This is a genomic window from Cryobacterium zongtaii, from assembly GCF_002909375.1.
GTDB lineage: Bacteria > Actinomycetota > Actinomycetes > Actinomycetales > Microbacteriaceae > Cryobacterium > Cryobacterium zongtaii.
In genome coordinates this window covers 1-226960 of record NZ_PPXD01000005.1, presented here as the reverse complement: position 1 = coordinate 226960, position 226960 = coordinate 1, and the positions used below count along the sequence as shown (strand labels likewise).

Genomic DNA, 226960 nt, shown 5'->3' with positions numbered 1-226960 from the left:
CATGCCGGCCGACAGGGTCGCGCTTCTCGCACCCCTCATCCCGATGAACGCCATTGTCGCGGCGCTGTCCCGAAACAGCTTCACCGATGAGGAAGAGGCAATGGCGGAGGCTATCGGGGACGAGCTTGCGATGATCCTTCGGAAGGACGCCTCACAAAGCAGGCGCGGAGCCGAGACCGGATTCGGGCAGGTTCTCTGATGTTCGCTCTGATCGAATACGCGGTGCTCGCGGCACTCTGGGGCACGACCCTGCTCCTCGTGCCGAGCGCGCTCCGCGGCAAACGGCGTCTGCTTTTCTGGTTCATGGTGGCCTTCGCCGTCACCATGTCGCTGATCACCGACGGCCCGTATGCATTCGTCGACGGACTCTTGGGCGGAGTCGACCTGACCTATTTCGTCTTCCACGCGACTGCGATCATCTGTGTGGCCCTGTTCGACTGCCTCATCCAGACAGCTGTCTCAAAGGACGGACTCACCTCAACCCGAAAGCGCTTTGCGTTGTGGGGAGTGACCGGCCTCATCCTCGTTCAGGCTGCCCTCTTCTTCACCAGCGGCTGGAAGATTGACAACATCCAATTCATCGGCCCTGGCAACTGGAGTCAGCTGGTCTACAGCTTCACGACCTGGATTGCGCTGATCGTTCTTGCGATTTCGACAATGGTCGCGTGCTCCACGGACTACAAACGCCAGTCGGACACAACGCTCAAGACCGCACTGGTGATCATCTTTGCCGGGTGCGCGGTCGTATCGCTCTACGTCGTCATACAGATGGGTGTGGCGATCAACAGGGCGTCAGGTGGCACCCACGTCAGCGTGATAGTTGATTCCATATCGGTGGCTTGCCCGCTCCTTGCACCCGTTCTCCTCTCGGTCGGTCTCGGTCTCCGTCTCCTGGTCGGAGTTTCCAGGAGCCTGAGCGACGCAGGCAGAAGCCGTCGGCTTCTGTGGAAGGTCACCCCGCTGTGGGAGCGGCTGCTGGCTGACCGACCTGAGCTCAGCATCGAAGCACCGACGTCACGGCTAGCGCTCTGTTTTCGGGGGAGCCACGCCTTGCACCTCCACCGCCGCTACGTCGAGGTTCGGGACTGTCTCCTTCTCCACCCCGACCAGTCACTCTCAGCTCGCGAAGTCAAACTCATCCAGAGGATCGAACAGCATATTCGGCAGGCGTCAGATGCATCTCGCGGGACCACAAACGACTCGAGGACCGATGAGTACCAAAACGCCTAGTGAAGCGAGTGGGACAGGGACCCCACTGCCCACTCCACAACTGGAGCTTGCACGCAAGCTGAACCTGCTGCTCGACGTAGTGGTGGCCGAAGGAAACACCCCGTATACCTACCGCGAGATCGCCGCGGGTCTCAAAGCCAAAAAGGTTTCCCTCTCGAGGGCCCGATGGCAGTACATGGTCAGGGGGGAAGGCCCACTGGTCAGTGACGTCCTGCTTCTCACCGAGATCGCAAATTTCTTCGGGATTGCACCCGAGTACCTGCTCGGGTCCGACGATGACCTGCCGGAGCGTATCGACTCTCAGTTGGAGTTGGTCCGCATGATCCGAGTCAAGCGAGTAATCAACTTCGCGGCCCGAACCCTCGGGGACACGTCACCAGAAGCACTTCGCGAGATAACGAAGCTTCTCGAGGACGGGTTGTCCGGCGGCTCTGACCTGACAGCCGAGTAGCACCAGCACCGCTCCGATAGAGGTAGGGTTAGACATGTCCAAGGGGGGACAAGGGCAGAGGTACGCCGGGAGCCAGGGGACGGGGTTTTGGGGGGCCGGCGCGCTCGTGACGGGTTTGAGGTGGATCACCTTCCATCCGAAAACGTCCCGCCGCGTGGGGGGACGCGGCGGGACGCACCGTGACCATCGGGGTGGGGGGACTCCTCAGGTCACGTACCAATTCTATGGGCGACCGCAGAAGGCTCTGGCCAAACTTCGTCGACGTCCAGCGTTGAGGAATCCCAGGATTCCGTGGCTAGCACTAAATCCTGCCGCCCGCCGCTCTATCGTTGGGATATGAGTTCCGCCCCGCCTGTGCGCCTCGTCCTGCCGCACCAGCTCTTCGACCAGCACTTCGAGGCGGCCGGAGGGACCCTGTTCGTGCTCATCGAGCATGACCTACTCTTTCGCCAGTACCGGTTCCATTCCCACAAGCTGGTCCTGCATCGTGCGTCGCTGGCCCGCTTCGCAGCCCGACTGCGCGAGCACGGGTACGAAGTTGTCGTTCTTCCAAGCGCTGCCGATCGGAGCTCCCACGACCAACTCGCGGAGTTCATTCGGACGCGCGAGCCGGAGCAGGTGACCTGGTTCGACGTTGTCGATGACTGGCTCGAGCAGGATCTGTTCGCCGGCCTCGCCGACGGCGGCTACCGGATGCGCCAGGGCGACGTGCTGGAGACGCCGAACTTCCTCACCGACCGGGTGCAGATCGATGACTGGTTCTCCCACAACGGCTCCCGCATGCAGGACTTCTACGTGTGGCAACGCCGCCGACTGGACATCCTGCTCGAGAACGGCAAACCGGTCGGCGGGAAGTGGTCCTACGACGTCGACAACCGCAAGAAGCTGCCGCGCGGGTACACGCCCCACCCCGTCGGCCGTTTCGCCGGCCATCCCGTGCTTCAGCGGGAGGGCGCCTTCGACTTCGACGCGCTGGTGGACGACCCGGACACGGTCGAGGTGCCGGCCGAGGTCGACGCAGCGATCGCCTGGGTCAGCGCCGAATTCCCGGATGCCCCGGGTGACCCGCACCTGTTCGCCTGGCCGACCAGCGTAGACGAAGCCCGGGAGCACCTGCAGGAGTTCGTCCGTGACCGCCTGAACGACTTCGGCCCGTACGAGGATGCGATCTCCGCCACGCATCCGTTCATCAATCACGGCCTCCTGACCGGCGCGTTGAATGTCGGGCTGCTGGACCCGCGAGACGTCGTTGACGCGGTGCTCGAGGGCGCCGATCACGGCACTCCGCTCGCGTCCCTGGAGGGGTTCGTGCGGCAAGTGATCGGCTGGCGGGAGTACATGCGCGCCACCTACCGAACCCGCGGTCGCGAAATGCGGACCTCGAACCGGCTCGACCACCAGAGGGCCCTTGGCGACGGGTGGTGGGATGCGACCACCGGTCTCGCTCCCGTGGATCTGGTCATCTCGCGGGTGCTCGACACCGGGTATGCCCACCACATCGAGCGGCTGATGGTGCTCGGCAACGCGATGTCGCTGCTGCGCATCCACCCCGATGCGGTCTACGAATGGTTCATGGAGATGTTCATCGACGCCTACGACTGGGTGATGGTGCCCAACGTCTACGCGATGAGCCAATTCGCCGCAGGCGACGAGATCACCACCAAGCCCTATGTGTCGGGCAGCAACTACCTGCGAAAAATGTCAGACCTGCCCGCCGGCGAGTGGATGGCCGATTGGGACGGGTTGTACTGGACGTTCATCGACGACCATCGCGAGGTCTTTGCAGCGAACCCGCGCACGCGAATGGTCGTCTCCCTGCTGGGCAACATGGACCCGGGCACCTGGGACGGCCATCGGCGCCGCGCTCAGGCGCTGCTCGGCCTCGGGCACGACACGGCGTTGCTGAAGGCGATCGTCGGAGGGACGTCCCGGTAGGGGCGAGGCGAGCGCATCCACCCGCCCCACCGGTCGGTCAGATCAGGCCGCGTCCCACGCTACCTCCACATCCAGCACCCAGGTGACCCCGAAGCGATCGGTGAGCATCCCGTACAGCGGTGACCACGGTGACGTCGCGAGGGGCTCGACGACGGTGGCGCCTTCGGCCAGCTTCTCCCAGTAGCCGGTGATCGCCGCCGCATCCGTGCCGCGAACGGAGACGAACACGGGGATCGTGCCCGGCGCGTAGGCCTTGGCGGACGGCACGTCGTACGCCATGATGCGGAAGCCGTCGTGGGAGGTGACCGAGCCGAAGAGGATCTGGTCGGCCTCGGCGGGGTCGGTCGCCCGGTGGGCATCCGCGTAGCTGATGGCGACCAGCTGGCCACCGAAGACACCCTGGTAGAACTCCAGTGCTGCTCGGGCGTCGCCGCGGAAGTTGAGGTGAGGGGTCGTGTGAATGGTCATGTCTGCTCCTAGATTCGAGGGGGTTCGCCGGGCTCGTCCCGGATACCTGCCATGGTCACACCAGTAGAGGACAGATTCGGTCCTCTACTGCGCCTAGAGTGAAAAACATGACGTCGACTACTTCACGGCTGCTGCTGTTGCTCTCGCTTCTCCAAACCCGGCGGGACTGGCCTGGTGCCCTCCTCGCCGATCGGCTCGAGATCAGCCACCGCACGGTGCGCCGGGACGTCGACCGCCTGCGCGAGATGGGCTACAGCATCCACGCCATGAAGGGACCGGACGGCGGCTACAGGCTGGACGCCGGCACCGACCTGCCACCGCTCCTGTTCGACGACGACCAGGTCATCGCCCTGACCGTGGCGCTGCAGGCCGCCACCGTGACCGGGGCCGGCATCGAAGAGGCCGCCGTGCGAGCGCTGACCACCATGCGGCAGGTGATGCCCGCCCGCCTGCGTCACCGTCTGGACGCCCTCACCTTCACGACCATCCCGACCCGCGCCGGGGACGCCGTCACCGACCCGGTCTCCCCGGCTGTGCTCATCGCACTGTCCACCGCCATCCGCGCCCGTGAGGTGCTCCGTTTCGACTACGCGAGCCGGCAACCCGGCGACACAGATCCGACGCCGACGCCGCCGCGCCGGGTCGAACCCCATCACCTCGTCACCTCCCGCGGGCGCTGGTATCTCGTCGCCTGGGACCTCGACCGGGGAGACTGGCGGATCTTCCGCGCCGACCGGGTTGCGCCGCGCACACCCACCGGGCCCCGGTTCACCCCGCGTGAGGTTCCCGGGAGAAACGTGCGCGACTACGTTTCGGCCCGATTCACGGGATCGGAACGGGCGAACAGTTGGCCCTGCCGGGGCACTGTGATCCTGGGGCTGCCCGCCACCGCGGTGCTGCCGTTCGCCGGCGACGGCATCGTCAAAGACCTCGGACCCGACCGCTGCCGCTACGAGGTCGGCTCCTGGTCGTGGGTGGCGCTGGCCGCATCGTTGGGCCGGTTCGACACCACCATCGAGGTCGTGGGCCCGCCCGAGCTTTCCGCCGCCTTCGGCCACCTCGCTGAGCGCTATGCCGTCACAGCTTCGGAATGAGGGCGCGGAGAAGTTCCCTGCGATCTGGTATTTCATGAGGTCCTGGGAGTACGCTACGGGGCATCGACATCCGGGGGGATAGACATGAATAGCAGAGCATCGGCGCTCCACAGGCATGGCACGATTGCGGCACTCGCCGTTGGCGTGCTGCTCGTAGCGGGATGTGCCGGCGAGTCCGCCGGCGAACAACCAGGCGGCGAGAAGCCGGCAGCCGGGGCGGCATTCACCGCTCCCACCGAGACGCCGGTGCCGTCTGCCACGCCGGCGCCGGCCGAGCCGAACCTGGATGATCCGAGCTCATGGCTCATCGACTACACAGCCATCGGACCGCTGACCCTGCATGGGCAGCTGGCCGACCAGGCCGCCTCGACGACCGCGTTCACCACCACGATCCAGGATGGCTGCCCGTGGGTGACCGCCCTCGACAAGACCGACTTCCCGAGCATCTGGCTCCCCGACCCGTCGGGCACCGGTGTCACGGACCAGATCGTGCTGCAGGCCTGGGGGTCTGAGGCCACGGTCGCCGCCAATTCGCCGCAGACCAGCGCAGGAATCGGAATCGGTGCCACCCTGGACCAGGTCACGGCCGCCTACCCTGATATCGAGCAAAACGACGGCACGTACGCCCCGTACTACTCCCTGCCCGACGGCAGCGGACACTGGATCAACTTCGGGTTGAGCTCCGCCGGGCTGGTGGACACTATCGTCGTGCGCGACACTGCTCAAATGGACAGCGAGTACTGCGGCTAGCCGGAGCAGGTCGCCGGGGCGTCAGTCGAGCATCAGCCGCATGAGGATGCGGGGGAACCCGCCGGCTATGGAGTCGGTGTCGGCCGCCTTTGTGAAGCCGGCGCGCTCGAACATGGTTCTGGTGCCGACGTAGGCCATGGTGAGGTCCACCCGCTGTCCGTCGTTGTCTACGGGGTAACTCTCGACGCAGGGTGCGCCGGATGCTCGTGCGTAGTCGACGGCGCCGGTGATCAGCGCCGGCGTGACGCCCTGCTTGCGGTACCCCGGGCGCACTCGGAGGCACCACAGCGACCACACCGGCAGGTCGTCCAGGTGCGGGATCTTGCGTGAGGTGGCGAACGGGTGCAGCTCGGATCGCGGGGCGATGCCGGCCCAGCCGGCTACCTCACCGTCGAGGTGGGCGAGCACACCGGGGGCGAGCTTCCGCGCGCAGAGCTCCCGCACCTTGTCTGCTCTGGCGGCGCCAGTGAGCGCGCGGTTCTGCTTCGAGTCCAGCCGCCAGGAGAGGCACCAGCAGACCGAGGATTCGGGCTTCTTCGGCGCGAACATGGTCGCCATCTCGTCGAAGTCGTGGGCCGGGCTCACGTCGATCGTCATCGTCCCCTCGTTCCTCGCTCCTCGTTTGATGCTCAATGTGGAGGCTCAGCGTGGACTCATCGTGGCACCGGCCACGGCGGCCGGGAAGAGCGTGCGAGGGGCGGCAACTGTTGCCGCTGCGGACAACTGGTCCCGGTGTGCCGGGTGCATTTGTCCGCACCGGCAACAGTTGAGGGCGGAACGGGCGGGCGACCGCCGCCTGGCGACTCCGGGCGTACTCGGCTCTAGCGCAGGCTCGGGTCCAGCTCGGGCTCGATGGCGTCGATCTGCAGTGCTCCGTCGCCGGTGGACAGGGTCCATGCGGCGCTGATGTGCTCGATCGCCGTCTGGTCGCCGGAGGTGAAGCCCACGTTGAAGCCGCCGGCCAGCACGAGTCCTTCGTCGTCTGAACCGTCGAATAGGGTGGGTGTGCTCGCCCGCAGGCTGTCCTCGCTCAGGCTCGTGGTCCCGCGCTCGTCACGGATGGCCGCTTCCACGATGGCCGCATCGGTGGCGGCGTAGTCGACGGTGACGTTCGTACTGACCACAAGCAGGGGAGTCTGTTGGTCCACGCTCAGGGTGCCGAAGATCTTGTCGACGCCGACGGCCGTGTTGGTGGCACGCGGACCGCCGTCCCTGGTGAGCGGCGACGGCAGACTCTGGGACACGATGACCCCGGCCTCACTGAGCCCGAAGCTTGCCACCTGGGGTGTCAGGGCGGTGTGACCCGCAGGCGTGAACCACGGCGAGGCGCTCTCGAACCAGGCTGCGTCGGCGGTCGCGGAGTCGTCCAGGAGGGCAGAGTCCAGCCCTGCTTCCGTCACGTAGATGAGCGCCGCTCGCTGTGCGGCCTCGGCGTCCTCAATGGTGAAGCCATACGTCGCCAGCGAGTCGAGATCGACGACCGCGGGGTCGAACTGGGCGCCGACTGACGCCGGGTCGAGTGTCGTGTGGCAGTAGCTGCCGGCGGCATCCGTGACCTGTTCCTTGGCGATGACGTCGCCCCAGGGCCCCTGTCCGTCGGACTCCGGGCAGGCGCCGACGGCGGTGGGTACCGGTGTGGCCGGGGACGGAGTGGTGGTGGACGGGGCCTCCGCGGCGGGTGCCGCACCGGCGCAGCCGGTGAGGACCAGGACCGCCGAGACGAGGAGCGCGCCCGCGGCCGCTCGGTACTGAGCGAGAGGGGGGCCCACCCTCAGCACACCGGACTTCTGCTGGTACGCGTTGTCCCCGGTCAGATGGCGAAAAGTTTTCATCATTGTTCCCCCTTACGCGAAGTGTAACAAGGGTGCGCGGCAGGGGCGGTCAGCCGGCCGGCAGGTCGTCCCAGTCCACGGGCACACCGCATCACGCCGGTCACCACGAGTGGGCGAGCGCGCTTCAACTGTTGCCCGTGCGGACATGTGCGCCCGGTGCGCCGGGCGCAGATGTCCGCTTCGGGAACAGTCGGTGGGCCGGGTGGGCCGGGCATCGGTGGCCGGGGCGGGGCGGGGCGAGGGTGGGTCGGGCGGGCATCGGCGGGCCGGGAGGCGGGGCTACTCGCCGGAGAGGGCCAGGTTGACGAAGGCGCGCACTGCCGCGGAGGCCCGGCGCTTGCGGGAGGCAGCGAGGTAGACGGTGAAGTCGGGTACGTGCGCCACCGGGATGCGGCGCACGTTGAGCGCATCGTGTGCGGCGAACTCGGGCAGCAGCGCAACACCGAGGCCGTTGGTCACGTATTCGGCGGCGGTGCCGATGTCGGAGACCTCGATCATCACCCGCCGCTCCACTCCGGCGGCGACAAAGGCGTCGTCCACGATCTGCCGGCTCGCGTAGCCCGGCGGCAGATCGATGAACTCCTCGTCGCCGACGTCGGCCAGGTCCACGCCGGCGGCTCCGGCCAGCGGATGCCCCGCGGGCACCACGAGGACCATCGGGGAGGACGCGATCGGCACCGCCGACAGCGTCGCTGGCACCGCTCCGCTGAGAGCCAGGAAGGCCAGGTCCAGCTCGCCGCTGGCCAGCTCGTCGACGAGATCGGCCGAGCCGCGCCGCGCCGCGCGCAGCCGCACCCCCACACCCGGGTGCCCGGTGCGGAAGAGCCCGAGCAGCCGTGGCACGTTCACGAGTGTCACCGAGGTCATCAGGCCGATCACGATGGAGCCGGTGATGGCCTGGGTGGACTGCTGGGCGACATCCCGCACCTCGTTGACGGCGTCGAGGGCGCCGCGCACTTTGGGCAGCAGCAGTTCACCGGTAGAGGTGAGCCGGATCTGCCGGCGGCTGCGGTCGAACAGTTCCACGCCGAGCTCGCTCTCGAGCGAACGCACCCCGGCCGACACCGCGGACTGCGCGATGGTGAGCCGCTCGGCCGCCCGGGTGAAGTTGAGCTCGCCGGCGACGGCGCTGAAGAATTCAAGCTGCCTGAGATCCATGCCACCCATCCTCCCACCTCTCATCTGAGAAGCAGATGATTGGCATCCGGTATCGGCGTTGTTCTATATCGGTCGAGCGGGCAGGGTAGAACGAGACGCCGGTTCACACCACGGCGTCACCCGCACTACAGGAGGCACGGCATGACTCAGAATTCATCGGTCCCGGACGAGTCGGTCAACGGCACCGCCTTCGGCTCCTCAGCACTCGGCTCGCCCCGCCGGGCCGGCGACCGCGTCGTCGAATGCCTCGAGGCCTACGGCGTCAAGTGGATCTTCGGCGTCCCCGGCGCGAAGATCGACCCCGTCTACGACGCCCTCCTCGACGGCGGTCCGCAGCTGATCGTGGTGCGCCACGAACAGAACGCCGCCTTCATGGCCGCCGCCGTCGGCCGGCTCACCGGCGAACCCGGCGTCGTGCTGGTCACGAGCGGACCCGGCACCGCCAACCTCGCCACGGGCCTGCTCACCGCCACCACCGAGGGTGACCCCCTGGTCGCGATCTGCGGCGCGGTTTCCCGCGGCGACAGGCTCAAGCGCACCCACCAGTCGATGGATGCTGTCGGCATGCTCTCCGCCGTCACCAAGTCCGCCGGCGAGGTGAGCGTCGCCGACAACGTGCCGGAGGCCATCGCCAACGCGTTCCGCCAAGCCACCCAGGAACCCAAGGGCGCCGCGGCCGTGGTGTTGCCCTACGACGTTCTCACCGACTCCACCACTGTGTCGATGACCACCCCGCACTGGGTCCCTCAGCTCGGCGCGGCCCCGGCCGCCAGCATCAGCCAGGCCGCCCAACTGCTCAAGGACGCCCAGTTCCCGGTGATCCTCGCCGGTGCCCGCGCCGGCTCCGACCGGGCCGTCGCCGCGCTGCACCGCCTGCTCGGCGCTGCCGCGCTGCCCGTCGTGGAGACCTTCCAGGCCGCCGGCGTGATCTCCCACGACCTCGAGGAGCACTACCTCGGCCGGGTCGGCCTGTTCCGCAACCAGCCCGGCGACGTTCTGCTGCACAAGGCCGACCTGATCCTGGCCATCGGCTACGACTTCGTCGAATACGAACCCTCCAAGTGGAACAAGGATCACCTGCGCCGCATCATCCACCTGGACGAACTGTCGGCCGACCTTGACGACTATTACCGGCCCACCGTCGAACTGCGCGGTGACGTGGCCGAGACGATGGATGCGCTCGCCAGCCAGATCGATGGGCTCACCCTGTCGGCATCCGCCTCGGCGGTCGTCGCCACCGAGCGCGCCCGCCTGGCCGAGGCCGACCAGCCCGTCCACCGTGACGACGAGTCGGAGGGCGTGCACCCCGCCGAGCTGACCCTGGCGATGCGGGCCCTGCTGCCCGACGACACCACGGTGCTCTGCGATGTGGGTTCGCACTACATCTACATGGCCCGGCACTTCCGCACCTACCACCCGCGCACCCTGCTGTTCTCGAACGGCCAGCAAACTCTTGGTGTGGCACTGCCCTGGGCGATCGCCGCGACGCTGGTGCGCCCCGGCACCCCGGTGGTCTCGGTGTCCGGCGACGGCGGGTTCCTCTACTCCGCCATGGAGCTGGAGACCGCGGTGCGGCTCGGCTCCAAATTCACCCACATCATCTTCAACGACGGCACTTACGACATGGTCGCCTTCCAGCAGCAGGGCAAGTACGGCCGCACCTCCGGCGTGCAGCTCGGCGACTACGACGCCGTGAAGTACGCCGAGTCGTTCGGCGCCCACGGTTACCGGGTCACCCACCTCGACGACTTCGCCGCGGTGCTCGAGCAGGCCATGAACGACGACGGCCCGAGCATCATCGACGTGCGGGTGGACTACCGCAACAATCGCGATGAACTGATGGCCGACCTGGAAAGTGACGTGCTGCTGTGACCAACATCACCGTGTCCAGGCACGAGATCTTCCAGACCAGCCTGATGAGCGCGCTGCTCGACGGCGTCTACGAAGGTGAGATGACGGTGCGCGACCTGCTCGGCCACGGCAGCTTCGGCATCGGCACGTTCAACGGCCTCGACGGGGAGATGCTCATCGTCGACGGCAAGTGTTATCAGCTGCGCGCCGACGGCGGGGTGACCAAGCCCGACCTGGGCGCGTACACCCCGTACGCAGTGGTGACGAACTTCGTGCCGCACATCGAGAGCCGGCTGCCCGACAATATCGTGCGCGCCGAGGCATCCGCGTTCATCGACCACATGACGGCATCCGAGAACTACATGTACGCGCTGCGTATCGACGGCGACTTCGAGTGGATCCGGATGCGCACCGTCGTGAAGCAGCAGAAGCCGTACCGGCCGATGGTGGAGGCGACCGACGAAGATGCCATCGTCGAGCTGCACAACGTGTCCGGCTCCCTGGTCGGCTTCCGCACCCCGCTCTACGAGCAGGGCATCGGCGTGCCCGGCTGCCACACCCACTTCATCACCGACGACCGCACCGGCGGCGGCCACGTGCTCGACTTCAAGCTCAAGAGCGGCAGCGCGGCGCTCTGCCTGGGCACCGACCTGCGCCTGCAGCTGCCCCTGACGGACGCGTTCCGCGACGCCAACCTGTCGCCGGACGACCTCGCCCGGCAGCTGGCCAAGACCGAGCAGCACGCCTGACTCGCGCGTCGCGGCGCGCGCCGGGGTCGCTCCAGAGGCCCCGGCGCAGGCGACGCGGTGGCGGGAATCGAACCCGCGTAGACAGCTTTGCAGGCTGCTCCCTGGCCTCTCGGGCACACCGCGACTGAGGCGCCGAACCGGTGTCGAGTTGCTGCCGATTCGCTGCCGTCCTGACTAGGTTCGCGGAAGAAAGGCCACATCAACAGCAGTATTACGAAGGAAGTCGGGTACTCGACGGAACATCCGCTTGGCATCGCTGGTCACTGGTCGTATTCGTGGCCCGGCGCTACCGTAGGGGCATGGCAACAGGAACCCCCGCCGACCGCACCGACCACCAGGCCGCCGACCGCGAGGTGCGCGCCTTCGTCGACGCCGTCCCCGGCGCCACCCGGCGGCGGGATGCCGAGGCCCTCCTGACGATGTTCGGGCGCATCACGGGGGAGCCGGCACGGTTGTGGTACTCGTCGATCATCGGCTTCGGTCAGTACCACTACAAGTACGAGAGCGGGCGGGAGGGCGACGCGGGCGCGGCGGGCTTCTCACCGCGCAAGGCGTCGATGTCGATCTACTTTCCCGACGGACTGGGCGCCTACACCGACGAGCTCGCTCGGCTCGGACCGCACAAGGCCGCACTGAGCTGCCTGTATGTCACCAACCTCGACAAGGTCGACCTGGACGTGCTCGAGCAGATGGTCACGACGTCGTATCGCGCGGTGACCGCAGGCGAGTACTTTGGGCACCGGGCTCGGGAGTCGGAGGGCGGCCGCGCCGACCCCCACCGGCCGGAGTAGCTTGCGCCGCCTATTCGTGGGCACGAGTTGCCGCAAAGTGCCCCATCCCAGGCTCCGAATGGGCGTTATGCGGCAAGTCGGCGAGAATCTCGTCGCGAGATGCCGAAAAATGCCCCTGGGGAGGCATCCAAGAGGCATTTCGCGGCAACTCGCGGGCTGTCAGTGGCCGCGCGCGATCCAGTCGGGCAGGTCGGGGGCCTCGGCGCCGATCGAGGTCGACTCGCCGTGGCCGGTGTTCACGACGGTCTGGGCGGGCAGGGTCAGCAGCTTCGTCGTGATCGACTCGATGATGGTCGGGAAGTCGCTGTACGACCGTCCGGTCGCGCCCGGCCCGCCGTGGAAGAGGGTGTCCCCGCTGAACAGCGTGTCGAACGCGGGCGCGTAGAAGCACACCGAGCCGGGGGAGTGACCCGGCGTGTGGATGACCTGCAGCTCGATCCCGGCCACCTCGATGGTGTCGCCGTCGGCGAGCTCGCGGTTCGGCGCGGCATCCGGGTAGACGACGTCCCAGAGCATGTGGTCGTGCGGGTTCAGGTAGACCGGTGCGTCCGTGACTGCAGCCACTGCACCGGCTGCGCCGATGTGGTCGTTGTGCGCGTGGGTGCTCAGGATGCCGAGCAGCCGGCGCTCGCCGACCGCCGCGAGGATCGCGTCGGCGTTGTGGGCGGCGTCGATGACGACACACTCGGTGTCATCGCCGACGATCCAGACGTTGTTCTCCAACGCCCAGCTGCCGCCGTCCAGGTCGAAGGTGCCCTCGGTGACGAGGTGCTCGATGCGCGCGCCCATCAGAGCACCACCACCGAACGCAGCACGTCGCCGGACGCCATCTTGGCGAACGCCGCCTCGATCTGATCGATGCGGATGCGTTCGCTGACGAACTCCGCCAGCGGCAGACGTCCCTGCAGGTAGAGCTCGGTGAGCATCGGGAAGTCCCGCTCCGGCAGGCAATCGCCGTACCAGGAGGACTTCAGCGAGCCACCGCGGCCGAACACATCGGCAAGGGGGATCTCGAGCATCATCTCCGGTGTCGGCACGCCGACCAGCACCACGGTGCCGGCAAGGTCGCGGGCGTAGAACGCCTGCCGCCAGGTCTCCGGGCGACCGACGGCGTCGATGACGACATCGGCGCCGAAGCCGCCGGTGAGCGCCTGCACGGCCGCGACCACGCCGTCTTCGTCGAGCCCGGCGGAGTCGATGGTGTGGGTTGCGCCGAACTCGGTGGCCTTGGCCAGCTTCTTGGCGTCACGGTCGATCGCGATGATGGTGCTCGCGCCGGCCAGCTTCGCGCCGACCACAGCGGCGTCGCCGACACCACCGCAACCGATCACGGCCACGGAATCGCCGGCGGCGACATTGCCGGTGTTCATGGCGGCGCCGATGCCGGCCATGATGCCGCAGCCCAGCAGCCCGACCGCGGCGGGGTCGGCCTCCGGGTTGACCTTGGTGCACTGACGTTCGTGCACGAGGGTCTTCTCGGCGAACGCGCCGATACCCAGTGCCGGGCTGAGCTCGGTGCCATCGACCAGGGTCATCTTCTGGCTGGCGTTGAAGGTGTTGAAGCAGTACCAGGGTTCGGCGCGCTTGCAGGCCCGGCAGTCGCCGCAGACGGCCCGCCAGTTGAGCACCACGAAGTCGCCGACGGCCACGTGGGTGACGCCGGCGCCGATGATGCTCACCCGGCCGGCGGCCTCGTGGCCGAGCAGGAACGGGAAGTCGTCGCTGATGCCGCCCTCCTTGTAGTGGAAGTCGGTGTGACAGACCCCGCAGGTATCGATGTCGACGACGACCTCACCGGGGCCGGGGTCGGGGATGACGATGTCGGTGAGCTCCACGGGAGCCCCCTTCGAACGGGCGATCGCGCCTTGAACGGTGATGGGCATGGAGCTCCTCGTGAGTTGCCGGGGCAGCCGATGTGGCAGACCTCCAACCTAGCGAAGCATCCTGACCGGGCGCTGGCCGGCGGGTCGCTCAGCGGGCGGCTCGCGACCAGTCCAGCAGTTTCTCGACCGGCCAGGTGTTGACGATCCGCTCGGCGGGCACCCCGTTCGCCGCGGCGCGTTCGGCGCCGTAGGCCAGGAAGTCCAGGTGCCCGGGGGCATGGGCGTCGCTGTCGATGCTGAACAGACAGCCGGCCGCGAGGGCCTGAGCCATGAGGTCGTCCGGCGGGTCCTGGCGTTCCGGCCGGGAGTTGATCTCGACTGCCACGGCGTTCTCGGCGCACGCGGCGAACACCCGCTCGGCGTCGAAGCTCGACGGCGGCCGGGTGCCGCGCGACCCTGTCACGAGACGCCCGGTGCAGTGGCCGAGCACGTTGGTGTGCGGGTTGCGGATGCCGGCGAGCATCCTCGGGGTCATGCTCAGCGAGTCGGCGCGCAGCTTGGAGTGCACGCTGGCGACGACGACATCCAGCCGGGCCAACAGCGCAGGGTCCTGGTCGAGCTCGCCGTTCTCGAGGATGTCGACCTCGATGCCGCTGAGCAGCCTGACCGGGTCGGGTGAGGATGCCGCGTCCGCGTTGATGTCGGCGACCACACCGAGCTGCTGCATCAGCCGGTCCGCGGTCAGGCCGTGCGCGACCGTGAGGCTCGGCGAATGGTCGGTCAGCGTCAGGTACTCCCGGCCCAGCATCCGCGCCGTGGCTACCATGAGCTCGATGGACGTGGCGCCGTCCGACCAGTCACTGTGCGTGTGCAGGTCGCCGCGAACCACCGCGAGCAGCTCGCGGCCGCCGGTGGCCAATGGGTCTGCGCCGCTCCGTCGCAGGTTGTCCAGGTAGTCGGGCAGGCCGTACAGCGACTGGGAGATCACCTCGGCCGTGCGGCCGCCGATACCCTTCATCGCCCGCAGCCGGCCGTCGTGCACCCGATCGGCGAGCTCCACCGGGTTGAGGTCGCTGATGAGCGAGGCGGCTCGTCGGAACGCCTGCACCTTGAAATTCGGGGCGAGGCCTCGTTCCAGCCAGAAGGCGATCTCGCTGAGGGCATCCACGGCATCCATGCAGCCATGATCGGCCCGAACCGGCAGAAACGGGAGCCCGCCCGTCGACGAAACCGGAGTCAGACCACGTCGAAGTGGGCCACCGTGAGTTCGCGGTCGATGAGGAAGGAGTCGTCCTGCGGATAGAAGACCGCCAGTTCGATGTCCTCGCCGGCGAAGGCGACGATATCGGCGTAAGCGCGCCAGAACGAGATCGTGCGCACCTCGCACCGACCGTCGCGCAGGTCGCGGAACACCATCGCGGCGCCGAGATTGCCCCGGGTGGACCTGTAATCGGCCAGCCCGGTGCGTTCCATGTAGGCCGTGTATGAGGCGCGGTCGGACGGTCTGATCCACCCGGTCCAACTGCGCATCACGCTGCCAGCGGGGATATCGAACATGACGGCTCCTGTCCGCCGGATTTGCGCCGGCTATCGCCATGCTGGCAGCGCGATCTGCCGCTGCCAACCCGAGTCGGCCGTCCAGCGAATCTGTCTCGACGGTGCGAGAATGCTCTGATGACGCTGCACATCACCGGCGATACCGCCGCAGACGCCCTACTCAGTGACGACCCGTTCGCGCTGCTGCTCGGCATGTTGCTCGATCAGCAGATCGCCATGGAGGCCGCCTTTGCGGGACCGGCGAAGATCCGGGACCGGATCGGCACCCTCGACCCGTCGGCGATCGCCGGATACGACCCCGATGAATTCGCCGCGATCTTCAAGCAGACCCCGGCCGTGCACCGTTTCCCGGGCTCCATGGCCACCCGGGTGCAGACGATAGCGGACGTCGTCGCCCAGGACTGGAACGGTGACGCCGCCGCCATCTGGACCGCCCCCGGTTCCGACGGGGCCGCCCCCGACGGCGCCGAGGTGCTGCGCCGCCTCAAGGCGCTGCCCGGCTTCGGTGAGCAGAAGGCCAAGATCTTCCTGGCGCTGCTCGGCAAACGGCTCGGCGTCACCGCAGCCGGCTGGCGCGAGGCATCCGCCCCGTACGGCGAGGACGGCTCGCTGCGGTCGGTGGCCGACATCGTCGACCCGGAATCGCTCGCCAGGGTGCGCGAGAGCAAACGGGCCGCGAAGGCCGCCGCGAAGGAATCCGCGGGCAGGTAGCAGGGCCAGCCGTCAGGCCAGCTCGGCACGACGGATGTGTGCGGTGCTGGCGTGCGTCACCGCCCAGTCCAGCGCGTAGTCGGCGACGGCCTCCCAGCCGGGTTCACCGCAGGTCCAGTGCGACCGACCGGGAAACTCGTGGAACTGGGTCAGCGCCGCGGACTTGCGGTAGTGGTCGGCGTTGGACTTGTTCACCGACGCCGGCATGATGTGGTCCGCGCCGCCGGCGATGAACAGCAGCGGGGCCCGGTCGTCGAACGCGTAATCCACCCAGGTTTCTTGCTTGCCCGGCTTGAAGTTGGCGATCAACCCATATGCCCACACCCAGTTGCCCGGTGCGGGGATGTGGTAGCGCTCGTACACGGCGTCGGAGTCTTCTCGGCTCAGCGTGTTGGCGAAGACGTAGTGGAACTGCTCTGCCGTGTACCCGACAGCCCGGTGGTAGTTGGCCGGGTTGTTGAGGATCGGGAAGAACGACCGGATCTGCGACGGCGGGGTGACCCGCACTCCCTCGGTCGGCGCCGAGTTGATGGCGACGGATGCCGCGCCCAACCCCCGGGCGGTGAGGAGCTGGGTGAGGGTTCCACCGAAGGAGTGGCCCATGAGTATCGGGGGAGTCTCGAGCGCACCGATGACCGCAGCGAGGTGATCGACGGTCTCGGGCACGGTCAGGTCGGCGATGATCTCGGGGTTCTCGCGCAGGGCCTCGACCTCGATCTCGAAGCCCGGATAGGTGGGGGTGATCACCCGAAAGCCCTTGGCCTCGTAGTAGGGAACCCAGAGTTCCCAGCTTCGGGGCGTCATCCAGAGCCCGTGGATGAGCACGATGGTGTCGGGGGATGCCGGTTCGCTGGTCATGATTGTCCCTTCGGGAGCCGATTGAGGTGGGGCCGGAGGTGCCAGATGGCGTAGATGGAGTGAATTTAGTCCGGTGTGCCGGGGCGTTCAAGGCGGCCGGCACAAGATCGGGCTCGGAGGTGGCCGCGAGACAATGGACTGACGTGATCGAAGGAGCGTGCAGGTGGGTCCCCATTTCAGCGAGCAGGCGTTCGACTTTCTCGAGGAGCTCGAACACCGCAACAACCGTGAGTGGTTCGAGGAGCACAAGGGCGTCTACGAGGCCGAGCTGAAGGCCCGGATGCTCGAGGTGATCGAGGCGATCAACCTGCAGTTGGCGGGGTTCGCGCCCGACTATCTGCGGCCGGCGCCGAAGGCGATGCTGCGGATCTACCGCGACGTGCGGTTCTCGAACGACAAGACCCCGTACAAGACCCATCTGGCGGCGAACTGGCCCCGGCAGGGCCTGGAGAAGGCCGGCGGCGCCGGATTCTTCCTGCAGGTGGGGGTGCACGGCGTGATGGTGGCCGCCGGCGCCTACTCTCCGGGCTCGCCCCAGTTGCACGCGATCCGCGAGTACCTGCTCGACCACCATGACCAGATGCGCAGCCTGCTCGCCGACGCGTCGCTGGCCAGGCTGGCGGAGCCGTTGGCCGGCCGGCCGCTCATTCGCGGCCCCAAGGGTTTTCCCGCCGAGCATCCGGCCGCCGACCTGCTTCGCGTGCGCAGCTGGGCACTGTTCGCACAGCTGCCCGGGGAGTCTGCCCTCACGGACGGCTTCGTCGATACCGTCGTCGAACGGTTCAGGGTGCTGGCGCCCCTGGTTGATTTTCTCAACATTCCGCTGGCGAGTGCCACCCCCCTGGAGCTGGAGGCGGCCGCCGGACGACGCCGCGGCTGATTGTCGCCCACCGGCGCATCGGATGCACGAGAATGGGAGCGATGAGTGGTCGCGGCCGAACCGGTCCAACGGACCCTCGAAGGAGCTCCACAGTGAACGATCCCCGCGCCAAGATGGACGGCAACCGCCTCCTCGCCATGGGCGCCCCCCAGGCGGACTGGACGAAGGCGCCCGGCCGGGTACCCGGCTTCTGGGTTGCCCTGCTCGGGCTCGTCGTCGCCGTGGTGTACCCGGTCCCGGCCTTGGTCATCGGCGCCGTCGGCCTCTACTTCACCATGCAGGCCTACAGGGTCATTCCCGCGGGAGCCAGAGGTCGGGGCCTCACCGTGGCGGCGCTGGCGCTGGCCGGAGCGACGCTCGCTGTCGTGGCGCTGCGGATCGTCCTCGCCCTGCTGCGCTGACCGCCCTGGTTCTGTGACCGCCCTGTTGCTGTGGCCGGCCCCTATGCCGGGCGACCGAGCAGGAGTTCTATGGGGGCATGACGGCAGGATCAAACGCCTCAGACCCCGCGCCGGCGCGGCCCCCGCTTGACACAGACTCCGCGTCCTTCGTGGTGCGGTCGACTCTGGTCGACTACGGGCAGGTCTATGCGGAGTTCAGCTGGGACCGGGTGCGACAGGTGCTGTCGGGGCTGCCGGACGGCCGGGGTGTCAACATCGCCCACGAAGCCGTGGACCGCCACGCTGCCGGAGCGCTCGCCGGACACGATGCGCTGCGGTTCGTGCGCACCGACGGCACCACTCACCCGCTCAGCTACGCCGAGCTCGCCGAACAAACCGGACGCTTCGCCAGTGTGCTGCAGCGGTTGGGAATCGAGCGGGCGGACAGGGTCTTCTCCCTCTGCGGACGCATACCCGAACTCTTCGTGGCCGCTTTGGGCACCCTCAAGAACGGCAGCGTGTTCTGCCCGATGTTCTCCGGCTTCGACCCCGAGCAGGGGCGGCAACGACTCAAGCGCGGCTCTGGGCGGGCGCTCGTGACCACCCGCGAGCTGTACCGAGAAACCGTCGCGCCGGTGCGGGCAGAACTGCCCGAGCTGGTGCAGGTCCTCCTCATCGATGCCGACGGAGAACCGGACCCCGGCACCGTCGACCTGGTCGCGCTGATGCGCGATGCCCCGCCGTACGGCGACATCATGGCGATGCAGTCGGAGGACATGGCCATGCTCCACTTCACCAGCGGCACGACGGGTCCGCCCAAAGGTGTGGTGCACGTGCATGATGCCGTCGCCTCGCTCTATGTCGCCGGGCTCTACGCCCTCGGCCTGCACCCGAAGGACGTCTATTGGAGCACTGCGGACCCCGGCTGGGTCAGCGGCAATTCGCATGGCGTGATCACGCCGTTGGTCCACGGGGCGACAGTCTTGATCGTGGAGGGAGAGCCCGACGCCGAGCGCACCTACAGTGTGCTCGCCGACCAGCGGGTGACGGTCTGGTACACCACACCGTCAGTGCTCCGGATGCTCATGGCGGCCGGCCCCGCGCTCGCGGCCGCCCATGATCTCAGGGCGTTGCGCCACGTGGCCAGCGGTGGTGAACCGCTCGATGCCGAGGTCTTCGCCTGGGCCCAGGAGACGTTCGGGCGGCCGGTGCACGATACCTGGCGGCAGACCGAGACCGGTGGCATCATGCTCGCGAATTTCCCGGGCAGTCCGATTCGGCCCGGCGCGCTCGGCCGGCCGCTACCCGGGGTGCAGGCCGCCGTGCTGCTCACCGACGCCGACGGGCGGTTCGTGCGCGGGGACGACGGCGGGGTGGTGTTGGTCACCGAACCGGGTGCCATCGGCGAGCTCGCCTTTCGCGCCGACTGGCCTTCGATGTTCCGCGGCTACCTGCGGGATGACGCCCGGTACCGGCGACGCTTCGTCGGAGGCTGGTACCTCACGGGCGACCTGGTGCGGCGGGACGCCGATGGCTACTACTGGTTCATCGGTCGAGGAGCAGACCCCGCCGAGCCCGCCCCCGGTCAGGGCGGGAGCGGTCGAGCACCGAACCCCAGGAGGTAGGCCTCGGCGCCGTCAAGGTCGGAGCCGTCAGCGCGGTAGCCGACGTAGCCGTCCCAACGCACCAGATACTGGGCCAGGCCGGATCGTCGGCGCGAGACGGCGGCGGCGCGTGGAGCGGCCGACCAGCGGGATCGCGGTGCGGACGGGGTCAGTTCCACGGTGAGCAGGTGCGCCCAGCGGGCCTGAAACTCCCGCACCCTTGCATCGGGCCACTCAGTGGCCGGCCCGCAGAGCAGCATCCGGAACACCGGCGGGCCCGGTGCCGCGCCGTGACCGGCGGCTGCGGTCCTGACGGAAGTCACCGGCACCGCGCCCATCCCGGGCTGGGGGAATCTCTCGCCCGGCCGCGGCCCCCGGTCGAGGCTGGGGACCCCGTCCACCGATAGCGAGCTGCGCCGGTAGTGGATGCCCAGTTCGGAGATCAGCCGAAAGCCGGTGCGGCGTGCCATCCGGCTGCGCAGCAGCAATGCGGCCACCGGCACGGCCGGGCCGGCCCGCAGGCCACGCAGCACGGGGTGCTGGCTGGTCGCCACCGTGAAGGCACGGTTGGTGCCGGCCAGCACCGAGCGGGCCACCGGCAGTCGTTCCTGCTCGTAGCTCCCGAGCAGCGCCGGGTCGGCGGCGCCCCGGCAGACCAGGGCGAGTTTCCAGCCGAGGTTCACGGCATCCTGGATGCCGGTGTTCATGCCCTGGGCGCCGGCCGGGCTGTGGATGTGAGCCGCATCGCCGGCCAGGAACACCCTGCCGCGCGCGAACGTATCGGCGAGCCGACTGCTGATGGTGAATTCGGTGAGCCAAACCGGGTGGTGCAGCACGATGGTGTCCCGGGTGTACCGGGTGACGGCCGCCTGCGCGAGGGCCAGGGTGACGGGGCCGGTGCGGCTGCCCGGCGGTAGCATCACCAGCAGCCGCCAGCCGGCCGGCGAGCCGAGAGGAAACAGGAACAGCGGACCGGCTCCGGACAGGTAGACGTGCACCCGGCCGGGTTCCAGACCGTCGGCCTCCAGATCGGCGAGGAGGAAGCGCTGCGGGAAGGCTCGACCGGAGAAACCGATGCCGGCCAGGTGCCGGGTCGCGCTGTGCGCGCCGTCACAGCCCACCACATAGCGGGTGCGTACCGTCCTAGGCGGCACGCCGGGGGAGTCGAGGGTGCAGGTGACCCCGTGATCGTCCTGGCTCAGGCCCGTCAGGGTGAGACCCCGGCGGATGCCGACGCCCGCGCTGGCCAGGCGGTCGACGAGCACTCGTTCGGTGCCGGCCTGAGAGAGGAACAGCAGGAACGGGAAGCGCGTGTCACCGAGTGCCTCGTCGCACAGGGCCTCGTCGAACAGGGACACGGCGTGAGCGGGCGCAGCGCTCGGGCTGCCGCGGCGGCGGCGGCGTCCGCGCCCGTGCAGCAGCAGCGTCCCGGTCGGGTTGCCGGCGCTAACGAGGTCGTCCGCGAGGCCGTTGCGGGCGAGGACCTCGAGGGTGCGTGCCTGGATAGCCAGCGCGCGGGACTCGTGCGCTGCATCCGCTGCCTTGTCGACGATCATCGCGGTGACCCCGTGGGTGTGCAGCTCTCGGGCGAGGACGAGCCCGGTGGGCCCGGCGCCCACGATCAGGACATCGGCGTCGAATATTGTGCCGGTGCCGGTGCCGGTGCCGGTGCCGGTGCCGATCCGGTTTCCGGCCATGTCATCACCGGGTGGCAGGGTCCGCGGGGCTGGTGCCCGGGGTCGACCGGTCGAACGAGGTCTCCTTCACGAGGCGCCCGGTGCGGTCCCAGGTGCGCCACAAGCCCACCTGGTGACCCAGGTCGAACTCCCCGGAACGCATCAGCGAACCGTCGAGACGGAACCACTCCCAGTGTCCGTGGAGTTTGCCGTCGAGTTCAAAGCCGCTGGCCTTGACCGACCCATCGGGGAAGCGGTCGTGGCGGGGGATCGGGAAGCCGACGGACCGTGAGAACGAGGGGGAGGACGATTGAGAGGGCATGCCCCCATGCTGCCCCGGAATGCTCCAGCGCTCAACGGCGCGCGACGGTACACCGCCCGCACTGATGACGAGCCGGCCGCGGTCGCTCGCGAGGGTCAGGCGTTCGGGTCGTCAGGGTCCAGGTCATCCGTGTTCAAGTCATCCGCGTCCAGCTCACCGGGGCCGGGCACCCTGTACGCGTCGGCGGCCGCTTCGGTGTGGTCGAAAATCGCCCGAAGCAGGCCGGCCATGCTGGTGGACCGCAACATGGCGACCTGGTCGAGCGGACCCACCGGGGCGATGCCGGCCAGCTGCCAGGCGGCCTCGACGGGGTCCTCGGACAGGGCGACGTTGGCCGACCAAGCATCGTCGGTGAACTCGCTGGCCAGCGACAGGGTACGACGCACGGTCTGCTCGGCGAGCACCCGCAGCGGGGTGAGGGCGTCGTCCCAGACCAGGGCGGGCAGCTCCCGCACCACGGCCTGCGGGTAGGGGGCGTCCTGGCGCCACTCGATCACCTCGATGCGCCGGTCTCCCTGCGCGACGAGGCCGACGAACCCCTCCGGCGCCACCAGCTCGAGCACCTGCGCCACTGTCCCGGTACTGAACGGGTGCTCGCCACCGCCCACTTCCTGGCCGCGTTCGATGAGGACCACACCGAACTCCGCGGGCTCCGATTCGAGGATGCTCGCCAGCATCATGAGGTAGCGCTCCTCGAACACCCTCAACTGCAACGGCATGTAGGGGAAGAGCACCGAACCGAGCGGGAACATCGGCAGGCCGGTGGCGCCGACGGGCTCGTCGGGTGAGCTCCCCTGATTCGACATGACCCCAGCGAATCACGCTCCCGGTGGAAAACCAAGCACCCCGGCTGCCGGGGAGTGAGATCAGTCGAGCCGTTTCGCGACAACGCGCACGTGGGCATCCGCATAGCCGAGCCGGTCGTAGAAACCGGTGACGGCGGTGTTGCTCTCTCGCACCATGAGCTGCAGCTTGACGGCGCCGCGTTCCACCAGCCAGGCTTCGGCGGCCTGCATCAGCCGGCGACCGAGGCCCATGCCGCGCTCGGGCACGGCGACGGCCAGGTAGTAGACCCAGCCGCGGTGGCCATCGTGGCCGACCATCACGGTGCCGACCAGTCTGCCGTCGCGAAAGGCACCGAGCACAGTCGATGTCGATCCGTCCAGCGCGCGATGGAGGTCGGTGGCGGGCGGATTCCACGGGCGGGTGAGGCCGGCTTCCTCCCAGAGGGTGGTCACGGCCTCGAGATCGGCGGGGGTGACGTCCGTGATGTGCATTGGTCCATTGTGCCGGTGCCGAGTGGCGTTCCGATCGTTACACGGGGAACGGACTTGGCCGCTGGCCAGCTGTTTGTTTGCGATACGCTTCGAAACGATAACTGGGGGAAGCATGAATAATTCACAATTGGGTGGGAATCCCGATTCCGGAGACGATTCCGGAACGGGCACAGACAATACAGACCAAAGCGCGGTGGCAACTGAGCCGGCCGCTGCAGCAGAACCGGCAGCAGAACCGACTGCAGATCCGGCCGCTGCGCCGCCCGCGCCGGCTGAGCCGGTCGCGGCTCCGTACGGTACTCCGGGTGCCACGCTGCCGACCATACCGGCGCCGACCGGACCGACCGTCGGCACCCGCGTCGCCTCGATGGTGCGGGGCATCCCGGCCGAACGGTTCATCGCCGCCGCGATCGCCCCGGTAGTCGTCTACGCCGCCACCTGGCTGTTGGCGCTGGTGTTCACCCTGCTGGTGTTCGTCGCCGCCGCTGACGCATCCCTCGATTGGGGACTGGCCTTCCAGGCGCCCGCTCAGATCGTTGGCCTGGCCGTTGCCGGCACGCTCACCATCGGCGCCACGGTGATGGGGATCTCGGCCGCCGTCTCCGTGCTCTGGCTTCCGCTGCTGGTCACCGCCTTCCTGATCATCGCCACCGCATTCGTGGCCCGCAGGGAAGAACGGATCGCGCCGAGCCGGACGCGCGGCATCCGCTGGTTGCTGTCGGCGCTCAGCGGTGTGGTGCTGGCGATTCTTGTCGTCATCGTCGCGGCCGTCACACCGCTCACCTATGTGCTCGGTGACGGTTCCGAAAGCTACTTGGGATTCACGACCGCAACCGGGACCGCGACGTCGGCGTCATTCACGGCATTCCTGGGCGCTGTGGTTCTGGGCACCCTCGCCTCGTATGTCGCCCGGGCCCGGGTGGCCCGCGGGGCCGCCGGCATCACGCCTGCCATCGTGGCACCGGCCGCCACCACCGTGTTCGCATCCGTGCGGTCGACGCTGCCGGTCGTCGGGCTGCACCTCGGTGTGCTCGCCGTTCTGGTCACCGCAGGACTGCTGGTCTGGTCCGTGGTCAACGGCGGCGTCAACGCTCTCCTGACGGCGTTCTTCTGGCTTCCGACCGCTGTGGTCGACGGCCTCGGCTTCGTGAACTTAGCACCGCTCACGTTCGGTGGTTCTTTGGTCGCCCTGGGTGGGCTGACCGGTTCGTCGAACAGCTTCTGGATGCCCGCTGAGCTGCCCGCCTGGGCCACTGTGCTGATCCTGGTGGCCAACCTTCTGCTCATCCTGGTCACGGGTACCGTGCTGCGTCTTCGTCGCGGGCAGCTGAGGTTGTCTGCGGCCATGTCGTGGGTGACCACGGTGGTGTCGTTCGCTGTCGCGGGCATCGTCATCTCGATTGTGGGTGCCATCGCCGGCTGGACGAGCGTCGACACGGCCGGCGCAGGCGAGAGCCTCGACGGCCTTCTCGCGGGTGCCGGTTCCCTGATCGAAGGGGCTGCTGCTGCCTCCGGCGTCGTCGGGCTGGCCGCGTGGACATTCATCGTCTTCGCCGCGCTGGGTGCCCTCGTCGAGGTCGTCGCGGTCTTCGCGGCCCCGACCCTGGTGCAGCTCCTCCCCGCCACCGTCCTCACCCGGTCGGCCAGGATCACCGGACCGGTCGGCGTGCCGTTCGCGGTGCCCGGTACGTATGTGCTGCCGGAGCCGACCAAGGTTCCCGTCGCCAGCGCCGCTCCCGGCGCAACCAGAGAGCCCGTCGGCTCTGGGGAGCCCGCCGTGGTCCTGCCCCAGCATGATGGTGTTGCCGCGACCGTGCCGATGACCCCGGAGAAGAAGCGTCGGGTGCGGATTGTGCTCGGCGCCGTCGGGGCCGGTGTCGTCGTCGTGCTCGGCGCATCCATCGCCGTTTCGATCGTCAATCAGATGGTCTACAGCCCGCAGAACCAGGTGGAAAGCTACCTCGACGCGCTCGTGGCCGGTGACGCATCGGCTGCCGTGGCGATCGGTGATGTCGACGGCTCCGGGGAGCAGGGGGTGCTGCTCACCGACAAGGTGCTGAAGGCGACCGAGGGCCGGATCAGCGGATTCACGATCACCGATGTCAGCACCACAGGCGATACCGCCACGGTGACTGCCGACGTCGATCTGGACGGGGTCAAGGAGGATGCGAGCTACACGTTGACGAAGTCCGGGAAGACGGCCCTGTTCTTCGATAATTGGACCCTGGACCCGGTCTGGCTGCCGACGGTGTCGGTCTCCGTCGCGCCGGGTATCGAATCGGTCGATGTCAACGGCACCGTCATCGAGCTGACCAGTGAAGTCCAGGAGTCCGGTTATCTGGAGGTTCTCGCTTTCGCCGGAGATTATGTCATCGGCAGTGCAGGGGACGCCGAGTGGCTTGCAGCCGAGCCGCAGACGGTCCAGGTCGGAATGGTTGTTTCATCAGGTAGTGCGCAGTTGAAGCTCGAACCGACGGCGAAGTTCACCTCGTCCATTGATGAGCAGGTGGCGGAATATCTCGCCGGCTGCGCGGCGCAAAAGGTGCTGAATGCCGACGACTGCCCGATTTATGTGTTCGATTACGGCACCATCACCGATGTCGTCTGGACCATCGATGAGCCGGCCGTTACGTCGTTGGGCAACTCGTACAAGAACGAGTGGTACCTCGCCACGGAAGATCGCGGCTCGGCGACCGTGACCTACACGAACACTGACTATCGGGGCCAGGCGTCGCCGGAAACGGCAACCATGAATTTCTCGGTCAATGGGACCGTGAAGATGGTCGACGGCGCTCCGGTCTTCTCGAACAGCTACTAACCGGCCAAGGCATCGGCACACACGCCCGGATCGCCACCGCCCACCTGTCGTGGGCGGCGGCGGTCCGGGCGTGCGGCATTTCGGGCCCGCGCTGACAAACGTGCACTGGCATGCTGGATGGATGACTGAGTCAGTTTTCGACCTACCAGGCGGACCATTCACCCTGCGACGGGCGCTCGCTGAGGACGTGCCCGCGATCATCGGCCTGCTCGCCGACGACCACCTGCGATCCGCTGAGGAATCCACCGCGGCGCAGGATCTGGCGCCCTACCTGGCTGCCTTCACCGCGATCGACGAAGCGGCAGACCAACTGCTCGTTGTCGTCGACGATCCCGCCGGGAAGGTGGTGGCCACTCAACAGCTCACGGTGCTGCCCGGGCTCGCCCGGTCCGGGGCGACTCGGTTGCAGATCGAGGCGGTGCGCGTGAGCGCCGCCCTGCGCGGCAACGGCCTCGGCAGCGAGATGCTGACCTGGGCGGTTGAGTACGGGCGCGGACGCGGATGTCGGCTGGTACAGCTCACCTCCGACGCCTCCCGTCTCGACGCTCACCGCTTCTACGAGCGCCTCGGCTTCGCCTCCTCCCACGTGGGTTTCAAGCTGCTCCTGTAGCCTCGTTGGCTGCTCCTCCAGCTTCTAGAACGGCGGGTTCTCGGGCACCGGCGGGGTCGGCTTCCGACTCGGCCGCTGCCGGGGCATCGGGTAGGTCTCGTCGGCGGGCCGCTTCCGGGTTTCGGCCCGACGACCGGCGGCTGTGGTCGGGGTGGGCCGATCGGGTTGGCCGGGTCGGTGCGGTAGCTGCGTTTCCCGGGGGAGGTCCAGTGCAGGATCCCGCCGGGTTCCTGGGTGACCCGCCACTGGCTGAGGTGTTTGAGGCGGTGGTGGGGTTCGCAGAGGTGGGCGAGGTTGTCGCAGTCGGTGTTGCCGCCGCCGGCCCAGGGGTGGGTGTGGTCGACGTCGCTGGTCACCGCGGGGCGGGAGCAGCCCGGGAACCGGCAGGTTTCATCGCGGACCCGCAGGTACTTTTTCATGGCCTTGGTGTTCTTGTGCTGGGTCTTTCCCAGCGAGAGCACCACCCCGGTTTCCGGGTGGGTCAGCAGCCGGGTGAAGCTCGGTGCGTGCCCGGCGATCTCCCGTGCGACCTCCGGGGAGATGGGCCCGTACCCTTCGAGGGTGGCGGGTTCCTCGTCCAACCCCAGCAGGGTGAGCACGGGCACGGTGATCATGACCGTGCCGCGGATGCCGGCGCCCATCCCGTCGGGCGTGATGCCGTCCAGCAGCAGGGCGGCGGTGATATCGGCGCGGAGCTGGTCGAGGGTGCGAGTCGGGGAGTCCTCGGCCGTGTCCTGTGCGCGGCCGAAGGCTGCGCCGCTGTGACCCGTTACTGCGCTGCCGCCGCTGCTGCTGGCGCCATCGGTCTGGTCGGGCGGGGTCGGGTCGCCGAGGTGCGTGAGCTTCACGGCCATGCCGTTGATGCGGTCGTAGGCGGCCTTGGTGTCGTGGGCGGTGCCCTACCAGTGCAACCAGGCCATCCCGTCCGGGGCGGCCTCCCAGTACGAACGCCGGTCGGCCAGCGCGTTCCGGTGCCGGGTCACGATCGATTCCGGGTGCAGTCGCTCCCGCAATCGGCGCGCCTTGTCACGGAACCGGCCCACCGGCAGGCGTTTCGCCTCGGGCAGCACCTTCTCTTCGAACGCCGCCTGGCCCCCGTCGGGCAGGGTGAGCAGCTGGCCGAGCAGGGTGGTGGCGTGTCGGTAGCTGATCTCCCCTCTCGAGAACGTCGCCGGTGCGTAGGAGCTGAGGAACCGGGCTTCGTCCAGTTGCCGGTCGATGGTGCGCTCGGCCACCCGGGTCAGGCACGCCGTCTCGCTCACGATGGTGCGCCGGGCGACCTCCCGGTCGTCCCACCGGTTGTACGCGGCGGCGCGGGCCTGGTCCTCGGTCAGGTGGGTCGCGTTGTCGTCGGCGAGGCGGATGTTCGCCGGGTTGCCGCGCAACCGGGAAGCGACCTGGGGTTGTTCGCTCCAGTCCTGCAGGTCCAGCAGGTGCTCGATCCGGCGGGCCTGGGCCCGGGCGATGAGGCGGTCATCGGCCGCGATCCGTTCGGTGTGCCGGACCAGATCGGCCTGGACACGGTCGTCCAGGGTGGGCTCCGGAGAGTAGTCGTCATCGTCCGGAGCGGGCGGTAGTACCTCGTCAGCGATACTCATACTGAGATCGTCTCACCTACCACCGACACCGCACCGAGTGCGCCACGCACCCGGCCGACGGGATCCGCGAACCGTGAGAAAAGCCCCAGACTCCGCCGAATTCTGGGGCAAAGCTCACAGTTCGCGGGGCGCGCTGGTCGGATAGACTTCATCCGCAGGACAATCAACTGAAAATCGGGCCACACGGTCGATGCGGGAGAGTTCGACGTCGTAGAGACGAGCGAACACCGAAGGAGCAATCCTCCCCGACAATCTCTCAGGTACTCGTACCGCATCGAACGGGCCACTCTGAAAAGCGGACGAGCACAGCGCGTCCGGGCCTCGCGTCAGCGGGATCCGGTCAGAACTGCCAAGTCCCGCCCACGGTGAAAGCCGGCGCACGCGCCGGTGAAGCTCTCAGGCCAGACGACAGAGGGGGAGTTCCCAACGGGGTTCGAACGAGCCCCGGAGCAACTCGTCCGGCATCTGCCCGGCGACGAACCGGAGAACTCATGACCTCGGCCAGCCCTGACCCCACCTCCTCCTCGAACGAGCCCTCCTCGAACGCCGCCGCCGCGACCGAACGCTTCTCGCCACTGCACGCCGCCCACGTCGCCGCCGGCGCCAGCTTCACCGACTTCGCCGGCTGGCAGATGCCCGTGCGCTACTCCAGCGACCTCGCCGAGCACCACGCAGTACGCAAGACCGCCGGACTCTTCGACCTGTCGCACATGGCCGAGATCCGGGTCAGCGGCCCGCAGGCCGGCGAGTTCCTCGACCACGCCCTGGCCGGTCAGCTCTCGGTCATCGACCTTATGCAGGCCAAATACAGCCTGCTCCTCAACTCACGCGGCGGTATCATCGACGACCTCGTCGTCTACCGCACCGGCGAGACCGACTTCCTCGTGGTCGCCAACGCCGGCAACCACGACCAGGCCTTGGACGCACTCACCGCGCGTGCCGCGCGTTTTGACGTCGCCGTCACGGATGAGAGCGACGACACCGCCCTCATCGCCGTGCAGGGCCCCAACGCCCTCGCCATCGTGCAGTCCACCGCCGGGCTCACCATCGACGGCGACCTCACGGGCCTCCGCTACTACCGCGCCCTCGCGGCCACGTTCGCGGGCACGCCGGTGCTCATCGCCCGCACCGGCTACACCGGCGAGGACGGCTTCGAGATCTACCTGCCGGGCGTCGCCGCCCTCGCCCTCTGGGACGCCATCGTAGTCGCCGGCGTGCCGCACGACCTGGTTCCGGCCGGGCTCGCCAGCCGCGACACCCTGCGCCTCGAAGCCGGCATGCCGCTCTACGGCCACGAGCTGACCACTTCGACGTACCCCGCCCAGGCGGGCCTGGGCCGGGTCGTCAACCTCGCCAAGCCGACCGACTTCGTGGGTCGCACCGCCAGCGAAGAGGGTCCGTCCGGCGATGCGCCCGTACTCGTCGGCCTGGTCTCGGCCGGCAAGCGTGCCGGCCGCGCCGGCTACCGGATCTTCCGCAGCACCGACGCCACCGAAGCGGAGGGTGTCATCACGAGTGGCGCGCTGTCGCCCACGCTCGGCTACCCGATCGCCATGGCCTACCTGCCGCCGACGCTGGCCCGACTAGACACCGAGGTGTTCATCGACGTCCGCGGCACCCGCGCGCCGGCCACGGTCATCGCTCTGCCGTTCTACAAGCGCCGCAAGTAGCGCACTCCACGCGGATGGCCCGGCTTCGGGCATCCGCTCACCCGATGTCGCCACAGCGCGCATCGCCCCGCACTGATCAACCCCGTACTGATCAACCCCGTGATCATCCCCTTGAGAGGAACCCCATGGCAGACAAGACCGAACTGCAGTACACCGCCGAGCACGAGTGGGTGCTCGTCGACGGCGACACCGCCACCGTCGGCATCACCGCCTACGCCGCCGACAAGCTCGGTGACGTGGTCTTCGTGGAACTCCCCGAGGTGGGCAGCGCCCTCGCCGCGGGCACCGTCGTCGGCGAGATCGAGTCGACCAAGTCGGTGGGTGAACTCTTCGCCCCCATCGACGGCACCGTCGCCGAGATCAACGACGCCGTCGTCGACAGCCCCGAACTCGTCAACAGCGACCCGCTCGGCGAGGGCTGGCTCATCAAGATCACCTTCGAGACCCTCCCGGCGCTGCTCAGCTACGCCGAATACACCGCCATCACCGGCGAATAAGCACCACCGAACCAGACCCCGGAAAGAGCCTTCCCCACATGTCGCAGCCCTTCACCCAGCGTCACATCGGCACGGATGCCGACGCGCAGTCCCGCATGCTGGCCGTCCTCGGCCAGGACAGCGTCGAGTCGCTCGTCAACGCGGCCGTTCCGGCCTCCATCCAGGTCGAGCAGTTCCGCACCCGCGGCGACAGCACCCTGCCGCCGGCTGCGACCGAGCGAGAGGCCATCCAGGAGCTGCGCGGCCTGGCCGACAAGAACACCGTGAAGCGCTCGATGATCGGGCTTGGCTATTACGACACGATCACGCCCGCCGTGATCAAGCGCAACGTGCTGGAGAACCCGAGCTGGTACACCGCGTACACGCCATACCAGCCGGAAATCAGCCAGGGCCGCCTAGAGGCCATCATCAACTTCCAGACCATGGTCGCCGATCTCACCGGCATGGCCACCGCCAACGGGTCGATGCTCGACGAATCCACCGCCGTGGTCGAGGGCATGCTGCTGGCCCGCCGCGCCTCCAAGTCGCCGTCGAACCGGTTCATCGTCGACGCGGATGCGCTGCCCCAGACCCACGCGCTGCTCGGCAACCGCGCGCACGCGCTCGGCATCGAACTGACCGTGCTACCCCTGGACGAGAACACCACCGCCGAGGACCTCGGCGACTACTTCGGCATCTTCGTGCAGTACCCGGGAGCCTCCGGCCGCGTCTGGAACCCCGCCGGCGTGATCGCACTCGCGCACGAGAACAAGGCCCTGGCCATTGTCGCCGCCGACCTGCTCGCGCTCGCTCTGATCGTTTCACCCGGCGAACTCGGCGCCGACGTGGCCGTGGGCACCAGCCAGCGCTTCGGCGTGCCGATGGGCTTCGGCGGACCGCACGCCGGCTACCTCGCCGTGCGCAAGGGCCTGGAGCGCCAGATGCCCGGTCGCCTCGTGGGCGTGAGCGTCGACGCCGCCGGCCACCCCGCTTACAGGCTGTCGCTGCAGGTGCGCGAGCAGCACATCCGTCGTGACAAGGCCACCTCGAACATCTGCACCGCTCAGGTGCTGCTGGCCGTCATGGCCGGTATGTACGCGGTGTACCACGGGCCGGATGGCCTCAAAAAGATCGCAGGCGCCGTGGCCTGGCACGCGGACCGGCTCGCCGGCTACCTCGAGGACCTCGACATCGAGCTGGTTCACGCCGACTTCTTCGACACCCTGCAGGCCCGCGTGCCCGGCCGGGCCCAGGCCGTGGTGGACAACGCGCGGGACCTCGGCGTCAACCTGTGGCTGGTGGACCAGGACACCGTCGGCGTCTCCGTCGACGAGACCACCACACACACCGACATCCACCGGGTCGCCCAGGCCTTCGGGGGCCCGGAATCGCGCAACTTCGCCTTCGTCGCGAACTCCAACAGCCGGCTGCGCGACGACCTGGCCCGCACCAGCGACTACCTCACCCACGCCGTGTTCAACACCCACCGCTCGGAGACGAGCATGATGCGTTACCTCAAGCGCCTCGCCGACTACGACTACGCACTGGACCGCGGCATGATCCCGCTGGGCTCCTGCACCATGAAGCTCAACGCCGCCACCGAGATGGAGGCCGTCACCTGGCCCGAGTTCGGCGGACTGCACCCGTTCGCTCCGCGCGCCGACGTCGAGGGCTACCTCGAACTCATCCGCCAGCTCGAAACCTGGCTCACCGACGTCACCGGCTACGACACCGTGTCGCTGCAGCCGAACGCCGGCAGCCAGGGCGAACTCGCAGGACTCCTCGCCATCCGCGGTTTTCACCTCGCCAACGGCGACGTGGACCGCACGGTCTGCTTGATCCCGTCCAGTGCCCACGGCACCAACGCCGCCTCCGCGGTCCTCGCCGGCATGCGCGTCGTCGTCGTGGCCTGCGACGAGCTTGGCAACGTGGACCTCGACGACCTGAATGCCAAGATCGCCCTGCACGCCGAGACCCTCGCCGCGCTGATGATCACCTACCCCTCCACCCACGGCGTGTACGAGCACGAGGTCGGCACGATCTGCGCCGCCGTGCACGCCGCCGGCGGCCAGGTCTATGTGGACGGCGCCAACCTCAACGCGCTGCTCGGCTTCGCTCGCTTCGGCGACTTCGGCGGCGATGTGTCGCACCTGAACCTGCACAAGACCTTTTGCATCCCGCACGGCGGGGGAGGACCCGGCGTCGGACCTGTCGCGGCCAAGGCGCACCTGGCCCCGTTCCTGCCCGGGCACCCGCTCGCGCAGGACGATGAGCACTACCTGCTCGGCAGCACCGGTACCGAAACCGTCGTCCACGGTGGCGGACCCGTCTCGGCCGCGCCCTACGGCAGCCCGAGCATCCTGCCCATCTCGTGGGCCTACGTGCGGATGATGGGCGCCGACGGGCTCAAGCAGGCCACCGGTGCCGCGGTGCTCGCCGCGAATTACGTGGCCAAGCAGCTCAGCGGCCACTACCCGGTGCTCTACGCCGGCGACAACGGTTTGGTCGCGCACGAGTGCATCCTGGACCTCCGCCCGCTCACCGCGGCCACCGGGGTCACCGTCGACGACGTGGCCAAGCGCCTCGTCGACTACGGTTTCCACGCGCCCACGATGAGCTTCCCGGTCGCGGGCACCCTGATGGTGGAGCCCACCGAGAGCGAGGACCTCGGCGAGATCGACAGGTTCATCGAGGCCATGATCGGCATCAAGGCCGAGGCGGATGCCGTCGCCGCCGGCACCTGGCCGGCCGACGACAACCCGCTGCGGAACGCCCCGCACACCGCCCAGTCGGTGATCGAAGGGGAGTGGACGCATCCGTACGACCGCGAAACCGCGGTCTACCCGGTGCGCACCCTGATCCGCAACAAGTACTGGGCGCCGGTGCGTCGCATCGACAACGCTTACGGCGACCGCAACCTGGTCTGCGCCTGCCCGCCGCCCGAGGCGTTCGAGTAACCCCGGCCGCGGGACTAGGGGGTGGGGGCGAGGAGCGCAGGCCACCAGAGCAGGGCGAGTGGGTAGCCGACGAAGGAGACGATGTCGAGCACCCAGTGCGCGATCACCAGGGGCATCACCCGGCCCCAGCGCAGGTAGCACCAACCGAATACCACTCCCATCAGGGCATTGCCAACGAACGGCCCGATGCCCTGATAGAGGTGGTAGCTGCCGCGCAGCAGAGCTGCCGACATGATGATGGTCCAGGCGCTCCAACCCAGCTCGCGCAGCCGGGTGAATAGGTAGCCCACCACAATGAGCTCTTCGCTCAGTGCGCTCCGTATCGCCGAGAAGATCAGGATCGGGATCGTCCACCAGAAGGTGTCCAGCGGTGAGGGCACCACGGCCACCGTGAAGCCCAGCGCGCGGCCGGCCAGGTAGAGCCCGAGTCCCGGGATGCCGATCAGCAGCAGAAGGCCGCCGCCGCGGAGCAGATCCCGGCGCGGCTCGGTGAAATCCACCCCGAGCCGACGGAACCCACTCTGCCCGGGCCGCCAGAGCAGGTAGAGCACCAGGGCCACCGGGAACAACGTGAAGACGATGCCGAGGAATTGGTAGGTGAAGTCCAGCCACTCGCGCGTCGACTGCGACCCGTTGATGGTCGCCGACTGATCGCTGAGCGCGACCTCGGCCGTGAGCCGGGAAATGATCGACACTATCGAGTACACGGCGGAGGCACCGAGCGAGAGCCCGAGCACGATCGCGATCTCCCACTTCAGCTGCACCCTCGATAACGCCGGAGTATCGGCGGCCGCCGAGGGGGAGCGGGTTTGCGCGGAGGGGGCCGGGGGATCGGCCGGGTCGGAGGGGTAGTCGCTCATGTCGCGCTCGGCATCCGGCACGCCGGGGTGCCTCCCGGCAACCGATAGCGGTAGCGGGCCACGAGGCTGTAACCGGCCGCGGCCGCCCACGACCACGGCGGCACCGTGGCGAGCCAACCGAGCACCCGCAGTGCGGCAACCGGCTGGCCACGCAACAACGCTGCCACCGCGGCAGCGCCGCCGTAGTGCCGGCCCCCCGCGACGAACCACACTCGGCTCCTGGCCTGCTGCTCGGTGAGACCGAAGGCAGCGAGGTCGGTCCACTGGAACGGCGCGGTGGCCGGCACCCGGGGCAGCGTGCGCTGGAGCCACAGCACCGCGGTGGTGCAGAACCCACAGTCGCCGTCGAAGATGAGCGTGGCGGGCTGTTCGGGCGGGGTGGTCGGCATTCCTCTATTTTGCGCCCTCGGTGCTCGCGCGCGAGTTTTCGGGCCAATTGATCCTCACGCGGTGGGATTTGAAAACGCTTGCATGCGTCGGAGGGACCTTGGTCCCAAGCTTCGTGAGAGATCCTCGCGGGATTCGCAGAAAAAACCGCGAAATCGGCGTGAAGCGCAAGAATCGTGCGTCTTTCATTACTGCTGTGTAACGTTTACCGTCAGGTTTTGCTCCCGGCGCCTGACGTACCTAGGGTTTTGATAACTAGCGCGCTGCTACGGGCTTCGGCCACGGCGGCGCCTTCACCTTTGCACAGGAGGAATTTTGAAGAGATCCCGCATGGGCCTCAGCGCCCTCGCGCTCATTTCGGTGAGCGCTCTGGCGCTTTCGGGTTGCGCGACATCCAACGACGAAGAGGCCACTTCGGCCGGCGACGCGTCCGCAGTTGTCAGCACCAATGGCAGCGAGCCGCAGAACCCGTTGATCCCGACCAACACCACCGAGACCGGCGGCGGCAAGATCGCCACGTCGATCTTCGCGGGCCTGGTCTCGTACAACGCTGACGGCGAGATCGAGAACGAGGTCGCCAAGTCGATCGAGTCTGACGACGCTACCAACTGGACCGTCACGCTGGAAGAGGGCTGGACCTTCACCAACGACGAACCCGTCACGGCTTCGTCCTTCGTGGATGCCTGGAACTACGGCGCGCTCTTCAGCAACGCCCAGAGCGCCTCCTACTTCTTCGACGACATCGTGGGCTTCGACTACGAGGTTGACTCCGAACTGACCGGCCTGAAGGTCGTCGACGACACGACCTTCACGGTTGAGCTCGCTTCGCCCGAGGCCGACTGGCCGCTGCGCCTCGGCTACACGGCCTTCATGCCGCTGCCGTCCGCCGCGTACGACGACATGGCCGCCTTCGGTGAAAACCCGATCGGCAACGGCCCGTACATGCTCGATGGCGAGGGTGCCTGGGTTCACGAGGAGAAGATCAGCCTCGTGACCAACCCCGGTTACGAAGGCGTGCGCAAGCCCGTCAACGGTGGACTCGAGATCAAGTTCTACTCCACCCAGGACGCCGCGTACGCGGACGTGCAGGGCGGCAACCTCGACGTGCTGGACGCTGTTCCGGACTCCGCGTTCGAAACCTACGAGGCCGAATTCGGCGAGCGTTCGGTGAACCAGGCTGCAGCCATCTTCCAGGGCTTCAACATGCCGTACTACCTCGAGCACTGGAGCGGCGAAGAGGGCAAGCTGCGTCGTGCAGCGATCTCGATGTCGATCAACCGCGAGGAAATCACCGACGTCATCTTCCAGGGCACCCGTACCCCGGCAACCGACTTCACCTCGCCCGTCATCGACGGCTACTCCGACCAGCTCGAAGGCGCCGAAGTTCTCGAATACAACCCGGAAGAGGCCGTCAAGCTGTGGGCCAAGGCTGACGCCATCGCACCGTTCGGCGACTCCACGTTCGACATCGCGTACAACTCTGACGGTGGCCACCAGGCCTGGGTCGACGCCGTGATCAACAGCGTCGTCAACACGCTGGGGATCTCCGCGACCGGCAAGCCGTACCCGACGTTCGCCGCAGCACTCGAAGACCGCTCGAACGACGCACTGACCGGTGGAACCCGTGCCGGCTGGCAGGGCGACTACCCGTCGATGTACAACTTCCTCGCTCCGCTGTACCAGACCGGTGCCGGCTCGAACTACGAGGACTACTCGAGCGAAGAGTTCGACGGTCTCCTCAAGGAAGGCGCCGCGGCAGAAACCGTCGAGGACGCCACCGCCAAGTACCAGGCTGCACAGGAGGTTCTGCTGAAGGACCTGCCGTCCATCCCGCTGTGGTACTCCAACGTCAACGGCGTTTGGGCTGACACCGTCAGCGACGTGGTGTTCGGCTGGGATTCCGTCCCGCTTTACTACCAGATCACCAAGGGTTAATTCCTAGTTCCACCCGCAGTGCAATGTCCGGGGCGTCAAGCCCCGGACATTGCACTGACTAGACTCATTCAGTGATTGCGATCCTCATGCATAAAAGATTCTCGGAGCTCACCTGATGCTGTGGTACACAGGCAGGCGCGTCCTCCAAATGATCCCCGTCTTCTTCGGGGCGACATTCTTGATCTATTTCATGGTCTTCTCCCTACCGGGTGACCCGATCGCTGCGCTGTACGGCGACCGTCCGCCGGCACCCGGCGTGATCGAACAGATCCGGGCCCAGTACAACCTGGACAAGCCGCTGCTGCAGCAGTACCTGATCTACATCGGCAACTTCTTCCAGGGCGACCTGGGCACCACCTACTCCGGGCGACCGGTCAGCGATGTGATGGCCGGGGCATTCCCGATCACCTTCCGCCTGGCCATGTTGGCCCTCGTCTTCGAAGCCTTCGCCGGGATCCTCGTCGGACTCGTCGCGGGCCTGCGCAAGGGCAAGTGGTTCGACGCCAGCGCCCTCGTGGTGAGCCTGCTCCTGATCAGCGTGCCGACCTTCGTACTCGGCTTCCTGTTCAGGCTCATTTTCGGCGTGCAATTAGGTTGGTTCAGAACCACAGTGAGCAGTGAGGCTCCGTGGGGCGAACTCATCCTCCCCGCCCTGGTTCTGGCCAGTGTGTCCTTCGCCTATATCGTGCGCCTCACCCGCGCCAGCGTCGCCGACAACCTCAACGCCGACTTCGTTCGCACCGCCACCGCGAAGGGCCTCTCCAGGCGCCGCGTGGTCACGGTGCACGTGCTGCGCAACTCCCTCGTTCCCGTCGTGACGTTCCTGGGTGTCGACCTCGGTTCGCTCATGGTCGGCGCGATCATCACCGAGGGAATCTTCAACATCAACGGCGTCGGTGGCACCGTGTACAAGGCGATCGTCCTCGGCGAGAGCACCACAGTGGTGTCGTTCATCGCCGTCATGGTGGTCATCTTCGTGCTCGCCAACCTGCTCGTCGACCTGCTGTACGCAGCTCTGGACCCAAGGATTCGTTATGCCAAATAAGAGTGGCCAGGCCCACTTCGTCGCGGAGCTGGAAGACACCCCGGTAGCCCCGATTGACCGTCTCGACGAGTCGCAGAAGGCTCGCAGCACCTGGGCGGATGCCTGGGACTCGATGCGCCGCCGGCCGATGTTCTGGATCTCCTCAGTGCTGATCCTGATCATCGCCCTTGTCGCACTGTTCCCCGGACTGTTCACCTCGGTGTCGCCAAACCTCGACTGCCAGCTGGCGAACAGCAACGGCGGACCAGAAGCCGGTCACCCGTTCGGGTTCACCCGGCAAGGCTGCGACGTGTACGCGCGCACCATCTTCGGCACCCGGGCCTCGGTCACCGTCGGCCTCCTGGCCACCGGACTCGTCACCCTCATGGGAGTCATCCTCGGCTCCCTCGCGGGATACTACGGCGGCTGGCTCGACGCAATCGTCTCCCGCGTCGGCGACATCTTCTTCGCCATCCCCACCATCCTCGGCGCCATCGTGCTGATGTCCGTGCTTCCGGCCGCGACGCCCACCTCGGTGGCCTTCGTGCTGTCGATCTTCGCCTGGCCCCAGATCGCCCGCATCATGCGCGGTGCGGTCCTGTCGGCCACGAACTCCGACTACGTGATGGCCTCGACAGCTCTCGGTGTGTCGAAGTTCCGGATTCTGCTGCGCCACGTGATCCCCAACTCGATCGCCCCGGTCATCGTGATCGCCACGGTGTCACTCGGCACGTTCATCGTCGCCGAATCCACCCTGTCGTTCCTGGGCATCGGCCTGCCGACCAGCGTTATGTCTTGGGGTAATGACATCAGCCAGGCCCAGACATCCCTTGTTACCAACCCGCAGGTGCTCCTGTACCCCGCGGCCGCCCTGTCCATCACGGTGCTCGCGTTCCTGATGCTCGGCGACATTCTGCGCGACGCGCTTGACCCGAAGGCGAGGGCGCTTCGATGAGCCAGACACTGACAGACACCAACCCAGGGGGCGTCGAGAGCGACGAGCAGCCCCTGCTGCAGATTCGCAACCTCGAGGTTGGTTTCCAGACCCAGCGCGGCCTGGTTCCTGCCGTGCGCGGCGTGGACATCACCCTGTACTCCGGCCAGACGCTCGCCATCGTCGGGGAGTCGGGCTCCGGCAAGACCACCACGGCGCAGGCGATCATCGACCTGCTCCCCGGCGCGGGCAAGATCACCGGCGGCCAGGTGCTCTTCGAGGGCCGTGACCTCACCAAGCTCAGCCCCAAAGACATCCAGGCGGTGCGCGGAAACCTGATCGGTTACGTGCCCCAGGACCCGATGTCCAACCTCAACCCGGTCTGGAACATCGGTTTCCAGGTTGAGGAGGCCATCAAGGCCAACGGACTCGCTCAGGGCAAGGAAGCGCGCGCCCGCACCATCCAGGTGCTGCAGGAAGCCGGACTCAGCGACGCTGCGGACCGACTCAAGCAGTACCCGCATCAGTTCTCCGGCGGCATGCGCCAGCGCGTGTTGATCGGCATCGGCCTGTCCGCCCGGCCGAAGCTGCTCATCGCCGACGAGCCCACCTCGGCGCTCGACGTCACCGTGCAGCGTCAGATCCTGGACCACCTGGGAACTCTGACCCGCGACTACGGCACCAGCGTGTTGTTCATCACGCACGACCTGGGCCTGGCCGCGGAGCGCGCCGAACAGCTCGTGGTGATGTACAAGGGAAAGATCGTCGAGTCCGGTCCCTCGCAGGAGATCCTGGCGAACCCGCAGCACCCGTACACGCAGCGGCTCGTGTCTGCGGCACCGAGCCTGGCTTCCCGGCGTATCCAGTCGGCCAAGCACGCGTCCGTCGGCGACTCCGGGATCTACGGCGGCGGTTCCCTGGACGACACCCTGGTCGCCAGGGCTGCCGAGCGCGAGAGCCTCGCTCCCGTGAAGGACCTGATCTCGATCGACAACATCTCCAAGGTGTACCGGATCCGCAAGAAGGGTCTGCGCAGCGAGGAGCTCAAGGCCGTCGACGGCGTCACCTTCGGCATTCAGAAGGGCACCACCACGGCCCTCGTCGGCGAGTCCGGCTCGGGCAAGTCCACAGTCGCCAAGCTCGTGCTGCAGCTGGAGAGCATCACCAGCGGCTCGATCGAGTTCGACGGTCAGGACGTCGCCGGGCTCAAGGGCAAGGAACTGCTCAAGTTCCGCCGCCGCGTGCAGCCGGTCTTCCAGGACCCGTACGGTTCCCTCGACCCGCAGTACAGCGTGGGCAACACCATCGCGGAGCCGCTGCTAGCGCACGGCGTCGGGACTGCGAAGGAACGACAGGAGCGGGTCAAGGAACTCCTCGACCAGGTCTCGCTGCCGTGGTCGTCGCGATTCCGGTACCCGAGTGAACTCTCCGGCGGTCAGCGCCAGCGAATCGCCATTGCGCGAGCGCTCGCGCTCAAGCCCGACGTGCTCGTGCTCGACGAGGCCGTGTCGGCACTCGACGTTCTCGTGCAGGGGCAGGTGCTGAACCTGCTCACCGAGCTGCAGACCGAGTTGGGCCTGACCTACCTGTTCATCACCCACGACCTCGCCGTGGTGCGCCTCGTCGCCGACAACGTGTGCGTGATGCAGAAGGGCCGGATCGTGGAGGCCGCGTCGACTGACGACGTGTTCGACAACCCGCAGCAGGCATACACGCAGGAGCTTTTGGCCGCCATTCCCGGCGGTAACTTCCAGTTCGGCCGCTAGGGTCCGCGTGTGAGATGACTGCCCCCCGGCCTGCGCCGGGGGGCAGTCGTCGTCCGGGGGTGGGGAGCGTTTGCCGGCTGTTCAGGTGCCGGGAACGCACTGTATATAGGAGCGATCGATACTCGCCCGACGCGAGACGGGCCGAATACGGTAGGATAGACCCTTGGGTCCATAGAGATCCCACTCATCCACTCTGCGCCGCACGTGATTTTACGCGGCATCCATTCTTCGTAAGGATCTATTTTTATGGCGATTGCTACCCGCAATAACCTCCGGAATGTTGCAATCGTTGCCCACGTTGACCACGGCAAGACGACGCTGGTCGACGCGATGCTGCAGCAGACGAACTCGTTCGCCGAGCACTCGCACACCGAAGAGCGTGCGATGGACTCCAACGAGCTCGAGCGCGAAAAGGGCATCACCATCCTCGCCAAGAACACGGCGATCTCGTACAAGGGCATCCACGCCACTGACGGCCCCATCACCATCAACGTCATCGACACCCCCGGCCACGCCGACTTCGGTGGAGAGGTCGAGCGCGGCCTGTCCATGGTCGACGGTGTTGTGCTCCTCGTCGACGCTTCCGAGGGCCCGCTGCCGCAGACCCGCTTCGTGCTCCGGAAGGCACTTGAGGCGCACCTGCCCGTGATCCTCCTGGTCAACAAGACCGACCGTCCCGACGCCCGTATCGATGAGGTCGTCGAAGAGAGCCAGGACCTGCTCCTCGGCCTCGCTTCCGACATGGCCGACGACGTGCCCGACCTGGACCTCGACCTGGTCCTCAACGTTCCCGTCGTCTACGCGTCCGGCCGTGCCGGTGCCGCCAGCCTCACCAAGCCGGAGAACGGCTCACTGCCCGACAACGACGACCTCGAGCCGCTCTTCGAAGCGATCCTCCAGCACATCCCCGCTCCCGTCTACGACGACGAGCACCCGCTGCAGGCCTGGGTCACCAACCTCGACTCCTCGCCGTTCCTCGGCCGCCTCGCGCTGCTGCGCGTTTTCCAGGGCACCATCAAGAAGGGCCAGACCGTGGCCTGGGTCAAGCACGACGGCACCGTTTCCAACGTGCGCGTGACCGAGCTCATGATCACCAAGGCACTTGACCGGTACCCGGCCGAGAGCGCCGGCCCCGGTGACATCGTCGCCGTCGCCGGTTTCCCCGACATCACCATCGGTGAGACCCTCGCCGACCCCGATGACGTGCGCCCGCTGCCGACCATCACGGTCGACGACCCCGCCATCTCGATGACCATCGGCACCAACACGTCGCCGCTCATCGGCAAGGTCAAGGGCCACAAGCTCACCGCCCGCATGGTCAAGGACCGTCTCGACAAGGAGCTCGTCGGTAACGTCTCGCTCCGAGTTCTCGACATCGGCCGTCCGGACGCCTGGGAAGTCCAGGGCCGTGGCGAGCTCGCTCTCGCCATCCTGGTCGAGCAGATGCGTCGTGAAGGCTTTGAGCTCACCGTCGGCAAGCCGCAGGTGGTCGTCAAGCGCGTCGACGGCAAGATCCACGAGCCGTACGAGCACCTCACCATCGACTCGCCCGAAGAGTACCTCGGTGCGATCACCCAGCTCCTCGCCGCCCGTAAGGGTCGCATGGAGAACATGGCGAACCACGGCACCGGCTGGGTCCGCATGGAATTCATCGTTCCGTCGCGCGGCCTGATCGGTTTCCGCACCGAGTTCCTGACGGACACCCGCGGTACCGGTATCGCCAACGCGATCTTCCACGGCTACGAGGCCTGGGCCGGCACCATCAACACCCGCACCAACGGCTCGATCGTCGCCGACCGTGCCGGTGTTGTGACGCCGTTCGCCATCATCGCACTGCAGGAGCGCATGCAGTTCTTCGTCAACCCGACCGAAGAGGTCTACGAGGGCATGGTCATCGGCGAGAACTCGCGCGGCGACGACATGGACGTCAACATCACCAAGGAAAAGAAACTGACCAACATGCGTCAGTCCACCTCCGACACCTTCGAGTCGATGACGCCGTCCAAGCAGCTCACCCTCGAGCAGTGCCTGGAATTCGCCCGCGAAGACGAGTGCGTCGAGGTCACCCCCGCCGTCGTTCGTATCCGCAAGGTGGAGCTCGCCGCATCCGCTCGTCAGCGCAACGTGTCGCGTCTGAAGAAGCAGGACGCGAACTAGTTCGCAGCGCGATCTGACCGCAGGCATCCTGTTCCGGTTTTCCGGCGCGGGGTGCCTGCGGTTTTTTGTCAATCGTTCCCGCTCAAGCGGGAGCCCCGCACCGTGAGGACCCCATGACCCCTGGATGGAAGACGAAGATGTCGCCGCTGCGGATGGGCCTGGCCCTGGCGGCGGTGCTGGCCGTAGCGCCGGCGCTGGCCGGCTGCTCCGACGCGCAGGTGCAGGATGCCGTGAACGGCGCCGTGCAGGGAGCCACCGACGGCGACGTGAGCCTCGGCGGCGCGCTGCCCGACGGCTGGCCGGCGGAGATCCCCGTGATCGACGGCGAGATCAAGTTCGGCGCCGGCAACACCACCAACGGCGACCAGGGCTGGGTCGTCACGGTCGCCTCCGGCGCAGCGGACCCGCTGGCCGACGCCGAGCAGAAGCTCGTCGATGCCGGCTTCGTACCGGACACCAGCGCCTCGGCCAACGTGGGCGACGTCGGCGTGGTCGCCTTGAAAAACGCCACCCACATCGTGACCATCGCCGGCACTCCCGACGGCGTGCTCTACACGGTCGCCCCGGCCTGATAACGCGCTCCGTCGTTGGTCGAGCTTGTCGAGACCCGGCGGCTCGGTCTACGGGTCCACTTCGACAGGCTCAGCACGGCGTCGACAGGCTCGACCGACGGAGGTGTCAGGCGAAGAGGGGCGCGCCCACGTAGGAGCCCTTGGCTGCTCCGGGCGGGACGGCGAAGAGTGCGGAGCCGACGTGGCGGATGTACTCGTTGAGGGCGTCGTGGCGGGCCAAATTCAGCTGCACGGCCGTGAAGCTGGCGGGGGTGCGCTGGAAACTGATGAAAAACAGCCCGGCGTCAAGGCGGCCGAGGTCGTCGTTGCCGTCCACGAAGTTGTAGCCGCGGCGCAGCATCCGGATACCGTCGTTCTGGCTGGGATGAGCCAGCCGCACGTGCGCCGCGGTGTCGATCAACGGCTGGTCGGCGCGTCCGGCGAGCTCAAAATCGGGTTCGGTGAACTCGGTGCCGCCGGATAGCGGCGCACCCTCGCCCTTGTTGCGGCCGATCACGGTCTCCTGCTCGCGCAGGCTGGTGCGGTCCCAGGTTTCGATGGTCATCCGGATGCGCCGCGCCACGAGATAGGACCCGCCCGCCAGCCACGCGGGCCCGTCGGAGGCTCCCACCCAGAGGTGTTCAGTCACCGCGGCCGGCTCCTCGGCCTTGATGTTGGCGGTGCCGTCCTTGAACCCGAACAGGTTGCGCGGGGTGGCCTGGCTGGTGCTCGTGGACGAGGTGCGGCCGAAGCCGAGCTGGGACCAGCGGATCGCCGCACGCCCGAAGGCGATGCGGGACAGGTTGCGGATGGCGTGCACGGCGACCTGGGGGTCGTCAGCGCAGGCCTGGATGCAGAGGTCTCCGCCGCTCCTGGTCTCCTCGAGCATGTCGCCGGGGAAGTGCGGTACATCGACCAGCTCGGCCGGTCGACGGGCGGCCAGGCCGAAGCGATCCACGCCGGCCGCGGTCTGGAAGAGGGTGGGCCCGAACCCGAACGTGATGGTCAGGCCGGCCGGCGGCAGGCCGAGGGCCTCGCCGGTGTCTTCCGGTGGGGCGTCGTACGGGCCGCTGACCGAACCGTAGTCGCCGACATCACGGCCAGCGGTCATCGCGGCGGCCGCGACGCTCCAGTCCTGCAGCAGTTCGACGAGGTCGGCGCGGGTGGTGCCGTCGGCCACGTCGAACGCGGCAAAGTGCAGCCGGTCCTGGGCAGGCGTGACGATACCGGCCTGGTGCTCCTGATAGAACGGGTAGACGGTGCTGGCGTTGCTCTGTGCTGAGGACGCCGCGACGGCCAGCGCGGCCCTGTCGCCGGCGACGCCCAGCCCGAGGCCGGCCACCCCGACGCCGGCCAGGCCGAATAAACCGCGCCTGGACAGGCCGCGGGGTGCCTGCGGACCCGCGCCAGTGTCTGGGCCGTCTGCGGTGGGGGAGTCGGAGCTGGTGGCGTCGGTCATGTTAGAGCACGAGCGTTGCGGTCAGCTGGTTCAGCGGCTCGCCGAGGGCGTTCACCTGGTCGGCGAAGGCCTTGATCTCGGCGGGCGTGAGGTCGGTGTAGAGGGTGAAGTCCTCGCCGACACGCTGGGCATCGAGCAGCTCCTGCAGCTCGGCGAACTCGCTGTCGAGGTCGGCGGCCAGGTCGGCGTCTTCCTCGAGCAGGATGTCGCGCACCCCGGCGTAGAGCACCTTGGCACCGTCGATGTTGGCCTGGAAGTCCCACAGGTCGGTGTGCGACCAGAACTCTTCCTCGCCGGTGACCTTGCCCGTGGCGACCTCGTCGAGCAGACCGATCGCGCCGTTGGTCTGCTGGGACAGGGTGAAGTCCAGATCCTGCACCTTCTCGTTCAGCGTCGTGGTGTCGGCTACGAGCAAGGTAGCCAGGTTCTGGCGCTGTTCAGGCGTGTACGCGGCGAAGCCGGCCTCCGCGTCGGCGGGCCAGAGGTCCTTCTCGATCGCGTGCCAGCCGGTCCAGTCCTGGCCTTCCTCGAGGTCGGCCTCACGGAGGTCCAGCTGCGGGTCGAGGTCGCCGAAAGATTCCGCCACGGTCTCCACGCGTTCCCAGTGGGCGCGGGTGGGGGCGTACAGGGCGCGGGCGGTGTCATCGTCGCCGGCCAGGTAGGCGTCGGCGAAGGCCTGGGTGCCGGTGAGGAGCTGAGCGACCTGATCGCGCACGTAGGCGGCGTAGTTGGCGTTGGCGACCTCGATGCGGGCGTCCAGGTCGGCATCCACCGTGACGTCAGTGCCGGAGTCGGTGACGGTGAAGGCCTTCTGGTCGATGCCCGCACCGATCATGCCGGGCTTGCAGGTGGTTACGTAGCGGCCGGGCATGAGCTGCACGACCAGGTCGCGGCTGAGGCCGGGGCCGATGTTCTCGACCTCGCCGACGATGCGCAGGCCGTCTTCGGCGAGCAGGTAGAACTCGGTGACCTGGTCGCCCGAGTTGGTGACCGTGAAGCTGAGGTTGCCGGACGGCGCCTCGGCGGCCGACACCGTGCAGGCATCCGCGCTGCTGTCGACGGTGAGGGCGGCCTGGGCCGAGTCGCTGCCGGTGGCGTTGGCGACGCAACCGGTGAGGGCAAGCAGGCCGACGGCTGAGGCGGCTACGAGGGGGAGGAGGCGGGCTCGCATGGGGGTCCTTAGAAGGGAGGCGGCGCGGGGCGTGGGGTCAGTGGGTGACAACCGCGGGTGCGGTCTGGGGGAGTACGGCGGACGGTGTCGGCGTCGGCTTCGCTTGCCGGCTCTTCACAATGAATAGGGTCAGGGTGGGCACCACGTAGGCGATCCAGGCGAACATCTCCAGCCAGGTGGTGGCCGGCGAGAAGTTGAGGGTGCCCTTGAGCAGGGTGCCGTACCAGCTGTCCGGGGGGATCACGGCGGAGACGTTGAACGCGAGGGCGTTGAGTCCGGGCAGGATGCCGGCCTCCTGCAGGTCGTGCACCCCGTAGGAAAGCACTCCGGCGGCGACGATGATGAGGATGGCACCGGTCCAGGTGAAGAACCGGCTCAGGTTGATCTTGAGCATGCCGGAGTAGATCAGCCAGCCCAGGCCGACTGCGGTGAGGATGCCCAGGCTCGCCCCGACCAGCGGAAGCGTGGTCGCTCCGGTGGCCTGCACGGCCGCCCAGATGAACAGGGCCGTTTCGATGCCCTCGCGGCCGACGGCGAGGAACGCGACGAGAACCAGGCCCATTCCGGTGCCGGTGAGGTGCTTGTCGATGTTGCCGTGCAGGTGCCCCTTGAGGTCGCGGGCGGTGCGCAGCATCCAGAACACCATCCAGGTCACCAGCCCCGTCGCGATGATGGAGAGCAGCCCGCCGATGGTCTCCTGCGCGGCGAAGCTCAGGCCGTAGGTGCCGAAGGTGAGGATGGCGCCCAACAGGAGGGCGAGAAGCACGGCGAGGCCGACGCCCGCCCAGATCCGGGGGAGAACGTCGCGGCGGCCGATCTTGACCACATAGGCGATCAGGATCGTCACGATCAGCGCGGCTTCGAGTCCTTCGCGCAGGCCGATCAGGTAGTTTGCGAGCACAGTGCTTCCCGGGTTGTTGTGGGTGGGGTGATGGGGCCAACAATTGGTAAGGCTTACCTTACCCACCCACTCTACGTAGGAACGCCGGATGTGTCCAGCTAAGATTTGTCAGCGGCCCCGGTGCCGCAGCACGTCTTGCCAACCGCGCTCGTCCACGTTGTTCAGGAGTCACCCATGCTTATGTCCGGGAACGGCGAACGGGTGGTCTTCGTGCTCGACGCACCCGGCGATGAATCGTTGCACACCGGCGGCACCATCGCCCGGCTCCTGGATGACGGCGCCGACGTCACCGTGCTCTTCGGGTCGGCGACGTCGTACGACAGCGACGCATCCGCACCGACGACCGCATCCGCCGGTGCAGCGGATGTGGCAGCCGCCCGGGCGGCACTCGGTGAGACCGACCCTGCCCAGTGGCGGGTCCTGGCCGGCGAGCCGCAGGGTGCGCAGCGCCGTGCGGTGCTGGGCGAGGCCTTCGCCCAAGCGCACGCCACCGCCGTCGTGGCCGCCGCCGTGGACCCGGCCCTGCGCCAGGCCGCCGTCGACGCGGCAGGCGAGCAGGGTGTGCCGGTGTTCCTCAGCAGCCGGGTCTCGGCGGTGCCCGGTGTGCGGCTCACCGCGATCGACGTCAGCGACCACATCGACAAGAAACTGGCGGCCCTGGCCGCGTATCCCGGCCGGTGGCGGCTGGACGGCCGGGTGGTGCGTCTTATCGACGGCACCGAGGCCCTCGTCACCGGCACCGAAACCTATGCCAGCGGTAGCGGCCCAGCCCAGCCGGCCGAGCTCGAGGCGCCAACGGTCGGATCCAGGCTGCTGGCCGTCCTGATGGCTCTCTTCGCCGGCGCGCTCTTCGGTGTTCTCGGCACCGTGGCGCACCAGACCACGATCGAACTGGGCTCCCTGACGATCCCTGTCGGCCTGACCCTGGCACTACTGGCCAGCGGCACCCTCCTGCTCGGGTTACGCCTGGTTGTGCACGACAGGCTCGTGGTCCTCGCCGCGGCGATCGGCCTGGTCGCCACGGTGTTCCTGCTGTCGCTGCGCAGCACCGGCGGCTCGGTGCTGGTGCCAGCCGGGGTGCCAGGCACGGTCTGGTCGATGGCGCCCGCGCTGTTCGCCGCCCTCGTCATCGCGTGGCCCCGAATTCCCGCCCGTCGGCCGACGGCGTAGACTGATCACTCTGTTCGTGAAGGGAATCCTGCCACTGTGACGTATGTCATCGCCTTGCCCTGCGTGGACGTCAAGGATCGCGCCTGCGTCGACGAATGCCCCGTCGACTGCATCTACGAGGGTGAACGCTCCCTCTATATCCACCCCGACGAGTGTGTCGACTGTGGAGCCTGCGAACCGGTCTGCCCGGTCGAGGCCATCTACTACGAAGACGACCTGCCCGAACAGTGGGCCGACTACTACAAGGCCAACGTCGAGTTCTTCGACGACATCGGCTCGCCCGGCGGCGCCGCCAAGGTCGGCGTCATCGCCAAGGACCACCCGGTGATCTCGGTGCTCCCGCCCCAGGTCCAGCACTAAAGGTGCTCAAACCACTTCCCGAGTACCCGTGGGATGCGATGCTGCCGTTCGCGCAGCTGGCCAGGGCCCACGCCGACGGCATCGTCGATCTCTCCATCGGGTCTCCGGTCGACCCCACCCCGCCCGTCGTGCAGGCCGCCCTGGCCTCCGCGACGGATGCGCACGCCTACCCGCAGACCACCGGCACCCCGGCGCTCCAGCACGCCATCATCGACTGGTACGCCCGTCGCCGCGGTGTGACCGGGCTGGCGGAGGAGAACGTGCTGCCCACCATCGGCTCGAAGGAACTGGTGGCGCTGCTGCCGTTCATGATCGGCGTCGGCGAGGGCGACACCGTCGTGCACCCGCGCGCCGCCTACCCCACCTACGCGATCGGCGCGGCCATGGCCGGGGCGGATGCGTTCCCCTCCGATGATCCCGCCGAGTGGCCGGAGACGACGCGGCTGATCTGGCTGAACAGCCCGGGCAACCCGGACGGGCGGGTGCTCCCCGTCGAGGTGCTTCGCGCCGCCGTGGCCCGCGCCCGCGAACTCGGCGCCGTGATCGTCAATGACGAGTGCTACGCCGAACTCGGCTGGGCCGCCCCGTGGGACGCGGAGCCGATCCCGAGCATCCTCGACCCCCGCGTCACCGACGGGGACACGCGTAACATCGTGGCGATCTACTCGCTGAGCAAGCAGTCCAACATGGCCGGCTACCGGGGCGCCTTCGCCGCCGGCAGCAGCGATGTGCTCGGCCGTCTGCTCACCGTGCGCAAGCACGCCGGCCTGATGCTGCCCGCCCCGTTGCAGGCCGCCATGGTCGCCGCGCTGGGCGACGACGAGCACGTGAGGGTGCAGCGCGAGCGCTACCGTGCCCGCCGCGAGGTGCTGCTGCCGGCGCTGGTCGCCGCGGGATTCCGCATCGAGAACAGCGAGGCCGGCCTGTACCTCTGGGCGACCGCCGGTGTCGACGCCTGGGACTCGATCCGGCAGATCGCCGAGCTCGGTATCCTGGCCGGTCCCGGCCCGTTCTACGGCGACTTCTATCCCCGGCACGTACGGTTCTCGCTCACCGCCGACGACGAGCGCATCAACGCCGCCGCCGCCCGGCTGCGGGCTTTCGTCACGTCCTGACCCGGCTCCATTGCCGGGGCTGGACACCAGCGGCGGCCTGCCTAGGCTGAGGGCATGGCTGACACCGCGCATCCGGTCGACGACAGCGCTCCCCAGGACAGCTACGGCGTGAGCGTCGGGGCGCTGTACGCGCTCGTGTCCGAGCTGCCGGCGCATCCGCCCGTGACGCGGGGAAAGATCTTCAACGGCGACGGTGTGAAGGTGCAGGAGAAGGTGTTCGCGTTCATCGGCCGCAACGGCGACCTCGTCGCCAAGGTTCCGGAATCCCGGGTGCGCCAGCTGGTCTCCCAGCACACCGGGCGGCCTGTTGTGATGGGACGGCGCACCATGCGCGAATGGGTGCGGTTGCCGGCCGAGGCCGGGGTGGGCGCCTGGATCGAGGTGCTCGACGAGGCCTATCACTTCGGCCTGACCCGCCCGACCCGCTGAGCCACGAGGTCTGGTCGGCGGGCGGCTGCGGGCCGGAAAGCTCGGCGCGCCCGTCAGAAATCGGCTGTGACCTAGGGCCAATGGACTCTGGTCGATCTTGGCGGATGCAACAGTATGCCCCTCGGCGGAATAGGCTGTAAGCGGGTTATCGTTGCCAAGCACCACGAGCGTGCTGCGGCGGACCACCACAGACCAACAGCCGCAAGGCTTTGAAATCCAGGGAGGCGCCGTGAGCGACGTCGCGCAGCGAACACCATCCAATGAGCCGCAGTTCATCGATCGGCCCGTACCGGGTCCGCAGGTGGCCACTCTGACCTACCCGGGGGGCACGGCGCAGTTTCCGATCCTGGGCAGCACCGACGGCCCGTCCAGCATCGACATCGCGACGCTGACCAAGCAGACCGGCTACACCACGTTCGACTCCGGATTCGTGAACACGGCGGCAACGAAGTCAGCCATCACCTACATCGACGGCGAACACGGGATCCTGCGATACCGCGGCTACCCGATCGAACAGATCGCCCAGAATTCCAGCTTTCTCGAGACCGCGTGGCTCCTGATCTACGGCGAACTGCCCAGCGCAAGCGAACTGAGCGCGTTCGACACCCGCATCCGTCGGCACACCCTGCTGCACGAAGACCTGCGCCGCTTCTACGACGCCCTGCCGCACAACGCGCACCCGATGTCGGTGCTCTCGGCCGGCGTCTCCGCGCTGTCGACCTACTACCAGGACTCCCTGGACCCCAAGGATCCCGAACAGGTCGAACTGTCGATGATCCGGCTGCTCGCCAAGCTGCCCGTGATGGCCGCATACGCGCACAAAAAGAGCATCGGCCACGCGTTCCTGTACCCGGACAACTCGCTGAGCTTCGTGGACAACTTCATCAAGCTCAACTTCGGCACCCTCGCCGAGCCGTACGTGGTGAACCCCGTCGTGAGCAAGGCGCTCGAACGTCTGCTGATGCTGCACGAAGACCACGAGCAGAACGCGTCCACCTCGGCCGTGCGCCTGGTCGGTTCCACCGAGGCCAACCTGTTCGCGTCGGTCTCCGGCGGCATCAACGCTCTCTCCGGCCCGCTGCACGGCGGCGCCAACGAGGCCGTGCTGACCATGCTCCACGAGATCAAGGCCTCCGGCGAAGGCGTGCAGAAGTACGTCGAGCGGGTCAAGAACAAGGAAGCCGGCGTGCGTCTGATGGGCTTCGGCCACCGGGTCTACAAGAACTACGACCCGCGCGCCAAGCTGGTCAAGGAGAGCGCCGACGCGGTACTCGAGGCCCTCGGCGTCAAGGACGACCTGCTCGACATCGCCAAGGAGCTCGAGTTCATCGCACTGAACGACGACTACTTCAAGGAGCGCAAGCTCTACCCCAACGTCGACTTCTACACCGGCGTGATCTATAAGGCGATGGGCTTCCCGCCGCGCATGTTCACGGTGCTGTTCGCGATCGGCCGGCTGCCCGGCTGGATCGCGCACTGGCGCGAGATGAACCTGGACACGACCACCAAGATCGGCCGCCCGCAGCAGCTGTACACGGGTTCGGTCGCCCGCGACTACCCGCAGCGCTAAGCCGGCGGATGCGAAAAAGCCCCTTCCCATCGGGAAGGGGCTTTTTTCTTGGGCAGGTCGTTAGGCGTGCAGGGCGGCGTTCAGCAGGATGCCGGCCGTGCGGGGGAGCACCTCGACCGCGCCGGTGAGGGAGTTGCGGCGGAAGAGCAGGTTCGGCACACCGGAGAGGTCCTTGGCCTTGGCCGTGCGCGGGGCGCCGTCGGCCGTGCGTGCGGCATCCAGCAGCACCACCTTGGTGCCGGCGGTGACGTACAGGCCCGCCTCCACCACGGAGTCATCACCGATCGAGATGCCGATGCCCGAGTTGGCGCCGAGCAGCGCGCGCTCCCCGATGGTGACCCGCTGGGTGCCACCGCCGGAGAGCGTGCCCATGATGGATGCGCCGCCGCCGATGTCGGCGCCGTCACCGACCACGACGCCCTGGGACACGCGGCCCTCGACCATCGAGACGCCCAGGGTGCCGGCGTTGAAGTTCACGAAGCCCTCGTGCATGACGGTGGTGCCGGGGGACAGGTAGGCACCCAGGCGCACCCTGGAGGCGTCGGCGATGCGCACCCGGTCCGGGGAGACGTAGTTGAGCAGCGGCGGGAACTTGTCCAGGCCCGTGGCGGCGATGCCGTGGCGCATGAGCGACGGCCGCAGGCGATCGAAGTCGGCGGGTAGTACCGGGCCGGCGTTGGTCCAGACGACGTTGGGCAAGTGGCCGAAGATGCCGTCGAGGTTGAGAGTGTTCGGCTTGACCAGCAGGTGTGAGAGCAGGTGCAGGCGGAGGTAGGCATCCGATGTGCTCGCGGGGGGCGACTGCAGGTCGATCTCGACGGTGACTGCCTCGAGACGCACGTTGCGGCGGGCGTCGGGGCCGGCGGCCTCTTCCAGCTCTGTGGGCACGATCCACCGGTCGCGGTCGGCGGGCAGCGCACCCAGCTTCGGCGCCGGGAACCAGGTGTCCAGCACGGTGCCGTCACCGGCGATCGTGGCCAGGCCATACCCCCAGGCGTGAGTGGCGGCGGCTGTCTGTTCTGCGGGGGGAGGGGCGGTGACCATGGCTCTAGATTAGTAGCCGTAGATTGGTACAGTGCCTTCCGACCGAACGATAGACCCGTCCGTTCCCGCCCTCGACCTGTCTGCCTCGTCGATCGAGCTGACCCGCGCCCTCTGCGATGTGGAGTCGGTGTCCGGCAACGAAACGCCGCTCGCCGACGCGATCGAGGCCGCCCTGGCCGGCTCCGCGCACCTGGAAGTGATCCGCGACGGCGACACCATCGTGGCCCGCACCAATCTGGGCCGTGCTCAGCGCGTGGTGATCGCCGGGCACATCGACACCGTGCCGCTGAACGAGAACCTGCCCACCCGGTTCGAGACCGACGGCGACGTCGACTACCTCTGGGGTCGCGGCACCGTGGACATGAAGGCCGGCGTTGCCGTGCAACTCAAGCTCGCCGCCGAGCTCGCCGACACCAGCGTCGACGTGACCTGGATGTGGTACGACCACGAGGAGGTCAACGCCGATCTCAACGGGCTCGGCCGGCTGGCCGCCAACCGTCCCGACCTGTTCGAGGGCGACTTCGCGATCCTCGGCGAACCGAGCAACAGCCAGGTCGAGGGCGGCTGCAACGGCAACGTGCGGATCGAGGTGCGCACCTTCGGCAAGCGGGCGCACTCCGCCCGTGCCTGGGTGGGCGAGAACGCCATCCACAAGGCCGCCCCGATCCTGGACATCCTCGCCGGCTACACCCCGCGTGAGGTGGAGGTGGAGGGCCTGGTCTACCGGGAGGGCCTGAACGCCGTGGGGATCAGCGGCGGCATCGCCGGCAACGTCATCCCCGACGAGTGCATGGTGCACGTGAACTACAGGTTCGCGCCCAGCCGCACGGCCGCGGAGGCCGTGGCGCACCTGGAAGACCTCTTCGCCGGCTTCGACATCACCGTGGTCGACCTCGCCGAGGGCGCCCGCCCCGGCCTGGACGCCCCGCTCGCGCTGAAGTTCCTCGAGGCCGTCGGCGCGGAGCCGCGCCCCAAGTACGGCTGGACCGATGTCGCCAGGTTCTCCGCCCTGGGCATCCCGGCCGTCAACTACGGCCCCGGTGACCCGCTCAAGGCGCACGCCGATGACGAGCGGGTGGCGCTGACCCAGATCACCGACTGCGAGGACGCCCTGCGCGCCTGGCTGACCGCGCCCATCGGCTGACCGTGACCCCGACCCGTTCGCCGGTCCGCCCGGTCCGCCGGGGTCTTCCCGGCGCCCTCCCGGCCCGGTGGCGGGCCCGGTACCGGCTGGTGCCCTGGTGGCAAAAGGTTCTGGCGATCTGGCTGGCCTCCCGGGTGGTTACGACATCGCTGGTGCTTGTGCTGGCGAGTGTGCAGGGGCAGAACGCCTGGACGACAGCCAGGCCCGGCTATACGGCGTTCGCCACCATGTGGGACGGCCTTTGGTACAACATCGTCGGTGTCGGCGGTTACCCGACGGTGCTGCCGGTTACCGCGGACGGTCACGTCGGCGAGAACGCCTGGGCGTTCATGCCGGGCTACCCGGCGGTGGTGCGGGTGCTGATGCTGGTCACCGGGGCCCCGTGGGCGCCGGTGGCGGTGTTCGTGTCGGTGGTCTGCAGCCTCGGCACCGCGCTGCTGTTCTACAGGCTGATGCGGCGGGTGCAGACGCCGTCAACGGCGCTGTTCTCGGTCCTGCTTTTCTGCGTCGCCCCGCTCTCGCCGCTGCTGCAGTTCGGCTACGCCGAGTCGATGCACATGCTGCTGCTCACCCTGGCCCTGCTGCTCCTGCTGGAGCGGCGTTACCTGGTGCTGGTGCCCGTGATCGCCGTGATGGCCCTGACCCGGCCCAGCGGGCTGGCTTTCGCCCTGTTCCTGGCCCTGCACGTCGGCTACCGCTGGTACAGCCGCGCCCGCGATCCGTTCCCGGTGCAGGAGGCTGTCACCGCCTCATTCGTGGCCGTTTTCAGTGGGGTGATGGGCCTGGCCTGGCCGGGGATCGCCTGGCTGGTGACGGGGTCCGTCACCGCGTACACCGACACCGAACTGGCCTGGCGGTCGGCGTACATCGGCTACCAGGAGCTGGTGCCGTTTGCGGCCTGGTTCCAGAGCGGGGTGTGGTGGCTGGGGGCACCTCTGGGCATCATCGCCGTTGTCGCGCTGATCGTCGCCTTCACACTGGTGATGTTCTCGCCGGCGGTGAAGAGCCTGGGTGTGGACCTGCGGCTCTGGGTAGCCTCGTACGCGCTCTACCTGCTCGCGGTGTTCTTTCCGCAATCGAGTGTGTTCAGGCTGCTGATGCCGATGTTCCCGCTGCTCGGAGCGCTCGCCACGCCGCGAAACGCCGTGTACCGCGTTGTGGTCACACTGGCGTTGATCTGCGCCCAGTGGGGCTGGCTTTTGCTCTGTTGGGGCGTGGACGGTGCGGATTGGACCCCGCCCTAATTACTGTCTGACGGCCGAATGGTCGATAATAGGAGTACAGACTACGAATGGAAGGGGAGTTCATGGCGGCCATGAAGCCACGGACCGGAGACGGACCAATGGAGGCTGTAAAGGAGGGGCGCCTGATCATCGTGCGTGTACCGCTCGAAGGTGGGGGTCGGCTCGTCGTCTCTGTGAACGACGCAGAAGCCAAGGAGCTTCACGATGCGCTCGCGGGCGTAGTTGCCCCGGCCGTGTAGTAATTCTGTAAGACAGGTTTTCAGCTGATCGGCTGTGCGGTTCTCCGCACAGCCGATTGCTGTATCCGTAGCGAGGCTACGCGCGCAGCTTCGTGATCTGGAGCAGGCCGTCGCCGACGGGGGAGAGCGCGCTGATCACGGCCTTGGACGAGGCGATCTCGTTGAGCAGGGTGCGGAAGCCCGTGGCGACGTCGTCGCGCTGCACAGGGTCGGCCACCCGGCCACGCCAGAGCGCGTGCGCCACCAGGACGGTGCCGCCCGGCCGGGCCAGGCGCAGGCCGTGCTCGACGTACTCGATGACCGACTGCGGGTCGGCATCCACGAACACGATGTCGTAGGAGTTCTCGTTCATGCGCGGCAGGACCTCGGCGGCGCGTCCGGTGATGAGTCGTACCCGGTTGGTGGGGATGCCGGCCTCGTGGAAATTGGCCTTGGCGTGCTGCAGGTGATCAACCTCGATGTCGATCGAGGTGAGGGTGGCACCGGGAGCACCGGTGAGCAGCCAGATGCCCGACACGCCGGCACCCGTGCCGACCTCGAGGATGCTGCGGGCTCCGGTGGCCGCGGCGATGACGGCCGACTGCGCGCCCACCGAGGGCGCGATGGCGTCGATGCCGAGCTCGAGGGACTGCTGCCGGGCTCGTGCCAGGGCGTCGCTCTCCACCACCGAGTCGTCGGCGAATTTCCAATTCAGATCTTTGTCAGACATTCCGCAACTCCAGTAGATGATTAGGTCAAGACTACGGCTGTGCGGCCCGTGGTTCGGGGATGCCTCGCCGGGGGGATATTCTGAGGGCATGTTCGGTCTGACGTTCGAGAAACTCCTGCTCATCGGGATCATCGCCGTCTTCCTGCTCGGACCCGAGAAGTTGCCGCACTATGCGGCCCAACTCGGCCGGCTGGTGCGCCAGCTTCGCGACATGGCCAATGGCGCCAAGGACCGGATGAAAGACGAGATGGGTCCGGAATTCGACGACGTCGACTGGAAGAAACTCGACCCCAGGCAGTATGACCCGCGCCGGATCATCCGTGAAGCCCTCATCGAGGACGAGCCCGTGAAGGGCAAGTCCGCCGTGGTCGGCCGCACCGGGCCGAACCCCGACAGTGCCTACCTGCAGCGGAAGCGTGCCAGGGAAGGCGCCTTGATCGGGCCCGCGCCGTTCGACTCCGAGGCCACCTAACCGGCGAGTTGCAGCGCGCGGTCGCCCCGGAAGGGGGGGGAACCGTGGAACGCTCGCCGACGTGGACCGGGCGTAGCCTTGCCAGAGAGAGTGGGCCGGCGCTGTGACGCTGTAGGCCCCGGGGGGAAGGTCGCATCATGCGCAACACACGTAGCCGCCTCATGATGGTGGGAGTCGTCGCGGGGGTCGCCGTTCTGTCGGTGGGTGCGACGGCCTTCGCGGCAGGGCAGGATTCGCGGCCCGCGTCCAACGTGGTGGCGGCGGAATCGGTTCCGACGGCCAGGGCCACACCATTGGCCACGCCGTCGACCGTCCCCGCACCGGTGATTGAGACACCGACCGCTGTCGCGCCGGCTGACAGCGATGCGCCCGACGAGGTTGTCGTGGCAGACGACACCACGAATACCGACAGCGAGAACGGCGACGGCCCGAGCGGCGAGGACCCCTCCGGTGTCGAGGGCGACGGCAACGTCGTCGAGGTGCGCACGCCCAACCCGGATGCTGTTCCCGATACGCCCGCGGAGTACGAGCACTTCTACGGATTGATCACGGAGTGCATGGCGGAGGCCGGGTTCGACTGGCACGGCGTCTGGCTGGGTATCGACAGTGAGTTCGCGGGTGTGGACATGACCTCGCTCGGAGACGTCGAACCCGGATCGCAGGCCGGGTTCACCCTGGCCCTGTACGGCGACACGGGTGCCGGCGACTACTACCACTGGGCGGATGCCGGCTGCTGGGGCAATGCCGTGCACGTCACCGGCAACGACGGCAACAACTAGCACCCTCGTACGCAACTCACCGCGGAGGCGGCGGCTAGCGACGCCTCGCCGCTTTGAGGGTGCGCGCCAGGAGGAGCATCGGGCCGACCATGCGGCCGAACTGCTGCCCGTTGACGGGCAGGGTGAGCGCGCCCGTGGCCCGGGAGATGGTGACCGGGTTCACGAAGCGCAGCAAGCCTTCCGGTCCATTGCGACGGCCCAGACCGGAGTCCTTCACCCCGCCCATTGGGGCGTCCACAGCGGAGAACGACCCTCGGTAGCCCTCGTTGACGTTCACACTGCCGGCCTCCAGCGCCTCGGCGACCCGCAGACCACGCCGGGCCGAGCCGCTGAGCACCGACGCGTTGAGCCCGTAGTCGCTGTCGTTGGCGGCCAGGATGGCCTCCTGCTCCGAGTCGACGACCGACACCGCCACCACCGGGCCGAAAGTCTCGCCGGCGTGGCAGAGCATGCCGGGGGTGACCCCGGTGAGGATGGTCGGTTCGTAGAAATACGGGCCGAGGTCGGGCCGGGCCCGTCCGCCGGCCTGCACGGTGGCGCCGTGGGCGAGAGCGTCGGCGACGTGTTCGGTGACCCGCTCGAGCTGCGCCTGCGAGGTGAGCGACCCCACATCCGTGCTGTAATCCAGCGCCGAACCGAGGATCAGGGCGCGGGTGACCGTGACGAACTCGCGCAGGAACTGATCGGACACCGCGCGCTGCACGTAGATGCGCTCGATCGACACGCACAGCTGACCCATCGAGGAGAAACAGGCGTAGGCGGCCTGCGCGGCGGCGCGGTGCGGGTCGACGTCGTCGAGCACGATCATCGGGTTCTTGCCGCCCAGTTCCAGCGACGCCCCGGTGAGGGTGCTCGCCGCCTGGGCGCCTACCCGCAGCCCGGTGGCGGTCGACCCGGTGAAGCAGACGTAGTCAGCGCCGGCCGTGACGGCCCCGCCGATCTCGGCGCCGTCGCCGGTCACCACGGCCCACAGGTCGGCGGGCACGCCCGCGTCGATGAACGCGCGGCGCAGCAGCAGGATGCTCAGCGCCCCCTGGTTGTCGGCCTTCTGCACGACCCCGCAGCCGGCGGCCAGCGCGGGCACCACGTCCATCGCGGCCAGGCTCAGCGGAAAGTTCCACGGCGTGATGACCCCGGCGACGCCCTTGGGTCGGTAGCGCACCCGGGTGGTGACCAGGACCGGCAGGCCGGAGCGGCGCGTTTCCCCGCCCAACACCCGGCGGGCGGCCAGGGCGTTGTACCGGGTGACGCCGGCGGCCTGGAAGACCTCCTCGAACGCCTGCCCCCTGGTCTTGCCGGTCTCGGTCTGCAGGGTGTCCAGGAGGCTCTCCCGGCGGGCGAGCAGAATGTCGTGGGCGCGCAGGAGCACCGCCCGGCGGTGCGCGAAACCCGCGCGGGCCCAACCGATCTGGGCGAGGCGGGCGCGGGCGTACGCATCCGCCACATCTCCGGTGCTGCTCACCGGCAGGGTGTGCAGCTCTGTGCCGGTGAACGGGCCGATGACGCCCACGGTCTCACCCGTGGTCGAGCAGATGTCGCGGGCCAATTCGACGGTGAACGGGAGTACCGGGGCGGTTGCGGTCAGCGTTGGCGCAGTCATGCTGGCCAGTTTAGACAGGCTTACCGACAAGCGGCGGGGGGCGCTCAGCGCGGGCTGATGCCCAGGCTCAGCCCGGCCAGGCCGCGGCCCCTGGTGGCCAGCGTGGCGGCGATGGCCTGGATGGCCTCGGCGGCCGGGTCGGCGGGGTCACCGAGTACCACGGGCAGTCCGGTGTCGCCGCCGCTACGGAGGGCCACGCTGAGCGGCACCTGGCCGAGCAGCGGCACCGGGCTGTCCTGGCCCGCCGAGAGCCGGGCGGCCACGTCGGCGCCGCCGCCGGCGCCGAAGATTTCCAGCAGGGTGCCGTCCGGCTGCATCAGCCCCGACATATTCTCGATCACTCCGTAGATCTTCTGGCCGGTCTGCCTGGCGACGGCGCCGCTTCGTTCGGAGATGTCGGACGCGGCCGGTTGCGGCGTGGTGACCACGATGACCTCGGCGTGCGGAAGCAGCTGGCCCACCGAGATGGCGATGTCGCCGGTGCCCGGCGGCAGGTCGAGCAACAGGATGTCGAGATCGCCGAAGTACACCTCGGTGAGGAACTGGGTGATGGTTCGGTGCAGCATCGGTCCGCGCCAGGCGACGGCCACCGAGGTGTCGTCGACGAACATGCCGATGGAGATGACCTTCACGTCGAAGCCGATCGGCGGCAGGATCATGTCACCGACCTGGGTGGGCTTGACCATGCCGGGCTGACCGCCGGGGGTCGCCGGCGGGGTGACCAAGCCGAGCAGCCCGGGGATCGAGAAGCCGTACACATCGGCGTCGACGATACCCACCCGCAGGCCCCGCGCGGCGAGGGCCACCGCGAGGTTGGCGGTGACGGTGGACTTGCCCACGCCGCCCTTGCCGCTGGTGATGGCGTAGATCTGGGTGAGCGAGTCAGGGGAGAACTGCAGGCTGCGCGCGCCCTGACCGCCGCGCAGCTTCTCGGTCATGGTCCGGCGCTGCTCCGGCGTCATTACCGAGACCAGCACCCGGGCCAGGCCCGCGCCGACGACCGACTCGGTGGCTTCGCGCACATCCGTTTCGATCCGGGTCGCCGCGGGGCAGCCGGCGATGGTGAGGCGGATGCTCACCGTCGCGCCGCCGTCGGCGTCGATCGTGACGTCGGAGACCATGTCGAGTTCGGTGATGGGTTTGCGGATCTCCGGGTCGATGACGCGGGTCAGAGCGGCGCGCACCCTGTCGTCGGCCGAGTGGTGGTCAGTCAAACGGGTGCGCCTCGTGCGGGGCGGAGCGCTCGATGGTGCCGCGGCTGTCGCGGGGACTGGCCTCACGTTCCCGGCTTTCCAGCTCCCGGCTGTCCCGGTCTCTGGCGGCCTCGCGTTCGCGGCGTTCCTGTTCGTCGCGCTGGTCGAGGTTGTCGAGCAGGGCGCGCAGTTCGGCGCGCAGGAAGTCCTTCGAGGCGAGGTCCTTCATGCCCAAGCGCAGCGCCACGACCTCACGGGCGAGGTACTCGGTGTCGGCGAGGTTGCGTTCGGCGCGCTGACGGTCCTGTTCGAACTGCACCCGGTCACGGTCATCCTGCCGGTTCTGTGCGAGCAGGATCAGCGGTGCCGCGTAGGACGCCTGCAGCGACAGCACCAGGGTGAGCGCGATGAAGCCCAGCTCGATGGAGTCGAAACGGAGGCCCTCGGGGGAGAGAGTGTTCCAGCCGACCCAGAAGACCACGAGGGCGCTCAGCCCCAGCAGGAACCAGGGCGTGCCCATGCCGCGGGCGATCGCCTCGGTGAACCGGCCGAACCTGTCGTTGCTGCGCCCGTTGCGCTTACGACCGACGAGGTTAGTGGTGCGCAGGCCCTTGGGCGTGTCGAGGCGTAGTTCGCTCTTGTTAGCGCGTGCCATTGCCGTGCCTCCGTACTCCCGGCAGCGGGATGCTTCCTGTTACCAGCTGGGTTCTGGCCGTGGCACGTTTGCGTACCTCGTCGCCGTCGTCGTGACTTCGCCAGTCGTCCGGCAGCAGGTAGTCGAGCACGTCATCAATCGTCACCACCCCGACGAGTCGGTGGTTTTCGTCGACCACGGGAACGGAGACCAGGTCGTAGCTGGCGAGGATGCGGCTGACTTCGGCCGCCGAGGTGTCCGCGGTGACCGGGTCCAGACCGAGGTCCAGCAGCGTGCCGAGGCGCTCGTGCGGCGGGTAGCGCAGCATCCGCTGGAAGTGCACCATGCCCAGGAACCGGCCGGTGGGCGGTTCGTAGGGCGGCAGGGTGACGCAGATCGCCGCACCGAGCGCCGGCGCGAGGTCGTGCCGGCGGATGAGGGCCAGCCCCTCGGCGACGGTGGCGTCGGCGGAGACGATGATCGGCTCGGTGGTCATCAGGCCACCGGCGGTGTCTGGAGCGTAGGAGAGCAGGAACCTGACGTCGTCGGCTTCTTCGGGCTCCATCAGGTCGAGCAGGTGCTCGCCGCGCTCCTCTGGCAGCTGTGCGATGAGGTCGGCCGCGTCGTCTGGCTGCATGTGGTCGAGCACCTCTGCGGCGCGTGAGTCGCCGAGCCGGGTGAGGATGCCCACCTGCTCGCTTTCGGGCATCTCCTCGAGCACGTCCGCCAGACGGCCGTCGGGCAGTTCCTCTGCCACCTCGAACATGCGCTGGCGCGGCAGGTCGAGCAGGGTGTTCGCGAGGTCGGCGGGCTTCATGTCCGAGTAGGTCGCGATGAGCTGCTCGGCGGACTGGGCCTCACCGGCCGTGACCTTCTCGTAGACCTCGGCCCAGTTGGCGAACGCCGTGGCCCCCTTGGTGAAGGGCGATGAACTGGTCTTGGGGCGGCGCACGAAGAGCTGGCTGATGGCCCAGTCGCCCTGGGCGGACTCCTCGATGGCCACGTCCTCGATGGAGGCTTCGCCTGAACCGTCGTTGAACGCGACCCGGCGGCCGAGCATCTCGGCGATCACGCGCACCTCGCCGCCACGCTGCTCGAACCGGCGCACATTGATCAGCCCGGTGGTGATGATCTGGCCGCTGCCGATGCTGGTGACCCTGCCGATGGAGACGAACACCCGGCGCTTGCCGGGAATTTCGACGATGAGGCCGACCACGCGGGGCGGGTCGTCTTTTCGGTAGACCACGAGCACATCGCGAACCTTGCCCACACGGTCGCCCGCGGGGTCGAAGACGTTGCACCCGGCCAGGCGGGCGACGAAGACTCTGGTGTTTGCCACACCTATAACTTAGCTTGTGCAGGCTCCACAACCGCCGTGCCGGATGCGCGGAGCCGCACCTCCGGGACGGTGCGGGCCCGGGCGGGCGGCGCAACCGTTTGGCTGATCATCGAGCCATTCTCCCAACGGATGCACAGCCAGCTCATCGGGGATTCCCGGTGGGCGTGGAAGAATGGCTGCATGACCAATCAGAGCCCCTTCGGCGGTCGTGCCGCCGCCGCGCTGTACCCCGTTCTGCCCAAGGGCGAGGTCGTGGCGACGTACGAGACCTACAACGAGGCCCAGCTGGCCGTGGACGTCCTCGCCAAGGCCGACTTCCCGGTGAAGCAGCTCTCGATCCTGGGCAACGACCTCAAGACCGTTGAGCGTGTCACCGGCAAGCTCACCTGGGGCCGGGTGGCGCTGGCCGGCGCGGCATCGGGGGCCTGGCTCGGGGTGTTCTTCGGCCTGCTCTTCTTCATCTTCTCCCCTGACGCGGCCGGCCTGCCGTTCGTGTTCGCCGCCGTGCTGATGGGTGCCGGCTTCGGCATGCTCTTCGGCCTGGTCAGCTACGCCGTCAACCGTCGGCGCAAAGACTTCACCTCGACAATGCAGGTGATCGCCGGCAACTACCAGGTGATCGTGAACGTGGAGCTGCTGAACAAGGCCCGCAACCTGCTGGCCGGACACGTGGAGCCCGACGGTGCTGCCGCTCCGCACCCGTCCGACCCGCCGAGGTCCGCGCCCCTGCCGCCGGTGGACGCACCACGTGACCCCGCGGGCGACCAGCCGACGGCGCCGCCCGCGTACGGTCAGCCGGCCCCGCCGGTATCGGCGCCGCCCGCGGCCGGGCCGTCGGACCCGCAGCCGCCGATCTCCGGCTAGGCCTGCAGCTCCGCCATCCAGGCTTCAACCGCGGCGGACTCGCGGGGGATGCCGGCGGAGAGGTTCTCGGCGCCGGTCTCGGTGATCAGGATGTCGTCTTCGATGCGCACGCCGATGCCCCGGTACTCGGCGGGCACGGTGAGGTCGTCGGGCTGGAAGTACAGGCCGGGCTCGATCGTGAAGACCATGCCGGCCTCGATCACGCCGTCCATGTACATGTCGCGGCGGGCCTGCGCGCAGTCGTGCACGTCGAGGCCGAGGTGGTGGCTGGTGCCGTGCACCATGTAGCGGCGGTGCTGGCCGTTCTCCGGCTGCAGCGCCTCCTCGGCGGTGACGGGCAGCATGCCCCAGTCGGCGGTGTGCCGTGCGATCACGGCCATCGCGGCCGCGTGCACCTCCCGGAAGATCGCGCCGGGACGGGCCACGAGGAACGCGGCATCGGCGGCCTCGCGGACGGCGTCGTACACCCGGCGTTGCACATCGGTGAAGGAACCATCGATCGGCAGGGTGCGGGTGATGTCGGCGGTGTAGTAGCTGTCCACCTCGACACCGGCATCCAGCAGCATGACGTCGCCGGCCAGAACCGGGCCGTCGTTGCGGGTCCAGTGCAGGATGCAGGCGTGCGGGCCGGAAGCCGCGATGGTGTCGTAGCCGACGGTGTTACCGTCGGCCCTGGCGCGGGTGTTGAAGACACCCTCGACCAGACGCTCACCACGCTGGTGCGTGCTGGAGCGGGGCAGGTCGCGGATGACGTCCTCAAAACCGCGGGCGGTGGCCGCCACGGCCAGGCGCATCTGGCCGATTTCGTAGGCGTCCTTCACGAGCCGCAGCTCGGACAGGTCGCGGGCGAGACCGGCATCCGCGTCGTGTTCGTGGTTGATCTCGATGCTGAACGGGGCGTCAGAGCCGTTTCCGGTGATCATCTTCTCGGCGGCGTTGCGCAGGCGTGCGTCGTCGACCTGGCCGGTGAGGAACGGGTCGGCCTCGCGCACGAGCAGGGTTTCGCTGTCGACGCGGCGGAGCACGTCGGCGAAGCCGTCGATGCCGCGCACGGTGATGCCGAGGTCGCCGGCGACCTGGGCGATGGAGGGCCGCGGGCCGATCCAGAACTCGCCGATCTCGGAGTTGGCGTAGAACTCATCGGAGTCGCGGCCGGCGCGCTCCCGGAAGTACACGGTGGTCTCATGGCCGGTGGCGGTCGGTTCGAACACGAGCACGGCGCCGGGCTCGGAGTCGCTGCCCCAACCGGTGAGGTGCGCGAACGCTGAGTGCGCGCGGAACGGGTAGTCGGTGTCGTTGGCGCGCTGCTTGAGGCGCCCGGCGGGCACGATCAGGCGGTGTCCGCGGTACTGCTGGGAGATGCGTTCCCGCCGGGCGGCCGCGAAGGGGGCCTGCTCGCGGGCGGGCGGCACGGTTTCGGCGCGGTCTGCCCAGCCGCTGGAGATGTACTCCTTGAACCCCGCGGAGCCCGGGGTGGTCGAGCGGTTCTCGTTCGAGCGGGCGGCAGGAGCGGCCGGGGTGGGTGCGGGTGCGGTGTCGGTGGAGTCAGCCATTCCTCCATTGTCCCACTCGTCGGCTTGGAGCTCGCCGGTTGCCTATTCGGTGGCGGGGGACAGCGTGGCCACGACGGGACGGTGGTCGCTGCCGGCGGTGTCCTCGGTACCGATCACGCGCATCCGCTCGACCTGCCAGTCTGGCGTGGCCAGGACGTGGTCGATGGGGGCCCCGAGCAGGGCGGGCGCCCAGGCAGGCCAGGTGCCCACCCCGCCGGAACCGGTGGCTGCTGCGGCATCCCGGCAGTCGCCGAGAACGGCGCCGTCGGAGGTGGCCCGCCCGGCGAAGTGGTCGATCGTGGCGTTGAAGTCGCCGGCCATGATCACGCCGTCGTCGCCGGAGGACCCGCCGCTGCACTGCTCGGCCAACCAGTCCAGGTCGGATCTCCAGTTGGCCATTTCCCAACGGATCGGGGCGACGGCGTGCACGGCGATGATCGTCGGGCCGGCGCCGTCCACGGGCTCCGCGATGACGGTGGGAAGCACGTTGGTGTTGCCGGGCGGGCCGGAGCCCGCGGCCGAGGTGACCGTGTAGTCGCCGAGGTCCGGGCTGATCAGCAGGGTCGTCGACCGTGCCTTGGAAATGAGGTCGAAGGAGACGGTGTGCACCCACATCGGCCGGCCGGCGGCACGCATGGCCTCGGCGATGAGCACACCGGTTTCCTCGGTCGTCTCGGGGAGGGTGAGCACGTCGGCCTCCTCGGCGAGGGCGAGGTCGGCGATGGCCGCGGCGCCGGGGGCGTCGCCGAGGGTGTTCCAGCTCAGCACCGTGACCGCGGCGTCGGCGGGCTCCGCCGCAAGGGCCGCCGCCGCATCCGAGCCCAGACCGCGGTGCAGCAGGATGCCGGAGTTGACGGCGCCGAAAGTTACCAGCAGCACCATCAACAGAGCCGTGGTGGCGCGCAGCGGCCGTACAAGGAGCAGCAGGATTGCCAGCAGTGCCAGCAGGGCGATGGCCACCGCCACGGCGAGGCCGCGGAAGGACACGGCGTGCGCGATGACCCAGGAGTTCTGCAGCCCGGCGATCGCGGGCCAGGCCAGCACGGTGAGGAAGGCCAGGGTTGCGAGCACGACGATGGTGCGAATGAGCGTGGAGAGCATAGATGAGTCACTGTAGGCGACCAAGCTGTATTCCCGCGCCAACTAGCATGGGGGAATGGCAGTCGAACGGCGTTCCACGGGTCCGATCGACCTACATACCCACTCCAGCGTCTCCGACGGCACCGAGACACCTTCACAGCTCGTGCGCGCCGCCGCGGCCGCGGGCCTGGGCACCGTGGCGATCACCGACCACGACTCCACGGCGGGTTGGTCGGAGGCCTCGATCGCCGCTCGGACCGCAGGCATCACCCTGATCCCCGGGATGGAGTTCAGCACCCGCGTCGGCCACACCAGCATCCACCTGCTGGCCTATCTCTTCGACCCGTCCGATGCCGGGATCGTCGCCGAGACGGCGCACATCCGTAAGGCCCGGCTCACCCGTGCCGAGCAGATGGTGGCCCGCATCGGCGCCGACTACGAGCTGACCTGGGACGACGTTCTCGCCCAGACCACCACGGGCGGCACCGTTGGCCGTCCGCACATCGCCGACGCCCTGGTCGCCAACGGGCTCGCTCTCACCCGCAGTGAGGCGTTCGCCGGGATCCTGCACTGGGAGGCGGGCTATTTCCAGCCGCACTACGCCCCGGATCCGTTGCGTGCGGTGGCCCTGGTGCGTGCGGCCGGGGGAGTGCCCGTGATCGCGCATCCGGCCACCCGCGGCGTCGCCGACGTGATGGCAGAGAGCCGGCTGGCGGCCCTGGTGGATGCCGGCCTGTTCGGTCTGGAGCTTCGGCACCGCGAGAACAAGCCGGAGGCCACCGCCCGGCTGACCATGCTCGCCGTGAAGTACGGCCTGGCCGTCACCGGCTCCAGCGATTACCACGGTGAGGGCAAGCCCAACCGGCTCGGCGAGAACACCACCACTCCCGAGGTGCTCGAGCGCCTTATCGCCGAGGGCCGCGGCTCTGAGCCGGTGTTCCCCGCCTGAGCTCGCCCGCCCGGCCCATCACGTCGGCGATCTGGTGACATGCCAGTTCGTGCCCGGTCCGCGACGCCCAGGAGGCCTCAACTGGCCAGTCGGCACCGCATCCGTCGCCGAGATGAAGCAAACGGCCCCTTGACGGGATGTCAAGGGGCCGTTAGCGGCAAGTCGGTGTGCAGAGCCCGCTATGCGGTGGGCGCCTGCGGGGAGCGGCGGCGGGTGCGGCTGCGGCGACGCGGCGCACTGTTGCCGTCGTGGTGCTCTGAGCCGCCACCGTCGTGGGTGCCGGCCGCCGGGGTGGCGGCGGGGGCATCCGGGTTTGTGGTCGAGCTCACGCGCACGCGGGTGCGGGGAGCCTGGTCCGCGGAGCGACCCGAACCAGAGCGATCGGCGGAGCGACCGTCAGAGCGACCACCGGAACGGCTGTCGCTGCGGCCGCCACGACCGGAGTCGCGTCCGGCGGGTGCGCCGGCGACGGCCTCCTTGATCGGGGTCGCACGCAGGCGGCCCTTCGACCCGGCGGGGATCTTCAGGTCGGTGTAGAGGTGCGGCGACGAAGAGTAGGTTTCCTGCGGCTCCGGGGTGCCGAAGTCGAGGGCCTTGTTGATCAGGGTCCACTTGGGCATGTCGTCCCAGTCCACGAAGGTGACGGCGATGCCGGTCTTGCCGGCGCGGCCGGTGCGACCCACGCGGTGCAGGTAGGCCTTCTCGTCCTCGGGGATCGTGTGGTTGATCACGTGGGTGACATCGTCGACGTCGATGCCGCGCGCGGCGACATCCGTGGCGATCAGGATGTCTTTCTTGCCGGCCTTGAACGACGCCATGGCGCGCTCGCGCTGCTCCTGGTTGAGGTCGCCGTGCACGGCGGTGGCGTTGAAGCCACGGTCGCCGAGTTCTTCGACGAGCTTGGCGGCGGCACGCTTGGTGCGGGTGAAGATCACGGTCTTGCCGCGGCCCTCTGCCATCAGGATGCGGCCGATGACCTCGTCCTTGTCCATGTTGTGCGCGCGGTACACGAGGTGCTCGATGTTGGCCTGCATGAGGCCCTCGTCGGGGTCGCTCGCGCGGATGTGGATGGGCTTGGTCATGAACCGGCGGGCCAGCGCCACGATCGGGCCCGGCATGGTGGCCGAGAACAGCATCGTGTGGCGGGTGGACGGCGTCTGCGAGAACAGCTTCTCGATGTCGGCGAGGAAGCCGAGGTCGAGCATCTTGTCGGCCTCGTCGAGCACCATCTCGCGCACGTTGGCGAGGCTGAGCAGGCGCTGGCTGGCGAGGTCGAGCAGACGCCCGGGGGTGCCGACGACGATCTGCGCTCCGGCCTTGAGCTGCTCGATCTGGCCCTCGTAGGCCTTGCCGCCGTAAATGGAGACGATGGTGGTGCCACGGTTGCTCGCGGCGAGTTCGAGGTCTTCACTGACCTGGACGCACAGCTCGCGGGTGGGCACGACGACGAGCGCCTGCACACCGGGCTCGGGGTTGAGGCCGAGACGCTGGATCAGCGGCAGACCGAAGCCCAGGGTCTTGCCGGTGCCGGTCTTGGCCTGGCCGATGATGTCCTGGCCGCTGAGGGCGAGGGGGATCGTCTGGGTCTGGATGGGGAACGGTTCGAGGATGCCCTTGGCGGCGAGAGCCTCGACCATGTCCTGGTCGATATTGAGTTCGGAAAAGGTCACGTTATGGTTGCCTGTCTAGCTCGAAGCGGGATGCGCCCGTCTTTGCCTCAGGCGCAAGTCCACCGATCCTGCGCCGGTGAATGACACCAGACTATAGTGCGGCCCTGGGCAACAGCCCGTGGGCGCACCGCACCTGGCACGTTATTCGCAACGAAGCCGGGGACGTGGACCTATGCTTGGCAAGTGATCTCCTGGTTAGGTGAACGCCCGAAACGGGCAGAGACGCCGCGGCTGTCGGCCCGGGGCGACCGGCGCGCCACCACGAAGGTGGACATCACCGAACTGGTGCCGGACCTGCTCACCTACCTCGGGCAGGCCGCCTATTTCGAACTGGGCATGTTCGAGAGCCTGTCGACGGCGGTCATCACGGCGCCCACCCTCGCCGCCAAGGAGGGCCTGAGCCTGGCCGCCGGGCGTGCGCTGTCGAAGCACCACGGACTCATCGAGGAGATCCGCCGTCGTGATGGTGAACCGGCCAGTGTGATGGGCCCGTTCGTTCCCGCACTGGATAACTTTCGCGCGATCACCGCGGGCGAGGACTGGCAGGAGCTGCTGCTCAGCTGCTACCTGACCGGTGGCCTGCTCGACGACTTCTTCATCAGGCTCTCCGACGCGTTGCCCGGCGATGTCGGCCCGCGCATCGCCCACTTGCTCGGCGAGCACGGCGGTGCCGACGTCCTGGTGCACGAGCTAGCCGCGGCCATCGCCGCGCAGCCGGCGCTCGAATCCCGCCTGGCACTGTGGGGTCGACGCCTGGTCGGCGACACCCTGCTCGTGGCACGATCGGCCATGGCGGTGACGCAGGACTCCCGCATCGAACCTGTCTTCACCGAGCTGATCGCCGCGCATACCCGCCGGATGGACGGCCTCGGCCTCACCGCGTGACATCCGCTCGCGGCCATGCGAAAAGACCCTCATCGAGATCGATGAGGGTCTTTTCGTCAGCTGACGTTACGCCGGCAGCCCGGTCCTGCTGATCCTGTGCAGCATCGCCAGGTCCGCGGCCTCGCGGCGACGGCCCAGAACCACATCCACCACGACGGCGGCGATGGCAGCGACCACGAAGGACACCCACCAGATCCAGCCGCCGTCCCACGCCCAGCCGAGCCAGGTCAGCACGACCCAGACCAGCGACGCGACACCGGTACCCACCGCCGGCACCAACACGGAACCGTGCGTGAGGCGACGGGGCAGGGCGTACCGAGCCGCCAGCCCGAGCAGCGCGCCGCCGAGGGCGACGAACAGGAGCTCCATCGCAGGTTTAGGCTACGAAGCCGACGCGGCGGGAGGACTCAGAGCCCAGCTCGACGTAGGCGAGGCCGATGGTGGGGACGATGTACACGTGCCCCTTCTTGTCACTGAGCTTGAGGTACCCGGTCTGCCCCGCGAGGGCGGCCGCGACGGTCTCCTCGATCTCGTTGGCGGGCTGCGCCGTCTCGAAGCTGATCTCCCGGGGGGAGTTGAAAATGCCAATGCGAATGTCCACGGATGCGCCTTTCGGTTGCCTACCCGCTCAGATTACGACATGCCCCATGCTCGGCCCGCCACGTTCACTGTCGGCGCAACCCGTTACCGTTGGACCGTGATGAACCCGGTGTCCGAACTGCTCGACGATCCCGCCGTCTCCGACGCTGCTGAGACACCGGCGTGGTCGGCCGAACCGGATGTGCCAGGCCGTACCCTCGGCCTGGATGCCTCCCAGGAGGCCGTCCTGCGCCTGGGCCTGGACAGGTCGGCCGCCGTGATCGGCGCCCCGGGCTCTGGCAAGACCCACACCCTCGTCGAGTTCGTCGCCGACAGGGTGCTGACCCACGGAATCTCGCCCAGCGAAGTGCTGGTGCTGGTGCCCACCCGCACCGGCGCCACCGTGCTTCGAGACAGGCTGGCCCTGCGCCTCAGGGTGCCCACCAACGGCCCGCTGGCTCGCACCATGAACTCCGTGGCCTTCCAGATCGTGCGGGACGCCGAGGTGGCGGCCGGCCGCACCAGCCCGACCCTGCTCACCGGCGGCGAGCAGGACCAGATCATCGCGGAGATTCTGGCCGGCGACATCGCCTCCGGCACCGGACCGTCCTGGCCGAGCCCGCTCGACGCCGAGGTGCGCAGCCTGCGCGGCTTCCGCACCGAACTGCGCGACCTGATGATGCGCGCCGTGGAGTACGGCGTCACCCCCGCCCGGCTGGCCGCCCTCGCCGCCGGCAACGACCGCCCGGAGTGGGCCGCGGCGGCCGCGTTCATCGACGACTACCAGGACATCAAGGACCAGAGCCGGCCCGGCCAGTTCGACTCCACCGAGCTCGTGCAGTTCGCCGCGGCGATCGTGCATGATGCCCCGCGCCTGCCCGCCAGGCCGGCGGGCACGGCCGGACCCACGACCCTGGCCGCAGTGACGCCGAACAACCCGCTCGGCCCGCTCGGTGCGCTCAAACTCATCGTGCTCGACGACGCCCAGGAGGCCACCGAGTCCACACTGGCGCTGCTGGCCCAGTTCGCCGCCCGTGGCGTCACGATCGTGGCGTTCGGCGACCCCGACCTGAGCACAGGGTCGTTCCGCGGCGCCCACCCGGATGCCCTCGGCCGACTCGGCCACTACCTGCGGCTGCCCGACGTAGCCACCCTCACCCTCGACACCGTGTACCGGCACGGCACCGAGCTGCGCGCGGTCATCCGCGAGTTCACCGGGCGGATCGGCGCCGCCGCCGCCGGCACCCAGCGCGCGGCCGGCAGCGCCGAGCTAGCGCCGACCACTACGGAAACCGCCGCAGCGCCGACCGCCGTGCAGACTGTCGTCACCGCCAGCCCCGCCGACCAGCTCGCCGTGATCGCCCGGCGCCTGCGCGAACGCCACGTGCTCGACGGCCTGCCCTGGGGGCGGATGGCCGTGATCGTGCGCACCGGCGCGCTCGTGCCGGCGCTGTCCAAGGGGCTGGCCGCGCTCGAGGTGCCCACCCAGGTGGCCGCCGCGCAGACCGCCCTCCGCGACGAACCGGCCGTGCGCGCCTTCGTCCTCGCACTCGACATCACCCTGGGCCGCCGCCCGCTCGACGCCGACGCGGCGGTGGACCTGCTCCGCGGCCCGCTCGGTGGCCTCGACCCGATCACCCTGCGACGGCTGCGCGCGGCGCTGCGCCAACAGGAACTCAGCCACGAGGAACTCACCGCCGACGGCGCCCGCAGCGCGGACGACCTGCTCGTGGAGGTCTTCCACAGCCCGGCCCTGCTCGAGCGCATCGACAACCGCACCGCCCGGCGCGCCGCATCCTGCGCCAAGAACCTCCGGCAGACCCGCACCGCCTACGACGCCGGCGCCACCATCGAGGAACTGCTCTGGGGCCTCTGGCAGCGCAGCGGCCTCGCCCCGGCCTGGGCCGAGCAGTCCACCGGCACCGGCATCGACGCCGACGAGGCCAACCACAACCTCGACGCCGTCGTGGCCCTGTTCTCCGCCGCGCAGCGCTTCGTCGAACGCACCCCGGCGGCCCCGCCCGTGCTCTTCGTCGAACACCTCGTCGACACCGATGTGCCCGAAGACACCCTCGCCCCCCGCGCCCTGGCCGAGTCCGTGCTCGTGTCCACCCCCAGTGGCACCATCGGCCGCGACTTCGACCTGGTCGTGCTCGCCGGAGTGCAGGAGAACGTCTGGCCCGACCTGCGCATCCGCGGTTCGCTGCTCGGCGCCGGCGACCTGGCCCTGCTGGCAGCGGGGGAGACCCCCGACCCGGCCGGCGCCCGCACGAGTGTGCTGCACGACGAGCTGCGGATGTTCGCCCAGGGCGCCTCCCGCAGCACCACCGAGCTGCTGGTGACCGCCGTCGACAACGACGAGAACCAACCCTCCGCGTTCCTGCGTCTGCTGCCGCAGCCCGACCCCGCCCCGCTCGCCCGGTACCCGCTGTCGCTGCGCGGGTTGGTCGGGCGCCTCCGCCGGGACCTCACCCAGACCCTGCGACCCAGGCTGCAGCCCGCCGTCGGGTCCGAGGCCGACCCCGTCGCCGCGCTGCCCGCCGTGTTGCCGGCCAGGGCCACGGATGCCGCCGCCACGCTCGCCCGCCTGGCCGGCGAGAAGGTGCCCGGCGCGTCACCCGACGACTGGTACGGCCTCCGCCCGGCCAGCACGGTCCGGCCGCTCAACGATCCCGAGGCCGGCGACGGACCCGTGCGCGTGTCGCCGTCGCGGATGAGCGCGTTTGAAACCTGCCCGCTGCACTGGCTGATCGGCCAGATCGGCGGCGGCGACTCCAGCACCGCGGCCAACCTCGGCACCATCATCCACAAGGTGATGGAGGACGCCACCGACCCGGCCCGCACGCCGGACCCGGCAGGGATCACCGCCGACGCGCTCTGGGCCGGCGTCGAGGCCCGCTGGGACGAACTCGTCTTCGACGCCGACTGGCAGTCCAGGGTGCAGAAGACCCAGGCCCGCGAACTCACCGACAGGCTCGCCGCGTACCTCGGCGACGGTGCCCGCGACGGCACCCGACTGCTCAGTGCCGAGGGCCGGTTCGCCCTGGAGCTGGACGGCGCCGTGCTCTCCGGCACCATCGACAGGGTGGAGAGGCTGCCGGACGGCCGCGCCGTGATCGTGGACCTCAAGACCGGCAAGGGCGACCCGACCAGCGATACCGGGGTGGCCGAGCACCCGCAGCTCGGTGCCTACCAGTTGGCCTTCTCGGCCGGTGTCATCGACGGCCTCGAACCCGGCATGGAGCTGGCCGGCGCGCGCCTGTTGATCGTGTCCTCCGGCACCCAGAAGCAGAACTACCGCAATCCCACCCAGCCGGCCTTCAGTCCGGACGAACTCGCGGCCTTCACCACGAGGGTCACCGACGACGCCGCCGGCATGGGCGGCGCCACCTTCGTGGCCGAGATCGCCGACCACTGCCTCAACCCCCGCTCCTACGGCTCGTGCCGGATCCACGTCATCAAGCAGGTCAGCTCATGAGTACCCCGTCTTCTCAGAACAGGGCGGTCTCCGCCCTCGACATCGCCGCGGCGCTGAAGATGTTCCCGCCCACAAGCGAGCAGCAGGCCGTGATCGAGGCGCCCCTCACGCCCACCCTGGTGGTGGCCGGTGCCGGCAGCGGCAAGACCGAGACCATGGCCAACCGGGTGCTCTGGCTGCTGGCCAACGGGCATGCCAGGCCGGACCAGATCCTCGGGCTCACCTTCACCCGCAAGGCCGCCGGCGAGCTCGCTGAACGCATCAACGATCGCATCCGCCAGCTCAGCGAGGCCGGGCTGATGCCCACGAGCGCCGATGCGGATACCGCACCGCCGGCACCCGGCTCCATGCATAGCCTCGACTCCGCCGACCTGTTCAACGCCCCCGCGGTCTCCACCTACAACTCGTTCGCCAGCCGGCTGTTCACCGACAACGCGCTGCTGCTCGGCCGCGAACCCGAATCGGTGCTGCTCAGCGAAACCAGCGCCTGGCTGCTCGCCCGCCGGGTGGTCGTGGCCAAGGGCGACGGCCGGCTCGTGCAGTACGGCAAGGGCGTCGACGCCGTCACCGACGCTGTGCTCTCGCTCAGCCGCGCCCTGGCCGAGAACCCGCCCCCGTTCGTGCCCGGCGAGGAGCCGGTGCCGCACGACCTCGCGCGCCTGGCGAACAGCTTCGGCTACCTCGCCGACCTGCCCTACGGCAACCCGCGTAAGAAGAAGGCCTACGACTCGGTGCTGGAGGCCATCAGCGCCGTCGCTCCGTTGCCGGTGCTGGCCGAGCTGGCGGATGCCTACGGGGCCGAGAAACGCCGCCAGGGCCTGATCGAATTCTCCGATCAGGTGGCCCTGGCCCTGCAGGTCTGCCGCAAGGTGCCGGCCGTGGTGGCCCGCTACCGCGAGCAGTACCGCATCGTGTTGCTCGACGAGTACCAGGACACCTCGGTGCTGCAGACCGAGCTGTTGCGCACCCTGTTCGCCCACCACCCGGTGATGGCCGTCGGCGACCCGCACCAGTCCATCTACGGTTGGCGGGGCGCGAGCTCCGCGAACCTGCTCGGCTTCTCCACCGACTTCGCTGCTCTGGCCAACACCGAGGCGCCGTCGATGTCGCTCTCGTTCACCTGGCGCAACCCGGTCACCGTGCTCGAGACCGCCAACGCCCTGGTCGCGCCCCTGAGCGCGCAGCTGCGCGCCCGGCCCAACGGCATCCAGGTGGAGACCCTCAAGGTGCCGCCGGGCAAGGCCGCCGGCCGGGTAGACGCGGCAATGTACGAGAGCATCGCCGACGAGGCCGCCGCGATCGCCCGCTGGTTCGCCGCCAGGCTCGGCACGGCGCCGGCCGGCGTGGATGCTGAGCCCGAGTCCGGCGCGATGCTGTTCCGCGCCCGCCGCGACATGGAGTTCTACGCCGAGGTGCTGCGCGAACACGGTGTGCCCGCGCACGTGCTCGGCCTCGGCGGCCTGCTGTCGACCCCGGAAGTGGCCGACGTACTCGCCGTGCTACGCGTGGTGCACGACCCGTCCGCCGGCAGCGACCTGATCCGGCTGCTCACCGGCGGCCGCTGGCGGATCGGCGTGCGCGACCTGCAGGCCCTCTCCGGTGTGGCGGGCTGGCTGGCCACGCACGACTGGGCGCAAAAGGCCGTGACCGACGAACTCAAGGCCAAGCTGCGCGCCTCCGTGGCCACCGAGGAGAGCCGGTCGCTCGTGGACGCGCTGGATTTTGTGGCCTCCGCACCCGAATCGCACGGCCAGCTGGCCGCCTTCAGCGACGACGGCCGGGAGCGCCTGCGCCAGGCCGGCCGGCAGCTGGCCTGGCTCCGCAGCCGTTCGGGCCTGGGCCTGCTCGACTTCGTGCGTTTGATCGAACAGGAAACCCTGCTCGACCTGGAACTGGTCGCCAACGAGAGCCACGGCCGGGCCCTGGCCAACCTGTATGCCTTCCATGATGCCGTTTCGGCGTTCCTGGACAGCGACGAGCAGGGCACCCTGGCCAGCTTCCTGCGCTGGCTGGCCCGCGCCGAACGCCAGGACGACCTCGGCCCGCGCGGCGAGGCCGCCGAACCGGGCACGGTGCAGCTCCTCACCATCCACGGCTCCAAGGGACTGGAGTGGGACTATGTGGCCATCCCCGGCCTCACCGAGAAGAACCTGCCCGCCCCGTCCCGCGAGGTCTCCGGCTGGTTGCGCTTCGGTGAGCTGCCCTACCCCTGCCGGGGCGACCGGGCGGAGCTGCCGGAACTCAAACGCCTCGGCCATGAGACCCAGATGTCGTTCGACATCGATTTCGAGCTGTACAAAGAGCAGCTCGCCGACCGGCACGACGCCGAGGAACGCCGGCTGATCTACGTGGCCACCACCCGCGCCCAGCAGCAGTTGCTGCTCACCGGGGCGTTCTGGGGCGGCGGCACGACCGTGCGGAAGGCCAGCCGGTACCTGCTCGAACTGGCCGAGGCGGGTCTCATCGACGCCCTGCCGGAGGGCAGCGAGTTCGACGAGAAGCCGCAGACGGACCAAGACGCCACCGAGGTGTGGCCGTTCGACCCGCTCGGCACCCGCCGCCCCGTCGTCGAGGCCGCCGCTGCCCTGGTGCGCGCGCACGATGACACGGGCACGGATGCCGAAGACGACGGCGCCCGCATCGAAACGCCCTGGTCAAGGGAGGTGACCCTGCTGCTGGCCGAACGCGCCCAACGCCTGGCCGGACCCGGCGTCCTCGGCGTGCCCACCCGCATCCCGGCCTCCAGGTTCAAGGACTACGTCGACGACCCCGCCGCGGTGCTCGCCAGGCTGCGCCGGCCGATGCCGGAGCGCCCATACCGGGCCACCCGCCTGGGCACCCTGTTCCATTCCTGGGTCGAACAGCGCTCCACCGGGGCGTCGGCCGGCGACCTCATCGACGTCGGGCCGGACGAACTCGACGTGGACCCCGACGCCGACATCGACATCGGTGACGGGATGCCGCTCGAGCTGGAACAGCTGGACCGGTTCAAGGCCACCTTCGAGAGGTCACCCTGGGCGACGTTGGCACCCGAGGAGGTGGAGATCGAGATCCACCACGTGCTGGGCGATCAGGTCTTCATCTGCAAACTCGACGCCGTCTACAAGACCCCCACCGGCTATCAGGTGGTGGACTGGAAGACCGGCAAGGCGCCCAAGGACGCCGCCGACCTCGAACTCAAGCAGACCCAGCTGGCCCTGTACCGGCTCGCTTACGCCCGCTGGAAGGGCATCGACCCGGCCAGCGTCGACGCTGTCTTCTACTTCGTCGCGGACGACCGCATCGTCGCCCCCGAGCGGCTCTACTCGGAGGAGGACCTTCTGGCGGCGTGGTCGTCGGTGGCCGGGTCGTCCGCGCGGCCGTCTGCCGTGCCGTCGCCCGTGGGGATCGGCCCCGTCGAGTCGTCGCCGTAACCGGTATCGAACCCGGCACCGTCGAAACCGGTGCCGTCGAAGCTGGTCACCCTGCTGAACGACCCGGTGTCGGCGAACTCGCTGGTGCCGTACTCGGAGTTGTCGTCGCTGTTGCGACCGGCGGACCCGGTGGCCTGGGTGCGCGGGGTGTCCTTGAGCATTGACTCGACGTCGGAGACGCTGAGGATGGGTCCGGTATCGGGGGAGAGCGAGTTCATGGTGTGGCTGTGCACGTTGTCGACCAGACCGTCCAGCATCGACACCGCGTCGTCGACGATGGCCTCGTCGTGGGTGTCGACGCCGTGCAGCAGCCAGCGGGCCAGTTCCAGCTCGGCGTAGAGCATCGCCCGCTGGGTGATCAGTGGGTCGTTGCCCTGCCGCGCCGCGGTGTAGGTGGCCACGGCCGTCTCGGCGGCGTCACCGCGCGCGGCGAGCAACCAGTTGAGGTCGCGGGCCGGGTCGCCGACACAGAGTCCAGACCAGCCGAGCACCCCACACACGGCGTCGTCGCTGATCAGGAAGGACTCCGCGGTGAGTGACCCGTGGATCACCGTCGGCGCGAACTGCCAGAGAGCGTTGTCGTCGGTGGCGAGTTCCCAGCGCCGCAGCAGCGCTGCGGGCAGCTTGCCGGTGTTCGCGGCCCGGTCGATCAGGTCGATGGTGGCGGTGCGGCAATCCTGGGCGCTCTGCTGCACGAGGCCGGCGTCGCCGATGAATGCCGACGGCAGCCCGTGGATGGCGGCGATCGCGCGGCCGATCGACCCGGACACCCCCTCATGCCCGGTGAGCGCATCCGCATCGTACGAGGCGCCGGGCAGACGCTCGTAGACCACGGCCCTGGTGCCTTCGAACGGCGCCTGGCCCACGAACACCGGCACGTCGAACGGCAGCCTGCTGCGGTTGCCCGTCGTCAGGGCGCGCAACGCCACGAGGTCGGCTGACTGCTCGGTTTCGGCCGCCTGCGACGTGGGAACCCTGATGATCAGTTCCTTCTCATCGCGGGTGATCAGCAAGGCAGAGTCGAACAACCCGCCGCCGCCGAGACTGTGGTTTCGGGCGTGGGCGACGTCGAGCTCCGGCACTGCATTGGTGGCCAACGCGGCTAGAGTGAGGTGGGATCTGGCCATGCCTACTAGGTTAGGTCGAGTTCCTCCCGGTGAGGCCATTCGCCACGCCTGCAGACAACTTCGGCACGTGTTGCCCGATTTTTGAGGGGTCTCATGTCGTTCAGGTTCACGGCCACGCTGCCACTGTCCAGGCACGCCGTTGATCGCGACAACGACGCCCGCGCCCAACCCGATTTGTTCGAGCGGCTCTGGGCGGATGCCGGCACCCGGGTTCTGCCGCTCTGGCGCGGTACCGTGCTGCTCGCCGCCGCCGCCGGGAACGACCGGCCCCGGTTGTTGTTGCTCGAGCCGGCCGATCTCACCATCGACCCGGCGGCCGCCCTGCGGGTCTACCTCGGCCTGTCGCTGGACGCCGACGCCGCCGAACCCGTCGGCACCCCGCTCGTGGCCGTGCCGCTGGACGATGACCAGGCCGCCGCGCTGGAACCCGACGCGTCGAGGTGGGTGGGCCTGCGCGACTACGCCACCCTCCTCTCGGACCGGGACACCGGCATCCTCACCGAATCCCTCGGCATCCTGCACTGGCACGATTCGCACCCGCACTGCCCGCGCTGCGGCGCGGCGACCGACGTGACCACAGCCGGTTGGGTGCGACACTGCCCCGAGGACGGCAGCCAGATTTTCCCCCGCACCGACGCGGCCGTGATCGTGCTGATCACCGACGACCGCGACCGGGTGCTGCTGGGCTCCAACGCCATGTGGGAGGCGAACCGGTATTCGCTGCTGGCCGGCTTCGTCGAACCCGGCGAATCGTTCGAGTCCGCCGTGGTGCGTGAGGTGTTCGAGGAATCCGGCATGCGGGTCACCGACCCGGTCTACCGCGGGTCGCAGCCGTGGCCGTTTCCAGCGTCGATCATGGTCGGCTTCACCGCCCGCCTGGCCGATGACCAGCAGGCCGGCTCTCTGGTGCCCGACGGCACCGAGATCCTGGATCTGCGCTGGTTCAGCCGCGCCGAGCTCGCCGACCCCGAAAACGGCATCATGCTGCCCGGCCCATCGTCGATCGCCCGCGCGCTCCTCGACGACTGGCTGGCTCAGCCGGAGCAGCCCGGTGTCTGACCGGTTGACCCCCACCGCCGAGTCCTTGCTCACCGGACTCGACGAGCAACAGCGCATCGCCGCCGAAGCCCTGATCGGGCCGGTCTGCATGCTCGCCGGCGCCGGCACCGGCAAGACCCGCGCCATCACCCACCGCATCGCCTACGGCGTGATGAGCGGCGCCTACTCGCCGAACCGGGTGATGGCGCTCACCTTCACCGCCCGCTCCGCCGCGGAGCTCCGCGGCCGGCTCCGCCAGCTCGGCGCCGGCGGCGTCGCCGCGCGCACCTTCCACGCGGCCGCGCTGAGCCAGCTGAACTACTTCTGGCCGCACGTCGTCGGCGGCCAAGCGCCCCGCATCCTCGAGGGCAAGGGCCGGCTGCTCGGTCACGCCGCCGAGGTCCTCAAACTCAAGCTGGACACCGCCACCCTGCGCGACCTGGCCGGCGAGATCGAGTGGCGCAAAACCAGCGGCCTCAGCCTGGACCAGTACGCCACCGCCGGCCGTGCCCTGCCCGGCCGGCTCGACATCGACCAGACCCTGGACATGCAGGCCGGCTACGAACGGCTCAAGGACGACCGCAAGCAGATCGACTTCGAGGACGTGCTGCTGGCCATGGCCGGCATGATCGAAGCCGAACCCTCCGTGGCGCTGCAGGTGCGTGAGCAGTACCGGTTCTTCGTCGTCGACGAGTTCCAGGACGTCTCCCCGCTGCAGTACGACCTGCTCAAACTGTGGCTCGGCGACCGGCGGGACCTGTGCGTGGTCGGCGATGCCAGTCAGACCATCTACTCCTTCGCCGGGGCCCGGAGCGACTACCTGCTCGACTTTCCCAAGCACTACGAGGACGCCACAGTGGTGCGCCTGGAACAGAACTACCGGTCAACGGCCGCCATCGTCGCTACCGCCAACCAGCTGATGCGCGGCCGGCCCGGCGCGCTGTCGCTGCACGCCGCCGTCGCCGAGACCGGGGTGGAGCCCGCCGTACGGGAATACCCCAACGACATGGCCGAGGCCCGCGGGGTGGCCCAAAGCATCTTCGAACTCGTCGAAGCCGGGGTGCCACCGGAGAACATCGCGGTGTTGTACAGGGTCAACGTGCAGGCCGCGCTGCTCGAGACCGCGCTCGGTGATGTCGGCGTGAGCTTCCAGATCCGCGGATCGAAGCGGTTCTTCGACCTGCCCGAGGTGAAGCAGGCGGTGATGTCGCTGCGCGCGGCATCCGTGTCGATCATGGGCGAACCGCTGTTCAAATCGGTCAGCGACGTGCTGCGGGGCCTGGGCTGGAGCCAGACCGCGCCGGAAACCCGCGGCGCGGTGCGCGACCGCTGGGAGGCGTTGAACGCGATCATGGGGCTCGTCGACCAGGCCGCCCCCGGCACTACCTTCCGTCAGTTCACCGACGAGCTGATGGAACGCCAGGCCGGCCAGCACGAACCGACCGTCGCCGCGGTGACCCTGGCCACCCTGCACTCGGCCAAGGGCCTGGAATGGGACGCCGTGTTCGTGGTGGGGCTCTCCGAGGGTCTGGTACCGATCAGCTACGCCGGCACCTTCGAGCAGGTCGACGAGGAACGCCGGTTGCTCTACGTGGGTGTCACCCGGGCGCGGAAACGCCTCTCGCTCAGCTGGTCCGCGGCCGGAAGCCAGCAGCGTTCCCCGCGAGAACGATCACGCTTTCTGGCAGAAATCGGCATCCGCACCGCTCGTGCGGCCGGTGCGCGCGGCGTCTGACCGTCAGCGATTCAGCGTCGATCGCCAGTGACGCGGCCGCGAATTCGTTCGAGGACGCGAACACCCGCTCGTGCACGATGCCGGCCGCCGTCGAGGCCACCTCGATGCCCAGCCGGGTCGTTTCGGTGGGTGCCGTGCGGTGCAGCAACTGGCTGGCGATCGCGGGCCAGGCCGGGTCGAGGTCGACGTGCTCGAGGTCCAGGCAGGTCAGGCACGGGCCGGCCCCGGGTTCCACGAGCGGGCCGACCCGCACCTCGGCGTCGCTGAACAGCACCGGCAGGTGCGGCACATCCCGCCGCAACCAGTGACCGTGCCGCTCCGGGGCGAGCACGAAATGGTCCACGATCACGGCCAGGTCAGGGAGCTGCCCTGGCGTCGCAACGGTGATGCCCAGGTCGACCAGCAGGTGCCGGATGCGGTCGGCAGTGGCCCCGGTGCCGTCCACGCAGACCACCGGACGGTCGCCGCGGTGCACCGGGGCGGCCCTCCTGCTGCCGAACCAGGTGGCTGTGAGCGGGGCGGTGTCGGCACCGGGCTCCGCCGGCGGAGTGTCGAGGCCGACCAGCGCGGGGGCCAGGGCGGAGAGCAGGGCGACGGTCGCCGCATCCGTCGCACCGGACTGTCGCCCGAGCATCAGCGCACCCGACCGGGGAATCCCCACCCGGAGCGCGGCGATGACGCTCTCCAGCGGAGCCGTCACCCCCGGTACGATCGCCAACGGCCGGTCGATGCCCAGCTGGATGGTGTCCGGCGTGCGCCAGACGAGCGGATACCGCGGGTCGAGTCGAAGGATCATCCGGCGATCTTCCCTCAGACCGGCCGGCGCCGTCGGATCCATCCACAGGCCCGGATTGCCGCCTGGGCATATGCAGGTCCAGCCCAGACTCCACCCCTAGGCTGACGCAATGATTGAGAAGACCGCACGCCGCGTACTGGTCACCGGAGCCACCGGCTACATCGGGGGCCGACTGGTTCCCAAGCTCCTCGAGGCCGGTCATACCGTGCGGGTGCTCGTGCGCTCGCCCCAGAAACTGACCGACGTGCCGTGGGCCGACGACGTCGAGATCGTCGAAGGCGACCTCGGCGACCGGGCCTCGGTGGCCAGCGCCAGCGCCGGCATCGACGTGCTCTACTACCTGGTGCACTCGATGGGAGCCAGGGGCGACTTCGAGCAGACCGAACGCACCGCGGCCCGGAACGTGGCCGGCGCTGCGGCCGAGGCGAAGGTTTCGCGCATCGTCTATCTCGGCGGCCTGCACCCCGACAGCCCGACCCTCTCGCCGCACCTGCGTTCTCGCGCCGAGGTCGGCCGCATCCTGCTGGACTCCGGCGTGCCCACTGTCGCCTTCCAGGCCGGGGTCGTCATCGGCTCCGGGTCGACGTCGTTCGAGATGATCCGGCACCTGACCGATGTGCTGCCGTACATGCCGGCGCCACGGTGGGTGCGCAACTTCATCCAGCCCATCGCGGTGCGCGACGTTTTGCACTACCTGGTCGCCGCCGCCGATGTGCCCGCGGACGTCAACCGCACCTTCGACATCGGCGGTCCGGACGTGCTGCGGTACGGCCAGATGATGAACGGCTACGCCGTCGAAGCGGGCCTGCACCAGCGCCCGATCGCGCCACTGCCGGTGCTCACCCCGTGGCTCGCGTCGCAGTGGGTCAACCTCGTCACGCCCATCCCGCGCAGCCTGGCCGTGCCGATAATCGCGTCGCTGCAATACGACTGCGTCATGCACGAACACGACATCGACGCAGTGATCCCACCGCCGGCCGGCGGCCTCACCACTTATCGCCGGGCCGTGCGCCTGGCCCTGGGCCGGGTGCGCGACGGCGACGTGGAAACCAGCTGGCAGAACGCCGCGACGGAAGGGGCATCGAGCAACCCGCTGCCCAGCGACCCCGACTGGGCCGGTCACCTCGTGTACACCGACCTCAAGGAGAAGCGCACCTCCGCCAAGCCGGCGGACCTGTGGCGGGTCATCGAGAGCATCGGCGGGGAGAACGGTTGGTACTCGTTCCCGCTGGCCTGGGCGGTGCGCGGTTGGATGGACAAGGTCGTCGGGGGAGTGGGCCTGCGCCGCGGCCGCCGGCATCCCGACCGGCTGCAGACCGGCGACGTGCTCGACTTCTGGCGCGTCGAACGCATCGATCGAGGCTGCTTTCTGCGGTTGCGCGCCGAGATGCGGGTGCCCGGCCGGGCCTGGCTCGAGATGCGTGCCGAGCCCACGGATGACGGTGGCTCGATTTACCGCCAGCGTGCGGTGTTCTTCCCGCGCGGACTCGGCGGCCGGCTGTACTGGTTCTCGATCCTGCCGTTCCACGGCGTGATCTTCAGCGGCATGGCCAACCGCATCACCGCCGCCGCCGAAACCGAAGCTGCCGAAACCGAAGGCGCCACCCTCGACACCCAGCCGGGGACCCCGGTCGGTGCCCCGCCGGCGGCCACGACCGCGGAGGCCGCCGTCGGCTCCTGACCCGCCCCCCGCTGACCGCTCATCCGTCCGGCGAGCTCGACGGAGAGCCGGCTGACGGGACCTTGCCAGTTTCGACCCTAGCCACCGTGCACCGCGGAGCGCATCATGGAAGCAAGCGGTGAGGAGTCCAGATGTCCGGTGCGGTGGTGTTCGTCGGCGATGGTCTCAGCGCGGGCGCTCGATGGGAGGAACGGTTCCCCGACCTTGAGGTGCAGAACCTCGGCGTGAACGGGGACACGACAGATGAGGTCCTGGGTCGGCTCGATCAGGTTGTTGATGCCGACCCCGATGCCGTCGTCCTGCAGGTGGGTACCAACGATGTGGGCTGGAACCGTTCGGACGAGTACATCGTGCGCAACATTGAGACCATCCTGTGCACCCTGCGCAAGCAGCTGCCCGGCACCCGGCTGCTCATCCAGTCCGTGCCCCCGAGGGAGAAGGAATTCGTGCACGTGATCCGGTCCGTCAACCGACACCTGCGCCAGTTCGCGCCGACCGTCAAGGCTCGCTACCTGGATCTCTGGCCGGTGTTGGCCGCCGAGGACGGCACTCTCAGCGCCGAATGGTCGGCCGATCACCTGCACCTCATCGAAGCCGGCTACGTCGTCTGGTTCACCGAGCTTCGGCCCGCACTCGTCGACCTGCTTGAACACCCGCCGGAAACGCTGTCCGTCAGCCGGCACCCCGCCTGACGCACCCGTCGCGGCACCGGAGAGGAACGCCGGTGACCGGTGTCTGACCTCCCTCGCTACCATGAGAGCATGCACCGACCCGTCAGTTTCCGCCTCCGACTGTCGTTGGCCGCGACGATTCTCGCCGGGCTCACCCTCCTCGGCGCGAGCCCTGCGTCGGCTCTGGCCGCCCCGGCCGGCGCTGCCGGCGGGACATTCGCGCCCCAGTCGGTTTCGGCCGGCGTCGACGATTTCAGTTTCGCGTCCCTGCACGCCGACTACAGGCTCGACCGTGACGAGGAGGGCCATTCCACCCTGGCCACCACCGAGACCCTCGTCGCCCAGTTCCCCGAGACCGACCAGAACAAGGGCATCCGGCGGCAGATCCCCACCCACTATCGGGGTGAGCCCACCAACCCGACCAACGTCAGGGTCACCGACGAGAACGGCACCGAGCGGGACTACGAAACCGACACCGACAGCGACGACTCCGATGACGAGTTCCTCATCATCACCATCGCCGACGACGACTTCGTCCACGGCGAACAGACCTACGTCATCAGCTATACCCAGAAGAACGTCGCCCACTTCCCCGACGACACGACGGATGAGGAGTTCTTCTGGGAGGTGAACGGCACCGGATGGGCCCAGCCGTTCGGCACCGTCTCCGCCACGGTGCACGTGGCAGCCGACCTGGTTCCCGCCCTCACCGGTCGGACCGCCTGCTACCAGGGCGTGTCGACATCCGGCGCGACCTGCGACACGCTGGACAGCGCCGCCGACGGCGACGAATGGGTCATTGAGGCCACCGCACGCGACTTGGGCCCGCACGAGGGCCTCGCCCTCGCTGTGGGCTTCGACGAGGGTACTTTCGTCCCCAGGGACGATTCGTTCACCGCCAACGTGTTCCCGACGATCGCGTTGCTCGCGGCTCTGGCCGCGCTGACCACGGCCGTGATCGGCGTCGCCCTGCGCAACACCCGCTGGCGCAACCGGCCCGGCCGGCCCACCATCATCGCCGAATACCTGCCGCCGACGGGCGTGAACCTGCTGCAGGCCGGCGGTGTTCTCGGTGCCAAGGCCAGCGGCAAGTCCCTCACCGCCCAGTTCCTGCAGTTCGCCGTGAACGGCAACGTGCGGGTCCTCGAGGGCGACGGCAAGAACCACTACCTCCTCGAGTTGCGCAGCCGGGCGGGCATTGACCCCACCGAGCGTGCCGTCCTCGACGCCCTGTTCCCCGCCCACCGGCCCATCGGCACCATTCGGGACTTCAAGAAGACGGATGCGAAACTGGGCACCGCCCTGACCGCCGCCAAGAGTGACGCCCGCAAGCAGTTGCTCACCGACGGGCTCCGAGAGAAGAAGGGCGGCGCCCTCAGCGGTTGGCTGTTCGGTGTGGCCATCGTCGCCGGCCTCGTCGCGATGATCGCGAGCATAGTGTCGTTCGCCACCGAGGTCGCCGGCGCGTGGCCCGCGCTGCTCCTGGTCGTTGGCCTGGTCGCCGCGATTGTTACGATTTCCGTGACGGCCGACGTGCGCCCGCTCACGGCCCGCGGCGCCGAACTGCGCGACTACCTGAAGGGCGTTTCCGTGTACATCTCACTGGCCGAAGCGGACCGACTTCGGGTGCTGCAGAGCCCCGCCGGCGCCCTGCGCACGCCGTCCCGGCCGGATGAGACTCCCGGTGCGGTGGCGACCGACCCCGTGCAGGTGCTCAAGCTCTACGAGCGACTGCTGCCGTTCGCCGTGCTGACCGGTCAGGAGAAGGAGTGGTCCACGGTGCTGGGCGACTACTATGCCGGTGCCCACCAGCAGCCGGACTGGTACGTCGGTACCGCGCCGTTCAGCGCCGCGTACTTCGCCACCGGCGTCTCAGCGTTCGCCACGTCAGCATCGACGGGTATCGCAGCCAGCTCGGCCGGTTCCGGTTCGAGCGGTGGTGGCTCCGTCGGCGGCGGCGGAGGCGGCGGCGGGGGAGGGGGCGTCTGATGGGCACCCCGGCAGAACCTACCTATACCCGCTCGGCCCTGGCACCCGGCCTGCTCGGCGCGGTCGCGCTGCTGGCCGGACTGGCCCTGCTCGATGTCGACAGCTTTGTGATCATCCGGTACATCGTCAGCATCCTGGCTCTCATCATCTGCGTCTTCGTCATTCAGGCCAAGGCATGGTGGTGGCTCATCGGGCTGGTGCCGATCGCGGTGCTGTGGAATCCGATCGTCGTGATCGAACTGCACGGGCAGGGCTGGGTGTCCGCTCAGTTCATCGCCGCTCTGGTCTTCATCATCGTCGGAATCCGGACCAAGGTCCCGACCGCTGTGCACCGCTAAATCCGGGGGCGGGCATAGACTAAGGATGCGTCTGGAGCCGGGCTCGACCGTGGCCCCGCGGCCATCAGTGCACAAGTGACTGAAAGCTGCGGCGTCCCGCTGCTCGATCATGGGGTTCGGCGTATCGATCGCACAGGCATCCTGCGGATGCGCAACACGACCAGCGCGCATTGAGTGATGCGCTGGTGTGAAGTGGAGAAAAATGGCACACACCCGCCCCAACGGAGCGGGCCGCGCTGGAGCCGGCAGCGGTCGAACACGTCAACGACCGCGCTCGCGCGACGACGACGCCCCGATCATCCCGATTCTCGCCCGCAAGGTGCGCGAGGTCGAAGCCAAGGCTCAGAGCGGCACCAAGCTCGGCCCCACCAACCGCACCAAGTACCAGGTCATCGCGCTGCTGATGCGCGAAGAACGCGCCCGCGTGAAGACCGACCCCGAACTGACCGACGCGAACCGCGCCGAACTTCTCAAACGCCTCGACGGTATCGCCCAGATCCTCGCGAAGACCGCCGCCCGCGACACCAGTCTGATCACCCTGCTCGAACCGGATGCCGGCGTCTCCACCGTCGCGCAGCGGTTCCGCCGCGACTGGCTGTTGGAATCGGGCGCGGAACTCAGCCCGGACGAACTCATCATCACCCGCGAACCCGAGGCCAAGCCCGAGGTGCCTCAGAACCAGGTCATCCCGCAGTCCGTGCGTGCCCGCCAGATGGCCAATCCGTTCCTGGCCCCCGACTTCAGCGCCGTGAAGGCCGCGCCGGTCTCTGCCGCCCGTCGCCTGGCCAACTGGGAACTGCTCGGCCCGCTGTTCAAGGCCTTCGAGTTCGGTTCCGGCGGCCAGGCCGCCAGTATGGACCTGCCCGAAGCGCCCAACGTCGACAGGTTCTCTCCGCGCGGCATGGAGCTTATGCGCCACCAGGCACGGTTCGTGGAAAGCGCCCGCCTTGGCCACCGCAGCTACCTGCTCGCGGACGAGCCCGGCCTCGGCAAGACCGCGCAGAGCCTGCTCGCCGCCTCCGTCGCCGGCGCCTACCCGCTGCTGGCGATCGTGCCCAACGTCGTGAAGATGAACTGGGTGCGCGAGGTCGAACTGTGGACGCCGCACCGTCGCGCCACGGTCATCCACGGTGACGGCGACACCCTCGACGCCTTCGCGGATGTCGTCGTGGTCAACTACGACGTTCTCGACCGGCACCTGGCCTGGCTCGGCACCCTGGGCTTCAAGGGCATGGTCGTCGACGAGGCCCACTTCATCAAGAACCTGCAGTCGCAGCGGTCCAAGCACGTGCTCAGCCTCGCCGAGCAGATCCGCCGCCGCACCCCGGGCAACAACCCGCTGCTGATGGCGCTGACCGGAACCCCGCTGATCAACGACGTCGACGACTTCCGCGCCATCTGGCAATTCCTCGGCTGGATCGACGGCGACAAGCCGACCGCCAAGCTCATGGCACGCCTGGAGGAAACCGGGCTCACCCCCGCCGATGCCGGCTTCTACACCGCGGCCCGCGCCGCGGTCATCGACATGGGCATCGTGCGCCGCCGCAAGGTCGACGTCGCCGCCGACCTGCCCGCCAAGCGCATCGCCGACCTTCCGGTGGAGCTCGACAGCGAACTGGGCCGTTCCATCCAGAAGGCCGAACGTGAGCTCGGCGCCCGCCTGGTGCAGCGGTACAAGGCCCTCGTCGCCGCGCGCCACCCCGGCGTGCGCAACCCGGAGATCGACGACGAGCAGCGCGCCGCGTACATCCGCGCCGTCGCCCACGCCGATCTCGAGGAATCCAAGGGCACCAGCACCGGTGAGAACGTGTTCACCATGGTGCGCAAGATCGGTCAGGCCAAGGCCGGGCTCGCCGCGGACTACGCGGCCCAGCTGGCCCACTCGGTGGGCAAGGTCGTCTTCTTCGCCAAGCACATCGACGTGATGGATGCCGCGGAGGAGATCTTCGCCAAACGCGGCCTGCGCACGGTGTCGCTGCGGGGCGATCAGAGTGCCCTGGCCCGCCAGGCCGCGATCGACTCGTTCAACACCGACCCCGAGGTCGCCGTCGTGGTGTGCTCGCTGACCGCGGCCGGAGTCGGCGTGAACCTGCAGGCCGCATCCAACGTGGTGCTCGCGGAACTGAGCTGGACGGCGGCCGAGCAGACCCAGGCCATCGACCGGGTGCACCGGATCGGCCAGGCCGAGCCTGTCACCGCCTGGCGGATCATCGCCGCACACACTATTGACGCGCGCATCGCCGAACTCATCGGCAGCAAGCAGGGCCTCGCGGCCCGCGCGCTCGACGGGGCAGACGAAGACGTCTCCGCGGCAGATTCAGTGCAGGCCAGCGCGTTGGTATACGTACTCACGCAGGCGCTGGACGGTGAGCTGTAACACCGGGCCGGAAGTCCCTACCTCAGAGCAGCGCCGCCGGTGTTGACTTGATCCAGGCCAATGCTCGCCGCCATGATGGTGGACGGGCGATCCGCCGAAACACACATGCATGTAATAAGGAGTAGCCAAGAAATGAAGATCGGTATCCTCACCAGCGGCGGAGACTGCCCGGGCCTCAACGCAGTGATTCGGGGTGCCGTCCTCAAGGGAGGACGCGCATACGACTCAGAGTTCGTGGGCATCCGCAACGGCTGGCGCGGGCTGGTACAGGGCGAGTTCATGAAGCTCGACCGGCACAGCGTTCGTGGCCTGTCCCGCCAGGGCGGCACCATCCTGGGTAGCTCGCGCACCAACCCTTACGAGGGCGAGAACGCGGGTCCGGAGAACATCCAGAAGACTATGGACGCCGAGGGTATCGACGCCATCATCGCCATCGGCGGAGAGGGCACCCTCACGGCGGCCCGCCGCCTCACGGATGCCGGTATCAAGATCGTCGGCGTGCCCAAGACCATCGACAACGACCTCGCCGCCACCGACTACTCCTTCGGCTTCAACACCGCTGTCGAGATCGCCACCGAAGCCATCGACCGTCTCCGCACCACCGCTGACTCCCACGGCCGCTGCATGGTCGTCGAGGTCATGGGCCGCCACGTGGGCTGGATCGCCCTGCACTCCGGCATGGCCGGCGGAGCGCACGCCATCCTCATCCCCGAGCAGCCGCAGACCATCGAGCAGATCTGCGAGTGGGTCGAGAGCGTCCGCGACCGCGGGCGCGCGCCGGTCCTCGTGGTTTCCGAAGGATTCCTGCTCGCCGAAATGGGCGAGGCGCACTCGCACAAGGGCCTGGACGCGTTCAACCGTCCGCGCCTCGGCGGCATCAGCGAGCTCATCGCCCCGATGATCGAAGAGCGCACCGGCATCGAAGCACGGGCGACCGTACTCGGCCACACCCAGCGTGGTGGCGCCCCGTCGGCCTACGACCGGGTGCTGGCCACCCGCCTCGGCATGTCAGCGGTCGACGCCGTCATCGAGGGCAAGTGGGGTTCGATGGTTTCCCTCAAGGGCACCGACATCCGTAACGTCAGCATCGCCGACGCCACCATGGACCTCAACCGGGTCACCCAGGAGCGTTACGACGAAGCGGCCGTGCTCTTCGGCTAAACCCGTACTCATGACAGAACTGCCCGGACGACTGAGGTCGGCCGGGCAGTTTCTGTCTGACGAAAAGTCAGGCGGCGGGTGCGAGCTTGGCCTGCACCTGCGCGAGCGACGGGTTCGTCGCGGCCGAGCCATCCGGGAACAGCACTGTCGGCACGGTGCGGTTGCCGCCGTTGAGGCTCATGACGAGCTCTGACGTGCCGTCGACCTCTTCGACGTTCACCTCGGTGTAGCCGATGCCGACCTTGTCGAGCTGGCTCTTCAGGCGCGAGCAGTAGCCGCACCAGGTGGTGGTGAACATCGTGATAGTTCCGGTCTCAGGCACAAAATCCATGGATACAGCGTAACCGAGGATTCTGGGGCCCCGCGGGGCGCTCGCTACGATGACACAATGACCGAACTGCCCCAGGTGTGCGTGTGCTACCTCACCCGCCTCTCCGAGACCGGCGAGCCCCAGGTTCTGCTCGGCCGCAAGAAGAAGGGCCTGGGTCTGGGCAACATCGTCGGGCTCGGCGGCAAGCTCGAACCCGGAGAATCCGCTCTGGATGCCGCGGTGCGGGAGATCGAGGAGGAGTCGGGCCTGACCGTGGGAGCCGACGCGCTCACCCCGATGGGGGTGCTCACCTACCTGTTCCCGCACAAACCCGCCTGGAGCCAGCGGTCGAACGTCTTCGTCACCGACCGGTTCAGCGGCATTCCGCGCGAATCCGACGAGCTGAACCCTGAATGGTTCACGATCGCCCAGTTGCCCGTCGACGAGATGTGGGACGACGCCAAGCACTGGCTGCCCGGTGTGTTGGCCGGACAGCGGGTCGAGGCCACGTTTACCTTCGGTGCGGACCTCGCCACCGTCGTGGCCCGCGACTGACGCCCTGCCACCTGAACTCCGGGTGAACGGCGAATGAACGCACCCTGAATTGACCTGCCCGCCTCCGGCTGTCAGGATCAACGAGGCCCGGTTTCGAGCCAGCCATCTCTCTTGCGTGCCGGTTATGTATGTACCCGACCACGGTTCGGGTAATACAAGGAAAGACGCCGGTGGATTTCACCCTTATCGTCGCGCTGGTCATCGCACTGGCACTCATCTTCGACTTCACCAACGGATTCCACGACACGGCCAACGCCATGGCCACCCCGATCGCTACCGGGGCCATGAAGCCCAAGGTCGCGGTCGGTGTCGCGGCAGTTCTCAACCTCGTCGGAGCGTTCCTGTCCACCGAGGTCGCTAAGACGGTGTCCGGCGGCATCATCAAGGAGGGTGACGGAGGGATCCAGATCAGCCCGGAAATGATCTTCGCCGGACTGATCGGCGCGATCGTCTGGAACCTGATCACCTGGCTGCGCGGCCTGCCGTCCAGTTCAAGTCACGCCCTGTTCGGCGGCCTCATCGGCGCCACCATCATCGGTGTGGGGGCGCAGGCCGTGGCCTTTGACGTCGTCCTGGCCAAGGTGATCCTGCCCGCGCTGATCGCTCCGATCACCGTCGGCATCGTCGCTTACCTCGCCACCCGCCTCGCCTACGCCATCACCCGCCGCGACGCCGGCAAGCCTGATGGCCGCGGCGGCTTCCGCTACGCGCAGATCTTCTCCTCGTCGCTGGTAGCACTCTCGCACGGCACCAACGACGCGCAGAAGACCATGGGCGTCATCACCCTGACCCTCATCGCCGGCGGTTACCAGGCCGTGGGTTCGGGGCCGCAGTTCTGGGTGGTGGCGTGCTGCGCCCTCGCGATCGCGATCGGTACCTACACCGGCGGCTGGCGCATCATCCTCACCATGGGCCGTGGGCTCACCGAGATCAAGCCCGCCCAGGGCTTCGCTGCCGAGACCAGCACCGCCGCGACCATCCTCGCGTCCAGCCACCTCGGCTTCGCTCTCTCCACCACCCAGGTCGCCTCCGGGTCGGTCATCGGCTCCGGCCTGGGCCGACGCGGCTCCACTGTGCGCTGGGGTATGGCCGGCCAGATCGCGCTGGGCTGGCTGCTCACCCTGCCGGCTTCCGCCATCATGGGCGCGTTCGCCGCCGGTCTGGCCCTGCTCGGCCCGATCGGCATCGTGCTCGACGTCGTCATCGGCACGGCCGTGGTCTACGTGCTCTTCCAATGGTCCAAGCGCGACCGGATCTCACACGACAACCTGCACGACATCGATGACGCGGGCCACGTCGTGAAGATCAAGAAAACGCCCCGCAAACCGTCCCGCAAGGACCGACAGAAGGTTGCACTGTGATCGACTGGGCCGCTTTCCTCGTTGTCGCGGCAGCCGCGCTGGTGTCCTCGGCCGTCGTCGTCTCGCTCTACTCGCTGGGCCTGCGCCTGCTCACCACGGCCGGGCGCATCCCGACGGTGGAACCCGCCGAGTTCACCGGCGCGATCACCGTGCTCAGCCCGGCGCGGGCCGCTAAGGACGCCAAACGCGCCCGTAAGGCCCTCAAGGCCAACCCGCTGACCGACATCCAGAAGTCGGTCGCCCAGTACGGCGGCTACCTCTGCTTCGCATTGTGCGGCCTGATCGTGCTCTACGGCGTCTACCTGATCGTCCCCGCGCTGCACCAGTAGCGACCAGCCCCGCGAACCGAGAGAAAAGCCCCGGAAAACCGTTCGGGAAGGTGCTTAGCTCACAGTTCGCGGGCCGGCGGGGGCTAGGCGGTTCGGCGCACCCGGGCCACCCAGGTCATCAGGTGGTAGATCACGATGGCGGCCACGGTGCCCAACGCGATGCCGTTGAACGTGAGGGTGCCGGCGCTGAAGGTGTAGTCGGCGATGCCGATGATCAGGGCGGTGGCGGCGGTGAACTGGTTGACCGGCTTGCTGAAGTCCACCTTGTTGTCGAGCCAGATCTTCACGCCGATGATGCCGATGAGCCCGTACAAGGCCGTCGTGACGCCGCCGAGCACACCCGCCGGGATGGTGCTGATGACGGCGCCGATCTTGGGGGAGAGGCCCAGCAGCACCGCGGTGATGCCGGCCACCCAGTACGCGGCCGTCGAGTAGATCCGGGTGGCGGCCATCACGCCGATGTTCTCGCCGTAGGTGGTGGTGCCGGAGCCGCCGCCGAAACCGGCCAGAACCGTGGCGAGGCCGTCGGCGAGCAGCGCACGGCCGGTGAGCTTGTTGACCGAGCTGTCGGTCATCTGCGCGACACCGCGGATGTGGCCCACGTTCTCGGCGATCAGCACCAGCACCACGGGCAGGAACGCCGGCAGGATCGCCCACACCGCGGGGTTCTCGAACGGGTTCGTCGGCAGGGTCAGCGGCGGCAGGCCGACCCAGGCGGCGTCACCGACGGCGCTGAAGTCGACCTCGCCCTGGATGACCGCGGCGATGTAACCGACGATGACGCCCAGGAAGATCGACAGCCTGCCGAGGATGCCGCGGAACAGCACCGTGGAGAGGATGACGGCGGCGAGGGTGATCAGGGCGGTGAGCGGCGCCAGGGTGAAGTTGGCCTTCGCCACCGGTGCCAGGTTGAAGCCGATCAGCGCGACGATCGCACCGGACACGACCGGCGGCATCAGGGCGTCGATCCAGCCGGCCCCGGTGAACTGCACGATGGCGCCGACCAGTGCCAGCAGCACTCCGACGGCCAGGATGCCGAACAGCGCGCTGCCCATGCCCGCGGTAGCGACGGCGGCGGTGATCGGGGCGATGAACGCGAACGACGACCCGAGGTAGGACGGCAGTTTGTTGCGCGTGATCAGCAGGAACAGGATCGTGCCGATGCCGGAGAAGAGGATGGTGGTGCTCGGCGGGAAACCGGTGATCAACGGGACCAGGAAGGTGGCGCCGAACATCGCGACCACGTGCTGGGCTCCGATGCCGATCGTAATCGGCCAATTCAGGCGTTCGCCGGGGGCCACGACGTCGGTCGGGCCGACGGTCTTGCCGTCGCCGTGCAGGGTCCAGGGCAGTGCCATTGGTGTCTCGTTTCTCTGGGATCCGGCCGCACGCATACCTCGCGCGGCCCTAGCTGAGCGTAGTGCTCCGCCGGCCGGGCCACCGAGTTTGCCCCGGGGTCAGCGGACCGGATTAGGATCACCCCATGACTTCGCATACCGGCGCGCGCGCTCTCGATCCGCTCGAGATCCGGGTGTCCGGCGGGCTGGTGCGCGGCGTCAGCGAGCGCGGAATCCGCGCTTGGCGAGGCATCCCGTATGCGGCTGCTCCGGTGGGCCCTCTGCGTTTCCGCGCCCCCGCCGCGGCTCCGCCCTGGCCGGGCGTGCGCGACGCGACGGAGTTCGGACCGGTCGCCACCCAGAGCCATAAGGGCCAGTTCCTCGGCGCGCACCCGCGCATCCCGCAGAGCGAAGATTGCCTGGCCCTCAACGTGATCGCCCCAGATGCGCCGATCGACGACGGGGCGCTTCGCCCCGTGATGGTGTTCGTGCACGGCGGCGCGTACAGCGTCGGGTCGTCGCGCGAGAATCCCCGCCAGGGTGAGGGACTGGTCCGCCGCGCCGGGATCCTGTACGTGAGCATGAACTACAGGCTGGGCGCGCTCGGCTACCTCGACTTCAGTCGCTACTCCACGCCCGAGCGGCCGTTCGAGAGCAACCTGGGTCTCCGCGACCAGGTCGCGGCGCTTGCCTGGGTGCGCGCCAACATCCGTGCGTTCGGCGGCGACCCGGAGGCGGTGACCCTGTTCGGCGAATCGGCCGGCGGCAATGCGGTGACCACCCTGATGACCGTGCCGGCGGCCGCGGGGCTGTTCCAGCGGGCCATCGCCCAGAGCGCCCCGCCGAACGCCGTGTACCCGCCGGCGCTGACCGCCGAGTGGGCGGCGACATTCGTGCGCATCCTCGCCGAGCAGGCCCCGGCTGCCCCGGCATCGCCGACCGCCGGCGCAGGGCACCAGGCCGAACCGCCGGTGAGTTCGGGCCTGACCGACGCCGAGGCCGTTCGTCTGCTGCTGAACGCCGACCCCGCCCGCCTCGCCCAGGCCACCACCACCCTCACCGTGCGCTCGCCCGACCAGTACCCAGGCACCATCCCGCTCTGCCCGGTCATCGACGGTGATTTCTTGCCCGAACGGCCGCTGGACGCGTTCCGCGACGGCCGGGCGCACCGCATCCCGCTGCTCATCGGCACCAACCAGCGCGAGGGTTCGCTGTTCAGCGGCCGCATCGACATTCTCGCGTCAACGCCGCCGCGCATGCGGGCGGTCTTCGCCAACACCAAGAAGAAGGCCAAGAAGGCCCTCAAAGCGCAGTACCCGGGCATCCCCGCGGCGCGGGCCGCGCTCGACTTCGGCGGCGACTACTCGTTCTGGTATCCGAGTGTGAAGGTGGGCGAGCGGCACTCCAGATACGCCCCGGTGTACTTCTACAGGTTCGACGCCGCGCCCCGGCTGCTGCGTCGGATGGGCCTGGATGCCACGCACGGCCTCGAACTGTTCCCGCTCTTCGACAGGCTGGACGGCTGGTTCGGCCGGGGCATGACGGTGCTCGGCGGCCGGCGGGAGTTCAAGGCCATCGGCGCGCGCATGCAGGGTTGGTGGCTGGGTTTTGCCGGCACGGGCGTTCCGGATGCCGCCTGGCCGCCATATACCGAGGCGGACAGGTTGACGCTGGTCATCGACAGCCGCGACCGGATCGAGGCCGATCCGCAGGCCGAACGGCGGGTCGCCTGGGGCAAATTCGTGCCGCACGTTTAGCCAGCCAGGTTGGGCCGATTATCACGGCCGCGGGACGCGTCGTAGAATAAGGCGTTTGGCACGCCGCCGCACACCGACCGGGAGAGCATCATTTCCGCATCAGAGCACGAGTCCACCGCAGCAGCCCCAACCGCCACGACAGGCACCTCGACCGGAACCCCATTGGCGTCCGGTCCATCCGAGCCCACGGGGCGCGGTACCAAGTCCGTGCTCGACCGGTATTTCGAGATCACTCGCCGCGGCTCCACCTGGAGCCGCGAGGTGCGTGGCGGCCTGGTCACCTTCGTCACGATGGCCTACATCGTCATCCTCAACCCGCTGATCCTCGGCGGCTTCAGTGCCGACCAGGCCGCGGTGGATGTCGCCGGCAACTGGCTGCCCAACGGCCAGGTCGCCGCGGTGACCGCGCTGACGGCCGGGGTGATGACCATCCTGTTCGGTGTCATCGCCCGACTGCCGTTCGGTTTCGCCGCCGGGCTCGGTATCAACTCGTTCCTGGCCGTGAGCGTCGTGGGCCAGGTCACCTGGCCGGAGGCCATGGGCCTGGTCGTCATCAACGGCCTCATCATCGTGCTGCTGGCATCCACGGGCCTGCGCGAAATGATCTTCACCGCCGTGCCCCGTCAGCTCAAGATCGCCATCACCGTGGGGATCGGCCTCTTCATCGCCTTCATCGGCCTGGTCGACTCCGGTTTTGTGCGCTCCAGTGGCGTCGCTTCCCCGCCCGTGCAGCTGGGCGAGTCCGGTTCGGTCGCCAGCCTGCCCACCGCGGTGTTCGTGATCGGGCTTTTGCTGATCGGTGTGCTTGGGGCCCGCAAGGTCAAGGGGGCCTTGCTCATCGGTATCGTCGGCACCACGGTGCTCGCCGTGATCCTGGAGGCCATCTTCAAGGTCGGTCCTTCGCTCGGTACCAACCCGGCCGGTTGGAACCTCAACGCCCCGGTGCTGCCGACCAGCTTCGTCGCACTGCCCGATCTGTCCCTCGTGGGCGAGGTGAGCTTCGGCGCGTTCGAGCGCATCGGTGTTCTTGCGGCAGTGATGTTGGTCTTCACGCTGGTCTTCACGAACTTCTTCGACGCCATGGGCACCATGACCGGGCTCTCCAACGAGGCCGGTGTCGCCGACAAGGACGGCAACTTCCCCCGGCTCAAGTCGGCGCTGATCGTCGAGGGCGTCGGTGCCGTCGTCGGTGGCGCCACCTCATCCTCGTCGAACACTGTCTTCATCGAGTCCGGCGCCGGAATCGGTGAGGGCGCCCGAACGGGCTTCGCGAACGTCGTCACCGGGCTCTTGTTCCTGGCCGCAATGTTCTTCACCCCGCTCACCCAGATCGTTCCGCTCGAGGTGGCCGCAGCGGCCCTCGTGATCGTGGGCGCCATGATGGTGTCGCAGATCCGGTTTATCGACTTCAGCGACTTCTCCATCGTGCTGCCGGTGTTCCTCACCATCATCGTGATGCCGCTGAGTTACTCGATCGCCAACGGCATCGGCGCCGGCTTCATCAGCTGGGTCATCGTGCGCTCGCTCTCCGGCAAGGCGCGTGAGATCAGCCCGCTGCTCTGGGTCGTCGCGGTCGGCTTCCTGGTCTTCTTCGTGCGCGGTCCCGTCGAGGTCCTGTTCGGCGTCTAACGGATGCGCGCCGCCCGCCACCGCGACTGGCCGGCTGTGACATGACAGTTGAGGCCTCCTGGATGCGTTCCAGGGGGCCTCAACTGGCTTCTGGTGCGTGCGCCGTGCGAGGGTGCGCTACTCCAGTAAGCCGCGTGGCTCCGCTGAAGGCTACGACGCCATGGAACACGACGTCTTTCCCGAGGAGCCCGCCGCCGCGTAACTTGTGGGGTCGCACCTGCGTTTTCTTGCACAGACCCTGCCCGGAGACGACGGTTCCCTGCGTAACGCAGGCGAAACGTGCGGCTCCGGTGCCGGGCCGGGGCCTCGCGATAGAGTGGGTCGGTCATGAGCCACAAGCTCTTCACCGACGGCAATGGAGCCCACGTGCACCCCACCAGCAGCATGTCCGCAAGAACCGAAACGACGAACGCCGAATTGACTATAGAAGACACGACCAGCCCACAGGATCTCAGCGCCGACGTCCCCGCCGTCACCCCCGGCTTCCGCATCGAGCGCGACTCGCTCGGCCGCGTCGAGGTCCCCGCGGACGCCTACTGGGGTGTGCACACCAAGCGGGCGCTGGAGAACTTTCCCATCGCCAAGCGTCCGATCTCGGTCTACCCCGACTTCGTCGTGGCCCTCGCCTCGGTGAAGCAGGCCTGCGCCCGCGCGAACGCCGAGGTGGGTGCGCTCTCCCAAAAGCGGGCCGACTGGATCGACGCCGCCTGCCAGGAGATCATCGAGGGCAAGCACCACGACCAGTTCGTGGTGGGAGTCATGCAGGGCGGCGCCGGCACCTCCACCAACATGAACGCCAACGAGGTCATCTGCAACCTCGCGCTGGAAAACGCGGGCTACGGGCGCGGCCGCTACGACATTCTCAGCCCGATCGACCACGTCAACCGCAGCCAGTCCACCAACGACACCTATCCCACCGCGATCAAGATCGCCCTGGCGTTCTTCCTCAAGCACCTGCTCCGCGAACTGAAAGCGCTGCAGGGCTCCTTCTCGGTCAAGGCCGACGAGTTCGAGCAGATCCTCAAGGTGGGGCGCACCCAGATGCAGGACGCGGTGCCGATGACCCTCGGCCAGGAGTTCCACGGCTTCGCCACCACCCTCGGCGAGGATTACGACAGGCTCACCGAGACGATCTGGCTTCTCGCCGAGGTCAACCTGGGCGCCACCGCGATCGGCACCGGCATCACGGCCGATCCCGGGTACGCGGCCGCGGCCATCCGCCACCTCAATCTGATCACCGGGCTCAAGCTGGAGGCGGCGCCGGACCTGATCGAGTCGACCAGCGATGCCGGCAGCTTCATGTCGTTCAGCGGCAACCTCAAGCGCAGCGCCATCAAGCTCTCCAAGATCTGCAATGACCTGCGCCTGCTCTCCTCCGGCCCGCAGGCCGGGTTCGGCGAGATCAACCTGCCGCCCCGCCAGGCCGGGTCGAGCATCATGCCCGGCAAGGTCAACCCGGTCATCCCCGAGGTCGTCAACCAGGTGGCCTTCGCCGTCGCCGGGGCGGATGTGACGGTGACGATGGCCGCAGAGGGCGGGCAGCTGCAGCTCAACGCTTTCGAACCCGTCATCGCGCACTACCTGTTCCAGAGCCTCACCTGGATGACCCAGGCGATGTGGACCCTGCGGGTGAACTGCATCGACGGCATCACCGCCAACGAGGACCGGCTCGCCGCCATGGTCGGCTCGAGTGTCGGCGTGATCACCGCGCTCATCCCGCACATCGGCTACGCGGCCGCCGCGGCGCTCGCTCAGACGGCGCTGCTCACCGGGCGCAACGTGTCCGACCTGGTGGTCGAGGCCAACCTGATGACCAGGGAAGACGTGATGCGCGAGCTCGAACCGGCCCGGTTGTCCGGGATGCGGCCCGACACCGGAACTTCCTCGATCCCCATCATCGAGTAGGCCCGCCGAGGAAAGGCGGGCGGCGCTACTCTGGTGCCGTGTCCCTGCGTGTGAGGCAACCGCTCCACAGGAACGAGCCGATCCGGCCCGATCGACTCGCGATGCTCGACGCCGCCCTGCCCGACCTCGACTGGACGATCCTGCCGCCGGGCACCGAGCGGTTCAGGTTCCACGCGCCCAGCGGCCGGCTGGCCGCCATCGGGCTGGGCCGGCGGGGCGACCCGCGGGTGCTTCTCGTGCCGGGGGCCACCGGGTCGAAGGAGGACTTCGTGCTTCTTGCGCCGCTGATCGCCGACGCCGGCTACAGGGTGGAGAGCTTCGACCTCGCCGGCCAGTACGAGTCCGCGGCGGCCGGGCCGGTGCAGGGCCGGCGTTTCGATTACGACCTCTTCGTTGCCGACCTGGTCGCGGTGCTGGAATCGGGGGAGAGGCCGGTGCACGTGCTCGGCTACTCGTTCGCCGGCCTCGTCGCCGAGCTGGCCCTGGCGCGGCGGCCGGAGCTGTTCGCCTCGCTGGTGTTGCTGACCACGCCGCCGGGGCCCGGCCAGACCTTTCGCGGCGTGCGCTGGCTCGGCTCGATCAGCGGCCTGGTGCCCGCGCACACCATCGCGTCCCTGATGATCTGGGGCATCGTCACCAACCGCAACCACACCCGGCCCGGCCGTCTCGACCTGGCGCGCAGGCGGTTCGGTTACACCCGGCGCGCCAGCCTCGACCAGATCATGGCTCTGATGAAGCACACCCCCGATGTGCGCAGGGAACTGGCCCGCAGCCGGGTGCCCAAGCTCATCGCCGTGGGCGACCGCGACCTGTGGAAGGTGGCGCAGCACCGGCGCTTCGCCCACCGGATCGGCGCGGACCTGCGCGTCTACCCGGCCGGGCACAGCCCCTGCGAGACCACCCCGCACCAGCTGGCCCGCGACCTGCTCGCTCTCTACGCGAGCGGTCGCTGACGGCAGGATTCCTGGTTGTGAGTTGCCGCAAAACGACCTGTCAGAGCGCGCGAAGCGGTCTTTTGCGGCGACTCGCCGCGCGCCGGCGGATGCGCCAGGGCGAGTAGTCCGGCCAGCCCGAGAAGAGAGTGCGGCCGGCCCACGCCACCCGGCGGCCGAGCCCGCGCGGGGTCTCGAACGGGCGGGCGGAGATCGCTACTCTGAGGGAGCGGTCGAGAGTGACCGGTTCGTCGGGGCCCAGGTGCATGCTGAAGTCGAGGTCGTCGTGCACATCGTTGCGGGTGCGGCGAACCCTGTCGCGGTTGGCGGCCCAGACCTGTCGGCGCATCGCGAAATTCGATCCGAACAGCGGCGGGTGGCCCAGCCAGAACCCCATCCAGCGAAAGTAGCCGCCGATGTAGATCCGGCCACCCAACCAGGCTGTGACGGGGCCGCAGTTGTAGAAGTCGCCGGGACCGGTGTACACGGCGGTGTCGGGATGGGTCGTGAATCGGGCCTCGATCCGCTCCAGCCAGTCCACCGGGGGCACCGAGTCGGAGTCGAGCCGGGCGATCACGTCGCCGGTGGCCGCGTCGTAGCCGGCCGCGGTGGCCGGCCAGATTCCCCGCAGCGGTTCGCGGACCAGGCGCACACCGGCGGCGATGGCCACGGCGGCCGTCGCATCCGTGCTGGCGTTGTCGACCACAATGATCTCATCGGCCGGCCGGCGCTGCTGAGACAGTGCGCGCAGACAGGTGCGCAGGAAGTCGGCGTCGTTGTAGACCGGGACGACCACCGAGATGGTGACCGGTGGCCGGCCAGGCTCAGATTTCACGGCAGTGGGTCGTGAGGAGCCCGATCCGGTCGATGGAGACGGTGACGGTCGAGCCGTCCTTGAGGAATACCTGCGGCTTGCGGCTGTAGCCGGCGCCGCCAGGACTGCCGGTGGAGATCAGCGTGCCGGGCAGCAGCGTGGACGTCAGCGACAGGTAGGCGATGATCTCGGCAACCGTGCGCACCATGTCGCCGCTGGAGGCGTCCTGCAGGATGCGCCCGTCGACGTGGGTGGTCAGCCAGAGGTTCTGCGGGTCGGCGATCTCGTCTGCGGTGACCACCAACGGGCCGGTGGGGGTGAACCCGTCGAACGACTTGCACCTGGACCACTGCGCCTCGGAAAACTGCAGGTCGCGGGCGGTGATGTCGTTCACGACGGTGTACCCGAAGACGTAGTCGAGGGCGTCGCGAACCGACACGTTGCGGGCGGGCCGGCCGATGATCACGCCGAGTTCGGCCTCGTAGTCGACCTGGCCGGTGAGGTCGCTCGGCCAAGAGATGATCGACTCGTGGCCGGTGAGCGAGTTCGGCCACAACGAGAACACCGTCGCGGCGGTCTCGCTGCGCAGCTTGAGCTCGGAGGAGTGGGCCGCGTAGTTGGCGCCGATCGCGATGATCTGCGGGGGGCGCAACACCGCAGACGAGTGCCGCAGATCGTCGATGGGGGTGAGGCTGGCACCGTGGGTCAGCGCGTTCGCGGTGAGCGCCCGCACCCTGTCGTATTCCGGGGCGCCCTTCTCGAGGAGGTCCTGGAGGTCGCGCGGGGCGTCATCGATCACCTCGTCGAGGAAGAGTGCCGCGTCGTCCACCACGATGGCTAGACGAGGGGTGGATTGGCCTTCAACTCTGAGATGCGCAAACTTCACTTCTTCAGCGTAACCGGCCAGAACCGTTCTTGCCGTGAACTGCCGGCCCGGCCGGTCGTGGGGCTCCTGCCGCCCGCCAGAGGTGCATGCCGGCGTAACTGCGCCATGGCGCCCAGACGCTGCCGTGGGCGGCGAGGTCTCTGGCCGTTGCGGGCAGGCCGAGCCGATCGGCGCCCTGGCGCAGGGCGAGGTCGCTGGTGAGCAGGATGTCGGGGCTGCCGAGAACCCGCATGGCCACGTACCCGGCAGTCCACGGTCCGATGCCGGGCAGGGCGGTCAGCCGGGCCTGCAGATCGTCGCGGGTTTCCCCGACGTCGAGCACGAGGTCGCCGGCGGCCAACGCTGCGGCGACGCGGATGATCGTGTCGATGCGGGCCGCAGGGCCGCGCAGCACCTCGCGGCCATGTTCGGCGATGCGGGCGGCTGTGGGGAAGAGCAGCTGTGGGGCGGCGGTGGCGGTGGTGGTGTCTGTGTCTGTGTCTGGGTCGGTGGCGGTGGCGCCGGGCACCGGCTCGCCGAGGGCCGCACTGAGCCGGCCGAGGGCGGTGCGGGCGGCGGCCACAGACACCTGCTGGCCCAGCAGGGCCCGGAACAGGGTCTCCTCGGGGTCGAGGCTGCCCGGCACCCGGATGCCGGGGGTGCCGTGCACGGAGCCGGCCAGGGCCGGGTCGTCGGCCAGGGCGCGATCGATGGCCTGAGCATCCGCGTCGAGGTCGCACAGGCGGCGTACCCGGCTCACGAGAGGAGCGAGGTCGGCGAGGCTGCTCAGCCGGGCGGTGCAGGCGATCGCGGGCGCGTCGAGGGTGCCCGCGACGGCCAGCTGCAGGGTGGCCCAGCCGTGCGGGAGCCGTAGGGTGCGTTCGTACCCGGCGGAGGTGGACCGTTCGACACCGTCGATGGCCCGCACACCCAGGAAGCCGAGCAGGCCCGTGCCGTCGAACGGTGCACGGGCGGGCAGCAGCAGGCTGATCCTCGTGCCGGTGCCGGTGCCGGTGCCGGTGCCGGTGCCGGTTTCGGTGTCCCGGTCGCGGCTGCCGGCCCGCACCCGGGCGCCGGCCCGCAGGGCCGACGGTGTGCGCTCGTACACCGCGGCGATGGTGTCGTTGAACTGCCGCACGCTGCCGAAACCGGCGGCGAATGCGATGTCGGTGACCGGCAGGTCGGTGCTCATGAGCAGCACGCGAGCGGTCTGCGCGCGGTGGGCGCGAGCCAGCGCCAGAGGGCCGGCGCCGACCTCGGCGACCAGCACCCTGGTGAGGTGTCGCGGGGTGTAGCCGAGCCGGTTTGCCAGTCCGGGCACGCCCTCTCGTTCAACGGTGCCGTCGCCGATCAGCCGCATCGCCCTGGCGGCCAGGTCGTCACGGATGTTCCACGCCGGCGACCCCGGCACGGCATCGGGCAGGCAGCGTTTGCACGCCCGCAGTCCCGCCTCATGAGCCGCAGCAGCAGTGAGGTAGAACGACACATTGCCGGGCTTGGGGGTCACGGCCGGGCAGCTCGGTCGGCAGTAGATGCCCGTGGAGTGCACGCCGGTGATGAACTGGCCGTCGAAGCGGGCGTCGCGGGAGGACATGGCCCGGTATCGTTCGGCGAAGACCGGGTCGTCGGGGGAGCTGGGCGCTGGTGTCACCCCCCAAGACTGACACGCGCACCGCACGACCGGTAGCGGGAATCAGACATCGCCGTTCAGGGCCATCGCTCGGGCGGAATCTGCCCGGTTCGAACCGGTCCGGTCCCCGTAAACTGGCGGGCATGACCCTCGACCCGACCGGCCGACCGCTCGCCGTGCCCCAGCAGGACACCCCCATCCAGACGCCGGTGTGGAGTTCGCCGGTGCGGCGCACAAACCTGAGCACTGTCGTATGGGCGAGCATCGGCATCGTGGTCGCCGCGCTCGCGCTGTTGCTGGTCCTGGTCTACCTCTCGACCTTCCTCGGTCCGGGCGCGGTGCTGGTCTGTCTGCTGCTGGCGCTGGTGCCGCTCACCCTGGTGGTGCTGGCGGTGCGTTGGATCGACCGGTGGGAGCCGGAACCCCGGCCGGCGCTCTGGTTTGCCTTCCTCTGGGGCGCCGGCGTCTCTATCGTGACGGCGCTGGTGTTCGACCTCGGTGTGCAGATCGTCGTCGCGACCAGCGGCGTGGCCCGACCGGCGGGCGACTTCACGGCCGCCGTCATTCAGGCGCCGCTCGTGGAGGAGTCGGCGAAGGGATTCGGCATCCTGCTGCTGTTCTGGGTGATCCGCGGCCAGTTCAACGGTCCGATCGACGGAGTCGTCTACGCGGCCATGATCGCCGCCGGCTTCGCGTTCTCGGAGAACATCCAGTACTTCGGTGTGGCGATGCTCGACGGCGGGATCGCCGACCTCGGCGTGACCTTCCTGTTGCGCGGGGTGATCTCCCCGTTCGCGCACGTGCTGTTCACGGCCTGCACCGGCCTGGCCATCGGCTTCGCCGCCCGGCGTGCGAGCGGTTCAAGTTACCTCGGCGCCGTGTTCATCGGCCTGGCCGCTGCGGTTCTGCTGCACGCGGTGTGGAACGGGGCGTTCTTTCTACTCACCGACGACGCATCCCTGGTGGGCTACTACTTCCTCGTACAGGTGCCGATGTTCCTCGGCGCGATCCTGGTCGTGGTCATGCTGCGGCGCAAGGAGGAGGCGCTGATGGTGCAACGGCTCAGCGACTATGCCGCCGTGGGCTGGTTCACCCCGGCCGAGGTGGCGATGCTGGCGACTCCCCGCGGCCGACGCCAGGCACGGGCATGGGCACACGGCCAGCCGCAGGCGCGTCGCCTCGCGATGAACCGCTTCATCACGGATGCCACCCGGCTGGCATCGGTGCGGCAACGACTGGTCAGCGCCCAGCTGCGCCCCTCCCGTCGCAGCGGCGCAGCGGCACGGCCGGGAAGTACCCCCGACCAGGTCGAGGAGGCCCGGCTGCTGGGCCTGCTGATGGACGACCGAGCCCAGGTCATCGGCTGACGTGCCGCCCGGTTACACGGGCCCACGAGAAAACTCGCCGCCCGGTGGTGTGGCACTGCCGACAACTCTCCCGGTGCGGCGAGTTTCTATGCACTAAGACTGCACCTGGCCACGGCGTTCGCGCAAGGGGGAATTTCCAGGTGTGCGTCCGGAGCCGGAATCCGATTGGATGGTCTCATGACTGATTTGAACTCCAAGCCCGAACTCGACTTCCCGGAGGGCCCCGCGCCCGAACAGCTCGACATCGTCGACATCGTGGTAGGTGACGGGGCCGAGGCCACCGCCGGCGCCACCGTCGACGTGCACTACCTCGGCGTCGAATACGACACCGGCGAAGAATTCGACTCGTCCTGGAACCGCGGCCAGTCGATCAACTTCCCGCTGGGCTCCCTCATCGCCGGCTGGCAGCAGGGTATCCCCGGAATGAAGGTGGGCGGCCGTCGCAAGCTCACCGTGCCGCCGCACCTGGCCTACGGCCCGGCCGGATCCGGTCACCGGCTGTCCGGCAAGACCCTGATCTTCGTGATCGACCTGAACGGCGTCAGCTAGACCGTTCGATCCGCACCCGCCTGATGGGTGAGTGGTGGCCCCGGAGAATGCTGACGGCGCTCCGGGGCACCCCGAAATATGTGGCACGCAGGCGCACCTGCGTGCCAATCTTCTGTGCCTGACGGCCTGGTGTGAGTGCGAAAAACGCCCTCGCGCTCGACGGTATCCCGCGCCGATAATGGGACATGATCTCAATCGACTGTGCCCGTGCCCTGCAGCAGGCCGGATTGTCCTGGCATCCGGTATCCGGTGACTCGTTCCGCATCGAACGACCGGGCTTCGACTCCGAGGTCTTCACGGTCAGCGAGATGACCATCGAGGCGCACGAGTTCGACACCGGCACCATCCTCGGTTTCAACGGCACGACGGAGTGGGCGCTGGATTCGCTCGCGCTCGAGGATGCCCTGTGGCTGCCGAGGGAAGACCAGATGCGTGCGCTCCTGCGCGGCACGTTTCGCTCCCTGCACAGGCTCAGCGACGACCGGTACCGGGTAAGCGTGCACGTGCGCGGCGTCGACGAGGTGTTCGAGGCGGCCACCGCGGCGGATGCCTACGGCACTGCGGTGCTGATGCTCATCGGGCTCTCTGGCGAGGGCCGGGTCGCTCCGGCGGCGGCCAGCGACTAACGGCTAGTACCGCTCCGGTTCCGGTTCCAGGGCGAACCGGCGCCCGCTCAGCTCGGTCGGGGTGATCTCAACCCAGATGTACTTGAGTGTGGGCACCAGCGGACGGAGCGGGAGCGCGTTGGCGGCTTCGATCTCGGCCTGGGTGTCGAGGACTCGGGCGAGACCCTTCACGACAACGCTCCACGCGTCGCCGCGCCCGATGGCGTCGGTCTCAAGAGCCACCTTGTTGTTCACGGTGAGGGCGAGAAGCTTGGTTCCCTCGGCCGTGCGGAACAGAAGCCGTTTGTCGGCCACGACGAAGTTGAGTGGAAAGATCTCGATGTCATCCGCGACAGCGGCGGCGAGACGGCCGAAGCTTGAGGACAGCAACAACTCCCAGCACTCGTCCTCGCTGAGAATGCGAACGGGATCAAGGTCGTTGTTGTCCATACCTCATAGTCCCACTTTGCGGTCCACTCGGCGAGTATGCCGAGCGGACCGCGGCGTGTTGCCCTACAGCTGGGTGGAACGGCGACGCACCAGCATCACGGTGAGGAGGATTCCACCGATCAGCAGCGCTCCGGCCGCAATGAGGAACACCGGCAGGGCATCCGTACCGGTCTCAGCCAGTTCGGTGCCGGTCTCGGCCAGGTCCGTGCCATAACCGGCGCCGCCGCCACCACCGCCGGCGATGGGGATCAAGGGGTTCGCCGACGGTGTGGGAGTCTGTCCTGCCTCGACGGCCGGCGGGGTTGCCGAGGGGGTGACGGCCGGCGGGGTAGCCGAGGGGGTGACGGCCGGCGGGGTAGCCGAGGGGGTGACCGCCGGCGGGGTTGCTGAGGGGGTGGGAGACGGGGTGGGTGTGACGGTTCCGGCAGGCAGGATCCGGTGTGTGAGGGAGGCGGTGCAGGTCAGCGTGGAGCCGCCGCCGTTCACTGAATCGTTGCACTGACGGATGGTCACCGGCAGCGCCGCGCTGACCGTCGACGAATCGACCGTGCAGGTGACGCGGCGGGCGGCCCCGCCGCCGTTGACGGACGCATTGCACTGGGTGATGGCGGCCGAGGTGGTGGAGGACACCGGAGTGCAGTTGAGCGTGGGTTCGGGTCCTTCGGCTCCTGAACCGTTGCACTGATTCACGGTCGCGGGAGAGGTTGTGGCATCGCCGACGATGACGTTCTCCACCGACACGTTGCAGGTGGCGATCGACCCGCCGCCGTTGGCGGAGTTGTTGCACTGGTCGACGACGGTGGTGGCCGTGGGGAAGCTCACTGGGATGGTGGTGCACACCAGTTCGCCGACCGCGCCTTCACAAGTGCGCACGGTGATGTCCGATCGGGACAGGCCCGTGTCGAGGTCGAGGTAGTTCGTGATGGTGACGTCACAGGCGATCTCGTTGCCGCCGCCGTCCTGGATGTAGTTGCACTGGTTGACCGTGCCGGGCACCGGAGCCGCGGAGGCGGGTGCCTGCGTGGTTCCGAGGATCGCGGCGGTGGCAACCACCAGGCCGAACGTGACGGCGAGGCCACGCCGCAGGAGGGCGCCAGGTCGTCCAGCGGCCGTCCGTGCATCGGCGGTGCCGCCGACGTCAGGAAGTGATGATGCAGACGAATGTGCCGTTGCCATGATGGCCCCCCTTGATGGGGCCCCGTGACCCCCTTTCGAGTCACGTTATCAGTATCGCCGGGCGTGCGTTATTACAGGGTGCTAACGACACGATGTTCGGTGGTCTGCGTCAGCGTTCGCTCGCCGCGCGCACCCTGTCGATCAGGTCTTTCCAGGCGCCGTGCACCTGCGGTTCGGCGAGCACCACCTCGTGCGGGGCACACCGGATGCGGTACACATAACGGTCCGGCATCGGTGCGCTGTCCTCGGCCTCGTCCCAGGGCAGTTCCTCGAGGAAACGCATCCACGCGGCAGCATCCGGTTGCTCGTCAACCTGCACGTCCCAGGTGACCCGGAGCCCAGCGATGCCTCCGCTGCGTGAGACGACGACCTTCATGGCCCCATGGTACGTCCGGCCGGGGCCACGATCGGGGATGTCGGCATGATCGAAGGCGGCTTGCCAGCGAACGCTGAACCGTCGCTGCCGCGTCAGGAGGCCGCTCGCAGCGGATCGACGACCACACCCACTCCGGTCCATCCCGCCAGAACCGCGTCGTGCTCGGCGGAGCCCGCGCCATAGCGGGTGATCGCGGCCGTCGCCGTCGCCGTCGCGAAAGCGGCGAAGTCGGCGTTCACGGTGAGGGTGGGGCCGGTGAGCGTGTCGTACCAGATCTGCCCCGGCGCCTCCCACGCGTTGCCGCCGAGGGCCTCGGCGACCAGATAGAACGCCCGGTTCGGGATGCCCGAATTGAGGTGCACTCCGCCGTAATCTTCTTCGGTGTCGATGTAGCCGTCCATCGAGGCCGGCTGCGGATCGGTGCCGAGAACATCGTCGTCATAGGCGGTGCCCGGAGCCTTCATCGAACGCAGCGCCTGGCCCTGCACCTGCTCGGTGAAGAGCCCTGCGCCGATCAACCAGCTCGCCGACCGGGTGTCCTGGCCGGCTGCGAACTGCTCCACGAGGGCGCCGAAGACATCCGACACCGATTCGTTGAGCGCACCGGACTGGCCCTGGTAGGCGAGGTTGGCGCTGTACTGGGTGACACCGTGGGTGAGCTCGTGCGCGATCACGCTCAACGAGATCGTGAACCTGTTGAAGACCTCGCCGTCGCCATCGCCGAACACCATCCGTTCGCCGTCCCAGAAGGCGTTGTCATAGTCCCGTCCGTAGTGCACCGTGGCGTCCAGCGGAAGGCCGCGCCCGTCGATGGAGTCGCGCTGGTACTGGCTCCAATAGAGGCCATGAGTGTCGCCGAGGCCGGTGTATGCCTCGTTGACCGCCACGTCGGCGACCGGGGGCTGACCTTCGGTGCGCACGGTGCGGCCGGGCAGCCGCTGCAGCTGGCCGGCGTCGCTGATGGTGCGGGTGCTGACGCCCGGTACGGCCTCGACGGGTAGCGCGGGCAGCGCGCTGGTGCGGCGCTCGAAGCGCAGGCTGCGGATGGGGTCGTCGACGCGCAACGATCGCCGGGCGGCCTCGGCCGCGGCCTCGAAGCGCGGGTCCTCGACCGCGGCCAGGTGCTCGAGGAGGTAGGGCGGCACGACGCCGCACCGAAACGGCGGGGCGGATCGGCCATGGCCGTGCGGACGGCCGGGGAACGGGACGGGGCTCTGAGTCTGGTCTGTGCCTGTCATGCGGTGAGTCTGGCAGCACCGTCCGACATCGCACCCCTCTCATGCGACGACAGGGAGACCGGTTCTCATATTGCCGACCAGCCGCCGTCCGACGCCAGGACGATGCCGGTCACGTTGGCCGAGTCCGGGCTGGCGAGCCAGGTGATGGTGGCGGCGAGTTGCTCCGAGGTGGCCACCGGAGGCAACACGTGCTGGAACACCGGGCCGAGCACCGACCCGGCCAGGGGAGACCGCATCGGAGCCTCGATGTTCGTCTGCACCCCGCCTGGCGCGACCGCGTTGCAGCGGATGCCCTGGGCCGAGTACATCACGGAGGTGTTGCGGGTCAGACCGATCACGGCGTGTTTGGACGCCGTGTAGGCGACCCCGGCCGCGCCGCCGCGGAGGCCGGCCTCGGACGTGACGTTGACGATCGACCCGCCGCCGCCGGCCACCATGATCGGCAGCGCCCCGCGGATCAGGCGCATCATGCCGGTCACGTTGATGCCGAAGACCCGCTCCCAGGTGGCGTCGTCGACCTCGGCGATCGGGAGGAAGCCGTCCATGACACCGGCGACGTTGGCGACGACGTCGATGCGGCCGTTCGCCGCGGCGACCAGCCGTGTGGTGGTGTCCTGGTGGCTGATGTCGCCGTCGACGGTCACGATGTCGAGGTCGCCGAACTGGTCGAGGAGCTCCTGCAGACGGGCGGGAACCACGTCGCCGGCAATCACCCTGGCGCCCTCCCGAGCCAGTCGCACGGCTGTCGCTTTTCCGATCCCGGAGCCGGCTCCGGTGACGATGGCGGTCTGGCCGGCGAACCGGCCCGGGGTCACAATCGGGTCCATCGGGGTGCTCCTTTGCAGATCTTCCTCGAGTGCGGCGCGGCGCCGACGCACCAGTCATAGCACCGTCTGGTCGCCCCGGCGCGGGGCAGGCGGATGCGGGGGCTCCGGCCGCCCGGCTGCCCGGTCGGTTTGTAGACTGCCGGTATGCGCCACGGAATCGTCATCCTGCCCCAGTTCGACTGGCCCGAGGCCCGCCGGAAATGGCAGGGCGCCGAGCGGTACGGTTTCGATCACGCCTGGACCTACGACCACCTGTCCTGGCGCAGCCTCGCCGATCAGCCGTGGCAGGCCACCATCCCCACCCTGGCGGCCGCGGCGGCGGTCACCGACCGGATCCGGTTGGGCACCTTCGTCGCCTCACCGAACTTTCGGCATCCGGTGCCGTTCGCCAAGGAGGTCGCCACGGTCGACGACATCTCCGGCGGGCGGATGCTGCTCGGGCTGGGATCGGGCGGAACTGGCTTCGACGCCTTCGTGCTCGGGCAACCGACATACACCCCGCGTCAGCGGCACGAGAGGTTCGCCGAGTTCGTCACCGACCTCGACCTGCTGCTGCGCCACGAGAAGCCGGGAGCGGGCGGTTTCGACTTCGCGGGCGACTGGTTCACCGCGGTGCACGCCCGTATGGTGGGCCGGCCGGCGCAGCAGCCTCGGGTTCCGTTCGTGATCGCCGCCAACGGGCCGAAGGGCCTCAAGCTCGTCGCCGAACACGGTGCGGGCTGGGTGACCACGGGCGCCGACGGTGCCGTGGGCGAGGAATGGTGGAGCGCAGTGGCGGCGCTGGTCCACCGGCTGGAAGACACCCTCGCCGCGGCGGACCGGGCGCCGGGCTCTCTGGACCGCTACCTCTCGCTCGACAGCGGCGGGGCGTACTCGCTGCAGAGTGTCGGTGCCTTCGATGACGCCGTCGGCCGGGCCGGCGAGCTCGGCTTCACCGACGTGATCAGTCACTGGCCCCGGCCCGACGGCATCTACGCCGGCTCGGAGTCGGTCCTCGACGAGGTCGCCGCCCGCCTCACCTAGCTGCAGCTGACATACCCCACTCGCCACCCCCTCGCAGCGGGGAGTGCCCGCCGAGTTGCCGCACTACGCCGCTTCGGGGCGGGCGAAGGGGCACTTTGGCGCACGTCGGCGCAGCACGTTTCGTCGAATCGCCGCAAGGTGCCCTGGCAGAAGGGCCTCCACTGGCAACTCGACTGGCCTCTTGCTGAGCGAGCGCGAAGCGTCCGCTACACGTCGATGCGGTAGCCGCGTTTGATCACCGTGGCGACCAGCGCCGGCGCCGGCAGGGACTGGCGCAGCCGGCTGATCGCCACATCGACGGCGTGGTCGTCCTGGATCTCGGGCAGCGCGGCCGTCAGATCGGCGCGGGAGAGCACCGACCCCCGTGCGGCGAGCAGGGCGCGCAGAAGGGTGAGCGACGTCGGCGGCAGCAGGGCGGATGCGCCGGCGACAGACACCCGCCGTCCGCGCAGTTCTACCGGACCGTGCCGGCTGTCCAGGCGCAGAACCCGCTCGTCGGCGAGGTAGTCGCAGACCAGCTTGATCAGCGCACCCATGCGGAACCGTTCCGGCACGATCGGGGTGATGCCGGCCGCGAGCAGGGGTGCGGCGGTGACATGCCCGACCGCGGCGGCCACGACAGGTCCGCGCAGGGCCTCCTGCAGAGCTTCGAGCCGGCCGACGCCATCCGCCGCGCCGAAGAGCGCCTCAACAGCGGGTGCGCTGGTGAAGGTGACGGCGTCAAGAGACCCGGTGCAGACCGCGTCGATGAGTTTGAGCACCCGGCTGGAGTCGTCGGGCAGCAACCACCGGTATGGCGCGACGGTGAGCACCGTGGCACCGGCGTCGAGCAGCCGCTGGATCTGGGACTCGTCGGTGAACCCGTGCAGCTGCACGGCCACCGTCAACCCGGCCGCGCCCTCGCCGAGCACCTTGTCCACGAGCGAGCTGGTGGTTTCCTCGTCGCTCATGCCGGAGTCGTCAAGGTTGGCGGCGCGGATGGCGCCGCGGGCCTTGGGGCCGCGCACGAGGATGCGGCTGTTCTCGAGGGTCTCGGTGAGGTCGTGGCCGAGCCCGGCCGCATCCGCTGCTTCGAGCCAGCGACGGATGCCGTACGACGTGGTCGCCAGCAGGATGTCCGGCCGGCCGGCGATGATCGCCGCGGTGTCGGCGGTGATCTGCGAGTCGTCGGCCGCGGCAGCGATGCGGATCGCCGGGGCATGCAGAACATCGGCGCCGCGTCGTTCGAACGCGGCGATGAGGTCCTCGCTCCGGCGGTCGGACGTGACTCCGATGCGGAAGCCCTCGAGCTGGTCCGGTCGGAAGCCGGGCAGCCCCGCTTCTATTCCGATGTCGTTAACTGTGTCTCCGATGGTTCTGGTGGCTGACGTGTCAGGCAGGGTTACCTCTGGCCTGAGAGTGTAGCGGCGTTTGCGAGCACTTCAACGGCCGCGGCGTCGTCGCACTGGGCCAGCCGCACGACCTCGCCGATCACGAGCACGGCGGGGGAGCGGGCGCCGACCTCGCCGGCTACCCTCACCACGGTTTCGATGTCGGCCACGGTGGTGCGCTGGTGCGCGGAGAAGCCGCGCTCGATGATGGCGATGGGCATGTCGGCGCGCATGCCGTGCCGGGCCAGGCCGCTGGCCAGGTGCGGCAGGGTGCCCACGCCCATCAGCACCACGATGGTGCCGCCCAGGCCCACCAGGTGGGCCAGCTCCTCCTCGCTGAGCGGCAGGTGACCGCTGAGCACCGTGAACAGGCGGGAGACGTCGCGGTGGGTGACCGGGATGCCCGCCAGCGCCGGCACGGAGATGGCGCTGGTGACCCCGGAGATCACGGTGACCGGAACTCCGGCGGCCCGGCAGGCGGCCATTTCTTCACCGCCACGGCCGAACACGAAAGGGTCGCCGCCCTTGAGGCGCACGACGGTGAGGCCGGCGCGGGCGCTGGTCACGAGCAACTGCTCGATCTCGGCCTGCGGTACGGCGTGGTGGCCCGGATGTTTGCCCACGTTCACCAGTTCGGCTCCGGGCGCCCACTCGTCGAGCCTGTCGTGCGGACCGAGCCTGTCGTAGTAGACGATGTCGGCGCTGCGGAGCGCGGTGAGCGCGGCGACGGTGAGCAGGTCGTCGTCGCCGGGACCGCCGCCGACGAGGGTGACGTGCCCGGGCCTGGACACCGGGGCGGCCGCCTCCCAGGTGAGCCAGACCGATTTCTCGGCGCAGGCGGCGACGAGCAGCGGCTCGTCGTGCGCGGGCAGGTCGACGGCCACGACGAGGTCAACGGCGGAGACCAGGTCGCGCCAGCCGCGTGGCGAATGCGGCCAGGCCACGGCGCGCACGAGAGGGTTGGGCACCTCGTAGGTGTCTGCCGCGAGGTAGAGCACGGCGCCCGCAGCGCGGTACCGGGCGATGACCCGGCGGGCGGGGCGGCTCCCGCCGACGATGAGCACGCGGCGACCGGTCACGTTCAGACCGATGTCGAGGGTTGGATTCGGCATGGCCCTATTCTCCGTCTAGTGGAGCGGCGTGAGCGGTTGTGTGTCGCCCGGAGTCGTTCCGCCCGGTTGCAGTCAGGCCGGTGTCGTTCCGATCGGCCGGCCACAGGGGGATCCGGGCGCCGGAGAGCAGCACCGGCCCGGTGGCCGGGGCGGTGTCGTCGGGCTCGTTGACGCTGACACCGAAGAAGTCAGCGCCGGTCTGCACCGTGCCGGTCTGTACAGTGCTGGTCTGACCCGCATCCGCCCGTGCCGCATCCGTCGGTGACGCGTCCGCCAGCGCCGCGCGCTCGCCGGGCCAGGCCGGGCGCGGCTGGCCGCGCTCGAGCACCTGCACGATCGCCGGGTCCGGCGTGGTGGGCGCGTTCACGAACGAGCGGAACCGGCGGAGCCTCTCCGGATCCTTCAGGGTCGCCGCCCATTCGTCCTCGTAGCTGCCCACGTGCGCGGCCATGGCCAGTTCCAGTTCGGCGGCCAGGCCCAGGCTGTCGTTCACGACAACATCGCGCACGTGCTCGAGCCCACCGGGCAACTCCTCCTGCCAGCGCGCGGTGCGCTGCAGCCTGTCGCCGGTGCGGATGTAGTACATCAGGTACCTGTCGATGTAGGCGATCAGGGTGTCGTCGTCGAGGTCCTGGGCGAGCAGTTGTGCGTGCGCCGGCTGGAAGCCGCCGTTGCCGCCCACATACAGGTTCCAACCCACATCCGTGGCGATGATGCCGATGTCCTTACCGCGGGCCTCGGCGCACTCACGGGCGCAGCCGGAGACGCCGAGCTTGAATTTGTGCGGCGACCGCAGCCCCCGGTAGCGCAGCTCCAACTGGATGGCCATCGATACCGAGTCCTGCACGCCGAACCGGCACCAGGTGCTGCCCACGCAGCTCTTCACGGTGCGCAACGACTTGCCGTAGGCCTGACCGGATTCGAAACCGGCGTCCACCAGGATCGTCCAGATCTCGGGCAGCTGCTCGAGACGGGCACCGAACAGGTCGATGCGCTGCCCGCCGGTGATCTTCGTATAGAGGTTGTACTGCTCGGCGACCTCGGCGATCACCTTGAGCTTGGCCGGGGTGATCTCCCCGCCCGGGATTCGCGGCACCACCGAGTATGTGCCGTCCTTCTGCATGTTGGCCAGGGCCCTGTCGTTGGTGTCCTGCAGGCCGCCACGGCCGGCATCCAGCACATAGCCGTTGGTCTGGGTGGCCAGGATCGACGCGATGGTGGGCTTGCAAATGTCGCAGCCGAGGCCGGTACCGAAGCGGTCCATGATGTCGTCGAACGAGGTGAGCTGCAGGATGCGCACACTCTCGAACAGTTCGCTGCGGCTGAACGCGATGTGCTCGCAGAGGGCCTTGGACACCTCGACGCCGGCCTTGCGCAGCTCGGTCTCGAGGATCTTCTTGACCAGGGGGACGCAGGAGCCGCACTGGGTGCCGGCACGGGTGCAGGCCTTGAGCGGGCCTAGTTCGGTGCAGGCCTCGCCGTGGTCGCCGCGGACGGCTTCGCGCACCGCGCCGACCGACACGTTGTTGCAGGAGCAGAGCTGCACATCGTCGGGCAGGTCGCTGTTCGCGGGCGGTTCGGCGCCGGCGGCGGAGAGGTAGGCGCCGGGCTCCGCGGGCAGTTCGCGGTCCAACAGGGGGCGGAGCGAGGTGTACGGCGAGGCGTCGCCGACGAAGATGCCGCCGAGCAGGGTCTTGGCGTCTCCGGTGACCACGATCTTTTGGTACAGGCCGCGGGCCGGGTCGGCGTAGACCACCTCGAGACAGTGTTCGGTGCGGCCGAGGGCGTCACCAAAGCTGGCGACCTCCACCCCGGAGAGCTTGAGCTTGGTGGCATCGTCGATGCCGGGGAAGACGGCTTCGCCGCCGTGCAGCCGATCGGCGGTGACCTCGGCCATGGCGTTGGCCGGGGCGACCAGTCCCACGCAGACGCCGTCGATGCTGGCGACCTCGCCGATGGCCCAGATCCCGGCTACCGAGGTGCGGCAGTCGTCGCCGATGACGATGCCGCCGCGCGGGCCGAGCTCCAGACCCGCGGCCCTGGCGAGTTCGTCGCGCGGGGTGATGCCGATGGAGAAGACCACGAGGTCGGCGTGCAGCTGGCTGCCGTTGGTGAGCGAGACACCGAGGACCCGGCCGGTGGGGGAGCGCAGGATCTCGGTGGGCCGGGTGCCGAGCGCCAGGGCGATGCCCTGCGCGCCGATCAGTCGGCCGAGCGCCTGGCCGGCGCCCTCGTCGAGTTGCGCCGACATCAGCCAGTCACCCGAGTGCACCAGGGTGGATGCGGCGCCGAGCCTGGCGAGACCGCCGGCGGCTTCCAGGCCGAGCAGTCCGCCGCCGACGACGACGACATTGGCCGGGCGCCCCAGGCGCTCGCGCAGCCGGCCGATCTCGCCGACGAGGAAATCGACGTCTTCGATGGTGCGGTACACGTGACCGGCCTCGGCGCCGGGGATGGGCGGCACGGTGGCGGCGGAGCCGGTGGCGAAGACGAGGTCGTCGTACGGCACCCGTTCACCGTCGGCGAGGGTGATCGCCTTTGCCGCGGTGTCGAGGCCGACGACGCTGCTGCCGCCGCGGTAGCTGATCAAGGCGGCGTCCCACAGGGCGGTGTCGCCGAGGGTGAGGTCTTCGGAGTCGACCAGGCGGCGGGACAGCGCCACCCTGTCGTAGGGCAGGTGTGGTTCCTCGCCGAATACAGTCACGGTGTGCTCGACGGTCCCGGTGTTGCCGGATGCGGTGGCGCGGGCGGCCATCGCCTCGGTGAACCGGTGCGCGGCGGGGCCGCCGCCGATCACCACGACGCGTCGGGGCGTGCCGGGGACGTCTGCGGCGGCGTCGGCCGCTGCGGGGGTGACGTGGTCCATGGAGTGCCTTTCCGAGTGGTGAGCTGTTCCGTCAGCCTAAATTTCGGCGATTTCCCGACCGTGTCGCCCGGGTAACGGAGTGTGACGTGGTCCTCACGTCGTTTCGGGCAGCGTGAGAGGTCTTCGTTACGCGATCGTCACGGCCCCGCACGATGACCGACACGAGGTCTGCCTACCGTGGATGCCAGGCCGCACCGACGTCGCCGTGACTCAGACCGTGTCATTCGCCCGCAGAACCACTGGAGGACCCCGTGCACACAACGCCCACCCACCCGCACGACTCTGCTGGCCACGACTCTGCTGGCCACCACCTCGAAAGCTCCGCGGACTGGACCAGCGTGTGCGACCTCGACCGACTCGAACCGCTGTGGGCCGAGGCAGCGCTGATCGACGGCGTGCAGGTGGCCCTGGTGCTGCTGCCCGACGGCCACCTGTTCGCGGTATCCAACCAGGACCCCGCCACGGGCTCCTGCGTGATGAGCCGCGGCATCGTCGGGTCGCGCGGGGACCGGCCCACCCTGGCCTCCCCACTGCACAAGCAGGTTTATGACCTCGAAACCGGGGAGTGCTTCACCTCTGCCGACTACGCCCTGCCCACCTTCCCGGTGCGCGTCGATCACGGCACCGTGCAGATCCAGGTGCCGGGCAGCGCGCACGACCGGGCCGGCGAGCGGGCCGAGACCGAGCAGTCCGAGACCGTGGAATTCGCCGCAGCATGACGACCGCCCCGGTGTTGCTCGCTACCTCGCACGGCACCAGCGACCCGGCCGGTCAGCGGGCCGTCCTGGCCCTGGTCGACGCCGTGGCCGCCGCGGCGCCGCACCTCACCGTGCGGGGCGGTTACGTCGATGTCCAGAGCCCGGATGTGCCCAGCTGCCTCCGCGCCATCGCCGCCGAGTCCCGCCCCAGCGACACCGGCCCTACCGACTCAGGCCCCGCCGATGGAGCCGACCGCCCCGTCGTGATCGTTCCCCTGCTACTCTCGGCCGGCTACCACGTGCGCGTCGACCTGGCCGAGGCCGCCGACGACGCCGGGCAACCTGTCCGGGTCACCGGGGCACTCGGCCCCGACTGGCGGCTGGCCCGCATCCTGGCCGACCGCTTGCACGAGGTCGGCCTCAGGCCCGACGACACCGTGGTGCTGGCCGCGGCCGGATCCACCGATGCCGACGCGGTCGCCGACTGCCACGCCATGGGCGACCGCCTCGCCGCCGTGCTCGGCCGCCCGGTGACCGTCGGGTTCATCTCTGCCGCCCAGCCCCGCCTCGCCGCAGCCGTGCTCGCCGCCCGCGCCGCAGCACCGGTGCGGGTCGTGGTGGCCACCTACCTGCTGGCCCCCGGCTACTTCGCCGGCCTGGCCGAACGGTGCGGCGCGGATGTGGTGAGCCGCCCGCTGCTGGTGGACGGCGAGGCACCGCCGCGCGAGCTGGTGGACGTGGTCATCGACCTCTACTCCTCCAGCGCTCGACTCGAGCTGGCCCTGGCCGGTCTGCCCTGGTCGTTCAGCCGCGGCCGCACCGACTGACGCGAGCCGGTACCGGTAGGCCGGTGTCGGTACGCCGGTGTCAGTACGCCTCTGTCAGTAGGGTCGAGGCATGAACCTCGATGCCTATCCGACCAGAGTGATTCTGATGGCCGAGTACTGCGCCGGGCTCCCGTTGTGGGACCGCTCCCCGTCGCCCGACGCGTGGGGCGGTCCATTGCCTCGCGGCGTCCTCGGCCTGTCCGACGACCTGGAGAACCGTCTGGTCGGCTGGAACTCGCGATACGAGCTGCTGATGGGGCAGAACCACCAGGAGTGGCCGTCGCCGGCCGAGCACCTCGCTTTTGTCGTCGACGGACACCTCCTTGCCGCGGAGCTCCAACAAGAGTTCGGATCAGCCGTCGTCGTTCTCTACCTGGACGCGGATGCGGAGCGCTCCCGTGCTCCCGAGGCCTCCCGTGCTTCCCAGACCGCCACCCCGCCTGCCGCGGCCTGGCACGCCGTCGGCGGGGACGGTCAGACGTTCAGCCCGGCGCCCCCGCGATCGTCAATCGTGGAGCAGATGTGGGCGATGCCCGACGCCGAGTTCAGAGCTATGACCCGCACCGTCGATGTTGCGGCGTGGGTGTGGACGCCCGGCCGTACACCGACGCGGATTCTCCTCGAGCCGCGGGACGGCGGCCTCCCGCTGCGGAACCGGTCGCCTCTCCTCGACCTGGTCGACGACAGGCTTGAACCTGCGGTGCTGGGCCTGTCCGGGCCGCTCGTCGGCCGACTGGCCGACTGGAACGAACGCTGGATCGCGGTGACGGAGCCGACTCTGGGTTACCTGATCGACGGGCACGACCTTGCCGCTGCGGTGCAAACCGAGGTGGGACCCGACATTCAGGTCTTGTTCCCGGAGGCCGATCGGGCCACGTCACAGCCCAGCAACGAGATGCGCCAGATGCTGCACCGAGTGCAGGCCCTCCGCGCCGCGGACGGCTCCGAGTAGGCCCGCGTTCCGGCGAGCGCCGGAGGAGGATGTGAGGCCGGGACCGACCGGGATACGCGGTCCCGCCTGGCTTTGTGTCGGTCATGTGACGGAGGCCTATCAGCGGCCCGTTGCGGGTGTGAGTACACGGTGATCGAACGGTAACTGCGGCATCCGCTGCCGGAAACACGGCCTGCGTAACGTCGGCGACACGTACTCACAGTGCACCATTTCTCGCGAGGAGAACCTGATGACCCCGACGACCGGCACCGCGACAGCCCCGCCCGCCACGTTCACCGCCCCCGCCGCATCCGCCGAACTGGTGCACCGCCCGGGCCGGTGGATCGACAACTGGAACGCCGAGAACCCCCAGCAGTGGGCCAATGGGGGCAAGGCCATCGCCTCCCGCAACCTCAAGTGGTCGATCTTCGCCGAATTCCTCGGCTTCGTCATCTGGCAGCTCTGGAGCATCGTGGTGGTGCAGCTGCCGAACGCGGGCTTCACCTTCGACACCGGCCAGATCTTCTGGCTCATCTCCATCCCCACGCTCGTGGGGGCCACCATGCGGTTTCCGTACACCTTCCTGGTGCCCAAGTTCGGCGGCCGCAACTGGACCATCATCTCCGCGGGCCTGCTCCTCATCCCGTCGATCGCCCTGGGCTTCGCTGTGGGCAACCCGGACACCCCGTTCCCGGTCATGCTTCTCATCGCAGCGCTCGCCGGGCTCGGCGGCGGCAACTTCGCCAGCTCGATGTCGAACATCACCTACTTCTACCCGCAGAGCCAGAAGGGTTACGCACTCGGCCTCAACGCCGCCGGCGGCAACCTCGGTGCCGCTGTGGCTCAGTTGATCGTTCCGATCGTGATCACCCTCGGCGCCCTCGGCACGCTCAACCTGCCGCTGGCGGGGTTCTTCTGGGTGCCGTTCATCCTGCTCGCCATGTTCGGCGCCTGGAAGTACATGGACAACCTCTCCAACGCCAAGGCCGACTTCGCCGGCTCGATCGCCGCGGTGAAGGAACCGCACCTGTGGATCATGGCGTTCCTCTACATCGGCACTTTCGGCTCGTTCATCGGCTTCGCGAGCGTCTTCCCCAAGCTGATCGCCGACCAGTTCCCCGACTACTCCTCCTTCCAGGTCGTCTCTGCGTCACTCTCGCTCGCCTTTCTCGGCGCGCTCACCGGCTCCCTGGCCCGACCGTTCGGCGGCCGCCTCGCGGACCGGTTCGGCGGCGCCCTGGTCACCGTCTTCGCCTTCGGCGTGATGGCCGCCGGGGCGGTGCTGGTGAACCTGGTACTGCCACTCGGTAACTTCTGGCTCTTCCTGGTCACCTTCCTGCTGATCTTCGTGGCCACCGGGGTCGGCAACGGCTCCACCTACCGCATGATCCCCAGCGTCTTCGCCGCCAGGAGCGGGGTCGCGGATGCGCACAAGGACTCCGGCGATGTCGGCACGCAGCGGAAGACCGCGGCCGCGCTCGGCCTGATCTCCGCGATCGGGGCCTACGGCGGGTTCGTCATCCCGCAGGTGCTCGGCTTCTCGAAGACCTCCACGGGTGACTACTCCAGCGCGATCTACGCCTTCGCCGGCGCCTATCTGGTGATGATGGCCGTCACCGCGTTCGTCTACCTCCGCCGCAACTCCTCCGTGGCCGGACACCGCATCTAGCTCCCGCAGCATCCGCGAAAGCGGTCGTTCGGTTGTTTCAGCACGGCCGAAGCAACCGAACGGCCGCTCTCGCGAACCCGTACCAACACGAAAGGCACCTCCGTGACCCCCGTCGACACGCACTGCCCGTACTGCGCACTGCAGTGCGCGATGACGCTCACACCCTCGCCCGCCAGCACCCCCGCCCGGCCCGCGGATGCGATCGGACTGCCGGTCACCATCGCCGGCCGGGCCTTCCCCACCAACCGCGGCGGTCTGTGCAAAAAGGGCTGGACCGCGGCCGAACTGCTCGGCTCGGCCGACCGCATCCGGCAGCCCTTGCTCCGTGCGTCCGACGGCAGCTTCGCCCCGGTCTCCTGGACCGAGGCGCTCGACCTTGTCGCCGAGAAGCTCCGCACGAGCCGGGCCGAGCACGGCGCCGACTCCGTGGGCGTCTTCGGCGGCGGGGGCCTGACCAACGAGAAGGCCTACCAGCTGGGCAAGTTCACCCGGCTGGCGCTCGGTTCCTCCCGAATCGATTACAACGGCCGGTTCTGCATGTCCAGCGCCGCGGCGGCCGGCAACCGCGCCTTCGGCCTCGACCGGGGCCTGCCGTTCCGGGTGGAGGACCTCGACGCGGCCGACACCATCCTGATGCTCGGCTCCAATGTGGCGCAGACCATGCCGCCGTTCATCGGCCACCTCGACGGTGCCCGGCAGGCCGGCGGTCTCATCGTCGTGGACCCGCGCCGCACCGCCACAGCCCGGCTCACCGACGACGGCGCCGGCATGCACGTGCAGCCGGCCCCCGGCACCGACCTGGTGCTGCTGCTCGGGCTCACCCACCTGGTCCTCGCCGAACGTCTCGCCGACACCGACTACCTCGCCCGGCGAACCACCGGCCTCGACCAGTTGCGCTTCAGCGTCGCCGGCTGGTACCCGCAGCGGGTGCAGGAACACACCGGTGTTCCGGTCTGGCAGCTGCAGGGCCTCGCCCGTCGGCTCGCCGCCGGTGAGGGCACCTACATCCTCACCGGCCGGGGCGTCGAGCAGCACGTCGACGGTACCGACACCGCCACCGCCGCGATCAACCTCGCGCTGGTGCTCGGCCTCGTCGGCACGACGCACTCCGGCTACGGAACCCTCACCGGCCAGGGCAACGGGCAGGGCGGCCGGGAGCACGGCCAGAAGTGCGACCAGCTGCCCGGCTATCGCAAGATCACCGACCCCGCCGCCCGCGCCCACGTCGCCGAGGTCTGGGGTGTGACGCCCGAGCAGATCCCGGGTGCGGGCATCCCCGCCGTCGAACTGTTGAACGCGCTCGGCCAACCAGGCGGCATCCGTACCCTGCTCGTGCACGGTGCCAACGTCGTGGTCTCCGCGCCCGACGCCGACAGGGTGCGCCAGGGCCTGGCGGATCTCGACTTCCTGGTGGTCAGCGACTTCTTCTTCTCCGAGACCGCCGCCCTGGCCGACGTGGTGCTGCCGGTCACCCAGTGGGCCGAGGAGGAGGGCACCATGACCTCGCTCGAGGGCCGGGTTCTCCGCCGCCAACGTGCGATCGACCCGCCGGCCGGGGTGCGCAGCGAACTGTGGATCTTCCAGGAGCTCGCCCGGCGCCTGGACGCCCCCGGCGTGTACAGCGCCGAACCCGGCGAGGTCTTCGACGAACTCTGCCGGGCCACCGAGGGCGGCATCGCCGACTACTCAGGCCTCGGCTACGCCCTGCTCGACATGGGGGAGCCCGCGTACTGGCCCTACCCGGCCGGCTCCGGCGGTACCCCGCGGCTCTTCCTCGAGCGGTTCGTTCACGACGACGGCCGCGCGCGCATCGTCGCCGTGACCCCGCGCGCCGTGGCGGCACCGGCCCAGACGCGGGGCGCGCTCACCCTCATCACCGGCCGGCTGCTCGAGCACTACCAATCCGGTGCGCAGACCCGGCGGGTGGCCGAGCTGTCGGAGGCCCAGCCCGAGGCCCGGATGCAGGTGCACCCGGCCACCGCCGCGAGCCTGGGTCTGATCGACGGCGGTTGGGTCGAGCTGGCCAACGAGCGTGGCATCGTGCGGTGCCGCGCGCAGCTGAGTGCCGACATCCGGCCTGACACTGTGTTCCTGCCCTTCCACTTTCCCGCCGACCAGCGCGCCAACCTGCTCACCGCCGGCGCCACCGACCCGGTCTCCGGCATGCCCGAGTTCAAACGCACCGCCGTGCGGGTGCGGGCAATCGATGCGCCCGGCCTGTCGGCTCCCGACCATGAGAGGGTGATGGCGGATGCCTGACCACACTTCTGCCGAGCTGCCCGGTTCCCCCGGCCCGGCCGCCCCCGAACGCATCGTCGTCGTGGGCTACGGCCCGGTCGGCGCCCGGTTCGTCGACGAGCTCCTGCCGCTGGTCGAGGCCGGTCTGGCCGAGCTCACCGTCGTCGGAGCCGAAGAGGTGCACGCCTACAACCGGGTGCTCCTGGCCGATTACGCCGTGGGTCGCACCGACCGGGACACCCTCGACCTCACCGACGGCAGCCGGGCCCTGGCTGCCGGCGCGCGCATCCTCACCGGCACCACGGTGACCGAAGTGAAGCGCACCATCCGCACGGTCACGCTCGGCGACGGCAGCTCAGTGCCGTACGACAGGCTGGTGCTGGCCACCGGGGCGCGCGCGAATGTGCCCACCCTGGACGGCGTCAAGCGGGTGCGGCGCGGCCTGATAAAGCCCGGTGCGGATGCCGGCGGCCTCGGCGCCACTGCATTGGATTGGGCCGGCGCGCCGCTGCCCCGCGGTGTCAGCGCGCTCCGCGACCTCGCCGACGCCGCCACCGTGCTGGCCGCCGTGCAGGCCGGTCAGCGCATCGTGGTGCTCGGTGCCGGAGTGCTCGGCATGGAGATCGCGCTCGCCGCCGCGGCCGCCGGCGCCGAGGTTTGCGTGGTCTTTCACGGCGAGATTCCGATGAACCCCAACCTCGACCGCGGCGGCGGCTCGGTGCTCACCCGGAGCGCCCGGCGGGCGGGCGTCACCATGGTCAACCACGCCCGCGCCGAGAGCGTGTTGTTTCACCACGACGACGACGGCGTGGAACGCTTCGAAGCCCTCATCTGCGCCGACGGCAAGCAGATCAGCGGCGACCTGCTGCTGCTTTCCTGCGGGGTGGGTGCCCGCACCGAACTCGCCCACCTGGCCGGGCTGCCCGTATCCACCGGCATCCTGGTCGACGAGTCGCTGCGAAGCTGGGCGGACGCGGCGATCCACGCCATCGGGGACTGCGCTCATGTGGCTGGCCGTCCGGCCGATGCCGACTCCGGTGCAGCGTGGAACGGCGCCAGGATGGCACCGGCCGGTGGGCCGTCCGGTCTGATCGGGCCGGGCTGGCGGCAGGCCGACAGCCTCGCGGCCCGGTTCAGCGCCGAGATCAGGGCGGGTGTCGCAGCGGGCCGGCCGGCCGTGCTAGCTGCCGCCGTGACCGCTGAACCGGCACCGGCGCTTGGGGCCGGACCGGGCGCATCCGTCGTGATGCTCAAGGCCGAGGGCATCGACGTGGTCGCCGCCGGTGATACCGCGGCCGACCCGTTCGACGTCGATGCCAGGTACAACGACGCCGGATACAGCGACACCGCGCACACGCACGGCTGCTCGTCCGATCCGGCACCCCTGGCCGTCGCGCAGTGGGCCGACCCCGAGCACGGCCGCTACGTGAAAATGGTCACTCGCGGCGGCATCCTCACCGGCTTCGTCTGTGTGGGCATGCCCCGTACCGGTGCCGAGCTCACCCTGTTGTTCGAGCGCGGCAGTGAGCTGCCCGCCGATCGGTCGGTGCTGCTGCGGTTCGACGGTCCCGACTACGACCCCGCCACCGCGGGCGACGCCTTCGCGCCGGAGTCCACGGTCTGTTGGTGCAACGGTGTCACGGTGGAGGCGATCTCCACCTCGGCGCAGGCCGGCAACACCACCGTGGCCTGCATCGGCACGGCCACCCGCGCGGGGACCGGCTGCGGAGGCTGCAAGGGCCGCATCGGCGAGGTGCTCGAGCGCTTCGCGGCGCAGGCCGTCGGCTGAGCCCGCAGCGCCGACGTGCCGGAAAGGCAACTCGGGTGGGCTGGGTGCCCCATGCGCCCGAAGGAGTGTTTTGGCGGAACTCGGCGTTGCGGGCTCGAGCGCTTCGCCGCCCAGAGTGTGCCCTGAACGTTGCCGGGTCCTTGCCGTGAGCGCCGGATGCTGATAGCCCTGAGGGGGTAAGTCCAGTGTTTTCCGGGCTCCGGCGCGACAGTGCCGGCTGATCCCGGCCGGCGAAAGGGATGCCCAGGATGACGCCCAAAAAAGTGACCACGAACCCACCGGTTGGGGCCAACCAGGCGCGCGAGAAGAGCCCGGTCCACCTCGACGACGCCGACGAGGCGGGGGAGTCCACCCTCGAGGTCGGTTCGCCCAAGTCCTGGGCGGCGGGCGTGCCCGGAGCGCTGCACTCCACCATCCCGGCGCTGGAGGGCATGGGAGTCAGCCGCAGCCGCAAGACCCTGCTGGCGATGAACCAAAAGGACGGCTTCGACTGCATGAGCTGCGCCTGGCCTGACCCCACCCACCGCAAGACCTTCGAGTTCTGCGAGAACGGCGCCAAGGCCGTCACCTGGGAGGCGACTCCCGTCACCATCGGGAGCGAATTCTGGGCCGAGCATCCGGTCAGCGACCTGCGTGACCGCTCGGAATACTGGCTGGGCATGCAGGGGCGGCTGACCGAACCGGTCTACAAGGCCGCCGGCGACGACCACTACCGGCCGCTGAGCTGGGCGGAGGCGTTCAGGCTGCTCGCCGAGAAGCTCAGCGGGCTGGACTCGCCGGATCAGGCCGCCTTCTACACCAGCGGCCGCACTTCGAACGAGGCAGCGTTTGCCTACCAACTCTTTGTGCGCGCCTTCGGCACCAACAACCTGCCCGACTGCTCCAACATGTGCCACGAGTCGTCCGGCTGGGCGATGGGGCAAACCATCGGCATCGGCAAGGCAACCATCACCTATGACGACTTCGGCAAGGCCGACCTGATCATCGTGATGGGCCAGAATCCGGGCACCAACCATCCCCGGATGCTGACCGCCCTGGAGGAGGCGAAGGAGAACGGCGCCGAGATCGTCGCGGTCAATCCGATGCCGGAGGCCGGGCTCAGACGGTACAAGAACCCGCAGAAGGTGAAGGGTATCATCGGGCACGGCACCGAAATGGCCGACCAATTTGTGCAGGTGCGGCTCGGCGGCGACATGGCCCTGTTACAGGCGGTGTCCAAGCGGGTGCTCGCCGCGGAGGCCGCGAAACCGGGCACCGTGCTCGACCACGAGTTCCTGCGCGAGCACTGCCAGGGGCTTGAAGAACTCACCGCGCACCTCGCCCAGGTCGACGAGAAGGCCGTGCTGGCCGCCACCGGCCTGCAAACCGCCGACATCGACGAGCTCGCCGCCCGGTACCTTCGGGCCGAAAAGGTGATCATCACCTGGGCGATGGGGCTCACCCAGCACAAAAAGGGCGTCGCCACGATCAAGGAGATCATCAACCTGCTGTTGCTGCGCGGCAACATCGGCAAGCCCGGCGCGGGTGCATCGCCGATCCGCGGGCACAGCAATGTGCAGGGCGACCGCACCATGGGCATCTGGGAGCAGATGCCGCCGGCGTTCCTCGACGCCATCGAACGGGAGTTCGGCTTCGATCCGCCCCGGGAGCACGGGATGGACTCGGTCGAGACCATCAGGGGACTGCGGGACGGCCGGGTCAAGGTCTTCATGGCTCTCGGCGGCAACCTGGTCGGCGCGATCAGCGATACCGGGGCCGCCGAGGCCGCGATGCGCGGTGCCGAGATGACGGTGCAGGTCTCCACCAAACTGAACCGGTCGCATGCCGTGGTCGGCGACGAGGCGCTGATCCTGCCGACCAAGGGGCGCACCGAGATCGACCGGCAGGCCACGGGGGAGCAGTTCGTGTCGGTGGAGGACACCGTCTGCGCCGTGCATCCGTCCTGGGGCAAGGTGCGCCCGGTCGCACCGAACCTGCTGTCGGAGGTCGCCATCGTGAGCCGCCTGGCCCGGGCGGTGCTGGGCACCAAGGTGGGCGTGGACTGGGTGGGATTCGAGCGTGACTACGACCTCATCCGGGAGCACATCTCCCACGTCGTCGCCGGCTGCGACGACTACAACGCCAAGATCCGGCAGGACGGCGGCTTCCTGCTGCCGAACGGGCCACGCGATTCCCGCACCTTCCCCACCCCCACCGGCAAGGCCATGCTCACCGTCAACGACCTCGAGTACCTGGACCGGCCCGTCGGCACCCTGATCCTGCAGAGCCTGCGATCGCATGACCAGTTCAACACCACCATCTACGGGCACGACGACAGGTATCGCGGCATCAAGAAGGGCCGTCACGTGGTGTTCATCAACCCCAACGACCTTGTCGAACTCGGCCTCGACGATGAGCAGATGGTGGATGTCCATGGCGTGTACGACGACGGCGTCGAGAGGGTGCTGCGTGGGTTCCGGGCCGTGTCATACCCCACCGCACGGGGCTGCGCGGCGGCGTACTACCCGGAGGCGAACGTGCTCGTGCCTCTCGACCATGTGGCGGAGGGCAGCAATACGCCGGTGTCGAAGGCGGTGATCGTGCGGGTGGAGCCGGCGCGCACCGTTGAGGCGGTGCCGACCACGTAGGGGCGGACGCCTGTGGTGACGGCTCTGGACTGACGGCTACTGGGCGGTGTTCGCCCACCCGTCGTCGATGCCGCCGTCACCGCTCTTCCGGGTGGCCTGCCTGGCTACTCCAACGGCGCGCTCGACGGCGTCGGTGGTGGCCTGTTTGCTCGAGGTGCTCGTCATGCCGGCCGCGTATCCCACCAGGAAGGTGCTGATCGGTCCGCCGGCAGGGCCTACGGCGCGGGTGGTCTCGGCGGCCAGGTCGAGTAGCAGCGGGTAGTCGACTTTCAGGTCCAGAATCTGCAGTGCCTGGGTCAGCCGCTGACTCAGGTCGTCCAGCCGGCCGGTGTCGTTTTCGGGGGCATTCATGTGGTCTCCTTCTGGCCGGGTACGGCACGGAACGTGCGCTTCAGGAATAGCACCTCAGCGGCGGCGCGGCAATCGATCGGGCTGCCCCCGGGACCGTCTGCGTCATTTTCTGGAGTTCGGGTCCTCGTCACCGATGTGTCCAGGCGCGTTCGCGGTGAGCACCCGTTGCACAAAAGCCGAATACTCCTCCATATAGTGCCGAAGGAATGACCGGGTGGACTCGTCGGTGACCTCGCCGTTGGGACCATAGACGGCAGCGTCGAAGCTGATGTAAGCCTCGGGCGAATTCAGCTGAGGCGCATCGAGGAAGCTCAAGACGCTCCGCATCGACGACTGCATGACCGCGGTTCCGATGCCGCCAGGGGACGCGCCGATGATGCCGGTGGGCTTGCGTGCGAAGGAATTGGTGCCCCACGGCCTGGACCCCCAGTCGATCGCGTTCTTCAGAGCGCCGGGGATCGAGCGATTGTATTCCGGGGAGACGAAGAGGATCCCGTCCGACGAGTCGATGGCCGCCTTGAGGGTCCGGCCGGCCGGCGGGAAGTCCGCGTCGAAGTCCGGGTTGTACAGGGGCAGGTTCCCGATCGTGATCTCGGTGAATTCAAGCTCCTCAGGGGCGAGAGCGATCAGCGCCGTGGACAGGGTGCGGTTGATGGACGTGCTGCTCAGGCTGCCAACGAAGTAGCCGATTGTGTAGGTCGCCATGTCTGACTTCTCTCCCGAATCTGTCGACAGGGCATCCGAAGTTCACGCAGCGGACCCACGGCCTCCATATCTGTCGATCCCTTCCGGTTTAGCACTCCGACCCGGTCACCGACAGGGTCAGCACTCCGGCTACCAGGGCAGCGGAATCGTGGCGACGGGCTCGGGGGAGCACGCACCGCCGGCCGGCACCACGGCCACACCGTCGGCCTCAGCGAGTCCGCGCAACATGCCGGAACCCTGACGCGCCGTCGGCACCGCGCCGTCGTCCGTGAGCCGGTACGCCACCAGCCGGGTCGACCCGCTGAGGTTGGCGATGTCGTGCGCGAGGGTCACTCGGCCCAGCGGCACCAGCGGGCGGCCGAGCATCCCGTCGATCAGCGGTACGCCCAGGCTGGCCAGCACGAGCATCGCGGCCAGCGGATTGCCGGGCAGGCAGAGCATCAGGCGGCCGTCGGCGAGGCGGGCGAGCATCACGGGGTGGCCGGGGCGCATCCGCACGCCGTCGATGAGCACTGTGGCCCCGAGTGCGCTGAGTGCCGCGCGCAGGTGGTCGGCCGGGCCGCGGGCGCTGCCTCCGGTGCTGATCACCAGTGCCGCGGTGCTCGACCGGATGGCGTCGATGGTCAGGTCGAGGTCGTCGGGCAGCCGCCGCAGTGCACTCAGCCGCACACCCAGTCCGCTGAGCAGGGCCGGAAACTCCGGGGAGTACGCGTCTCGCACCTGCCCGGGACCGGGGATGCCGGACTCGATCACCTCGGTGCCGAGCAGCAGCAGCTCCACGGTCGGCTCTGTGGTCACGGTGAGGGTGTCGTGGCCCGTCACCGCAGCGAGAGCGACCCTGGGAACCGTGAGCAGGCAGCCGGGCTCGAGCATCCGTTCGTCGAGTCCGCATTCCTCGCCGCGGGCGCGCACATGCTCGCCCCGTGCCGGCTCGTGTGCACCGGTGTGCGCCGAGCGGATGAGCGTGGGCACGGTGCCGGCCGCAGACCCCGGCACCAGCTCACCGTTTTCCGTGCGCAGGATGCCGTGGGTGCCGGCGGGCACGCAGGCGCCGGTGGCGATGGGCCGCGCGGTCCCGGCCGCGAGGACCGTCGTCGGCGGAGGGTCACCCGCCAGGATCGGTTCGCCCAGAATCCACGGTTCGTCGCCGCTGACGGCCCAGCCGTCCATGGCCGAGGACGCGAAGCTCGGCAGGGCGGTCAGCGAGTGCACCGCGCCGGCAAGGGTGCGCCCGACGGCGTCCGGGAGCGCCACCATCTCGGTGGCGCGGGGCATCTCCGCGCCGGCCCTGTGCACGGCGGCCCTAGCCTCCAGCCACTCCATCAGAGGACCACGCCGCGGGCCAGGTTTTCGGTGTCGCGTGAACCGAGTCGGACCGATCGGCCGGTGTTGATCATGGGCATGACGGGCTCCTCGAGGATGGTCGACGACAGTGTCGCCTGAGTCAAGGCTAGCCAGTATCAGGAAGGACGATGCCGAGCCTGGCTGCGTCGGCCGGGGTGTCGACGTCGTCGGACAGGGCGTCGGGAAGGCGCAGTTCCACCAGGTTGAGTGGGCCGATCAGGCCCATCACCGAGAGGTTGTCGGCCGGACGCAGCAGCGCGGAGGAGGCCAGGGCCGCACGCCGGTAGACGGCGAGCAGCGGTTGGCGCCGGCCGCCGACATCGACGCTGATCAGGCCGTCGATGGATCGGTGCGCCACGGCGTCGGTCTGCGCGGCGTGGGCCGGCGGGGCGGTCAAGAGCCTGTCGAGTTCGGCCAGCAGGTACGGCACGGCGTCGTCAGCGTGCACGAGGTCGCCGGCGAGCACCACAATCCACTCCGCAAAACCGGTGCCCGCGGAGGCGCCGCCGGAGTCGCGGGCCAGCGCCTCGAGGCCTGCCACCATCGCGGCGGCCGGACCGCCCCAGCGCGGCTGCTCGACGGCGCGCAGCACATCGGCGGGGAGGTCAGCGTCTGATCCGACCACGCAGGTGCGCCGACAGCCGGTGGTCGCGGCCAACACTCCGTCGAGCAGGCTGCGGCCTCGCCAGACCAGGGCGGTCTTGTCGATGCCGCCCAGCCGCCTGGCCCTGCCGCCGGCGACGATGATCGCGTCCCAACCCAGGCCGGAGCCGTCCGTCCGCTCAGCCTCGGAGGGCGTGGTGGGGGTGTCATGGCGGGGCATCGGGGCGGTCCTTGCGCTCGGAGCCGCAGGTACGCGACCCGATCAGGCTACCCGCGCTTGGCTCAACACACCGGGACCGGGTCGCGTGCTGCGGCCCGATCCCGGATGCTGCCTACAGGCCAGTCAGGTCTGAGATCTCAGTCCTTGAGATAGCCGTTCGGGTTGAGCACGTACTTCGTCGCCGCACCCGCATCGAACTCGGCATACCCGCGCGGGGCATCCTCGAGGCTGATCGGCTGTGCGTGCACGGCCTTGGCGATCTGAACGCGGTCGTGCAGGATCGCCATCATCAGCTGCCGGTTGTACTTCATCACCGGGCACTGCCCGGTGGTGAACGACAGCGACTTGGCCCAGCCGGTACCCAGGCTCAGCGACAACGAACCCACCTTGGCTGCTTCCGTCGCAGCTCCCGGGTCGCCCGTGACGTAAAGCCCCGGAATACCGAGCGCACCGCCGGCCGCAGTGATGCTCATCAGCGAGTTCAGCACGGTTGCCGGCTTCTCAGTTCCGGCATCCTTGCCGTGTCCGTGTGCTTCGAATCCGACGGCGTCGACTGCCGCATCCACCTCCGGCACCCCCAGGATCTGTTCGATCTGATCCTGCGGCTCACCCTTGGTGAGGTCAACGGTCTCACAGCCGAAGCTGCGGGCCTGTGCGAGGCGCTCGGGGTTGAGGTCACCCACGATCACCACGGCGGCACCCAGCAGCTGCGCCGAGACTGCCGCGGCGAGTCCTACCGGTCCAGCGCCGGCGATGTAGGCCGTTGAGCCCACGCCGATGCCGGCGGTGAAGGCACCGTGGAACCCGGTCGGGAAGATGTCCGACAGCATGGTGAGGTCGAGGATCTTCTCCAGCGCCTGCTCCCGGTCGGGGAACTTCAACAGGTTCCAGTCCGCGTACGGGACCAGCACGTACTGCGACTGCCCGCCGACCCAGCCACCCATGTCGACATACCCGTACGCACTACCCGGACGGTCCGGGTTCACGTTCAGGCAGACACCGGTCTTGCGTTCCTTGCAGTTGCGACAGCGACCGCAGGAGATATTGAACGGGACCGACACGATGTCGCCGACCTTGATGAACTCGACGTCCCGGCCGACTTCGACTACCTCGCCCGTGATCTCGTGGCCGAGGACCAGACCCATCGGAGCCGTGGTGCGTCCGCGCACCATGTGCTGGTCGGAGCCACAGATGTTGGTGGTGATGGTTCTCAGGATGACACCGTGCTGAACCTGGCGGCCGATGTTCGCCGGGTTGACGCCGGGTCCGTCCTTCAGCTCGAAGGTGGGGTAGTCGATGTCGATAACGTCGACCTTGCCCGGACCTTCGTAAGCAACTGCTCTGTTTCCTGCCATTATTTGTATCCTCCTTGATACCTGTCGTGACACCTGAACCGGTCGGTTCGCGCTTGTGGCGCGGCATCCTCAGTGGTGTTCCTCGGTGGTTCGCTCTCAGCAACACAGGGCGCCGGAACACCCTCCATGGCACTCCACCACACTGGGAATTTCAAGGGTGTCGGTGGAGCAAAACGTGTGTATCGTGTGGGTGTCGAATCCCAAAATCCGCCTGAGGCTGTGCACAAACTCGCGCGTTTTACCGGGCTATGTCGGGGAACCTTGTTTAGGGTGGTCACATGCGAATTCCCGACAACACCGGCGCCCGCAGGGCCGAGCCCCGAACCGACGGTCCGACGACGTTGCGCACCTTGCTGACCGACAAGCTGGGCTGGCTGGGCCTCCGCAGCGGGCAGATCCTGCTCGCTCTGGCGCTCGTCGCCGTGGTGATCTTCATCCTCGTGCAGGTGAAGCTCGTGGTGATCCCGCTGCTTATCGCGATCATCCTGGCATCCGCTCTGAGCCCGGTCATCGGATGGCTGCGCCGCCGGGGGTTGTCGCCGATCCTGGCCACCTGGGTCACCCTGCTGACCGCCATCGTCGTGTTCGGCGGAATCGTGACCCTGATCGTCGTCGCCGTCGAGAACCAGTGGAGCGAGCTGGTGACGAGCGCCTCTGACGGCATCGACCAGCTGTTCACCTACCTCACCGAGGGGCCGTTGGCCCTCGACTCCGCCCAGCTCGAGGACTTCCGCGACCAGGGCATCGACTTCCTCACCAGCAGCCAGTTCGGCTCCGGGGCCCTCGCCGGGGTGTCTGTGGCGACCGAGATCATCACCGGCGCCGTGCTCGTCGTCGTGATCCTGTTCTTCTTCCTCAAGGACGGCGACGTCATCTGGAAGTTCTTCCTGCGCCCGTTCCGCGGCGAGCGCCTGCAGCGCGGTCGCCGCATCGGCACCACCTCGGTGCGGGTGCTCGGCGGGTACGTGCGCGGCACGGCGATCATCGCCTTCGTCGATGCCGCCGCAATCGGCATCGGCCTCGCCGTGCTCGGGGTGCCGTTGGCACTGCCGCTGGCGGTCATCGTGTTCCTCACGGCCTTCATCCCGCTGATCGGTGCGACAGTGGCCGGTATCCTGGCCGCTCTCGTGGCGCTCGTTGCCACCGACTGGGTCATCGCGTTGATCGTGGTGGGCATCGTGATCGTCGTCAACCAGCTCGAGGGCAACTTCCTGCAGCCCGTGGTGATGGCACAGTCCCTCAAGCTGCACCCGCTGGTGATCCTCGTCGCCCTGACCGCCGGCACCATCGTGGCCGGCATCATCGGTGCCGTCCTCGCCGTGCCCATCGCCGCCGTCGGCTGGGCCATCGTCAAGACCTGGAACGAGCCGCCGGCGCTCACCGGGCAGGCCAAGCTGGCCTAGCCGCTCGCCCGGGCCGTTTGGCCGCGAGCACGATGGTGCTCCGCGCGCCGCCACCTCATTCCTGGTGCTTGGGCGACCCGGCTTTGAGCGCTGACTCCTCCACATCGATGAAGGCCAACGCAGAGCGGATGGCCGGCTCCTGGTAGCGGCCGTCCGCCCGGGCGGCCAGCACGGCCTCCCGCTCGGCCTCGATCATGGCCCGCCGCAGCCGGTTGTACGCGGCCGGCAGCGGCTCCGCCTCATCCGGAGCCGGGTTGTCGAGCGCATCCGCGAGGAACACGGCGTTGGTGCGCAACCGGCCGATCACCCGGTCCTCGTCGGCGTCGGTCACCTCGGTGTCGAGCCGGGCCAGCCCGGCGGTCTGCGCCTCGGCCAGGAGCATCTGCGCCTCGATCCGCTCCTGGGTCCGGTCCGGCGGCGGCAGGCGCAACCGGCGGATGATCCACGGCAGCGCCAGCCCCTGCAGGAGGGTGCCGACCACCACCACGAAGGCCAGCAGCTGCAGAAGTTCGCGCTGGGGTGTCTCCGGGGGGAGTAGGAAGACCGCCGCGAGAGTGACCACCCCGCGCATCCCCGCGAACGACACGGCCACCCCGGTGCGCCAGCTCCAGCCGCGCTCCCGCAACCGCCGCGGTCCGTACCGATAGATCGACGTGGTGATGGCCATCCACACGAAACGCGACACGAGCAAGGCGGCGAGGATCACCAGAGCGATCCACACCATGGTCCAGAACCCCGTGCCGGTGAGCCGCACCCCCTCAAGAATCGACGCCAGGTTGAGGCCGATGAACAGGAACACGGCGTTCTCCAGCAGGAACTGGATGGTGCGCCAGTTGATCGACTCGGCGATGCGGGCCTCCGCCGACTGGATCACCGGCGCGCGGTAGCCCAGGAACAGGCCTGCGATCACCACCGCCAGTACCCCAGAACCGTGCACCAGCTCGCCGAGGATGAACGCCAGGTACGGCGTCACCAGCGACAGGCTGGTGTCCAGCACCGGCGCGTGCAACTGCCGACGGATCACGGCCAGCACGTACCCGACGGCGAGCCCGACGCCCACACCGCCGACGACAGCGACGACGAAGTCGCCGGTCACCGAGAGCGGGCTCACCGTGCTCAGGATGGCCGCGATCGCCGCGTTGAGGGCCACCAGCGCGGTCGCGTCGTTGAGCAGGCTCTCACCCTCGAGCACCGTGACCACCCGCCGCGGCAGGCCCAGCCGCCCGGCGATGGCCGTGATCGCCACGGCATCCGTCGGTGCCACGACAGCGCCGAACGCGAACGCGGCAGCGAGCGAAATCGCCGGCACCACCAGCCACGCGGTCAACCCCACCGTCACGACGGTGAAGGCCACCAGGCCCACCGACAGCAGCAGGATGCCGTCCCGCCGGGCCCGCACGTCCACGATCGACGTGCGGATGGCCGCCGCGAACAGCAGCGGGGGCAGCAGCCCGTAGAGCACCAACTCAGGCTCGAGCTCGATGCGTGGCACCGACGGCAGGAACGACGCGGCCGCGCCGACGACCACCAGGACGAACGGCGCCGACCAGCCGATCCGCCGGGAGAAGCCGGTCACCGTGACGGTGACCAGGACGAACACGACGATCCAGACAATAGTGCTGACGGGGTCCATAGCGACAATTATGCGCGAGCGCCGCGCCGCCGCGGGAGGGCTGTGCGGCGAGGGGGTGCTGCAGCATCCAGTCACGTCCGCCATTGCCCGTTGGTGTGTTGACGCCTACGATCCCCAGCAAACACGCGAGGAAGCGAGGCGCACATGGCCGTGAGCACTCTCAAGGAGATCGTCGATCGTGCGTTCGCCGAGAAATACGGCGTTCCCGCGATCAACGTGGTGAACGACCTCACGATGGAGGCGGTGCTGGCCGGGGCCGTCGAAGCCCGCTCGCCGGTGATCGTGCAAACCTCGGTGAAGACCGTCAAGTCCATCGGATCCGACGTGCTCTTCGCCATGTGGTCGGCGATGACCGCCGGCATCGACGTGCCCGTCGCGCTGCACCTGGACCACTGCCCGGACCGGGATGTGATCACCGAGTGCCTCGAACGCGGCTGGAACTCGGTGTTGTTCGACGCCTCCACCCTGCCGGTGGAGGAGAACCAGCGCCAGACCATCGAGGTGGTGCGGCAGGCCCGCACGTTCGGCGCTCACGTGGAGGGCGAGATCGAGTCCATCACGGGCGTCGAAGACGGTGTGGGCAGTGACACCGAGGCGGCCAGGCAGAGCCTCGCGGTGTCCCTCAGGTTCCTCGAGGCCACCGGCGTGGACGTGTTCGCGCCGGCGATCGGCAACGCGCACGGGGTGTACAAGCGGGAACCGGTGCTCGACTTCCAGCGGGTGAGCGACCTCGTCGCCGCCCACCCGATCCCGATCGCCCTGCACGGCGGCAGCGGCATGACCGACGCCCAATTCACCGACCTCATCGCTCGGGGCTGCGCCAAGGTGAATATCTCCACGGCACTGAAGATCACCTACATGAAATCCAACCTCTCCTTCCTCACGGATGCCCAGGCGCGCGACAAGTGGGACCCACCGTCGCTGTTCGCGAAGGTGCGCACCGACATCGTCAACCTCACCAGGGGACTGGCCGAACAGTTCGGCAGCGCGGGGAAGGCCTGAGATGCCGGCACTGATCTTCGACTGCGACGGGGTGCTCGCCGACACCGAACGGGACGGCCACCTGCCGGCGTTCAACCAGACCTTCGACGAGTTCGGGGTGCCCGTGCACTGGAGTGACGCCGACTACGCCGAGAAGGTGAGGATCGGCGGGGGAAAGGAACGGATGCGGAGCATCCTCACCCCGGACGTCGCCCGGCAGCTGGGTCTGCCAGAGGACCCGGCGGCCTGGGACGAGACCATCCTGGCCTGGCACCATCGCAAGACCGCGATCTACACCGAACGCGTGGCCGCGGGGGTGCTGCCGGCCCGCCCCGGCATCCGTCGCCTCACCGAGGAAGCCGCCGCGGCGGGCTGGACCCTCGCCGTGGCCTCGACCTCGGCCGAGGCGTCGGTGCGGGCGGTGCTCACCCACGCGGTGGGGCCCGACCTCGCTGCGGGGTTCCACGTCTTCGCGGGTGACATCGTTCCGGCAAAAAAGCCCGCGCCCGACATCTACCTGTATGCCCTGCGTGCGCTGGGCGTCGACCCGAGCGAAACGCTGGTGATCGAGGACAGCGAGAACGGGCTGCGGGCCGCGCTCGCCGCCGGGCTTGCGACCGTTGTGACCGTGAGCAGCTACACGGCCGACGAGGACTTCGACGGCGCCGCCCTCGTGGTCTCGTCCCTCGGTGACCCCGCCGGGCCCGCCGCCGAGATCCTGGCCGACCCGGCCGGCATCCACCCCGGCCCGTATCTGCGGCTGGCGGACCTCGTCACGATCCTCACCCTGCCCGGCACCTCAAGAACAGGAAGCGAGACCCCATGACCAGCCTGGCCGACACCGAATTCGTCGTGCACAGCATCGCCCAGACGGCGGTCGACAACGAGAAGGAGTTCGGCGACCTCGACGCCATCGTCGGCGACGGTGACTTCGGCTATTCGCTCGCCAGGGGCTTCGAAATCGTCCTCGCCGACTGGGACGAGTACGACCGCAGCAGCCCGAGCGCGTTCCTGCAGAAGGTGGGCATGGTCATCTCCGGGCGGATCGGCGGGACCTCCGGGCCGCTCTGGGGCACCGCGTTCCTGCGGGCGTCCCTCGCTGTCAAGGGCAGGGACGAGGTGCGCGGCGGCGACGCCGTCGCGATGCTGCGCAGCGCAATCGCCGGCATCAAGTCGCGCGGCAATTCCGACGTGGGCGACAAGACCCTGCTCGACGCTCTCGTGCCGATGACGGATGCCCTCGAGGAGGAGGTCACGGCCGGCACCGACGCGCCCGCCACCCTGCACCGCATGGCCGCGGTCGCCCGGCAAGCCTCCGACCAGACCGCCATGATGCAGGCCCGTCGGGGCCGGGCCAGCTACACGGGGGAGCGGAGCATCGGCTCGCCGGACCCCGGCGCGGTGGCGGTGGCCGTGATCCTCGAGCGGCTGAGCGCCGAGTGGGATGCCCGGGTGGGTTCATCCGCCGGCACCCCGAACGACGCGGAACTGCCATCCAGTCACACCGACTGAGCGTCGCACCGCACACGCACACGCACCCGTATCCGCAAGGCACACGCACCGACCGAGCAAACGACCGACCGAGCACCGCCCAGAGAGGGAGCCATGAAGAAATTCGTCAATGATCCGAAGCAGTACGTTCCGGAGATGCTCAAGGGCATCGCGCTGGCCAACCCCGACACACTGAAGTATGTGCCCGCGTACAACCTGATCATGCGAGCCGACAGCCCGAACCCCGACAGGGTGTCGATCATCCAGGGCTCGGGCTCCGGGCACGAACCGGCGCACGTGATGACGGTCGGCAAGGGCATGCTCGACGCGGCCTGCCCCGGCGACGTGTTCTCTGCACCGCCGATGGACTACGTGTACGAGACCACCAAGCTGCTGGCCTCGCCCAAGGGTGTGCTGTTGCTGGTGAACAACTACACGGGCGACCGGATGGCCTTCGAAATGGCGCAGGAGCTCAGCGCCGCCGACGGTGTCAACGTGAAGACCCTGTTCATCGACGATGACGTCGCCGTGCAGGACTCCACCTACACCGTGGGCCGGCGCGGGGTGGCGGGCAACTTCTTCGTGATGAAAGCCGTCGGCGCCGCCGCCGAGCAGGGCGCGGACCTGGACGAGCTGGTCCGGATCGGGGAGAAGGTCGACAGCGTCACCCGCACCATGGGGATCGCCCTCACCTCCTGCACCCCGCCGGCGAAGGGATCACCGCTGTTCGAGCTCGGCGACGATGAGATCGAGGTGGGTGTGGGCATCCACGGTGAACCCGGCCGGCGGCGGGCCAAGCTCACCACGGCCAACGAGATGACCGACGAGATGCTGGATGCCGTCGTGAAGGACCTGCCCTATGTGGCCGGCGACAGGGTGGCCCTGATGATCAACGGGCTCGGTGGAACCCCGATCAGCGAGCTCTACATCCTGTTCGGGCGGGCGCACGAGCGGCTCACCGAACTGGGCATCACGGTGGGACGCAGCTACGTGGGTGAATACTGCACCTCCCTCGACATGGCTGGGGCGTCACTGACCCTGGTGCGGCTCGACGACGAGATCGAGGCGCTGCTGGCGGCGCCGGCCGAGATCGCGGCGCGAGTGTTCTAGCCCGGCGCGTTCTGCACGAGCGGGCACGGTGCGGCTACTCTGTGGGCATGAGTGAGACTCCCAGGGACTGGTCAGACACGGTTTTCGCTTTCGATTCGGCCGCGAGGTGGTTCGTGGCGGTCACCGCAGGCATCGCCGAGCGCGCCGCCGGGGATGACGAGGTCTGGGGGCAGTTGGGCCTGGGCGAGTGGAGTGTGCGCGACCTCGTCGGGCACACCAGCCGGGCCCTGTCCACCATTGAGGCCTACCTCGACCTCGCGGCAGAGAAGGATGCCGTCGGCGTCGCCGCCCCGATCGAGGTGACAACGCCGGCGGCCTACTTCGAGCGCGCGCTCGCCGCGGGAACACCCGAGCTGATCGCGCAACGCGGTCGGGAGACCGCCGCCACCCTCGGCGCCCAGCCCGCGGTCGCGGTCGCGGAGCTCGCCGCCAGGGTGCTGGCCCGGGTGGCCACCCTTGACGGCTCCGAGCCGGCGGATACGCCGGCTGGGCGCATCCGCATCGCCGAGTACCTGCCGTCGCGCACCCTGGAACTCACCGTGCACACGAGCGACCTGCTGCAGAGCCAGGGAGTACCCGCCGCCGACCAGACCGTGCCCGAGCCCGCCGCCGCCGCGACCCTGCACGTGCTCGCCGACCTGGCCGCCCACAAGGGCCTGTCCGCACCCCTGTTGCGCGCCGCCACCGGCCGTGCCCCGCTGCCCGCCGGGTTCTCCGTGCTCTGAGCGCACTATTGTCGCGACCCGTGTTGCTCCCCGCGGCCCGTGTTGTGCTCGGCGGCCCGCGTTAGAACGGGTGCCGGCGGCACAAAGACGTGCCGCGAGAGCTTAGACGTGCCGCGGGGGAGGGCAGGGCTCGGCTACGCCAGGGCGGCGGCCTCGTGCGCCTGGCGGGCGGCGTCGAGAGCGTCGAGTTTCTCGGCGAGACGATCCAGCACCGCGTCGCGGTCGCCCAGCCACTCGGGCAACCACACCCGCTCCACGGCCGGCCAGCCCATCAGCCTGGAGAGCACCTCGACGGGCAGGCCGTCCCGGTCCGAGACCGTGCGGCGGGCGGCCCAGGTGGGGCCATCGAGCAGCACGGCCATCACCGGATGCCCGGGCGCCCCGGTCGTGGCCACACTGAGGTCCACCCGGAAGTCGGACAGCCCCACGTCCGCCTGCACCGCGAAGCCGCGCTCGCGCAGGGCCTCGGCGATCTCCTCCCGGTGCCTGTCCAACGCCCCGGACTGGCGCAGCGGAGTGGCGAGCCCGTCGGCGCCGCCGGCGGCCAGGTCCAGGTAGGCCCGCAGGTCTTTCACCCCGGCCGAGATGGTTTCTTCGGCGCGCAGGTCGGCGGGCGCGAAGCTGCTGAACACGATCACCTGGCGCCGGGCCCGGGTGATCGCCACGTTCAGGCGCCGTTCGCCGCCGGGCAGGTTGAGCGGACCGAAGTTCAGCGGCAGCCGGCCCGAGGCATCCGCGCTGAACGCCGTGGAGAACAGGATGGTGTCGCGCTCGTCACCCTGCACGTTCTCCAGGTTCTTGACGAACAGGCCGTCGGTGTCGGTGTCGAGGGCGTGCACGATGCGCTCATCGCCGCTGTCGCGGAGGCTGCCCTCGATGAGGGCCCGCTGCTGCACGTTGAAGGTGATCACGCCGATGGACGGGGTCTCTTCGGGCTCGGCGGCGAACCTGGCCAGGATCTCGGCGACGATGGCCTGGGCCTCGACCGGGTTGGTGCGCAGCGACTTGCCCTTACCGCTGCGGAGGAACTGACCGTCGACCCGGCGGAGGCTCACACCGTAGCCCGCGGAGCCGGAGCCGGCATCCGTGCCCGCACCGTGGTGCGGAGCCGGGAACGAGGACAACCGGTCACGGTAGTACGCGCGGTTGCTGAAGGCGATCAGCGACTCGTCCTGGCTGCGATAGTGCCAGGACAGCCACTTGCTGGGTACCTGCGCCTGCACGCACTCCGACAGGATCGACTCCTCGTCGCGCACGAACTCGAGGGTGTCGCCGTCCTCCTCGCCGGAGCCGATGGTCGACTCCGCGAACGAGGTGGGCGGCATCTGCTTGCTGTCACCCACGACGACCACCGACCGGGCCCTCCCCATGGCGCCGACGGCGTCGGACACCCGCACCTGGGAAGCCTCGTCGAAGACCACGATGTCGAACAGGCCGGCCTGGGCGGGGAAGAACCTGGCCACCGACTCCGGGCTCATCAGCATGCACGGCAGGATGTCGGTGATCAGGTCGCCGAACTCGTGCATGAGCTCACGCACTCCCATGCCGCCGCGCTGCCGGTCCAGCTGCCGTTTGAGCAGGCCGAGCCGGGCCGCCGTCTCGGTGCCCGGGTTCCCGGAGTCGCCGGCGGCGTCCGGGGTCGCGCCGATGGTGCGCCGCCGCAAGACGCTGTACGGGATGAAGGTGGGCAGGTGCCGGCGCACCGCACCGGATGACGTGGTGAAGCGGGTGATCGAACGGTTCTGGGCGGCGGCGTCGAACTGGTCCAGGGTGGTGGCCGAGCCGCGTTCGGCGACGGATGCCGTGGCGAGCCCCTTCTCGAACGCCAGACCGGCGTCGTCGGCGTCGACCTCGCCGCGGAGCACAGCGGTGTGCGCGGCCGGGAGCCCGAGCCGGGCCAGCGGTTCGAGGTGCTCGAGCAGGGCGATCCACCGGGTGAGGGTGGGCAGTCCCGGTGCCTGGGCGTCCCGTTCCTCGCGGCCGCGGGACCAGACGGCGACGAGGCCGCCGTCCGCGGCCCAGCCTGCCATGGCGGCCGGTCCGGCGCCGGTGGCCGTCATCACGGCCTGCAGGGCGAGAAGCGCACGGTTCAGTGCGGTGGCGAGTGCGGCATCCGGTTCGGTGCTGGCGTCGAGGTAACCGCGCAGGGCGGCCACGAAGTCAACGCTGAGGTCGCGGTGCTCGGATGCGACGACACCACCGGCCCAGCGCAGCCAGGCCAGGCGGGCGGCGAGCTCGTCGCGGCCGGTCGGGCCGGTCTGCGTAGTCTGCCCGGTCTGCGCCGGAGCAACCGGCGCGGAGCCGACCAGGGGGTTCCAATCATCCGCGATGCTCACGCCATCCACGGCCAGCACCAGGCCGCGCAGGGCGTGCAGCCGGGCCTGGCTGTCGGCGAGCTGGCCGGTGACGGTGCTGAGGGAGCCGAGGGGCAGCTTCGCCCCTGGCCGCATCTCCGCGGCCAGCCGCGCGAGCACGGCCTTCCGTCGGCCGCGACGGCCGAAGAAGCTCGAGGCATCCGCCGCCTGCGCGTCCCGGTGCAGGGCCGCGGCGTCCAGCCGCAGTGCGCCGGGTTCGAGCACGGTCAGTGCCGGGTGTTCGGCCTGCACAAAGGTGCCGGTGGCCTGTTCGGCGGCGGCCGCGGCCGTGGCCCAATCCGGGGAGCGGGTGCCGTCCAGGGTGACCAGCGGCACCCGGTCGGCGGCGGCGAGACTGCTCAACGTGACGAATTCGGTAGGGCTCGCCGCGGCGGCCACGACGCTCGCCGCGGCGCCAGAGCCGGCCGTCTCGTCGGCGCGGGGGAGCACGGCCAGGGCTTCGTCGAGCTCCAGCGCGGCGCGGGCAACGGTCGCCAGGTCGAGGGGGCCGGCGGGCGGCGTGGTGATGAACGCCCACGGATGCTGCGGCCGCGGCCGGGCCGGATCGGTCACATCGGGCAGATCCCGCAGCATCCGCCGCAGCTCGTCGAGCTCGTCGGCCGTGATGCGCGCGGGCAGGTCGGCCGGCACGGGCAGGGCCCGCACGTCGACGTCGGCGGTGAGCTGTGCGGTGCGGGCGGAGTAGAAGGACAGGCCGGCGCCGTTCTGTTCGTGCAACCTATCGGTGTACCTGGCCAGGCTGCGCCGGGCGGTGCCGAGCACGTCGAGGTCGTTCTTCAGCCCCTGGCCGTCCACCGTCACCTCGTGTTCGAGAGCCTGCCGGATTTGGGCTCGCACCGTGGCGGGCTTGCTGGCCTTGTCGTGCAGGTCGAGCGCGAACGGGCCCATGCCCACCTCGTTCAGCCGGGCCTGCACCACCTGCAGGGCCGCGCGTTTTTCCGCGACGAACAGCACCTTCTTTCCCTCATAGACCGCGCGGGTGAGGAGGTTGGTGATGGTCTGCGACTTGCCGGTGCCGGGTGGGCCCTCGAGCACGAAGGTGCGCTCGGCGATGGCCTCGGCCACGGCGGCCAGCTGCGACGAGTCGCCGGGCACCGGGCACTCGGCGCCGAGAGCATCGAGGTCGGCGGGCGCAGGCAGGGCCACCGGGTCGACGAACGGCTGGGTGGGGGTATGCACGAGGTGGCTCACCAGGGAGTTCTCGGCCAGGGTTTGCCAGTTCTCGTCGAGGTCCTTCCAGAGGCGGAACTTGGCGAACTGCAGGATCGACAGGTCGAGGGTCTCCTCGACCCGGTAGGGCAAACCGGCCGCCAGCAGCGCCTCGCGGGTGGCGCGGAACGCGGCGGCCAGGTCGATTCCGGTCGCGTCGGCGGCCGGGGTCGCCAGGCCGTCGATCGTGAGGCCGTGCAGCTGCCGAAGCTTCTCGAGCAGGCAGTAGTTGGGCGTGGACGCCCCGGCCTCGTCGAGCCGGACCCGGTAGTCGCCCCCGCGGCCGGCCGGTTCGAGCACCACCGGAACGAGCACCAGGGGGCTGCGGAGCTCCCGGTCGTTCGCGGTCCAGACCAGCGAGCCGAAGGCCAGGTAGAGATTGTTGGCGCCGGTCTCCTGCACCACGGTGCGGGCCTTGTAGGCCAGCGCCCGCAGCTTGGTGGCGTAGGCGGCGTCGGTGACGTCGGCGTACACGGCCTTTTTGTCGGCGAGCAGGGCCGCGAGCTGGTCGGCGGGCAGATCCCGGCCGAATCGGATGCCGCGCTCCCGGTCGGTCGTCGTCATCCGGTCGGCGGGCAGCAGGGTCAGCCCGGCACCATCGGTGACGAGGTCTTCGACGCCGGCCAGGTGCTGGTCGGGCACCGTCAGGGCCAGGGCGCCGCGTTCGGTGAAGTTGATCAGCCGGTTGCGCAAGCTCAGGTCGAGCAGGGCGTTCTTCCACTGCGAGATACGCGGCGGCGTGCTCGAGGAGTGGCCGGACGGGGCGGCTGCGGTGGCCGCGTCGGCCGCATCTTTCGCGGCCGCATCCGTTTCATTGACGGCGACGGGCCCGCCGGGCGAGGCCCCGGCCGGCCGGTATTCGGTGACGACCACGGTGCCGTCGCCGGTCACGGTGCGCGCCGGCAGCGGCAGGATGTGGGTGCGCCGCGACTGCACCACGTCGACCACTCCGATCACGGTGGCCAGGTCCGCGAGCCAGTCCAGATACGGCGAGCGCTGGGCCTGGGCGAAGGTGACCGGAGTGCCGGTGTCACGGTCGGTGACCTGGGTGGTCTCCACGAGCCGGATCAGGTCGAGATCGATGAGGTTGATCACCTCGGCCACGTCGGTGAGCGCGGGCGCGCCGAGGGTCTCCTCTTCGCGCCAGTAGCCGAGGAATGCGTGCCCGGCGACCACCCAGAGCAGCGGATGCAACCCGGCCTGCTCGAGGGCGGCGGCCATCACCACGACGGTGTCGAGGCAGGTGCCGACGCCACCCGACGTGCCCTCGCCGGTCGTGGTGCCCAGCACCTCGCCGGGCGTGCGCACCTTCTGGCCGTCGTCGGACCAGCTGGCCGGCGGGGTGGCGTAGCGGATGGTGCGGGCCCGCATGGCCACGAACACCGCCTCGACCACCTGGTCGACCCTGTCCGGGCCCGACTGGTAGCCGGGCATGGCCGCCGACCCGGTGCGGGCCTCGAGCGCGGCAGCGGCCTCGGCGAGCAGGGTGGCTATCTCGGGGTGGTTGGGCAGCACGTGCGCCGAGAGCATCTCCAGCGCCAGGTCCACCGGCTGGGCGATCCACTGCTGGGCGGCGAGCAGCTGGATGGGCTCGCCCGCCTCGGCGACGACGACGCCGGCCACGAGCAGGCTGGCCCGGATCTCGGCCGGGCGCTGCTCCTCGATGAGCAGCATCGCGGCGGGGTCGACGGTCAGGGAGACATCCGTAAAGGTCAAGGTGCGCTCAGCGGCGAGGTCCACGAGCAGATCACGGGCGGTGCCGAGGGTGTCGCCGGCGCTGAACACCTCGAGCCGCAGCACGGCCTCCCGCACGGCGGGCCCGCGGTTGTCGACGCCCACCCGGCCGACCACGTTGATGCGATTGTGCGCCAGGGCATAGCTGAGCACCGGCGTCGCGGTGAGCGAGATGGTGATGTCGCCGTTCGTGGCCGGGCGGCCCGTATTCAGTGCGGTCGAGTCCAGTGCGGTCGAGTTTGGTGCAGCTGAGTCCAGGGTGGTCGAGTCCGGGCCGGTCGAATCCATGGGTGCTCCTCGTGTCGTACGGGTTGGTGCTGGTGTTACTCGGCCCCCGTGCGGGGGACCATTCAATCATCGGCGAGTGTGAGCCCGACGTGGTGCACCCCGTGCCCGAACGAACCGGTGTGTCCGGTGTCACGCCCGCGCTCCCGCCGGGGAGGGGAACCCCGATCCGAACGGGGTGGCCGAACTCTGCTAAGATCTTGAGGTTGCCGTTCAACGGCCGCGGATAAAGAGAGCTCAGGCATTCTGCCCCGAGCACCGCGCAGTGAGAGAAAGGGGATCCCATCTATGGCACTCGAAGCTAATGCTAAGAAGGCGATCATCGAAAAGTACGCTACCCACCCGGGCGACACGGGTTCCCCCGAAGTCCAGATTGCAATGCTCACGCAGCGCATTCTTGACCTCACGGAGCACCTCAAAGAGCACAAGCACGACCACCACTCGCGTCGTGGCCTGCTCCTCCTGGTTGGTCAGCGTCGCCGTCTGCTCGGCTACCTGTCCGACGTGGACATCAGCCGCTACCGCTCGCTCATCGAGCGTCTCGGCCTGCGCCGCTAGGTAGTAGCCGAATGGTTCGCTGATAACGCGATCTTCTTCGAAACGGGCCGTCACCCTTGAGGTGGCGGCCCGTTTTGTGTACCCCGGATGCCGTCAGGCCGCCGCTGTCAGGCCGGCTCGGCCGCCGAGTCCAGTGCCCGGGTGTAATAACCCCACGGGAACGTCGTCTCGCCCACCAGACGCCAGCCCTCGGCCTCGAGGTGTCGTCTAGCCGCGTTTCCCGGTGTCCACAGCAGCCGGCGGTGCTCCCACTGCCGGTCCGAGGCCTCCAGCACGTGGTAGAGCGTGCCGTAATCCACGACGTGCCAGCCGCGGCGGCCCTCGATCGCCAGTATGGCCATCTCGTCGAACGCGGTGACCGGGCTGAGCACCTTGCGGCGCGGATGCCCGGGCTCGCCGTCGTGTGCGGCCGCGGCCGGGCCGGCGGAGCCTGTTTGGCTCGCCGAGGAGAATCGCTGCTGGGCGGCCTGCCGGCTTACCCCGAGCACCCGGCCCAGGGCGTCCCAGCTGTGCCCGGCGGCCCGCGCGCCGTTGATCGAGTCCCGCAGCAATCGGCTGGTTTCCTCCGCGGCGGTGCGGCTGGCACCGACCAGACGGAGGTACGCATCCGGGTCGCTCTCGAGGTCGGCGCGGAGACCGGTCGGGCTGCCGAGCACCGCTTCGGCGACCGCGTCGCGCACCGCGGCGGCCTCTGCGGCCGTCAGCGACGTCGGTGAATGTTCGGGTGTCGGCGCCGTCATCGCTCGTCCGTCCGCTGGTCACGACGTTGGCCAAGCCGCTGTCCCGCACTTTCGGCGTCGGTCGCGTCGCGCAGCGGTTCCAGGTTGTCGAGTGCCACGGTGTCGCGCAGCCTGGCCACCCTCTGGCGGCCGATCTCGGTCCACAGGATGACGGTGACCAGCAGAACGCTGAGCATTCCGGTGAGGAAGCCCAAGACGGAGTCGGCCGGGTCGTGGTCGACGAGGATGGCCGCGGTGGAGAGTGCGGCGATCGCCACCACTCCGCCGACCACGGCCGCGGCATACCAGCGCGGGCGGGAAAGGGAACTCTTTGTGTTCATGTGTCAAGGATGCATTGACAGCGAAGTTCTGTCAAGCATTCCTTGACGCACCGGTCTCCCCGTAGCGCCGGACGGGGCAAGCGGTAAGAGTGGAGGGATGAATGACTTCGTCAGCTCACCCGGCGGCGACCCGCGGGGCTTCGACAAGCGGCACCACGGTGCCCCCTCCGGCTTCTTCGAGGCCGAGGCCGCCGGCCTGGCTTGGCTGGCGATACCCGGGGGAGTGCGCACCGCCCAGGTGCTCGACCTCGAGCCCGGGCACATCGTGCTGGAGACCATCGACGAGGTGCCACCCAGCCGGTCGGCCGCGCGAGCGTTCGGCGCGGAGCTGTCGGTGACCCACTCGGCCGGCGCCGCGGCGTTCGGTGCCCCACCCGACAACTGGAGCGGCCCGTTGTTCATCGGTAATCGGAGCCTCCCCAGCGCTTACGAGAGCGACTGGGGAGTGTTCTACGCCCGCTACCGGGTGCTGCCGTACCTGGATATCGCCGTCGACGTGGGCGGGATCACGGCCCGGCAGGCCGAGGCCGTGCACGCGGCCTGCGCGCGCATCGAGGCCGGCGACTTCGATGACGGCGCCCCGCCGGCCCGGATACACGGCGACCTGTGGACCGGCAACGTGTTGTGGTCCGCCGACGGGGTCGTGCTGATCGACCCGGCCGCGCACGGCGGCCACCGCGAAACCGACCTGGCGATGCTCGCCCTGTTCGGCTGCCCGTACCTCGAGGAGATCACCGCGGGCTACGAGTCGGCATCGCGGCTGGTGCCGGGCTGGCGGGCGCGTACGCCGCTGCACCAGCTGCATCCGCTGGCCGTGCACGCGGCCGGACACGGCGCGGCGTACGGCCGGGCACTCGAGCAGGCCGCCGAAGCCGTGCTCGAGCTACCCGCCGCCCACCCGCCCGCGGAGTGACCGGCCGGGGTGAGGGCTACAGCGTCTGCCCCGCGTGGGTGCCTTCGCGCGCCTCTTCGATCACCTTGGCGTTGAACGCCGGCAGGTCGGCGGGGGTGCGGCTGGAGACCAGGCCCTGGTCCACCACCACTTCCTCATCGACCCAGGTGGCCCCGGCGTTCTGCAGGTCGGTCTTCAGGCTCGGATACGAGGTGAGCGTGCGCCCCTCCACCACGCCGGCCTCGATCAGGATCCAGGCGGCGTGGCAGATCGCCGACACCGGCTTGTGCGCGGCGAAGAAGTCCCGGGTGAAGGAGACCGCGTCCTCGTCCATGCGCAGGTGATCGGCATTGACGACGCCGCCGGGCAGCACGAGAGCGTCGAAGTCGTCGGCGTTGGCCTCGGCGACGGCCAGGTCGACGTACTGCGAGTGGCCCTTCTTGCCCGTGACGCTTTCGGTGGCGGGGGATACCAGCACGGCGGTGGCGCCGGCATCCGTCACGGCCTGCCAGGGGCTGGACAGTTCGCTGTCTTCGTAGCCATCGGTGAGTAGAAAAGCGATGCGCTTGCCGGAAAGCTCGGTGGTCGTCATGGTTCTCTCCCTGTCATCGGTGTTCACGATCGTGTTCGCCGGCCGGGTGAACCGGACGACCATTCCACGGTAGCCACGAGCCGGCGCGCCTGCAGGGAAACTCACGAAACATTGAGGTTGCACCGGCACCCGAATCGGTATCGCTTGCCGGGCCCGGCCCGGCCGGCAGGGCTCTGCAGCGCCGGGTTGGGACTTTTGGTCTGCCACTGGTGGACGTGTCGCCCTAAACTTGAGCTTTACACGGAATGGACACCCCCATGAGTCTCTGGCGCACGAAGAGCATCGAGTCATCGATCGAGGATTCCCTGGAAAAGGGGCACAGCCTTAAACGCACCCTCGGCACCTGGGACCTGATGATCATGGGAGTCGCGGTCGCCGTCGGCGCCGGTATCTTCTCGGTCGGTGCCAAGGCCGCCGGCAGCTACGCCGGACCATCCGTGACGCTCGCCTTCGTGCTCGCCGCCGTCACCTGCGCCCTCGCGATCATGTGTTACGCCGAGTTCGCCTCCGCCGTGCCCGTGGCCGGCTCCGCGTACACCTTCACCTACGCCACCCTGGGCGAGTTGTTGGCCTGGATCATCGGCTGGGACCTGATCCTGGAGATGCTCACCGCCGCGGCAGTGATCGCCAAGTACTGGGGCATCTACCTCAGTAACGTCTTCGCCCTCTGGAACTGGGACATCCCCGCCACCATCAACGTGATCGGGCTCGACGTGAGCTGGGGCGCGTTCGTGATCGTTGCCGTCTTCACCACTCTGTTGGTGCTGGGCACCCAGCTCTCCGCCCGCGTCGCCAGCGTGTTCACCATCATCAAGGTGGCGATCGTGCTCTTCGTCATCGTCGTCGGCGCGTTCTTCATCAACCCGGCCAACTACTCGCCGTTCATCCCCGAGTCGGTGCCCACCACGGATGGCGTCGGCAGCGACGTCTGGACCCAGTCGCTGTTCTCGTTCATGACCGGCGCCGCCCCGGCGCAGTACGGCATCTTCGGCCTGCTCGCCGGCGCCTCCCTGGTGTTCTTCGCCTTCATCGGCTTTGACGTGGTTGCCACCAGCGCCGAAGAGGTCAAGAACCCGCAGAAGACCCTGCCGCGCGGCATCTTCGCCGGCCTGGCCATCGTCACCGTGCTCTATGTCGGTGTCAGCCTCGTACTCACCGGCATGGTGCCGTACACCGTGCTCGCCGATGACCCCAACGCGTCGCTGGCCACCGCCTTCATCGCCGTGGGCGCCGGCTGGGCCGCCCAGGTCATCTCCATCGGCATCCTGGCCGGCCTCACCACGGTGATCATGGTGCTGCTGCTCGGGCTCTCGCGGGTGCTGTTCGCCATGAGCCGCGACGGCCTGCTGCCGCGTTGGCTCAGCGTCACCTCGGAAAAGCGCCGCACGCCGGTGCGCATCCAGATCATCACCGGCGCGGCGGTCGCGCTGATCGCCGGACTCACCGACGTGGGTGTGCTCGAAGAGATGATCAACATCGGCACCCTGTCGGCGTTCGTGCTCGTGAGCATCGCCGTCGTGGTGCTGCGCAAGAAGCGGCCCGACCTCAAGCGCTCGTTCAAGGTGCCGCTGTCGCCGTTCCTGCCGATCCTCTCGGCAGTGCTCTGCTTCTGGCTGATGCTGAACCTCACCACCCTCACCTGGGCGCGTTTCGCGGTTTGGCTGGCCCTCGGCTTCGTCGTCTACTTCGCCTACGGTCGCCGCCACTCCCTGGTGGGCATCAACGCCAAGCTCATCGTCGACGCGACCCGCCGCGAGGAGATCGAACGCGAGGAGCGCTCGCTCAAGGGCAAGTAGCCGCGCAACTGTTCACCAAGGGGACTTCTGCGTCCGGTACGCCGGACGCAGAAGTCCCCTTCGGCACTAGAAGCGAGCGGATGCCGCTAGAGCCGATACAGGCGGGCCTCCCACGGCAGGAGCGCCGCGGAACCGTCACCGGGATAGTTGCCCAGCAGCAGCTCGGCACCGGAGATGTCATCCGGCAGCCATTCGCCCTGCACCGTCAGCGGCGCATCCGACACGTTCGCCAGCACCAGCAACGTCACGCCGTTCAGGATGCGGGTGAACGCGTACAGCTGCTCGTGGTCGGGTTCGATCAGCTCGAACGCTCCGAGCGCCACCACCGGATCGGTGTGCCGCAGCTGGATCAGCCGCTGGTAGAACGCGAACACGCTGCGCGCGGCTGCCCGGTCGGTCGCCACGTTGATGCGCGGAAAATTCGGGTTGGCCGCGAGCCACGGCGTTTCGGTGCTGAACCCGGCGTGGGCCGAGTCGTCCCACTGCATCGGTGTGCGCGCGTTGTCCCGCCCCATGGCGTGCACCCCGGCCAGCACACTCGCCGGCGACTGGTCGAACTGCTCCACGGCCTCCCGGTAGTGGTTGAGTGACTCGATGTCCCGGTAGTGGTCGATGGTGTCGAACGTCACGTTCGTCATGCCGATCTCTTCGCCCTGGTAGATGTAGGGCGTGCCGCGGTGCAGGTGCAGCACCAGCGCCCACAGGGTGGCCGACTCGTACCGGAACTCGGTGTCGTTGCCGAATCGCGACACCAGCCGCGGCTGGTCGTGGTTGTTCAGGTAGAGGCTGTTCCAGCCGGTCTCCGCCAGGCCGACCTGCCAGCGGGCCAGGCTCTGCTTCAGCGGCACCAGGCTGCGCGGCAGCGGGTCGAACTTGTGCGTGCCCTGGTCGAGCGAGACATGCTCGAACTGGAAGATCATGTCGACCTCGGCGCGGGCCGCATCCGTGAACAGCACGGCATCCTGAATGCTCACACCGGGCATCTCGCCCACGGTCAGGTGCTCTCCGGTGCGGCCGGCGAACACCGCCCGGTGCATCTCCTGCAGGTACTCGTGGATCTGCGCGCCCATCGGCGAACCACCCCCGGTCGCCGCGGCCGGCCCGCTCACCAGCTCCACCTGCTTGGCAATGAAGTTGATCACGTCCATCCGGAACCCGTCCACGCCGCGGTCCAGCCACCAGTTCATCATCGAGTAGACCGCCTGGCGCACCTCGGGGTTCTCCCAGTTGAGGTCGGGCTGCTGCGTGGCGAACAGGTGCAGGTAGTACTCACCGGTGGTCTCATCCAGGGTCCAGGCCGGGCCGCTGAAAGCGCTGCCCCAGCCGTTCGGCTCGGCGCCGGCCGCGCCGGGCTGGCGCCACCAGTACCAGTCGCGCTTGGGGTTGTCGATCGACGACCGCGATTCGACGAACCACGGATGCTCGTCGCTGGTGTGGTTGACCACCAGGTCCATCACGATCTTGATGCCGAGCTCATGGGCCTCGGCCAGCAGCAGGTCGAACTCGGCCAGACTGCCGAACACCGGGTCGATGTCCTGGTAGTCGCGGATGTCGTAGCCGTTGTCGTGCTGCGGGGACGGGTAGACCGGCGAGAGCCAGATCGCGTCCACGCCGAGCTCGGCGAGGTAACCGAGCTTGCCGCGCACCCCGCCGAGGTCGCCGACGCCGTCGCCGTTGGAGTCCGCGAAGCTGCGCGGATAGACCTGGTAAACCACGGCCGTGGTCCACCACGGCGCCGCGGTGTGCGGGCCGTCCTGGGTGTCGGCGGGGTCGGTGCCGGCGGAGCGGCTGTGCAGATTGGTCACGGGGTCCTCCCTGGCCGGGGCCGGCGCGGGCGAGCGCGGGCGATCCGGTGTCACGCGAATTGGTTTAGCTGCAGAAAAAAGTCGTCCGTCCAATGTAGCGTCCGGTGTTCGGGCGGCACCACTGCGGGGGTGCCGTGGGGTGGTGCGCCAGTCGGTGCGCCGGCGGGGCGGCTATGTCAAGATGAGAGCCAACCCGATTCGGGGGCCAGGAAAGGGCGACCGCGATGTACGGCAGTACCGGGGCCGCGCCATCGATCGGTGACTCCTCGATGGGCCTCGCGCGTGCCGTTCTCATGCACGGCCCGATCTCGCGCAGCGACCTGGGGCGCCGCCTCGGACTGTCCCCGGCGAGTCTCACCCGGCTGAGTAAGCCGTTGTTCGACAGCGGCCTGCTTGTGGAGGTCAGCGACACCCTGATCAGCGGGGTCGGCCGCCCCACCAAGCCGCTGGATGTGCGCCTGGAGGGTCGCCGCTACGTCGGGGTCAAGCTCACCGGCGACAGCGCCTTCGGCGTGCTCACCGACCTGCGCGTGAACGAGCTCTCCTCGGCCCACCGCCGGCTCGACGGCACTGACGTGGCCGGGGTGGTGCGGCAGCTGCGCTCTCTGGTGCTCGAACTCGCCAACGGTGCGCCGATCACGGCACTCGGGGTGACTGTCGGCGGCCAGGTCATCGGCTCCCGGGTCGTCGCCCGGGCGCCGTTCCTGGCCTGGCGTGACGTGGACCTGGCCTCCGCGCTGGAAGCCGGCCTCGGCATCCCGGTGCTGGTCGAGAATGACGTGGTGGGGCTGGCCGCCGCCGAACAGTGGTTCGGTGCGGGCCGGGGCACCGCCAGCTTCGCCGTGCTCACGATCGGCCTCGGCGTGGGTTACGGGCTCGTGGTCGACGACCGGGTGATCAGCACCCGGGACTCCGGCCTCGGCCTCGGCGGACACGTGCCGTTGGATGCGAACGGGCCGCTCTGCGGCAGCGGACACCGGGGCTGCTCGGACGCCATGCTCACCCAGGGCAGCATCCGGGCGCAGGTGAGCGACACCCTGGGCCGGGCGGTGGAGTACGACGAGGCGCTCGCGCTGGCCGCGGCGGGAGTGCCCGCCGCACTGTCCGTCGTCCAGGCCTCGGGACGCGCCCTCGGCCGCCTGGTGGCCCTGATCGCCAACATCGCGATGGTCGACACCGTCGTGCTCTCCGGCGAGGGCATCGGACTGTGGAAGGTGGTGGCGGACGAGATCGTGGCGGCGGCCCACGGGGACCGCGATGCCGAGGCGACGCCGCTGCAGATCACCGTCGACGACAGCGGCACGTCCTCCTGGGCCAGGGGAGCGGCGGCCGTCGCGATCCAGCACACCCTGACCAGGTTCGCCGTGGCGGACTGACCCGACGGGCCGTCAGGACAGCCCTTCCTCCACGCGCGACGCCGGGTCGGGAATAGGATCGGGCCATCCGCCGTTGACACCTATATACATGCAGACGCATTGAGTTTTGGAGGCTGGAAATGCAGTTCGGAATCTTCACGGTCGGGGACCTGACCACCGATCCCACCACGGGTCAGACGCCGACGGAGCACGCCCGCATCAAGGCCATGCTCACCATCGCGCAGAAGGTCGAAGAGGTGGGGCTGGACGTCTTCGCCACCGGCGAGCACCACAACCCGCCGTTCGTACCCTCGTCGCCGACCACGATGCTCGGCTACATCGCGGCCAAAACCGAGCGCATCATCCTCTCCACCGCCACCACACTGATCACCACCAGTGACCCGGTGAAAATCGCCGAGGACTTCGCGATGCTCCAGCACATCGCCGACGGCCGGGTGGACCTCACCCTGGGCCGCGGCAACACCGGCCCGGTCTACCCCTGGTTCGGCCAGGACATCCGCCAGGGCATCCCGCTGGCGCTGGAGAACTACGCTCTGCTGCGCCGGCTCTGGCGTGAGGATTTCGTCGACTGGGAGGGACAGTTCCGCACCCCGCTGCAGGGCTTCCAGTCCACCCCGCGCCCGCTCGACGGTGTGGCGCCGTTCGTCTGGCACGGCAGCATCCGCAGCCCCGAGATCGCCGAGCAGGCCGCGTACTACGGCGACGGTTTTTTCTCGAACCACATCTTCTGGCCGGCCTCGCACACCGCGAAGATGGTCAAGTACTACCGCAACCGGTTCGAGCACTACGGCCACGGCACCGCCGCGCAGGCAATGGTTGGGCTCGGCGGCCAGGTGTTCATGAGCAAGAACTCACAGGATGCCAAGCGTCAGTTCCGGCCGTACTTCGACAACGCCCCGGTCTACGGCAACGGCCCGAGCATGGAGGAGTTCACCTCGCAGACCCCGCTCACCGTCGGCAGCCCACAGGAGGTCATCGACCGCACCCTCGGTTTCCGCGACTACGTCGGCGACTACCAGCGCCAGCTCTGGCTGATGGACCACGCCGGCCTGCCGCTGAAGACCGTGCTCGAGCAGCTCGACCTGCTCGGCGAGGAGGTTGTGCCCGTGCTCCGCAAGGAGTTCGCCAAGAACCGCCCGGCCGACGTGCCGGATGGCCCCACCCACGAATCCCTGGTGTTCGCCGCCTCCCGGGCGCCGGTTGCCGCAGCATCCGCCGGGCGCAATGACCTCGACACCTCCGCCGCCATCGCTCCGCACCGCCGGGCGACCGGTGCCGCCTTCGGCTTGGCCGGCGCCGGCACGACGGGAGCGCAGCGATGACCGAGCGCACCCTGGCGGTCATCTCCGCCGGGCTCAGCCAGCCGTCGTCCACCCGGCTGCTCGCCGACAAGCTCGCCACGGCCACCGTGACGCGGCTGGCCGACGAGGGCGTGAGCACCACGGTGCTGACCTACGAACTGCGTGACTACGCGCAGGACATCATGAACAACATGCTCACCGGGTTCGCCAACCCGCGCCTGGAAGAGATGATCGAGGCCGTCACTGCGGCCGACGGCCTGATCGCCGTCACCCCGATCTTCACCACCAGCTACAGCGGACTGTTCAAGAGTTTCTTCGACGTGATCGACAACCGCTCCCTCACCGACCAGCCGGTGCTGATCGGCGCGACCGCGGGAACGCCGCGGCATTCGCTGGCGCTCGACTACGCGCTGCGGCCGATGTTCACCTACCTGCACTCCGTGGTGGTGCCCACCTCGGTGTTCGCCGCGTCGGAGGACTGGGGCAGCGGTGACGGCGGCCGCGTCGACAGTCGGGTGCAGACCCTGCCGGCCCGGATCGAACGCGCGGCGGGGGAGCTGTCGGCTCTCGTCGCCCGATCCGACCGGTCCAGCCGGGTGCGCGACCCCTTCGAGTTGCCCGCGGACTTCAACCCCGCCGGGATGTTCCCTCCGCGCTAGCAGTTTTCGCCACCACCCGCGGTCCCGCGGTCGTCTCACTCGAGGCGGCCCCGGGGCCGCTGCGGCGTGTCGTCCGTCCGTCCGGACGGGCTGCCGCGGCACATGCTCTGCTTCGCGGCACGTGTACTGCTTCACGGCCAGTGTAGGAACCCTGGCCGCCGGGGCGAAGGCGGGCCGCGGCGGCGAAGGCGGGCCGCCGCGAGAAGTAACCTGCGCCGCAAGCGCGACAGTGCGCGGCGAGAGCGCCGGGACCTTCTGCTCTGACAAGGCCTGTGCCGAGGGGGTCAGACTGGAACACGGTGCGCCGGAGAGAGTGCTTCCGCGAGACGGAAGCCGTGACAACCGCGCAGACAGGTCGTCCCATGGTCGCCGTACGTGCAGACACCGCGTCCCCGGATGCCCGTGCCGCGTCCCCGGATGCCCGCGCCGCGTTCCCGGATGCCCGCGCCGCGTTCCCGGATGCCCGCGCCGTGTTCTTCGCCGCCGCACCCGCATATAGGACGACCGCGAACGCCCTTCCCGTTGAAGCAGCCATGCCGGGAACCCCGGCCGTGGACCTCTCCGTTCGGATCGGCAGCCTCACGCTGCGCACCCCGGTGATGCCGGCCTCCGGCTGCTTCGGCCCGGAACTGGGCGCGCTCATCCCGGTCACCGAACTCGGCGCCACCGTCACCAAGACCGTCTTCGGCTCGGCCCGCGGCGGCAACCCCGTGCACAGGCTCACCGAGATTCCCGCGGGCATGGTCAACAGTGTCGGCATCCCCAGCCATGGCCCGGCCGGCTACCTGGCCTCACTTCATCCGCGCTACGCGGCCCTCGACGTGCCCACCATCATCAGCGTCGGAGGCCACCGGCCGAGCGAGTACGCCCCGGTCGTCGCGGCCCTGGGCGAGAACGGCGCCGCCTTCGAACTGAATGTGTCGTGCCCCAACCTCGACCGGGACGGCACCGACATCGGCTCGGATCCGGCGGCCATCCGCGAGGTGGTCGCCGCCGTGCGCCTCGTCACCGTCAAGCCGATCATCGTGAAGCTGCCGGTGCTGGTGGCCTCGATCGCCGACTGTGCCCGCGCCGCCGAGGAGGCCGGCGCCGACGCCGTCTGCGTGGCCAACTCCATTCCGGCGATGCCGCTGGATGCCCTCACCCGCCGTCCGATTCTCGGCAACGTCATCGGCGGATTGTCCGGGCCGTCGATCAAACCGATCGTGCTGCGGCTGGTCTGGCTGGCCTCCCGGGCGGTGCAGATCCCGGTGATCGCCTGCGGTGGAGTGCAGACCGTTGACGACGCCCTGGACTACTTCTCGGTGGGAGCCAGCGCCGTGCAGGTGGGCACCGCCAGCTTCGCCCGGCCGTTCGCGGCGGTGGAGGTGGCGCGGGGGTTGCGGCAGCGGTGTCAGGACGCCGGGGTCGGCAGTATTCGCGAGTTGCTCGAGTTGGAGGTGTCCTGATGAGCGCTGACGCGAGCCTGGCCTCGGAAGGCGCCCCGTCGCCAGGTCTACTTCGACAGGCTCAGCACGGCGTCGACGAGCTCGACCGGCGGGAGGCGTACCGCCAGAGCCGCGAGGCGGCAGCACGGGCGCGGGCGTTCGCCGAGGCGGATGCCGAGGCGCTCGACGGCCTGGTCTCGGTGCGGCCGCGCCAGACCGTGCCGCGCCCACAACCGGTCTGGGACGACGCCGAGGTGCTCGTGCACGAGCCGGTGGGGGAGCGCTACCGCCGCCTTGTCGTGGCCAGCAGCACCATCGCCCACACCGCGCTGGCCGGACAGTTCCTCATGATCACGGTGCCGCCGCACGCCGGCGACACGATTCTGCTGCCCCGCCCCATGGCCATCCATCGCCGCCGACCGGCGACCGCCGACCGGCCCGGCACCGTGGAAATGATCTACGGCGTCGTGGGCCGCGGCACCCGCGCTCTGGCCGCCGTTCCCGTCGGCGGCACCCTGCAGATCACCGGTCCGCTCGGTCGCGGCTTCGAATTCGACAGCGGCACCCGCTCCGCCTTGCTGATCGGCCGGGGCGTGGGCATCTGCGGCGTGATGGGCGCCGCGGAGGACGCCCGCACAACGGGCATCCGCACCACCATGGTGCTCAGCGGACGCAGCGCCGAGCAGCTGCTCGGCCGCGCCGACTGCGCCGAGCTGGGCGTCCGCATCATCGAGGCCACCGACGACGACGGCTCCAGCGACCTGCTCACACTGCAGAACAGCCTCCGCGCACGCTTCGACGGTGCCACCCCCGAGCGCACCGCGCCCGACGTGATCATGGTCTGCGGCGCCGGCGTCCTCGCCAGGCTCGCCGCGGAACTCGGCGCGCACTGGGGGGTACCCGTGCAGGCCTCGCTCGAGGCCCACATGGCGTGCGGGCTCGGCTACTGCCACGGCTGTGCCGGCCCGGTACGCACCGACCCGAGCGTCGAGGGGCCGCTGGTCTGCGCCGACGGGCCGGTCTTCGACGCCCGCATCCCTGTCGTTTAACCCCCGCTCTGCTACGCTTGTTCAGGTGGATCTTCGGATCCATCGGTTATACCCGGAGCAGACTGGCAGGACGCTGGTCCTCGGTGGTGGTTTCCCAACGCTCAGCTCGAGACAGAGCGTGTTGGTGAATTTCTACTGGTGGCCAGCAAGGTCAGCGCCCAACACATGTTCGGCAGCTTGTCCTGCCTGTTCCTGCTCCGATGTCCCACTCGCGCGCCACACGGGCAAACGAGTCTAAACAAAGGAGAGAACCCCCATATGGAGGGTCCAGAAATCACGTTCGCCGAAACCGTTATTGACAACGGCAAGTACGGCAAGCGCACCATCCGTTTCGAAACCGGGCGTCTCGCCCAGCAGGCACAGGGCTCAGCCGCTGCCTACATCGACGAAGAGACCATGCTTCTCTCCGCCACGAGCGCCAGCAAGCAGCCGAAGGACAACTTCGACTTCTTCCCGCTGACCATCGATGTCGAAGAGCGCATGTACGCCGCCGGCCGCATCCCGGGCAGCTTCTTCCGCCGCGAAGGTCGCCCGTCGACCGAAGCGATCCTCACCTGCCGTCTGATCGACCGGCCGCTGCGCCCGTCGTTCGTCGACGGACTGCGCAACGAGATCCAGGTTGTCGTCACCGTTCTGGCCATCGCGCCCGACGAGTACTACGACGTCCTGGCCATCAACGCCGCGTCCATGTCGACCCAGATCGCCGGCCTGCCGTTCTCCGGCCCGATCGGTGGCGTCCGCGTCGCCCTCATCCCCGACGACAACGGCTCCGGCCAGTGGGTCGCCTTCCCGAAGCACTCGCAGGTTGAAGAGGCCGTGTTCAGCATGGTCGTCGCCGGCCGCGTTGTGACGGATGCCGATGGCAGCGAAGACGTCGCGATCATGATGATCGAGGCCGAAGCGACCGACAACGCCTGGACCTTGATCCAGGGCGGCGCCATCAAGCCGAACGAAGAGGTCATCGCCGAGGGCATCGAGGCGTCCAAGCCGTTCATCAAGCAGCTCATCGTCGCCCAGCAGCAGGTGGCCGCCGCGGCCTCCAAGCCCACCGGCAACTACCCGCTGTTCCCGCCGTACACCCCGGAGACCTACGACGCCGTCGCAGCCCTGGCCTACGAGGGACTCAAGGACGTCTACGTCATCGCCGACAAGATCGCGCGTCAGGATGCCGACGACGTGCTCAAGGCATCCGTCAAGACCGCCATCGCGGCCAAGGTCGAAGCCGGCGAGCTGCCCGCAACCGCCAACAACCAGGTCGGCGCGGCGTACAAGTCCGTCACCAAGCTCGTGGTGCGCTCACGCGTGCTCAACGAGGGTGTTCGCATGGACGGACGCGGCCTGGCCGACATCCGCCCGCTCGACGCCGAGGTTGCGGTCATCCCGCGCGTGCACGGTTCCGCTATCTTCCAGCGCGGCGAGACCCAGATCCTGGGTGTCACCACGCTGAACATGCTCAAGCTCGAGCAGACCATCGACTCCCTGAGCCCGGTCACCAAGAAGCGTTACATGCACAACTACAACTTCCCGCCCTACTCCACCGGTGAAACCGGTCGGGTCGGTACGCCGAAGCGTCGCGAGATCGGCCACGGAGCGCTCGCTGAGCGTGCCCTGGTTCCCGTGCTGCCCAGCCGTGAGGAATTCCCCTACGCCATCCGTCAGGTCTCCGAGGCGCTCAGCTCCAACGGATCCACCTCGATGGGTTCCGTCTGCGCCTCCACCCTGTCCATGCTGAACGCCGGAGTGCCGCTGCGCGCCCCGGTCGCCGGCATCGCGATGGGCCTCATCTCCGACACCGTCGACGGCAAGACCCGCTACGCGGCTCTGACCGACATCCTCGGTGCCGAAGACGCCCTCGGCGACATGGACTTCAAGGTTGCCGGCACGGCTGAGTTCGTCACCGCGATCCAGCTCGACACCAAGCTCGACGGCATCCCCGCGTCGGTCCTGGCCGGCGCGCTGACGCAGGCGAAGGATGCTCGCACGACGATCCTCGCCGTGCTGAACGCCGCGATCGACAAGCCCGACGAGATGGCACCGACCGCGCCCCGCGTGATCAGCGTGCAGATCCCCGTCGACAAGATCGGCGAGCTCATCGGCCCGAAGGGCAAGATGATCAACTCGATCCAGGACGAGACCGGAGCCGACATCTCGATCGAGGAAGACGGTACCGTGTACATCGGCGCCGTCGATGGTCCGTCGGCCGAGGCCGCTCGCATCATGGTCAACTCCGTCGCGAACCCCACCAACCCCGAGGTTGGCGAGCAGTTCCTCGGAACTGTCGTGAAGATCGCCGCTTTCGGCGCCTTCGTCTCGCTCCTCCCGGGCAAGGACGGCCTGCTGCACATCTCTGAGGTGCGCAAGCTCGCCGGCGGCAAGCGCGTGGAGAACGTCGAAGACGTCCTCGGCGTGGGCCAGAAGGTCCTCGTCGAGATCACCAAGATTGACGACCGCGGCAAGCTTTCGCTCGCCCCGGTCCTCGCCGATGAAGCCGACACGCACGGTCGTGACGCTGCATCCGAGGGACCCGAAGCTCCGGCCGAAGGTTAGTCACTAGTTCTGCCGGCCACCTCTCGCCAGGTGTGCCGGTCAGACGGAAGGCCCGTCCTGCTTCGGCAGGGCGGGCCTTTTCGCGTCTGCAGAATGCAGCTAGCCCGACCTGGGCTGCACGCCCCGCTCCAGCAGGGGAACGATGCGATACGGGATGAGCTCGCCCATCGCGAGGGAGGTCTCGGTGCGTTCGACGCCCTCGCAGGCGAGGATCGTGCGGTCGATCCTGAACAGGTCTTCGGAGTCGGCGCAGGCCACCCGCACCAGCAGATCCGCTGCGCCGCTCATGCCGTGCGCCTGCACGATCTCGGGGATGCGGCTGAGCTCGGCGATGATGTCGGCGGCGCGCTTTTGCACGATGTGGACCTCGATGAACGCGGTCAGCGGATAGCCGAGCACGGCCGGACTGACCCGGCGATCGAAGTCGAGAAACACCCGGGACTCCTCGAGCCGGCTCATCCGGGCCTGCACGGTGTTGCGGGAGAGCCCGAGCGTGTTGGCGAGCCCCACATAGGTGCTGTCGGGGGTGGCGCACAGCGCACGGAGCAACTCGAGATCGACTCTGTCCAAGTGGTGCATACTGCCTGACCGTAGCATGCGCGCTGGCCCCTGAACAGGGCACAGTGCACACCGTGACCCACATTCGCTGCGCGGGCGGGAAGTCCACACCGGTCAGGGTGCGGCAAGGCGACGATTCGCCCAGGGTTGACCGGGCCGACGCCGCACGGAAGAGTGGTCGGATGGACGACACCCGCCAGACCCTGACTCCCGCTCAAACCCGATCGGTGCTCTCCGGGGGCGATTTCCTGCATCTGGAGGGAACGCTGTATGCCACCTACCGCACGGCCGATTTCGCCGCGGCCGTGCACCTGGTGGATGCCGTCGCTGCCGACGCCGACGCCCAGAATCATCACCCAGACGTGAAACTGGGTTACGGGTCCGTGGAGTTCGAGCTCACGAGCCACGATGTGGGTGGCATCACCCAACGGGATCTGCGGCTCGCCCAGCGCATCCAGGAACTCGCCGCCGAGCAGGAGGCGCACGCCACCCGTCTGGTGCCCAGCCGCGCCGACGTGGCCATCGACTGCACCGACGCCGAGGCCGTGCGCCCATTCTGGCGGGTGGGGCTGGGTTATGTGGAGTCCGGTCCCGCGGACGACATCGAACTGCGTGATCCTCGCGGCGGTGGCCCCAAGGTGTGGTTCCAGCACATGGAGATCCAACGCACCGAGCGCAACCGCATCCACCTCGACGTGTACGTGCCCGTCGCCGACTGTGAGGACCGGGTGCAGGACATCATCGACGTCGGGGGAGTGCTGCTCACCGACGAACACGCCCCGGACTGGTGGGTGCTCGCCGACCCAGAGGGCAACGAGCTCTGCGTGTGCAGCTGGGACGCCTGACCGGCGTGGCTCAGGCCGCTTCGCGCGCCAGGGCCTTCTCGATCGCGGCGACGAGCTGTGCAGATTCAGGTTCCACCGTCGACGCGAACCTGTCGACGATCACGCCGTCGCCGTTCACCAGGAACTTCTCGAAGTTCCACTTGATCAGCCCCGGCAGCATGCCCTTCCGGAACGCGGTGAGCTGACTGTACAGCGGATGCTGATTCTTGCCGCGCACATCCACCTTGGCGGTGAGCGGGAAGGTGACCCCGAAGTTGAGCTCGCAGAACTGCTGGATGTCCTCTTCGCTGCCGGGTTCCTCGCCCATGAACTGGTTGCACGGCAACCCGAGCACCACCAGGCCGTCGTCAGCGAAACGGCGGTAGAGCGCCTCCAGGCCGGCATACTGGGGCGTGAAGCCGCACTTCGATGCCACGTTGACCACGAGTACGGTCTTGCCGGCGAACCGGCCGAACGTGGTCGGGGTGCCGTCGATGAGGGTGAGCGGGACGCCGTACAGCGGTGAGTCAGACATGCCGGAAACACTACTCCCCGACCCTTCGAGAGAGCTCACCGAAGGCCTATTTTCGGCTAAACGGGGGGTAAAGCCGCACATTTGTGTAACGCTTGCCGCGCGCCCCCGGCGGATTGGCCGGATCGGGTTATTCTCGGCTTTACACGGGTCCGCGCGGCAGCCGCGCTGGTCCGTCCGAGGGGCGGTGAAGGCATGAGAGGCAGCGTGGCGACGGGGCGTGTGTCAACGGGGCATGTGGCAACGGAGCATGTAGCAACGGAGCGGGTGACACCAGACAGCCTGACGACAGCCGATCTCATCCTGCAAACCCGCCCGGTGGAGGTCCAGCACACCGCTCCGGTTCAGCTGCCCGACCACGACCGCCCAGCCGCCCCGGACATCCGGCGCACCATCGGCGACACCGACCTCACCGTGCACCCGCTGGCGCTGGGCTGCAGCGTCTTCGGCTGGACCACCGACGGCGACACCGCCATGGCGATCCTCGACCGGCACTGGGAACTCGGTGGCAACTTCCTCGACACCGCTGACAGCTACGCCGCCGGACGCAGCGAGGTGCTGATCGGGTCGTGGATGCGCACCCGCGGTCTGCGCGACGACACCATCGTCTCCACCAAGATCGGCCGCAACCGCGACAACCCCGGCCTCTCGCCGCGCAGCATCGTCGGTGCGGTGCACGCCTCCCTCGAGCGGCTCGGCACCGACCACATCGACCTTCTACACTTCCACTACGACGACCTCGACGTGCCGCTGGAGGAGAGCCTCGGCGCCATGGAGATGCTCATCGCCAACGGCACCGTGCGGCACCTCGCGGCGTCCAACTTCACAGCGGAGCGCCTGATGGAGGCCCGGGTACTCGCCGCCAACGGCCTGCCCAGGTTCGTGGCCCTGGAGACCCCGTACAACCTGATGAACCGGGTCTCGTTCGAATCGTCGCTGGCCCTGGTCAGCCGGGCGCAGGGTGTCGCGGTGATGCCGTACTTCGCCCTCGCGCACGGCTTCCTCACCGGCAAGTACCACTCCAAAGCCGACCTCACCGACACCATCAGGGCCGGCCGCGCATCGGCCTACCTCAACCGGGCCGGCCTCAAGGTGCTGGGCGTGCTCGAACGCATCGCGGAGGACCACGGGGTGGCTCCGTCGACGATCGCGCTGGCCTGGCTGCTGGCCAAGGACGGTGTCGTGGCCCCGGTCGCCAGCGCGAGCCGGCCGGAACAGGTGGATGCCCTGGTCGCCGCGGCCGCCGTGCGGCTGGGCCGTGCCGACATGGTCGACCTCGACAAGGTGTCGGCCTGACCGGCGCCCAGGCCCGCCGCGTCCAGCGGGGCCCGGTCGCGCCGGTGTCGTAAGGTTGAGGGGATATGAACGGTGCCGTTGAATTTCCCCTTGACCTGACCGAACTCTCGTTTCGGGCCGCTGGTGAGTCCCTCGTCAGGCGCACCGTCCTCCCCAGCGGGGTGCGCATCGTCACCGAACAGGTGCCGGGCAGCCGCAGCCTCACCATCGGCTACTGGGTGGCCGTGGGGTCCCGCGACGAACAGCCCGGTCACTTCGGCTCCACGCATTTCCTCGAGCACCTGCTGTTCAAGGGAACCGCAGAGCGTTCGGCGCTGGACATCGCCATCGCGTTCGACGCCGTCGGTGGCGAACACAACGCCATGACGGCCAAGGAATACACCTGCTACTACGCCAAGGTGCAGGATCGTGACCTCCACATGGCCGTGGAGGTGCTCACCGACATGATCACCTCGTCGCTGCTGGACCCCGCGGAGTTCGAAACCGAGCGCGGCGTCATCCTCGAGGAACTCGCGATGGCCGACGACGACCCGGCCGACGTCGCCAACGAACGCTTCTTCCAGGCCGTCATGGGCGCGCATCCGCTGGGCCGACCCATCGGCGGCAGCCCGGACACCATCCGCGCCGCGACCCGAGACGCCGTCTGGGAGCACTACCGGGCCAACTACCGCCCGCAAGACCTGGTCGTGACCGTTGCCGGCGCCGTCGACCACGACGTGCTCGTGGCCGCCGTCACCCGGTCGCTGCTGCAGGCCGGTTGGGACCTGGGCGAGTACGCCGCACCGGTGGGACGCCGCTCCGGCGCCGCCGCCGTGATCAGCCAGGGCCAGCCCATCAGCGTCGTGCACCGTCCGCTCGAGCAGGCCAACCTGCTGATCGGCGTGCCGGGTCTCGTGGCCGCCGACGACCGCCGCGTGGCGATGAATGTGCTCACCTCCATCTTCGGCGGCGGCATGTCGTCGCGCCTGTTCCAGGAGGTGCGCGAAAAGCGCGGCCTGGCCTACTCCGTCTACTCGTTCGCGCCGGGCTACTCTGACGCCGGCATCTTCGGCATGTACGCCGGCTGCACCCCGGCCAAGGCCGGTCAGGTCACCGAGATCATGCTCGACGAGCTGCACCGCCTCGCCGAGCACGGTGTGACCGCCGACGAGATGAAGCGGGCCTCCGGTCAGCTCTCCGGCGCATCCGCCCTGGCCCTCGAAGACTCCGACACCCGGATGTCCAGGCTCGGCCGCTCCGAGATCACGCTGGGCGAGTTCGTCGACCTCGACGAGGCCCTGCGGCGCCTCGCGCTGGTCACCGCGGACGATGTGCAGCAGCTGGCGGTCGACATGGTCTCCCGGCCGTTCTCCGTGGCCGCCGTCGGCGCCCTCGAGGAGGACGCCTTCGACGCCGTGCTGTCCCGCCGGGCGGCGCCCCTCCCGCCGAACTGAACTGTTCACGGCGAGCCCCGTTCGACTTCTTACGACATCAACCGAAAGGGCGATGATGCCCCAGTACCTCTACCTCGTGCGACACGGTGAACAGCAGGATGCCGAATACGGCCTGCCGGACGGCCCGCTGTCACCGCGGGGCAAGCGTCAGGCGCACCTCATCGCCGAACGCCTGGGCGGGGTGCCGTTCACCGGCGCCTGGCATTCGCCGCTGCAACGTGCCGCGGAGACGGCGGCCATCATCGCCGACCGGCTGCCGTCGCTCACCTCGGAGCCGTCGCCGCTGTTGTTCGACTGCGTTCCCTCCGGCCGGGCGCCGGAGATGCCGAAAGCATACGCGCCGTTCTTCAACTCGGTCAGCGACGACCAGATCGAGGCCGGCCGCGCTCAGATGGAGGACGCAGTCGCGGAATTCCTGCATCCGCACCGGGGTCCCCGACACGACCTGCTGATCACCCACAACTTCGTGATCGCCTGGTTCGTCCGCGAGGTGCTCGGCGCCCCCGACTGGCGCTGGATCAGCATCAACCAGGCCAACTGCGGCCTCACCGTGCTGCAGCAGAAGCCCGGCCGGCCGTGGTCGCTGGTCACCCACAACGACCTCGGCCACCTGCCGGTAGAGCTGCGAACCGGCCTGCCGGACCCGCTGTTGTTCTAGGGGCGAGGCGGTAACCCGCCTCAGTCGAGGATCTTCCAAAAGGAATCCTTGCGGCGGATCTTCCCGGCGGCATCGAATTCGAGCAGGTCGACGCCGCGCACTTCGAGTCGCCGGCCGGACACTGACGTGCCGGTCAGCGTCCACTCGGAGACTCCGAGATCATCGCCGCACACCCAGTGCCGGTCGTCGCCATAGTGCACGTCCGGGATGCCCTCGAATCGGCTGGAGAGCCCCGCCCGCACCTCGGCCCTGCCCACGAAACGATCGCCCCGAGGCTTCGCACCCCTAGGCGGGTAGAAGACGCAATCTTCGGCGAAATAGCCCATGCTCGCGTCCAGGTCGTGGTTGTTGAACGCCGCCAGGAACCCCGTCAGCGTGGCGCGTGTGACCGTCATCTCGACCGACCTCCTCCTGCCGCGCATCCGCGCCGCCTGCTGTGAGAGCAGCCAGCACTGACGGGTCAGGGGGTCGGGGCGAGCACCTTTCGGTACCAGTTCGTGGCGTTCGGGTTGTCGTTGTATGGCGGCACATCCTGATAGCCGGAGCGCTGGTACAGCGCCCCGGCCGCCTCGAGGCTCGAGTTCGTGTCGAGCACCAGCTCCGTGGCCCCGAACGCCCTGGCCCGGGTTTCGAGTTCGGCGAGCAGCAGGGTGCCCCAGCCGCGGCCGCGCACCTCCGGTTGCAACCAGAGGTGTTTCGCCTCGAACCGCACCGCACCATCCGCGCCGTCATCGATTCGACGGATGCCGCCGCAGCCCACGAAGGTGCGCGACCCCTGGGTCTCGCTCACGAGCAGGAACTGGCCGCGCGGCGGGACGAACTGTTCGGGAGCCGGGAACGTGGTGCGATAGCCGCCGGCGGAGGGGAACGTGGACGCGCGATCGCTGAAGTACTGGGTGAGCAGGGTGATGGACCCCGCATCCGTGACGGAGACCGCGGTGAATTCAGGCATGCCCCTAGGGTACGTGCCTCGGTGCCGGGGGCAACCGCCCCGGTTGGTAGATTGGCAGCATGACAACACGGGTGGCCATCGTCGGCGCAACGGGCAAGATGGGCCGCCTGGTCGGCGGCCTGGTCGAGAGTACGCCGGGGTACGACGTGGTCGCCCGGCTTGATTCCACCAGTGCCCTGTCCGAGATGCTCGGCGCGGATGTGGCGATCGACCTCACCGTTCCGGCGGTCAGCCAGGGCGTGGTCGACTTCGCCATCGACAACGGCATCCGGGTGCTTGTCGGCACCTCGGGCTGGTCCCAGCCCCGCATCGACGCGCTCGGCCACAAACTCAAGGGCCGCACGGATGTCGGCGCCGTGATCATCCCCAACTTCTCACTCGGCTCGGTGCTCGGCACGGCCTTCGCGGCCCTTGCCGCCCGATTCTTCGACTCCATCGAGATCGTCGAGGCGCACCAGGCCGGCAAGGTCGACTCCCCGTCGGGAACCGCCGTGCGCACCGCCGAGCTGATGGCCGCCGCCCGCGCCGGCCTCGGCCCGGTCTCCGCGCCGCATGTCGACCAGCGTGCCCGCGGCCAGCAGGTCGCCACGGTGCCGGTGCACAGCCTGCGCTTGGCCGGCGTGCTGGCCCGCCAGGACGTGATCTTCGGCGGCTCGGGGGAGACCCTCACGATCACGCACAACACGCTCTCCGCCGAGGCCTACGAGCGCGGCATCCTGGTGGCCCTGGCCGCCGCCCGCGACTGCGTCGGGGTGACCGTCGGACTCGACCAGCTGATCGACCTGGGGCTAACCGGTGACGTGCTCGAGCCCGCCGTGGCGTCTGCCGGGTCGCCGGACGAGCCGACTGCTGGGCCACCGCCGGGCCCCGAGGATGCCGAAATGGAGCCCGGCGAATGAAGGGCCGCATCGCCGTCGTCGTGATGGCACTCCTGCTCGTGTTCTACCTGGTGCTCGTCGGCTGGCGCGCGGTGCTCTTCGTGCAGAGCGGTGACCCTGTCGGCATCCTCATCGGCGTTGCGCTCATCGTGCTGCCGCTGATCGGCGCGTGGGCGCTGGTGCGCGAGATCAGCTTCGGCATCCGGTGCGAACGCCTGGTCAAGCAGCTCGACGCCGAGGGCGCCCTGCCGGTCAACGACCTACCGAGCCGCCCGAGCGGCCGGCCATACCGCGAGGCGGCGGACGCTCAGTTCCCGCAGTATCAAGAGGCCGTGGATGCCGCGCCGCAGGACTGGCGGGCCTGGTTCCGCCTCGGCCTGGCCTACGACGCGTCGGGCGACCGCCGCCGCGCCCGCTCGGCGCTTCGCACCGCGATGGCCCTGGAGAAGTCCGCGGCCTGAGCTCGGCGCGTGCGCCGTCATGCGGGTGCCGCGCCGTTATGCGGGTGCCTCGCCGTTATGCGGGTGGCATGCCACCCGCATAACGGCGCCTTACCCGCATACCTCGAGTCGCCCACCTCGCGCCCAGAGCGCGCCCGGCCTGCTCCGCGCCGCACCGGCCCGCTCAGCGCCCGGCCAGCCGGGGGCGCCCCGGGGTGAGGCCCAGGCGCGCCAGCCGCGCCGACAACCGCGGCACGCTCATCCCGGTGGCGTGGTCCCAGCGAACGAAGCCGAGCACCTGCAGCCGAATGGCATCCTCGCGGAGCTTCTCCTCGTACACCACCTCTGCCGGGGTGCGTCCGGCGAGCAGCACCGGATCGAAGTACTTCACCCGACCGTCGCTCTCGCCCACACCCCGCACGCCCCGCCAGAAGAAGTCTGAAAAGACGGTGCGGTCCTCGATCACGAACGGATGCTGCAACTCGGGTTCGGGAAGTCCGGCCAGCGCGATCGTCACCCGACTGCCCGATTCGTCGGGAGAGCCCGAGAGCGGCGTGGCAAAGTCGATCACCGTGCGCGCCCGCACCGAACCGCGGAACGGCAGCATCCGGTGCCAGGTTTCGAGCAGGGTCGCCCGGTTCGTGAGCGGCGGGATGCGACCGGTCCGATCCACCGCCAGAGCCCGATCGGCCGCGGCGACCGCCGACCGGAGGTCCACAATCGTCGCGAGCTCGATCACCGTGCGGGCTACCGAGGTGACCAGCACTCCGTCTTTCAGCTCCACATCGCGGGCGTCGAAGCCCACCGTGTGCTTGCGGATGCCCGGGTCCGAGCGGCCGCCGGCTGCACGCGGGCCCAGGAAGTGCACCTCATCGGGCCACGGTGCCTGCAGCGGTAGTTGCCACAGCACCGCGGCCGACTGGTGGGAGAGCGGCAACGCGCCTCGTCGGGCCAGCGCCGCCGCCCGCACTCTCAGTGCATACCGCTGGTCACGGTCGAGGCCGGCCCAGACGCCTGCTGGGCAGTACTGGCCCCAGCCGATGCGGTGCAGGTAACCGCGCTCGGCACCGCGACGCAGGCGAAGATCGGCGCCGAGGGCTCGCCGATAGTCGGCGGCCAGGAGCACCTCGGGTGGGAAGGACGGGTGTTCTCGACGATCGCTCATCCAGCGAGTGTCGGCGCCGGGTGCCGCGGCCACGGCGCTCGAACCGTGGTCGTTCACAACATCGGGCCGGCGCCCCTGTGGAGGATTGCCCAGCCATCGCGTCGGGCTGGCCCTTCGGATGCGTAGTGCGGGTCACGCGCCGTTATGCGGGTGGCGCGCCACCCGCATAACGGCGCCTACCCCGCATAACGAGATTCAGCCACCGCGAGCGACGAGCCCGGAACTCCTAGCGCAGCATCCAGGTGACGGCTTCGGCGGCCGTACGGTGGGTGAAACGGAACCCGTCGGCCTGCAGCTTCGCCGAGCTCACCCGCTGGTCGGCGAGCAACAGTTGCCTGGCTGCATCCTGCAGCGCCAGGGTCAGCACGAACTCGGGCACCGGAAGGAAGAACGGCCGGCGCAGCGCCGAGGCCACGGCCCGGATCACCTCGTTGGCCGTTGCCGGGGTGGGGCCGGTGAGGTTCACCGGGCCGCTCAGCTCTGAGGTGAGCAGGTGCACGATCGCCGCGGCTTCGTCGTGGAGGCTTACCCACGGCCAGATCTGGCTGCCACGGCCGAGCGGTCCGCCGAGGCCGAGCCGGACGATCGGCATCAGGGGCTTCAGCGCGCCGCCCTTGGCGAGCACCAGGCCGGTACGCAGCAGCACCACCCGGGTGCCCTCAGGGGCCAGCCGGGCCTCCGATTCCCACGTCGTGACGACGGTGGCGAGGAAGTCCGAGCCCGGTGCGGACTCCTCGGTGAGCTCCTCGCCGGGCCGGTTGCCGTAGATCCCCACGGCGGACGCGTTCAGCAGCACCGTCGGTGGCGTGCCGGCCCGGCGCATGGCGTCGGTGAGGGTACGAGCGGCCTGCACCCGCGATTCCATGATCTGGCGGCGGTAGGACTTGGTCCATGGCAACCGCCCGATCGACGCGCCGGACAGGTTGATCACCGCATCCACGCCGTCGAGCACGGTGGGATCCAGGGTCAGTGTCGCCGGGTCCCAGCGCACCTCCGACCTGGAGCGCGCGGGGCGTCGCACCAGACGCAGCACGGTGTGGCCGGCCGTTTCCAGCTGGCGGGTCAGTTCGGTGCCGATGAGCCCGGAGGCTCCGGAGATGAGTACGCGCACCGCTCAGGCCAGTTCGGCTTCGATGGTGATCGGGATGCCGGTCAACGCTTGCGAGATCGGGCAGTTCACCTTCGCGTCCTGCGCGAACGCCTCGAACTCCGCCTCGGTGACACCGGGAACGTTGGCGCTGACAAGCAGGTGGCTGCCGGTGACACCGGTGCCGGCCACGAACGTGACCGCCGCGGTGGTCTGGATGCTCGTGGGGGTGTGCCCGGCGTCGGCCAGGATCAGGGCCAGTGCCATCGAGAAGCAGGATGCGTGCGCCGCGCCCAGCAACTCCTCGGGGTTGGTCGTATTGGCGGTGCCCTCGGCCCGGGCCTTCCAGTTCACCGGGAACGACCCGCCGTGCGAGGAATCGAGCGTGACGGTTCCGGAACCCGTCGTCAGGTCTCCGGTCCATACGGTGGTTGCTTCGCTGGTCAGGGCCATGGTGATACCTCCTGGAAGTGGAGCACCAGCCTATCCGCCGGGCCTGAACCGTTCACAGGGAATCCTCGGACGACGGGCAGGTTCGCCAGACCCGCCGGTCAGGGCGCCGCCGGGCTGCGCCCGAGGACGCCGGCCCGCACCAGCAGGAGGTACAGCTGGCAGCCCAGGCAGTAGTCGAAGGCCGCGTTCAGGAAAGCCGCCACGAACGCGGCCGCCGCCGCGAGGGGCACGGCCACGAGCACTCCGGCCAGGCCGAGCAGCACCCCGGTCAGGGCGACCAGCAGGCCGACACCCTGGGCGAAGGTGGGCGGGGCCGGGTCTTCGAGTTCGGCCGGCGGGCCGAGCCGCGGGCGCACGAGGGCCTTGTAGAGCCACCCGTACGGATGCCGGGCGGCCCCGGCGATGGTGCCCCAGGCGAACACCGCGGTCTGCACGGCGAGCAGCGCCAGGGCGGCGTCGGAGGCTCCGACGAGCGCCAGGAAGATTACCGCCAGCAGCACGACGGCGGTGACGGCCGCGCCGAACCGGGGGCCGCGCGGGTCGATGCCCGTCCGCTTCCCGGCAGCGGCAGCGGCGGCGGCGGAAGCCGTCGCAGCGGATTCTGGCTGGGTCATCGGGACTCCTAAACGTTTCGGGCAAGGTCATCGAGGTGCGCGTGCAGGGCGGCCCGGTCCGGCACACCACCCACCCGGGCGCGCACCCGGCCGGCCCTGTCGAGCACCAGCGTGGTGGGCGTCTGCAGAACCTTGAACCGCCGGGCCAGGTCGGCGCGATGGGTGAGGTCCACCTCCACGTGCCGCACGCCGATGCGGGCATCCGCCACCTGGCCCAGCAGCACGCTCGTGCCGGGGCAGCGGGCGCAGAACTCGGTGGAGAACTGCAGCAGCGTCGCCTCGGCGCCGAAAACCCCCGGGGTGTCCGACACGGACAGGCCCAGCTGGGCGGCCGTGACGGCATCCACCGAGTCGGTCGAGCTCGTGAGCCGGCCCTGCCGACGGCGCCAGACCAGTCCCAGCGCGGTGGTCAACGCGACCAACAACACCAGAACGAGCAGGGCGGCGGCGGGGTTCATGCAGGCGAGGTTACGCCGCGGCGGGCCTCAGACCCCTCGTATGACGGCAGATGACGCGCGCGAGGGCAGGCGTGGAGGCGCGGGAGGGCGCGCTAGACGATAACCTGTAAAACGTGTCTACTCCTTACAACCCCTTCGGGCAGGTCCTCGTCGCCCTGGTGACACCTTTTACCGCTGACGGTGAGGTCGCCTGGGCCGACGTCGAGAAGCACATCGACGACGTCATCACCGCCGGGGCCGACGGCATCGTCGTCACCGGCACCACCGGCGAGACCTCCACCCTCACCGACCCCGAGAAGATCCGGCTCGTCGAGGTCGGCAAGGACGTTGCGGCCGGTCGCGCCAAGATCATCACCGGCGGCGGCTCGAACGAGACCGCCCACGCCATGCAACTCGCCAAGCAGAGCGAGAAGGCCGGCGCCGACGGCAACATGATCGTCACGCCGTACTACAACAAGCCCACCCAGGCCGGTGTTCTCACGCACTTCCGCATGATCGCGGATGCCACCGATCTGCCGGTGATCCTGTACGACATCCCGGGACGCACGGGCATCCCGATCACCTACGAGACCATCCTGCGCGCCGCGAAGCACCCGAACATCCTCGCCGTCAAGGACGCCAAGGGCGACCTGGCCCAGGTCAGCCGGGTGCTCAACCAGACCGACCTGCTCTACTTCTCCGGCGACGACCCCAACGTGCTGCCGCACCTGTCGATCGGCGCCACCGGCCTGATCGGCGTCACCGCGAACATCGCAGCCAAGCCGTACCGCCAGATGGTGGATGCCGTCAACGCGGGTGACCTCAAGGCGGCCACGCTCGCGCACCAGCAGCTTGAACCCCTCGTGCGCGCCGTGATGACCCACGTGCCGGGCACCGTCGCGGCCAAGTACATCCTGCACGGGCTGGGTCGCATCAGCAGCCCGCGCGTGCGCCTGCCCCTGGTCGGCCCGGAGGAATCCGAAGCCGCCATGATCGAAGACGAAATCGACCTCGTCCGGAACATCCCCGGCGTCGACTTCACCAACTTCCGCCCCGACCGCAACGCCGCCGCCGGCGGGGCGCTGCCCAAGGTCGCCGGAACCACACGCTAAAAGATAAACGCACCACGGATCAACAGCAGCACCAACTCCACCCACCACTAACTTCACGCACCACCAACTCCACAATAGGAGGGCTTATGCCCAACGACGTATACGCACCGCCCGCGCTCCCCAAGGGAACACTCCGCGTCACGCCCATCGGCGGACTCGGCGAAATCGGCCGGAACATGACCACCTTCGAGATCAACGGCAAAATCCTGATCGTCGACTGCGGCGTGCTGTTCCCCGAGGAGCACCAGCCCGGTGTCGACCTGATCCTGCCGGACTTCACCCCGATCAAGGACCGCCTGAAAGACATCGTCGGCGTCGTGCTCACCCACGGCCACGAAGACCACATCGGCGCGGTGCCGTACCTGCTCAAGCTGCGCCAGGACATCCCGCTGATCGGCTCCGGCCTGACGCTGGCGTTCATCGAGGCCAAGCTCAAGGAACACCGCATCACCCCTTACACCCTGCAGGTGAAGGAAGGCCAGAAGGAACGCCTCGGCCCGTTCAACCTCGAGTTCGTCGCGGTCAACCACTCGATCCCCGACGCCCTCGCCGTCGCCATCAAGACCGAGGGTGGCAGCGTGCTGCATACCGGTGACTTCAAGATGGACCAGCTGCCGCTGGACAACCGCATCACCGACCTCCGCGACTTCGCCCGCCTGGGCGAAGAGGGCATCGACCTGTTCCTGGTCGACTCCACCAACGCCGACGTTCCCGGCTTCACGCCGTCCGAGCGCGCCATCGGCCCGGTCCTGGAAGACGTCATCGCCCGCGCCCCGCGCCGGGTGGTCATCGCCAGCTTCTCCAGCCACGTGCACCGGGTGCAGCAGGTGCTCGACGCCGCTCACGCCAACGGCCGCCGCGTGGCCCTGCTGGGCCGCTCGATGGTGCGCAACATGACCATCGCCGCCGACCTCGGCTACCTCAAGGTGCCCGACGGTGTGCTCATCGACTTCAAGAAGGCCGGGAACATCCCGGACAACAAGATCGTCTACATGTCCACCGGTTCGCAGGGCGAGCCGATGGCGGTGCTCAGCCGCATCGTCAACAAGGAACACCAGATCGAGGTCGGCCCCGGCGACACCGTCATCCTGGCCTCCAGCCTGATCCCGGGCAACGAGAACGCGGTCTACCGCATCATCGACGGCCTGACCAAGCTCGGCGCGAACGTCGTGCACAAGGGCAACGCCAAGGTGCACGTCTCCGGACACGCCGCCGCCGGCGAGCTGCTCTACGTCTACAACGTGCTCCGCCCGAAGAACGTGCTGCCCGTGCACGGCGAATACCGCCACCTGGTGGCCAACGCCAAGCTCGCCGTGCAGAGCGGGGTGCCCGTCGAACGGGCCATCCTCGCCGAGGACGGCACCGTTCTCGACCTGCGCGACGGAAACGTCACGAAGGTCGGCCAGCTCGACCTCGGCTACGTCTACGTCGACGGTTCCACCGTCGGTGAGATCACCGAAGCCGACCTCACCGACCGGCGCACCCTGTCCGAGGAAGGCTTCATCTCGATCATCGTCGTGGTGGACAAGTCCACCGGCAAGGTCATCGTCGGCCCGGAGATCCACGCCAAGGGCTTCGCTGAAGACGATTCGGTCTTCGACTCCGTCCGGCCCAAGATCGAGGCCGCCCTGGCCGAGGCCGCGCAGAACGGCACCCACGACACCTACGCGCTCACGCAGGTCGTGCGCCGCACCGTCGGCCGCTGGGTACAGGCGTCGTTCCGCCGCCGCCCGATGATCGTTCCGATGATCATCGAGGCGTAACCGCCCGCTGCACAGCACCACTGTCAACCCCCGGCCGCCCTCGGCGCCGGGGGTTGACGCGTTCTTGGGTACCCCGCACACCGGGGGTCATCCTTCAGGAGGATTTTGCCCGAAAGCCGCCTCGAAGGGCCGGAACTGCCCCTAGGCTCGTGCCAGTCGACACCGTCAGGTGCGATGCGAGCATGGGGGAAATCAGTGAATGTGATGCGCAAATGGGTCTTTCCGATCCTCCGATTGCTCGTCGTCGCGGCCATCGCGGTGGCCCTGGTGAAGCTGGCATTCTTTGCCGACGCCGCGGAGGCCCAGGACCCGGCCCAGCCGACCGGCCAGGTCGTGGAACCGCAGATCCCGGTTGCCCTGGGCACGATCACCAACGATGTGACGCTGCCCGGAACCGTGTCGGCGGATGCCGCAGTGCCCGTCAAGGCCGTCGCGGCCGGCACCGTCGACGAGATCTTCTTCGCCGCCGGAGCGACCGTCGCCGCCGGCGACAAGATCTACGACATCAAGGTCGAAACCGTGCGCGACCCCGTTGAGACGACGGACCCCGCCACCGGGACGATCGCCATCACCCAGCCCAAGCCGGCGGTCACCTTCGAGAAGGTCTTCGCCCCCGCCGACGGCGTGCTCAGCGCCCTCACCGTCATCCACGGCCAGTCCGTCGCCATCGGCGACACCACCGGCCAGGTCGCGCCGCCCAGCTACTCGGTGAGCGGATCGCTCAGCCCCGAGCAGCAATACCGTCTCGTCACGCAGCCCACCGAGGCGTCCATCGCCATCACCAACGGTCCGGCCCCGTTCACCTGCACGGGCCTGCGCATCACCACCCCGCTGGCCGGGGCGGATGCCGGCGGCTCCGGCGGCGGCACCGATCCGGCGTCGGGTACCGGCACGGGCGCCGGCGGGGCGGGCGGCACCACCGTCAGCTGCGCCATCCCGGCCGAGGTCACGGTCTTCCCCGGCCTCGCCGCCCAGATCACCATCGCCGGCGGCAAGGCCGAGAACGTGCTCGTCGTGCCCACCACGGCTGTGAAGGGCTCTGCCGAAACCGGGGTCGTCTGGTTCGTGCTGCCCGACGGCACAACCGAGGAACGCCCGGTGACACTCGGGATGAACGACGGCACCTCGGTGCAGATCGTCGAGGGGCTGGCCGAGGGCGACCTGATCAACCAGTTCGTACCCGGCGCCACCGCCGTGAGCGGCTGCAGCACCGCCCCGGACGGCAGCGAAGTCTGCCCCGAGCCCGGAATGACCCTCCATTGACGCTCCTGCACCTGGCCGGCGTCACCCGCACCGTCCAGCTCGTCGACGCCCCACCGCTGACGATCCTCTCCGGCGTCGACCTCGACGTGGAGGTGGGCGACAGGGTCTCCATCGTGGGCCGCAGCGGCTCCGGCAAGTCCACCCTGCTCAATCTGCTCGGCCTGCTCGACAACCCCACGTCGGGTGACCTCGAGTTCGACGGTCGACCGGTGAAATCGTTCTCCTCGGGGGAGCGCGACAGGGTGCGCGGCCGCGACGTGGGCTTCATCTTCCAGCAATTCAACCTGCTCCAGGGCCGCACGGCGCTCGAGAACGTGATGACCCCGCTGCTCTACGCGCAGGGCAAACAATTCTGGCAGCGGGCCCGCATCGCCACGGCGATGCTGGAACGGGTCGGCCTCGGCCACCGGCTGGGCGCGATGCCCGACAAGCTCTCCGGCGGTGAACAGCAGCGGGTGGCCATCGCCCGCTCGCTCGTGCGCGGTCCGCGGTTGATCCTGGCCGATGAACCCACCGGCGCCCTGGACCTCGAGACCGGGGCGGATGTGATGGCGCTACTCGACGAGGTCGCCACCGGCTCCGGCGCGGCCCTGATCACCATCACCCACGACCCCGCCATCGCGGCGCTGGCCAGCCGGCATCTGCGCCTGGACCACGGTGTGCTCACCGTGGTCGGGGGCCCGGTGGCCCCGGTCGTACGCGACGACGAGTTGGCGACGGTGCCGGCATGAACCGGCTGCTCAGCAACGTTGTCGGCTCCTTCGTGGAGGCCTGGCAGGAACTGCGCATCCACAAGACCCGTGTGATGCTCTCCCTCATCGGCGTGGCCGTCGCGGTCTGCGCCATCACCACCGTCGTCGGCCTCGGCGCGGTGGCCCAGCAGTCCATCGTGGAACAGAACGAACGCAGCGGCGGCCGCAGCGCCACCCTCTCGCTCTACGCCGGATCGAACGACGGCACCGCCATCGACCCAGATGTCATGCAGGAGTTCTGGGACACCTCGCTCGAGCGCTACAGCATCGACTACGCCAGCCGGGTGCTCTACACCACCCAGACCGTGCAGTTCACGGATGGCGCGGTGCCCGTGCAGGCGATCGGCGTCGACCAGCCGTACGGCACCATGCACCGCGTGACGCTCACCGAGGGGGAGTGGTTCAGCGTTGACGACGCCGAGCGCCTCGCACCGGCGGTGTTGGTCAACCAGATCTTCTGGGACCGACTCGGCCGGCCCGACCTGGCCACGCACCCCACCACCACGCTGCTGGGCGCCACCCCGACCACCGCGGTGATCACCGGGGTCTACCCGGTAAGCGTCTGGGAGACCGAGCCGGCCATGTACCTGCTCATGGACACCATCACCGCTCTCACTCCCGCCGACCAGCTCGCGGCCAGCGGCAGCACCCCCAATTACGAACTGTGGGTGCCGCCGGAAATCAGCGAAGACCTGATCGTTGCGCTGCAGCGGGATGCCCAAGGGGCGCTCGGCGCCGGAACGAACGTGTCGGTGAGCCGACAGGACTACGCCGCCTACAACGAGGACCCGTTCGCGTCGATCAAGCTGCTCGTCGGGGGAGTGGCCGGCCTGGTGCTGCTGCTCGGCGCGCTGGGTCTGGTGAACATCGCCCTGGTCACGCTCAAGCAGCGCATCCGGGAGATCGGGGTGCGGCGCAGCTTCGGCGCCACCGCCGGCCGGGTGTTCTTCTCGGTGATGATGGAGAGCATCGTGGCGACCCTGGTGGCCGGCGTGGTGGGGGTGATCGGAGCCGTGCTCATCGTCACCAATCCCATGCTGCAGGAGTTCATCAGCCAGGGCATGGTCACCGATTTCCCGCCGTTCCCCGTGGAAGCCGCCATCCTCGGCCTGGTCTGCGCCACCGTCGTGGGCGCCCTCGCGGGCCTGCTGCCCGCGCTGGTGGCGGTGCGCGTCAAGGTCATCGACGCCATCCGCTATTGACCATTCGCGAAAGCGGCCGCGTGGTCACCACGGCCCTCTCGAAGCAGCCATACAGCCGCTTTCGCGAGCCGAGGGACCTTCCACGACCGGGTAATTGGGCGTGGGCTCACACCGATGTCGGCCGTCGGCGGTACCGTGGAACACATGGCTACGAGCACTAAGTCGACCGGGCGTGCCCGCAGCACACCTGCGCGCGGCACCGGAACGACCGCGCGCACCAAAGCCGGCAGCACCGCGACCCAGAAGACCGTCAAATTCGCCCCGACCGAGCCCAAGCCGGCCATCGCCGTGCGCATGTGGATGGGTCTGGCCCACGTCGCCGGCGGCGCCGCCCGCGCGCTCGGCCCCGAGCAGCTCTCCAAAGAGGAGCGCCGCGACGGCCTGCCCTTCTTCCTCGTGCTGCTGGCCGTCGCCGGCGCCGTGATCGAGTGGTTCCTGATCAACGACCCGGTGGCCCAGACCCTGGATGCTTGGACCTTCGGCGCCCTCTTCGGCCGGCTGGCCTTCGCCCTGCCGGTGATCCTGCTGCTCTTCGCCATCTGGCTGTTCCGCAATCCGAGCTCCGTGCACGACAACGGCCGCATCGGTATCGGCCTCTCGCTGCTCCTGGTCACGGTCTCCGGCCTCTGCCACATCTTCGGCGGGCAGCCCACACCCACCCAGGGCGTGGAGGTGCTCGCCCTGTCCGGCGGTGTCCTCGGCTGGATGATCGCGGCTCCGCTGATCTTCCTGATCACCACCGTCGGCGCGGCCATCGTCGTGATCCTGCTGCTGATCCTCAGCCTCTTCATCATCACCAAGACCCCGCCGAACAAGATCGGCGAACGCAGCCGTGAGCTCTACGCCTGGCTCTTCGGCACCCCGCTGCCGGCCCCAGAGGAGCGCGCGGCCGCCAAGGAGATCCGCCAGGAGCGCATCCAGGCCCTCAAGACCAAGCAGATCGAACTCGACGGCCTCGACCCGGCCCACGACGACGACACCGACGAGGGCGCCCTGCCCTGGTGGCGACGCAACACCAGCAAACGCGAAGAAGACCCCGACTTCTCCAGCGCCATGTCGTCGGAGTCCGACGAGGCCCGGCCTCCCGCTGCCGACCCGCTCAGCACGCTGCTCAACGGCGGGGCGGATGCCGCCAAGGGCGGCTTCGAGACGGCGCTCGAGTCTCCCCAAGCCCACGTTCCCCCGGTTCACACCGACCACTACGGCACCGAGGTGCTCGAAGACCTGCTCAAGGCCGAGGAAGCCATCAAACGCTTCACCGGCGAAGTCGCCGCGGTGCCGCACGCGACGGGACTGCAGGCCGACGACCCGGTCGGCCTCACCGAGGTATTGCCGGGACTGGACGACCTCGACGAGGCCGCCTCGGCGGTGGACCGGTCCGCGACCGAGCTGGGCTTCGGCGAGCAGCCGAACCTGCCCTACGTGCTGCCGTCGTCCACGACCCTCATCGCCGGTCCGCCGGCCAAGGCGCGCTCCGCCGCCAACGACGAGATCGTCAAGTCCATCACCGAGGTGCTCAGCCAGTTCTCGGTGGATGCGAGGGTCACCGGTTTCTCCCGCGGCCCGACCGTCACCCAGTACGAGATCGAACTCGGCCCCGGCGTCAAGGTCGAGCGGGTCACCGCGCTGAGCAAGAACCTGTCCTACGCCGTCGCCTCCAACGAGGTGCGCATCCTCTCGCCGATCCCCGGCAAGAGCGCCATCGGCATCGAGATCCCCAACACCGACCGCGAGATCGTCACCCTCGGCGACGTACTGCGCTCCGGCACGGCCACCAACAGCACCCATCCGATGACCATCGGTGTCGGCAAGGACGTCGGCGGCGGCTTCGTCATCGCCAACCTCGCCAAGATGCCCCACCTGCTCGTGGCCGGATCCACCGGCTCGGGTAAGTCCAGCTTCGTGAACTCGATGATCACCAGCCTGTTGATGCGGGCCAAGCCCAGCGACGTGCGCATGGTCCTCATCGACCCCAAGCGCGTCGAACTCGCCGCATACGCCGGCGTACCGCACCTGATCACTCCCATCATCACGAACCCCAAGAAAGCCGCCGAAGCGCTGCAGTGGGTCGTGAAGGAGATGGACATGCGTTACGACGACCTGGCCAGCTTCGGGTTCCGGCACATCGATGACTTCAACAAGGCCGTCGTCAACAACGAGATCGTGCTGCCGGCCGGCAGCGCCCGCAAACTCAAGCCATACCCCTACCTGCTCGTGGTGGTGGACGAGCTGGCCGACCTGATGATGGTCGCCCCGCGCGACGTCGAAGATTCCATCGTGCGCATCACCCAGCTCGCCAGGGCCTCCGGCATCCACCTGGTGCTGGCTACCCAGCGGCCCAGCGTCGACGTGGTCACCGGCCTGATCAAGGCCAACGTGCCCTCCAGACTGGCCTTCGCCGTCACCAGCGTCACCGACTCCAGGGTCATCCTCGACCAGCCCGGCGCCGACAAGCTGATCGGGCAGGGCGACGCCCTGTTCTTGCCGATGGGTGCTTCCAAGGCCCTGCGGGTGCAGGGCGCCTGGGTGAACGAGGCCGAGATCGAACGGGTCGTCAAGCACGTCACCCAGCAGGCCCGGCCGGACTACCGGCCCGACGTCTCCGCCGAGGCGCCGCGCAAGGAGATCGACTCCGACATCGGTGACGACCTCAAGGTGCTGCTCGCCGCCGCCGAACTGGTGGTGTCCACCCAGTTCGGGTCCACCTCGATGCTGCAGCGTAAGCTGCGGGTGGGCTTCGCCAAGGCGGGCCGCCTGATGGACCTGCTCGAATCCCGCGAGATCGTCGGCCCGTCCGAAGGTTCCAAGGCCCGCGACGTGCTCGTCACCGCCGAACAGCTGCCCAGCGTCCTGGCCAAGCTGCGCGGCTCCGACGCCGAGCACCACGCCGCCACTGCCCGATCGCAGTTCGAAGAGTCCCAGCGGTCGCAGGCGCACGAGCAGGCCACCCCCGACCCGCGCTACGCCGACGACCCGGTGGCGAAGATGAGCGAAGGGTACGCTGAGGAAGACGGCGACTCGGACGAAGACGCCTGGCAACTCACCGACAGGGAATGACCCCATGGCTACACCGACACCTGCGGCCCCGCCGTCCAATTGGAACCTGCCGAACATCATCACCATCGTGCGCATCCTGCTGGCACCGGTGTTCTTCTGGATGCTGCTGGCCGACAACGGCGCCGACGAGGCCCTCCGCTGGTGGGCCGCCGTGCTCTTCATCGTGGCCATCGCCACCGACGGCGTCGACGGGGCCATCGCTCGCCGGTACAACCTGGTCACCGACCTCGGCAAACTGCTCGACCCGATCGCCGACAAGATCCTCACCGGCGCCGCGCTGATCGGCCTGTCCATTCTCGCCGAGCTGCCCTGGTGGGTCACCCTGGTCATCCTGGTGCGCGAGATCGGCATCACCGTCTTCAGGTTCGCCATGCTGCGCGACAGGGTCATCCCGGCGTCCCGCGGCGGCAAGCTCAAGACCATCGCGCAGTCCGTGGCGATCTCGCTGGCCCTGCTGCCGCTCTGGCTGGTCTTCGGCGACTGGATCCACTGGGTCAACACCATCGCCATGACCATCGCACTGGTGCTCACCGTGTACACCGGCGTCGAATACCTCGTCGCCGCGCGCCGGGAGAACAAGCAGGCCAAGCCGACCAGCAATGCCTGACCCGTCCGGTGCTGAACCGACGTCGGGCCCGGATGCCGCGGCCGCCCTCGTCGCCGCCCTCACCGCCAGGCACCTCACCATCGCCGTAGCCGAATCCCTGACCGGCGGACTGCTCGTGGCCGAGCTCGTGCGCATCCCCGGCGCATCCGTCGTCGTGGCCGGGGGAGTCGTGGCGTACCAGACCCCGCTCAAGCACACCCTGCTTGGCGTGGACGCCCTGCTGCTGGCCGAGCACGGTGCCGTGCACCCCGAGGTCGCCAGACAGATGGCCACCGGTGTGCGCACCGCGCTGGCGATCGACGGGCGCCCGGCCGACATCGGCATCTCGACCACCGGGGTCGCCGGCCCCGACGAACAAGACGGCCAGAGCGTCGGCACGGTCTACCTGGGAGTGTCTTTCGGGGATAAGGTGCGGGCCATAGCGATTAGTCTCACCGGAGACCGGGCAGCGATCCGGATGCAAACCGTTGCGCACGCGATCGAAGCTGTGTGTCAGCTGATTGAATCCACAAAGCTTCAGATCGCGGAATAGTTCCTGTTACCGGTGGGTTACAGAACACATATTCACAAGTAAAGTCCAGTCATCCTCGGTAATCTGAGGTGTCGGATGGATAGAGTACTGTTGGCCATCCGCCACACAAAACTGACCGGTTGAGTGGGCCCCAGCAGACTAGACAGCACGAAGAAGGAGGTTCCGATGATTCTTGTTCGTCAGGAAATCGGCGATGTGCTCAGGGACTTCCGCCTGCAGAAGGGTCGCACCCTGCGTCAGGTTGCGAGCAAGGCAAGTGTGGCCCTCGGCTACCTGTCTGAAGTTGAACGCGGTCAGAAGGAAGCGTCTTCCGAGATTCTTGCTTCGGTCGCAGACGCGCTGGACACACCGATCTCGGTGATCATGCGCGAGGTCGGCGATCGGCTGGCCGTCATCGAGGGAATCGATCGTTTCCCCGACACCGTACCCGACGAGCTGGTTGCCAAGTTCGACGCCAGCATGATGATGCGCTAATCGGTCTTCTCCACGTTTCGCACCGAGTGCGCGTCAACCGAGTGAGCATCAACCGAGTGAGTACCGCATGCGATTGAGTGAGTTCCGCCAGGCCCTGAAAGACGAATTCGGCGAGAGCTATGGCAGGGTGCTCACCCGGGATCTGGTGCTGGGTCCGCTCGGACGGACCGCCGACCAGGCCCTCGCGGGCGGAGTTCCCGCCCGCGACGTCTGGTTGGCCCTTTGCGCCGAAACGGATGTTCCGCCGGCCCGCCGCCACGGCGCCGGGCTTCCTCCGGCCCGCAGCTGATCCGGTCACGCCGGCAGCACCCAGACAGCAGCGAACCATGAGCCACCACCGGCCCGGCCCTCCAGCCGGGCCGTTCCTCGTTTCGCGAGAAGATTCCGACACACCACGCCAGCGTCGAATGTCTGTTCGGTTCTTGGTAGGCTCCTCCACAGTAGAAGTCGAAGACGGATTGTTCACCGTCGCGGTGCCTGCCGGCCAGTGTCGGTGGTGCTGCGTACAGTCGGATTCGTCAACGACAACCGCGCACTTGCCTTGTCGAGGGCGGTCACCGGGATCCTCCCGCTGGTCGAAACGACAGCCTATAGGCGCCACGCGCACGACCCAAAGGAGCACACCATGGCATCAGCAGCAGACCGCGAGAAGGCACTCGACACCGCCCTCGCCCAGATTGACCGCCAGTTCGGCAAGGGCTCGGTCATGCGTCTCGGCAGCGACGATCGCGCGCCCGTCGAGGTCATCTCCACTGGGTCGATCGCCCTGGACGTCGCGCTCGGCATAGGTGGCCTGCCCCGGGGTCGCATCGTGGAGATCTACGGCCCGGAGTCCTCGGGTAAGACCACCCTCACCCTGCACGCCATCGCCAACGCCCAGAAGAACGGCGGCATTGCCGCGTTCATCGACGCCGAGCACGCCCTCGACCCCGACTACGCGAAGAAGCTCGGTGTCGACATCGACGCCCTCCTCGTCTCCCAGCCCGACACGGGTGAGCAAGCGCTGGAAATCGCCGACATGCTCGTGCGAAGCGGCTCCATCGACCTCATCGTCGTCGACTCCGTCGCAGCCCTGGTTCCGCGCGCCGAGATCGAGGGCGAGATGGGTGACTCCCACGTGGGCCTGCAGGCCCGCCTGATGTCGCAGGCGCTGCGCAAGCTCAACGGTGGTCTGAGCCAGACCAACACCACCATGATCTTCATCAACCAGCTGCGCGAGAAGATCGGCGTGATGTTCGGCAGCCCGGAGACCACCTCCGGCGGAAAGGCGCTCAAGTTCTACGCGTCTGTGCGTCTGGACATCCGTCGAATCGAGACTCTCAAGGACGGAACAGAGGCCGTCGGTAACCGCACCAGGGTCAAGGTCGTCAAGAACAAGATGGCACCGCCCTTCAAGCAGGCCGAATTCGACATCATCTACGGCATCGGCATCTCCCGCGAGGGCAGCCTGATCGACTTCGGTGTCGACCAGGGCATCGTCAAGAAGTCCGGCGCCTGGTACACCTACGACGGCGACCAGCTCGGCCAGGGCAAGGAGAACTCCCGCAAGTTCCTGCTGCGCAACCCGGACATGGCCAACGAGATCGAAACCAAGATCCTCAACAAGCTCGGTGTGGGCGCGGAGGGCAAGGCGGCCAAGAAGGCCGCAGACGACGCCGCCACCGCCGCAGCGGCCGCCGCGGCAACGGGTGCCGCCACGGGCACGGATGGCGCCAAGGTTCCGTCCATCGCGGCCAAGGCCGCCGCACGCAAGGGCGCCTAGCCGCCATGGTTCACTTCGAACCCTCCCGAGGCAAGACCGACGCCGGCTCCTCGGCCGGCCGGGAGGGCCTCGCCCCGGTGACATACCTGCCCGGGGCGAGCCCGGCCGATCAGGCCGATGACGCCGAGGACGAGGCGGCCGAGGAACGCGAGCACGCGGAGAAGCTACTGCTGCAGCGCCTGCGCGGCCGGTCTCTGTCGATCGTCGAGGCCCAGAAGCTGCTGCGGTCCACCGAGATCGACGAGGAGTCCGTGCAGGACATCCTCGAACGCTTCACCGAGCTGCACTACCTCGACGAGGAGAAGCTCGCCGACCAGATCATGCACAGCCACCACGAACGCAAGGGCCTGGGCCGCAGCGGCGTCGGCGCCGAAATGCGCCAGCGCGGGCTCGACGCCGAACTGATCGCCGAGAAGCTTGAGGAGATGCCGGACGACGAAGCCGAACGGGCCACCGAACTGGCGCTCAAGCGGGTGCAGCAGCTGGACAGGTTCGACGATGCCACCATCGATCGTCGGCTCACCGGCTTCCTGATGCGCAAGGGATACGCCTCCTCCGTGGTGCGCGACGCCGTCAAGGCCGCTCTCGCGTCCCGGCGGGGTTCCGGCCGCACCTCCACGGTGCGGTTCCGCTGAGGTCTGTTCACGACGGCACGCGTAAGCTGGGGGAACTATGAGCAGCGTCACCGCACCACCCCTCGCCACCCCGTCATCCCTCGACCCGTCGCCGCACAGCGCGACCGTGATCGCGCCGTCCTCGGCGGCGAGGGATGACGAGGGCCGGGCGCGCACCTATGAGGTGCGCACCTTCGGCTGCCAGATGAACGTGCACGACTCCGAGCGGCTCAGCGGCTCCCTCGAGGCGGCCGGCTACGTGTCGGCGGCGGGCGCCGAGGCCGACATCGTGGTGATCAACACCTGCGCGGTGCGGGAGAACGCCGACAACAAGCTCTACGGCAACCTCGGCTACCTCGCCTCGGTCAAGCGCAAGCACGCGGGCATGCAGATCGCCGTCGGCGGTTGCCTGGCGCAGAAGGACAAGGCCACCATCCTGGCCAAGGCGCCGTGGGTGGACGTGGTGTTCGGCACCCACAACATGGGGTCCCTTCCGAGCCTGCTCGAACGCGCCAGGCACAACGGTGAGGCCCAGCTGGAGATCCTCGAATCCCTGGAAACCTTCCCGTCCACCCTGCCGACCAAGCGCGACTCGAGCTACAGCGGCTGGGTCTCGATCTCGGTCGGCTGCAACAACACCTGCACCTTCTGCATCGTGCCCGCCCTCCGCGGCAAGGAGAAGGATCGCCGCCCCGGCGAGATCCTCGCCGAGATCCAGGCGCTCGTCGACGACGGCGCCATCGAGGTGACCCTGCTCGGCCAGAACGTCAACTCCTACGGGGTGGAGTTCGGTGACAGGTTGGCGTTCGGCAAGCTGCTGCGCGCCGCCGGCCAGATCCCGGGACTCGAACGCATCCGCTTCACCAGCCCGCACCCTGCCGCCTTCACCGATGACGTCATCGACGCCATGGCGGACACCCCGGCCGTGATGCCGCAGCTGCACATGCCGCTGCAGTCCGGCTCCGACCGGGTGCTCAAAGCCATGCGCCGGTCCTACCGGTCCACCAAGTTCCTCGGCATCCTCGAGCGCGTACGCGCGCAGATGCCCGACGCGGCGATCAGCACCGACATCATCGTCGGCTTCCCCGGCGAGACCGAGGAGGACTTCCTCGAGACCATGCGGGTCGTCGAAGAGTCCAGGTTCGCCACGGCGTTCACCTTCCAGTACTCCATCCGGCCGGGCACCCCCGCAGCCACCATGGCCGACCAGGTGCCCAAGGCCGTCGTGCAGGACCGCTACGAACGGCTCATCGCCCTGCAGGAACGGATCTCCTGGGAGGAGAACCGCGCCATCATCGGCCGTGAGGTCGAACTGCTCGTCGCCAACGGTGAGGGCCGCAAAGACGCCGACACCCACCGGCTCAGCGGACGGGCCCCCGACAGCCGGCTCGTGCACTTCGACGTGCCCGCCGGCTCCGACCTGCCCCGGCCCGGCGACATGGTCACCGTGACCGTCACCCAGGCCGCACCGTTCCACCTCATCGCCGACTCCCTCGACGGCACGCCGCTCCGTATCCGCCGCACTATCGCCGGCGACGCCTGGGACCGGGAGCAGGCCGAGTCCTGCGGTGTGCCCGCCCCGGCGGCGTCCACCGGCGGCGCGGTCTCGTTGGGTCTGCCGACCCTGCGGGTGGGCGGGCCCAGCCTGACCCTGCACGGTGGCGCCACGACGATCCCGATCTACCCGGTCGACGACGCGGAGCGTTAGGACCCGGTGCTCGTTGTCATCGTCGGGCCGACCGGTACCGGGAAATCCGAGCTGTCCCTGGACGTCGCCGAACGGCTGATCACGGCCGGACAGCCGGCCGAGATCGTGAACGCCGACGCCATGCAGCTCTACCGGGGCATGGACATCGGCACCGCCAAGCTCGCCCCCGCCGAGCGCCGCGGGGTGCCGCACCACCTGCTCGACGTGCTCGACGTGGCCGACGAGGCCACCGTCGCCCGCTTTCAGGTGGAGGCACGCGCCGCCATCACCGGCATCATCGACCGCGGCGCCGTGCCCATCCTCGTGGGCGGGTCCGGGCTCTACGTGTCCTCCGTCGTCTACGACTTCCAGTTCCCCGGCACCGACCCGGTGCTCCGCGCCCGACTCGAGGCCGAGCTCGTGGAGCAGGGCCCCGGCCTGATGTACGACCGGCTCAAGGCCGTCGACCCCGGCTCCGCGGCCCGCATCGGCGCCAGCAACGGCCGCCGGCTCGTGCGCGCCCTCGAGGTCGTCGAACTCACCGGCGCCCCGCACACCGCGGTGCTGCCCGGCGACCCGGTCTACTGGATGCCCGCCGTGACGCTCGGGCTGCGCCTGCCCCGCGAGGTGCTCACCCCGCGCCTGGACGCCCGAGTGGACCGCATGTGGACGGCCGGACTCGTCGAGGAGGTGCGCGCCCTCATCCCCGCCGGCCTGGAAGGCGGCGTCACGGCCAGCCGGGCCATCGGCTACGCCCAGGCCCTCGGCCAGGTGCACGGCACAATGTCGCAGACGGATGCCGTCGAAGCGACCCAGCAGCTGACCCGGCGATACGCCCGCCGTCAGGTGAGCTGGTTCAAACGTGACCCGCACACGCACTGGATCGACGCCGACGACGCGGACCGGGTCGACCAGGCCGTCAGCCACCTGCCCTGACGCCGAATACCGTAGCCCGAGTCCCTAAACTGAACACATGGGCATCGATCTCCACTTCACCAAGGGCCACGGCACCGGCAACGACTTCGTGCTGTTCGCCGACCCCGACGGCCGACTCGACCTCACCCCGGAGCAGATCCAGGGCATCTGCGACCGCCAGTTCGGCGTCGGCGCCGACGGCATCATCCGCGCGGTGCGTTCGGCCAACCTCGATGCGGGTGCCGCGGCCCTCGCCGAAGACGACGGCGCCGAGTGGTTCATGGACTACTGGAACGCCGACGGAACGGTGTCGGAGATGTGCGGCAACGGCATCCGGGTGTACACCCGATTCCTCCTCGAACAGGGCCTCGTCGACCTCGGCCCCGGCGACACCCTGGCCATCGGCACCCGCAGCGGCGTGCGCGACGTGCAGCAGAACGCCACCGGGTTCCAGGTGGACCTCGGCCGGTGGCGGCTGGAACCGGGGGAGACCCTGGTGCGTGCCAAGAACCTCGCCGTTGCCCGCCCGGGGCTGGGCATCAACGTGGGCAACCCGCACGTGGTGGTGGCCCTCGCCGACGAAAACGAGCTCGAGAGCGCCGACCTGACCTTCATTCCGCAGCTGGACCCCGAGCCCGCCGAGGGCGCCAACGTGGAGTTCGTGCTGCCGCATGACCCGCTCGTCGTCGACGGCGTCGGCCGCATCCGTATGCGCGTGCACGAACGCGGTAGCGGCGAGACCCTCTCCTGCGGCACCGGTGCCGTCGCGGCGGCCCTGGCCACCCGGCACTGGGCCGGCCAGGGCGCGCCGAACCAGTGGCGTGTCGAGGTCCCCGGCGGCGTTCTGGGCGTGCGGATGTTCCCCACCGAAGACGGCGAGCACGTCTCCCTGTCCGGCCCCGCCACCCTGGTCTTCGACGGCACCCTCGCCCTCGCCTAACCCTGCCGCGAACCGTGACTTGGGGCCCCTGGGTTGTGGGGCCTATCTCACAGTTCGCGGGGGAGCGTCAGGCGGGTTTGTGCGCCTGCAGGATGCGGAAGCCCTTGTCGGTGGCGTAGCGGGAAACCTCGAGGGCGCCGGGTTGCCCGGCGAACTCCTCGGCGAGCCAGCGGTGCAACGAATCGGAGCCGAGGTTGCGCTGCACGACGAGCCAGGCATCCGAGCCGGGCTTCAGACGCGGCAGCCAGTGCTCGAGCATCGTGTGCAGCTCGGCCTTGCCCACCCGGATCGGCGGGTTCGACCAGATGCCGGCGAACACGACGGAATCGGGAACATCCGCCGGCAGGACCGCGTTGATGTTGGTGAGCCCCAGGCTGGCGGCGTTCATCCGCACCAACTCGAGGGCTCTCTCGTTGACGTCGACGGCCCACACCGTGGCCGTGGGATCGGCCAGCGCCAGATGCAGGCTGATCGGTCCCCAGCCACAACCGAGGTCCAGCACATCCCCGCCGCCGGAGGGCAGCGGAGCCTCACGCATCAGCACCTTGGTACCGGTGTCGATGTGCTCGGGGGAGAAAATCGCGTTCGCGGTGGTGACCGCACGGATTTGACCGGCGATCTTCACGGTGATCTGCCGCAATTTCAGGTCGCTGCCCGGAGTCGACGAGAAATAGTGTTCGGAAGCCATACAGCGAACTTATCGAAAAAAGAGGAACTAGAGTTAAAGCGATGACTGATATAAACGCTCCACACGATGGCGATGACGATGTAGTTGCGCGCGTGCTGGCCAGCGCCGAGAGCCGGTCCTCCGGCTACTCGCTGTTCGCGAGCGGATCGGCGCAGGCCCTCTCGGCACGCCCGGCCAACGGCGGTTTCGACGGCGGCGACCACGACGGCGAACAGACCGAACGTGAAGACCGCAACGCCCTGCGCCGCGTCGGTGGGCTCTCCACCGAACTGCAGGACGTCACCGAGGTTGAATACCGCCAGCTGCGCCTGGAAAACGTCGTCCTGATCGGCGTCTACTCCGCCCGTAGCCTGCTCGACGCCGAGAACTCCATGCGCGAGCTCGCCGCCCTGGCCGAAACCGCCGGCGCCACGGTGCTGGACGGTCTGCTGCAGCGCCGCGCCACCCCGGACCCCAGCACCTACCTCGGCAAGGGCAAGGCCCTCGAGCTCGCGTCCATCGTGGCGGCGCTCGGCGCCGACACCGTGATCGCCGACACCGAACTCGCGCCCAGCCAGCGGCGAGCCCTGGAAGACGTGGTCAAAGTGAAGGTCATCGACCGCACCGCCGTGATCCTGGACATCTTCAGCCAGCACGCCAAGAGCAGGGAGGGTAAGGCGCAGGTCGAACTCGCCCAGCTCGCCTACCTGCTGCCCCGACTGCGCGGCTGGGGTGACTCGATGTCCCGCCAGGCCGGTGGCCAGGTCGGTGGCGCCGGTGCCGGTATGGGCTCGCGTGGACCCGGTGAGACGAAGATCGAACTCGACCGGCGCCGCATCCACACCCGGATGTCGCGGCTGCGCAAGCAGATGCTGGAGATGAAGCCCGCCCGCGAGGCCAAGCGCGCCAACCGCAAGCGCAACGCGGTGCCGTCGGTCGCGATCGTCGGGTACACCAACGCCGGCAAGTCCAGCCTGCTCAACCGCATCACCAAGGCCGGCGTGCTCGTGGAGAACTCCCTCTTCGCCACCCTGGACGCCACGGTGCGGAAGTCCACCACGGACGACGGTCGGCTGTACACCTTCACCGACACCGTCGGTTTTGTGCGCAACCTGCCCCACCAGCTGGTGGAGGCGTTCCGCTCCACCCTCGAGGAGGTCGCGGACTCCGATGTCATCATCCACGTCGTCGACGCGTCCCACCCCGACCCGGCCAGCCAGCTGGCCACGGTGCGCGAGGTCATCGGCGAGGTCGGTGCCAGTGACATCCCCGAGCTGGTGCTGTTCAACAAGAGCGACCTGGTCAGCGACGACGACCGGCTCGTGCTGCGGGGCCTCGCCCCCCAGGCGATCTTCGTGTCGGCGCGCAGCGGCGAGGGCATCGACGAGGTGCTGCGGGTTCTCGAGACCATGCTTCCCCGTCCGGAAATCCGCCTGGAACTGCTGATCCCCTACGACCGCGGTGACCTCATCCCGATCCTGCACGAGCAGGGCAAGGTTCTGGCGTTGGACTACTCCGAGACCGGCACCCAGGTCACGGCACTTGTGTCGCCCGGTATCGAGGCCCAGTTCACCCCGTTCGTGGTGGCACCGGCCATCTCCGGCTGACCCCGATCCGCCCGAAGGCGGCACCCGCTCCTGAGCCAGGAACGGGTGCCGCCTTCGGCCGTTAACGCCCCCGATCGGCCGCGAACGTAACAATCGGCCACGCAGCAGCGCGCCCGAAGGTGCGTTGTTAGAGTCATCACATTCGTTGCCGGCGGGATACTCTGCCCGGCATGGAGCGACAGCCGAGCCCGGCACCCGCCCGCGAGCAGCCGCCCGGTATCCGTGGCGGTCCGCGGCCGCCAGGCCCTTCGAACTGAACCCACCATGCCGAATGAGGAACCATGACAGCGACCCCCACGACCCCACCGGCGGACCCCGACTGTCGGTCGAGCATCCCGTTCTCGTTTGAGCTGTACCCGCCCAAGACGGATGCCGCGACGACGGCCCTGCATGCCACCATCGACGCCCTGGCTGCGGCCCGTCCGAAGTTCATCTCGGTGACCTACGGCGCCAGCGGTTCCTCCCGCACCTCGTCCCTGGACGTGCTGCGCTACATCCGCCGGGCCACCATCGTGGACCCGATGGCGCACCTCACCTGCGTCGGTTCCTCGCATGCCGAGGCGAGCAGCCTGATCCGCGAGTTCCTCGATGCCGGCGTGAGCAGCTTCCTCGCCCTCCGCGGTGACCCGCCCGAGGGCCTGACCGAGAACGATGCCTTCCTCGGCGACCTGCACAGCGCCGGCGAGCTGGTGCAACTGATCCATCGGGTACAGGCCGAGCGAGTGCCGTACCAGGAGACCCCCATCCCCGGACTCCCTCGCGCCCGCGCCGTGAAGACCGAACGTGAGCACGTGCGCATCGCCGTGGCCGCGTTCCCCAACGGGCACCCGCGCTCACGATCCACCGCGCAGGACATCGACACCCTGCTGGCCAAGCAGGCGGCGGGCGCCAACCTCGCCATCACCCAACTCTTCTTCCACGCCGACCACTACCTCAGCTTCATCCAGCGAGCCAGGGAAGCCGGAGTGGAGTTCCCGATCCTGCCCGGCATCATGCCCGTCACCAGCCCCGGCCGGCTGCGGCGCATCCTCGAGCTCTCCGGGGAGGAACTGCCCGCCGAACTCTCGATCCAGCTCGAAGTGGAACCCACCCTCGAGGGCCAGCGCGAGATCGGCGTCAGCCACGCCGCCGCCCTCGCCGAGAAGCTCATCGCCGGCGGGGCTCCCGGCCTGCACCTCTACGCCTTCAACCAGCACGAGACCGTGCTCGCCGTGCTCGACCGCGCCGGCGCGCTCGCACCGGCACAACCGGTCGTCTCCGCTCACAACCCACCTCCGACCCATCCCTCGACCAGCCCTGCCGACACCCGTGCCGGAATCCACTCCACGAAGGACCACTACTGATGACCATCACCGTCCCCGCATTCCCCACCGGAACGATCCTCGGCTACCCGCGGATCGGCCGCCGCCGCGAACTGAAGAAGGCCGTCGAAGCCTTCTGGGCCGGCCGGATCGACGCCGCTCAACTCGAAGCCACCGCGGCAGCCCTGCGCAACACCACCCGGGAGCGGCTCGTCGGCCTCGGGCTCGGCCGCAGCGACTCGTCGATTCCGGAGAGCTTCTCCTTCTATGACCAGGTGCTGGATGCGGCGGTGACCGTCGGCGCCATCCCCACCCGCTTCGCCGGTCTCGTCGACGCCGACGGTCACCTCGACCTCGCCGGCTACTTCACCCTGGCCCGCGGCGCCGGCGAGAACCTGCCGCTCGAAATGACCAAGTGGTTCGATTCCAATTACCACTATCTGGTGCCGGAAATCGGCCCGGAGACGAACTTCCACCTCGCCAGCGACCGCATCGTGCGGGAATTCGACGAGGCCGTCGCCGCCGGCTTCCTCACCCGACCCGTCATCGTCGGTCCGGTCACCTTCCTGCTCCTGGCCAAGCCGAGCGAAACGGCCCCGGCCGGCTTTCACCCGCTCGATCGCCTCGACGACCTGCTGCCGGTCTACGCCACCCTGATCGAGCGCCTCGCCGCCGCGGGTGCAGAGTGGGTACAGCTGGACGAACCGGCCCTCGTCAGCGAGAGCATCGACATCCCGCGCGACCGTGCCCTCGCCGCCCTCGCCCGGGCCTACGACACCCTCGGCGGCCTCGACAGGCGGCCCGGACTGTTCGTGGCCGCGCCCTACGGCAGCCTCGACGACGCCCTACCCGTTCTGGCCAAGACCCCGGTCGAGGCCATCGGCCTGGACCTCGTGCGCGGCACGGTGCCCGCCGACGTGCCCGGCCTGGCCGACACCACCCTCGTGGCCGGCGTGATCGACGGTCACAACATCTGGCGCGGCGACCTCGCCGCGGCGTTCGACAAGGTGGCCCAGCTGGGCGCGCTGAGCGACCGGATCGCGGTCTCCAGCTCCACCTCGCTGCTGCACCTGCCGCACGACGTCACCGACGAGACCAAGCTCGGCGCCGACCTCACCGGCTGGCTGGCGTTCGCCGACCAGAAGATCGGTCAGGTCGCCACCCTCGCTCGCGGCCTCTCCGAGGGGCAGGCTGCCGTGCAGGCCGATCTCGACGCGGCCACCGCGTCGCTGGAGGCGCGCCGGGTCTCGCCCGGCGTGCGTGACGGAGCCGTTCGCGCCCGCCTCGACACCCTCACCCCGGCCGACTTCAGTCGCGGCGACTACGAGGCCCGCCTGGCCGCTCAGGATGCCGTGCTCGACCTGCCCCCGCTGCCGACCACGACCATCGGCTCGTTCCCGCAGACGAGCGATATCCGCCGCGCTCGCGCCCGCCTGGTCTCGGGTGAACTCGCATCCGCCGACTACCAGGAGCTCATGCGCGCCGAGATCGGCCGGGTCGTGCAGCTGCAGGAAGACCTCGGCCTCGACGTTCTCGTGCACGGTGAACCCGAGCGCAACGACATGGTGCAGTACTTCGCCGAGAACCTCGATGGCTTCACCGTCACCGAGAACGGCTGGGTGCAGTCCTACGGCAGCCGGTGCACCCGTCCGTCGATCCTGTGGGGCGACGTCCGGCGGCCGGCGCCCATCACCGTGGAGTGGTCCAGCTACACCCAGACCCTCACCGAGAAGCCGGTCAAGGGGATGCTCACCGGACCGGTCACCATCCTGGCCTGGTCGTTCGTGCGCGACGACCAGCCGCTGGGGGAGACCGCCCGGCAAGTGGCGCTCGCGCTGCGCGACGAGATCGGTGACCTCGAGGCGGCCGGTATCCGGGTGGTACAGGTCGACGAGCCCGCGCTGCGCGAGCTGCTGCCCCTGAAGAAGAAGGACCACGCCGACTACCTGGATTGGTCGGTCGGGTCGTTCAGGCTCGCTACCGCGGGGGTCGCCGACCAGACCCAGATCCACACCCACCTCTGCTACTCGGAGTTCGGGGTCGTCATCGACGCGATCCGCAACCTGGACGCCGACGTGACCAGCATCGAGGCCGCCCGGTCGAAGATGGAGGTCGTCGCCGACCTGCAGACCAGTGGCTTCGACCACGGCATCGGCCCGGGCGTCTACGACATCCACTCGCCGCGGGTGCCCGGTGTGGCCGAGATCACCGAACTTCTCGAGCGGGCCCTGCAATCGATCCCCGCTCGCCAGGTCTGGGTGAACCCGGACTGCGGGCTGAAGACCCGCGGGTATGCGGAGACCGTGGAGTCCCTGCGCAACATCGTCGATGCCACCCGCGCGGTTCGGGCGACGCTGGTCTGACCTAGCTCGCTCTGACTACGCCGGCACAACACGAAGGCCCGACCCCTTGCGGGGTCGGGCCTGTTGTGTGCCTGGAGCGGAGCGGATCTAGACCGAACGCAACACCGCGACGACCTTGCCGAGGACCTCGGCGAAGTCGCCCAGGATCGGCTCGAAGTTGGTGTTGCGGGGGAGCAGCCAGGTGTGGCCGTCGCGCTGTCGCAGCACCTTCACCGTGGCTTCGCCGTCGAGCATCGCGGCGACGATCTCGCCGTTCTCCGCGGTCTTCTGCTGGCGGATGACCACCCAGTCGCCATCGCAGATGGCGGCGTCGATCATCGAATCACCGACGACCTTGAGCATGAACAGCTCGCCCTTGCCCACCAGTTGGCGGGGGAGCGGGAAGATCTCGTCGATCTGCTGGTCGGCCATGATCGGGATACCGGCGGCGATGCGGCCGACGAGCGGCACCATCGCCGCATCACCCACCTGGATGCCGGACTGGTAGTCATCGGCGGCGCCGGGCGTGACCTCCTCTGAGGACTGAGGCAGCTCGATAAGCACCTCGAGTGCGCGCGGCCGGTGCGGGTCGCGCCGCAGGTACCCGCTCAGCTCGAGCTGGTGCAGCTGGTGGGTCACGCTCGACAACGAGGACAGACCAACGGCGTCGCCGATCTCGCGCATGCTCGGCGGGTAACCGCGGTCGCGCACCGAACGCTGGATGACGTCCATCACCGCGCGCTGTTTGTCGCTCAGGCTCTTGCGGCGTCGCGTGCCGCCCTTGTCCCGAGGTGTGCTCTGTTGTGCCACGTTGACGCTCCTCTGGTTAGTCGGTTCGGGCTGGTGCTGGTGGGGCTCGTGCTCGCCGGGCTGATGCTCGTCGGGCTCATACTTCTCGGGCTCGGGCAGCAATGTCGGTGGTGTCTGTTTGAGTACAGCTACCCGATCGAAACTGTAGCCACAGAGCAGCGGTTCGTAGACATGCATTCGAGTGTGTTGCGGAATCTGTCTCCATAATATCCGGAAACAGGGTTGATTGTTCGAACACTCGAAGATATATTCGGAACATAGATTCGCATCTGGCCCTCCCGGCCGAGGGCCAGATGCGTTACCAGGAGGTTTGACATGAGCGCAGCATATGCAGCACCGGACAACCACAGCCCGGCCACCCCGCCCACCACACACCTGCGGCTGACCCGCCGCGGGCGGGCCGTTTTCACGGCCCTCGCCGCAGTGCCCCTGGTACTCGGCGTCATCGGCATCGCCGTCAACGGCGGCATGGCCGCGGCAGAGGGCAGCGCGGGTATCGGCGCGGCCGCGTTCGACTACGTCACCATTGAGGCCGGCCAGTCGCTCTGGCAGCTGGCCGAGTCTGTCGCCCCCGGACAAGACCCGCGCGACGTGATCATTGACATCGTCAACCTCAACCAGCTGTCCTCCGAGGCCGTGCAGCCCGGCCAGCGCCTCGCCCTTCCCGCCGACTACTGAGCCGCCCAGCTCAGCCCGAGCCGCTCAGCCCGGAGCCGCCCCGCCCCGCCCCGCCTCGGATACGAGGGGTCGGCCGCGGGCGCAACTAAGCTTGTTCGGGTGACCAGCCTCGACGACCTGCCCCTGCGTGCCAACCTCCGCGGACAAATCCCTTACGGAGCACCCCAGCTGCACGTGCCGGTGGCGTTGAACGTCAACGAGAACACCCACCCGATCCCGCCCGCGGTCGCCGCCGACATCGCGGAGGCCCTGGCCGAGGCCATCCTCACCGTCAACAGGTACCCCGACCGGGAATTCAGCCAGCTGCGCGACGCCCTCGCCGGCTACCTCGGTCACGGTCTCACCCGCGACAACATCTGGGCCGCCAACGGTTCCAACGAGGTTCTGCAGCAGGTTCTGCAGGCCTTCGGCGGGCCGGGCCGGTCGCTGCTCGGCTACGCGCCGACCTACTCGATGTACTCGATCCTCGCCTCCGGCACCGATACCCGCTGGATCCCCGGCGGCCGCGACGCCGACTACGAACTTTCGCCGGAGACCGCCGCCCGCTGGGTGGAGGAAGCCTCGCCCGACATCGTCTTCCTCTGCTCACCGAACAACCCGACCGGCACCCCGTTGTCGCTGGAGACCATCGCGGCCGTCTACGACGCCACCCCCGGCATCGTTGTCGTCGACGAGGCCTACGCCGAGTTCGCACCGGACGGCACCGACAGCGCCCTCACCCTGCTGCCCGGCCGGGAGCGCCTGCTCGTGTCCCGGACCATGAGCAAGGCCTTCGCTTTCGCCGGCGTGCGGCTGGGCTACCTGGCCGCCGACCCGGCTGTCACGGACGCGCTGCGCCTGGTCCGGCTGCCCTACCACCTGTCCGCCCTCACCCAGGCGGCGGCCGTGGCCGCGCTCGCCCACACCGGTGAGATGCTCGCCATGGTCGACGACATCCGGGTGCAACGCGATCGCCTGGTGACCGAACTGACGAAGCTCGGCTTCAGCCCACTGCGCAGCGGAAGCAACTTCGTGTTGTTCGGCGGAGTCTCCGACCCGCACGCGATCTTCCAGGCACTCCTGGCCGAAGGCATCCTGATCCGCGACGTCGGTATCCCCGGCCACCTCCGGGTCTCGGCCGGCACCGAAGCCGAGACGAGCGCGTTCCTGGCCGCCATCGCACGGCTCCGCCCGATAGCCGAATAAACTAACGCCATGAGCAACGTCACGCCCTCGCCTCGCCGTGCCCACCTGCAGCGCGAAACGAGCGAATCGAGCATCGACCTCTCGATCAACCTCGACGGCACCGGGGTGAGCGACATCCACACCAGCGTGCCGTTCTACGACCACCTGCTCACGGCGTTCGCGAAGCACTCGCTGACCGATCTCACCGTGCACGCCAAGGGCGACATCGAGATCGATGTGCACCACACCGTCGAGGACATCGGCATCGTGCTGGGCCAGGCCATCAAGCAGGCCCTCGGTGACAAGGCCGGCATCTCCCGCTACGGCGACGCCCTGGTGCCGCTGGACGAAGCCCTCGTGCAGGCCGTCGTGGACATCTCCGGTCGGCCGTACCTCGTGCACACCGGCGAGCCCGCCGGATTCGAATTCCACCTCATCGGCGGGCACTTCACCGGCTCAATGGTGCGGCACGTTTTCGAGGCCATCTCCTTCAACGCCGCGTTGACCGTGCACGTCACCGTCCTCGGCGGCCGCGACCCCCACCACATCGCCGAAGCCGAGTTCAAGGCCTTCGCCCGAGCCTTCCGCCAGGCCAAGGCCCACGACCCGCTGGTCTCCGGCATCCCGTCCACCAAGGGCGCACTGTGACCTCGGTCGTCGTCCTGGACTACGGCACGGGCAATGTGCACTCGGCCGTCAAGGCGCTCGAACTCGCCGGCGCCGACGTCACCCTCACCGGCGACCGCAAGCTCGCGCTCGAGGCCGACGGACTCCTGGTCCCCGGCGTCGGCGCGTTCAGCGCCGTGATGGCGGCGCTGAACGACGCCCACGGCGGCGACATCATCGACAAGCGCCTCTCCGGCGGGCGGCCGGTGATGGGCATCTGCGTGGGCATGCAGGTCATGTTCGAACACGGCGTCGAGCGCGGCATCGACACCGCGGGCCTCGGCGAGTGGCCGGGAACCGTCACCGCCCTGCCGGCACCGGTACTGCCGCACATGGGCTGGAACACCGTCACGCCCGACCCCGACACCGTGCTGTTCCGCGGACTGGAAGAGGAACGGTTCTACTTCGTGCACTCCTATGCCGCCCAGGAATGGAGCCTCGACGTGATGCCGCCGTTCCCGGTTCCCCGCCTCACCTGGGCCGAGCACGGCGCCCCGTTCCTCGCCGCCGTGGAGAACGGTCCGTTGTCGGCCACCCAGTTCCACCCCGAGAAGAGCGGCGACGCGGGCATCCGGCTGCTGAAGAACTGGCTCGGCACGCTCCGCGACTAGACATTCCCCCGTCGGTCGCTCCATCGCGGCCGCACCAACACGAAAAGGTCACCACAGCACATCATGAGCGAGTTCAACAAGACCCCGAAGCTGGTCCTCCTGCCCGCCGTCGACGTCGCCGACGGCAAGGCCGTCCGTCTCACCCAGGGTGAGGCCGGTACCGAGACCAACTACGGCGACCCGATGGATGCCGCCCTCGACTGGGCGAACCAGGGCGCGGAGTGGATCCACCTCGTCGACCTCGACGCCGCATTCGGGCGCGGTAACAACACCGCTGTGCTCAAGAAGGTCATCAAGCAGCTCCGCGGCGTGAATGTGGAGCTCTCCGGCGGCATCCGCGACGACAAGTCGCTCGAAGCGGCGCTGAACACCGGCGTCAAGCGAATCAACCTGGGCACCGCCGCACTGGAGAACCCCGAGTGGGCCGCCAACGTGATCGCCCAGTACGGCGACGCCATCGCGGTGGGACTCGATGTGCGCGGCACCACCCTTGCCGCCCGCGGCTGGACCAAGGACGGCGGCGACCTGTGGCAGGTGCTGGAGCGCCTCGAAGAGGCCCGCTGCACCCGCTACGTCGTCACCGACGTCACCAAGGACGGCACCCTCAAGGGGCCGAACATCGAACTGCTGCGCGAAGTGATGGAGCGCACCCACCGCCCCGTGATCGCCTCCGGAGGTATCTCCAGCCTCGACGACATCGCCGCGCTGCGCGAACTGGTACCCCTCGGCCTGGAAGGCGCGATCGTGGGCAAGGCCCTCTACGCGGGCGCCTTCACCCTCGCCGAGGCGCTGGATGTCTCCGGCGCGTAACCTCGGCTCGACCGGTCGGCCTGACCCAGCCGGCGGCTCCGCCGGTGGGGCTGCCGGTGACACGTCGGCGGATTCGGCCGGCCAGCCCTGGGCGAACCGGTCGCTGGAGGACACCGCGTTCGCCGACGACGACGGCCTCGCGCCGCCCGCCCTGCTGCTTGCGCTCCGCCGCTTCCAGGCCCGCGAGACCGGCGAGGAGGACGTCGTCGACGCCTTCCGTTCGGCGCGCCTGCTGATCCCTCTGGTCACCGCCCTCGGCGCGGATGAGGTCGGCACCGTTTCAGACGGAGCCGCCGGCCCGCACGGGCTGCGGGTGGACAAGACCCAGGAACTGTCGATCATCACCGTGGCCGGCCCGGACGGCCGCGCGGTGCTCCCGGTGTTCTCCTCGGCCGCGGCCATGCACCAGTGGAACGCCCAGGCGCGCCCGGTGCCCGCCGACGCCGTGCGGGTGGCACTGGCGGCGGCCCAGGAGAGCACCGACCTCGTGGTGCTCGACCCCACCGCCGACACCGAGTTCGCGGTGCGCCGACCGGCGCTCTGGGCGATCGCCCAGGGCGCGCCCTGGACCCCCAGCTACGCCAGCCGCTCCGTCGCCGTGGCGTTCGAGGAGTCCATCGCGACCGAGCTGTCAGTGCTCTCCGTGAGCCTGACCGCGGGCGACCCGCAGTCGCGGCTGGCGGGGCCCGAACTGATCGTGCGCCTCGAACTCGTCGACGGGCTCAACCGTGCCGTCCTGGACGCCACCCTGGCCCGCCTCGCGGCGCGCTGGGCGGCCAACGATGTGATCGCCATCGGGGTGGACTCCCTGCGGGTGCAGCTCGTCGCCTCGGCCTGACCCTCCACGCCCGCCGCCCGCCCGGCCCATCCGTCACCCGCAGAAACAACAGATAAGAGCGGCTTCCGAGCCGATGTCGGGGGTATCGGCAAGGATGGGTAGATGACGGAGATCCTCCAGCGCCTCTCACCGGCCACCCGCACCTGGTTCTCCGGCGCGTTCGATGCGCCCACCGAGGCCCAGCTCGGCGCCTGGGACGCCATCTCCCGCGGATCGCACACCCTCGTCGTCGCCCCCACCGGGTCGGGCAAGACCCTGGCCGCGTTCCTCTGGGCCCTCGACAAGCTGTACTCGACCTCCACGACACCGGTTGAACAGGATGCGGCCGCCGCGCCCACTGGCACCCGGGTGCTGTACATCTCGCCGCTGAAGGCTCTCGGCGTTGACGTGGAACGCAACCTGCGTGCCCCGTTGGTGGGCATCGGCCAGGCCGCCGAACGGCTGGGCCTGGCGCCGGTGCGGGTGACCGTTGGCGTGCGCAGCGGCGACACCCCCGCCGCGGACCGCCGGGCGCTCGTGAAGACACCGCCAGAGATCCTCATCACCACCCCCGAATCGCTCTTCCTGATGCTCACGTCCGCCGCCCGCGAGTCCCTGCGCGGCGTCGACACCGTCATCATCGACGAGATCCACGCCGTCGCGGCCAGCAAGCGCGGCGCCCACCTCGCCGTGTCCCTCGAACGCCTCGACGCGCTCCTGGCCACCCCCGCGCAGCGGATCGGCCTGTCCGCCACGGTGCGGCCGGCGTCTGAGGTGGCCCGGTTCCTCGGCGGTCAAGCACCCGTGGAGATCGTGGCGCCCAAGAACGAGAAGCGGTTCGACCTGCGCGTCGTGGTGCCCGTGGACGACATGACCCAGCTCGGCGCCGTGCCCGCCTCGGAGGGCGCCACCTCCGCCGCGGCCCCGCAGACCGGGTCGATCTGGCCGCACGTGGAAGAAGCCATCGTGGACGCCGTGCTCGCGCACTCATCCTCGATCGTGTTCGCCAACTCCCGCCGCCTCGCCGAACGGCTCACCGCCCGGTTCAACGAGATCTACAGTGAGCGGCTCGCCGCGGCCGAGGAGGCCGAGCTGGTGCTCGCGGGCGGCCCGGACGCCGGGGGAGCGGCCGGTGCCCAGGCCGGCGCAGCATCCGCTGCCCGAACGACCGCCACCGCACCGCCACCGCGGCCGCCCGCCGAGCTGATGGGCGGCAGCGGCCAGACCGAAGGTGCCGAGCTGCTCCTCGCCCGCGCCCACCACGGCTCGGTCAGCAAGGAACAGCGGGCCATGATCGAGGACGACCTCAAGTCCGGCCGGCTGCGTTGCGTGGTGGCCACGTCGAGCCTGGAACTCGGCATCGACATGGGCGAGGTCGACCTGGTCGTGCAGGTGGAATCGCCGCCGTCGGTGGCCAGCGGCCTGCAACGCGTGGGCCGGGCCGGCCACCAGGTCGGCGAGGTGTCCAGGGGCATCATCTTCCCCAAGCACCGGGCCGACCTCATCCACGCCACCGTCGCCGCCGAGCGGATGGTGTCGGGCATGATCGAGTCGCTGCAGGTGCCCGCGAACCCCCTCGACATCCTCGCCCAGCAGACCATCGCCGCCGTCGCGCTCGAACCCATCGACGCCGAGGAATGGTTCGACGCCGTACGGCGCAGCGCCCCGTTCGCCACCCTGCCCCGCTCCGCCTACGAGGCCACCCTCGACCTGCTCGCCGGACGCTACCCGTCCGATCAGTTCGCCGAACTGCGCCCACGGATCATCTGGGACCGCGACACCGGCCTGCTCACCGGCCGGCCCGGCGCACAGCGCCTGGCCGTCACCAGCGGCGGCACCATCCCCGACCGTGGTCTGTTCGGAGTCTTCATGGTCGGCGGCGACCAGCCCACCGGCCGCCGGGTCGGCGAGCTCGATGAGGAGATGGTCTACGAGTCCCGCGTCGGTGACGTCTTCGCGCTCGGCGCCACGAGTTGGCGCATCCAGGAGATCACCCACGACAGGGTGCTCGTGCTGCCCGCGTTCGGCGAACCAGGCCGGCTGCCGTTCTGGAAGGGCGACGGCCCGGGCCGGCCCGCCGAGCTTGGCGCGGCCATCGGCGCGTTCCTCCGCGAGGTGTCCGCGCTCACGCCCGCGAAGGCCCGAGCCCGCTGCCTGGCCGTCGGCCTCGACGAACGGGCGGTCACCAACCTGCTGGTCTTCCTCGACGAGCAGCGTGCAGCCACCCGCTACCTGCCCACTGACCAGACCCTGGTCGTCGAGAGGTTCCGCGACGAGCTCGGCGACTGGCGAGTCATCCTGCACTCGCCGTTCGGCCTCACCGTGCACGCCCCGTGGGCCCTGGCGGTCGGCGCGCGGGTGCGGGAACGCTTCGGCATCGACGGCGCCTGCGTCGCCAGCGACGACGGCATCGTCGTGCGCATCCCCGACACCGAGGCCGAATCGCCCGGCGCCGACCTCTTCGTCTTCGACCCCGACGAACTCGAGCAATTGGTCACCGACGAGGTCGGCGGCTCCGCCCTGTTCGCCTCCAGGTTCAGGGAGTGCGCCGCCCGGGCGCTGCTGCTGCCCCGGTACCGGCCGGGCAGCCGCTCACCGCTCTGGCAGCAACGCCAGAAAGCCGCCCAGCTGCTCGACGTGGCGCGCGAATACCCGTCGTTCCCGATCATCCTCGAAACCATCCGCGAATGCCTGCAGGATGTCTACGACCTGCCCGCCCTCGTGGCCCTGGCCAAGCAGGTGGCCAGCCGCGCCATCCGCCTGGTGGAGACCAGCACCGACTCGGCCAGCCCGTTCGCCAACGCCCTGCTCTTCGGTTACGTCGCGGCGTTCATGTACGAGGGCGACTCGCCGCTGGCCGAACGCCGGGCCACCGCCCTCTCGATCGACTCCGGCCTGCTCGCCGAACTGCTCGGGCGGGTGGAACTGCGGGAGCTGCTCGATCCCGTCGTGATCGACCGTACCGACGCGGAGCTGCAGCGCGTGGCCCCCGACCGCCGGGCCAAGGGCCTGGAGGGCGTGGCCGACCTGCTCCGCGGGCTCGGCCCGCTCACCGTGGCCGAGGTCGCCGCCCGACTGCAAGCCGCGACCGGCGTGGCCGAACGGAGCGAGCCGGCGGATGCGGTCGGTGAGTCGGAGTCCGACGGCGCCTCCGCCCCGCCCGCAGCCGGCGAGGCCGAGGCGCGTGCACACCTGGATGCGCTCACCGCCGCGCGCCGCGCCCTCAGGGTGGGCATCGCCGGCGAGGAGCGCTGGGCGGTGATCGAGGACGCCGGCCGGCTGCGTGACGCCCTCGGCGTTCCGCTGGCACCGGGCATCCCGGAGGCCTTCACCGAAAGTGTGAAAGACCCGCTCGGCGACCTGGTCAGCCGGTACGCCCGCACCCACGGCCCGTTCACCACCGCCGATGTCGCCGCCAGATTCGGGTTCGGCACGGCCATCGCCTTGGGCGCCCTGCGCCGCCTGGCGGATGCCCGCAGGATCGTCGAGGGCGAGTTCCGCCCGCACGGCAGCGGCAGCGAATGGTGCGACGCCGAGGTGCTGCGGCGCCTGCGGCGACGCTCGCTCGCCGCGCTCCGACACGAGGTGGAGCCTGTCGACCAGGCCACCCTCGGTCGATTCCTGCCGGTCTGGCAGCACGTGGGCGGTAAGTTGCGTGGTGTCGACGGCGTGGTCTCCGTGATCGAACAGCTCGAGGGCGCTCGCATCCCGGCCTCCGCCTGGGAGACCCTGATCCTGCCCGCCCGGGTGAGCGACTACAACCCGGGCATGCTCGACGAACTCACCAACGCCGGCGAGGTGCTCTGGGCCGGCGCCGGAACGCTCGCCGGCAACGACGGTTGGGTGAGCCTGCATCTGGCCGACACCGCCCCGCTCACCCTGCCGGTGCCCACCGAGCTGGACACCACGGCGCTGCAGCGGGAGATCCTCGCCACGCTGGGCGGTGGCGGTGGTTACTTCTTCCGGCAGCTGGCCGATTCGGTCGGCAGCCAGGACGACGGTGCCCTCGTCGACGCGCTGTGGGACCTGGTCTGGTCCGGACTGGTGAGCAACGACACCTTCGCCCCGGTGCGCTCGCTGGTCTCCGGCGGCAAGACCGCGCACTCCACCCGCCGGGCCGCACCGCGCGCCCGGCTGCACCGCGGCCGCGCCCTGCCCCGGCCCAGCCTGCCCAGCCGGCAGGGCCCGCCCACGGTCTCCGGCCGCTGGTCGATCGTGCCCGTCGCCGACACCTCGGCCACCCGTCGCGCACACGCGTTGGGCGAGACCATGCTCGAACGCTACGGCGTGGTCACCCGCGGCGCCGTGATGGGCGAGAACGTGCTCGGCGGCTTCGCCCTGGTCTATAAGACCCTCAGCGGCTTCGAGGAGATGGGCCGCTGCCGCCGGGGCTACTTCGTGGAGGGCCTCGGCGCCTCCCAGTTCGCCACCGCCGGCACCATCGACCGGATGCGCGGCTACGTCGACCAGCGGGAACGCGCCGAACGCGGCGACAGGTCGGTATCCGCCGCGGTGACCCTCGCCGCCACAGACCCGGCCAACCCCTACGGCGCCGTGCTGCCCTGGCCGGCCCTGCCCGAGGGCACCGGTCACCGGCCCGGCCGGAAGGCCGGCGGCCTGGTGGTACTCGTCGACGGGCACCTGGTGCTCTACGTGGAGCGCGGCGGCAAGTCGATGCTGGTGTTCGATCCGGCCGCCGCCGTTGACGGAGAGGCCGGCGAGACCGGTGCGGGTGCCGCCGAAGACGCACCCGCACCCGCCGCCGCCGCGACGCCGCGTTCGGCTCCGGCGACGGCACCTGCCTCCCGCGCGGCACCGGGCACAGCGGGCACCCCACGACCGGCGGCATCCGAGACCGTGCTCGCGGCGACCCGGTCGCTGGCCGCGACCGTCACCGCCGGGCGGGTGCCCAAGCTCGCCGTGGAAACCGTGAACGCCGAGTTTGTGCTCGGCACCACCGTGGGCGACGCGTTGCGCGCCGCCGGCTTCACCGAGACGCCGAGGGGGCTGAGGCTCAGTGCCTGAGGGTGACACCGTCTACCGCAGCGCCCGCAGCCTCGACGACGCCCTGCACGGAGCCACCCTCACGCGCTGCGACATCCGGGTACCCGCCTTCGCCACCGTCGACCTGACCGGCCAGACCGTGCACGAGGTCATCAGCCGCGGCAAACACCTGGTGGCGCACGTGGGGGAGACCAGCATCCACTCGCACCTGAAGATGGAGGGCACTTGGCACCTCTACCGGCACGGCACCAAATGGCAGCGGCCCGCATTCCAGGCCCGCATCGTGCTGGAGACCGCGGACTGGGTGGCCGTGGGATTCGAGCTGGGCACCCTCGAGCTGTTTCCCACCCCGGAGGACGAGCAGCACCTCGGCTATCTCGGTCCCGACTTGCTCGGCCCGAACTGGGACGCCGCGGAGGCCGTGCGCCGGCTTCGCGTAGCCGGGGACAGCGCAGCCGGAGACAGCACGGCCGGAGACAGCACGGCCGGAGACAGCACTGCCGAAGACAGTGCAGCGGGGGACCGGCCGGTGGCGGTCGCCCTCGGCGACCAGCGCAACCTCGCCGGGCTCGGCAATGTGTACGTCAACGAACTGTGTTTCCTGCGCGGGCTGCTGCCCACCCGGCCGATCGCCGAGGTCACCGATGTCGACGGCCTGGTCGCGCTGGCGCACCGGCTGATCACGGCCAACCGGGACCGTTCGGAGCGCACCACCACCGGCAACCTGCGCCGGGGCGCGCGCACCTTCGTCTACGGGCGCGAACGGCAGCCGTGCCGGCGCTGCGGCACAAGCATCCGCAGTGGCCGGCTGGGCCGCAGCGAACTCGAACAGCGGGTCACCTACTGGTGCCCGCGCTGCCAAACCTGAGCTAACTGTTGCCCGTCCGGACAATTGTGCCCGGCGCACCGGACGCACATGTCCGATTCGGCAACAGTTGCGGGGGAGGGAGCTAGTTGACCGGGCCGGTGAACTTCTCGCCGGGGCCCTGGCCGATCGGGTCCGGGATGCTCGACGCCTCGCGGAACGCCAGCTGCAACGACCGCAGCCCGTCGCGCAGGCTCCGCGCGTGCATGTCCGAGATATCGGGGGCGGATGCCGTGATCAGGCCGGCGAGGGCCGTGATCAACTTGCGCGCCTCATCCAGGTCGATCTGCGTGTCGGGGTCGTCGGCGAGGCCCACCTTGACCGCCGAGGCGCTCATCAGGTGCACCGCCGCGGTCGTGATGATCTCCACCGCCGCCACATCCGCGATGTCTCTCGTGGCCTGGCCGGACTGGTCCTGATCGTAATTGTCGCTCACTGGTTTCCTCTGCTATGCTTACCCGGGCTCCGAGATGAAAGTCTCGGTACGAAAGTGGATAATCTCCCACCCGCGCTTGACCGCTTCATAAAGGTTACCGGGTTGTTTGCACTCCGCCGTCGCTCGCTGGTTTCCAGCTTGCACGGTAGATAGGGTGCCGTACGTGGTTGATGAGTGACGGAACAAGGAAATGTTCCAGATCCCAGGAATTGCGCGCGCGATTGTCTCCTCTTCGTCTCCGGACGACATCCGTTGTCAGGCTGTAGCCACGATGCTTGAGTAGAGGAGAGACGCATCAGCGATCCCCGTACAAATGACCGTATCCGCGTCCCCGAAGTCCGTCTCGTTGGTCCCAACGGCGAACAGGTTGGGGTCGTGGCGATTGATGTCGCCCTGCGCCTGGCACAGGAGGCTGACCTCGATCTGGTCGAAGTAGCCCCCACGTCCAAGCCGCCGGTCGCGAAGATCATGGATTACGGCAAGTTCAAGTACGAAGCTGCGCAGAAGGCGAAAGAAGCCCGGCGCAACCAGGCGAACACGATCCTCAAAGAGGTTCGTTTCCGTCTCAAGATTGATAAGCACGACTACGAGACCAAGCGCAAGCGCGCCGAAGGCTTCCTGAAGGCCGGCGACAAGGTCAAGGCCATGATTCTGTTCCGTGGCCGTGAACAGTCCCGTCCCGATCAGGGTGTACGTCTGCTTCAGAGATTTGCCGAGGATGTCGCGGAATTCGGTTCTGTGGAATCGAGCCCGACCATCGACGGTCGAAACATGGTCATGGTGATTGGCCCGCTGAAGAACAAATCAGAGGCCAAGGCAGAGGCCAATGCACATAGAGCTGCAGATAAAGCAGCCAAACAGGAGGAAAAGAATGCCTAAGCAGAAGACCCACTCTGGGACAAAGAAGCGTTTCAAGGTCACTGGCTCCGGCAAGATCATGAAGCAGCAGGCCGGACTTCGCCACAACCTCGAGGTCAAGAGCACGCAGCGCAAGTCCCGCCTGAACCAGGACCAGGTTCTCGCCAAGGCCGACGTCAAGGCCATCAAGAAGCTTCTCGGCCACTAGGCCCCGTACCCCTAAAGGAATTAGAAAATGGCAAGAGTAAAGAGGGCCGTAAACGCCCACAAGAAGCGTCGCGTAATCCTTGAGCGCGCCCAGGGTTACCGCGGTCAGCGTTCACGCCTGTACCGCAAGGCCAAGGAGCAGGTCACTCACTCCCTCGTCTACAGCTACCGTGACCGTCGTGCACGCAAGGGTGACTTCCGTCGCCTGTGGATCCAGCGCATCAACGCTGCGTCCCGTGCGAACGGCCTGACCTACAATCGCCTCATCCAGGGCCTCGCCCTGGCCGGCATCCAGGTTGACCGTCGCATCCTCGCCGACCTCGCCGTCACCGAGCCCGCCACCTTCGCGGCCATCGTTGAGAGCGCCAAGGCAGCACTGCCCGCTGACACCTCCGCAGCCAAGGTTGCCAAGTAGTCACACCTGCTTGTTTCACGGGAGCGACCATCACTGATGGTCGCTCCCGTTTTGCGTACCCGGCGGCGCATTAGATGGCCGGGGTGCCCGGCACCTAAACTGAGTGCATGCTAGATAACCCCCGATCTCCTCGCGTGCGTGCCGTCGCGAAACTTGCGAACCGAGCCGCCCGCTCCGAGACGGGACTGTTCCTCCTCGAGGGTCCGCAGGCCGTCTCCGAAGCCCTCACCTTCCGCCCCGAACTCGTCGTGGAGTTGTATGCCACTCCCACGGCGCTCGAGCGCTACACCGAGATCGGCGATGCCGCGGTCGCCGCCGGCGTGGACGTGGAATTCGTCACCGAGCAGGTGCTCGAGACGATGGCCGACACCGTCACCCCGCAGGGCTTCATCGCGGTGTGCCACCAGTTCCCCACCTCGATCAAGAAGATCTTCGCCAATGAGCCCAAGCTCATCGCCATCCTCGAAGAGGTGCGCGATCCCGGCAACGCCGGCACCATCATCCGGGCAGCGGATGCGGCGGGCGCCGACGCCGTGATCTTCACCGGGCGCAGCGTGGACCTGTACAACCCCAAGGTGGTGCGCTCCTCCACCGGTTCGATCTTCCACCTGCCCGTCGCCGTAGGCGTCACTCTCACCGATGTGCGTGAGCGGGCGAAGTTCGCCGGCATGCAGATCCTCGCCGCCGACATCAAGGGTGAAGACCTGCTCGAGGCCCGCAACAGCGGCCTCCTTGCCGGGCCCACCGCCTGGTTGTTCGGCAACGAGGCCCGCGGTCTCACCGAGGAAGACCTGGCCATGGCGGACCGCTCGATCAGCGTTCCCATCTACGGCCACGCCGAATCGATGAACCTCGCCACGGCCGCGTCTGTCTGCCTGTACGAGAGCGCCTTCTCGCACCGCGCCTAGCATCTTTCCCGGTCGGGCGTCTATTACGTTTGGGTTACCGACCGGGCCAATGCCGCGCTAAAGGTGGTCTGTCGGGCCTACCCGGGCATAAGTTGGGGGGTATGGAGCCAACAGACGCATCACCGGCGACGTCCAATATCACCGTACGCCGGGGGGAACCCCTGGTCGTGATCACGGACGTCAACAAGAACTACGGGGAACTGCACGTTCTGAAAAACATCAACGCCACGGTCAACCGGGGCGAGGTGGTCGTGGTCATCGGCCCCAGCGGGTCGGGTAAGTCCACCCTCTGCCGGGCGATCAACCGCCTCGAAACGATCGACAACGGCACGATCACCATCGACGGCAAGGAACTGCCGAACGAGGGCAAAGCCCTCGCGCAGCTGCGCGCCGACGTGGGCATGGTGTTCCAGGCGTTCAACTTGTTCGCACACAAGACCGTGCTCGAGAACGTCACGCTCGGCCCGATCAAGGTTCGCGGCATGAGCAAGGCCGACGCCGAGAAGAAGGCCATGGCGCTTCTGGAACGTGTCGGCGTGGCCAACCAGGCCAAGAAGATGCCGTCCCAGCTTTCCGGCGGCCAGCAGCAGCGGGTGGCCATCGCCCGCGCCCTGGCCATGGACCCCAAGCTGATCCTGCTCGACGAGCCCACCAGTGCGCTCGACCCCGAGATGATCAACGAGGTCCTCGAGGTCATGGTCGACCTCGCCAACGAGGGCATGACCATGATCGTCGTCACGCACGAGATGGGCTTCGCCCGCAAGGCGGCCGACAGGGTCATCTTCATGGCCGAGGGCGACATCGTCGAGGAAACCACCCCGGAGAAGTTCTTCACCAACCCCCAGAGCACGAGAGCGAAAGACTTCCTCTCCAAAATACTTGCCCACTAACCGGTCGGCGAGACACACAGCACACAGGAGGAAACCATGAGACGCAACAAGGGTCTAATGATCTCTGCCATCGCCCTGGTCGGAGCGTTCGCGCTGAGCGGCTGCACCGACTCCGGAGCGAGCACGCCGTCGGCGGCACCGGTCGACGAGGAGATCACGTTCGAAGAGGGCACCACAATGGCCGCCCTGAACGAAGCCGGCGAGATCACCATCGGCACCAAGTTCGACCAGCCGTTGTTCGGCCTCAAGGGCCCGGATGGCAACCCGGTCGGCTTCGACGTCGAAATCGGCAAGCTCATCGCGTCCAAGCTCGGCATTGAGGCGTCGGACATCACCTGGACTGAGACTGTCTCCGCCAACCGTGAACCGTTCATCCAGAACGGTCAGGTCGACCTGGTCGTCGCCACCTACACGATCAACGATGCGCGCAAGGAAGTTGTCTCCTTCGCCGGCCCGTACTACGAAGCCGGACAGGACCTGCTGGTGCTGGCGGGCAACGAGGCCGGGATCGAAGGTCCCGACGACCTGGCCGACAAGAAGGTCTGCACCGTGAGCGGCTCCACGTCGGAGAAGAACATCGCCGCGTACACGACCAACATCATCGCCACCGACACCTACTCGAACTGCCTCGGCCCGCTGCGCAGCGGTGAGGTCGACGCTGTCACCACCGACAACGTGATCCTGGCCGGCCTCGCCGACCAGAACGCCGGTGAGTTCGAGGTCGTCGGTAACCCGTTCACCGCCGAGCCCTACGGCATCGGCCTGGCCAAGGACGACACCGAGTTCCGCAACTTCATCAACGATGTCCTCGAAGAGGCCTATGAGGACGGTTCCTGGGCTGCAGCCTGGGAGGCCACCGCGGGCTCCGTGCTCGAGACGCCGGAACCGCCGGCGGTCGACCGCTACTAGCAGTACCGCACAATCGATCGGGGTGGCCGCACCGGCCGCCCCGATCCGCAGTTTTCACTCGAACTACCAAGAGGCCTCAAGGTCTCGACAAACACAGAGGAGGTGAGTCTTGGACGCAGTCATCGAAAACCTGCCGGTCTTTCTGGAAGGCTTCAAGAACACGCTCGGGTTGCTGGTCTTCTCCGGCATCGGCGCACTCGTGCTCGGAGTCATCGTTGCCGCCCTGCGCATCTCGCCCATCGCGTCATTCCGGGCCTTTGCGACCGTCTACACCGAGCTGGTCCGCAACACGCCGCTCACCCTCGTGCTGTTCTTCTGCGCGTACATCCTGCCGTACCTGCAGTTCTCGCCCGGCTACTTCCTGCTGGCGCTGATCGGTCTCACCGTCTACACCTCGCCGTTCGTCGCCGAGGCACTGCGCTCCGGCATCAACGGAGTGCCCGTCGGCCAGGCCGAAGCCGCCCGCAGCGTCGGCCTCACCTTCGGCCAATCGCTCAGCTTCGTGATCATGCCGCAGGCCGTGCGGATGGTCATCCCGCCGCTGATCAACGTCTTCATCGCTCTCACCAAGAACACCTCGGTCGCCGGGGCCTTCTTCGTGTTCGAGCTCTTCCAGGCGTCCCGCCAGGTCGTCAACGATCGCGGCGACGAGGTTATCGCGATCCTGCTGGCCGTCGCGTTCTTCTACCTGATCATCACGGTCACACTCGGGCAGATTGCCGCCAGGGTGGAAAAGAAAGTGGCGGTGCTCCGATGAGCTCAGTACTCTACGACGCACCCGGCCCCAAGGCCCGTGCCCGCTCCCGGGTCATCTCCGTCGTCGGCGTGATCATCATCCTCGCCGGTCTGACCTGGCTGATCCTGGCCCTCGGCGCCCCCAAGCCCAGCGCCAACGGCGCCATCCAGCCCGGCATGTGGGACCCGACCCGCTGGGACGCCCTGCTCGACGTCGAGGTGTGGCGCACCCTCGGGCGTGGCGCACTGGCGACCCTCACCATGGCCGGTGTCGCCGCGTTCTTCGCGCTGATCCTGGGCGTGCTGTTCTCGTTCCTGCGTTCGGCCGACCACGCCGCCATCCGGGTGCCGACGACAATCGTCCTGGAGTTCGTGCGCGGCATGCCCGTGCTGCTGATGATGCTCTTCATCCTGCTGGTGTTCTCCACAGGGTCGTTCTGGGCCGGCGTTGCGGCGCTGTCCGTCTACAACGGCGCGATCATCGGCGAGGCGCTGCGAGCGGGCATCAATTCGCTCCCGCGTGGCCAGCGGGAGGCCGGTCTCGCGATCGGCCTGACGCCCATCGCCACCCGGTTCCGCATCGAATTCCCGCAGGCGTTCCGGCAGATGCTGCCGATCATCATCGCGCAGCTCGTGGTGCTGCTCAAGGACACCTCGCTGGCGTTCATCGTCGGCTACGAGGAACTCCTGCGCAGCGGCCTCTACACGATGACCAACTTCTTCGGCCAGCGGTACCAGTTCTCGTTCTTCCTCATCGTGCTGGCCATCTACCTGGCGATGAACCTGTCGCTGTCCTGGCTGGCGCGGGTGATCGCCCGACGTTCGGGACCCAAGGCAGGCAAGCTCGTCGACCCAGCTCCTGAGCCCATGCCGAACGCCGCCGGCGCAGGCGGCGGCTTCTAAGACGACAGGTCCCGGCCGCCGCAGTTCGTGCCGCGGCCGGGCACTAAACTTGGGTCTCGTGTCTGCCCCCACTGAAATTACCGAACCCGTCGTCACCGCGGCCGTCGACGCCGCCCTCGCGGCCATCGACGCCGCGACCGACTCCGTCGCCCTCAAGGCCGTGCGCTCGGCGCACGTCGGCGAGGCCTCGCCGCTGGCCGCGCTGAACGCCCTCATGCGCAGCGTGCCCGGCGACCAGAAGGCCGCCGCCGGGAAGCTCGTCGGCCAGGCCCGCGCCCGGGTGAACCAGGCGCTGGGCGCCCGCGAAGCCGCCATCGTCGAAGCCGAGGCCACCGCCCAGCTCGCCGCTGAAGCCGTGGACGTCACCGCTGCCGCCTCCACTTGGCGGGCCGGCGCGCGCCATCCGCTCACCCTGCTGCAGGAACGCGTCTCTGACGTGTTCGTGGGCATGGGCTGGGAGGTCGCCGAAGGACCAGAGCTCGAGAGCGAGTGGTTCAACTTCGACGCGCTCAACTTCGACGAGGACCACCCGGCCCGCGCCATGCAGGACACCTTCTTCATCGACCCGCCCGAGGCGCACCTGGTTCTGCGCACCCACACCTCGCCCGTGCAGCTGCGCGCCCTGCTCGGCACCGAGCCGCCCGTGTACCGCATCGCGCCCGGCCGGGTCTACCGCACCGACGAGCTCGACGCGACCCACACTCCGGTGTTCCACCAGATCGAGGGCATCGCCGTGGACAAGGGCCTCACCATGGCGCACCTGCGCGGCACCCTCGACCACTTCGTCAAGGCCCTGTTCGGCGACGAAGCCAAGGTGCGCCTGCGCCCCAACTACTTCCCGTTCACCGAGCCGAGCGCCGAGCTCGACCTCTGGCACCCCACCTTCAAGGACGGTGCCCGCTGGATCGAGTGGGGCGGCTGCGGCATGGTCAACGCCAATGTGCTGCGCTCCGCGGGCCTGGACCCCGAGGTCTACTCCGGATTCGCGTTCGGCGTCGGCGTCGAACGAGCACTGATGTTCCGCAACGATGTGAAGGATATGCACGACATGGTCGAAGGCGACGTTCGGTTCAGCCAGCAGTATGGGATGGCCGTCTGATGCGCGTTCCCCTGAGCTGGCTCGGCGAATTCGTCGACCTCGAACCCGGCACCACCCCCGAAGCCGTGCACGCCGCCCTGGTGAGCGTGGGCCTGGAAGAAGAAGATATCCACCGCTTCGAGCTGACCGGACCCATAGTGGTCGGCCAGGTTCTCGAGTTCGTCGGTGAGGTGCAGACCAACGGCAAGACCATCAACTGGTGCCAGGTGCGCGTCGCCGCGGACGGCGAACTCGCCGCCGACGGCGGCCCCGCCATTCACGGCATCGTCTGTGGCGCGCACAACTTCGTCGTCGGCGACAAGGTCGTCGTGACCCTGCCCGGCGCCGTGTTGCCCGGCCCGTTCCCGATCGCGCCGCGCAAGACCTACGGCCACGTCTCCGACGGCATGATCGCGTCGGCCCGTGAGCTCGGCCTCGGCGACGAGCACGCCGGCATCCTGGTGCTCGGCGACCTCGGGCTCGACCCCGAGGTAGGCACGGATGCGATCAGCCTGCTGGGCCTGGACGACTCCGCCGTGGAGATCAACGTCACCCCCGACCGCGGCTACGCCTTCTCGATCCGCGGAGTGGCTCGCGAGTACTCGCACGCCACCGGAGCGACCTTCCGCGACCCGGCCCTGGCCGTCACCGCGACAGCGTCCACCGAGGTCTTCCCGGTCTCGATCGAGGACACCGCCCCGATCCGCGACCGCATCGGCGCGAGCGTCTTCGTCACCCGCGTCGTGCGCGGCGTCGACCCCACCCGGCCGTCGCCGGCCTGGCTAATCGCCCGGCTCAAGCTGGCCGGCATCCGCTCGATCTCGCTGATCGTGGACATCACCAACTACGTGATGATCGAACTCGGCCAGCCGATCCACGGCTACGACCTCGACAAGCTCACCGGCGGGCTCGTCGTGCGTCGCGCGCAGCCCGGCGAGAAGCTCGTCACCCTCGACGACGTCACCCGCACCCTCAACCCCGAAGACCTGCTGATCACCGACGGTTCCGGCCCCATCGGCCTGGCCGGCGTGATGGGCGGAGCGACCACCGAGATCGGCGACGGCACCACCAATGTACTCATCGAGGCCGCGAACTTCGACCCGGTGTCGATCGCGCGCACCGCCCGCCGGCACAAGTTGCCCAGCGAAGCGTCCCGCCGGTTCGAACGTGGGGTCGACCCCGAGGTCGCCGCAGTGGCCGCCGCCCGCGTGGTGCAGCTGCTCGAGGAGCTCGCCGGGGGAGTGGCCGACGGACTCGGCTCGCTGCACGACGCCACCCCGGAGCGTGCCCCGATCGACCTGCCCACCGGCTTCGTCTCCGGCCTGATCGGCTTGGAGTACACCCGCGAGGAGGTGCGCACCTCGCTGGCCGAGATCGGCGCCTCGATGACCGAGACCGCGACCGGCCTGGCCGTGACCGCGCCGAGTTGGCGTCCGGACCTCACCGACAAGTGGACCCTCGCCGAGGAGGTCGCTCGCATCGTCGGATACGACCGCATCCCGTCTGTGCTGCCCATCGCCCCGCCCGGCCGCGGCCTCACCCGCACCCAGCAGCTCAAGCGCTCGGTCGCCACGGTGCTCGCCGCCACCGGCCACACCGAGGTGCTGGCCTACCCGTTCGTCGCCGAGAAGGCGAACAACCTGTTCGGCGACCCCGCCAGCAGCACGGTTCCGCAGATCAAGGTCGCCAACCCGCTCGACGGCGAGGCCCCGTTCATGCGCACCTCGATGCTGCCCGGCCTGCTGCAGATCGCACACCGCAACCTGTCCCGCGGCTCGACCGACCTGGCGATCTTCGAGCTCGGCTCGGTCTTCCGCCCGGTCGAGGGCGTCAGCTACGGCAGCGCCGTCGTGCCGCCGGCCGCGGTGCGTCCCAGCGCCGAACTCGAGGCGAAACTGAACGCCGGCATCCCGCCGCAGCCGTTCACCGCCGGCATCGTGCTGCTCGGCAACACCGTGCGCCACCAGCCCGGCCAGGCACCCATCGCCGCATCCTGGCAGGACGCCCTCACCGCCGTCGCGCAGATCGGCCTCGCCGTCGGCCTGCCGATCCTCGTGCGCCAGGGCGCCCACAAGGCGATGCACCCCGGCCGCACCGCCGAGCTGTTCGTGGGCACGGATGCCGGCGAGCTGTCGGTGGGCTTCGCGGGCGAACTGCTGCCCGCCGTGGCCCGCGGCGCCGACCTGCCCGCCGTGGTCGCGGTCGTCGAGCTGAACCTGTCCGCGGTCTTCGCCCAGGTCACCGGGGAGCTGCAGGCCACCGTGATCGGCACCAAGCCCGCCGCCACCCAGGACCTCTCGCTCGTGGTGGGTGTGCAGGTTCCGGCCAGCGACGTGCTCACGGCCGTGCGCGAGGGCAGCGGCACGTTGCTGGAAAGCATCGAGCTGGTCGACGACTACCGCGGAACGGGCATCGAGGCCGGGCAGAAGTCGCTCACCTTCGCGCTGCGGTTCCGGGCGCCGGACCGCACCCTCACCGCCGCAGAGGCCAGCGACGCGAAGCTGGCCGGCGTGCAGCTCGCCGCCGCCCGCTACGGAGCGCACCTACGCGAGTAGATTCGACGCGGCCCTGCCCCGGCCTCCTGTCGCCCAACCGGGTTGACCTGGCCGGTCAGGGTCGCGGTACGTGTTGACCATCGTGGCAAGTCTTGGGCGCGGCGGCACGTGTTGTTGCGGGTGCCGCGGGGCCTGGCGCGTGCCGCCGGAGGTTAGCGCGCCGCGGGAGGTTAGCGTGCCGCCGGAGCTTGCGCGGTCGGTCAGGGTCGCGGCACGTGTTGAGAGTCGTGGCATGTCTTGGGCGCGGCGGCACGTGTTGTTGCGGGTGCCGCGGGGCCTGGCGCGTGCCGCCGGCACCGACGCGTGCCGTGGGGGCTACCGCGTGCCGTGGGGGCTACCGCGTGCCTTGGGGGCGACCGCGTGCCGCGGGGACTTGCGCGTGCCGCGACGGCTTCATCGGGCAATGCGCGATTGTCGGGCTGTGCTGGCGTCCGGGTAGGTTTGGTCCATGGTCTTTTCGGTAGCGGTTGCGGGCGCCAGCGGGTATGCGGGCGGTGAGCTGCTGCGTTTGCTGGCCGCTCACCCCGATTTCGAGGTGCGCACGGTCACCGCGCACAGCAACTCCGGCCAGCGCCTGGTCGACGTGCAACCACACCTGCGCTCACTGTCCCACCTCGTGCTGGCGGACACGGATGCGACCACCCTGGCCGGCCACGACGTCGTCTTCCTCGCCCTCCCGCACGGCGCATCCGGGGCACTGACCGCCCAACTGAGTGCCGACACCCTCGTGGTGGACTGCGGCGCGGACCACCGTCTCGAGAGTGAGGCCGACTGGTCCGCGTTCTACGGCGGCGACTACTTCGGCGCCTGGGCATACGGTGTGCCCGAACTGCCCGTCGCCGGCGGCCGGCAACGTGACCGGCTGATCGGCGCCCGCCGCATCGCCGCGCCCGGCTGCAATGCCAGCACGGTCGCGCTCGCCCTGGCCCCCGGCATCCTCGCGGGCGTGATCGAACCGGCCGACATCGTCGCCGTGCTCGCCGTCGGCCCCTCCGGCGCCGGCAAGAGCCTCAAGGTGCCCAACCTCGCCGCCGAGATCCTCGGCTCCGCCAACCCCTATGCCGTCGGCGGCAGCCACCGGCACATCCCCGAGATCCAGCAGAGCCTGCGTTGGGCCGGCGCGACCGGGCCCACCGTGTCGTTCACCCCGGTGATCGTGCCGATGTCGCGCGGCATCCTCGCCACCTCGACGGCCCGACTGGTACCCGGCACCAGCGCCGCCGCCGTGCGCCACGCCTGGGAATCCCTCTACGCCGACGAACCGTTCGTGCACGTCCTGCCGACCGGCCAGTTCCCGCGTACCGCCGACGTTCTCGGCGCCAACACCGCGCTCATCGGCCTCGCGATCGACGAAGCCGCCGGCCGGGTGGTCACGGTCACCGCCGTCGACAACCTCGTCAAGGGCACCGCCGGCGCCGCCATCCAGTCCGCCAACATTGCCCTCGGGCTGCCCGAAACCCGGGGTCTCAGCACGAATGGAGTTGCCCCGTGAGCGTCACCGCCCCCGCCGGATTCGCCGCCGCCGGCGTCACCGCCGGCCTCAAGAAGTCCGGTGGCCTCGACCTGGCCATCGTCGCCAACCTCGGCCCGCTCGCCAACGCCGCGACGGTGTTCACCAGCAACCGGTGCAAGGCCAACCCGATCATCTGGAGCCAGCAGGTGATGAGCGACGGCCGCGTCAGCGCCATCGTCCTGAACTCCGGCGGCGCCAACTGCTACACCGGCAGCATCGGCTTCCAGACCACCCACGCCACGGCCGAGGCCGTCGCCGAACAGCTCCAGGTCTCCTCCGGCGACGTACTGGTCTGTTCCACCGGCCTGATCGGGGAGCAGCTCGACCTCGGCAAGATCACCGCGGGCGTCTTCGACGCCGGCGTGGCCCTCAAGGACGCCGCCGCATCATCCGCCGCCGCCGGCCTCGCCGCCGCGCAGGCGATCATGACCACCGACACCCGGCCCAAGCAGGCCACCCAGGTGTCCCCGGCCGGCTGGACCATCGGCGGGATGGCCAAGGGCGCCGGGATGCTCGCCCCCGGCCTGGCCACCATGCTCGTCGTGATCACCACCGACGCCGTCCTGTCCTCCGCACAGCTGGATGCCGCGTTGCGGGAAGCCACCAGGGTCACCTTCGACAGGCTCGACTCCGACGGCTGCATGTCCACCAACGACACCGTCAGCCTGCTGGCCTCCGGCGCCAGCGGCGTCGACGCGGACCCCGAAGAATTCACCACCGCGCTCACCAACCTGTGCCGCGACCTGACCCTGCAGCTTCAGGGCGACGCCGAGGGCGCCTCGCACGATGTGGCCATCTCGGTGCGTAACTCCGCGTCCGAAACCGAGGCCGTCACGGTGGCCCGCGCCGTGTCGCGCAGCAATCTGTTCAAGGCCGCGATCTACGGCAACGACCCCAACTGGGGCCGGGTGCTCGCCGCGGTGGGCACCATCCCCGAGGCCGACGCGGCATTCGACCCGTATGGCATCGATGTGGCCATCAACGGCATCCAGGTCTGCACGGCGGGGGAGCCTGACCAGCCGCGCGAGCTGGTCGACCTCACCCCGCGCGCCGTTTCGGTGGTCATCGACCTGCACGCCGGCACCGTGGGCGCCACGATCTGGACCAACGACCTCACCCACGACTACGTCGAAGAGAACAGCGCGTACTCCAGCTGATGAGCACCGAGCCGATGAGCACCGCCACTCCCGCCGCGCCGCCGCAGGTTCCCACCCTCGACGACGTCGACAACACCCCCGCGGAGGCGAAGGTCAAGGCCGCCACGCTGATCGAGGCTCTGCCCTGGCTGAAGAAGTTCCACGACCAGATCATCGTCGTCAAGTTCGGCGGCAACGCCATGGTCAGCGAGGAACTGCAGCGCGCGTTTGCCGAGGACATGGTGTACCTCCGCTACGCGGGCATCCGCCCCGTCGTGGTGCACGGCGGCGGCCCGCAGATCTCCGCGATGCTCGCCCGCCTCGGTATCGAGAGCGAATTCCGCGGTGGCTACAGGGTCACCACCCCCGAGGCCATGGACGTGGTGCGGATGGTGCTCACCGGACAGATCAACCGCGACCTGGTCAGCCACATCAACGCGCACGGCCCCCTCGCCGCCGGCCTCAGCGGCGAAGACGCCGGCCTGTTCCGCGGACGCCGCCGCGGTGTCGTCATCGACGGCGAAGAGGTGGACCTCGGCCTGGTCGGTGACGTGATCGGCGTCGATCCCGAGGCCGTGCACGCGCAGCTGAGCGCCGGCCGGATCCCGGTGGTCTCGTCGATCGCGCCGGACGTCGAGGTGCCGGGCCAGTCGCTCAACGTCAACGCGGATGCCGCCGCCGCGGCCCTCGCCGTGTCTTTGAACGCCGCCAAGCTCGTGATCCTCACCGACGTGGCCGGCCTGTACAGCGACTGGCCCAACCGCGACTCTCTCGTGTCGGTCATCGACGTCGATGCGCTCCGCACCCTGCTTCCCGATCTCGAATCGGGAATGATCCCCAAGATGACAGCCTGCCTGGACGCCGTCGAGGGCGGCGTCGCCAAAGCGGCGATCATCGATGGTCGAGTGCCGCACTCGATCCTGGTCGAAATCTTCACCGGAAGCGGTATCGGTACTGAGGTGGTTCCCGCATGACCCTGCACGAACGCTACGCAGACGCAATGATGAAAACCCTGTCGCCCCCGCTGGCCGTGCTGGTGCGCGGTGAGGGCTGCTACGTCTGGGACGAGAACGGCACCAAATACCTCGACTTCCTGGCCGGCATCGCCGTCAACTCCCTCGGCCACGCCCACCCCGACATGGTCGCCGCCGCCCAGCAGCAGATCGGCACCCTCGCGCACATCTCCAACTACTTCGCCTCGCCGTCGCAGATCGAGCTGGCCGAACGGCTCAAACGCCTCACCGGTGCGGGCGACGCCGGCCGGGTCTATTTCTGCAATTCCGGTGCCGAGGCCAATGAGGCCGCGTTCAAGCTCGCCAGGCTGAACACCGCCGGCGGTCGCCGCAGCCGGATCCTCGCGCTGAACGACTCGTTCCACGGCCGCACCATGGGCGCGCTCGCCCTCACCGGCAAGCCGCTGATGCGCGCCCCGTTCGAACCCGTTCCCGGTGGCGTGCAGCACATCGAGACCAGCATCGCCGCCCTCGAGCGTGAACTGGACGACACCGTCGCCGCACTGTTCCTCGAACCCGTCAAGGGTGAGGCCGGCGTCATCGACCTGCCGGAGGGCTACCTGCGCCGCGCCCGCGAGCTCTGCACCCAGCACGGCGTGCTGCTCATCATCGACGAGGTGCAGACCGGCGCCGGCCGCACGGGCAAGTGGTTCGCCTACGAACACTCCAACGTGCTGCCGGATGCCGTCACGGTCGCCAAGGGCATCGGTGGGGGAGTGCCGATCGGAGCGCTCGTCACCTTCGGCGACACCAGCGACCTGTTCCTCCGCGGCCAGCACGGCTCCACCTTCGGCGGCAACCCGTTCGTCACGGCCACTTCCAATGCGGTGTTGGGCGTCATCGAACGCGACGACCTCGTCGGCAACGCCGCCCGTCGCGGCGAGGAGATCCGTGAGCTCATCGTCGGCATGGATTCGCCCCTGATCAGTGAAGTGCGTGGCCGCGGGCTGCTGCTGGGCATCGGACTGAGCGAACCGGTGGCCCTCAAGTTGGCCGCCGCCGCGCTGGTTGAAGGCCTGATCGTGAACGCCGCGAACGAATTCAGCATCAGGATCGCACCGCCACTGATCGTCGGTGATGCCGAGCTGGCCGACTTCGACGAGCGTTTTCGGGCGGCCCTGGCCCGTGTGACCAGTTCGGGTCTCGTGCCCGCCACTAGGTAACCCGCCACGAGATAAGGTGGAGGAATCCCGCATTACACCTCAGAATTCAGCGAAAGTGACCCCGTGACCCGCCATTTCTTGCGCGACGACGACATTTCTCCGGCCGAACAGGCCGAGATCCTCGATCTGGCCCTGGAACTGAAGCGAGACCGATTCTCGGTCCAGCCGCTGGCCGGACCGAAAACTGTCGCCGTGATCTTCGACAAGTCCTCCACCCGCACCCGGGTCTCGTTCGCCGTCGGCATCGCCGACCTCGGCGGCAGCCCGTTGATCATCAGCACCGCGAGCAGCCAGCTCGGCGGCAAGGAAACCGCCGCTGACACCGCCCGGGTGCTCGAGCGTCAGGTCGCCGCGATCGTGTGGCGCACCTACGGCCAGGCCGGCCTTGAAGAGATGGCCCTGAACACCACGGTGCCCGTGGTCAATGCGCTCTCCGACGACTTCCACCCCTGCCAGTTGCTCGCGGACCTGCTCACCATCCGGGAGCACCGCGGCGACCTCGCCGGTCAGACCCTGACCTTCCTCGGCGACGGCGCCTGCAACATGGCGCAGTCCTACCTGCTCGCCGGGGCGACCGCCGGCATGCACGTGCGCATCGCCTCACCGGCCGGGTACACACCCCACCCGCAGGTCGTTGCCGACGCGGAGGCCATCGCCGCCCAGACCGGCGGTTCCGTGGCCCTGTTCACCGACCCGGCCGCGGCCGTTGCCGGCGTTGATGTCGTCATCACCGACACCTGGGTGTCGATGGGCAAGGAAGAGGAAAAGGCCATCCGGCTCGGCTCCCTCGGCAGCTACCGCGTCGACGCCGACCTGATGGCCCTGGCCAAACCCGACGCGCACTTCATGCACTGCCTGCCGGCCGACCGTGGTTACGAAGTCACGGCCGACGTCATCGACGGTCCTCAGAGCATCATCTGGGACGAGGCGGAAAACCGCCTGCACGCCCAGAAGGCGCTGCTCGTCTGGCTGCTCGCGCACAACGCGCGCTAACCGCCTGCTCGCACGCACCACCAATAAACTTGAATCACGCAAAACTTATGAAGGAGAACCATGGCTGAGCGGGTTGTACTGGCATATTCCGGGGGCCTTGACACCTCGGTGGGCATCGGCTGGCTGAAGGACGCCACCGGCAAAGAGGTCGTCGCACTGGCTGTCGACGTCGGACAAGAGGGCGAGGACATGGATGTCATCCGACAGCGCGCCCTCGACTGCGGCGCCGTGGAGTCGATCGTCGTCGATGCCAAGGACGAATTCGCCAACGACTACATCGTCCCGGCGCTCAAGGCCAATGCGCTGTACCAGAAGCGGTACCCGCTGGTCTCCGCGATCAGCCGCCCGCTGATCGCCAAGCACCTCGCCGCCACCGCCCGCGCCCTCGGCGCCGACAGTGTCGCGCACGGCTGCACCGGCAAGGGCAACGACCAGGTGCGCTTCGAAGCCGCCGTCACCGCCCTGGCCCCCGAGCTCACCTCGCTCGCTCCGGTGCGCGACTTCGCGCTGACCCGCGACAAAGCCATCGAGTACGCCGCGCTGCACAACCTGCCGATCGCGCAGTCGAAGAAGAGCCCGTACTCCATCGACCAGAACGTCTGGGGTCGCGCCGTCGAGACCGGCTTCCTGGAAGACCCGTGGAACGCGCCGATCGAGGACCTCTACACCTACACGCAGGACCCGTCCATCCCGCGCGAGGCCACCGAGGTCATCATCACCTTCGACCAGGGTGTTCCCGTTGCCGTTGACGGCAAGCCGGTCACCCCGCTCGAGGCCGTGGTGCTGCTGAACAAGCTCGCCGGCGACCAGGGTGTCGGCCGCATCGACATCGTCGAAGACCGTCTCGTGGGCATCAAGAGCCGCGAGGTCTACGAGTCCCCGGCCGGAATCGCCCTGATCACGGCGCACGAAGAGCTCGAGAACGTCACCGTCGAGCGCGACGTTGCCCGCTACAAGCGCGGCGTCGAAGCCAAGTGGAGCGAGCTCGTCTACGACGGCCTCTGGTTCTCCGGCCTGAAGAAGTCGCTGGACGCCTTCATCGACGACACCCAGAAGTACGTCTCCGGCGACATCCGGATGACGCTGCACGCCGGCACCGCCGTGGTCACCGGGCGTCAGAGCAAGCAGAGCCTGTACGACTTCGACCTGGCCACCTACGACACCGGCGACTCGTTCGACCAGTCGATGGCCAAGGGCTTCATCGAGCTGTGGAGCCTGCCGAGCAAGATCGCGGCCCGCCGCGACCAGGCCGCGAAGTAGGTCCCGGCATGACCGGCGACACGAGCATCAACCGTGCGGGTGAGGCGGGCGCCCTCTGGGGCGGCCGCTTCGCCGGCGGACCGTCGCCGGAGTTGGCGCGCTTGAGCAAATCCACCCATTTCGACTGGCAGCTGGCCGGGTACGACATCCGCGGGTCGCGCGCCCACGCGCGTGCCCTGGCCGCTGCCGGCTACCTCACCGAGGACGAACTGGCCGGCATGCTCGCCGGCCTGGACACCCTCGATGAGGCCGTCAACGATGGCCGGTTCCAGCCGGCCCCGACCGACGAAGACGTGCACTCGGCGCTGGAGCGCGGGCTGATCGACATCGTCGGCACCGAACTCGGCGGCAAGCTGCGCGCCGGCCGCAGCCGCAACGACCAGGTCGCCACCCTGGTGCGGATGCTGCTGCGCGACCACGCCGCCGTCATCGCCCGGCTCGTTGTTGACCTCATCGACGCCCTCGCCGCGCAGGCCGAGGCGAACGAGACCGCCATCATGCCCGGCCGCACCCACCTGCAGCACGCGCAACCGGTGCTGCTGGCCCACCACCTTTTCGCGCACTGCTGGCCGCTGGTGCGCGACCTCGAACGGTTCACCGACTGGAACAAGCGGGCGAATTTCTCCCCGTACGGCTCCGGCGCGCTGGCTGGCAACACCCTCGGCCTCGACGCGACCCTCATCGCCACCGAACTCGGGTTCGGCGCCGTCGTGGAGAACTCCATCGACGGCACCGCCAGCCGCGACCTGGTGGCCGAATTCGCCTACATCACGGCGCAGATCGGCATCGACCTGTCCCGCCTGGCCGAGGAGATCATCCTCTGGAACACCCGCGAGTTCGGTTTCGTCACCCTGCACGACTCGTACTCCACGGGGTCGTCGATCATGCCGCAGAAGAAGAACCCCGACATCGCCGAGCTCGCGCGCGGCAAGTCCGGTCGGCTGATCGGCAACCTCACCGGGCTGCTCACCACTCTCAAGGGCCTGCCGCTGGCGTACAACCGCGACCTGCAGGAGGACAAGGAGCCGGTTTTCGATTCCATCGAAACCCTCGAGGTGCTGCTGCCCGCGTTCACGGGCATGATCGCCACGATTACCTTCCACACCGAGCGCATGGCCGAGTTGGCGCCGCAGGGCTTCTCGCTGGCCACGGATGTTGCGGAGTGGCTGGTGAAACGGCACGTCAGCTTCCGGGACGCGCACGAGATCACCGGCACCCTGGTGAAGGTCGCCGAGGCCCAGGGCCTCGACCTGCACGAGATCGACGACGCCGGGCTCGCGGAGATCTCGCCGCATCTCGTTCCCGAGGTGCGCGAGGTGCTCACCATCCAGGGCTCGGTCAACCGCCGAGACGGCCAGGCCGGCACCGCGCCCGTGCGGGTCGCCGAGCAGCGCGCCGCCCTGGTGGCCCGGGTGCATTCCCTGGCCACGGCGTTGGCTCGCTGAGCCGTACCGCTGAGCACCGGCACGCCCTGACGAAAACGCTGCGGATGACCGTCGACCGTGACCTGTTCTCCCGGGGCGCGGTCGACGTGGCTCCGCTGCTGCTGGGCGGCCTGCTCCGGCACGGCGACACCGTGCTGCGCATCACCGAGGTGGAGGCTTACCTGGCCGGAACGGACCCCGGCTCGCACGCCTTTCGTCGGCGCACCTCTCGAAACACCACCATGTTCGGGCCGCCGGGTCACCTGTACGCGTACTTCAGCTACGGCATGCACGTGTGCGCCAACATCGTCTGCTCTCCCGAGGGCGAGGCGTCGGCGGTGCTGCTGCGGGCCGGCGAGATCGTGGCGGGCCACGAGTCGGCTCGCGCCCGTCGCGGTCCGACGGTGGCTGTGCGGGACCTGGCGCGCGGTCCGGCCCGCCTCACCCAGGCGTTGGGAATCGGGCTGCACCAGGACGGTGCCGACCTCGGCGCCGAACCGTTCGAGCTGACCCTGGCCGAGGCGGCTCCGGCGGTGCAGACCGGCCCGCGGACCGGAGTGAGCGGCCCCGGCGGCGGCACCGAGTACGCCTGGCGGTTCTGGATTCCGGGGGACCGGACGGTGTCCGCGTACCGACGGCATCCGCACGCACCCCAATGACTCTCATACCTACCGGCCAGTTACTCTGGCTATCCCCAGAAAAGCGACACAGAAGGAAGCATCAATGCCCACACGTACCGCCCGCACAGCCTGGACCGGAACTCTCGACGACGGCGCAGGCCAGGTCGAACTGACGAGCTCGCAGCTCGGCACCCACGACGTGTCGTTCCCCCGGCGCGCCGCTGACGACGCCAATGGGATCACCAGCCCTGAGGAACTGCTCGGCGCCGCCCACTCCGCCTGCTACTCCATGCAGCTCTCCGCCGAACTGGCCGCCAGCGGCGGAACCATCGAGGCCCTGGACGTCTCCGCGGATGTCACCCTCGGTGCCGACCCCGCCGGTGGCTTTCGCCTCACCGGCATTCACCTCACCGTCTCCGGCGAGGTTTCCGGCATCGACAGTGAGACCTTCCTCGCCGCGGCGCAGGCCGCGAAGGAGAACTGCCCGGTCAGCAAGGCGCTCACCGGCGTGGAGATCACCCTCGAGGCGGTGCTCGAAGACTAAGCACCCCGCAACCAACAAGCCCGGCCCGCAGGATGATCCTGCGGGCCGGGCTTGTTTCCATGTGTGCGGGTGGCCGCAGCCGACGTCAGGACTGCGCGAGGCTCACAAGGATGGCGCAGGCGCACGCCCAGATGAGGCTGGCGAAGGTACCGATGATGAACCGTTCGCGCGCCTCAGAGGATGCCAGCTCGGTGAAACGGCCGACGCCCTTGATCGCGACGACAACGGCGAGGGCCTCGGGAAAGCCGGCCAGGATCGCGCCGGCGACGGCCAAACGCTCCAGGATGCCGATGGTGAGACCGCCGCGCAGCACCTCGTGCACCGCAGTCGACGGGACCGCATCGCCGACGGATGCCGTGTCGGCGGCGGGGGAGGACTCGGTGCCGACGAGGATGCCGCCGTGGCTGCCGGGCGCCACCGAGTTCTTCGTGGCCAGCTGCAGGGCCAGTACGGCGGCCGGACCGCCGCCGATCACGGCCAGCGCAAGCGCGGCCAGGCCGATGACCACCCCGAAGACCACCGGCGCCTCGCCGAGGGGGAGGGCGGCGAGCAGCAGGGCCCCGCCCAACGCCCCGGCCGACGCGATCGCGAACGGCTGCTTTCCCAGCCGGAAGGCGAGGACGGCCAGGATCAACGAGGCCATTGTGACCAGGAGCAGGAGCACCCAGTACAGGTACTGCACGACGTCGAGGGAAGTCAGGGCATTCATCGGCGGAGGCCATCCATTTCACTGGTGTCGCTGTCGTGGGTGTCGTTGTCGAGGGTGCCACTGGTGAGGGTGCCACTGTCAAGATTGTCTAGCAGCCTAACCAGTGCCGGGTGCGCGGCGCGCTCCACCTTCCACTGCGCGCTTTTCACCCGCTGGCTCACCGCGGCCGTGGAGATGCCGAGCCTGCGGGCGATGTCGGTCTGCGCGAGCCCGTTCTCGAGCAGGTCCACCGCCTCCCACCCCTCACCGCTGCGGCGCTGGCGCAGCAGGAGCAGCATCGTCACGAGTGCCTCCACTTCCGTGGCTGTCGAAGTTCCGGGCCGGTCTGCGGCGGGCGGGGTGTCCAGCGCGAAGCGGGCCTCGGCCCGTTTGGCCCGGGTCACCGCGGCCCTGGCGGCGATGAACGCGTCACCCGTGGCCTGCCGGGTGGTGGCCGGCAGCGGGTTACGCACCGGGCCGACGCCCACCCCGACGCTCCAGAATCCGGTGCGGTGCAGATCGAGCACAATAGCGAACGCGTCGGCGGCCGTGGCGACGAGGAGCTGGATCTCGTCGCCGGAGGTCTGGTCGGGGGGCAGCGTGAAAGCCTCGGCGTGGCGCTGCACCAGCTCGGCGATCATGTCGCTGGCGCGATCACGATCATGGCGGCTGTCGATTTGATCGGCGGTAATCACAAACATGGGTTAAGCCTCCGTCCTAATCACAGCCTAATCAAGCTTCAAGCGTTAATCCAGCTGTATTTAGCTTCAGGACTTGATATCCGGCCCGTGTCGGAGGTTGAATCCCGAGAACCCGGCCGCCTGCGCTGGTAATCTGGCTTCGTGTCAGACCCCAGCATCCTTGCTCAGCAAGCCAACGATCCCACCTTCGCCGACGTCTGGGAGGAAATCTCCTGGCGTGGCCTGGTCCACGTCTCCACCGACGAGTCGGCGCTGCGCGCCCTGCTCGCCGGAGACCCGATCACGTACTACTGCGGCTTCGACCCCACCGCGGCCAGCCTGCACCTCGGCAACCTGGTTCAACTCCTGCTGATGCGTCGGCTGCAGCTAGCCGGCCACCGGCCGCTTGGGCTCGTCGGCGGGTCCACCGGGCTCATCGGCGACCCGCGCCCCACGGCGGAGCGCACGCTGAACACTCCGGAGGTCGTCAACGAGTGGGTCGGCTACCTGCAGGCTCAGGTCACCCGCTTCCTCAGCGCCGAGGGCGACAACGCCGTCACCCTGGTGAACAACCTCGACTGGACGGCGCCGCTGTCGGCGATCGACTTCCTGCGCGACATCGGCAAGTACTACCGGGTGGGCACCATGCTCAAGAAGGATGCGGTGAGCGCCCGGCTCAATTCCGACGCGGGCATCAGCTACACCGAGTTCAGCTACCAGGTGCTGCAGGGCATGGACTTCCTCGAGCTCTACCGCAGCCACGGCTGTGTGCTGCAGACCGGGGGCAGCGACCAGTGGGGCAACCTCACCAGCGGCACCGACCTCATCCACCGCGCGGAGGGCACGAGCGTGCACGCGATCGGCACCCCGCTGATCACGAACACCGACGGAACCAAGTTCGGCAAGAGCGAGGGGAACGCGGTATGGCTGGATCCCACTCTCACGAGCCCGTACGCGATGTACCAGTTCTGGCTGAACACCGACGACGCCGACGTCATCGCCCGGCTCAAGATCTTCACGTTCCTCACTCGCGTGCAGATCGATGCGCTCGAGGAGCTGGTGGCCACCGAGCCGTTCAAGCGCGAAGCCCAGCGCACCCTCGCCTACGAGGTGACCAGCCTGGTGCACGGTGTCTCGGCGACGGATGCGGCTATTCGGGCCACGCAGGCCCTCTTCGGTCAGGGCGAGCTCGCCGATCTTGATGCCGAAACCCTCGAGTCGGCGCTTCGGGCACTGCCGAACACCACGACGTTCCCGCAGGCGCAGGTGATGCAGCTACTCGTGGACACCGGACTGACCAAGAGCCTGGGTGAAGCCCGCCGCGCGATCGGCCAGGGCGGCGTTTACCTGAACAACGTGAAGGTCACCGATGAGACGGCCACCGTTGAGGGATCGGTCCTGCCCGGGGGAGTGGCCGTGCTCCGTCGTGGCAAGAAGACCCTCGCCGGCGTTTTCGTCGAATAGACCCCGCCCGCCCGCTGTGTGACCGGCAGGTTACGGCCGCATTGCGGGCGGGTGTCTATCTGCGACACGCCCGGGATGCTCCCGGGATTGCGGGGCATTCGGAACCCGCGTAATGTCATCTCTTGTCACCCCACAGGTGCGGAAAGCCGAAGAGCTTCCCGGCCTCAAGCGGGACCACTTCCAAGTGTTGGCAGCGAATTCATTCGAACTGCCGGGCTTGACGGAAACAGAACAACATCGAAGTGCCTCAGTGCAAAGGTCAATTGGCCGGCGGCTGGGTGCGTCCGATCCTTGAGAACTCAACAGCGTGCACAATGTCAAATGCCAAAAACCTCGGTCGTAGGGTCCCTTTCTAGGGGATACCGCGACAGAGAT

At 68.9% G+C, this 226960-nt stretch carries 204 protein-coding genes, 1 tRNA gene and 1 riboswitch (1 of these 206 cut by a window edge); of the genes, 132 read left to right on the top strand and 73 right to left on the bottom strand.

What is annotated here, in order from left to right; genetic code table 11:
* The 4 genes from C3B61_RS03285 to C3B61_RS03270 form a co-directional block, all read left to right on the top strand.
* Positions 1-199, top strand: the end of a protein-coding gene (locus C3B61_RS03285) for a hypothetical protein (RefSeq protein ID WP_133159859.1). Its footprint begins 296 nt before the window's first position; the window shows 199 of its 495 coding nt (coding positions 297-495); the start codon falls outside the window, past its left edge; the stop codon is at positions 197-199.
* Positions 199-1230: a DUF6545 domain-containing protein gene (locus C3B61_RS03280; protein WP_103459526.1), complete on the top strand. Its 1032-nt coding sequence runs from the start codon at positions 199-201 to the stop codon at positions 1228-1230. The genes C3B61_RS03285 and C3B61_RS03280 overlap by 1 nt, the downstream gene beginning before the upstream one ends.
* A complete protein-coding gene (locus tag C3B61_RS03275; RefSeq protein WP_103459525.1) occupies positions 1211-1681 on the top strand; it encodes a hypothetical protein in 471 nt (156 codons plus the stop codon). The genes C3B61_RS03280 and C3B61_RS03275 overlap by 20 nt, the downstream gene beginning before the upstream one ends.
* 336 nt (positions 1682-2017) lie before the next feature.
* Positions 2018-3616 carry a cryptochrome/photolyase family protein gene (locus tag C3B61_RS03270; RefSeq protein ID WP_103459524.1) on the top strand — a complete coding sequence of 533 codons (1599 nt, stop codon included), beginning with the start codon at positions 2018-2020 and terminating at the stop codon, positions 3614-3616.
* A gap of 42 nt (positions 3617-3658) precedes the next feature.
* On the opposite strand, the gene C3B61_RS03265 is transcribed toward C3B61_RS03270, so the two are convergent.
* Positions 3659-4084 (bottom strand): VOC family protein, encoded by a 426-nt coding sequence (locus C3B61_RS03265; protein WP_103459523.1) that lies wholly within the window; start codon positions 4082-4084, stop codon positions 3659-3661.
* Positions 4085-4191: 107 nt separating this feature from the next.
* Here C3B61_RS03265 and C3B61_RS03260 point away from each other — a divergent pair, with 107 nt between their 5' ends.
* Together C3B61_RS03260 and C3B61_RS03255 are read left to right on the top strand one after the other, a co-directional pair.
* The gene (locus tag C3B61_RS03260; RefSeq protein WP_103459522.1) at positions 4192-5178 is read left to right on the top strand and encodes a helix-turn-helix transcriptional regulator; all 987 of its coding nucleotides are present in this window, start codon (positions 4192-4194) and stop codon (positions 5176-5178) included.
* An 84-nt stretch (positions 5179-5262) separates the two neighbouring features.
* Complete coding sequence (locus tag C3B61_RS03255) at positions 5263-5928, top strand: hypothetical protein (RefSeq protein ID WP_133160217.1); 666 nt, start codon at positions 5263-5265, stop codon at positions 5926-5928.
* Positions 5929-5949: 21 nt separating this feature from the next.
* Here C3B61_RS03255 and C3B61_RS03250 read toward each other — a convergent pair whose 3' ends face one another.
* From C3B61_RS03250 to C3B61_RS03240, 3 genes are all read right to left on the bottom strand, one after another.
* A complete protein-coding gene (locus C3B61_RS03250; RefSeq protein ID WP_103459520.1) occupies positions 5950-6525 on the bottom strand; it encodes a GNAT family N-acetyltransferase in 576 nt (191 codons plus the stop codon).
* A gap of 224 nt (positions 6526-6749) precedes the next feature.
* Positions 6750-7763 carry a hypothetical protein gene (locus C3B61_RS03245; RefSeq protein WP_103459519.1) on the bottom strand — a complete coding sequence of 338 codons (1014 nt, stop codon included), beginning with the start codon at positions 7761-7763 and terminating at the stop codon, positions 6750-6752.
* Positions 7764-8039: 276 nt separating this feature from the next.
* The gene (locus C3B61_RS03240) at positions 8040-8918 is read right to left on the bottom strand and encodes a LysR family transcriptional regulator (protein ID WP_088455591.1); all 879 of its coding nucleotides are present in this window, start codon (positions 8916-8918) and stop codon (positions 8040-8042) included.
* 141 nt (positions 8919-9059) lie between these two features.
* Here C3B61_RS03240 and alsS point away from each other — a divergent pair, with 141 nt between their 5' ends.
* Both alsS and budA read left to right on the top strand, forming a co-directional pair.
* Positions 9060-10790 carry an acetolactate synthase AlsS gene (gene alsS / locus C3B61_RS03235; RefSeq protein ID WP_103459518.1) on the top strand — a complete coding sequence of 577 codons (1731 nt, stop codon included), beginning with the start codon at positions 9060-9062 and terminating at the stop codon, positions 10788-10790.
* The gene (budA, locus tag C3B61_RS03230) at positions 10787-11518 is read left to right on the top strand and encodes an acetolactate decarboxylase (RefSeq protein WP_240632405.1); all 732 of its coding nucleotides are present in this window, start codon (positions 10787-10789) and stop codon (positions 11516-11518) included. Before alsS ends, budA begins: the two co-directional genes overlap by 4 nt.
* A 52-nt stretch (positions 11519-11570) precedes the next feature.
* Here budA and C3B61_RS03225 read toward each other — a convergent pair.
* Positions 11571-11641: transfer RNA gene (locus tag C3B61_RS03225), tRNA-Cys, on the bottom strand.
* 176 nt (positions 11642-11817) lie between these two features.
* Between C3B61_RS03225 and C3B61_RS03220 the strand changes: the two genes are divergently transcribed.
* Positions 11818-12309: a DUF1801 domain-containing protein gene (locus tag C3B61_RS03220; RefSeq protein ID WP_103459517.1), complete on the top strand. Its 492-nt coding sequence runs from the start codon at positions 11818-11820 to the stop codon at positions 12307-12309.
* Positions 12310-12468: 159 nt separating this feature from the next.
* Here the strand turns inward: C3B61_RS03220 and C3B61_RS03215 are convergent, their stop codons facing one another.
* The 4 genes from C3B61_RS03215 to C3B61_RS03200 form a co-directional block, all read right to left on the bottom strand.
* Positions 12469-13098: an MBL fold metallo-hydrolase gene (locus C3B61_RS03215; RefSeq protein ID WP_208858764.1), complete on the bottom strand. Its 630-nt coding sequence runs from the start codon at positions 13096-13098 to the stop codon at positions 12469-12471.
* On the bottom strand, positions 13098-14192 hold the full coding sequence (locus C3B61_RS03210) for an S-(hydroxymethyl)mycothiol dehydrogenase (protein ID WP_103459516.1): 1095 nt from the start codon (positions 14190-14192) through the stop codon (positions 13098-13100). The genes C3B61_RS03215 and C3B61_RS03210 overlap by 1 nt, the downstream gene beginning before the upstream one ends.
* 88 nt (positions 14193-14280) lie before the next feature.
* On the bottom strand, positions 14281-15309 hold the full coding sequence (locus tag C3B61_RS03205) for a PHP domain-containing protein (protein ID WP_103459515.1): 1029 nt from the start codon (positions 15307-15309) through the stop codon (positions 14281-14283).
* Between the two features lie 59 nt (positions 15310-15368).
* Positions 15369-15689 (bottom strand): hypothetical protein, encoded by a 321-nt coding sequence (locus C3B61_RS03200; protein WP_240632406.1) that lies wholly within the window; start codon positions 15687-15689, stop codon positions 15369-15371.
* A gap of 117 nt (positions 15690-15806) precedes the next feature.
* Here C3B61_RS03200 and C3B61_RS03195 point away from each other — a divergent pair, with 117 nt between their 5' ends.
* A complete protein-coding gene (locus tag C3B61_RS03195; RefSeq protein WP_103459514.1) occupies positions 15807-16400 on the top strand; it encodes an HhH-GPD-type base excision DNA repair protein in 594 nt (197 codons plus the stop codon).
* A 12-nt stretch (positions 16401-16412) separates the two neighbouring features.
* Here the strand turns inward: C3B61_RS03195 and C3B61_RS03190 are convergent, their stop codons facing one another.
* Positions 16413-17258 (bottom strand): alpha/beta hydrolase, encoded by an 846-nt coding sequence (locus tag C3B61_RS03190; protein WP_103459513.1) that lies wholly within the window; start codon positions 17256-17258, stop codon positions 16413-16415.
* A gap of 163 nt (positions 17259-17421) precedes the next feature.
* Between C3B61_RS03190 and C3B61_RS03185 the strand changes: the two genes are divergently transcribed.
* The 3 genes from C3B61_RS03185 (at position 17422) to C3B61_RS03175 (ending at position 20143) form a co-directional block, all read left to right on the top strand.
* Positions 17422-18138: a DUF2461 domain-containing protein gene (locus tag C3B61_RS03185; protein WP_103459651.1), complete on the top strand. Its 717-nt coding sequence runs from the start codon at positions 17422-17424 to the stop codon at positions 18136-18138.
* 92 nt (positions 18139-18230) lie between these two features.
* Positions 18231-18539: a hypothetical protein gene (locus C3B61_RS03180; RefSeq protein ID WP_088455599.1), complete on the top strand. Its 309-nt coding sequence runs from the start codon at positions 18231-18233 to the stop codon at positions 18537-18539.
* Between the two features lie 77 nt (positions 18540-18616).
* The gene (locus C3B61_RS03175) at positions 18617-20143 is read left to right on the top strand and encodes an AMP-binding protein (RefSeq protein WP_103459512.1); all 1527 of its coding nucleotides are present in this window, start codon (positions 18617-18619) and stop codon (positions 20141-20143) included.
* Here C3B61_RS03175 and C3B61_RS03170 read toward each other — a convergent pair.
* The 4 genes from C3B61_RS03170 to C3B61_RS03155 all read right to left on the bottom strand — a co-directional run bounded on the left by C3B61_RS03170 (position 20104) and on the right by C3B61_RS03155 (position 23397).
* The gene (locus C3B61_RS03170) at positions 20104-21819 is read right to left on the bottom strand and encodes an FAD-dependent monooxygenase (RefSeq protein WP_103459511.1); all 1716 of its coding nucleotides are present in this window, start codon (positions 21817-21819) and stop codon (positions 20104-20106) included. The two genes, C3B61_RS03175 and C3B61_RS03170, sit on opposite strands and share 40 nt — an antisense overlap.
* A 4-nt stretch (positions 21820-21823) precedes the next feature.
* On the bottom strand, positions 21824-22120 hold the full coding sequence (locus tag C3B61_RS03165) for a toxin-antitoxin system YwqK family antitoxin (RefSeq protein WP_103459510.1): 297 nt from the start codon (positions 22118-22120) through the stop codon (positions 21824-21826).
* Between the two features lie 95 nt (positions 22121-22215).
* Positions 22216-22926 carry an LON peptidase substrate-binding domain-containing protein gene (locus C3B61_RS03160; protein ID WP_240632407.1) on the bottom strand — a complete coding sequence of 237 codons (711 nt, stop codon included), beginning with the start codon at positions 22924-22926 and terminating at the stop codon, positions 22216-22218.
* A 60-nt stretch (positions 22927-22986) separates the two neighbouring features.
* A complete protein-coding gene (locus C3B61_RS03155; protein WP_103459509.1) occupies positions 22987-23397 on the bottom strand; it encodes a GNAT family acetyltransferase in 411 nt (136 codons plus the stop codon).
* A gap of 193 nt (positions 23398-23590) precedes the next feature.
* On the opposite strand from C3B61_RS03155, the gene C3B61_RS03150 reads away from it, so the two are divergent.
* Positions 23591-26215 (top strand): zinc ribbon domain-containing protein, encoded by a 2625-nt coding sequence (locus C3B61_RS03150; protein ID WP_133160216.1) that lies wholly within the window; start codon positions 23591-23593, stop codon positions 26213-26215.
* Positions 26216-26336: 121 nt separating this feature from the next.
* Positions 26337-26825: a GNAT family N-acetyltransferase gene (locus tag C3B61_RS03145; protein ID WP_103459507.1), complete on the top strand. Its 489-nt coding sequence runs from the start codon at positions 26337-26339 to the stop codon at positions 26823-26825.
* On the opposite strand, the gene C3B61_RS03140 is transcribed toward C3B61_RS03145, so the two are convergent.
* Together C3B61_RS03140 and C3B61_RS03135 are read right to left on the bottom strand one after the other, a co-directional pair.
* Complete coding sequence (locus tag C3B61_RS03140; protein WP_103459506.1) at positions 26771-27679, bottom strand: HNH endonuclease signature motif containing protein; 909 nt, start codon at positions 27677-27679, stop codon at positions 26771-26773. The two genes, C3B61_RS03145 and C3B61_RS03140, sit on opposite strands and share 55 nt — an antisense overlap.
* A gap of 45 nt (positions 27680-27724) precedes the next feature.
* Positions 27725-28423 (bottom strand): hypothetical protein, encoded by a 699-nt coding sequence (locus C3B61_RS03135; RefSeq protein ID WP_103459505.1) that lies wholly within the window; start codon positions 28421-28423, stop codon positions 27725-27727.
* Between the two features lie 183 nt (positions 28424-28606).
* Positions 28607-28705: riboswitch (glycine riboswitch) on the top strand.
* A gap of 209 nt (positions 28706-28914) precedes the next feature.
* Here C3B61_RS03135 and gcvT point away from each other — a divergent pair.
* The 3 genes from gcvT to gcvP all read left to right on the top strand — a co-directional run bounded on the left by gcvT (position 28915) and on the right by gcvP (position 33526).
* Positions 28915-30093 carry a glycine cleavage system aminomethyltransferase GcvT gene (gcvT, locus tag C3B61_RS03130; RefSeq protein WP_103459504.1) on the top strand — a complete coding sequence of 393 codons (1179 nt, stop codon included), beginning with the start codon at positions 28915-28917 and terminating at the stop codon, positions 30091-30093.
* 125 nt (positions 30094-30218) lie between these two features.
* Positions 30219-30590, top strand: coding sequence for a glycine cleavage system protein GcvH (gene gcvH, locus C3B61_RS03125; RefSeq protein ID WP_088455608.1), 372 nt, complete (start codon positions 30219-30221; stop codon positions 30588-30590).
* 38 nt (positions 30591-30628) lie between these two features.
* Positions 30629-33526, top strand: coding sequence for an aminomethyl-transferring glycine dehydrogenase (gene gcvP / locus C3B61_RS03120; protein WP_103459503.1), 2898 nt, complete (start codon positions 30629-30631; stop codon positions 33524-33526).
* Between the two features lie 14 nt (positions 33527-33540).
* On the opposite strand, the gene C3B61_RS03115 is transcribed toward gcvP, so the two are convergent.
* Positions 33541-34386, bottom strand: coding sequence for a CPBP family intramembrane glutamic endopeptidase (locus C3B61_RS03115; RefSeq protein WP_103459502.1), 846 nt, complete (start codon positions 34384-34386; stop codon positions 33541-33543).
* A complete protein-coding gene (locus tag C3B61_RS03110) occupies positions 34383-34775 on the bottom strand; it encodes a thiol-disulfide oxidoreductase DCC family protein (RefSeq protein ID WP_103459501.1) in 393 nt (130 codons plus the stop codon). The genes C3B61_RS03115 and C3B61_RS03110 overlap by 4 nt, the downstream gene beginning before the upstream one ends.
* 313 nt (positions 34776-35088) lie before the next feature.
* On the opposite strand from C3B61_RS03110, the gene C3B61_RS03105 reads away from it, so the two are divergent.
* The 6 genes from C3B61_RS03105 to C3B61_RS03080 all read left to right on the top strand — a co-directional run bounded on the left by C3B61_RS03105 (position 35089) and on the right by C3B61_RS03080 (position 43161).
* Positions 35089-36708 carry a peptide ABC transporter substrate-binding protein gene (locus C3B61_RS03105; protein WP_103459500.1) on the top strand — a complete coding sequence of 540 codons (1620 nt, stop codon included), beginning with the start codon at positions 35089-35091 and terminating at the stop codon, positions 36706-36708.
* Between the two features lie 115 nt (positions 36709-36823).
* Positions 36824-37753 (top strand): ABC transporter permease, encoded by a 930-nt coding sequence (locus C3B61_RS03100; RefSeq protein ID WP_088455613.1) that lies wholly within the window; start codon positions 36824-36826, stop codon positions 37751-37753.
* Complete coding sequence (locus C3B61_RS03095; RefSeq protein ID WP_088455614.1) at positions 37743-38687, top strand: ABC transporter permease; 945 nt, start codon at positions 37743-37745, stop codon at positions 38685-38687. Before C3B61_RS03100 ends, C3B61_RS03095 begins: the two co-directional genes overlap by 11 nt.
* Complete coding sequence (locus C3B61_RS03090) at positions 38684-40432, top strand: dipeptide ABC transporter ATP-binding protein (RefSeq protein WP_088455615.1); 1749 nt, start codon at positions 38684-38686, stop codon at positions 40430-40432. Before C3B61_RS03095 ends, C3B61_RS03090 begins: the two co-directional genes overlap by 4 nt.
* Positions 40433-40678: 246 nt before the next feature.
* The gene (gene typA, locus C3B61_RS03085; RefSeq protein WP_088455616.1) at positions 40679-42589 is read left to right on the top strand and encodes a translational GTPase TypA; all 1911 of its coding nucleotides are present in this window, start codon (positions 40679-40681) and stop codon (positions 42587-42589) included.
* A gap of 113 nt (positions 42590-42702) precedes the next feature.
* On the top strand, positions 42703-43161 hold the full coding sequence (locus C3B61_RS03080) for a hypothetical protein (RefSeq protein ID WP_133160215.1): 459 nt from the start codon (positions 42703-42705) through the stop codon (positions 43159-43161).
* A gap of 106 nt (positions 43162-43267) precedes the next feature.
* Here C3B61_RS03080 and efeB read toward each other — a convergent pair whose 3' ends face one another.
* Genes efeB through efeU form a run of 3 tightly spaced genes read right to left on the bottom strand, consistent with a single transcriptional unit; the run spans position 43268 to position 46671 of the window.
* Entirely contained in the window at positions 43268-44599 is a 1332-nt protein-coding gene (gene efeB, locus C3B61_RS03075; RefSeq protein ID WP_103459499.1) for an iron uptake transporter deferrochelatase/peroxidase subunit, read from the bottom strand.
* 1 nt (position 44600) lies between these two features.
* Complete coding sequence (gene efeO / locus C3B61_RS03070; protein WP_103459498.1) at positions 44601-45770, bottom strand: iron uptake system protein EfeO; 1170 nt, start codon at positions 45768-45770, stop codon at positions 44601-44603.
* A gap of 37 nt (positions 45771-45807) precedes the next feature.
* Entirely contained in the window at positions 45808-46671 is an 864-nt protein-coding gene (efeU, locus tag C3B61_RS03065) for an iron uptake transporter permease EfeU (protein ID WP_103459497.1), read from the bottom strand.
* Positions 46672-46845: 174 nt separating this feature from the next.
* Here efeU and C3B61_RS03060 point away from each other — a divergent pair, with 174 nt between their 5' ends.
* From C3B61_RS03060 to C3B61_RS03040, 5 genes are all read left to right on the top strand, one after another.
* Positions 46846-47841, top strand: coding sequence for a hypothetical protein (locus C3B61_RS03060; RefSeq protein ID WP_133160214.1), 996 nt, complete (start codon positions 46846-46848; stop codon positions 47839-47841).
* 36 nt (positions 47842-47877) lie between these two features.
* On the top strand, positions 47878-48201 hold the full coding sequence (fdxA, locus tag C3B61_RS19855) for a ferredoxin (RefSeq protein ID WP_066594116.1): 324 nt from the start codon (positions 47878-47880) through the stop codon (positions 48199-48201).
* A gap of 2 nt (positions 48202-48203) precedes the next feature.
* Entirely contained in the window at positions 48204-49316 is a 1113-nt protein-coding gene (dapC, locus tag C3B61_RS03050; protein ID WP_103459495.1) for a succinyldiaminopimelate transaminase, read from the top strand.
* A 54-nt stretch (positions 49317-49370) separates the two neighbouring features.
* Positions 49371-49745 carry a hypothetical protein gene (locus C3B61_RS03045; protein WP_088455623.1) on the top strand — a complete coding sequence of 125 codons (375 nt, stop codon included), beginning with the start codon at positions 49371-49373 and terminating at the stop codon, positions 49743-49745.
* Positions 49746-50019: 274 nt separating this feature from the next.
* Positions 50020-51315 (top strand): citrate synthase, encoded by a 1296-nt coding sequence (locus C3B61_RS03040; protein WP_198416834.1) that lies wholly within the window; start codon positions 50020-50022, stop codon positions 51313-51315.
* A 60-nt stretch (positions 51316-51375) separates the two neighbouring features.
* Here C3B61_RS03040 and dapD read toward each other — a convergent pair whose 3' ends face one another.
* Positions 51376-52359 (bottom strand): 2,3,4,5-tetrahydropyridine-2,6-dicarboxylate N-succinyltransferase, encoded by a 984-nt coding sequence (gene dapD, locus C3B61_RS03035; RefSeq protein WP_103459494.1) that lies wholly within the window; start codon positions 52357-52359, stop codon positions 51376-51378.
* 31 nt (positions 52360-52390) lie between these two features.
* Here dapD and dapE point away from each other — a divergent pair, with 31 nt between their 5' ends.
* The 3 genes from dapE (at position 52391) to C3B61_RS03020 (ending at position 54986) form a co-directional block, all read left to right on the top strand.
* The gene (gene dapE / locus C3B61_RS03030; RefSeq protein WP_103459493.1) at positions 52391-53503 is read left to right on the top strand and encodes a succinyl-diaminopimelate desuccinylase; all 1113 of its coding nucleotides are present in this window, start codon (positions 52391-52393) and stop codon (positions 53501-53503) included.
* Positions 53504-53505: 2 nt separating this feature from the next.
* Positions 53506-54747: a hypothetical protein gene (locus tag C3B61_RS03025; RefSeq protein ID WP_244285817.1), complete on the top strand. Its 1242-nt coding sequence runs from the start codon at positions 53506-53508 to the stop codon at positions 54745-54747.
* Positions 54748-54809: 62 nt separating this feature from the next.
* Entirely contained in the window at positions 54810-54986 is a 177-nt protein-coding gene (locus C3B61_RS03020) for a DUF3117 domain-containing protein (protein WP_088457918.1), read from the top strand.
* Positions 54987-55062: 76 nt separating this feature from the next.
* Here the strand turns inward: C3B61_RS03020 and C3B61_RS03015 are convergent, their stop codons facing one another.
* Complete coding sequence (locus tag C3B61_RS03015) at positions 55063-55695, bottom strand: O-methyltransferase (protein ID WP_088455626.1); 633 nt, start codon at positions 55693-55695, stop codon at positions 55063-55065.
* A gap of 88 nt (positions 55696-55783) precedes the next feature.
* On the opposite strand from C3B61_RS03015, the gene C3B61_RS03010 reads away from it, so the two are divergent.
* Together C3B61_RS03010 and C3B61_RS03005 are read left to right on the top strand one after the other, a co-directional pair.
* Complete coding sequence (locus C3B61_RS03010) at positions 55784-56167, top strand: twin-arginine translocase TatA/TatE family subunit (protein ID WP_103459492.1); 384 nt, start codon at positions 55784-55786, stop codon at positions 56165-56167.
* Positions 56168-56304: 137 nt separating this feature from the next.
* A complete protein-coding gene (locus tag C3B61_RS03005; protein WP_133159853.1) occupies positions 56305-56946 on the top strand; it encodes a hypothetical protein in 642 nt (213 codons plus the stop codon).
* A 34-nt stretch (positions 56947-56980) separates the two neighbouring features.
* Here the strand turns inward: C3B61_RS03005 and C3B61_RS03000 are convergent, their stop codons facing one another.
* Genes C3B61_RS03000 through C3B61_RS02985 form a run of 4 tightly spaced genes read right to left on the bottom strand, consistent with a single transcriptional unit; the run spans position 56981 to position 61712 of the window.
* A complete protein-coding gene (locus C3B61_RS03000; protein ID WP_103459490.1) occupies positions 56981-58546 on the bottom strand; it encodes a succinic semialdehyde dehydrogenase in 1566 nt (521 codons plus the stop codon).
* A 44-nt stretch (positions 58547-58590) separates the two neighbouring features.
* A complete protein-coding gene (locus C3B61_RS02995) occupies positions 58591-59760 on the bottom strand; it encodes a P-loop NTPase (protein ID WP_241990407.1) in 1170 nt (389 codons plus the stop codon).
* Complete coding sequence (locus C3B61_RS02990; RefSeq protein WP_088455631.1) at positions 59753-60394, bottom strand: DUF1003 domain-containing protein; 642 nt, start codon at positions 60392-60394, stop codon at positions 59753-59755. The genes C3B61_RS02995 and C3B61_RS02990 overlap by 8 nt, the downstream gene beginning before the upstream one ends.
* Positions 60381-61712, bottom strand: a complete 1332-nt coding sequence (locus C3B61_RS02985; protein ID WP_088455632.1) for a magnesium transporter MgtE N-terminal domain-containing protein — start codon at positions 61710-61712, stop codon at positions 60381-60383. The genes C3B61_RS02990 and C3B61_RS02985 overlap by 14 nt, the downstream gene beginning before the upstream one ends.
* A gap of 180 nt (positions 61713-61892) precedes the next feature.
* Here C3B61_RS02985 and C3B61_RS02980 point away from each other — a divergent pair, with 180 nt between their 5' ends.
* On the top strand, positions 61893-62576 hold the full coding sequence (locus C3B61_RS02980; protein WP_241990408.1) for a YflT domain-containing protein: 684 nt from the start codon (positions 61893-61895) through the stop codon (positions 62574-62576).
* On the opposite strand, the gene C3B61_RS02975 is transcribed toward C3B61_RS02980, so the two are convergent.
* Both C3B61_RS02975 and C3B61_RS02970 read right to left on the bottom strand, forming a co-directional pair.
* Positions 62573-64129: an aminopeptidase P family protein gene (locus tag C3B61_RS02975; RefSeq protein ID WP_103459489.1), complete on the bottom strand. Its 1557-nt coding sequence runs from the start codon at positions 64127-64129 to the stop codon at positions 62573-62575. The genes C3B61_RS02980 and C3B61_RS02975 overlap by 4 nt on opposite strands.
* Before the next feature lie 42 nt (positions 64130-64171).
* Complete coding sequence (locus C3B61_RS02970; protein WP_103459488.1) at positions 64172-65230, bottom strand: endonuclease/exonuclease/phosphatase family protein; 1059 nt, start codon at positions 65228-65230, stop codon at positions 64172-64174.
* A gap of 55 nt (positions 65231-65285) precedes the next feature.
* On the opposite strand from C3B61_RS02970, the gene C3B61_RS02965 reads away from it, so the two are divergent.
* Positions 65286-66158, top strand: coding sequence for a PHP domain-containing protein (locus tag C3B61_RS02965; RefSeq protein ID WP_103459487.1), 873 nt, complete (start codon positions 65286-65288; stop codon positions 66156-66158).
* A gap of 179 nt (positions 66159-66337) precedes the next feature.
* Here the strand turns inward: C3B61_RS02965 and C3B61_RS02960 are convergent, their stop codons facing one another.
* Positions 66338-67828 (bottom strand): DEAD/DEAH box helicase, encoded by a 1491-nt coding sequence (locus tag C3B61_RS02960; RefSeq protein ID WP_088455636.1) that lies wholly within the window; start codon positions 67826-67828, stop codon positions 66338-66340.
* A 183-nt stretch (positions 67829-68011) separates the two neighbouring features.
* Between C3B61_RS02960 and C3B61_RS02955 the strand changes: the two genes are divergently transcribed.
* The gene (locus C3B61_RS02955; protein WP_240632414.1) at positions 68012-68713 is read left to right on the top strand and encodes a ferritin-like fold-containing protein; all 702 of its coding nucleotides are present in this window, start codon (positions 68012-68014) and stop codon (positions 68711-68713) included.
* Positions 68714-68779: 66 nt separating this feature from the next.
* Here C3B61_RS02955 and C3B61_RS02950 read toward each other — a convergent pair whose 3' ends face one another.
* Both C3B61_RS02950 and C3B61_RS02945 read right to left on the bottom strand, forming a co-directional pair.
* On the bottom strand, positions 68780-69082 hold the full coding sequence (locus C3B61_RS02950; protein WP_088455637.1) for a hypothetical protein: 303 nt from the start codon (positions 69080-69082) through the stop codon (positions 68780-68782).
* A 7-nt stretch (positions 69083-69089) separates the two neighbouring features.
* Positions 69090-69314 (bottom strand): DUF3107 domain-containing protein, encoded by a 225-nt coding sequence (locus C3B61_RS02945; protein WP_088455638.1) that lies wholly within the window; start codon positions 69312-69314, stop codon positions 69090-69092.
* A 39-nt stretch (positions 69315-69353) separates the two neighbouring features.
* On the opposite strand from C3B61_RS02945, the gene C3B61_RS02940 reads away from it, so the two are divergent.
* Both C3B61_RS02940 and C3B61_RS02935 read left to right on the top strand, forming a co-directional pair.
* Positions 69354-72770 (top strand): ATP-dependent helicase, encoded by a 3417-nt coding sequence (locus C3B61_RS02940; protein WP_244285816.1) that lies wholly within the window; start codon positions 69354-69356, stop codon positions 72768-72770.
* Positions 72767-76183 (top strand): ATP-dependent helicase, encoded by a 3417-nt coding sequence (locus tag C3B61_RS02935; RefSeq protein WP_103459486.1) that lies wholly within the window; start codon positions 72767-72769, stop codon positions 76181-76183. The genes C3B61_RS02940 and C3B61_RS02935 overlap by 4 nt, the downstream gene beginning before the upstream one ends.
* On the opposite strand, the gene C3B61_RS02930 is transcribed toward C3B61_RS02935, so the two are convergent.
* Positions 76072-77310 (bottom strand): phosphotransferase, encoded by a 1239-nt coding sequence (locus tag C3B61_RS02930; RefSeq protein ID WP_103459485.1) that lies wholly within the window; start codon positions 77308-77310, stop codon positions 76072-76074. The two genes, C3B61_RS02935 and C3B61_RS02930, sit on opposite strands and share 112 nt — an antisense overlap.
* A gap of 93 nt (positions 77311-77403) precedes the next feature.
* Here C3B61_RS02930 and nudC point away from each other — a divergent pair, with 93 nt between their 5' ends.
* The gene (gene nudC / locus C3B61_RS02925; protein WP_103459484.1) at positions 77404-78369 is read left to right on the top strand and encodes an NAD(+) diphosphatase; all 966 of its coding nucleotides are present in this window, start codon (positions 77404-77406) and stop codon (positions 78367-78369) included.
* Complete coding sequence (locus C3B61_RS02920; protein WP_241980347.1) at positions 78362-80083, top strand: ATP-dependent helicase; 1722 nt, start codon at positions 78362-78364, stop codon at positions 80081-80083. Before nudC ends, C3B61_RS02920 begins: the two co-directional genes overlap by 8 nt.
* Here the strand turns inward: C3B61_RS02920 and C3B61_RS02915 are convergent.
* Positions 79974-80879, bottom strand: a complete 906-nt coding sequence (locus tag C3B61_RS02915) for a TOMM precursor leader peptide-binding protein (protein WP_103459483.1) — start codon at positions 80877-80879, stop codon at positions 79974-79976. The two genes, C3B61_RS02920 and C3B61_RS02915, sit on opposite strands and share 110 nt — an antisense overlap.
* A 109-nt stretch (positions 80880-80988) precedes the next feature.
* Here C3B61_RS02915 and C3B61_RS02910 point away from each other — a divergent pair, with 109 nt between their 5' ends.
* The 6 genes from C3B61_RS02910 to C3B61_RS02885 all read left to right on the top strand — a co-directional run bounded on the left by C3B61_RS02910 (position 80989) and on the right by C3B61_RS02885 (position 89096).
* The gene (locus tag C3B61_RS02910) at positions 80989-82560 is read left to right on the top strand and encodes an SDR family oxidoreductase (protein ID WP_103459482.1); all 1572 of its coding nucleotides are present in this window, start codon (positions 80989-80991) and stop codon (positions 82558-82560) included.
* 131 nt (positions 82561-82691) lie between these two features.
* On the top strand, positions 82692-83252 hold the full coding sequence (locus C3B61_RS02905) for a GDSL-type esterase/lipase family protein (RefSeq protein WP_103459481.1): 561 nt from the start codon (positions 82692-82694) through the stop codon (positions 83250-83252).
* A gap of 69 nt (positions 83253-83321) precedes the next feature.
* A complete protein-coding gene (locus tag C3B61_RS02900) occupies positions 83322-85220 on the top strand; it encodes a DUF2207 domain-containing protein (RefSeq protein ID WP_103459480.1) in 1899 nt (632 codons plus the stop codon).
* Entirely contained in the window at positions 85220-85558 is a 339-nt protein-coding gene (locus tag C3B61_RS02895) for a DUF6804 family protein (RefSeq protein ID WP_244285815.1), read from the top strand. Before C3B61_RS02900 ends, C3B61_RS02895 begins: the two co-directional genes overlap by 1 nt.
* Before the next feature lie 202 nt (positions 85559-85760).
* Positions 85761-87935 (top strand): DEAD/DEAH box helicase, encoded by a 2175-nt coding sequence (locus tag C3B61_RS02890; protein ID WP_088455647.1) that lies wholly within the window; start codon positions 85761-85763, stop codon positions 87933-87935.
* Positions 87936-88067: 132 nt separating this feature from the next.
* The gene (locus C3B61_RS02885; protein ID WP_088455648.1) at positions 88068-89096 is read left to right on the top strand and encodes a 6-phosphofructokinase; all 1029 of its coding nucleotides are present in this window, start codon (positions 88068-88070) and stop codon (positions 89094-89096) included.
* A gap of 67 nt (positions 89097-89163) precedes the next feature.
* Here the strand turns inward: C3B61_RS02885 and C3B61_RS02880 are convergent, their stop codons facing one another.
* Positions 89164-89427, bottom strand: coding sequence for a mycoredoxin (locus tag C3B61_RS02880; protein ID WP_088455649.1), 264 nt, complete (start codon positions 89425-89427; stop codon positions 89164-89166).
* Positions 89428-89484: 57 nt separating this feature from the next.
* Here C3B61_RS02880 and C3B61_RS02875 point away from each other — a divergent pair, with 57 nt between their 5' ends.
* The 3 genes from C3B61_RS02875 (at position 89485) to C3B61_RS02865 (ending at position 91651) form a co-directional block, all read left to right on the top strand.
* On the top strand, positions 89485-89961 hold the full coding sequence (locus tag C3B61_RS02875; protein WP_103459479.1) for an 8-oxo-dGTP diphosphatase: 477 nt from the start codon (positions 89485-89487) through the stop codon (positions 89959-89961).
* A gap of 170 nt (positions 89962-90131) precedes the next feature.
* Positions 90132-91322 carry an inorganic phosphate transporter gene (locus C3B61_RS02870; protein ID WP_103431228.1) on the top strand — a complete coding sequence of 397 codons (1191 nt, stop codon included), beginning with the start codon at positions 90132-90134 and terminating at the stop codon, positions 91320-91322.
* Positions 91319-91651: a peptidase gene (locus C3B61_RS02865; RefSeq protein ID WP_103459478.1), complete on the top strand. Its 333-nt coding sequence runs from the start codon at positions 91319-91321 to the stop codon at positions 91649-91651. Before C3B61_RS02870 ends, C3B61_RS02865 begins: the two co-directional genes overlap by 4 nt.
* 83 nt (positions 91652-91734) lie before the next feature.
* Here the strand turns inward: C3B61_RS02865 and C3B61_RS02860 are convergent, their stop codons facing one another.
* On the bottom strand, positions 91735-93009 hold the full coding sequence (locus C3B61_RS02860; RefSeq protein ID WP_088455653.1) for a uracil-xanthine permease family protein: 1275 nt from the start codon (positions 93007-93009) through the stop codon (positions 91735-91737).
* A 125-nt stretch (positions 93010-93134) separates the two neighbouring features.
* Between C3B61_RS02860 and C3B61_RS02855 the strand changes: the two genes are divergently transcribed.
* From C3B61_RS02855 to C3B61_RS02840, 4 genes are all read left to right on the top strand, one after another.
* Positions 93135-94745, top strand: a complete 1611-nt coding sequence (locus tag C3B61_RS02855) for a carboxylesterase/lipase family protein (protein WP_103459477.1) — start codon at positions 93135-93137, stop codon at positions 94743-94745.
* A 162-nt stretch (positions 94746-94907) separates the two neighbouring features.
* Positions 94908-96374, top strand: a complete 1467-nt coding sequence (locus C3B61_RS02850; RefSeq protein WP_244285814.1) for an NCS2 family permease — start codon at positions 94908-94910, stop codon at positions 96372-96374.
* 384 nt (positions 96375-96758) lie between these two features.
* Entirely contained in the window at positions 96759-98279 is a 1521-nt protein-coding gene (locus C3B61_RS02845; RefSeq protein ID WP_103459645.1) for an aspartate ammonia-lyase, read from the top strand.
* A 101-nt stretch (positions 98280-98380) separates the two neighbouring features.
* Positions 98381-99232 carry an alpha/beta fold hydrolase gene (locus C3B61_RS02840; protein WP_103459475.1) on the top strand — a complete coding sequence of 284 codons (852 nt, stop codon included), beginning with the start codon at positions 98381-98383 and terminating at the stop codon, positions 99230-99232.
* A 40-nt stretch (positions 99233-99272) separates the two neighbouring features.
* On the opposite strand, the gene C3B61_RS02835 is transcribed toward C3B61_RS02840, so the two are convergent.
* From C3B61_RS02835 to C3B61_RS02825, 3 genes are read right to left on the bottom strand one after another with little or no spacing between them, the layout of a single operon-like run.
* Positions 99273-100046 carry a glycosyltransferase family 2 protein gene (locus C3B61_RS02835; protein ID WP_103459474.1) on the bottom strand — a complete coding sequence of 258 codons (774 nt, stop codon included), beginning with the start codon at positions 100044-100046 and terminating at the stop codon, positions 99273-99275.
* Complete coding sequence (locus C3B61_RS02830) at positions 100036-100911, bottom strand: fumarylacetoacetate hydrolase family protein (RefSeq protein WP_088455658.1); 876 nt, start codon at positions 100909-100911, stop codon at positions 100036-100038. Before C3B61_RS02830 ends, C3B61_RS02835 begins: the two co-directional genes overlap by 11 nt.
* A 4-nt stretch (positions 100912-100915) precedes the next feature.
* Positions 100916-102541 carry a DNA-3-methyladenine glycosylase 2 family protein gene (locus C3B61_RS02825; RefSeq protein ID WP_279628272.1) on the bottom strand — a complete coding sequence of 542 codons (1626 nt, stop codon included), beginning with the start codon at positions 102539-102541 and terminating at the stop codon, positions 100916-100918.
* A gap of 122 nt (positions 102542-102663) precedes the next feature.
* On the opposite strand from C3B61_RS02825, the gene C3B61_RS02820 reads away from it, so the two are divergent.
* From C3B61_RS02820 to C3B61_RS02810, 3 genes are all read left to right on the top strand, one after another.
* Positions 102664-103887 (top strand): PrsW family intramembrane metalloprotease, encoded by a 1224-nt coding sequence (locus tag C3B61_RS02820; RefSeq protein ID WP_103459472.1) that lies wholly within the window; start codon positions 102664-102666, stop codon positions 103885-103887.
* A gap of 177 nt (positions 103888-104064) precedes the next feature.
* Positions 104065-104436 carry an FKBP-type peptidyl-prolyl cis-trans isomerase gene (locus C3B61_RS02815; protein ID WP_103431237.1) on the top strand — a complete coding sequence of 124 codons (372 nt, stop codon included), beginning with the start codon at positions 104065-104067 and terminating at the stop codon, positions 104434-104436.
* A gap of 185 nt (positions 104437-104621) precedes the next feature.
* Positions 104622-105062, top strand: a complete 441-nt coding sequence (locus tag C3B61_RS02810; RefSeq protein ID WP_088455662.1) for a hypothetical protein — start codon at positions 104622-104624, stop codon at positions 105060-105062.
* Positions 105063-105065: 3 nt separating this feature from the next.
* Here C3B61_RS02810 and C3B61_RS02805 read toward each other — a convergent pair whose 3' ends face one another.
* The 5 genes from C3B61_RS02805 to C3B61_RS02785 all read right to left on the bottom strand — a co-directional run bounded on the left by C3B61_RS02805 (position 105066) and on the right by C3B61_RS02785 (position 109108).
* Positions 105066-105491, bottom strand: coding sequence for a pyridoxamine 5'-phosphate oxidase family protein (locus C3B61_RS02805; RefSeq protein WP_103459471.1), 426 nt, complete (start codon positions 105489-105491; stop codon positions 105066-105068).
* A gap of 63 nt (positions 105492-105554) precedes the next feature.
* Complete coding sequence (locus C3B61_RS02800) at positions 105555-106667, bottom strand: hypothetical protein (RefSeq protein WP_103459470.1); 1113 nt, start codon at positions 106665-106667, stop codon at positions 105555-105557.
* Between the two features lie 109 nt (positions 106668-106776).
* A complete protein-coding gene (locus C3B61_RS02795; RefSeq protein ID WP_103459469.1) occupies positions 106777-107043 on the bottom strand; it encodes a protealysin inhibitor emfourin in 267 nt (88 codons plus the stop codon).
* Between the two features lie 92 nt (positions 107044-107135).
* A complete protein-coding gene (locus C3B61_RS02790) occupies positions 107136-108281 on the bottom strand; it encodes a M4 family metallopeptidase (protein WP_103459468.1) in 1146 nt (381 codons plus the stop codon).
* A 65-nt stretch (positions 108282-108346) separates the two neighbouring features.
* Positions 108347-109108: an SDR family NAD(P)-dependent oxidoreductase gene (locus tag C3B61_RS02785; RefSeq protein WP_103431243.1), complete on the bottom strand. Its 762-nt coding sequence runs from the start codon at positions 109106-109108 to the stop codon at positions 108347-108349.
* Positions 109109-109252: 144 nt separating this feature from the next.
* Between C3B61_RS02785 and C3B61_RS02780 the strand changes: the two genes are divergently transcribed.
* On the top strand, positions 109253-110131 hold the full coding sequence (locus C3B61_RS02780; protein ID WP_103459467.1) for an LLM class flavin-dependent oxidoreductase: 879 nt from the start codon (positions 109253-109255) through the stop codon (positions 110129-110131).
* A gap of 206 nt (positions 110132-110337) precedes the next feature.
* Here C3B61_RS02780 and C3B61_RS02775 read toward each other — a convergent pair whose 3' ends face one another.
* From C3B61_RS02775 to nirB, 3 genes are all read right to left on the bottom strand, one after another.
* Positions 110338-111369, bottom strand: coding sequence for a uroporphyrinogen-III synthase (locus tag C3B61_RS02775; protein WP_240632480.1), 1032 nt, complete (start codon positions 111367-111369; stop codon positions 110338-110340).
* Between the two features lie 143 nt (positions 111370-111512).
* A complete protein-coding gene (gene cobA / locus C3B61_RS02770; RefSeq protein ID WP_103459465.1) occupies positions 111513-112613 on the bottom strand; it encodes a uroporphyrinogen-III C-methyltransferase in 1101 nt (366 codons plus the stop codon).
* 4 nt (positions 112614-112617) lie between these two features.
* The gene (gene nirB / locus C3B61_RS02765) at positions 112618-115479 is read right to left on the bottom strand and encodes a nitrite reductase large subunit NirB (protein WP_103459464.1); all 2862 of its coding nucleotides are present in this window, start codon (positions 115477-115479) and stop codon (positions 112618-112620) included.
* 251 nt (positions 115480-115730) lie between these two features.
* Between nirB and nirD the strand changes: the two genes are divergently transcribed.
* The 7 genes from nirD to C3B61_RS02730 all read left to right on the top strand — a co-directional run bounded on the left by nirD (position 115731) and on the right by C3B61_RS02730 (position 126258).
* Entirely contained in the window at positions 115731-116198 is a 468-nt protein-coding gene (gene nirD, locus C3B61_RS02760) for a nitrite reductase small subunit NirD (protein ID WP_103459463.1), read from the top strand.
* Positions 116195-117004, top strand: coding sequence for a sirohydrochlorin chelatase (locus C3B61_RS02755; RefSeq protein ID WP_103459462.1), 810 nt, complete (start codon positions 116195-116197; stop codon positions 117002-117004). Before nirD ends, C3B61_RS02755 begins: the two co-directional genes overlap by 4 nt.
* Positions 117005-117074: 70 nt before the next feature.
* Positions 117075-117956 carry a hypothetical protein gene (locus C3B61_RS02750; protein WP_103459461.1) on the top strand — a complete coding sequence of 294 codons (882 nt, stop codon included), beginning with the start codon at positions 117075-117077 and terminating at the stop codon, positions 117954-117956.
* 229 nt (positions 117957-118185) lie between these two features.
* Positions 118186-119604 (top strand): MFS transporter, encoded by a 1419-nt coding sequence (locus tag C3B61_RS02745; RefSeq protein ID WP_103459460.1) that lies wholly within the window; start codon positions 118186-118188, stop codon positions 119602-119604.
* A gap of 102 nt (positions 119605-119706) precedes the next feature.
* Positions 119707-121863: a molybdopterin oxidoreductase family protein gene (locus C3B61_RS02740; protein WP_103459459.1), complete on the top strand. Its 2157-nt coding sequence runs from the start codon at positions 119707-119709 to the stop codon at positions 121861-121863.
* Positions 121856-123631, top strand: a complete 1776-nt coding sequence (locus C3B61_RS02735; protein WP_103459458.1) for an FAD-dependent oxidoreductase — start codon at positions 121856-121858, stop codon at positions 123629-123631. Before C3B61_RS02740 ends, C3B61_RS02735 begins: the two co-directional genes overlap by 8 nt.
* A gap of 248 nt (positions 123632-123879) precedes the next feature.
* On the top strand, positions 123880-126258 hold the full coding sequence (locus C3B61_RS02730; protein WP_103459457.1) for an FdhF/YdeP family oxidoreductase: 2379 nt from the start codon (positions 123880-123882) through the stop codon (positions 126256-126258).
* Positions 126259-126294: 36 nt separating this feature from the next.
* On the opposite strand, the gene C3B61_RS02725 is transcribed toward C3B61_RS02730, so the two are convergent.
* From C3B61_RS02725 to fdhA, 6 genes are all read right to left on the bottom strand, one after another.
* Entirely contained in the window at positions 126295-126609 is a 315-nt protein-coding gene (locus tag C3B61_RS02725; protein ID WP_088455679.1) for a DUF6457 domain-containing protein, read from the bottom strand.
* Positions 126610-126711: 102 nt separating this feature from the next.
* Entirely contained in the window at positions 126712-127314 is a 603-nt protein-coding gene (locus tag C3B61_RS02720; RefSeq protein ID WP_088455680.1) for an NADPH-dependent FMN reductase, read from the bottom strand.
* Between the two features lie 129 nt (positions 127315-127443).
* Entirely contained in the window at positions 127444-128637 is a 1194-nt protein-coding gene (locus C3B61_RS02715; RefSeq protein WP_103459456.1) for a molybdopterin molybdotransferase MoeA, read from the bottom strand.
* Complete coding sequence (locus C3B61_RS20160) at positions 128637-128762, bottom strand: hypothetical protein (protein WP_279628271.1); 126 nt, start codon at positions 128760-128762, stop codon at positions 128637-128639. Before C3B61_RS20160 ends, C3B61_RS02715 begins: the two co-directional genes overlap by 1 nt.
* 2 nt (positions 128763-128764) lie before the next feature.
* Entirely contained in the window at positions 128765-129481 is a 717-nt protein-coding gene (gene mobA / locus C3B61_RS02710; RefSeq protein ID WP_103459455.1) for a molybdenum cofactor guanylyltransferase, read from the bottom strand.
* 137 nt (positions 129482-129618) lie between these two features.
* Complete coding sequence (gene fdhA / locus C3B61_RS02705; RefSeq protein ID WP_088455683.1) at positions 129619-130836, bottom strand: formaldehyde dehydrogenase, glutathione-independent; 1218 nt, start codon at positions 130834-130836, stop codon at positions 129619-129621.
* 278 nt (positions 130837-131114) lie between these two features.
* On the opposite strand from fdhA, the gene C3B61_RS02700 reads away from it, so the two are divergent.
* Entirely contained in the window at positions 131115-132239 is a 1125-nt protein-coding gene (locus C3B61_RS02700) for an AI-2E family transporter (RefSeq protein ID WP_088455684.1), read from the top strand.
* Positions 132240-132294: 55 nt separating this feature from the next.
* Here the strand turns inward: C3B61_RS02700 and C3B61_RS02695 are convergent, their stop codons facing one another.
* Complete coding sequence (locus tag C3B61_RS02695; RefSeq protein ID WP_244285812.1) at positions 132295-133872, bottom strand: Na+/H+ antiporter; 1578 nt, start codon at positions 133870-133872, stop codon at positions 132295-132297.
* 144 nt (positions 133873-134016) lie between these two features.
* Here C3B61_RS02695 and C3B61_RS02690 point away from each other — a divergent pair, with 144 nt between their 5' ends.
* From C3B61_RS02690 to C3B61_RS02670, 5 genes are all read left to right on the top strand, one after another.
* Positions 134017-134874, top strand: coding sequence for a class II fructose-bisphosphate aldolase (locus C3B61_RS02690; RefSeq protein ID WP_088455685.1), 858 nt, complete (start codon positions 134017-134019; stop codon positions 134872-134874).
* A 1-nt stretch (position 134875) separates the two neighbouring features.
* Entirely contained in the window at positions 134876-135679 is an 804-nt protein-coding gene (locus C3B61_RS02685) for an HAD-IA family hydrolase (RefSeq protein ID WP_103459454.1), read from the top strand.
* Entirely contained in the window at positions 135676-136365 is a 690-nt protein-coding gene (dhaL, locus tag C3B61_RS02680; RefSeq protein WP_103459453.1) for a dihydroxyacetone kinase subunit DhaL, read from the top strand. Before C3B61_RS02685 ends, dhaL begins: the two co-directional genes overlap by 4 nt.
* Positions 136366-136458: 93 nt before the next feature.
* The gene (dhaK, locus tag C3B61_RS02675; protein ID WP_088455688.1) at positions 136459-137454 is read left to right on the top strand and encodes a dihydroxyacetone kinase subunit DhaK; all 996 of its coding nucleotides are present in this window, start codon (positions 136459-136461) and stop codon (positions 137452-137454) included.
* Between the two features lie 47 nt (positions 137455-137501).
* Positions 137502-138179, top strand: a complete 678-nt coding sequence (locus C3B61_RS02670; RefSeq protein ID WP_103459452.1) for a maleylpyruvate isomerase N-terminal domain-containing protein — start codon at positions 137502-137504, stop codon at positions 138177-138179.
* A 134-nt stretch (positions 138180-138313) separates the two neighbouring features.
* On the opposite strand, the gene C3B61_RS02665 is transcribed toward C3B61_RS02670, so the two are convergent.
* Positions 138314-143785 carry a DUF4011 domain-containing protein gene (locus C3B61_RS02665; protein ID WP_103459451.1) on the bottom strand — a complete coding sequence of 1824 codons (5472 nt, stop codon included), beginning with the start codon at positions 143783-143785 and terminating at the stop codon, positions 138314-138316.
* A gap of 285 nt (positions 143786-144070) precedes the next feature.
* Between C3B61_RS02665 and rpsO the strand changes: the two genes are divergently transcribed.
* On the top strand, positions 144071-144340 hold the full coding sequence (rpsO, locus tag C3B61_RS02660; RefSeq protein WP_088455691.1) for a 30S ribosomal protein S15: 270 nt from the start codon (positions 144071-144073) through the stop codon (positions 144338-144340).
* Positions 144341-144447: 107 nt separating this feature from the next.
* On the opposite strand, the gene C3B61_RS02655 is transcribed toward rpsO, so the two are convergent.
* Positions 144448-145080 (bottom strand): hypothetical protein, encoded by a 633-nt coding sequence (locus tag C3B61_RS02655; protein ID WP_088455692.1) that lies wholly within the window; start codon positions 145078-145080, stop codon positions 144448-144450.
* Positions 145077-145400: a hypothetical protein gene (locus C3B61_RS02650; protein ID WP_103459450.1), complete on the bottom strand. Its 324-nt coding sequence runs from the start codon at positions 145398-145400 to the stop codon at positions 145077-145079. The genes C3B61_RS02655 and C3B61_RS02650 overlap by 4 nt, the downstream gene beginning before the upstream one ends.
* A gap of 97 nt (positions 145401-145497) precedes the next feature.
* Here C3B61_RS02650 and C3B61_RS02645 point away from each other — a divergent pair, with 97 nt between their 5' ends.
* Positions 145498-146313, top strand: a complete 816-nt coding sequence (locus C3B61_RS02645) for a fructosamine kinase family protein (RefSeq protein ID WP_103459449.1) — start codon at positions 145498-145500, stop codon at positions 146311-146313.
* A 16-nt stretch (positions 146314-146329) separates the two neighbouring features.
* Here C3B61_RS02645 and C3B61_RS02640 read toward each other — a convergent pair whose 3' ends face one another.
* A complete protein-coding gene (locus tag C3B61_RS02640) occupies positions 146330-146884 on the bottom strand; it encodes a type 1 glutamine amidotransferase domain-containing protein (RefSeq protein ID WP_103459643.1) in 555 nt (184 codons plus the stop codon).
* 257 nt (positions 146885-147141) lie between these two features.
* On the opposite strand from C3B61_RS02640, the gene C3B61_RS02635 reads away from it, so the two are divergent.
* Entirely contained in the window at positions 147142-148680 is a 1539-nt protein-coding gene (locus tag C3B61_RS02635; RefSeq protein WP_088455695.1) for an amino acid permease, read from the top strand.
* A gap of 86 nt (positions 148681-148766) precedes the next feature.
* Here the strand turns inward: C3B61_RS02635 and C3B61_RS02630 are convergent, their stop codons facing one another.
* Positions 148767-150476, bottom strand: coding sequence for a glycoside hydrolase family 13 protein (locus C3B61_RS02630; RefSeq protein WP_103459642.1), 1710 nt, complete (start codon positions 150474-150476; stop codon positions 148767-148769).
* Between the two features lie 233 nt (positions 150477-150709).
* On the opposite strand from C3B61_RS02630, the gene C3B61_RS02625 reads away from it, so the two are divergent.
* The 6 genes from C3B61_RS02625 to C3B61_RS02600 all read left to right on the top strand — a co-directional run bounded on the left by C3B61_RS02625 (position 150710) and on the right by C3B61_RS02600 (position 158844).
* A complete protein-coding gene (locus C3B61_RS02625; protein WP_103459448.1) occupies positions 150710-151861 on the top strand; it encodes an ROK family transcriptional regulator in 1152 nt (383 codons plus the stop codon).
* A gap of 119 nt (positions 151862-151980) precedes the next feature.
* Positions 151981-153183: an LLM class flavin-dependent oxidoreductase gene (locus C3B61_RS02620; RefSeq protein WP_103459447.1), complete on the top strand. Its 1203-nt coding sequence runs from the start codon at positions 151981-151983 to the stop codon at positions 153181-153183.
* Positions 153180-153821, top strand: coding sequence for an FMN reductase (locus C3B61_RS02615; protein WP_088455698.1), 642 nt, complete (start codon positions 153180-153182; stop codon positions 153819-153821). The genes C3B61_RS02620 and C3B61_RS02615 overlap by 4 nt, the downstream gene beginning before the upstream one ends.
* 362 nt (positions 153822-154183) lie before the next feature.
* The gene (locus C3B61_RS02610; RefSeq protein ID WP_103459446.1) at positions 154184-155269 is read left to right on the top strand and encodes a dihydroorotate dehydrogenase; all 1086 of its coding nucleotides are present in this window, start codon (positions 154184-154186) and stop codon (positions 155267-155269) included.
* Complete coding sequence (locus C3B61_RS02605; RefSeq protein ID WP_103459445.1) at positions 155269-156297, top strand: iron-sulfur cluster-binding protein; 1029 nt, start codon at positions 155269-155271, stop codon at positions 156295-156297. Before C3B61_RS02610 ends, C3B61_RS02605 begins: the two co-directional genes overlap by 1 nt.
* 258 nt (positions 156298-156555) lie before the next feature.
* On the top strand, positions 156556-158844 hold the full coding sequence (locus C3B61_RS02600) for a polyribonucleotide nucleotidyltransferase (protein ID WP_088455701.1): 2289 nt from the start codon (positions 156556-156558) through the stop codon (positions 158842-158844).
* 99 nt (positions 158845-158943) lie between these two features.
* Here C3B61_RS02600 and C3B61_RS02595 read toward each other — a convergent pair whose 3' ends face one another.
* Positions 158944-159423, bottom strand: a complete 480-nt coding sequence (locus C3B61_RS02595) for an Lrp/AsnC family transcriptional regulator (protein WP_088455702.1) — start codon at positions 159421-159423, stop codon at positions 158944-158946.
* A gap of 161 nt (positions 159424-159584) precedes the next feature.
* On the opposite strand from C3B61_RS02595, the gene C3B61_RS02590 reads away from it, so the two are divergent.
* Positions 159585-160247, top strand: coding sequence for a VOC family protein (locus C3B61_RS02590; protein ID WP_103459444.1), 663 nt, complete (start codon positions 159585-159587; stop codon positions 160245-160247).
* 10 nt (positions 160248-160257) lie between these two features.
* Here C3B61_RS02590 and C3B61_RS02585 read toward each other — a convergent pair whose 3' ends face one another.
* Positions 160258-160761, bottom strand: a complete 504-nt coding sequence (locus C3B61_RS02585) for a glutathione peroxidase (protein WP_088455704.1) — start codon at positions 160759-160761, stop codon at positions 160258-160260.
* Positions 160762-161025: 264 nt separating this feature from the next.
* Here C3B61_RS02585 and C3B61_RS02580 point away from each other — a divergent pair, with 264 nt between their 5' ends.
* From C3B61_RS02580 to C3B61_RS02570, 3 genes are all read left to right on the top strand, one after another.
* The gene (locus tag C3B61_RS02580; protein ID WP_241983673.1) at positions 161026-162054 is read left to right on the top strand and encodes an aldo/keto reductase; all 1029 of its coding nucleotides are present in this window, start codon (positions 161026-161028) and stop codon (positions 162052-162054) included.
* A gap of 65 nt (positions 162055-162119) precedes the next feature.
* Positions 162120-163487 (top strand): M16 family metallopeptidase, encoded by a 1368-nt coding sequence (locus C3B61_RS02575; RefSeq protein WP_103459442.1) that lies wholly within the window; start codon positions 162120-162122, stop codon positions 163485-163487.
* 55 nt (positions 163488-163542) lie between these two features.
* Positions 163543-164145 carry a histidine phosphatase family protein gene (locus C3B61_RS02570; RefSeq protein ID WP_088457927.1) on the top strand — a complete coding sequence of 201 codons (603 nt, stop codon included), beginning with the start codon at positions 163543-163545 and terminating at the stop codon, positions 164143-164145.
* Positions 164146-164165: 20 nt separating this feature from the next.
* On the opposite strand, the gene C3B61_RS02565 is transcribed toward C3B61_RS02570, so the two are convergent.
* Both C3B61_RS02565 and C3B61_RS02560 read right to left on the bottom strand, forming a co-directional pair.
* Entirely contained in the window at positions 164166-164540 is a 375-nt protein-coding gene (locus tag C3B61_RS02565; RefSeq protein ID WP_103459441.1) for a nuclear transport factor 2 family protein, read from the bottom strand.
* 65 nt (positions 164541-164605) lie between these two features.
* Positions 164606-165097 carry a GNAT family N-acetyltransferase gene (locus C3B61_RS02560; RefSeq protein ID WP_103459440.1) on the bottom strand — a complete coding sequence of 164 codons (492 nt, stop codon included), beginning with the start codon at positions 165095-165097 and terminating at the stop codon, positions 164606-164608.
* A gap of 59 nt (positions 165098-165156) precedes the next feature.
* Between C3B61_RS02560 and dapB the strand changes: the two genes are divergently transcribed.
* Together dapB and C3B61_RS02550 are read left to right on the top strand one after the other, a co-directional pair.
* On the top strand, positions 165157-165996 hold the full coding sequence (gene dapB, locus C3B61_RS02555; protein ID WP_103459439.1) for a 4-hydroxy-tetrahydrodipicolinate reductase: 840 nt from the start codon (positions 165157-165159) through the stop codon (positions 165994-165996).
* Positions 165993-166436: a tetratricopeptide repeat protein gene (locus C3B61_RS02550; protein ID WP_088455710.1), complete on the top strand. Its 444-nt coding sequence runs from the start codon at positions 165993-165995 to the stop codon at positions 166434-166436. Before dapB ends, C3B61_RS02550 begins: the two co-directional genes overlap by 4 nt.
* Positions 166437-166599: 163 nt before the next feature.
* On the opposite strand, the gene C3B61_RS02545 is transcribed toward C3B61_RS02550, so the two are convergent.
* The 5 genes from C3B61_RS02545 to C3B61_RS02525 all read right to left on the bottom strand — a co-directional run bounded on the left by C3B61_RS02545 (position 166600) and on the right by C3B61_RS02525 (position 170192).
* Entirely contained in the window at positions 166600-167580 is a 981-nt protein-coding gene (locus C3B61_RS02545; RefSeq protein ID WP_133160213.1) for a hypothetical protein, read from the bottom strand.
* A 226-nt stretch (positions 167581-167806) separates the two neighbouring features.
* Positions 167807-168691: a TIGR01777 family oxidoreductase gene (locus tag C3B61_RS02540; RefSeq protein WP_103459437.1), complete on the bottom strand. Its 885-nt coding sequence runs from the start codon at positions 168689-168691 to the stop codon at positions 167807-167809.
* Positions 168692-168694: 3 nt separating this feature from the next.
* Positions 168695-169120, bottom strand: coding sequence for an OsmC family peroxiredoxin (locus tag C3B61_RS02535; protein ID WP_088455713.1), 426 nt, complete (start codon positions 169118-169120; stop codon positions 168695-168697).
* 98 nt (positions 169121-169218) lie between these two features.
* Positions 169219-169734, bottom strand: coding sequence for a DUF4395 domain-containing protein (locus C3B61_RS02530; protein ID WP_103459436.1), 516 nt, complete (start codon positions 169732-169734; stop codon positions 169219-169221).
* Positions 169735-169742: 8 nt separating this feature from the next.
* Entirely contained in the window at positions 169743-170192 is a 450-nt protein-coding gene (locus tag C3B61_RS02525; protein ID WP_103459435.1) for a TlpA family protein disulfide reductase, read from the bottom strand.
* A gap of 113 nt (positions 170193-170305) precedes the next feature.
* Here C3B61_RS02525 and dapA point away from each other — a divergent pair, with 113 nt between their 5' ends.
* The 15 genes from dapA to dapF all read left to right on the top strand — a co-directional run bounded on the left by dapA (position 170306) and on the right by dapF (position 186851).
* Positions 170306-171283: a 4-hydroxy-tetrahydrodipicolinate synthase gene (dapA, locus tag C3B61_RS02520; protein WP_088455716.1), complete on the top strand. Its 978-nt coding sequence runs from the start codon at positions 170306-170308 to the stop codon at positions 171281-171283.
* A gap of 86 nt (positions 171284-171369) precedes the next feature.
* Positions 171370-173046, top strand: coding sequence for a ribonuclease J (locus C3B61_RS02515; protein WP_088455717.1), 1677 nt, complete (start codon positions 171370-171372; stop codon positions 173044-173046).
* Positions 173047-173250: 204 nt separating this feature from the next.
* Entirely contained in the window at positions 173251-174309 is a 1059-nt protein-coding gene (locus C3B61_RS02510) for a permuted SH3 domain-containing protein (protein ID WP_208858763.1), read from the top strand.
* Positions 174306-175040, top strand: coding sequence for an ABC transporter ATP-binding protein (locus C3B61_RS02505; protein ID WP_103459434.1), 735 nt, complete (start codon positions 174306-174308; stop codon positions 175038-175040). Before C3B61_RS02510 ends, C3B61_RS02505 begins: the two co-directional genes overlap by 4 nt.
* Positions 175037-176263: an ABC transporter permease gene (locus C3B61_RS02500; protein ID WP_103459433.1), complete on the top strand. Its 1227-nt coding sequence runs from the start codon at positions 175037-175039 to the stop codon at positions 176261-176263. Before C3B61_RS02505 ends, C3B61_RS02500 begins: the two co-directional genes overlap by 4 nt.
* Positions 176264-176407: 144 nt before the next feature.
* The gene (locus tag C3B61_RS02495) at positions 176408-179320 is read left to right on the top strand and encodes an FtsK/SpoIIIE family DNA translocase (RefSeq protein ID WP_103459641.1); all 2913 of its coding nucleotides are present in this window, start codon (positions 176408-176410) and stop codon (positions 179318-179320) included.
* Between the two features lie 4 nt (positions 179321-179324).
* Positions 179325-179927, top strand: a complete 603-nt coding sequence (pgsA, locus tag C3B61_RS02490) for a CDP-diacylglycerol--glycerol-3-phosphate 3-phosphatidyltransferase (RefSeq protein ID WP_088455720.1) — start codon at positions 179325-179327, stop codon at positions 179925-179927.
* Positions 179920-180459: a CinA family protein gene (locus C3B61_RS02485; protein ID WP_103459432.1), complete on the top strand. Its 540-nt coding sequence runs from the start codon at positions 179920-179922 to the stop codon at positions 180457-180459. Before pgsA ends, C3B61_RS02485 begins: the two co-directional genes overlap by 8 nt.
* Before the next feature lie 165 nt (positions 180460-180624).
* Complete coding sequence (locus tag C3B61_RS02480; RefSeq protein WP_088455722.1) at positions 180625-180933, top strand: helix-turn-helix domain-containing protein; 309 nt, start codon at positions 180625-180627, stop codon at positions 180931-180933.
* A gap of 67 nt (positions 180934-181000) precedes the next feature.
* Positions 181001-181222 (top strand): DUF3046 domain-containing protein, encoded by a 222-nt coding sequence (locus C3B61_RS02475; protein WP_088455723.1) that lies wholly within the window; start codon positions 181001-181003, stop codon positions 181220-181222.
* 336 nt (positions 181223-181558) lie between these two features.
* The gene (gene recA, locus C3B61_RS02470; RefSeq protein WP_103459431.1) at positions 181559-182695 is read left to right on the top strand and encodes a recombinase RecA; all 1137 of its coding nucleotides are present in this window, start codon (positions 181559-181561) and stop codon (positions 182693-182695) included.
* A 5-nt stretch (positions 182696-182700) separates the two neighbouring features.
* Positions 182701-183330 carry a regulatory protein RecX gene (locus C3B61_RS02465; protein WP_088455725.1) on the top strand — a complete coding sequence of 210 codons (630 nt, stop codon included), beginning with the start codon at positions 182701-182703 and terminating at the stop codon, positions 183328-183330.
* 37 nt (positions 183331-183367) lie between these two features.
* The gene (miaB, locus tag C3B61_RS02460) at positions 183368-185017 is read left to right on the top strand and encodes a tRNA (N6-isopentenyl adenosine(37)-C2)-methylthiotransferase MiaB (protein WP_088455726.1); all 1650 of its coding nucleotides are present in this window, start codon (positions 183368-183370) and stop codon (positions 185015-185017) included.
* A gap of 6 nt (positions 185018-185023) precedes the next feature.
* Positions 185024-185932: a tRNA (adenosine(37)-N6)-dimethylallyltransferase MiaA gene (gene miaA, locus C3B61_RS02455; RefSeq protein ID WP_103459430.1), complete on the top strand. Its 909-nt coding sequence runs from the start codon at positions 185024-185026 to the stop codon at positions 185930-185932.
* A 37-nt stretch (positions 185933-185969) separates the two neighbouring features.
* On the top strand, positions 185970-186851 hold the full coding sequence (gene dapF, locus C3B61_RS02450) for a diaminopimelate epimerase (protein WP_088455728.1): 882 nt from the start codon (positions 185970-185972) through the stop codon (positions 186849-186851).
* A gap of 67 nt (positions 186852-186918) precedes the next feature.
* Here the strand turns inward: dapF and C3B61_RS02445 are convergent, their stop codons facing one another.
* Positions 186919-187539 carry a class I SAM-dependent methyltransferase gene (locus tag C3B61_RS02445; protein WP_103459429.1) on the bottom strand — a complete coding sequence of 207 codons (621 nt, stop codon included), beginning with the start codon at positions 187537-187539 and terminating at the stop codon, positions 186919-186921.
* Between the two features lie 41 nt (positions 187540-187580).
* Here C3B61_RS02445 and hflX point away from each other — a divergent pair, with 41 nt between their 5' ends.
* The 3 genes from hflX (at position 187581) to metE (ending at position 192789) form a co-directional block, all read left to right on the top strand.
* The gene (gene hflX, locus C3B61_RS02440) at positions 187581-189125 is read left to right on the top strand and encodes a GTPase HflX (RefSeq protein ID WP_088455730.1); all 1545 of its coding nucleotides are present in this window, start codon (positions 187581-187583) and stop codon (positions 189123-189125) included.
* 281 nt (positions 189126-189406) lie between these two features.
* Entirely contained in the window at positions 189407-190468 is a 1062-nt protein-coding gene (locus tag C3B61_RS02435) for a methylenetetrahydrofolate reductase (protein WP_103459428.1), read from the top strand.
* Positions 190468-192789, top strand: coding sequence for a 5-methyltetrahydropteroyltriglutamate--homocysteine S-methyltransferase (gene metE / locus C3B61_RS02430; protein WP_103459427.1), 2322 nt, complete (start codon positions 190468-190470; stop codon positions 192787-192789). The genes C3B61_RS02435 and metE overlap by 1 nt, the downstream gene beginning before the upstream one ends.
* Before the next feature lie 87 nt (positions 192790-192876).
* Here the strand turns inward: metE and lexA are convergent, their stop codons facing one another.
* Positions 192877-193500, bottom strand: a complete 624-nt coding sequence (lexA, locus tag C3B61_RS02425; RefSeq protein ID WP_240632483.1) for a transcriptional repressor LexA — start codon at positions 193498-193500, stop codon at positions 192877-192879.
* 393 nt (positions 193501-193893) lie between these two features.
* On the opposite strand from lexA, the gene C3B61_RS02420 reads away from it, so the two are divergent.
* From C3B61_RS02420 to C3B61_RS02385, 8 genes are all read left to right on the top strand, one after another.
* Entirely contained in the window at positions 193894-194256 is a 363-nt protein-coding gene (locus tag C3B61_RS02420) for a LysM peptidoglycan-binding domain-containing protein (protein ID WP_103459426.1), read from the top strand.
* 99 nt (positions 194257-194355) lie between these two features.
* The gene (locus C3B61_RS02415; RefSeq protein WP_103459425.1) at positions 194356-195441 is read left to right on the top strand and encodes a histidinol-phosphate transaminase; all 1086 of its coding nucleotides are present in this window, start codon (positions 194356-194358) and stop codon (positions 195439-195441) included.
* Between the two features lie 9 nt (positions 195442-195450).
* A complete protein-coding gene (gene hisB, locus C3B61_RS02410; protein ID WP_103459424.1) occupies positions 195451-196068 on the top strand; it encodes an imidazoleglycerol-phosphate dehydratase HisB in 618 nt (205 codons plus the stop codon).
* Entirely contained in the window at positions 196065-196697 is a 633-nt protein-coding gene (gene hisH / locus C3B61_RS02405) for an imidazole glycerol phosphate synthase subunit HisH (RefSeq protein WP_088455736.1), read from the top strand. Before hisB ends, hisH begins: the two co-directional genes overlap by 4 nt.
* Before the next feature lie 63 nt (positions 196698-196760).
* The gene (priA, locus tag C3B61_RS02400; protein ID WP_103459423.1) at positions 196761-197507 is read left to right on the top strand and encodes a bifunctional 1-(5-phosphoribosyl)-5-((5-phosphoribosylamino)methylideneamino)imidazole-4-carboxamide isomerase/phosphoribosylanthranilate isomerase PriA; all 747 of its coding nucleotides are present in this window, start codon (positions 196761-196763) and stop codon (positions 197505-197507) included.
* A complete protein-coding gene (locus tag C3B61_RS02395; protein WP_103459422.1) occupies positions 197491-198345 on the top strand; it encodes an SseB family protein in 855 nt (284 codons plus the stop codon). Before priA ends, C3B61_RS02395 begins: the two co-directional genes overlap by 17 nt.
* 102 nt (positions 198346-198447) lie before the next feature.
* Positions 198448-203349, top strand: a complete 4902-nt coding sequence (locus C3B61_RS02390; protein ID WP_103459421.1) for an Lhr family ATP-dependent helicase — start codon at positions 198448-198450, stop codon at positions 203347-203349.
* On the top strand, positions 203342-204196 hold the full coding sequence (locus tag C3B61_RS02385; protein ID WP_103459420.1) for a DNA-formamidopyrimidine glycosylase family protein: 855 nt from the start codon (positions 203342-203344) through the stop codon (positions 204194-204196). The genes C3B61_RS02390 and C3B61_RS02385 overlap by 8 nt, the downstream gene beginning before the upstream one ends.
* Before the next feature lie 82 nt (positions 204197-204278).
* Here C3B61_RS02385 and C3B61_RS02380 read toward each other — a convergent pair whose 3' ends face one another.
* A complete protein-coding gene (locus C3B61_RS02380; protein WP_103429550.1) occupies positions 204279-204629 on the bottom strand; it encodes a DUF1844 domain-containing protein in 351 nt (116 codons plus the stop codon).
* Between the two features lie 294 nt (positions 204630-204923).
* On the opposite strand from C3B61_RS02380, the gene infC reads away from it, so the two are divergent.
* From infC to C3B61_RS02285, 19 genes are all read left to right on the top strand, one after another.
* Positions 204924-205508: a translation initiation factor IF-3 gene (gene infC / locus C3B61_RS02375; RefSeq protein WP_084020755.1), complete on the top strand. Its 585-nt coding sequence runs from the start codon at positions 204924-204926 to the stop codon at positions 205506-205508.
* On the top strand, positions 205501-205695 hold the full coding sequence (gene rpmI, locus C3B61_RS02370; RefSeq protein WP_066594389.1) for a 50S ribosomal protein L35: 195 nt from the start codon (positions 205501-205503) through the stop codon (positions 205693-205695). The genes infC and rpmI overlap by 8 nt, the downstream gene beginning before the upstream one ends.
* Before the next feature lie 27 nt (positions 205696-205722).
* Entirely contained in the window at positions 205723-206109 is a 387-nt protein-coding gene (gene rplT, locus C3B61_RS02365) for a 50S ribosomal protein L20 (protein WP_088455742.1), read from the top strand.
* A 107-nt stretch (positions 206110-206216) separates the two neighbouring features.
* Entirely contained in the window at positions 206217-207017 is an 801-nt protein-coding gene (locus C3B61_RS02360) for a TrmH family RNA methyltransferase (protein WP_103459419.1), read from the top strand.
* 101 nt (positions 207018-207118) lie between these two features.
* Complete coding sequence (locus C3B61_RS02355; protein ID WP_103429552.1) at positions 207119-207907, top strand: amino acid ABC transporter ATP-binding protein; 789 nt, start codon at positions 207119-207121, stop codon at positions 207905-207907.
* A 36-nt stretch (positions 207908-207943) separates the two neighbouring features.
* Positions 207944-208816, top strand: a complete 873-nt coding sequence (locus C3B61_RS02350) for a glutamate ABC transporter substrate-binding protein (RefSeq protein ID WP_103459418.1) — start codon at positions 207944-207946, stop codon at positions 208814-208816.
* A gap of 109 nt (positions 208817-208925) precedes the next feature.
* A complete protein-coding gene (locus C3B61_RS02345) occupies positions 208926-209573 on the top strand; it encodes an amino acid ABC transporter permease (RefSeq protein ID WP_103429554.1) in 648 nt (215 codons plus the stop codon).
* Complete coding sequence (locus C3B61_RS02340) at positions 209570-210454, top strand: amino acid ABC transporter permease (RefSeq protein ID WP_103459417.1); 885 nt, start codon at positions 209570-209572, stop codon at positions 210452-210454. The genes C3B61_RS02345 and C3B61_RS02340 overlap by 4 nt, the downstream gene beginning before the upstream one ends.
* A gap of 58 nt (positions 210455-210512) precedes the next feature.
* Complete coding sequence (gene pheS, locus C3B61_RS02335) at positions 210513-211553, top strand: phenylalanine--tRNA ligase subunit alpha (RefSeq protein WP_103459416.1); 1041 nt, start codon at positions 210513-210515, stop codon at positions 211551-211553.
* Positions 211553-214087, top strand: a complete 2535-nt coding sequence (gene pheT, locus C3B61_RS02330; RefSeq protein WP_103459415.1) for a phenylalanine--tRNA ligase subunit beta — start codon at positions 211553-211555, stop codon at positions 214085-214087. The genes pheS and pheT overlap by 1 nt, the downstream gene beginning before the upstream one ends.
* A 448-nt stretch (positions 214088-214535) precedes the next feature.
* Positions 214536-215579: an N-acetyl-gamma-glutamyl-phosphate reductase gene (gene argC, locus C3B61_RS02325; RefSeq protein WP_103459414.1), complete on the top strand. Its 1044-nt coding sequence runs from the start codon at positions 214536-214538 to the stop codon at positions 215577-215579.
* Complete coding sequence (gene argJ, locus C3B61_RS02320; protein ID WP_103459413.1) at positions 215576-216757, top strand: bifunctional glutamate N-acetyltransferase/amino-acid acetyltransferase ArgJ; 1182 nt, start codon at positions 215576-215578, stop codon at positions 216755-216757. The genes argC and argJ overlap by 4 nt, the downstream gene beginning before the upstream one ends.
* Positions 216758-216771: 14 nt before the next feature.
* A complete protein-coding gene (gene argB / locus C3B61_RS02315; protein ID WP_103459640.1) occupies positions 216772-217710 on the top strand; it encodes an acetylglutamate kinase in 939 nt (312 codons plus the stop codon).
* Positions 217707-218912 carry an acetylornithine transaminase gene (locus tag C3B61_RS02310; protein WP_103459412.1) on the top strand — a complete coding sequence of 402 codons (1206 nt, stop codon included), beginning with the start codon at positions 217707-217709 and terminating at the stop codon, positions 218910-218912. The genes argB and C3B61_RS02310 overlap by 4 nt, the downstream gene beginning before the upstream one ends.
* A 63-nt stretch (positions 218913-218975) precedes the next feature.
* On the top strand, positions 218976-219905 hold the full coding sequence (argF, locus tag C3B61_RS02305; RefSeq protein WP_103459411.1) for an ornithine carbamoyltransferase: 930 nt from the start codon (positions 218976-218978) through the stop codon (positions 219903-219905).
* 60 nt (positions 219906-219965) lie between these two features.
* Entirely contained in the window at positions 219966-221165 is a 1200-nt protein-coding gene (locus tag C3B61_RS02300; RefSeq protein ID WP_088455754.1) for an argininosuccinate synthase, read from the top strand.
* An 8-nt stretch (positions 221166-221173) separates the two neighbouring features.
* The gene (gene argH, locus C3B61_RS02295) at positions 221174-222610 is read left to right on the top strand and encodes an argininosuccinate lyase (RefSeq protein WP_103459410.1); all 1437 of its coding nucleotides are present in this window, start codon (positions 221174-221176) and stop codon (positions 222608-222610) included.
* 44 nt (positions 222611-222654) lie between these two features.
* Positions 222655-223248 carry a DNA-3-methyladenine glycosylase gene (locus C3B61_RS02290; RefSeq protein WP_103459409.1) on the top strand — a complete coding sequence of 198 codons (594 nt, stop codon included), beginning with the start codon at positions 222655-222657 and terminating at the stop codon, positions 223246-223248.
* Between the two features lie 64 nt (positions 223249-223312).
* Positions 223313-223753 carry an OsmC family peroxiredoxin gene (locus C3B61_RS02285; RefSeq protein WP_103459408.1) on the top strand — a complete coding sequence of 147 codons (441 nt, stop codon included), beginning with the start codon at positions 223313-223315 and terminating at the stop codon, positions 223751-223753.
* Between the two features lie 85 nt (positions 223754-223838).
* Here C3B61_RS02285 and C3B61_RS02280 read toward each other — a convergent pair whose 3' ends face one another.
* Both C3B61_RS02280 and C3B61_RS02275 read right to left on the bottom strand, forming a co-directional pair.
* Positions 223839-224462, bottom strand: coding sequence for a hypothetical protein (locus tag C3B61_RS02280; protein ID WP_088455758.1), 624 nt, complete (start codon positions 224460-224462; stop codon positions 223839-223841).
* Positions 224459-225142, bottom strand: coding sequence for a DNA-binding protein (locus C3B61_RS02275; RefSeq protein WP_103459407.1), 684 nt, complete (start codon positions 225140-225142; stop codon positions 224459-224461). The genes C3B61_RS02280 and C3B61_RS02275 overlap by 4 nt, the downstream gene beginning before the upstream one ends.
* A 141-nt stretch (positions 225143-225283) precedes the next feature.
* Here C3B61_RS02275 and tyrS point away from each other — a divergent pair, with 141 nt between their 5' ends.
* Complete coding sequence (gene tyrS / locus C3B61_RS02270; RefSeq protein ID WP_088455759.1) at positions 225284-226585, top strand: tyrosine--tRNA ligase; 1302 nt, start codon at positions 225284-225286, stop codon at positions 226583-226585.
* Positions 226586-226960 lie beyond the last annotated feature (375 nt).

Excerpts from the sequence above, each read along its gene's own strand:
- C3B61_RS02495 (WP_103459641.1), top strand. The coding sequence starts at position 176,408 with ATGGCTACGAGCACTAAGTCGACCGGGCGTGCCCGCAGCACACCTGCG.
- C3B61_RS02730 (WP_103459457.1), top strand. The coding sequence starts at position 123,880 with ATGACGCCCAAAAAAGTGACCACGAACCCACCGGTTGGGGCCAACCAG.
- C3B61_RS02780 (WP_103459467.1), top strand. The coding sequence starts at position 109,253 with ATGCGCCACGGAATCGTCATCCTGCCCCAGTTCGACTGGCCCGAGGCC.
- C3B61_RS02800 (WP_103459470.1), bottom strand. The coding sequence starts at position 106,667 with ATGGCAACGGCACATTCGTCTGCATCATCACTTCCTGACGTCGGCGGC.
- C3B61_RS02990 (WP_088455631.1), bottom strand. The coding sequence starts at position 60,394 with ATGGCACGCGCTAACAAGAGCGAACTACGCCTCGACACGCCCAAGGGC.
- C3B61_RS02545 (WP_133160213.1), bottom strand. The coding sequence starts at position 167,580 with ATGAGCGATCGTCGAGAACACCCGTCCTTCCCACCCGAGGTGCTCCTG.
- C3B61_RS03090 (WP_088455615.1), top strand. The coding sequence starts at position 38,684 with ATGAGCCAGACACTGACAGACACCAACCCAGGGGGCGTCGAGAGCGAC.
- C3B61_RS02595 (WP_088455702.1), bottom strand. The coding sequence starts at position 159,423 with ATGCACCACTTGGACAGAGTCGATCTCGAGTTGCTCCGTGCGCTGTGC.
- C3B61_RS02805 (WP_103459471.1), bottom strand. The coding sequence starts at position 105,491 with ATGGACAACAACGACCTTGATCCCGTTCGCATTCTCAGCGAGGACGAG.
- nirB (WP_103459464.1), bottom strand. The coding sequence starts at position 115,479 with ATGGACCACGTCACCCCCGCAGCGGCCGACGCCGCCGCAGACGTCCCC.
- C3B61_RS02565 (WP_103459441.1), bottom strand. The coding sequence starts at position 164,540 with ATGACGGTCACACGCGCCACGCTGACGGGGTTCCTGGCGGCGTTCAAC.
- C3B61_RS03215 (WP_208858764.1), bottom strand. The coding sequence starts at position 13,098 with ATGGGCGCGCGCATCGAGCACCTCGTCACCGAGGGCACCTTCGACCTG.
- C3B61_RS03195 (WP_103459514.1), top strand. The coding sequence starts at position 15,807 with ATGACGCTGCACATCACCGGCGATACCGCCGCAGACGCCCTACTCAGT.
- C3B61_RS02845 (WP_103459645.1), top strand. The coding sequence starts at position 96,759 with ATGTCCGCAAGAACCGAAACGACGAACGCCGAATTGACTATAGAAGAC.
- C3B61_RS02625 (WP_103459448.1), top strand. The coding sequence starts at position 150,710 with ATGTACGGCAGTACCGGGGCCGCGCCATCGATCGGTGACTCCTCGATG.
- C3B61_RS03155 (WP_103459509.1), bottom strand. The coding sequence starts at position 23,397 with ATGCACATCACGGACGTCACCCCCGCCGATCTCGAGGCCGTGACCACC.
- C3B61_RS02310 (WP_103459412.1), top strand. The coding sequence starts at position 217,707 with ATGACCCTGCACGAACGCTACGCAGACGCAATGATGAAAACCCTGTCG.
- C3B61_RS02910 (WP_103459482.1), top strand. The coding sequence starts at position 80,989 with ATGATTGAGAAGACCGCACGCCGCGTACTGGTCACCGGAGCCACCGGC.
- mobA (WP_103459455.1), bottom strand. The coding sequence starts at position 129,481 with ATGCCCCGCCATGACACCCCCACCACGCCCTCCGAGGCTGAGCGGACG.
- C3B61_RS02695 (WP_244285812.1), bottom strand. The coding sequence starts at position 133,872 with ATGGACCCCGTCAGCACTATTGTCTGGATCGTCGTGTTCGTCCTGGTC.
- C3B61_RS02815 (WP_103431237.1), top strand. The coding sequence starts at position 104,065 with ATGACTGATTTGAACTCCAAGCCCGAACTCGACTTCCCGGAGGGCCCC.
- C3B61_RS03175 (WP_103459512.1), top strand. The coding sequence starts at position 18,617 with ATGACGGCAGGATCAAACGCCTCAGACCCCGCGCCGGCGCGGCCCCCG.
- rplT (WP_088455742.1), top strand. The coding sequence starts at position 205,723 with ATGGCAAGAGTAAAGAGGGCCGTAAACGCCCACAAGAAGCGTCGCGTA.
- C3B61_RS02940 (WP_244285816.1), top strand. The coding sequence starts at position 69,354 with ATGCCCCATGCTCGGCCCGCCACGTTCACTGTCGGCGCAACCCGTTAC.
- C3B61_RS02390 (WP_103459421.1), top strand. The coding sequence starts at position 198,448 with ATGACGGAGATCCTCCAGCGCCTCTCACCGGCCACCCGCACCTGGTTC.
- C3B61_RS03250 (WP_103459520.1), bottom strand. The coding sequence starts at position 6,525 with ATGACGATCGACGTGAGCCCGGCCCACGACTTCGACGAGATGGCGACC.
- C3B61_RS02915 (WP_103459483.1), bottom strand. The coding sequence starts at position 80,879 with ATGATCCTTCGACTCGACCCGCGGTATCCGCTCGTCTGGCGCACGCCG.
- C3B61_RS03280 (WP_103459526.1), top strand. The coding sequence starts at position 199 with ATGTTCGCTCTGATCGAATACGCGGTGCTCGCGGCACTCTGGGGCACG.
- C3B61_RS02570 (WP_088457927.1), top strand. The coding sequence starts at position 163,543 with ATGCCCCAGTACCTCTACCTCGTGCGACACGGTGAACAGCAGGATGCC.
- cobA (WP_103459465.1), bottom strand. The coding sequence starts at position 112,613 with ATGCCGAATCCAACCCTCGACATCGGTCTGAACGTGACCGGTCGCCGC.
- C3B61_RS02610 (WP_103459446.1), top strand. The coding sequence starts at position 154,184 with ATGGTCGCCGTACGTGCAGACACCGCGTCCCCGGATGCCCGTGCCGCG.
- efeB (WP_103459499.1), bottom strand. The coding sequence starts at position 44,599 with ATGACCGACGCCACCAGCTCCGACTCCCCCACCGCAGACGGCCCAGAC.
- C3B61_RS03240 (WP_088455591.1), bottom strand. The coding sequence starts at position 8,918 with ATGGATCTCAGGCAGCTTGAATTCTTCAGCGCCGTCGCCGGCGAGCTC.
- C3B61_RS02290 (WP_103459409.1), top strand. The coding sequence starts at position 222,655 with ATGACCGTCGACCGTGACCTGTTCTCCCGGGGCGCGGTCGACGTGGCT.
- C3B61_RS02950 (WP_088455637.1), bottom strand. The coding sequence starts at position 69,082 with ATGGAGCTCCTGTTCGTCGCCCTCGGCGGCGCGCTGCTCGGGCTGGCG.
- C3B61_RS02890 (WP_088455647.1), top strand. The coding sequence starts at position 85,761 with ATGGCACACACCCGCCCCAACGGAGCGGGCCGCGCTGGAGCCGGCAGC.
- recA (WP_103459431.1), top strand. The coding sequence starts at position 181,559 with ATGGCATCAGCAGCAGACCGCGAGAAGGCACTCGACACCGCCCTCGCC.
- C3B61_RS02300 (WP_088455754.1), top strand. The coding sequence starts at position 219,966 with ATGGCTGAGCGGGTTGTACTGGCATATTCCGGGGGCCTTGACACCTCG.
- argH (WP_103459410.1), top strand. The coding sequence starts at position 221,174 with ATGACCGGCGACACGAGCATCAACCGTGCGGGTGAGGCGGGCGCCCTC.
- C3B61_RS02640 (WP_103459643.1), bottom strand. The coding sequence starts at position 146,884 with ATGACGACCACCGAGCTTTCCGGCAAGCGCATCGCTTTTCTACTCACC.
- C3B61_RS03010 (WP_103459492.1), top strand. The coding sequence starts at position 55,784 with ATGTTCGGTCTGACGTTCGAGAAACTCCTGCTCATCGGGATCATCGCC.
- C3B61_RS02965 (WP_103459487.1), top strand. The coding sequence starts at position 65,286 with ATGGCAGTCGAACGGCGTTCCACGGGTCCGATCGACCTACATACCCAC.
- C3B61_RS02280 (WP_088455758.1), bottom strand. The coding sequence starts at position 224,462 with ATGAATGCCCTGACTTCCCTCGACGTCGTGCAGTACCTGTACTGGGTG.
- C3B61_RS03255 (WP_133160217.1), top strand. The coding sequence starts at position 5,263 with ATGAATAGCAGAGCATCGGCGCTCCACAGGCATGGCACGATTGCGGCA.
- C3B61_RS02510 (WP_208858763.1), top strand. The coding sequence starts at position 173,251 with ATGCGCAAATGGGTCTTTCCGATCCTCCGATTGCTCGTCGTCGCGGCC.
- C3B61_RS02860 (WP_088455653.1), bottom strand. The coding sequence starts at position 93,009 with ATGGCACTGCCCTGGACCCTGCACGGCGACGGCAAGACCGTCGGCCCG.
- C3B61_RS03045 (WP_088455623.1), top strand. The coding sequence starts at position 49,371 with ATGGCTGACACCGCGCATCCGGTCGACGACAGCGCTCCCCAGGACAGC.
- C3B61_RS02420 (WP_103459426.1), top strand. The coding sequence starts at position 193,894 with ATGAGCGCAGCATATGCAGCACCGGACAACCACAGCCCGGCCACCCCG.
- rpsO (WP_088455691.1), top strand. The coding sequence starts at position 144,071 with ATGGCACTCGAAGCTAATGCTAAGAAGGCGATCATCGAAAAGTACGCT.
- C3B61_RS02880 (WP_088455649.1), bottom strand. The coding sequence starts at position 89,427 with ATGGATTTTGTGCCTGAGACCGGAACTATCACGATGTTCACCACCACC.
- C3B61_RS03170 (WP_103459511.1), bottom strand. The coding sequence starts at position 21,819 with ATGGCCGGAAACCGGATCGGCACCGGCACCGGCACCGGCACCGGCACC.
- dapD (WP_103459494.1), bottom strand. The coding sequence starts at position 52,359 with ATGGTCACCGCCCCTCCCCCCGCAGAACAGACAGCCGCCGCCACTCAC.
- C3B61_RS02590 (WP_103459444.1), top strand. The coding sequence starts at position 159,585 with ATGGACGACACCCGCCAGACCCTGACTCCCGCTCAAACCCGATCGGTG.
- C3B61_RS03095 (WP_088455614.1), top strand. The coding sequence starts at position 37,743 with ATGCCAAATAAGAGTGGCCAGGCCCACTTCGTCGCGGAGCTGGAAGAC.
- hisB (WP_103459424.1), top strand. The coding sequence starts at position 195,451 with ATGAGCAACGTCACGCCCTCGCCTCGCCGTGCCCACCTGCAGCGCGAA.
- hflX (WP_088455730.1), top strand. The coding sequence starts at position 187,581 with ATGACTGATATAAACGCTCCACACGATGGCGATGACGATGTAGTTGCG.
- C3B61_RS02750 (WP_103459461.1), top strand. The coding sequence starts at position 117,075 with ATGAACCTCGATGCCTATCCGACCAGAGTGATTCTGATGGCCGAGTAC.
- C3B61_RS02885 (WP_088455648.1), top strand. The coding sequence starts at position 88,068 with ATGAAGATCGGTATCCTCACCAGCGGCGGAGACTGCCCGGGCCTCAAC.
- miaB (WP_088455726.1), top strand. The coding sequence starts at position 183,368 with ATGAGCAGCGTCACCGCACCACCCCTCGCCACCCCGTCATCCCTCGAC.
- gcvT (WP_103459504.1), top strand. The coding sequence starts at position 28,915 with ATGACCTCGGCCAGCCCTGACCCCACCTCCTCCTCGAACGAGCCCTCC.
- C3B61_RS02650 (WP_103459450.1), bottom strand. The coding sequence starts at position 145,400 with ATGAACACAAAGAGTTCCCTTTCCCGCCCGCGCTGGTATGCCGCGGCC.
- C3B61_RS02535 (WP_088455713.1), bottom strand. The coding sequence starts at position 169,120 with ATGGCCCTGACCAGCGAAGCAACCACCGTATGGACCGGAGACCTGACG.
- C3B61_RS02620 (WP_103459447.1), top strand. The coding sequence starts at position 151,981 with ATGCAGTTCGGAATCTTCACGGTCGGGGACCTGACCACCGATCCCACC.
- C3B61_RS02340 (WP_103459417.1), top strand. The coding sequence starts at position 209,570 with ATGAGCTCAGTACTCTACGACGCACCCGGCCCCAAGGCCCGTGCCCGC.
- C3B61_RS02575 (WP_103459442.1), top strand. The coding sequence starts at position 162,120 with ATGAACGGTGCCGTTGAATTTCCCCTTGACCTGACCGAACTCTCGTTT.
- C3B61_RS02395 (WP_103459422.1), top strand. The coding sequence starts at position 197,491 with ATGTCTCCGGCGCGTAACCTCGGCTCGACCGGTCGGCCTGACCCAGCC.
- C3B61_RS02670 (WP_103459452.1), top strand. The coding sequence starts at position 137,502 with ATGAGTGAGACTCCCAGGGACTGGTCAGACACGGTTTTCGCTTTCGAT.
- C3B61_RS03160 (WP_240632407.1), bottom strand. The coding sequence starts at position 22,926 with ATGTCGAATCAGGGGAGCTCACCCGACGAGCCCGTCGGCGCCACCGGC.
- C3B61_RS02735 (WP_103459458.1), top strand. The coding sequence starts at position 121,856 with ATGCCTGACCACACTTCTGCCGAGCTGCCCGGTTCCCCCGGCCCGGCC.
- C3B61_RS02840 (WP_103459475.1), top strand. The coding sequence starts at position 98,381 with ATGCTCGACGCCGCCCTGCCCGACCTCGACTGGACGATCCTGCCGCCG.
- dapF (WP_088455728.1), top strand. The coding sequence starts at position 185,970 with ATGGGCATCGATCTCCACTTCACCAAGGGCCACGGCACCGGCAACGAC.
- C3B61_RS03015 (WP_088455626.1), bottom strand. The coding sequence starts at position 55,695 with ATGTCTGACAAAGATCTGAATTGGAAATTCGCCGACGACTCGGTGGTG.
- C3B61_RS02465 (WP_088455725.1), top strand. The coding sequence starts at position 182,701 with ATGGTTCACTTCGAACCCTCCCGAGGCAAGACCGACGCCGGCTCCTCG.
- C3B61_RS03115 (WP_103459502.1), bottom strand. The coding sequence starts at position 34,386 with ATGAGCGACTACCCCTCCGACCCGGCCGATCCCCCGGCCCCCTCCGCG.
- C3B61_RS02820 (WP_103459472.1), top strand. The coding sequence starts at position 102,664 with ATGACCCTCGACCCGACCGGCCGACCGCTCGCCGTGCCCCAGCAGGAC.
- C3B61_RS03260 (WP_103459522.1), top strand. The coding sequence starts at position 4,192 with ATGACGTCGACTACTTCACGGCTGCTGCTGTTGCTCTCGCTTCTCCAA.
- nudC (WP_103459484.1), top strand. The coding sequence starts at position 77,404 with ATGTCGTTCAGGTTCACGGCCACGCTGCCACTGTCCAGGCACGCCGTT.
- C3B61_RS02700 (WP_088455684.1), top strand. The coding sequence starts at position 131,115 with ATGCGAATTCCCGACAACACCGGCGCCCGCAGGGCCGAGCCCCGAACC.
- argC (WP_103459414.1), top strand. The coding sequence starts at position 214,536 with ATGGTCTTTTCGGTAGCGGTTGCGGGCGCCAGCGGGTATGCGGGCGGT.
- C3B61_RS02725 (WP_088455679.1), bottom strand. The coding sequence starts at position 126,609 with ATGAATGCCCCCGAAAACGACACCGGCCGGCTGGACGACCTGAGTCAG.
- C3B61_RS02275 (WP_103459407.1), bottom strand. The coding sequence starts at position 225,142 with ATGTTTGTGATTACCGCCGATCAAATCGACAGCCGCCATGATCGTGAT.
- efeO (WP_103459498.1), bottom strand. The coding sequence starts at position 45,770 with ATGCGAGCCCGCCTCCTCCCCCTCGTAGCCGCCTCAGCCGTCGGCCTG.
- C3B61_RS03140 (WP_103459506.1), bottom strand. The coding sequence starts at position 27,679 with ATGGCCGTGAAGCTCACGCACCTCGGCGACCCGACCCCGCCCGACCAG.
- C3B61_RS02645 (WP_103459449.1), top strand. The coding sequence starts at position 145,498 with ATGAATGACTTCGTCAGCTCACCCGGCGGCGACCCGCGGGGCTTCGAC.
- C3B61_RS03200 (WP_240632406.1), bottom strand. The coding sequence starts at position 15,689 with ATGTTCGATATCCCCGCTGGCAGCGTGATGCGCAGTTGGACCGGGTGG.
- C3B61_RS03270 (WP_103459524.1), top strand. The coding sequence starts at position 2,018 with ATGAGTTCCGCCCCGCCTGTGCGCCTCGTCCTGCCGCACCAGCTCTTC.
- C3B61_RS03145 (WP_103459507.1), top strand. The coding sequence starts at position 26,337 with ATGACTGAGTCAGTTTTCGACCTACCAGGCGGACCATTCACCCTGCGA.
- C3B61_RS02795 (WP_103459469.1), bottom strand. The coding sequence starts at position 107,043 with ATGAAGGTCGTCGTCTCACGCAGCGGAGGCATCGCTGGGCTCCGGGTC.
- C3B61_RS02605 (WP_103459445.1), top strand. The coding sequence starts at position 155,269 with ATGAGCGCTGACGCGAGCCTGGCCTCGGAAGGCGCCCCGTCGCCAGGT.
- C3B61_RS02745 (WP_103459460.1), top strand. The coding sequence starts at position 118,186 with ATGACCCCGACGACCGGCACCGCGACAGCCCCGCCCGCCACGTTCACC.
- metE (WP_103459427.1), top strand. The coding sequence starts at position 190,468 with ATGACCATCACCGTCCCCGCATTCCCCACCGGAACGATCCTCGGCTAC.
- C3B61_RS02655 (WP_088455692.1), bottom strand. The coding sequence starts at position 145,080 with ATGACGGCGCCGACACCCGAACATTCACCGACGTCGCTGACGGCCGCA.
- C3B61_RS02720 (WP_088455680.1), bottom strand. The coding sequence starts at position 127,314 with ATGGCGACCTACACAATCGGCTACTTCGTTGGCAGCCTGAGCAGCACG.
- C3B61_RS02790 (WP_103459468.1), bottom strand. The coding sequence starts at position 108,281 with ATGACAGGCACAGACCAGACTCAGAGCCCCGTCCCGTTCCCCGGCCGT.
- C3B61_RS03165 (WP_103459510.1), bottom strand. The coding sequence starts at position 22,120 with ATGCCCTCTCAATCGTCCTCCCCCTCGTTCTCACGGTCCGTCGGCTTC.
- priA (WP_103459423.1), top strand. The coding sequence starts at position 196,761 with ATGAGCGAGTTCAACAAGACCCCGAAGCTGGTCCTCCTGCCCGCCGTC.
- C3B61_RS02485 (WP_103459432.1), top strand. The coding sequence starts at position 179,920 with ATGCCTGACCCGTCCGGTGCTGAACCGACGTCGGGCCCGGATGCCGCG.
- C3B61_RS02895 (WP_244285815.1), top strand. The coding sequence starts at position 85,220 with ATGGGCACCCCGGCAGAACCTACCTATACCCGCTCGGCCCTGGCACCC.
- C3B61_RS02615 (WP_088455698.1), top strand. The coding sequence starts at position 153,180 with ATGACCGAGCGCACCCTGGCGGTCATCTCCGCCGGGCTCAGCCAGCCG.
- C3B61_RS03245 (WP_103459519.1), bottom strand. The coding sequence starts at position 7,763 with ATGATGAAAACTTTTCGCCATCTGACCGGGGACAACGCGTACCAGCAG.
- C3B61_RS03000 (WP_103459490.1), bottom strand. The coding sequence starts at position 58,546 with ATGACTGCGCCAACGCTGACCGCAACCGCCCCGGTACTCCCGTTCACC.
- typA (WP_088455616.1), top strand. The coding sequence starts at position 40,679 with ATGGCGATTGCTACCCGCAATAACCTCCGGAATGTTGCAATCGTTGCC.
- C3B61_RS02600 (WP_088455701.1), top strand. The coding sequence starts at position 156,556 with ATGGAGGGTCCAGAAATCACGTTCGCCGAAACCGTTATTGACAACGGC.
- C3B61_RS03100 (WP_088455613.1), top strand. The coding sequence starts at position 36,824 with ATGCTGTGGTACACAGGCAGGCGCGTCCTCCAAATGATCCCCGTCTTC.
- C3B61_RS02435 (WP_103459428.1), top strand. The coding sequence starts at position 189,407 with ATGACAGCGACCCCCACGACCCCACCGGCGGACCCCGACTGTCGGTCG.
- C3B61_RS02445 (WP_103459429.1), bottom strand. The coding sequence starts at position 187,539 with ATGGCTTCCGAACACTATTTCTCGTCGACTCCGGGCAGCGACCTGAAA.
- C3B61_RS02500 (WP_103459433.1), top strand. The coding sequence starts at position 175,037 with ATGAACCGGCTGCTCAGCAACGTTGTCGGCTCCTTCGTGGAGGCCTGG.
- C3B61_RS02685 (WP_103459454.1), top strand. The coding sequence starts at position 134,876 with ATGCCGGCACTGATCTTCGACTGCGACGGGGTGCTCGCCGACACCGAA.
- C3B61_RS02585 (WP_088455704.1), bottom strand. The coding sequence starts at position 160,761 with ATGTCTGACTCACCGCTGTACGGCGTCCCGCTCACCCTCATCGACGGC.
- C3B61_RS02530 (WP_103459436.1), bottom strand. The coding sequence starts at position 169,734 with ATGACCCAGCCAGAATCCGCTGCGACGGCTTCCGCCGCCGCCGCTGCC.
- C3B61_RS03110 (WP_103459501.1), bottom strand. The coding sequence starts at position 34,775 with ATGCCGACCACCCCGCCCGAACAGCCCGCCACGCTCATCTTCGACGGC.
- C3B61_RS02875 (WP_103459479.1), top strand. The coding sequence starts at position 89,485 with ATGACCGAACTGCCCCAGGTGTGCGTGTGCTACCTCACCCGCCTCTCC.
- dhaL (WP_103459453.1), top strand. The coding sequence starts at position 135,676 with ATGACCAGCCTGGCCGACACCGAATTCGTCGTGCACAGCATCGCCCAG.
- C3B61_RS02970 (WP_103459488.1), bottom strand. The coding sequence starts at position 65,230 with ATGCTCTCCACGCTCATTCGCACCATCGTCGTGCTCGCAACCCTGGCC.
- C3B61_RS02635 (WP_088455695.1), top strand. The coding sequence starts at position 147,142 with ATGAGTCTCTGGCGCACGAAGAGCATCGAGTCATCGATCGAGGATTCC.
- pheT (WP_103459415.1), top strand. The coding sequence starts at position 211,553 with ATGCGCGTTCCCCTGAGCTGGCTCGGCGAATTCGTCGACCTCGAACCC.
- C3B61_RS02355 (WP_103429552.1), top strand. The coding sequence starts at position 207,119 with ATGGAGCCAACAGACGCATCACCGGCGACGTCCAATATCACCGTACGC.
- C3B61_RS02515 (WP_088455717.1), top strand. The coding sequence starts at position 171,370 with ATGCCCAACGACGTATACGCACCGCCCGCGCTCCCCAAGGGAACACTC.
- C3B61_RS03265 (WP_103459523.1), bottom strand. The coding sequence starts at position 4,084 with ATGACCATTCACACGACCCCTCACCTCAACTTCCGCGGCGACGCCCGA.
- C3B61_RS02810 (WP_088455662.1), top strand. The coding sequence starts at position 104,622 with ATGATCTCAATCGACTGTGCCCGTGCCCTGCAGCAGGCCGGATTGTCC.
- C3B61_RS03135 (WP_103459505.1), bottom strand. The coding sequence starts at position 28,423 with ATGAGTATCGCTGACGAGGTACTACCGCCCGCTCCGGACGATGACGAC.
- C3B61_RS02905 (WP_103459481.1), top strand. The coding sequence starts at position 82,692 with ATGTCCGGTGCGGTGGTGTTCGTCGGCGATGGTCTCAGCGCGGGCGCT.
- C3B61_RS03210 (WP_103459516.1), bottom strand. The coding sequence starts at position 14,192 with ATGCCCATCACCGTTCAAGGCGCGATCGCCCGTTCGAAGGGGGCTCCC.
- C3B61_RS02980 (WP_241990408.1), top strand. The coding sequence starts at position 61,893 with ATGACCAATCAGAGCCCCTTCGGCGGTCGTGCCGCCGCCGCGCTGTAC.
- C3B61_RS03205 (WP_103459515.1), bottom strand. The coding sequence starts at position 15,309 with ATGGATGCCGTGGATGCCCTCAGCGAGATCGCCTTCTGGCTGGAACGA.
- C3B61_RS02755 (WP_103459462.1), top strand. The coding sequence starts at position 116,195 with ATGACGACCGCCCCGGTGTTGCTCGCTACCTCGCACGGCACCAGCGAC.
- C3B61_RS03005 (WP_133159853.1), top strand. The coding sequence starts at position 56,305 with ATGCGCAACACACGTAGCCGCCTCATGATGGTGGGAGTCGTCGCGGGG.
- pgsA (WP_088455720.1), top strand. The coding sequence starts at position 179,325 with ATGGCTACACCGACACCTGCGGCCCCGCCGTCCAATTGGAACCTGCCG.
- C3B61_RS02690 (WP_088455685.1), top strand. The coding sequence starts at position 134,017 with ATGGCCGTGAGCACTCTCAAGGAGATCGTCGATCGTGCGTTCGCCGAG.
- C3B61_RS02935 (WP_103459486.1), top strand. The coding sequence starts at position 72,767 with ATGAGTACCCCGTCTTCTCAGAACAGGGCGGTCTCCGCCCTCGACATC.
- argB (WP_103459640.1), top strand. The coding sequence starts at position 216,772 with ATGAGCACCGCCACTCCCGCCGCGCCGCCGCAGGTTCCCACCCTCGAC.
- C3B61_RS02475 (WP_088455723.1), top strand. The coding sequence starts at position 181,001 with ATGCGATTGAGTGAGTTCCGCCAGGCCCTGAAAGACGAATTCGGCGAG.
- gcvP (WP_103459503.1), top strand. The coding sequence starts at position 30,629 with ATGTCGCAGCCCTTCACCCAGCGTCACATCGGCACGGATGCCGACGCG.
- C3B61_RS02360 (WP_103459419.1), top strand. The coding sequence starts at position 206,217 with ATGCTAGATAACCCCCGATCTCCTCGCGTGCGTGCCGTCGCGAAACTT.
- dhaK (WP_088455688.1), top strand. The coding sequence starts at position 136,459 with ATGAAGAAATTCGTCAATGATCCGAAGCAGTACGTTCCGGAGATGCTC.
- C3B61_RS02900 (WP_103459480.1), top strand. The coding sequence starts at position 83,322 with ATGCACCGACCCGTCAGTTTCCGCCTCCGACTGTCGTTGGCCGCGACG.
- C3B61_RS02930 (WP_103459485.1), bottom strand. The coding sequence starts at position 77,310 with ATGGCCAGATCCCACCTCACTCTAGCCGCGTTGGCCACCAATGCAGTG.
- C3B61_RS03060 (WP_133160214.1), top strand. The coding sequence starts at position 46,846 with ATGCTTATGTCCGGGAACGGCGAACGGGTGGTCTTCGTGCTCGACGCA.
- C3B61_RS02855 (WP_103459477.1), top strand. The coding sequence starts at position 93,135 with ATGACTTCGCATACCGGCGCGCGCGCTCTCGATCCGCTCGAGATCCGG.
- gcvH (WP_088455608.1), top strand. The coding sequence starts at position 30,219 with ATGGCAGACAAGACCGAACTGCAGTACACCGCCGAGCACGAGTGGGTG.
- C3B61_RS02350 (WP_103459418.1), top strand. The coding sequence starts at position 207,944 with ATGAGACGCAACAAGGGTCTAATGATCTCTGCCATCGCCCTGGTCGGA.
- alsS (WP_103459518.1), top strand. The coding sequence starts at position 9,060 with ATGACTCAGAATTCATCGGTCCCGGACGAGTCGGTCAACGGCACCGCC.
- C3B61_RS02525 (WP_103459435.1), bottom strand. The coding sequence starts at position 170,192 with ATGAACCCCGCCGCCGCCCTGCTCGTTCTGGTGTTGTTGGTCGCGTTG.
- lexA (WP_240632483.1), bottom strand. The coding sequence starts at position 193,500 with ATGGACGTCATCCAGCGTTCGGTGCGCGACCGCGGTTACCCGCCGAGC.
- C3B61_RS03080 (WP_133160215.1), top strand. The coding sequence starts at position 42,703 with ATGACCCCTGGATGGAAGACGAAGATGTCGCCGCTGCGGATGGGCCTG.
- C3B61_RS02785 (WP_103431243.1), bottom strand. The coding sequence starts at position 109,108 with ATGGACCCGATTGTGACCCCGGGCCGGTTCGCCGGCCAGACCGCCATC.
- C3B61_RS02285 (WP_103459408.1), top strand. The coding sequence starts at position 223,313 with ATGCCCACACGTACCGCCCGCACAGCCTGGACCGGAACTCTCGACGAC.
- rpmI (WP_066594389.1), top strand. The coding sequence starts at position 205,501 with ATGCCTAAGCAGAAGACCCACTCTGGGACAAAGAAGCGTTTCAAGGTC.
- C3B61_RS02550 (WP_088455710.1), top strand. The coding sequence starts at position 165,993 with ATGAAGGGCCGCATCGCCGTCGTCGTGATGGCACTCCTGCTCGTGTTC.
- dapB (WP_103459439.1), top strand. The coding sequence starts at position 165,157 with ATGACAACACGGGTGGCCATCGTCGGCGCAACGGGCAAGATGGGCCGC.
- fdhA (WP_088455683.1), bottom strand. The coding sequence starts at position 130,836 with ATGGCAGGAAACAGAGCAGTTGCTTACGAAGGTCCGGGCAAGGTCGAC.
- C3B61_RS02715 (WP_103459456.1), bottom strand. The coding sequence starts at position 128,637 with ATGGAGTGGCTGGAGGCTAGGGCCGCCGTGCACAGGGCCGGCGCGGAG.
- C3B61_RS02975 (WP_103459489.1), bottom strand. The coding sequence starts at position 64,129 with ATGGCTGACTCCACCGACACCGCACCCGCACCCACCCCGGCCGCTCCT.
- C3B61_RS03020 (WP_088457918.1), top strand. The coding sequence starts at position 54,810 with ATGGCGGCCATGAAGCCACGGACCGGAGACGGACCAATGGAGGCTGTA.
- C3B61_RS03275 (WP_103459525.1), top strand. The coding sequence starts at position 1,211 with ATGAGTACCAAAACGCCTAGTGAAGCGAGTGGGACAGGGACCCCACTG.
- C3B61_RS02560 (WP_103459440.1), bottom strand. The coding sequence starts at position 165,097 with ATGCCTGAATTCACCGCGGTCTCCGTCACGGATGCGGGGTCCATCACC.
- C3B61_RS03190 (WP_103459513.1), bottom strand. The coding sequence starts at position 17,258 with ATGACCAGCGAACCGGCATCCCCCGACACCATCGTGCTCATCCACGGG.
- C3B61_RS02665 (WP_103459451.1), bottom strand. The coding sequence starts at position 143,785 with ATGGATTCGACCGGCCCGGACTCGACCACCCTGGACTCAGCTGCACCA.
- C3B61_RS02480 (WP_088455722.1), top strand. The coding sequence starts at position 180,625 with ATGATTCTTGTTCGTCAGGAAATCGGCGATGTGCTCAGGGACTTCCGC.
- C3B61_RS03220 (WP_103459517.1), top strand. The coding sequence starts at position 11,818 with ATGGCAACAGGAACCCCCGCCGACCGCACCGACCACCAGGCCGCCGAC.